This window comes from Bradyrhizobium rifense (assembly GCF_008123425.1).
Lineage (GTDB): Bacteria > Pseudomonadota > Alphaproteobacteria > Rhizobiales > Xanthobacteraceae > Bradyrhizobium > Bradyrhizobium rifense.
In genome coordinates this window covers 1-226,797 of the sequence record NZ_VSSS01000051.1, presented here as the reverse complement: position 1 = coordinate 226,797, position 226,797 = coordinate 1, and the positions used below count along the sequence as shown (strand labels likewise).

At 64.0% G+C, this 226,797-nt stretch carries 211 protein-coding genes, 1 tRNA gene, 1 other RNA gene and 8 pseudogenes (1 of these 221 only partly in view); 103 read left to right on the top strand and 118 right to left on the bottom strand.

Translation table 11 applies throughout. The features are described 5' to 3' along the window. Together FXB40_RS31835 and FXB40_RS31830 are read right to left on the bottom strand one after the other, a co-directional pair. On the bottom strand, positions 1–915 hold the 5' portion of the coding sequence (locus FXB40_RS31835) for an acyl-CoA dehydrogenase family protein (protein WP_148776051.1). Its footprint begins 231 nt before the window's first position; the window shows 915 of its 1,146 coding nt (coding positions 1–915); its start codon is at positions 913–915; the stop codon falls past the left edge of the window. 131 nt (positions 916–1,046) lie between these two features. Continuing rightward, entirely contained in the window at positions 1,047–1,991 is a 945-nt protein-coding gene (locus FXB40_RS31830) for an SDR family NAD(P)-dependent oxidoreductase (protein ID WP_246208075.1), read from the bottom strand. 75 nt (positions 1,992–2,066) lie between these two features. On the opposite strand from FXB40_RS31830, the gene FXB40_RS31825 reads away from it, so the two are divergent. Then, complete coding sequence (locus FXB40_RS31825) at positions 2,067–2,723, top strand: TetR/AcrR family transcriptional regulator (RefSeq protein WP_148776050.1); 657 nt, start codon at positions 2,067–2,069, stop codon at positions 2,721–2,723. A gap of 24 nt (positions 2,724–2,747) precedes the next feature. Continuing rightward, complete coding sequence (locus FXB40_RS31820) at positions 2,748–3,425, top strand: alpha/beta hydrolase family protein (RefSeq protein ID WP_148776049.1); 678 nt, start codon at positions 2,748–2,750, stop codon at positions 3,423–3,425. Positions 3,426–3,507: 82 nt separating this feature from the next. Here FXB40_RS31820 and FXB40_RS31815 read toward each other — a convergent pair whose 3' ends face one another. After that, positions 3,508–4,482: a ketopantoate reductase family protein gene (locus FXB40_RS31815; RefSeq protein ID WP_148776048.1), complete on the bottom strand. Its 975-nt coding sequence runs from the start codon at positions 4,480–4,482 to the stop codon at positions 3,508–3,510. A 159-nt stretch (positions 4,483–4,641) separates the two neighbouring features. On the opposite strand from FXB40_RS31815, the gene FXB40_RS31810 reads away from it, so the two are divergent. Next, positions 4,642–5,445 (top strand): enoyl-CoA hydratase-related protein, encoded by an 804-nt coding sequence (locus FXB40_RS31810; protein WP_148776047.1) that lies wholly within the window; start codon positions 4,642–4,644, stop codon positions 5,443–5,445. A gap of 110 nt (positions 5,446–5,555) precedes the next feature. On the opposite strand, the gene FXB40_RS31805 is transcribed toward FXB40_RS31810, so the two are convergent. After that, complete coding sequence (locus FXB40_RS31805) at positions 5,556–6,440, bottom strand: LysR family transcriptional regulator (RefSeq protein ID WP_148776046.1); 885 nt, start codon at positions 6,438–6,440, stop codon at positions 5,556–5,558. Positions 6,441–6,552: 112 nt separating this feature from the next. On the opposite strand from FXB40_RS31805, the gene FXB40_RS31800 reads away from it, so the two are divergent. Genes FXB40_RS31800 through FXB40_RS31785 form a run of 4 tightly spaced genes read left to right on the top strand, consistent with a single transcriptional unit; the run spans position 6,553 to position 10,559 of the window. Beyond that, a complete protein-coding gene (locus FXB40_RS31800; RefSeq protein ID WP_148776045.1) occupies positions 6,553–7,917 on the top strand; it encodes an FAD-dependent oxidoreductase in 1,365 nt (454 codons plus the stop codon). A gap of 33 nt (positions 7,918–7,950) precedes the next feature. Continuing rightward, entirely contained in the window at positions 7,951–8,955 is a 1,005-nt protein-coding gene (locus tag FXB40_RS31795) for an ABC transporter substrate-binding protein (protein WP_148776044.1), read from the top strand. 16 nt (positions 8,956–8,971) lie between these two features. After that, positions 8,972–9,745 (top strand): ABC transporter ATP-binding protein, encoded by a 774-nt coding sequence (locus FXB40_RS31790; RefSeq protein ID WP_148776043.1) that lies wholly within the window; start codon positions 8,972–8,974, stop codon positions 9,743–9,745. Further along, the gene (locus tag FXB40_RS31785; protein ID WP_148776042.1) at positions 9,738–10,559 is read left to right on the top strand and encodes an ABC transporter permease; all 822 of its coding nucleotides are present in this window, start codon (positions 9,738–9,740) and stop codon (positions 10,557–10,559) included. Before FXB40_RS31790 ends, FXB40_RS31785 begins: the two co-directional genes overlap by 8 nt. 114 nt (positions 10,560–10,673) lie before the next feature. Here the strand turns inward: FXB40_RS31785 and gtdA are convergent, their stop codons facing one another. Beyond that, positions 10,674–11,714 carry a gentisate 1,2-dioxygenase gene (gene gtdA / locus FXB40_RS31780; RefSeq protein WP_148776041.1) on the bottom strand — a complete coding sequence of 347 codons (1,041 nt, stop codon included), beginning with the start codon at positions 11,712–11,714 and terminating at the stop codon, positions 10,674–10,676. A 108-nt stretch (positions 11,715–11,822) separates the two neighbouring features. Here gtdA and maiA point away from each other — a divergent pair, with 108 nt between their 5' ends. Further along, entirely contained in the window at positions 11,823–12,455 is a 633-nt protein-coding gene (gene maiA / locus FXB40_RS31775; protein ID WP_148776040.1) for a maleylacetoacetate isomerase, read from the top strand. Beyond that, on the top strand, positions 12,445–12,957 hold the full coding sequence (locus FXB40_RS31770; RefSeq protein ID WP_187437283.1) for a MarR family winged helix-turn-helix transcriptional regulator: 513 nt from the start codon (positions 12,445–12,447) through the stop codon (positions 12,955–12,957). Before maiA ends, FXB40_RS31770 begins: the two co-directional genes overlap by 11 nt. A gap of 12 nt (positions 12,958–12,969) precedes the next feature. Here FXB40_RS31770 and FXB40_RS31765 read toward each other — a convergent pair whose 3' ends face one another. The 5 genes and pseudogenes from FXB40_RS31765 to FXB40_RS31745 form a co-directional block, all read right to left on the bottom strand. Beyond that, positions 12,970–14,583 (bottom strand): benzoate-CoA ligase family protein, encoded by a 1,614-nt coding sequence (locus tag FXB40_RS31765; RefSeq protein WP_148776037.1) that lies wholly within the window; start codon positions 14,581–14,583, stop codon positions 12,970–12,972. Then, on the bottom strand, positions 14,580–15,734 hold the full coding sequence (locus FXB40_RS31760; RefSeq protein ID WP_187437282.1) for an FAD-dependent monooxygenase: 1,155 nt from the start codon (positions 15,732–15,734) through the stop codon (positions 14,580–14,582). The genes FXB40_RS31765 and FXB40_RS31760 overlap by 4 nt, the downstream gene beginning before the upstream one ends. 190 nt (positions 15,735–15,924) lie before the next feature. Further along, entirely contained in the window at positions 15,925–16,140 is a 216-nt protein-coding gene (locus tag FXB40_RS31755) for a hypothetical protein (RefSeq protein ID WP_148776036.1), read from the bottom strand. A 119-nt stretch (positions 16,141–16,259) separates the two neighbouring features. Next, positions 16,260–17,084 carry a cysteine rich repeat-containing protein gene (locus FXB40_RS31750; protein WP_148776035.1) on the bottom strand — a complete coding sequence of 275 codons (825 nt, stop codon included), beginning with the start codon at positions 17,082–17,084 and terminating at the stop codon, positions 16,260–16,262. A 156-nt stretch (positions 17,085–17,240) separates the two neighbouring features. Continuing rightward, positions 17,241–18,243, bottom strand: a pseudogene (locus FXB40_RS31745) (NADP-dependent oxidoreductase). A gap of 210 nt (positions 18,244–18,453) precedes the next feature. On the opposite strand from FXB40_RS31745, the gene FXB40_RS31740 reads away from it, so the two are divergent. Both FXB40_RS31740 and FXB40_RS31735 read left to right on the top strand, forming a co-directional pair. Next, on the top strand, positions 18,454–19,749 hold the full coding sequence (locus tag FXB40_RS31740) for a dicarboxylate/amino acid:cation symporter (protein WP_148776034.1): 1,296 nt from the start codon (positions 18,454–18,456) through the stop codon (positions 19,747–19,749). A 12-nt stretch (positions 19,750–19,761) separates the two neighbouring features. Continuing rightward, positions 19,762–20,682 (top strand): amino acid ABC transporter substrate-binding protein, encoded by a 921-nt coding sequence (locus tag FXB40_RS31735; RefSeq protein WP_148776033.1) that lies wholly within the window; start codon positions 19,762–19,764, stop codon positions 20,680–20,682. Positions 20,683–20,845: 163 nt separating this feature from the next. Here FXB40_RS31735 and FXB40_RS31730 read toward each other — a convergent pair whose 3' ends face one another. Both FXB40_RS31730 and FXB40_RS48755 read right to left on the bottom strand, forming a co-directional pair. After that, a complete protein-coding gene (locus tag FXB40_RS31730; RefSeq protein WP_148776032.1) occupies positions 20,846–21,649 on the bottom strand; it encodes an ATP-grasp domain-containing protein in 804 nt (267 codons plus the stop codon). A 222-nt stretch (positions 21,650–21,871) separates the two neighbouring features. Further along, positions 21,872–22,024 (bottom strand): hypothetical protein, encoded by a 153-nt coding sequence (locus tag FXB40_RS48755; RefSeq protein ID WP_210352196.1) that lies wholly within the window; start codon positions 22,022–22,024, stop codon positions 21,872–21,874. Here FXB40_RS48755 and FXB40_RS31725 point away from each other — a divergent pair. The 4 genes from FXB40_RS31725 to FXB40_RS31710 all read left to right on the top strand — a co-directional run bounded on the left by FXB40_RS31725 (position 22,023) and on the right by FXB40_RS31710 (position 25,991). After that, entirely contained in the window at positions 22,023–22,796 is a 774-nt protein-coding gene (locus tag FXB40_RS31725; RefSeq protein WP_148776031.1) for a ferredoxin--NADP reductase, read from the top strand. The two genes, FXB40_RS48755 and FXB40_RS31725, sit on opposite strands and share 2 nt — an antisense overlap. Positions 22,797–22,925: 129 nt before the next feature. After that, on the top strand, positions 22,926–23,804 hold the full coding sequence (locus tag FXB40_RS31720) for a patatin-like phospholipase family protein (protein WP_246208073.1): 879 nt from the start codon (positions 22,926–22,928) through the stop codon (positions 23,802–23,804). 213 nt (positions 23,805–24,017) lie between these two features. Then, on the top strand, positions 24,018–25,643 hold the full coding sequence (locus tag FXB40_RS31715; protein WP_148776030.1) for an FMN-binding glutamate synthase family protein: 1,626 nt from the start codon (positions 24,018–24,020) through the stop codon (positions 25,641–25,643). A 105-nt stretch (positions 25,644–25,748) separates the two neighbouring features. Further along, on the top strand, positions 25,749–25,991 hold the full coding sequence (locus FXB40_RS31710) for a PilZ domain-containing protein (RefSeq protein WP_148776029.1): 243 nt from the start codon (positions 25,749–25,751) through the stop codon (positions 25,989–25,991). A 22-nt stretch (positions 25,992–26,013) separates the two neighbouring features. Here the strand turns inward: FXB40_RS31710 and FXB40_RS31705 are convergent, their stop codons facing one another. Continuing rightward, on the bottom strand, positions 26,014–27,312 hold the full coding sequence (locus FXB40_RS31705) for a hemolysin family protein (RefSeq protein ID WP_148776028.1): 1,299 nt from the start codon (positions 27,310–27,312) through the stop codon (positions 26,014–26,016). 228 nt (positions 27,313–27,540) lie between these two features. Here FXB40_RS31705 and FXB40_RS31700 point away from each other — a divergent pair, with 228 nt between their 5' ends. Then, entirely contained in the window at positions 27,541–28,272 is a 732-nt protein-coding gene (locus FXB40_RS31700; protein WP_148776027.1) for a sulfite exporter TauE/SafE family protein, read from the top strand. Between the two features lie 4 nt (positions 28,273–28,276). On the opposite strand, the pseudogene FXB40_RS31695 reads toward FXB40_RS31700, so the two are convergent. The 6 genes and pseudogenes from FXB40_RS31695 to FXB40_RS31670 all read right to left on the bottom strand — a co-directional run bounded on the left by FXB40_RS31695 (position 28,277) and on the right by FXB40_RS31670 (position 36,130). Continuing rightward, a pseudogene (locus FXB40_RS31695) lies at positions 28,277–29,590 on the bottom strand (ABC transporter ATP-binding protein). A 13-nt stretch (positions 29,591–29,603) separates the two neighbouring features. After that, entirely contained in the window at positions 29,604–31,337 is a 1,734-nt protein-coding gene (locus FXB40_RS31690) for an ABC transporter permease (RefSeq protein WP_148776026.1), read from the bottom strand. A 27-nt stretch (positions 31,338–31,364) separates the two neighbouring features. Next, entirely contained in the window at positions 31,365–33,341 is a 1,977-nt protein-coding gene (locus FXB40_RS31685) for a carbohydrate porin (RefSeq protein WP_246208072.1), read from the bottom strand. A gap of 555 nt (positions 33,342–33,896) precedes the next feature. Next, a pseudogene (locus tag FXB40_RS31680) lies at positions 33,897–34,730 on the bottom strand (DUF1194 domain-containing protein); the annotation flags it as partial. A gap of 193 nt (positions 34,731–34,923) precedes the next feature. Continuing rightward, positions 34,924–35,184, bottom strand: a complete 261-nt coding sequence (locus FXB40_RS31675) for a hypothetical protein (RefSeq protein ID WP_187437280.1) — start codon at positions 35,182–35,184, stop codon at positions 34,924–34,926. 139 nt (positions 35,185–35,323) lie between these two features. Continuing rightward, entirely contained in the window at positions 35,324–36,130 is an 807-nt protein-coding gene (locus FXB40_RS31670) for a creatininase family protein (RefSeq protein ID WP_148776023.1), read from the bottom strand. Positions 36,131–36,270: 140 nt separating this feature from the next. Between FXB40_RS31670 and FXB40_RS31665 the strand changes: the two genes are divergently transcribed. The 7 genes from FXB40_RS31665 to FXB40_RS31635 all read left to right on the top strand — a co-directional run bounded on the left by FXB40_RS31665 (position 36,271) and on the right by FXB40_RS31635 (position 42,483). Beyond that, positions 36,271–37,293 carry an ABC transporter substrate-binding protein gene (locus FXB40_RS31665; RefSeq protein WP_148776022.1) on the top strand — a complete coding sequence of 341 codons (1,023 nt, stop codon included), beginning with the start codon at positions 36,271–36,273 and terminating at the stop codon, positions 37,291–37,293. A gap of 11 nt (positions 37,294–37,304) precedes the next feature. Next, complete coding sequence (locus FXB40_RS31660; protein WP_148776021.1) at positions 37,305–38,123, top strand: ABC transporter ATP-binding protein; 819 nt, start codon at positions 37,305–37,307, stop codon at positions 38,121–38,123. Continuing rightward, entirely contained in the window at positions 38,120–38,938 is an 819-nt protein-coding gene (locus FXB40_RS31655) for an ABC transporter permease (protein WP_148776020.1), read from the top strand. Before FXB40_RS31660 ends, FXB40_RS31655 begins: the two co-directional genes overlap by 4 nt. Beyond that, entirely contained in the window at positions 38,938–39,927 is a 990-nt protein-coding gene (locus FXB40_RS31650; protein WP_148776019.1) for a 2-hydroxyacid dehydrogenase, read from the top strand. The genes FXB40_RS31655 and FXB40_RS31650 overlap by 1 nt, the downstream gene beginning before the upstream one ends. Next, on the top strand, positions 39,927–40,619 hold the full coding sequence (locus tag FXB40_RS31645) for a protease inhibitor Inh/omp19 family protein (protein ID WP_148776018.1): 693 nt from the start codon (positions 39,927–39,929) through the stop codon (positions 40,617–40,619). Before FXB40_RS31650 ends, FXB40_RS31645 begins: the two co-directional genes overlap by 1 nt. Before the next feature lie 138 nt (positions 40,620–40,757). Continuing rightward, positions 40,758–41,165 carry a YciI family protein gene (locus tag FXB40_RS31640; RefSeq protein WP_148776017.1) on the top strand — a complete coding sequence of 136 codons (408 nt, stop codon included), beginning with the start codon at positions 40,758–40,760 and terminating at the stop codon, positions 41,163–41,165. Positions 41,166–41,196: 31 nt separating this feature from the next. Then, positions 41,197–42,483, top strand: a complete 1,287-nt coding sequence (locus tag FXB40_RS31635; protein ID WP_148776016.1) for an RNA polymerase sigma factor — start codon at positions 41,197–41,199, stop codon at positions 42,481–42,483. A gap of 8 nt (positions 42,484–42,491) precedes the next feature. Here the strand turns inward: FXB40_RS31635 and FXB40_RS31630 are convergent, their stop codons facing one another. After that, the gene (locus FXB40_RS31630) at positions 42,492–44,072 is read right to left on the bottom strand and encodes a peptidoglycan-binding protein (RefSeq protein ID WP_148776015.1); all 1,581 of its coding nucleotides are present in this window, start codon (positions 44,070–44,072) and stop codon (positions 42,492–42,494) included. A 288-nt stretch (positions 44,073–44,360) separates the two neighbouring features. Here FXB40_RS31630 and FXB40_RS31625 point away from each other — a divergent pair, with 288 nt between their 5' ends. Together FXB40_RS31625 and FXB40_RS31620 are read left to right on the top strand one after the other, a co-directional pair. Further along, on the top strand, positions 44,361–44,681 hold the full coding sequence (locus FXB40_RS31625) for a hypothetical protein (RefSeq protein WP_148776014.1): 321 nt from the start codon (positions 44,361–44,363) through the stop codon (positions 44,679–44,681). A 141-nt stretch (positions 44,682–44,822) separates the two neighbouring features. After that, complete coding sequence (locus FXB40_RS31620; RefSeq protein WP_148776013.1) at positions 44,823–45,128, top strand: YMGG-like glycine zipper-containing protein; 306 nt, start codon at positions 44,823–44,825, stop codon at positions 45,126–45,128. 59 nt (positions 45,129–45,187) lie between these two features. On the opposite strand, the gene FXB40_RS31615 is transcribed toward FXB40_RS31620, so the two are convergent. After that, a complete protein-coding gene (locus FXB40_RS31615) occupies positions 45,188–45,613 on the bottom strand; it encodes a tautomerase family protein (protein WP_148776012.1) in 426 nt (141 codons plus the stop codon). A gap of 159 nt (positions 45,614–45,772) precedes the next feature. Here FXB40_RS31615 and FXB40_RS31610 point away from each other — a divergent pair, with 159 nt between their 5' ends. Together FXB40_RS31610 and FXB40_RS31605 are read left to right on the top strand one after the other, a co-directional pair. Further along, entirely contained in the window at positions 45,773–46,354 is a 582-nt protein-coding gene (locus FXB40_RS31610; RefSeq protein WP_148776011.1) for a TetR/AcrR family transcriptional regulator, read from the top strand. A gap of 25 nt (positions 46,355–46,379) precedes the next feature. Next, a complete protein-coding gene (locus FXB40_RS31605; protein WP_148776010.1) occupies positions 46,380–46,787 on the top strand; it encodes a VOC family protein in 408 nt (135 codons plus the stop codon). 54 nt (positions 46,788–46,841) lie between these two features. Here the strand turns inward: FXB40_RS31605 and FXB40_RS31600 are convergent, their stop codons facing one another. Then, positions 46,842–47,612, bottom strand: a complete 771-nt coding sequence (locus tag FXB40_RS31600) for a bestrophin-like domain (protein ID WP_148776009.1) — start codon at positions 47,610–47,612, stop codon at positions 46,842–46,844. A gap of 288 nt (positions 47,613–47,900) precedes the next feature. Here FXB40_RS31600 and FXB40_RS31595 point away from each other — a divergent pair, with 288 nt between their 5' ends. From FXB40_RS31595 to FXB40_RS31575, 5 genes are all read left to right on the top strand, one after another. Beyond that, the gene (locus tag FXB40_RS31595; RefSeq protein ID WP_148776008.1) at positions 47,901–48,803 is read left to right on the top strand and encodes a helix-turn-helix domain-containing protein; all 903 of its coding nucleotides are present in this window, start codon (positions 47,901–47,903) and stop codon (positions 48,801–48,803) included. Between the two features lie 596 nt (positions 48,804–49,399). Continuing rightward, positions 49,400–50,995 carry a carbohydrate porin gene (locus tag FXB40_RS31590; protein ID WP_187437279.1) on the top strand — a complete coding sequence of 532 codons (1,596 nt, stop codon included), beginning with the start codon at positions 49,400–49,402 and terminating at the stop codon, positions 50,993–50,995. A 33-nt stretch (positions 50,996–51,028) separates the two neighbouring features. Next, on the top strand, positions 51,029–52,984 hold the full coding sequence (locus FXB40_RS31585; protein ID WP_148776006.1) for an FUSC family protein: 1,956 nt from the start codon (positions 51,029–51,031) through the stop codon (positions 52,982–52,984). A 29-nt stretch (positions 52,985–53,013) separates the two neighbouring features. Next, positions 53,014–53,931 carry an efflux RND transporter periplasmic adaptor subunit gene (locus FXB40_RS31580; protein ID WP_347339790.1) on the top strand — a complete coding sequence of 306 codons (918 nt, stop codon included), beginning with the start codon at positions 53,014–53,016 and terminating at the stop codon, positions 53,929–53,931. Between the two features lie 9 nt (positions 53,932–53,940). After that, a complete protein-coding gene (locus FXB40_RS31575; protein WP_148776004.1) occupies positions 53,941–54,144 on the top strand; it encodes a DUF1656 domain-containing protein in 204 nt (67 codons plus the stop codon). 53 nt (positions 54,145–54,197) lie between these two features. On the opposite strand, the gene radC is transcribed toward FXB40_RS31575, so the two are convergent. From radC to FXB40_RS50180, 3 genes are all read right to left on the bottom strand, one after another. Further along, a complete protein-coding gene (gene radC / locus FXB40_RS31570) occupies positions 54,198–54,926 on the bottom strand; it encodes a RadC family protein (protein WP_148776003.1) in 729 nt (242 codons plus the stop codon). Positions 54,927–54,987: 61 nt separating this feature from the next. Next, complete coding sequence (locus FXB40_RS50185) at positions 54,988–55,434, bottom strand: peptidase associated/transthyretin-like domain-containing protein (RefSeq protein WP_347339789.1); 447 nt, start codon at positions 55,432–55,434, stop codon at positions 54,988–54,990. Further along, positions 55,431–55,799, bottom strand: a complete 369-nt coding sequence (locus FXB40_RS50180; protein ID WP_347339788.1) for a peptidase associated/transthyretin-like domain-containing protein — start codon at positions 55,797–55,799, stop codon at positions 55,431–55,433. The genes FXB40_RS50185 and FXB40_RS50180 overlap by 4 nt, the downstream gene beginning before the upstream one ends. A gap of 248 nt (positions 55,800–56,047) precedes the next feature. Between FXB40_RS50180 and FXB40_RS31560 the strand changes: the two genes are divergently transcribed. From FXB40_RS31560 to FXB40_RS31550, 3 genes are all read left to right on the top strand, one after another. Further along, entirely contained in the window at positions 56,048–57,298 is a 1,251-nt protein-coding gene (locus FXB40_RS31560; protein ID WP_148776002.1) for a serine hydrolase domain-containing protein, read from the top strand. A 105-nt stretch (positions 57,299–57,403) separates the two neighbouring features. Continuing rightward, positions 57,404–57,844: an antibiotic biosynthesis monooxygenase family protein gene (locus FXB40_RS31555; protein ID WP_148776001.1), complete on the top strand. Its 441-nt coding sequence runs from the start codon at positions 57,404–57,406 to the stop codon at positions 57,842–57,844. Positions 57,845–57,910: 66 nt separating this feature from the next. Next, positions 57,911–58,828 (top strand): sigma-70 family RNA polymerase sigma factor, encoded by a 918-nt coding sequence (locus FXB40_RS31550; RefSeq protein ID WP_283812966.1) that lies wholly within the window; start codon positions 57,911–57,913, stop codon positions 58,826–58,828. 21 nt (positions 58,829–58,849) lie between these two features. Here the strand turns inward: FXB40_RS31550 and map are convergent, their stop codons facing one another. Then, positions 58,850–59,668 carry a type I methionyl aminopeptidase gene (gene map, locus FXB40_RS31545; RefSeq protein ID WP_148776000.1) on the bottom strand — a complete coding sequence of 273 codons (819 nt, stop codon included), beginning with the start codon at positions 59,666–59,668 and terminating at the stop codon, positions 58,850–58,852. Between the two features lie 183 nt (positions 59,669–59,851). Then, entirely contained in the window at positions 59,852–61,168 is a 1,317-nt protein-coding gene (locus tag FXB40_RS31540) for a mechanosensitive ion channel family protein (protein ID WP_187437278.1), read from the bottom strand. A 214-nt stretch (positions 61,169–61,382) separates the two neighbouring features. Here FXB40_RS31540 and FXB40_RS31535 point away from each other — a divergent pair, with 214 nt between their 5' ends. Next, a complete protein-coding gene (locus FXB40_RS31535; protein WP_148775999.1) occupies positions 61,383–63,176 on the top strand; it encodes a potassium/proton antiporter in 1,794 nt (597 codons plus the stop codon). A 26-nt stretch (positions 63,177–63,202) separates the two neighbouring features. Here FXB40_RS31535 and modC read toward each other — a convergent pair whose 3' ends face one another. The 5 genes from modC to mepA form a co-directional block, all read right to left on the bottom strand. Further along, on the bottom strand, positions 63,203–63,865 hold the full coding sequence (gene modC / locus FXB40_RS31530) for a molybdenum ABC transporter ATP-binding protein (protein WP_148775998.1): 663 nt from the start codon (positions 63,863–63,865) through the stop codon (positions 63,203–63,205). A 2-nt stretch (positions 63,866–63,867) separates the two neighbouring features. Beyond that, a complete protein-coding gene (gene modB, locus FXB40_RS31525) occupies positions 63,868–64,563 on the bottom strand; it encodes a molybdate ABC transporter permease subunit (protein ID WP_148775997.1) in 696 nt (231 codons plus the stop codon). Positions 64,564–64,590: 27 nt separating this feature from the next. After that, positions 64,591–65,376, bottom strand: coding sequence for a molybdate ABC transporter substrate-binding protein (gene modA / locus FXB40_RS31520; protein ID WP_148775996.1), 786 nt, complete (start codon positions 65,374–65,376; stop codon positions 64,591–64,593). A gap of 197 nt (positions 65,377–65,573) precedes the next feature. Beyond that, complete coding sequence (locus tag FXB40_RS31515; protein ID WP_187437277.1) at positions 65,574–66,077, bottom strand: hypothetical protein; 504 nt, start codon at positions 66,075–66,077, stop codon at positions 65,574–65,576. 158 nt (positions 66,078–66,235) lie between these two features. Further along, positions 66,236–67,180 (bottom strand): penicillin-insensitive murein endopeptidase, encoded by a 945-nt coding sequence (gene mepA, locus FXB40_RS31510; RefSeq protein ID WP_148775994.1) that lies wholly within the window; start codon positions 67,178–67,180, stop codon positions 66,236–66,238. 524 nt (positions 67,181–67,704) lie between these two features. Here mepA and FXB40_RS31505 point away from each other — a divergent pair. Beyond that, a complete protein-coding gene (locus FXB40_RS31505) occupies positions 67,705–69,873 on the top strand; it encodes a sensor domain-containing protein (RefSeq protein WP_148776127.1) in 2,169 nt (722 codons plus the stop codon). A 247-nt stretch (positions 69,874–70,120) separates the two neighbouring features. Here FXB40_RS31505 and FXB40_RS31500 read toward each other — a convergent pair whose 3' ends face one another. Then, a complete protein-coding gene (locus tag FXB40_RS31500; RefSeq protein WP_148775993.1) occupies positions 70,121–71,272 on the bottom strand; it encodes an acyl-CoA dehydrogenase family protein in 1,152 nt (383 codons plus the stop codon). Between the two features lie 68 nt (positions 71,273–71,340). After that, on the bottom strand, positions 71,341–72,024 hold the full coding sequence (locus FXB40_RS31495; protein WP_148775992.1) for a hypothetical protein: 684 nt from the start codon (positions 72,022–72,024) through the stop codon (positions 71,341–71,343). A gap of 94 nt (positions 72,025–72,118) precedes the next feature. Between FXB40_RS31495 and FXB40_RS31490 the strand changes: the two genes are divergently transcribed. Then, positions 72,119–72,760, top strand: a complete 642-nt coding sequence (locus FXB40_RS31490) for a TetR/AcrR family transcriptional regulator (RefSeq protein ID WP_187437276.1) — start codon at positions 72,119–72,121, stop codon at positions 72,758–72,760. A gap of 36 nt (positions 72,761–72,796) precedes the next feature. On the opposite strand, the gene FXB40_RS31485 is transcribed toward FXB40_RS31490, so the two are convergent. After that, a complete protein-coding gene (locus tag FXB40_RS31485; RefSeq protein WP_148775990.1) occupies positions 72,797–73,258 on the bottom strand; it encodes a GNAT family N-acetyltransferase in 462 nt (153 codons plus the stop codon). 78 nt (positions 73,259–73,336) lie between these two features. Here FXB40_RS31485 and FXB40_RS31480 point away from each other — a divergent pair, with 78 nt between their 5' ends. From FXB40_RS31480 to FXB40_RS31470, 3 genes are read left to right on the top strand one after another with little or no spacing between them, the layout of a single operon-like run. Next, a complete protein-coding gene (locus FXB40_RS31480; protein WP_148775989.1) occupies positions 73,337–74,965 on the top strand; it encodes an amidase family protein in 1,629 nt (542 codons plus the stop codon). Between the two features lie 31 nt (positions 74,966–74,996). After that, complete coding sequence (locus FXB40_RS31475) at positions 74,997–75,743, top strand: hypothetical protein (protein ID WP_148775988.1); 747 nt, start codon at positions 74,997–74,999, stop codon at positions 75,741–75,743. After that, a complete protein-coding gene (locus FXB40_RS31470) occupies positions 75,674–76,906 on the top strand; it encodes a serine hydrolase domain-containing protein (protein ID WP_148775987.1) in 1,233 nt (410 codons plus the stop codon). Before FXB40_RS31475 ends, FXB40_RS31470 begins: the two co-directional genes overlap by 70 nt. Before the next feature lie 11 nt (positions 76,907–76,917). On the opposite strand, the gene plsY is transcribed toward FXB40_RS31470, so the two are convergent. Then, complete coding sequence (gene plsY, locus FXB40_RS31465) at positions 76,918–77,604, bottom strand: glycerol-3-phosphate 1-O-acyltransferase PlsY (RefSeq protein ID WP_148775986.1); 687 nt, start codon at positions 77,602–77,604, stop codon at positions 76,918–76,920. Positions 77,605–77,727: 123 nt separating this feature from the next. On the opposite strand from plsY, the gene FXB40_RS31460 reads away from it, so the two are divergent. After that, on the top strand, positions 77,728–79,083 hold the full coding sequence (locus FXB40_RS31460) for a serine hydrolase domain-containing protein (protein WP_148775985.1): 1,356 nt from the start codon (positions 77,728–77,730) through the stop codon (positions 79,081–79,083). On the opposite strand, the gene FXB40_RS31455 is transcribed toward FXB40_RS31460, so the two are convergent. After that, the gene (locus tag FXB40_RS31455) at positions 79,080–80,060 is read right to left on the bottom strand and encodes an alpha/beta hydrolase family protein (protein ID WP_148775984.1); all 981 of its coding nucleotides are present in this window, start codon (positions 80,058–80,060) and stop codon (positions 79,080–79,082) included. The two genes, FXB40_RS31460 and FXB40_RS31455, sit on opposite strands and share 4 nt — an antisense overlap. 178 nt (positions 80,061–80,238) lie before the next feature. Between FXB40_RS31455 and FXB40_RS31450 the strand changes: the two genes are divergently transcribed. The 3 genes from FXB40_RS31450 to FXB40_RS31440 all read left to right on the top strand — a co-directional run bounded on the left by FXB40_RS31450 (position 80,239) and on the right by FXB40_RS31440 (position 83,576). Then, a complete protein-coding gene (locus FXB40_RS31450; RefSeq protein WP_187437275.1) occupies positions 80,239–81,279 on the top strand; it encodes a serine hydrolase domain-containing protein in 1,041 nt (346 codons plus the stop codon). A 149-nt stretch (positions 81,280–81,428) separates the two neighbouring features. Beyond that, a complete protein-coding gene (locus tag FXB40_RS31445; RefSeq protein ID WP_347339787.1) occupies positions 81,429–82,469 on the top strand; it encodes an alpha/beta fold hydrolase in 1,041 nt (346 codons plus the stop codon). 144 nt (positions 82,470–82,613) lie between these two features. Next, complete coding sequence (locus FXB40_RS31440; protein WP_148775982.1) at positions 82,614–83,576, top strand: tetratricopeptide repeat-containing protein; 963 nt, start codon at positions 82,614–82,616, stop codon at positions 83,574–83,576. An 84-nt stretch (positions 83,577–83,660) separates the two neighbouring features. Here FXB40_RS31440 and FXB40_RS48245 read toward each other — a convergent pair whose 3' ends face one another. After that, positions 83,661–83,885 (bottom strand): hypothetical protein, encoded by a 225-nt coding sequence (locus FXB40_RS48245; protein ID WP_187437274.1) that lies wholly within the window; start codon positions 83,883–83,885, stop codon positions 83,661–83,663. Between the two features lie 246 nt (positions 83,886–84,131). On the opposite strand from FXB40_RS48245, the gene FXB40_RS31435 reads away from it, so the two are divergent. After that, positions 84,132–84,548 carry an SRPBCC family protein gene (locus tag FXB40_RS31435; RefSeq protein WP_148775981.1) on the top strand — a complete coding sequence of 139 codons (417 nt, stop codon included), beginning with the start codon at positions 84,132–84,134 and terminating at the stop codon, positions 84,546–84,548. Between the two features lie 142 nt (positions 84,549–84,690). Here FXB40_RS31435 and FXB40_RS31430 read toward each other — a convergent pair whose 3' ends face one another. The 4 genes from FXB40_RS31430 to FXB40_RS31415 form a co-directional block, all read right to left on the bottom strand. Continuing rightward, complete coding sequence (locus FXB40_RS31430; RefSeq protein ID WP_148775980.1) at positions 84,691–85,551, bottom strand: L,D-transpeptidase; 861 nt, start codon at positions 85,549–85,551, stop codon at positions 84,691–84,693. A gap of 288 nt (positions 85,552–85,839) precedes the next feature. Then, positions 85,840–86,115, bottom strand: a complete 276-nt coding sequence (locus tag FXB40_RS31425; protein ID WP_148775979.1) for a hypothetical protein — start codon at positions 86,113–86,115, stop codon at positions 85,840–85,842. A gap of 169 nt (positions 86,116–86,284) precedes the next feature. Continuing rightward, the gene (locus FXB40_RS31420; RefSeq protein WP_148775978.1) at positions 86,285–86,950 is read right to left on the bottom strand and encodes a CPBP family intramembrane glutamic endopeptidase; all 666 of its coding nucleotides are present in this window, start codon (positions 86,948–86,950) and stop codon (positions 86,285–86,287) included. Between the two features lie 562 nt (positions 86,951–87,512). Further along, positions 87,513–87,758, bottom strand: coding sequence for a hypothetical protein (locus FXB40_RS31415; RefSeq protein ID WP_148775977.1), 246 nt, complete (start codon positions 87,756–87,758; stop codon positions 87,513–87,515). A 218-nt stretch (positions 87,759–87,976) separates the two neighbouring features. Here FXB40_RS31415 and FXB40_RS31410 point away from each other — a divergent pair, with 218 nt between their 5' ends. Together FXB40_RS31410 and FXB40_RS48240 are read left to right on the top strand one after the other, a co-directional pair. Continuing rightward, the gene (locus tag FXB40_RS31410; RefSeq protein ID WP_148775976.1) at positions 87,977–88,666 is read left to right on the top strand and encodes an aspartate/glutamate racemase family protein; all 690 of its coding nucleotides are present in this window, start codon (positions 87,977–87,979) and stop codon (positions 88,664–88,666) included. A 725-nt stretch (positions 88,667–89,391) separates the two neighbouring features. Continuing rightward, complete coding sequence (locus FXB40_RS48240; RefSeq protein ID WP_187437273.1) at positions 89,392–89,832, top strand: hypothetical protein; 441 nt, start codon at positions 89,392–89,394, stop codon at positions 89,830–89,832. A 95-nt stretch (positions 89,833–89,927) separates the two neighbouring features. Here the strand turns inward: FXB40_RS48240 and FXB40_RS31400 are convergent, their stop codons facing one another. The 6 genes and pseudogenes from FXB40_RS31400 to lepA form a co-directional block, all read right to left on the bottom strand. Further along, complete coding sequence (locus tag FXB40_RS31400; protein ID WP_210352195.1) at positions 89,928–90,284, bottom strand: hypothetical protein; 357 nt, start codon at positions 90,282–90,284, stop codon at positions 89,928–89,930. 16 nt (positions 90,285–90,300) lie between these two features. Continuing rightward, positions 90,301–90,999 (bottom strand): helix-turn-helix transcriptional regulator, encoded by a 699-nt coding sequence (locus tag FXB40_RS31395; RefSeq protein ID WP_148775974.1) that lies wholly within the window; start codon positions 90,997–90,999, stop codon positions 90,301–90,303. Between the two features lie 79 nt (positions 91,000–91,078). After that, a pseudogene (locus FXB40_RS31390) lies at positions 91,079–91,339 on the bottom strand (alcohol dehydrogenase catalytic domain-containing protein); the annotation flags it as partial. 13 nt (positions 91,340–91,352) lie between these two features. After that, positions 91,353–91,733: a nuclear transport factor 2 family protein gene (locus tag FXB40_RS31385; RefSeq protein WP_148775973.1), complete on the bottom strand. Its 381-nt coding sequence runs from the start codon at positions 91,731–91,733 to the stop codon at positions 91,353–91,355. Between the two features lie 126 nt (positions 91,734–91,859). Next, positions 91,860–92,045: a hypothetical protein gene (locus tag FXB40_RS31380; protein ID WP_148775972.1), complete on the bottom strand. Its 186-nt coding sequence runs from the start codon at positions 92,043–92,045 to the stop codon at positions 91,860–91,862. A 204-nt stretch (positions 92,046–92,249) separates the two neighbouring features. Beyond that, positions 92,250–94,061, bottom strand: a complete 1,812-nt coding sequence (gene lepA / locus FXB40_RS31375; protein WP_148775971.1) for a translation elongation factor 4 — start codon at positions 94,059–94,061, stop codon at positions 92,250–92,252. Between the two features lie 113 nt (positions 94,062–94,174). On the opposite strand from lepA, the gene FXB40_RS31370 reads away from it, so the two are divergent. Continuing rightward, complete coding sequence (locus tag FXB40_RS31370; protein WP_148775970.1) at positions 94,175–95,800, top strand: glycosyltransferase family 39 protein; 1,626 nt, start codon at positions 94,175–94,177, stop codon at positions 95,798–95,800. A 9-nt stretch (positions 95,801–95,809) separates the two neighbouring features. Here FXB40_RS31370 and FXB40_RS31365 read toward each other — a convergent pair whose 3' ends face one another. The 5 genes from FXB40_RS31365 to FXB40_RS31345 form a co-directional block, all read right to left on the bottom strand. Then, positions 95,810–96,127: an HPr family phosphocarrier protein gene (locus tag FXB40_RS31365; protein ID WP_148775969.1), complete on the bottom strand. Its 318-nt coding sequence runs from the start codon at positions 96,125–96,127 to the stop codon at positions 95,810–95,812. Then, complete coding sequence (locus FXB40_RS31360; protein WP_007597752.1) at positions 96,124–96,525, bottom strand: PTS sugar transporter subunit IIA; 402 nt, start codon at positions 96,523–96,525, stop codon at positions 96,124–96,126. The genes FXB40_RS31365 and FXB40_RS31360 overlap by 4 nt, the downstream gene beginning before the upstream one ends. Before the next feature lie 207 nt (positions 96,526–96,732). Next, a complete protein-coding gene (locus tag FXB40_RS31355) occupies positions 96,733–97,182 on the bottom strand; it encodes an HPr kinase/phosphorylase (RefSeq protein WP_148775968.1) in 450 nt (149 codons plus the stop codon). Next, positions 97,179–98,969, bottom strand: coding sequence for a sensor histidine kinase (locus tag FXB40_RS31350; protein ID WP_148775967.1), 1,791 nt, complete (start codon positions 98,967–98,969; stop codon positions 97,179–97,181). Before FXB40_RS31350 ends, FXB40_RS31355 begins: the two co-directional genes overlap by 4 nt. A gap of 200 nt (positions 98,970–99,169) precedes the next feature. Next, positions 99,170–99,871, bottom strand: coding sequence for a response regulator transcription factor (locus FXB40_RS31345; RefSeq protein WP_148775966.1), 702 nt, complete (start codon positions 99,869–99,871; stop codon positions 99,170–99,172). A gap of 240 nt (positions 99,872–100,111) precedes the next feature. Here FXB40_RS31345 and FXB40_RS31340 point away from each other — a divergent pair, with 240 nt between their 5' ends. The 3 genes from FXB40_RS31340 (at position 100,112) to FXB40_RS31330 (ending at position 105,486) form a co-directional block, all read left to right on the top strand. Further along, positions 100,112–100,846, top strand: a complete 735-nt coding sequence (locus FXB40_RS31340) for a HugZ family pyridoxamine 5'-phosphate oxidase (protein WP_148775965.1) — start codon at positions 100,112–100,114, stop codon at positions 100,844–100,846. Positions 100,847–100,993: 147 nt separating this feature from the next. Further along, positions 100,994–103,588, top strand: coding sequence for a CHAT domain-containing tetratricopeptide repeat protein (locus tag FXB40_RS31335; protein WP_187437272.1), 2,595 nt, complete (start codon positions 100,994–100,996; stop codon positions 103,586–103,588). A gap of 281 nt (positions 103,589–103,869) precedes the next feature. Further along, on the top strand, positions 103,870–105,486 hold the full coding sequence (locus FXB40_RS31330; protein ID WP_148775963.1) for a phosphoenolpyruvate carboxykinase: 1,617 nt from the start codon (positions 103,870–103,872) through the stop codon (positions 105,484–105,486). A gap of 175 nt (positions 105,487–105,661) precedes the next feature. Here FXB40_RS31330 and FXB40_RS31325 read toward each other — a convergent pair whose 3' ends face one another. After that, the gene (locus FXB40_RS31325) at positions 105,662–106,477 is read right to left on the bottom strand and encodes an acyl-CoA thioesterase (RefSeq protein ID WP_148775962.1); all 816 of its coding nucleotides are present in this window, start codon (positions 106,475–106,477) and stop codon (positions 105,662–105,664) included. Between the two features lie 152 nt (positions 106,478–106,629). Then, positions 106,630–109,155, bottom strand: coding sequence for a glycogen/starch/alpha-glucan phosphorylase (locus tag FXB40_RS31320; RefSeq protein ID WP_187437271.1), 2,526 nt, complete (start codon positions 109,153–109,155; stop codon positions 106,630–106,632). A gap of 207 nt (positions 109,156–109,362) precedes the next feature. Between FXB40_RS31320 and FXB40_RS31315 the strand changes: the two genes are divergently transcribed. Next, a complete protein-coding gene (locus FXB40_RS31315) occupies positions 109,363–109,590 on the top strand; it encodes a hypothetical protein (protein WP_148775960.1) in 228 nt (75 codons plus the stop codon). 49 nt (positions 109,591–109,639) lie between these two features. Here the strand turns inward: FXB40_RS31315 and FXB40_RS31310 are convergent, their stop codons facing one another. Continuing rightward, entirely contained in the window at positions 109,640–109,795 is a 156-nt protein-coding gene (locus FXB40_RS31310) for an RNA polymerase sigma factor region1.1 domain-containing protein (protein ID WP_148775959.1), read from the bottom strand. 191 nt (positions 109,796–109,986) lie between these two features. Between FXB40_RS31310 and FXB40_RS31305 the strand changes: the two genes are divergently transcribed. Continuing rightward, complete coding sequence (locus tag FXB40_RS31305) at positions 109,987–110,418, top strand: hypothetical protein (RefSeq protein ID WP_148775958.1); 432 nt, start codon at positions 109,987–109,989, stop codon at positions 110,416–110,418. Between the two features lie 89 nt (positions 110,419–110,507). Here the strand turns inward: FXB40_RS31305 and FXB40_RS31300 are convergent, their stop codons facing one another. Both FXB40_RS31300 and pyrE read right to left on the bottom strand, forming a co-directional pair. After that, positions 110,508–111,281 (bottom strand): DUF2865 domain-containing protein, encoded by a 774-nt coding sequence (locus FXB40_RS31300; RefSeq protein WP_187437270.1) that lies wholly within the window; start codon positions 111,279–111,281, stop codon positions 110,508–110,510. Between the two features lie 154 nt (positions 111,282–111,435). Continuing rightward, positions 111,436–111,999 carry an orotate phosphoribosyltransferase gene (pyrE, locus tag FXB40_RS31295; RefSeq protein WP_148775957.1) on the bottom strand — a complete coding sequence of 188 codons (564 nt, stop codon included), beginning with the start codon at positions 111,997–111,999 and terminating at the stop codon, positions 111,436–111,438. Between the two features lie 197 nt (positions 112,000–112,196). On the opposite strand from pyrE, the gene FXB40_RS31290 reads away from it, so the two are divergent. Continuing rightward, on the top strand, positions 112,197–112,823 hold the full coding sequence (locus FXB40_RS31290) for a glutathione S-transferase family protein (protein WP_148775956.1): 627 nt from the start codon (positions 112,197–112,199) through the stop codon (positions 112,821–112,823). Between the two features lie 56 nt (positions 112,824–112,879). Here the strand turns inward: FXB40_RS31290 and FXB40_RS31285 are convergent, their stop codons facing one another. The 4 genes from FXB40_RS31285 to FXB40_RS31270 all read right to left on the bottom strand — a co-directional run bounded on the left by FXB40_RS31285 (position 112,880) and on the right by FXB40_RS31270 (position 118,466). Next, the gene (locus FXB40_RS31285; protein ID WP_148775955.1) at positions 112,880–113,515 is read right to left on the bottom strand and encodes a LysE family translocator; all 636 of its coding nucleotides are present in this window, start codon (positions 113,513–113,515) and stop codon (positions 112,880–112,882) included. 84 nt (positions 113,516–113,599) lie between these two features. Then, on the bottom strand, positions 113,600–114,139 hold the full coding sequence (locus FXB40_RS31280) for an NADPH-dependent FMN reductase (RefSeq protein ID WP_148775954.1): 540 nt from the start codon (positions 114,137–114,139) through the stop codon (positions 113,600–113,602). An 11-nt stretch (positions 114,140–114,150) separates the two neighbouring features. Beyond that, the gene (gene polA, locus FXB40_RS31275; protein WP_148775953.1) at positions 114,151–117,186 is read right to left on the bottom strand and encodes a DNA polymerase I; all 3,036 of its coding nucleotides are present in this window, start codon (positions 117,184–117,186) and stop codon (positions 114,151–114,153) included. 212 nt (positions 117,187–117,398) lie between these two features. Beyond that, positions 117,399–118,466 (bottom strand): acyltransferase family protein, encoded by a 1,068-nt coding sequence (locus tag FXB40_RS31270; RefSeq protein ID WP_148775952.1) that lies wholly within the window; start codon positions 118,464–118,466, stop codon positions 117,399–117,401. A 193-nt stretch (positions 118,467–118,659) separates the two neighbouring features. On the opposite strand from FXB40_RS31270, the gene FXB40_RS31265 reads away from it, so the two are divergent. The 4 genes from FXB40_RS31265 (at position 118,660) to FXB40_RS31250 (ending at position 124,903) form a co-directional block, all read left to right on the top strand. Continuing rightward, positions 118,660–119,976, top strand: coding sequence for a UDP-glucose dehydrogenase family protein (locus FXB40_RS31265; RefSeq protein ID WP_148775951.1), 1,317 nt, complete (start codon positions 118,660–118,662; stop codon positions 119,974–119,976). A gap of 123 nt (positions 119,977–120,099) precedes the next feature. Then, entirely contained in the window at positions 120,100–122,574 is a 2,475-nt protein-coding gene (gene hrpB, locus FXB40_RS31260; protein ID WP_187437269.1) for an ATP-dependent helicase HrpB, read from the top strand. Positions 122,575–122,702: 128 nt separating this feature from the next. Continuing rightward, the gene (locus FXB40_RS31255) at positions 122,703–123,215 is read left to right on the top strand and encodes a TIGR02281 family clan AA aspartic protease (protein WP_187437268.1); all 513 of its coding nucleotides are present in this window, start codon (positions 122,703–122,705) and stop codon (positions 123,213–123,215) included. 188 nt (positions 123,216–123,403) lie between these two features. Then, positions 123,404–124,903, top strand: a complete 1,500-nt coding sequence (locus FXB40_RS31250) for a phosphomannomutase/phosphoglucomutase (RefSeq protein ID WP_148775949.1) — start codon at positions 123,404–123,406, stop codon at positions 124,901–124,903. A gap of 132 nt (positions 124,904–125,035) precedes the next feature. On the opposite strand, the gene FXB40_RS31245 is transcribed toward FXB40_RS31250, so the two are convergent. The 11 genes from FXB40_RS31245 to FXB40_RS31195 all read right to left on the bottom strand — a co-directional run bounded on the left by FXB40_RS31245 (position 125,036) and on the right by FXB40_RS31195 (position 135,076). Continuing rightward, on the bottom strand, positions 125,036–125,545 hold the full coding sequence (locus FXB40_RS31245; RefSeq protein ID WP_148751631.1) for an Lrp/AsnC family transcriptional regulator: 510 nt from the start codon (positions 125,543–125,545) through the stop codon (positions 125,036–125,038). A 97-nt stretch (positions 125,546–125,642) separates the two neighbouring features. Next, positions 125,643–126,566 (bottom strand): sugar kinase, encoded by a 924-nt coding sequence (locus tag FXB40_RS31240; RefSeq protein ID WP_148775948.1) that lies wholly within the window; start codon positions 126,564–126,566, stop codon positions 125,643–125,645. A 6-nt stretch (positions 126,567–126,572) separates the two neighbouring features. Further along, positions 126,573–127,511, bottom strand: coding sequence for an NAD(+) diphosphatase (gene nudC / locus FXB40_RS31235; protein ID WP_148775947.1), 939 nt, complete (start codon positions 127,509–127,511; stop codon positions 126,573–126,575). Between the two features lie 11 nt (positions 127,512–127,522). Beyond that, positions 127,523–127,942 (bottom strand): HIT domain-containing protein, encoded by a 420-nt coding sequence (locus FXB40_RS31230; protein ID WP_187437267.1) that lies wholly within the window; start codon positions 127,940–127,942, stop codon positions 127,523–127,525. A gap of 136 nt (positions 127,943–128,078) precedes the next feature. Continuing rightward, on the bottom strand, positions 128,079–129,206 hold the full coding sequence (locus FXB40_RS31225; RefSeq protein ID WP_148775946.1) for a muconate cycloisomerase family protein: 1,128 nt from the start codon (positions 129,204–129,206) through the stop codon (positions 128,079–128,081). Continuing rightward, positions 129,203–129,958: an SDR family NAD(P)-dependent oxidoreductase gene (locus FXB40_RS31220; protein ID WP_148775945.1), complete on the bottom strand. Its 756-nt coding sequence runs from the start codon at positions 129,956–129,958 to the stop codon at positions 129,203–129,205. The genes FXB40_RS31225 and FXB40_RS31220 overlap by 4 nt, the downstream gene beginning before the upstream one ends. Further along, positions 129,958–130,752, bottom strand: a complete 795-nt coding sequence (locus FXB40_RS31215) for an amino acid ABC transporter ATP-binding protein (protein ID WP_148775944.1) — start codon at positions 130,750–130,752, stop codon at positions 129,958–129,960. Before FXB40_RS31215 ends, FXB40_RS31220 begins: the two co-directional genes overlap by 1 nt. Continuing rightward, positions 130,749–131,411, bottom strand: a complete 663-nt coding sequence (locus FXB40_RS31210) for an amino acid ABC transporter permease (RefSeq protein ID WP_148775943.1) — start codon at positions 131,409–131,411, stop codon at positions 130,749–130,751. Before FXB40_RS31210 ends, FXB40_RS31215 begins: the two co-directional genes overlap by 4 nt. Positions 131,412–131,591: 180 nt before the next feature. Continuing rightward, the gene (locus FXB40_RS31205) at positions 131,592–132,440 is read right to left on the bottom strand and encodes a transporter substrate-binding domain-containing protein (RefSeq protein ID WP_148775942.1); all 849 of its coding nucleotides are present in this window, start codon (positions 132,438–132,440) and stop codon (positions 131,592–131,594) included. 464 nt (positions 132,441–132,904) lie between these two features. Further along, a complete protein-coding gene (locus FXB40_RS31200) occupies positions 132,905–134,374 on the bottom strand; it encodes a catalase (protein ID WP_148775941.1) in 1,470 nt (489 codons plus the stop codon). A gap of 60 nt (positions 134,375–134,434) precedes the next feature. After that, a complete protein-coding gene (locus tag FXB40_RS31195; protein WP_148775940.1) occupies positions 134,435–135,076 on the bottom strand; it encodes an HD domain-containing protein in 642 nt (213 codons plus the stop codon). A 103-nt stretch (positions 135,077–135,179) separates the two neighbouring features. Between FXB40_RS31195 and FXB40_RS31190 the strand changes: the two genes are divergently transcribed. The 6 genes from FXB40_RS31190 to FXB40_RS31165 all read left to right on the top strand — a co-directional run bounded on the left by FXB40_RS31190 (position 135,180) and on the right by FXB40_RS31165 (position 139,730). After that, entirely contained in the window at positions 135,180–136,181 is a 1,002-nt protein-coding gene (locus FXB40_RS31190) for a GlxA family transcriptional regulator (RefSeq protein ID WP_148775939.1), read from the top strand. Between the two features lie 105 nt (positions 136,182–136,286). After that, positions 136,287–136,383: signal recognition particle sRNA small type (gene ffs, locus FXB40_RS31185), an RNA gene on the top strand. Between the two features lie 94 nt (positions 136,384–136,477). Next, a complete protein-coding gene (locus tag FXB40_RS31180) occupies positions 136,478–138,319 on the top strand; it encodes a DNA polymerase III subunit gamma/tau (RefSeq protein WP_148775938.1) in 1,842 nt (613 codons plus the stop codon). Between the two features lie 27 nt (positions 138,320–138,346). Then, entirely contained in the window at positions 138,347–138,667 is a 321-nt protein-coding gene (locus FXB40_RS31175; protein WP_027530442.1) for a YbaB/EbfC family nucleoid-associated protein, read from the top strand. A gap of 1 nt (position 138,668) precedes the next feature. After that, positions 138,669–139,271: a recombination mediator RecR gene (recR, locus tag FXB40_RS31170; RefSeq protein WP_148775937.1), complete on the top strand. Its 603-nt coding sequence runs from the start codon at positions 138,669–138,671 to the stop codon at positions 139,269–139,271. Positions 139,272–139,298: 27 nt separating this feature from the next. Continuing rightward, entirely contained in the window at positions 139,299–139,730 is a 432-nt protein-coding gene (locus tag FXB40_RS31165) for a hypothetical protein (RefSeq protein ID WP_148775936.1), read from the top strand. A gap of 123 nt (positions 139,731–139,853) precedes the next feature. Here the strand turns inward: FXB40_RS31165 and FXB40_RS31160 are convergent, their stop codons facing one another. Both FXB40_RS31160 and FXB40_RS31155 read right to left on the bottom strand, forming a co-directional pair. After that, positions 139,854–141,218, bottom strand: coding sequence for an AmpG family muropeptide MFS transporter (locus FXB40_RS31160; protein WP_148775935.1), 1,365 nt, complete (start codon positions 141,216–141,218; stop codon positions 139,854–139,856). A 202-nt stretch (positions 141,219–141,420) separates the two neighbouring features. After that, positions 141,421–142,623 carry a DNA recombination protein RmuC gene (locus FXB40_RS31155; protein WP_187437266.1) on the bottom strand — a complete coding sequence of 401 codons (1,203 nt, stop codon included), beginning with the start codon at positions 142,621–142,623 and terminating at the stop codon, positions 141,421–141,423. 171 nt (positions 142,624–142,794) lie between these two features. Here FXB40_RS31155 and def point away from each other — a divergent pair, with 171 nt between their 5' ends. Genes def through truA form a run of 3 tightly spaced genes read left to right on the top strand, consistent with a single transcriptional unit; the run spans position 142,795 to position 145,004 of the window. Beyond that, on the top strand, positions 142,795–143,319 hold the full coding sequence (gene def / locus FXB40_RS31150) for a peptide deformylase (RefSeq protein WP_027530437.1): 525 nt from the start codon (positions 142,795–142,797) through the stop codon (positions 143,317–143,319). 12 nt (positions 143,320–143,331) lie between these two features. After that, positions 143,332–144,267 (top strand): methionyl-tRNA formyltransferase, encoded by a 936-nt coding sequence (gene fmt, locus FXB40_RS31145; RefSeq protein WP_148775933.1) that lies wholly within the window; start codon positions 143,332–143,334, stop codon positions 144,265–144,267. After that, positions 144,267–145,004, top strand: coding sequence for a tRNA pseudouridine(38-40) synthase TruA (gene truA, locus FXB40_RS31140; RefSeq protein WP_148775932.1), 738 nt, complete (start codon positions 144,267–144,269; stop codon positions 145,002–145,004). The genes fmt and truA overlap by 1 nt, the downstream gene beginning before the upstream one ends. Positions 145,005–145,163: 159 nt before the next feature. Here the strand turns inward: truA and dapE are convergent, their stop codons facing one another. The 11 genes from dapE to rpmH form a co-directional block, all read right to left on the bottom strand. Next, a complete protein-coding gene (gene dapE / locus FXB40_RS31135; protein ID WP_148775931.1) occupies positions 145,164–146,330 on the bottom strand; it encodes a succinyl-diaminopimelate desuccinylase in 1,167 nt (388 codons plus the stop codon). After that, complete coding sequence (locus tag FXB40_RS31130) at positions 146,327–146,971, bottom strand: DUF805 domain-containing protein (protein ID WP_148775930.1); 645 nt, start codon at positions 146,969–146,971, stop codon at positions 146,327–146,329. Before FXB40_RS31130 ends, dapE begins: the two co-directional genes overlap by 4 nt. Before the next feature lie 238 nt (positions 146,972–147,209). Further along, entirely contained in the window at positions 147,210–148,055 is an 846-nt protein-coding gene (gene dapD / locus FXB40_RS31125; protein WP_148775929.1) for a 2,3,4,5-tetrahydropyridine-2,6-dicarboxylate N-succinyltransferase, read from the bottom strand. Between the two features lie 200 nt (positions 148,056–148,255). After that, the gene (locus FXB40_RS31120) at positions 148,256–148,942 is read right to left on the bottom strand and encodes a pyrimidine 5'-nucleotidase (RefSeq protein WP_148775928.1); all 687 of its coding nucleotides are present in this window, start codon (positions 148,940–148,942) and stop codon (positions 148,256–148,258) included. A gap of 14 nt (positions 148,943–148,956) precedes the next feature. After that, the gene (locus FXB40_RS31115) at positions 148,957–149,943 is read right to left on the bottom strand and encodes a DUF1036 domain-containing protein (protein ID WP_148776121.1); all 987 of its coding nucleotides are present in this window, start codon (positions 149,941–149,943) and stop codon (positions 148,957–148,959) included. Positions 149,944–150,035: 92 nt separating this feature from the next. Beyond that, positions 150,036–150,923, bottom strand: coding sequence for an acetylglutamate kinase (argB, locus tag FXB40_RS31110; RefSeq protein ID WP_148775927.1), 888 nt, complete (start codon positions 150,921–150,923; stop codon positions 150,036–150,038). An 83-nt stretch (positions 150,924–151,006) separates the two neighbouring features. Beyond that, the gene (locus FXB40_RS31105; protein ID WP_187437265.1) at positions 151,007–151,366 is read right to left on the bottom strand and encodes a DUF423 domain-containing protein; all 360 of its coding nucleotides are present in this window, start codon (positions 151,364–151,366) and stop codon (positions 151,007–151,009) included. Then, positions 151,366–152,019, bottom strand: coding sequence for a ribosome biogenesis GTP-binding protein YihA/YsxC (gene yihA, locus FXB40_RS31100; RefSeq protein ID WP_148775925.1), 654 nt, complete (start codon positions 152,017–152,019; stop codon positions 151,366–151,368). Before yihA ends, FXB40_RS31105 begins: the two co-directional genes overlap by 1 nt. Before the next feature lie 99 nt (positions 152,020–152,118). Continuing rightward, positions 152,119–153,966 carry a membrane protein insertase YidC gene (gene yidC / locus FXB40_RS31095; protein WP_187437264.1) on the bottom strand — a complete coding sequence of 616 codons (1,848 nt, stop codon included), beginning with the start codon at positions 153,964–153,966 and terminating at the stop codon, positions 152,119–152,121. A 16-nt stretch (positions 153,967–153,982) separates the two neighbouring features. Continuing rightward, the gene (rnpA, locus tag FXB40_RS31090) at positions 153,983–154,375 is read right to left on the bottom strand and encodes a ribonuclease P protein component (protein WP_148775923.1); all 393 of its coding nucleotides are present in this window, start codon (positions 154,373–154,375) and stop codon (positions 153,983–153,985) included. Positions 154,376–154,402: 27 nt separating this feature from the next. Further along, positions 154,403–154,537, bottom strand: coding sequence for a 50S ribosomal protein L34 (gene rpmH / locus FXB40_RS31085; protein ID WP_008542748.1), 135 nt, complete (start codon positions 154,535–154,537; stop codon positions 154,403–154,405). 361 nt (positions 154,538–154,898) lie between these two features. Here rpmH and FXB40_RS31080 point away from each other — a divergent pair, with 361 nt between their 5' ends. Both FXB40_RS31080 and FXB40_RS31075 read left to right on the top strand, forming a co-directional pair. Beyond that, entirely contained in the window at positions 154,899–156,422 is a 1,524-nt protein-coding gene (locus tag FXB40_RS31080; RefSeq protein ID WP_148775922.1) for a sensor histidine kinase, read from the top strand. A gap of 165 nt (positions 156,423–156,587) precedes the next feature. Then, a tRNA-Arg gene (locus FXB40_RS31075) sits at positions 156,588–156,664 on the top strand. 100 nt (positions 156,665–156,764) lie between these two features. Here FXB40_RS31075 and FXB40_RS31070 read toward each other — a convergent pair. From FXB40_RS31070 to FXB40_RS31015, 12 genes are all read right to left on the bottom strand, one after another. Continuing rightward, a complete protein-coding gene (locus FXB40_RS31070) occupies positions 156,765–157,637 on the bottom strand; it encodes an amino acid ABC transporter substrate-binding protein (RefSeq protein WP_148775921.1) in 873 nt (290 codons plus the stop codon). A gap of 62 nt (positions 157,638–157,699) precedes the next feature. Next, positions 157,700–158,770, bottom strand: coding sequence for an NAD/NADP octopine/nopaline dehydrogenase family protein (locus FXB40_RS31065; protein WP_148775920.1), 1,071 nt, complete (start codon positions 158,768–158,770; stop codon positions 157,700–157,702). Positions 158,771–158,823: 53 nt separating this feature from the next. Further along, positions 158,824–159,552: an amino acid ABC transporter ATP-binding protein gene (locus FXB40_RS31060; protein WP_148775919.1), complete on the bottom strand. Its 729-nt coding sequence runs from the start codon at positions 159,550–159,552 to the stop codon at positions 158,824–158,826. Continuing rightward, positions 159,549–160,205 (bottom strand): amino acid ABC transporter permease, encoded by a 657-nt coding sequence (locus FXB40_RS31055; RefSeq protein WP_148775918.1) that lies wholly within the window; start codon positions 160,203–160,205, stop codon positions 159,549–159,551. The genes FXB40_RS31060 and FXB40_RS31055 overlap by 4 nt, the downstream gene beginning before the upstream one ends. After that, positions 160,202–160,921 (bottom strand): amino acid ABC transporter permease, encoded by a 720-nt coding sequence (locus FXB40_RS31050; RefSeq protein ID WP_148776120.1) that lies wholly within the window; start codon positions 160,919–160,921, stop codon positions 160,202–160,204. The genes FXB40_RS31055 and FXB40_RS31050 overlap by 4 nt, the downstream gene beginning before the upstream one ends. Before the next feature lie 235 nt (positions 160,922–161,156). Then, positions 161,157–162,098, bottom strand: coding sequence for a sensor domain-containing diguanylate cyclase (locus FXB40_RS31045; protein WP_148775917.1), 942 nt, complete (start codon positions 162,096–162,098; stop codon positions 161,157–161,159). A gap of 97 nt (positions 162,099–162,195) precedes the next feature. Then, entirely contained in the window at positions 162,196–163,965 is a 1,770-nt protein-coding gene (locus FXB40_RS31040; RefSeq protein ID WP_246208070.1) for a tetratricopeptide repeat protein, read from the bottom strand. A 154-nt stretch (positions 163,966–164,119) separates the two neighbouring features. Then, complete coding sequence (locus FXB40_RS31035; RefSeq protein WP_148775915.1) at positions 164,120–167,230, bottom strand: efflux RND transporter permease subunit; 3,111 nt, start codon at positions 167,228–167,230, stop codon at positions 164,120–164,122. Further along, positions 167,227–170,412, bottom strand: coding sequence for an efflux RND transporter permease subunit (locus tag FXB40_RS31030; RefSeq protein WP_148775914.1), 3,186 nt, complete (start codon positions 170,410–170,412; stop codon positions 167,227–167,229). Before FXB40_RS31030 ends, FXB40_RS31035 begins: the two co-directional genes overlap by 4 nt. 8 nt (positions 170,413–170,420) lie before the next feature. Then, entirely contained in the window at positions 170,421–171,650 is a 1,230-nt protein-coding gene (locus FXB40_RS31025; RefSeq protein ID WP_246208083.1) for an efflux RND transporter periplasmic adaptor subunit, read from the bottom strand. 218 nt (positions 171,651–171,868) lie between these two features. After that, on the bottom strand, positions 171,869–172,966 hold the full coding sequence (locus tag FXB40_RS31020; RefSeq protein ID WP_148775912.1) for a glycoside hydrolase family 3 N-terminal domain-containing protein: 1,098 nt from the start codon (positions 172,964–172,966) through the stop codon (positions 171,869–171,871). Between the two features lie 220 nt (positions 172,967–173,186). Continuing rightward, positions 173,187–174,482 (bottom strand): MFS transporter, encoded by a 1,296-nt coding sequence (locus FXB40_RS31015; protein ID WP_148775911.1) that lies wholly within the window; start codon positions 174,480–174,482, stop codon positions 173,187–173,189. Positions 174,483–174,572: 90 nt separating this feature from the next. On the opposite strand from FXB40_RS31015, the gene FXB40_RS31010 reads away from it, so the two are divergent. Then, positions 174,573–175,169 (top strand): TetR/AcrR family transcriptional regulator, encoded by a 597-nt coding sequence (locus FXB40_RS31010; protein ID WP_148775910.1) that lies wholly within the window; start codon positions 174,573–174,575, stop codon positions 175,167–175,169. 91 nt (positions 175,170–175,260) lie between these two features. Beyond that, positions 175,261–176,580 (top strand): aminotransferase class V-fold PLP-dependent enzyme, encoded by a 1,320-nt coding sequence (locus FXB40_RS31005; RefSeq protein WP_148775909.1) that lies wholly within the window; start codon positions 175,261–175,263, stop codon positions 176,578–176,580. Positions 176,581–176,589: 9 nt separating this feature from the next. On the opposite strand, the pseudogene FXB40_RS31000 reads toward FXB40_RS31005, so the two are convergent. From FXB40_RS31000 to FXB40_RS30990, 3 genes and pseudogenes are all read right to left on the bottom strand, one after another. After that, positions 176,590–176,986 (bottom strand): annotated as a pseudogene (locus FXB40_RS31000) (VOC family protein). A gap of 103 nt (positions 176,987–177,089) precedes the next feature. Continuing rightward, positions 177,090–177,884 (bottom strand): ricin-type beta-trefoil lectin domain protein, encoded by a 795-nt coding sequence (locus tag FXB40_RS30995; protein ID WP_148775908.1) that lies wholly within the window; start codon positions 177,882–177,884, stop codon positions 177,090–177,092. 27 nt (positions 177,885–177,911) lie between these two features. Beyond that, positions 177,912–178,358 (bottom strand): carboxymuconolactone decarboxylase family protein, encoded by a 447-nt coding sequence (locus FXB40_RS30990; RefSeq protein WP_148775907.1) that lies wholly within the window; start codon positions 178,356–178,358, stop codon positions 177,912–177,914. A 148-nt stretch (positions 178,359–178,506) separates the two neighbouring features. On the opposite strand from FXB40_RS30990, the gene FXB40_RS30985 reads away from it, so the two are divergent. Next, a complete protein-coding gene (locus tag FXB40_RS30985) occupies positions 178,507–178,947 on the top strand; it encodes a hypothetical protein (protein WP_148775906.1) in 441 nt (146 codons plus the stop codon). A 26-nt stretch (positions 178,948–178,973) separates the two neighbouring features. Here the strand turns inward: FXB40_RS30985 and FXB40_RS30980 are convergent, their stop codons facing one another. Both FXB40_RS30980 and FXB40_RS30975 read right to left on the bottom strand, forming a co-directional pair. After that, complete coding sequence (locus FXB40_RS30980; protein WP_148775905.1) at positions 178,974–179,996, bottom strand: LLM class flavin-dependent oxidoreductase; 1,023 nt, start codon at positions 179,994–179,996, stop codon at positions 178,974–178,976. Positions 179,997–180,026: 30 nt separating this feature from the next. Next, positions 180,027–180,956 (bottom strand): LysR family transcriptional regulator, encoded by a 930-nt coding sequence (locus tag FXB40_RS30975; RefSeq protein WP_148775904.1) that lies wholly within the window; start codon positions 180,954–180,956, stop codon positions 180,027–180,029. Between the two features lie 104 nt (positions 180,957–181,060). Between FXB40_RS30975 and styA the strand changes: the two are divergent. The 3 genes and pseudogenes from styA to FXB40_RS30960 all read left to right on the top strand — a co-directional run bounded on the left by styA (position 181,061) and on the right by FXB40_RS30960 (position 183,662). Next, positions 181,061–182,310: pseudogene (styA, locus tag FXB40_RS30970) on the top strand (styrene monooxygenase subunit StyA). A 6-nt stretch (positions 182,311–182,316) separates the two neighbouring features. Beyond that, entirely contained in the window at positions 182,317–182,820 is a 504-nt protein-coding gene (gene styB, locus FXB40_RS30965; protein WP_246208063.1) for a styrene monooxygenase NADH-dependent flavin reductase subunit StyB, read from the top strand. A 317-nt stretch (positions 182,821–183,137) separates the two neighbouring features. After that, on the top strand, positions 183,138–183,662 hold the full coding sequence (locus FXB40_RS30960) for a hypothetical protein (protein ID WP_148775903.1): 525 nt from the start codon (positions 183,138–183,140) through the stop codon (positions 183,660–183,662). Here the strand turns inward: FXB40_RS30960 and FXB40_RS49460 are convergent. Next, positions 183,604–184,236 carry a helix-turn-helix domain-containing protein gene (locus FXB40_RS49460; RefSeq protein ID WP_246208061.1) on the bottom strand — a complete coding sequence of 211 codons (633 nt, stop codon included), beginning with the start codon at positions 184,234–184,236 and terminating at the stop codon, positions 183,604–183,606. The two genes, FXB40_RS30960 and FXB40_RS49460, sit on opposite strands and share 59 nt — an antisense overlap. 363 nt (positions 184,237–184,599) lie before the next feature. On the opposite strand from FXB40_RS49460, the gene FXB40_RS30950 reads away from it, so the two are divergent. The 3 genes from FXB40_RS30950 (at position 184,600) to FXB40_RS30940 (ending at position 186,490) form a co-directional block, all read left to right on the top strand. Continuing rightward, positions 184,600–184,800, top strand: a complete 201-nt coding sequence (locus FXB40_RS30950; RefSeq protein ID WP_246208060.1) for a hypothetical protein — start codon at positions 184,600–184,602, stop codon at positions 184,798–184,800. Positions 184,801–184,803: 3 nt separating this feature from the next. After that, positions 184,804–185,085, top strand: coding sequence for a DUF1488 family protein (locus FXB40_RS30945; protein ID WP_283812965.1), 282 nt, complete (start codon positions 184,804–184,806; stop codon positions 185,083–185,085). Between the two features lie 376 nt (positions 185,086–185,461). Next, on the top strand, positions 185,462–186,490 hold the full coding sequence (locus FXB40_RS30940) for an alpha/beta hydrolase (RefSeq protein WP_246208058.1): 1,029 nt from the start codon (positions 185,462–185,464) through the stop codon (positions 186,488–186,490). Positions 186,491–186,785: 295 nt separating this feature from the next. Here the strand turns inward: FXB40_RS30940 and FXB40_RS30935 are convergent, their stop codons facing one another. Then, entirely contained in the window at positions 186,786–188,807 is a 2,022-nt protein-coding gene (locus FXB40_RS30935; protein ID WP_148775901.1) for a YgiQ family radical SAM protein, read from the bottom strand. Positions 188,808–188,999: 192 nt separating this feature from the next. Between FXB40_RS30935 and FXB40_RS30925 the strand changes: the two genes are divergently transcribed. The 4 genes and pseudogenes from FXB40_RS30925 (at position 189,000) to FXB40_RS48235 (ending at position 190,247) form a co-directional block, all read left to right on the top strand. Beyond that, positions 189,000–189,284 (top strand): hypothetical protein, encoded by a 285-nt coding sequence (locus FXB40_RS30925; RefSeq protein WP_148775899.1) that lies wholly within the window; start codon positions 189,000–189,002, stop codon positions 189,282–189,284. A 138-nt stretch (positions 189,285–189,422) separates the two neighbouring features. Next, a pseudogene (locus FXB40_RS49455) lies at positions 189,423–189,674 on the top strand (DMT family transporter); the annotation flags it as partial. A 29-nt stretch (positions 189,675–189,703) separates the two neighbouring features. Then, positions 189,704–189,973, top strand: coding sequence for an EamA family transporter (locus FXB40_RS49450; protein ID WP_246208056.1), 270 nt, complete (start codon positions 189,704–189,706; stop codon positions 189,971–189,973). A 109-nt stretch (positions 189,974–190,082) separates the two neighbouring features. Next, entirely contained in the window at positions 190,083–190,247 is a 165-nt protein-coding gene (locus tag FXB40_RS48235; RefSeq protein WP_187437262.1) for a hypothetical protein, read from the top strand. A gap of 6 nt (positions 190,248–190,253) precedes the next feature. Here FXB40_RS48235 and FXB40_RS30915 read toward each other — a convergent pair whose 3' ends face one another. After that, positions 190,254–190,919 carry a GntR family transcriptional regulator gene (locus tag FXB40_RS30915; protein ID WP_148775898.1) on the bottom strand — a complete coding sequence of 222 codons (666 nt, stop codon included), beginning with the start codon at positions 190,917–190,919 and terminating at the stop codon, positions 190,254–190,256. 8 nt (positions 190,920–190,927) lie between these two features. Next, the gene (locus tag FXB40_RS30910; protein WP_148775897.1) at positions 190,928–192,340 is read right to left on the bottom strand and encodes an FAD-binding oxidoreductase; all 1,413 of its coding nucleotides are present in this window, start codon (positions 192,338–192,340) and stop codon (positions 190,928–190,930) included. A 179-nt stretch (positions 192,341–192,519) separates the two neighbouring features. Here FXB40_RS30910 and FXB40_RS30905 point away from each other — a divergent pair, with 179 nt between their 5' ends. Next, positions 192,520–193,404, top strand: a complete 885-nt coding sequence (locus FXB40_RS30905; protein WP_148775896.1) for a dihydrodipicolinate synthase family protein — start codon at positions 192,520–192,522, stop codon at positions 193,402–193,404. Positions 193,405–193,413: 9 nt separating this feature from the next. Here the strand turns inward: FXB40_RS30905 and FXB40_RS30900 are convergent. From FXB40_RS30900 to FXB40_RS30885, 4 genes and pseudogenes are all read right to left on the bottom strand, one after another. Beyond that, positions 193,414–194,650: pseudogene (locus FXB40_RS30900) on the bottom strand (MFS transporter). Next, positions 194,647–194,976, bottom strand: a complete 330-nt coding sequence (locus tag FXB40_RS30895; protein WP_148775894.1) for a hypothetical protein — start codon at positions 194,974–194,976, stop codon at positions 194,647–194,649. The pseudogene FXB40_RS30900 and the gene FXB40_RS30895 overlap by 4 nt, the downstream one beginning before the upstream one ends. After that, on the bottom strand, positions 194,973–195,542 hold the full coding sequence (locus tag FXB40_RS30890; protein WP_148775893.1) for an isochorismatase family protein: 570 nt from the start codon (positions 195,540–195,542) through the stop codon (positions 194,973–194,975). Before FXB40_RS30890 ends, FXB40_RS30895 begins: the two co-directional genes overlap by 4 nt. A 29-nt stretch (positions 195,543–195,571) precedes the next feature. Next, positions 195,572–196,024: a MarR family winged helix-turn-helix transcriptional regulator gene (locus tag FXB40_RS30885; protein WP_148775892.1), complete on the bottom strand. Its 453-nt coding sequence runs from the start codon at positions 196,022–196,024 to the stop codon at positions 195,572–195,574. Between the two features lie 405 nt (positions 196,025–196,429). Here FXB40_RS30885 and FXB40_RS30880 point away from each other — a divergent pair, with 405 nt between their 5' ends. From FXB40_RS30880 to FXB40_RS30845, 8 genes are all read left to right on the top strand, one after another. Next, positions 196,430–198,754: a TonB-dependent siderophore receptor gene (locus FXB40_RS30880; protein WP_148775891.1), complete on the top strand. Its 2,325-nt coding sequence runs from the start codon at positions 196,430–196,432 to the stop codon at positions 198,752–198,754. Positions 198,755–198,762: 8 nt separating this feature from the next. Next, positions 198,763–199,785, top strand: coding sequence for an extracellular solute-binding protein (locus FXB40_RS30875; protein WP_246208053.1), 1,023 nt, complete (start codon positions 198,763–198,765; stop codon positions 199,783–199,785). Beyond that, complete coding sequence (locus FXB40_RS30870; RefSeq protein ID WP_246208052.1) at positions 199,778–200,959, top strand: PepSY-associated TM helix domain-containing protein; 1,182 nt, start codon at positions 199,778–199,780, stop codon at positions 200,957–200,959. Before FXB40_RS30875 ends, FXB40_RS30870 begins: the two co-directional genes overlap by 8 nt. A gap of 72 nt (positions 200,960–201,031) precedes the next feature. Next, on the top strand, positions 201,032–202,264 hold the full coding sequence (locus FXB40_RS30865) for a rhodanese-like domain-containing protein (protein WP_148775888.1): 1,233 nt from the start codon (positions 201,032–201,034) through the stop codon (positions 202,262–202,264). Positions 202,265–202,445: 181 nt separating this feature from the next. Continuing rightward, positions 202,446–203,690: a phosphoglycerate dehydrogenase gene (gene serA / locus FXB40_RS30860; protein WP_187437260.1), complete on the top strand. Its 1,245-nt coding sequence runs from the start codon at positions 202,446–202,448 to the stop codon at positions 203,688–203,690. 173 nt (positions 203,691–203,863) lie between these two features. Beyond that, positions 203,864–204,883 (top strand): patatin-like phospholipase family protein, encoded by a 1,020-nt coding sequence (locus tag FXB40_RS30855; protein WP_187437259.1) that lies wholly within the window; start codon positions 203,864–203,866, stop codon positions 204,881–204,883. Between the two features lie 3 nt (positions 204,884–204,886). Further along, positions 204,887–206,341 carry a GntP family permease gene (locus FXB40_RS30850; RefSeq protein WP_148775885.1) on the top strand — a complete coding sequence of 485 codons (1,455 nt, stop codon included), beginning with the start codon at positions 204,887–204,889 and terminating at the stop codon, positions 206,339–206,341. Between the two features lie 97 nt (positions 206,342–206,438). Next, the gene (locus FXB40_RS30845) at positions 206,439–208,100 is read left to right on the top strand and encodes a tannase/feruloyl esterase family alpha/beta hydrolase (RefSeq protein WP_187437258.1); all 1,662 of its coding nucleotides are present in this window, start codon (positions 206,439–206,441) and stop codon (positions 208,098–208,100) included. A 33-nt stretch (positions 208,101–208,133) separates the two neighbouring features. Here FXB40_RS30845 and FXB40_RS49965 read toward each other — a convergent pair whose 3' ends face one another. From FXB40_RS49965 to FXB40_RS30830, 4 genes are all read right to left on the bottom strand, one after another. After that, positions 208,134–208,658, bottom strand: a complete 525-nt coding sequence (locus tag FXB40_RS49965; RefSeq protein WP_283812964.1) for an AAA family ATPase — start codon at positions 208,656–208,658, stop codon at positions 208,134–208,136. Continuing rightward, positions 208,655–209,854 carry an ATP-dependent Clp protease adaptor ClpS gene (locus tag FXB40_RS49960; protein WP_283812969.1) on the bottom strand — a complete coding sequence of 400 codons (1,200 nt, stop codon included), beginning with the start codon at positions 209,852–209,854 and terminating at the stop codon, positions 208,655–208,657. The genes FXB40_RS49965 and FXB40_RS49960 overlap by 4 nt, the downstream gene beginning before the upstream one ends. A 105-nt stretch (positions 209,855–209,959) precedes the next feature. Continuing rightward, positions 209,960–211,576 (bottom strand): MDR family MFS transporter, encoded by a 1,617-nt coding sequence (locus FXB40_RS30835; protein ID WP_210352194.1) that lies wholly within the window; start codon positions 211,574–211,576, stop codon positions 209,960–209,962. After that, positions 211,524–212,780 carry an HlyD family secretion protein gene (locus FXB40_RS30830; RefSeq protein ID WP_148775883.1) on the bottom strand — a complete coding sequence of 419 codons (1,257 nt, stop codon included), beginning with the start codon at positions 212,778–212,780 and terminating at the stop codon, positions 211,524–211,526. The genes FXB40_RS30835 and FXB40_RS30830 overlap by 53 nt, the downstream gene beginning before the upstream one ends. A gap of 141 nt (positions 212,781–212,921) precedes the next feature. Here FXB40_RS30830 and FXB40_RS30825 point away from each other — a divergent pair, with 141 nt between their 5' ends. The 7 genes from FXB40_RS30825 (at position 212,922) to FXB40_RS30795 (ending at position 220,425) form a co-directional block, all read left to right on the top strand. Next, entirely contained in the window at positions 212,922–213,533 is a 612-nt protein-coding gene (locus tag FXB40_RS30825; protein WP_246208051.1) for a TetR/AcrR family transcriptional regulator, read from the top strand. Positions 213,534–213,580: 47 nt separating this feature from the next. Continuing rightward, positions 213,581–214,054, top strand: a complete 474-nt coding sequence (locus tag FXB40_RS30820; RefSeq protein WP_148775881.1) for a MarR family winged helix-turn-helix transcriptional regulator — start codon at positions 213,581–213,583, stop codon at positions 214,052–214,054. 12 nt (positions 214,055–214,066) lie between these two features. Next, a complete protein-coding gene (locus FXB40_RS30815) occupies positions 214,067–214,837 on the top strand; it encodes an enoyl-CoA hydratase (protein ID WP_148775880.1) in 771 nt (256 codons plus the stop codon). Positions 214,838–214,959: 122 nt separating this feature from the next. Next, complete coding sequence (locus tag FXB40_RS30810) at positions 214,960–217,041, top strand: methyl-accepting chemotaxis protein (protein ID WP_148775879.1); 2,082 nt, start codon at positions 214,960–214,962, stop codon at positions 217,039–217,041. A 138-nt stretch (positions 217,042–217,179) separates the two neighbouring features. After that, positions 217,180–218,118, top strand: a complete 939-nt coding sequence (locus FXB40_RS30805; protein WP_148775878.1) for a dihydrodipicolinate synthase family protein — start codon at positions 217,180–217,182, stop codon at positions 218,116–218,118. Between the two features lie 229 nt (positions 218,119–218,347). Continuing rightward, positions 218,348–219,748 carry a selenium-binding protein SBP56-related protein gene (locus FXB40_RS30800; RefSeq protein WP_148775877.1) on the top strand — a complete coding sequence of 467 codons (1,401 nt, stop codon included), beginning with the start codon at positions 218,348–218,350 and terminating at the stop codon, positions 219,746–219,748. An 83-nt stretch (positions 219,749–219,831) separates the two neighbouring features. Beyond that, complete coding sequence (locus tag FXB40_RS30795; protein ID WP_148776115.1) at positions 219,832–220,425, top strand: hypothetical protein; 594 nt, start codon at positions 219,832–219,834, stop codon at positions 220,423–220,425. Between the two features lie 3 nt (positions 220,426–220,428). On the opposite strand, the gene FXB40_RS30790 is transcribed toward FXB40_RS30795, so the two are convergent. The 3 genes from FXB40_RS30790 to FXB40_RS30780 are packed head-to-tail and all read right to left on the bottom strand — an operon-like array spanning position 220,429 to position 222,998. Beyond that, entirely contained in the window at positions 220,429–221,127 is a 699-nt protein-coding gene (locus FXB40_RS30790; RefSeq protein WP_148775876.1) for a DUF1045 domain-containing protein, read from the bottom strand. A gap of 18 nt (positions 221,128–221,145) precedes the next feature. Next, positions 221,146–222,342: an alpha-D-ribose 1-methylphosphonate 5-triphosphate diphosphatase gene (locus FXB40_RS30785; protein WP_148775875.1), complete on the bottom strand. Its 1,197-nt coding sequence runs from the start codon at positions 222,340–222,342 to the stop codon at positions 221,146–221,148. Then, positions 222,339–222,998, bottom strand: coding sequence for an LbetaH domain-containing protein (locus FXB40_RS30780; protein ID WP_148775874.1), 660 nt, complete (start codon positions 222,996–222,998; stop codon positions 222,339–222,341). Before FXB40_RS30780 ends, FXB40_RS30785 begins: the two co-directional genes overlap by 4 nt. 174 nt (positions 222,999–223,172) lie before the next feature. Between FXB40_RS30780 and phnC the strand changes: the two genes are divergently transcribed. The 4 genes from phnC (at position 223,173) to phnE (FXB40_RS30760) (ending at position 226,770) form a co-directional block, all read left to right on the top strand. Beyond that, positions 223,173–223,982, top strand: a complete 810-nt coding sequence (gene phnC / locus FXB40_RS30775; RefSeq protein ID WP_148775873.1) for a phosphonate ABC transporter ATP-binding protein — start codon at positions 223,173–223,175, stop codon at positions 223,980–223,982. Positions 223,983–224,039: 57 nt separating this feature from the next. Beyond that, on the top strand, positions 224,040–224,969 hold the full coding sequence (gene phnD / locus FXB40_RS30770) for a phosphonate ABC transporter substrate-binding protein (protein WP_148775872.1): 930 nt from the start codon (positions 224,040–224,042) through the stop codon (positions 224,967–224,969). A gap of 71 nt (positions 224,970–225,040) precedes the next feature. Further along, complete coding sequence (phnE, locus tag FXB40_RS30765) at positions 225,041–225,925, top strand: phosphonate ABC transporter, permease protein PhnE (protein WP_148775871.1); 885 nt, start codon at positions 225,041–225,043, stop codon at positions 225,923–225,925. Then, on the top strand, positions 225,922–226,770 hold the full coding sequence (gene phnE / locus FXB40_RS30760) for a phosphonate ABC transporter, permease protein PhnE (RefSeq protein ID WP_148775870.1): 849 nt from the start codon (positions 225,922–225,924) through the stop codon (positions 226,768–226,770). Before phnE (FXB40_RS30765) ends, phnE (FXB40_RS30760) begins: the two co-directional genes overlap by 4 nt. Positions 226,771–226,797 lie beyond the last annotated feature (27 nt).

Sequence of the window (226,797 nt, the reverse complement as noted above, 5' to 3'; positions counted from 1 at the left end):
CCAGTCGACGAAGACGCGCGCGATCATCGCTTCCGTCTTGCGCTCGGCGAGCGTGAAGGCGGTGTTCTGGAAATCCATCAGCGGCTTGCCGAACGCCCTCCGTTCCTTGGTGTATTCGGTGGTGAGCTTGACCGCGCGCTCCATCGAGGCGACTGCGCCGACCGCGAGCGACAGGCGCTCCTGCGGCAATTGCTGCATCAGCTGCACAAAGCCCTGGCCCTCCTCCTTGCCGAGCAGGTTTTCCGGCGGCACCGTGACGTTGTCGAAGAACAGTTCCGACGTGTCGGAGGCGTGCAGGCCGATCTTGTCGAGGTTGCGCCCGCGCTTGTAGCCGTCCGCGCCCGCGGTCTCGACCACGATCAGCGAAATGCCCTTGGCGCCGACGTCGCCGGTGCGTGCGACGACGATCACGAGATCGGCGGCCTGGCCGTTGGTGATGAACGTCTTCTGGCCATTGATGACGTAGGAATTGCCCTGCTTCTTCGCGGTCGTCTTCACGGCCTGCAGGTCCGAGCCGGTGCCGGGTTCGGTCATGGCGACGGCGCCGACCATCTCGCCCGACGCCATCTTCGGCAGCCAGCGCTTCTTCTGCTCCTCCGATCCGTAATTGAGGATGTAGTGCGCGACGATAGCGCTGTGCACCGAAACGCCGGTCGTCAGCTCCGGCACGGTGCTTTCGAGATCCTCCAGCACGGCAGCGTCGTAGGCGAAGGTTGCGCCTAGGCCGCCATATCCCTCCGGGACGCTTGCCAGCAGCGCGCCCATTTTGCCGAGCCCGCGCCAGGCGAAGCGATCGACCATCTTCTGCTCGCGCCATTTCTCGGCATGCGGCGCCAGATCCTTGGCGAGATATTTCCGGAACTGGTCGCGGAAGACGTCGAGCTCTTCGGTCATCCAGGAGGAGCGGTAGGGCATGGCGGCCTCGATCGTTGATGGCGTGCCCGCTCAGCCGTGCCACAACGCCGGACGCGGGCGCAAGCCCGCAGCCTTGCTACGCCTGCCGGCGCTGCCAATGATTGTGTCTTGAGGCTGCGCCGGCGGATGCTCTATCCGGCCTGCGCGGTCTTGCCGCCATCGACGACGAACTGGCCGCCCGTCGTGTAGGGATGATCGTCAGAGGCGAGCACGAGTGCGAAGGCTGCGATCTCCTCCGCGGTCGCCACGCGCTGCATCCCCGGCACATGGGATTTGGCCCATTGCGCGATGGCCAGGTGCCAGGCGGCATCAGGGAGATTTTCCATGCCGGCGAGCCTGCGGATGAATGGCGTGTCCGTGGTGCCGGGGATCAGGGTATTGATGCGGATGCCGTACTGGGCATATTCGAGTGCCGCGGCCTGAACCATGCCGACAAGCCCGCGCTTGGCTGCGGAATAGGCCGAGCGATTCGCCGTCGTGGCGATGGCGTTGGATGAGGAGGTGACGACGATCGATCCACCCTTCTGCAGCATGTGTGGAATCTGGTACTTCATCGAGAGGAACACGCCGCGCAGGTCGGTATTGATCACGTCGTCGAATTCGGCTGCGCTGTACTGATGCAGCGGCTTTTCGATGGAGATTCCGGCATTGTTGAACGCCACGTCGAGCCTGCCATGGAGATCGATCGTCTTGTCGACCAATGCCTTGACCTCGGCCTCGTTGCGGACGTCGGCCCGGACGAACGCCGCGTCGCCGCCGCCCGCCTTGATCTCGTCTTCCACCTTCGCTCCGCGCTCGACGTTGCGTCCGCAGAACACGACCTTGCCGCCTTCGGCGGCGAACATCAGCGCGGCGGCGCGGCCGATGCCGGAGGTGCCGCCTGTCACGATGATGGCCTTGTCGGCGAAGCGGCGCCTCCCGCTGGGCTTCTGCTGCGGCAGCGTCGCGCCCTGGCCGAGCGCGATGCCGCCGGCAAGGCCGCCGACGGCGCTTGCCAGCATGCCCAGCGCGGCGCCGCCGACCAGATGCCGCCGCTTTACGCGCGAGGCTGCGGTGCTATGCTGCATTTCGGTCATTTCGAACTCCCGGCTGTCCAATCTTAACAGTGTTAAGATAGATAGCCCCCAATCTGAACAGTGTCAAGTTTGCGCATGACGAAACCGATCGCGCCCGCGCGCGCCAAGCCGAGCCACAAGGCTCCGAAGCCGGAAGCCGGCTATCATCATGGTGAACTTCAAGAAGCCCTGATCGCGGCCAGCGAGGCCATTCTCGCCGAGCACGGCGCCGAAGCTTTCACGCTGCGTGAGGCCGCCCGCCGCGCCGGCGTCTCTCCGGCGGCGCCGTCGCATCATTTCGGCAACGCGCAGGGCCTGCTGACCGAGGTGGCGATTCGCGGATATGATGCACTTGCAGGCGCGCTGCGGGATACGGCGTCCCGCAAGCAGGATACGCGCGAAAAGCTCCACGCTCAGGGCCTGGCTTATGTCGAATTCGCGCTGAAGCACCCCGGCCGCTTCCAGATGATGTTTGCCAACAAGCGCCTCGTCGCAGATGATCCGCGTCTCAGGCAGGCGAGCAGAGCGGCCGGCCGCGAGTTCGAGATCATCATCGCCGAGCTCGTCGGCGGGACGCCCAAGCAGGCGAAGACCGCGGCCGCGGCAGCCTGGTCGACCGTTCACGGCTTTGCCAAGCTTGCCCTGGAAGACAAATTCGGTTCAGTGAAGAGCGAGGCCGGATACCGCGAGATCATGACGATGCTCAATCACGTCCTGAACTATCTCTGGCCGGCGAGCAACGCGCGCCGCTAAGTGCAGATCGAGGGTCGAACGCGTATGATTGCCAAGGCGACAGAGCTCAAGCTCGACATCCAGCGTATCGCTACGGTATCGGCGATCCTGACACGGCCGGACAAGGCGCGCGCCTGCTACGTTCTGGCGCATGGCGCTGGCGCGGGGATGCGGCATGCATCCATGGACAAGATCGCGGAGGGTCTCAGCGATCGCGGCATTGCGACGTTCCGCTTCAATTTTCCCTACATGGAAAACAAGCAGGGCCGTCCCGACCAGCCGGCGGTCGCGCACGCCACGATCCGCGCGGCGGTCGAGGAGGCGGCGCGGCTCTGCCCCGGACTAAAGCTGGTGGCCGGCGGAAAATCGTTCGGTGGGCGCATGACGTCGCAGGCGCAAGCCAAGGCGCCGTTGCCGGGTGTGAAGGGGCTCGCCTTCCTCGGCTTTCCCCTGCATGCCGACAAGAAGCCGTCGACGGAGCGTGCCGAGCATCTCGCCCATGTCGCAATTCCCATGCTGTTCCTGCAAGGCACGCGCGACGGGCTCGCCGATCTCGGCCTTCTCAAGCCAGTCGTCGCGGCGCTCGGCGTAAAGGCGACGCTGCATGAGATCGAAGGCGGCGATCACTCCTTCGCGGTGCTGAAGAAGTCCGGCCGCACCGACGATGAGGCGCTTGCCGAGGTGCTCGACACGCTCGCGGCCTGGATCGACAAGCTCGGCTGAGGCACGAGCATGATCCGGAAAAGTGCGCAGCGTTTTTCCGAGAAGATTCATGCTCCAAAAGATAACGTGAAGCGCACGCGCTTCACGCCGAATAGAGCCCCTTGTCGCGGGCCTTCTGGATCGCCAGCGCTGCGATGAGATCGAGCGTCGGCGTCGACAGGCCGGCGGTGCGGGCGAAGGCGGCGGGCGCCTTTACCAGCACGTCGATCTCCATGGCGCGGCCGAGCTCGTAATCCTGCAGCAGCGATGGCTTGTGATTCGGGGCGGGGCCGCTGCGCGTCACGCGCTTGACCTCGGGGATGAAGTGCTGGGCGATGTCGTTGGCCTCGGTCAGCATGCGCGGAATGAGTTCGGAGAAGGCGGGGTCGTCGCGCACGCCGCGCGCGGTCTGGCCGGTCAGCAGGCACAGCACCGACAGCGACATGTTGGTCAGCAGCTTTGACCAGATCGCTTCGCGGATATCGGCCACCGGCGGCGATTCCAGTCGCGCATCGTTGAAGACGCCACGGAGTTTCGTGATGCGCTCGCAATTGCGGTCGTCGCATTCGCCGATCAGGAGGCGGTTGCGGTCCGGCGTCAGGTTCTGCACGACGCCGGGCGCAGTCACCTCGTTGGAGGAGAAGACCACTCCACCGATGATTCGCTCCTTCGGGATGCAGGCGCGCAGCCGCCCTCCGGGATCGAGGAAGGAAATGTCCGGCGGCGTCGGGTGCCGCGGCGGCAGGCCGATACCGTACCACCAGGGAATGCCGTTCTGGGCAAATACGATGGCGGTGTCGTCCTGGAGCAGCGGCTTGATGCTGGAGACCAGTCCGGTCAGCGCGGTGGCCTTCAGCGTCGAGATCACCACATCCTGCGGGCCGAGCTGGGCCGGATCGCCGGATGCGTTCACCTTGGCCGAGACCTCGGAATCGCCGACGCGCAGCTTCAGACCATTGGCGCGCACCGCCTCGAGATGCGCGCCGCGCATCACGCATGAGACCTCGTGGCCGGCGCGTGCGAGCCTGACCGCGAGATGGCTTCCGACGGCACCCGAGCCGAAAATGCAGATGCGCATATATATGTCCCGTCCCTGATCCCTTTGGTCGTCGCCCGGCGGCAGCATGACACAAGCCGCCATGCGATGGGCGCGACCGCCCCACGCCGGAAAGATATGGATCGAGGTCTATCGCCTCGTCCATAGTGCGCGGCAATCAATCTGACCGGAGGATCGCCGATGACTGCCAGCCCCGTCCTGTGGACCCTCGACGAGCGTGGGGTTGCGACCGTCACGTTGAACCGGCCCGAGGTCAACAACGCCTATGACGGCGCCCTGATCGCCGGCGTGCTCGCGGCCATGGACGAACTCGGCCAAAAGCCCAACCTGCGCGTCGTCGTGCTCAAGGGCAATGGCAAGCATTTCCAGGCCGGTGCCGACCTCAAATGGATCAATGGCGTGCGGCCGCAGTCGGCCGAGGCCAACGAGACGGCGTCCCGGGCGACGTTCGAGGCCGTGCAGCGGCTCAACACGCTGCCGATCCCGACGGTGGCGTTGGTGCAGGGCGGCTGCTTTGGTGGCGGCACGGGCGTGATTTCGGCCTGCGACGTCGTGATCGCCGCCGACAACGCCCTGTTCTCGATCACCGAAGTGCGCTGGGGCCTGACCGCCGCCATCATCATCCCGCAGCTCTGCGACGCCATTAGTGTACGGCAAGTCCGTCGTTATGCACTGACCGGCGAACGCTTCGGCGCCGAAGACGCCCGCCGTATCGGCCTCGTCCACGAGGTGGTGCCGCTCGCCGATCTCGAAGCCGCAGGCAGCAAGGTGGTCGAGCAGTTGCTCGCCAACGGGCCGGAAGCGATGGCCGAGACCAAGCGGCTGGCGCTGGAAAGCTCGTTCGGCGGGATGGCGGTGGACGATCCGGCTCACACGCGGCTGGTGCAGCTGCATTCGCTCAAGCGCCAGAGCGCGGAGGCGGCGGAGGGTCTGGCGTCGTTCGCGGACAAGCGCGCAGCGAACTGGGGCGGCGGCAAGGGCTGAGCGCAGATGTTGTGAATGTAGCCCGGATGAAGCGCAGCGCAATCCGGGGCCAGTATCCCCGCGTTCGGCTCCGCTCCATGCGGGCTACGGCACCGCACGCTTGGCGCCCTTCACAGCGACGACGCGAGCGACGTTTTCAGCAGGGTCAGCAGCGCCTGCACTGCGGCCGCATTGCGCCGCCGCTCGGGGATCGCGGCTTTCACCCATAATTCCGGGATCGGAAAGTCGCGCAGCACCGGCTTGAGCGTGCCCTCGCGCAGGGCATCCGCGACGAGATAATGCGACATCAGCGCGATGCCGTTGCCCGCGATCGCACTGCGCGCCAGCACATGTCCCTCGTTGGACGACAGCAGCGGGCTGACCTGGATGTTGATGCGGCCGCGCGGTCCGTCAAAGATCCATTCCGGGCCGGTCGGCAGGAAGCTGAGGCAGCGATGCTCGACGAGGTCGCGCGGATGCTTTGGCGTGCCGTGTTTCTTCAGATAGGCCGGTGAAGCGCAGAGCAGCCGCTTCAGCGCACACAAGGGTTCGTCGACCACGCCTCCGAAGGAATGCGGGAAGGCGCCGATGGCAATGTCGAATCCCTCGGCGACGGGATCGACCGGACGATCGATCAGCACGATCTCGAGTTTTAATCGCGGGTTCTGGGTCTGAAATGCGCTGAAGGCGTCCGCAAGCCGCGCCACCGTCAGCGAGGTCGGCGCCTTGATGCGGAGGTGATCGACGAGATCGTGGCCCTTCTCGCCCATGCGCGAGAGCAGATCGGTGGCGTCGGTCACCACGCCGCGCGCGCGATGCACATAGCGTTGACCGGCGTCAGTCAGCCGCAATTGCCGGGTCGAGCGGTGAAACAGCGGCGTGCCGATCCGCGCCTCCAGCTGCGTGACGCGCTTTGCCACGACCGAGGTCGAGACGCCGAGCTTTCGCGCGGCGGCGGAGAAGCCGGCGGCATCCGCGGTGGCGAGGAAGGCCTGAAGGTTTACCAGGATGTCCATTTTGACCTTTCTCGATTCGAGAAAGCTGATCGCGTATATTGGTGGATTGTAGCGCCCCTCGCGCTAATTCATAGTCGGCCCCAAGCAAGAGATTTTGGGAGAAGGACGCGCCATGCGGGCCACGACGATCGAAGAACCAGCGCGCAAGGTGCCGCTTTACGGCGAATATGAAGTCGTCGTGCTCGGCGGCGGCCCCGCCGGCATCGTGGCAGCGGCGTCCGCCGCGCGCGCCGGACGGAAAACGCTGCTGATCGAGCGCTATGGCTTTCTCGGCGGCATGGGCACCGCGGCAGGCGTCACCAATTTCTGCGGCCTGCATGGCAATGTTTACGGCGAGGCCGTCCGGCTGGTGCAGGGTATGGCGTCCGACCTGCTGGCGCGGATCGATCGTCTAAACGGCCTTAATGCGCCACATCTGATCCTCGGTAAGGTCTTCGCCCAGGCCTATGACACCGCGGCCTACAAGATCGCAGCCGACGAGCTGCTGGCGAGCCACAAGGTCCACATTCTCTTCCATGCGCTCGGTGCCGGCGTCGTGATGGGCGATAACCGCCGCATCGACGCGCTGATGGTCGAGACCAAGGCGGGCCGGCAGGCGGTACGATCAGAGATTTTCATCGATTGCTCCGGCGACGGCGATCTCGCGGTCTGGGCCGGCGCGCCGTTCGACATTGGCGATGAACACGGCCATCCGATGTACCCGTCGATGATGCTCCGCCTCAACGGCATCGATCCCGCAAAGGCGGGCGATGCCTGGCGGACCATCCCGCAATTGATGGAACAGGCCACCGCAGCCGGCACGCACAAATTCCCGCGCAAGAGCGCGATCGTGCGGCCGCAAAAATCCGGCATCGAATGGCGAGTGAATTTCACCCAGATCGCGCGCGAGGACGGCCACGCCATCAATGGTGTCGAGCCCGACGATCTCACCCGCGGCGAGATCGAGGGCCGCAAGCAGGCGCTCGCAGCCTATGAATTCCTGCGCACCGTGCCGGGGTTTGAAAAATCCTACATCGTCGATCTGCCGCCGCAGCTCGGCATCCGCGAGACCCGGCGCATCAAGGGTGGCTATCAGCTCAGCGGCGAGGACGTGCTTGGCTGCGCCTCGTTCGAGGATTCCATCGGCGTCAATGGCTGGCCGATCGAGGCCCATGTTCCCGGCGACGTCGTCTTCACCTTCCCGCCGATCCCGGAATCGCGCGGCTATAACGAGCTGCCGTACCGGATGCTGGTGCCCGAGGGCGTCGATAACCTCCTGGTCGCCGGCCGCTGTGCCTCGATGACCCATGAGGGGCAGTCGGCGGCGCGGGTTTCCGGGGCCTGTTTCGTGATGGGGGAGGCCGCGGGTTCCGCAGCCGCCCTGGCGCTGTCCGGAAATCGGGTCCCGCGTGACTTACCCGTTGAAAAATTGCAGGAAACGTTGAAACAACAGGGCGCCTTTATCGGGCGGGACCAGCCGGTGCCCGAGGGCCTGTAACGGACTGCAAGAAGAACCATTGGAGGAAGCGGGATGATCGGGATTGCGCGGCTCGCGGCAGCTGGCCTTTTGGCGATGATGGCGATGGGCACGGCCCGGGCCGAAGACGCACTGAAGGCCAAGATCGGCGTGCTCCGCCTGTCGTCCTCGGCGCCGGTCTTCATCGCGCAGGACAAGGGCTACTTTCGCGAAGCCGGCCTCGACGTCGAGCTGAAATTTTTCGACGCGGCGCAGCCGATTGCGGTCGCCACGACCTCGGGCGATGTCGATTTCGGCGTCACGGCTTTCACCGCCGGCCTCTATAATCTCGCGGGCAAGGGCGTGCTGAAGGTGATCGGCGGCATGAGCCGCGAGAAGGCCGGCTATCCCCTGATCGGCTATTTCGCCAGTAACAACGCCTACGTGAGCGGCCTCAAGACGCCGAAGGATCTCGCGGGCAAGCGCATCGCGGTCACGCAGGTCGGATCATCCTTCCATTATTCACTCGGCCTGCTCGCCGACAAATACGGCTTCAAGCTCTCTGAAGTGAAGATCGTGCCGCTGCAGTCATTGTCGAACGCAGCCGCCGCGCTGAAGGGCGAGACCGTCGATGCGGCGCTGCTGCCGATCTCGACGGCGCGAAAGCTGATGGACGAAGGCGGCGCAAAATTCCTGGGCTGGGTCGGCGACGAGACGCCCTGGCAATTGGGCGCGGTGTTCGCCTCGCCGAAGACACTGACCAACAAGGTGCTGGTGACGAAATTTCTCGATGTACTCGCAAAAGCCGATCGCGAATATCACGACGTCATTCTGGCTTCGATGAAGGACGGCGTTGCGCCGATCAACGACAAGACAAAGCCGTTGCTGGAGATCATCGCAAAGTACACCAATTTGCCGGTCGAGCAGGTGGTCGGCAATTGCGCCTATATCGATCCGGACGGCAAGCTCGACGTCAAGAACGTCGACAACCAGATCAAATGGCTCCAGGAGCAGGGCTTTGCCGACAAGGGCTTTGATGCCAATACGATCATCGCCAAGGATTTTGTGAAGGCGGATTGAGAGTAGAACGCAGCATATGGACCTGATCGCCAACCACATCTCCCACCGCTTCGGCGATCTCGCCGTGCTCGACGACATCTCGTTCACGGTGAGTGCGGGCGAGGTGGTGGCGATCGTGGGGCCCTCCGGCTGTGGCAAGAGCACGCTGCTGTCGATCCTCGGCGGGCTGCTGCAGCCGACGTCGGGTGCGCCCGAGCTGCGTGGCACGCCGCCGGCGGACAGCCTTAATCCGCTGACCTTCGTGTTCCAGGATTTTGCGTTGCTGCCCTGGGCGACGGTCGAGGAGAATGTCGAATTCCCGCTGCTCCATACCCAGCTCTCGGCCGCGCAGCGCCGCGCGCTGGTCGAGGATGCCCTGCGCCGCACGGGACTGACCGATTTTCGCAAGACCTATCCAAAGCAGCTCTCCGGCGGCATGCGCCAGCGCGTCGGCATTTCGCGCGCGCTTGCGGTCAAGCCTGCCATCCTGCTGATGGACGAGCCGCTCTCGGCATTGGACTCGCAGACGCGCGAGCTGCTGATGGAGGATTTCGTTCGCCTGCTCGCCGATGGCGGCATGGGTGCGGTCTATGTCACGCACAATCTCGAAGAGGCGGCTCGGCTCGCCGACCACATCGTGGTGTTGTCGCGGCGGCCGGGCCGTATCCGCGAGGTTGTCGCCGTGCCGATGACGCGCGCTGAACGCGGCGAAATCGCTGCGCGCGAAAAGCTGCTGGCGCTGCAGAACCAGATCTGGTCGCTGATCCGCAACGAGGCGATCGACGCCGAGCGCGAGGTGCAGCATGCTTGATCGCGCGACGGACACATCAACCAAGGATGATACGACGCGGCGCGTGCGTTTCCGCGGCGCGGGCTTCGTGCCTGCGTCCAGCCGCTTCGCCGGCTGGATCGCGCTCGCGCTGGTCATCGCCATCTGGCAGGTGGCGGGCAGCACCGGCCTCGTCAATCCGCTGTTCCTGCCGGCTCCTTCGGCCATCGTGCGGGCGATCTATCAGCTCGCGATGTCGGGCGCGCTCTGGCAGCACCTCTCGGCGTCGATCCTGCGCATCGGCGTCGGCTGGCTGCTGGGGACCACGGCTGGCGTCGCGGTCGGCTTCGCCATCGGCCTGTCGCGGCTGGCGCGCAGCGTCGGCATCACCTTCATCTCGGCGCTGTTTCCGATCCCGAAGATCGCGCTGCTGCCGCTCCTGATCCTCTGGCTCGGCATCGGCGAAGAGCCGAAGATCGCGACCATTGCGCTTGGGGTGTTCTTCTCGACCGCGATCTCGGTCTATAGCGGCGTCGATGCGGTGCCGCGCAACCTCATCCGCATGGCGCAAAGTTTCAACGTTCCCTTCGCCACCATCGTGCGCAAGGTGGTGTGGCCGGGCGCGCTGCCCGCCATCCTCGCCGGCTTTCGCATCACGGCGTCAGTGGCGCTGCTGCTCGTCGTCAGCGCGGAGATGATCGGCGCCCAATACGGCATCGGCGCCTTCGTGCTCCAGGCCGGTAATCTCATGCAGACCGATCAGCTGCTCGCGGGCGTGGTGATCCTGTCGGTGTTCGGGCTTGTGGTCGGGAAGGTAATTAATCTGCTCGAGATCAAGCTGCTGCACTGGCGCTAGCCGCGCCCGTCATTGCGAGGAGCGAAGCGACGAAGCAATCCAGACTGTCTCCGCGGGAAGATTCTGGATTGCTTCGCTTCGCTCGCGATGACGACGTGGCCAACAGCGTGACCCTCACGCGTTCCCGCGATCTTCCCGAAACAAATCCAGCTTCTGCTGCACCGGCCGGTCCGAGAAGCTGAACAGCACCGCGTCGTCATCCGCCTCGTGCGTCACCCATTGCCAGCTCGGCACCACGAACAGATCGCGCGGGCCCCACTCGAAAACCGCATCGCCGATGCGGCTGCGGCCCTTGCCTTCGATCGGACAGAACACCGTTGCGTCCGTCGCGCGGTAGCGTGCGGTCTTGAAGCCCTTCGGCAGCAATTGAATGAAGGTCCCGATGGTCGGCATCGCGAAATCGCCGGTCTCGGGGTTGCTGAACTTGAGCTTCAGCCCGTGGCAGGCGTCCCATTCCTGGCTCGTCCTGGCCTTCTCCAGCGCCTCGCGGGTGTAGGCGTAGGGATAGCTGAAGATCGGCGAGGTCTTCGATGACCGTTTCACATCGACCGGCAGCAAATTGTGACCGTAGCGGGCAAAGCTGTCGCCGGCAGGCTTTGTGATCTTCTGCTGGTCTTCCTTGGAGCCTTCCGCGAAGGAGCAGTCGAAGAACTGCACCAGCGGAATATCGAGGCCGTCGAGCCAGAACATCGGCTCGCTGGTCTCGTTGGAATGATCGTGCCATGTCATCGACGGCGTGATGATGAAGTCGCCGGGCTCCATCGCGGTGCGCTCGCCGTCAACGGCGGTATGCGCGCCCTTGCCCTCGAGCACGAAGCGCAGCGCCGACTGGCTGTGCCGGTGCGCGGGCGCGACGTCGCCGGGCACCACCATCTGCACGCCGGCATAGAGCGATGTCGTGATCCTGGACTGGCCGCGCAGGCCCGGGTTCTCCAGCACCAGCACCCGCCGCTCGGCTTCCTTGGCGGTGATCAGCTTGCCGGCCTCACGCATGTAGTCGCGGATGACATCGAATTTCCACAGGTGCGGCCGGCAGGCGCTCTTCGGCTCCGGCGTGATCAAATCGCTCATCACCGTCCACAGCGCGGTGAGATTCTCGCCGTCGATCTTCTTGTAGAACGCCTCGCGTTCCGGCGTCTTGGTCACGGCTTCCATGGCGCGGCTCCCGTCGTTTTTCTAGATTGACAGCATACTGACAATCTTTTTAGCGTCAATGGCGGCCGCTCTTGCTAAGTAACGAGAAAATTCAGAGGGAGAGTTCCGATGAAGCTGCACGGCTATTTCCGGTCCAGCGCCGCCTACCGCGTGCGCATCGCGCTGAATCTCAAGGGCCTCGGTGCCGAGCATTTGCCGCATCATCTTCGCAAGGGCGAACAATGTGCGCCCGCCTATCTCGCCATCAATCCGCAAGGCCTGGTGCCGGCGCTGGAGGATGATGCGGGCGTGGTGCTGACCCAGTCGGTCGCGATTATCGAATGGCTCGACGAGACGCACCCCAATCCGCCATTGCTGCCGAAGGATACGCTGCAGCGCGCCAAGGTGCGGGCGTTTGCGCTTGCGATTGCCTGCGACACCCACCCGGTGCAGAATTTGAAGGTGCTGGCGCGGCTGCGCGAGCTTGGGCTGCCCGAAGAGAAGGTCCAGGATTGGGCCGCCTGGGTCAATCGCGAGGGGTTGTCGGCCTGCGAGACGCTGATCAGGGATGAGAAGGGGCCGTTCTGCTTCGGCGATGCACCGACGCTCGCCGATCTCTGCCTCGTGCCGCAGCTCGCCAATGCGCGCCGCTTCGGCGTCGATGTCGCGGCGTATCCCCGTCTGCTCAAGGCCGAGGCCGCCGCCAAGGCGCTGCCCGCCTTCGCCAATGCCGCTCCGGAGAAACAGCCCGATGCCGAGTAAGCCTCTTCCTCCGATCACGATAGACGCGGTCTATGCCGCGCCGGGCTATCTGTTCCGGCGCATGCAGCAAATCGCGGTCTCGATCTTCATAGAGGAGTGCAAGGCGTTCGATCTCACGCCGGTGCAATATGCGGCGCTGATCGCGATCCACACCCATCCCGGCATCGACGCGACGCGGCTGTCGGCAGTGATCGCCTTCGACCGCTCCACGCTCGGTAGCGTGATCGAGCGTCTTCAGGCCAAGGATTTTGTCGAGCGCAAGCCGGCGCCAGAGGACAAGCGTATCAAGCTGCTCTATCTGACCAAGCTGGGCGCCGCGATTCTGCGCGAGATCATCCCCGCTGTCGAACGTGCGCAGGCGCGCATGCTGGAGCCGCTCAAGCCCACCGAACGCAAGGCGCTGATGGGGCTCATGGCGCAGCTCGTCGATCTCAACAACGAAGCCTCGCGGGTGCCGCTTCGGGCGGAGGATGCGCTGGAGCATCTGGGGAAGGGTGGGTGAGGGTACGTCGCCTCACATCCGCAACAACGCTTGCCGATCGATCTTCCCGGTACCCGTCTTTGGCAGCTCGTCGATGAAAATCACCTCGCGCGGATATTTGTAGGGCAAGAGCTTGCCCTTGACGTAATCCTGCAGCCGCCGCGTCGCGTCGTTCTGGTCAGTGGCGCGGTTGTTCATGACCACCACGGCCTTCAGCGTCATGCGCCGGTCCGGCAGTTCGGCCGCGAACACGGCGCATTCGCGAATCTCGGGATGGTCGGCGAGGCACAGCTCGACCTCGAGCGGGTAGACCCACTGGCCCGAGATCTTGATGAGATCATCGGCGCGGCCGCGGAAGAAGTGAAAACCGTCGCTGTCGCGAACAAAGCGGTCGCCGGTGTAGATCCAGCCGCCCTCGCGGATGGTCTCGGCGGATTTGTCCGACCGGTTCCAGTACAGCGGCGTGTTGGAATCGCCGCGCACCCACAAAATGCCTTCCTCATGGTCGCCGACGTCGCGCCCTTCCTTGTCGCGCAGTGCGACCTCGTAGCCGGGAACGCGCAAGCCCGCCGCGCCGAGCTTCTTCTGCTCGGGGCGGTTGGAGAGATAGATGTGCAACACCTCGGTCGAGCCGAGACCTTCGACGATCTCCAGGCCCGTGAGCGCTTTCCAGCCGTTGAAGACATCGGCCGAGAGCACTTCGGCGGCTGACAGCGCCATGCGCAGCGACGAGAAGTTCGTCTGTTGCGCGCCCTCGGCCCTGGTCAGCGAGGTATAAAGCGTCGGCAAACCGAAGAAGACCGTCGGCTTGTACTGCTCGATCGCGGCGAAGATCGAAGCAGGCTTCGGCTGCCCCGGCAGAAGCAAAGTTGCCGCGCCCGCGGAGAACGGAAAGGTGACGGAGTTGCCAAAGCCATAGGCGAAGAAAATCTTCGGCACGGAGAAGCAGATGTCGTCCGGGGTCAGCTTCAGCACGTTTTGCGCAAAAGCGACCTCGCTATAGGCCATGTCGTGCTGGAGATGCACGATGCCCTTGGGCCGGCCGGTCGAGCCGGAGGAGTACATCCAGAACGCCATCTCGTCGCGATGCGTCGGCGCTTCGGCCAGCTCGGCCGGGAATTGCGAAAGCCAGTTCGCGGCAGCCATCGCCTTGGGCGCGGCGTGATCGCCGACATCGCCATTGACGACGATCAGCGCGCGCAGCTCCGTGTCCTTGCAGGCCTCGGTGTTGAAGCGCGCGCAGAATTCGGCATCCGCCACCGCAACGGTCGCGCCGGAATCGGCGAGATAGAATTGCAGCAGGTCCGGCGGCGTCAGCGTGTTGATCAGCAGCGGCACGAAGCCGGCGCGCACCGCGCCGAAGAAGGCGGCGGTATAGGCCGGCGTGTCGTCGAGGAACAGCAGCACGCGGTCACCGCGCTGCAGGCCGAGCGACGCAAAGCCGTTGCCCCAGCGGCAAGCCTCGGCACAGAGCTCGGCATAGGTCCGCGTGCCCGCCGGGCCAATCAGCGCGAGCTTGTCGCTGCGGCCTTTGGCGAGATTGTCGAACAGCACGCGGCTGGCGTTGTAGGTTTCCGGAACGGCAAAGCCGATCTCGCGGGCGCCCGCGCTGTCCGCGGGCACCTGGTCGCGTATCTCGTTGCTCATGCCGTAGCCTCGCCGTCCGCGTCTCCGCCGTTTTTCGCGGCCTCGTATTGCGCCATGAAGGTCGGCGACATGTGGCGCAGACGTGCATCGTCGATGCGGCCGGAGCGGGTGATGTAGCTATAGGCGAAATCCATCAGGCCGAGCTGCATGTGCTGGGCAAAGTGCTCGTACCAGAAGGCGCTGGTGCGCGCGGCATTGACGAGCTTTTGCACCACCGGCTTGCGCGCCGCCTGGTAGCGATGCAGCGCAGTCGTCAGATGCGCATCCGATTCCAGCGCCTTCACCAGCGCGACCGCATCCTCGATCGCGAGCCGCGTGCCCGAGCCGATCGAGAAATGTGCCGAGTGCAGCGCATCGCCAATCAGCACCATGTTCTTGAACGACCAGTGCTCGTTCCAGACCCAGGGAAAATTGCGCCAGACCGATTTGTTGGAGACCAGGCAGTGGCCGCCGAGCGTGTCGGCAAACACCTCTTCGCAGACGCCCTTGGACTGCTCGGCGTCCTTGTAGGCGAAGCCATAGGCCTGCCAGGTCGCGTTGTCGCATTCGACCAGGAACGTGCTCATGGTCGGCGAATAGCGATAGTGGTGAGCGTTGAAGGCGCCGCGGTCGGTCTTCACGAACGTCTGCGACAGCGTCTCGAAGTGTTTTGAGGTACCGTACCAGACGAATTTGTTGGAGGAGTAGGACAGCGAGGTGCCGAAATCGCCCTCGTAAGCGCGGCGCACCAGCGAATTCAAGCCGTCGGAGGCGACGATCAGATCGTGGCCGTTGAGCTGGTCGATCGTTTGGATCTGGGTGTCGAAGCGCGCCGTGACGCCGGCATCGAGCGCGCGCTGCTGCAGGAACTGCAGGAGCTCCAGCCGGCCGATCGAGGAGAAGCCGACGCCGTCGATGGCGACGCTGTCGCTACCGTGGTTCAGCGTGATGTTCTCCCAGCTCTCCATATGCGGCGCGATCGCATCGACCGTCTCGGGGTCGTCAGCGCGCAGAAACTCGAGAGCCTGGTCGGAGAACACCACGCCAAAGCCCCAGGTCGCGTCGGCCGGGTTCTGTTCGAACAGGTCGACTTGATCCTCGGGGTGACGCTTCTTCCAGAGATAGGCGAAATAGAGCCCACCGGGCCCCCCGCCAATCACGGCGATCCGCAAATTCTGCCTCCCTAATTGACAGTATACTTACTATCTCAGGGTAGACTAATGGGCTCCGGCTTCCCACGCCAGCGGAATTATCGGAAAGGCGTAGCAGGCCGCAGCACGGCCGTGGGCACAATTTTCGCGTGTGCCCGAAACCGTCAGCTGCGAATCATAGCCAAACTACGCCGGATTGACCACCCGCGCGTCAGACGCAGCGTTTTACGTAGACCCCGTCCACCAGCACCCTGGTACAGCGAACCGCCGGAACCGGCCTGCGGACCACGACGGCGCCGTTCGGTCCGGCGCAACCGGCGCGGTAGACGCCGCGGGCGCACACGACCGCGTTGGCATCAGACGACTCGAACGTCATTGTCGCCGCAAAGGCGAGCAGCGCGGAAGTGATGAGCAGAAATGCACGCATGTGTTTCTCCCGGTCTTGTCGTGATTGAAATCGGTTGTCGGCAAAAGATTGATCGCAAGAGGCGCGCGAAAATTCACGCGCGCCGCTCACCATTGATGGCAGCGTGAGCAGCGCGCCGCTTATCGCGCAGCGAACGGCGCAAGCACGTCCTTGCAGCCGGGCGAGAGCGACGCCGCGTTGCTGGCGATGCATTGCACGATGCGGCCGCCACCGGGCTGGACGCCGGCGCAGAGCGTGCGGATGTCGGCGCCGCAAGCGGAGCGGACGATGAACAGCTCTTCACGCGGCCGCAGCGGGCGCAATACGATCACGGCTGGCGCGGCCGCCGGTGCTGCTCCGGCAGCAGCTGCTGGCGCGGCCGTCGCTGTTGCGCCGCCGCCACCGGCCGCGGCGGTCACGGCCTTCGCGCAAGCCGCCGAAACCTTGGCCTTGTTCTTCTCCAGGCACTCGAGCGCAGGAGCACCGCCCGGCGGCACACTGGCGCAAACCTTGGGATAATCGCCGCGGCACGCGCTCTTGACCGCCCCAACTTGCGCGCTGCTCGGCTGCTTGGCCGCCGCTGCTTTCGGAGCAGTTTCTGCAGCCGGCTTCGCCGCAGGCTCGGCAGCCGGTGCTGCCTCAGTCTTTGCAGGTTCAGATTTGGCCGGCTCGGATTTGGCGGGCGCTGCTTCGCTCTTCGGCGCCGCAGCCGGCTCGACTGCGCGAACCGCGGTCTGGCATCCCGACGACAGGCTCGACATGTGGCTCTGCAAACATTGATACGCTTCAACGCCGCCGGGCGTCACGCTCGCGCAGTGCGCCATGAAATCCGAGCGGCACGCGGAGCGGATGGCGCTCTTCTGCGCCTCGGTCGGCGCTTGCGCGAATGCGCTTGTTGCAGTTGCGAAGAGTGCTGCGGCGAGCAACGCCTTTCGCGTCGAAACATGTTTCAACGTGTTGAACATCTGGGTGAATTCCTGCCCTGTCGGCAACGCCGATGATTTTTCTAAATGTAATGCAAACGCAATCGTCGCGAGTGATGCCTCGCGACCGGTATCTTGGCCGCTTTGGTCACTACCGCAAGTAGATAATACCTGCGGAATTGCGACGTAACTACGTCGTCACAGCTTGACCATGCGCTTGCCGCGGTTCTCGCCGGCGAGCAATCCGATCAGCGCCTTCGGCGTGTTCTGCAATCCGTCGATGATGTCTTCCTGCACCTTCAGCTTGCCGGACTTGACCCACGCCTGGAGATCGGGCGAGCGCGCGCTGGCTCTCCTTCATGTAGTCCATCACGATGAAGCCCTGCATCACGAGCCGCTTCACCACGATCAGGCCGGGCACGCCGCGCGGGCCGTGCGCCGATGGCGCCCCGTCATATTGCGAGATCGCACCGCAGCAGGCGATGCGGCCGTAATTGTTCATCTGCGGCAGACAGGCTTCCAGAATGTCGCCGCCGACGTTGTCGAAATAGACGTCGATGCCCTTCGGCGCCGCCGCGCGCAGGGCCTTGAACGTTGCACCGTCCTTGTAGTCGACTGCTGCATCGAAGCAGAGCTCGGAGGTCAGCCAGTGGCATTTGTCCGCGCCGCCGGCGATGCCGATGACGCGACATCCCTTGATCTTGGCGATCTGTCCGACGATCGAGCCCACCGATCCGGCGGCCGCCGACACGACGACGGTCTCGCCTTCTCTGGGTTTGCCGACCTCGAGCAGGCCGAAATAGGCGGTGAGGCCGGCGATGCCGAACACACTGAGCAGATGCGTCATCGGCTCGAGCTTCGGCATTCTCGTCAAATGCTTTGCGGGCACTGCGGCAAATTCCTGCCAGCCGGTGTCGCCGAACACGATGTCGCCGGGCGCAAGCTCCGGCGCCTTCGAGCTGACGACCTCGGCAATGCCACCGCCGGCCATCACGCTGTTGGCCTCCACGGCTGAACGATAAGTCGCGCCGTGCATCCAGGCGCGGTTGGCGGCGTCGAGCGAGATGTAACGCACGCGCAGCAAGGCCTCGCCGTCCTTCGGTTCCGGCATTGCACCTTCAACCATCTTGAAGTGTTCGGAGCCGAGCTTGCCGCTCGGCTTTTCCACCAGAAGAATTTGACGATTGACGCTTCCGGTCATGGCGTTCCCTCTCCGACTGTTTGACAATTATTGATGCAGCCGTAGCCAAGAAAACGAGCAAGCCGCATTCGTTGTGCGCTGCATGAAGGCTAGATCCCTACGTCCAGTTTCGCAACGGGAACATCCGGCTCAAGCAATCGCACGCAAAGCGTGTTGCGTCGCTGTCATATCTGCGACATCATGAAGCGGCCGGTGTAGTGGGGGTCATTAATGTCGAACAGGTTTACGCAATACATTCTAGGCGCGATGGTGCTGGGCATCATCATGGGCTCGGCGATCTACAATTTCCTGCCCGATACGCGGGGCGACTGGGCCTCGTCCATCAACCTGATCGCCGTGATCTTCCTGCGCCTGATCAAGATGATCATCGCGCCGCTGGTGTTTGCGACCCTGGTCGGCGGCATCGCCCATATGGGCTCGGGCTCCAAGCTCGGCCGCATCTTCGCCAAGACCATGGGCTGGTTCGTCAGCGCCTCCTTCGTCTCGCTGATGCTCGGCCTCGTCATGGTCAACCTGCTCCAGCCCGGCGCCAACTTCCCGGGTACGTTGCCTGACAAGGCGCAGTCGACCGGCCTGCCGGTTTCCGCCTTCTCGATCGAGAAATTCCTGACCCATCTGATCCCGACCTCGATCGCGGACGCGATGGCGCAGAACGAGATCCTCCAGATCGTGATCTTCGCCGTGTTCTTCTCGGTGGCGATGGGTGCGCTGCCGGAGCGCTCGAAGCAGATCCTGGCGCTGATCGATGACCTCGGCCACATCATGCTGAAGGTGACGAGCTATGTGATGCTGTTCGCGCCGTTCGCGGTATGGGCCGCCATCACCGCAACGGTCGCCAAGAACGGCCTGCTGGTGCTCTGGAAGCTCATCGTGTTCATGGGCGGCTTCTATCTCTCGCTGTTCCTCCTCTGGGGCATCCTGGTGATCGTCGGCTTCATCGTGATCGGGCCGCGCTACAGCCATTTGCTCCGGCTGATCCGCGAGCCGCTGATGATCGCGTTCTCCACCGCGAGCTCGGAAGCGGCCTATCCGAAGACCCTGGAAGGACTGAACAAGTTCGGCGCCTCGTCGCGGATCTCGAGCTTCGTGCTGCCGCTTGGCTATTCCTTCAACCTCGACGGCACGATGATGTACTGCACCTTTGCGAGCATCTTCATCGCGCAGAGCTACCACATCGACATGCCGCTCGGCACGCAGCTGGCGATGCTGGCAACGTTGATGATCACCTCGAAGGGCGTCGCCGGCGTGCCGCGCGCCTCCCTTGTGGTGATCGCCTCGACGCTGTCGCAGTTCAACATCCCCGAGGCGGGGCTGTTGATGATCATGGGCATCGACACCTTCCTCGACATGGGCCGCAGCGCCACCAACGTGATCGGCAACACGCTGGCGACCTCGGTCGTGGCGAAGTGGGAAGGCGAACTCGGGCCCGAGCATGCGATGGGACCGGGCGATGCTGTGCCTGATGACATGGTGCCGGGCGAAGTCCCAGCGATGGCCGGCCACTGACGGGAGTGCGGCATGCGCCCTTTGACGGCGATTTCGGGCGGCCTGTTGCTGGCAGCGTGTCTGCTGGCGACCGGCGCCTCCGCCCAGACCGGCGGCAGCGAAGGGCTTAGCCCGACGCTGCTCGCCATCAAGAACGCACACACCGTGCGGCTCGGCTATCGCGAAAGCTCGCCGCCGTTCTCCTTCCTCGATCAGGCCAACCGCCCGATCGGCTACAGCCTCGAACTCTGCGAGGCCATCGTCGAGGAGATCGGCGTCGAGGTCGACGATCCCAATCTGAAGATCGACTACGTCAAGGTCACCTCGGACGACCGCATCGACGCCGTGCTCGAGAACAAGATCGACCTGGAATGCGGTTCTACTACGGCCAATTCCGAGCGCGGCAAGCGCGTCGCCTTCTCGCCGCTGATGTTCGTCGCCGGCACCAAGCTGATGGTGCCGAAGGCGTCCAGCGTCCAGTCGCTGACCGATCTGAAAGGCAAGACCATCGCGGTGACGAAGGGCACCACCAACGAGCAGGCAATCCAGGCGGCCGACAAGAAGTCGTCGCTGGGATTGAACATCGTCGTCGGCGCCGATCACGAGCAATCGTACCAGATGCTTGTCGACGGCAAGGCCGATGCCTTCGCGACCGACGATATTCTGCTCTCGGGCCTGATTGTCCGGCACAAATCGCAGGACAAGTTCCGCGTCACCGGTGACTATTTGTCCTACGACCCCTACGGCATCATGTTCCGCAAGGGTGAGCCGCAATTGTCCGCCGTGGTGGACCGCACCTTCCGCAAGCTCGGCTCCAACCACGACCTCGTGCCGCTCTACAACAAATGGTTCATCGCGCGGATGCCGACCGGCGAGAAAATGAACGTGCCGATCTCGCTGCAACTGGAAGAAGCCTTCAAGGCGATGGACGATTCCGCGAGCGCGAATAATTAGCGGCGGTCGTCTGTCTCCGTCATCCTGAGGTGCGCGCTCGGCGGTGCATTTGCACCGCTGAGCAAGCCTCGAAGGATGAACGGCCGAGCTGGCAGTCGGGCCACAGCCCTTCGAGGGCCGCTGAAGAAGCGGCCGCCTCAGGGTGACGGTGATAGATCAGCGCTCAACGTTCGTTCCCAAACACCCGATCCAGCGCCGCATCATACGTCGCCTGAACCAGCTCCGGATGCAGCTTCGCCAGCGCTTCCATCATCACGCCGGAATTGATCTCGAGCACGCGCCAGTCGCCGTCTACGCGCACCACGTCGATTGACGCGAAGGCGATTCCGATGGCGCTTGCGGCATCGGTCGCGAGTTTGACGCAGGCCGCGCGGACCTCGCCGTCCTCCAGCAGCACCGGCTTTGCGCCGGCGTCGAGATTGTGCCGCCAATCCGCGCCACGCAGCTTGCTGTAGACGACGCGGGGCACATCATCGAGCAGGATCACACGGACCTCGTCCTCGATCTCGACATAAGGCGAGATCACGAGCCCTGTGCTCATCGAAAAGACTTCGCCAGCCGCGTGGTCGAGCTCCGTCTCTGTCGTCACCCTGAAGACCGATCGTCCTGACGTCCCCTCGTTGGGCTTCACCACCACGCCTTGCGGATTGTCGTGAAGCAGCCCAACCATGGCCTCTCGCCAGGCGGCATCAACAACATTCCTGCCCAGCTTCGGGTTGAGGAAGAGGTGATGCGGAATGCAGGGCACGTGTGCAAGCGACAGAGCCTCGGCGGTCGCCGATTTGTCGTTGGCGAGGCGATGTGCGATCGCGCTGTTGAGGCCGATATCGTAGCCGAAGGCGAAGCGGCGCATCTCGCCGCGGCGCATCGCGATCAGCCAACCACCGGCTCGGACATCGACGTCGATGCCATGGCGCGCGCCATAGCTCCTGATGGCCTGGACGAATATCCGTTCACTGCTTGCCATGTGCCTCGATCATTCCTGTCGCCAAAAGCCGCAAAAATGCGGGAAACGGCGCCAAACCGGGATGAAAGTGAGAACTATTCTTAATGAAATTATCGCGAGCGAGACGGAATTAAGTGCTGCAATTGCGCCCAAAAGGGAAAAGAAATTGCCCTCTGCGCGCCCGCGACAGCAGATCCGTTAATGATGTGGCGATTTCCGCCGCAAATGCCGCTTTGACCGGCATCAATTGCATCCGGAACGAGGTTGATTATTGGTCTCAATGGCGTAGATCACACACGCGAAATCCTCCGCCATGGCAATGGTGTCCGCCCCGTTTTCAGGGCCGGGCAGCGCTTTTGCCCTAAAACCGCAATTATTCGGAATATCGAAAATCATGAGCGCGTTTTACCGAGAGAAGGTTCTTTCCGTCCAGCACTGGACCGACACGCTGTTCAGCTTCCGCGCCACGCGCGACACCGGCTTCCGCTTCCAGAACGGCCAGTTCGCGATGATCGGCCTCGAGATCGATGGCCGCCCGCTGCTGCGCGCCTACAGCATGGCCAGCGCCAATCACGAGGAGGAGCTCGAGTTCTTCTCGATCAAGGTGCAGGACGGTCCGCTGACCTCGCGCCTGCAGAAGATCAAGGAAGGCGACACCATCCTGGTCGGCCGCAAGGCGACAGGCACGCTGATCACCGACAACCTCATCCCCGGCAAGCGGCTGATGCTGCTCTCGACCGGCACCGGCCTCGCGCCGTTCGCGAGCCTGATCAAGGACCCCGAGGTCTATGACCAGTTCGAGAGCATCGTGCTGGTGCACGGCTGCCGCCAGGTCTCCGAGCTCGCCTATGGCGAGAAGCTGGTCGCGAATTTGCGCGAGGACGAGCTGTTCGGCGAGCTGCTCGCTGACAAGCTGATCTATTATCCGACCGTGACCCGCGAGCCGTTCCGCAACCGCGGCCGCATCACCGATCTCATCAGCTCCGAGCAGATATTCAACGACATCGGCCAGGGCCCGCTCGACATCGCAACCGACCGCATCATGATGTGCGGCAGCCCGGCGATGCTCGAAGAGCTGAAGGTGATGTTCGAAGGCCGCGATTTCATCGAAGGCTCCGGCAACAAGCCCGGCCATTTCGTGATCGAGAAGGCGTTCGTCGAGCGGTAGTCGCCGCTCGGCCCTCACCATCCTCCCCCGACTTTGTTATTGGCGTCGCCCGCGCGTGGCTTGTTATAAGCTCGCGCTGAAATCTCGCGGCGATGTTGCGGTGCGAGAGGTGGGGGAGCTGCGCACGCCTTGTCCGCGATCGACCATGGTCGTCCGCCGAGACCGACCGCCTACGTGCTGGCGGGCGGCGGCAGTTTCGGGGCGATCCAGGTCGGCATGATGCATGCGCTGGCCAAGCACGGGGTCGTCGCCGACCTCGTGGTCGGCTCCAGCGTCGGCGCGATCAACGGCGCTTATTATGCCGGCGATCCCTCGCTCAAGGGCGTGCTCGGGCTGGAGGCGATCTGGCGCAGCCTGAAGCGCCACGACGTCTTCCCGGTCACATGGCGGACCCTGCTCGGCTTCATGTGGCGGCGGGACTTTCTGATCCCCCATGACGGCATCCGCAAGCTGATCGAGGATCATCTACCCTATCGCAACCTGCAGGAGGCCCAGCTTCCCCTGCACATCGTCACCACCGATTTCGTCTCCGGCGAGAGCGTGGTGCTGTCGGATGGCCCGGCGGTCGAGGCGATCCTGGCGTCGACCGCGATCCCCGGCGCCTTCACGCCGGTCCATTACCGGAACCTTTTCCTCGCCGACGGTGCGATCTCCTCGAACACGCCGGTCCGGATTGCGGTGAAGATGGGCGCAAAGCGGTTGATCGTGCTGCCGGCTGGACACGCCTGCGCGGTCGCAAGCCCGCCGGTCGGTGCGGTTGCCAATGCCCTGCATGCGCTGACGCTGCTGACCGCGCGGCAATTGATGGCCGAGCTCGAAGCCCTCGCCCCCGATATCGAATATGTCGTGGTGCCGCCGCTCTGCCCGATGGTCGGGTCACCCTACGATTTCTCGCGCACCGGCGAACATATCGATCGTGCGATCGAAGCCACCGGCGAATGGCTGGCTCAGGGCGGCCTCGAGCGGCACGGCGTGATTCCGCACGAGGCGCAGCTGCATAGCCACTGAATTGGTCACTGAATTGTCATGTCATTGAATCTATTGCAGTGCAAAAGCCCCAGTCCGGACGGATTGATTTGAAGCGTGCGGATTCGGTAGCCTCAAGACAGGTCCGCGTCATATCTATAGACGCGGCGCGGGCGTATCATACCCCGTCATGCTGACGAGAGGGACGTGTTCGTGGCCAACGAGAACAAAACGCAAGCTTCGTCTGAAGGGCTGATGGAAACCCTTCTGCTTCCCTTCTCGCCGCGCTTCATCATCCTGACGATCTGCGCGGTCGTCACTGCGCTGCTGATCGGCATCGGCATCGCCGACCGCAAGATCTTCGACATCCTGCTGATCCCGATCGTGATCTTCGGCGCGCTTACGCTGCTCGGCGTCCGCGATCTCATGCAGAAGGGCCATGCGGTTCTGCGCAACTACCCGATCTCGGCGCATATCCGCTTCCTGCTCGAAGAGATCAGGCCGGAGATGCGACAGTATTTCTTCGAGAGCGAGAAGGACGGCATGCCGTTCTCGCGCGACATCCGCGCGGTGGTCTATCAACGCGCCAAGATGCAGCTCGACAAGCGTCCGTTTGGCACCCAGGAGGACGTCTATCGCGAGGGCTATGAGTGGATGCATCACTCGGTGTCGCCCAAGGCGCATGCCGAGGAGAAGTTTCGCGTCACCATCGGCGGGCCGGACTGCGCAAAGCCCTATTCGGCCTCGGTGTTCAACATCTCGGCGATGAGCTTTGGCGCGCTCAGCCCCAATGCGGTGCGCGCGCTCAATGCCGGCGCCAAGAAGGGCGGCTTCGCCCATGACACCGGCGAGGGCGGCTTCAGCCCGTATCACGCCGAGATGGGCGGCGACATCATCTGGGAGATCGGCTCCGGCTATTTCGGTTGCCGTCATCTCGACGGCACCTTCGATCCCGAGGCGTTCGCGCGCGTTGCGAGCCAGGACCAGATCAAGATGGTCGAGCTCAAGATCAGCCAGGGCGCCAAGCCCGGCCATGGCGGCGTGCTGCCGGCGGCGAAGGTCTCGGAGGAGATCTCAAAAATCCGTGGCGTGTCGATGGGCGAGGACTGCATCTCGCCGGCCTCGCATCGTGCCTTCTCGACGCCTGTTGGCATGATGCAGTTCATCGCCGAGATGCGAAAACTCTCCGGCGGCAAACCGGCCGGCTTCAAGCTCTGCATCGGCCACCCCTGGGAGTTTCTGGCGATCTGCAAGGCGATGCTGGAGACCGGCATCTATCCTGATTTCATCGTGGTCGACGGCAACGAGGGCGGCACCGGCGCTGCGCCGCTGGAGTTCATGGATCATCTGGGTATGCCGATGCGCGAGGGCGTCAATTTCGTCCACAACGCGCTTGTGGGCATCAACGCGCGCGACCGCATCAGGCTTGGCGCGTCCGGCAAGATCGCCACCGCCTTCGATATGGCGCGCGCCATGGCGATCGGTGCCGACTGGTGCAATTCGGCGCGCGGTTTCATGTTCTCGCTCGGCTGCATCCAGTCGCTGAGCTGCCATACCGATCGTTGCCCGACCGGGGTCGCGACGCAGGATCCGACGCGCGCGCGCGCGCTCTACGTGCCGCTCAAGATCGACCGCGTGCACAATTATCACCACGCCACGCTGCACTCGCTGACCGAGCTGATCGCCGCAGCCGGCCTGACCCATCCGCAGGAGCTGCGCCCGGTCCATTTCAGCCAGCGGACCTCGACGACCCGTGTGCAGACCTTCGCACAGCTCTATCCGGCGTTGCGCCGGGGCGAGCTGCTGGAAGGCACGGAGGATCCGCGGTTCCGCGACGCCTGGCGGATGGCGCGGTCGGATACATTCCAGCCGGCGCTGTGAGACTTTGTTCCACCGCATGATACCGCTGCGGCTAGCCGCGGCGTAAATCATCGCGAGCCGGTTGTATCTTAACCTCTGTGTCAGCTTCGGGTGTAAATTGGCCCGATGGACGAAGAACGGCGCAACAAGGCCAGGCATCGCGTATTGAAAGCCGGAACCATCGAGTTCGGCGGCGGCGCGATCGACTGCACCGTCCGCAATTTCTCTGACACCGGCGCAGCCCTCGACGTCACCAGCCCGGTCGGCATTCCCGAGCACTTTACTCTGTCGATCAAGGCGGACGGCGCGCATCTCGCCTGCACGGTGGTGTGGCGCAAGGAAAAGCGGATCGGGGTGAGGTTCGGGTGAAGGAGGTGGTGCGAGCGCTCGCTCACCCCGTCTCGACTTCACCCAGCCGGCTCGCCAAAATCTTGTCGATCCTTCTGCCATCGAGATCGACTACCTCGATATGCCAGCCACTGAGGTCGAAGGCGTCGCCGACATTGGGCAGCACGTTGAATTGCTGGAGCACGAGACCAGCCACCGTGTTGTAGCGATGATGCGGCGGCAGCTCGATGCTGAGCAGTTCGCCGAACTCGTCGACCGGCATCCAGCCCGAGACCAGCAGCGACGAGTCCGCGCGCCTGACGTAAGCCGGCTCCAGCGGGCCTTCCTCGGAGTGGAAGGCGCCGACGATCGATTCCAGAATATCGGCGGCCGTGACCACGCCTTCGAAGGCGCCGTACTCGTCATAAACAAAACCGACGTGAACCGGCGCAGCCCTGAGGATCGCGAGTACATCGCGGGCATCGGCTGACGCGGGAATGCTTGGCGCTTCGCGGACGAGTGCGCGCAGATTCGGCGCGCGTTCGTTCATGTACGCGACCAGCAGGTCCTTCGCCTGGAGCACGCCGATGGGCGCGTCGCGATCGCCGTCGGAAACAGGAAAGCGCGAATGCGGGCTCTTTGCGATGATCGCTTGAATTGCTTCCGGAGCATCATTCAGGTCGATCTCGTTGACCTCCGTGCGCGGCGTCATGATCGCGCCGACCGGCCGGTCGCCGAGCCGCATGACACCCGCGATCATCTCCTTTTCGCCTGACTCCAGCACGCCGGCACTTTCGGCCTCGTTGACGAGATGGTGGATTTCGTCCTCCGACACCTTCTCCTCGGCCTTGCCGCCGCGCCCGAGCAGCGCGAGGATCAGCTTGCCTGAGAGATCGAGCAGGAAGACGAGCGGCAGCGAGATCTTCGCAAGCCAGTCCAACGCCGGCGCGACCTTGACTGCGATGCTTTCGGGGTCGCGCAATGCCACCTGCTTCGGCACCAGCTCGCCGACGATCAGCGTCGCATAGGTGATGATAGTGACGACAATGCCGACGCCGACGATGTCGGCAATCCCTGAGGACAGACCGAGCTCGGTCAGCCATTGCGTCAGCCGCTGCCCGAGCGTCGCGCCGGAGAACGCGCCCGAGAGCACGCCGACCAGCGTGATGCCGATCTGCACCGTCGAGAGAAACTTTCCGGGATCGGCGGCAAGCCGCAGCGCGCGCTCGGCGCCGCTCACGCCCTTGGCGGCCAGCAGCGACAGCCGCGCCGGGCGCGATGAGACCACAGCCAGTTCGGACATGGACAACAGGCCATTGATGACGATCAGGACGACGACGACGATGAGTTCGACAGACAACATTGTGCGCTGGGGAAAGGGACATTCAGCCTGGCGGGCGCCGGACCAAGCTCGTTATATATGAACGCGACGCGTCCATTGCCCGGTTTCGACCAAATTGTCGCAGCGAGCCAGAGGGGGCCATTGTGGAGGGAACCAACTTCTCCTAAGCTTGCAGTCCGGGGATGTCGCAGCCTTCCCGTGAAGTGGTGACCCCACGCAAGCGCTGCTCGCTGACGTATGGAGCGAGCAATGGATGGGATCGCAATCGAGCTTCCGCTTTTCCTGTTGGCCACCTTCGCCGGCGGCTTCGTCGCCGGCCTCTCCGGCTTTGCCTTCGGCCTGGTCGCGGCATCGTTGTGGCTCTATGTGCTGACGCCGCTCCAGAGCGCCAGCCTGATCGTCGGGTTCGGCCTTCTGGTTCAGGGCTACTCAGTCTGGAAGCTGCGCGCGGCGATCGATTGGCGCCGGCTGTGGCCCTTCATGATCGGTGCCGTCGCGGGCGTGCCGGTCGGGGTGTCGCTTCTGACATGGGCTGATCCGAAGAGCGTCCGGATCACGGTTGGAGCGATCCTGATCGCCTATAGCCTTTATGCCTTCCTCCGGCCGCAGCTCAAGATCGCAACCGTCGTGCCGCCCGCGGCCGACATCGCAGTCGGGTTCGTCAACGGCCTGCTTGGCGGGTTGACCGGCCTTGCCGGCATTATCATTACCATCTGGTGCAATCTGCGTGGGCTGCCCAAGGACCTTCAGCGTGCCACGTTCCAGCCTGTCGCGGTCGTGGTATTCGCCATGGCGGCGCTCTCGCTGGGCGCCAGGGGATCACTCACGCCCGAGACGGCAAAGTTGTTCGCGCTCGGCCTGCCATTCCTGTTTGCCGGGACGTGGCTGGGGCTAAAACTGTTCGGCCGGATCGACGAGGCCACGTTCCGCAAAATCGTGCTCGCACTGCTGGTCGTCTCGGGTGTTGCGCTGCTGTTCTGAGCGATCAAGCGCTCTCGCCCGGGTTTTCCAGGCTGAAGGTCTCGGACTGCTCGTCATAGGCGAACAGCTCGGCATAGCGGCCCCAGGACACGACCGTCTTGAGCGTCTCGTCCGCATAGTCCTCGGACATGTAGTCTTCGAGCTCGTTGCGGAATCGTGCCGCTGGCGCGGTATGCGAAGGACGCTCATCCAGCACACGGCGAATCAATCCCATCACCGGCACGTAGGTGACGAGATGTTCGGCGAAGAGCTTCTTGCGCGCGTCGGTTGCGAGATTGGCGAAATGCTTTCCGGCTTCGGTCAGCATCAGATCGCCTTCGCTGAGCTGGGCGAAGCGCAGCAGTTGCAGGGACTCGCCGAGATGGAGGATTTCGTCGGCTTCGAACTGGAGCTGGCTCGCGAGCACCGGCAGGTCGGCATGCCCGCGCTAGGGCGGCGCGGCCAGCGTCTCGATCAGGCCGGACAGCACGTTGGATGAAACGTGATGCAGCGTCATGCCGATCCCGGTGCCCGGAATGCCCTCGATCGAGGGAGCCTTCGGCTCGGTTCGCTGGGTCATGCGGGCATAGATGTTGTCGACCAACTGGCGGAAATACGGATCGAGCCGGTTGCGCGGGTGGGGAATCTCGACCTTGATCTCGGTGGCGACGCGGCCCGGATTGGACGAGAACACCAGGATGCGATCGCACATCAGGACTGCCTCCTCGATATTGTGCGTCACCATCAAGACGGACTTGATGGGCAGTCGGCCTTCGATCCAGAGATCGATCAAGTCGGTGCGCAGTGTTTCGGCGGTGAGCACGTCGAGCGCCGAGAACGGTTCGTCCATCAGCAGCAAGTCCGGATGAACGACCAGCGCACGGGCAAAGCCGACGCGCTGGCGCATGCCGCCCGACAGCTCCTTGGGAAAGGCCGACTCGAAGCCGTCGAGGCCGATCAGGTCAATCGCAGCGAGCGCACGCTTGCGCCGTTCGGTGGAATCGACACCGAGCGCCTCCAGCCCAAGCTCGACGTTCTGGAGCACCGTCAGCCAGGGAAACAGCGCAAACGACTGGAACACCATCGCGACGCCGTTCGGCGGCCCGACAATGGTCTCGCCGCGGCAGGTCGCGCTGCCCGAGGACGGCGTGACGAGGCCGGCGATGATCCGCAGCAGCGTGGATTTGCCGGAGCCGGAGCGGCCGAGCAGGCCAACGATCTCGCCCGAGTGGATCGTGAGGTCGACCTGTTCGAGCACCAACAGCTGTTCGCCGCTGCCCTTTGGAAAGGATCGACAGACGCCGCGGATATCGATGAGGGGGGAGGGGTGATCGAGCATGATGGTCTCCTCATCAACCGAGACGCAGGCGGCGTTCGCCATAGGCATAGAGCGGTCGCCAGACCAGGCGATTGAACAACGTGACCAGGATGCACATCGTGGCGATGCCGAGCACGACGCGCGGGAAATCGCCGGCTTCGGTCGCACTGGCGATATAGGCACCGAGCCCGGTCGCATTAAGATGCGTGTCGCCCCAGCTGGCAACTTCCGCGACGATCGAGGCGTTCCACGAGCCACCGGACGCAGTGATCGCGCCGGTGACGTAATAGGGGAAAATGCCGGGCAGGATGACCTTGAGCCACCACCGCCATCCGCCGAGATGGAAACTGCTTGCGGCCTCGCGCAAATCGCTCGGAAAGGCGCTGGCGCCGGCGATGACGTTGAACAGGATGTACCATTGCGTGCCCAGGATCATCAGCGGGCTCAGCCAGACATCGGGATTGAGCTTGAAGCTGACGATGGCCACGACGAAGACCGGAAAGGCCAGGTTGGCGGGAAATGCTGCGAGAAACTGGGCGAGCGGCTGGATGCGTTCGGCAAGTTTGGGACGCAGCCCGATCCAGACGCCGATCGGCACCCAGATCAGGGTTGCGAACGTGATGAGGACGATGACGCGGAGAAGCGTAATCAGCCCGTCGCGGATCGCAATGAGAACGTCGCTCACGCTCAGAGTGGCCGAGAGATAGCGATAGGTCAGCCATGCGGCATAGGCCGTGCTTGCGAGGATGACGGCAAGCCAAAGTCCGTCGATCAGTCGCGACGGCTGGCTCCGAGGCTTTGTCGATGGCCGCAGCGCGGGGAACGAGATGCGCAAATTGGAGACCGCACGGTTGATGGCCGAGAATGGCAACGTGATGGCACGCAGCGCGCGGGTCCGGCGAAACAGGTCGAGCATCCACGAGGTGGGTGGATCGCCGGATGCGGTCTGTTCGAAACGGAATTTGTCGGCCCAGGCAATGATGGGCCGGAACAGCAACTGATCATAGGCGATGATGACGAGCAGCATCGTCAGGATGGCGTAGAAGATCGCCGGCAAGTCCCGCTGCTGGATCGCCAGCGCGACATAGGAGCCGATACCCGGCAAAGTCACCGTGGTGTTGCCGACGGTGATCGCTTCCGAGGCGACCACGAAAAACCAGCCGCCCGACATCGACATCATCGCATTCCAGATCAATCCCGGCATCGCGAAAGGCACGTCGAGCCGCCAGAAGCGCTGCCAGCCGGAGAGGTGAAAACTCTGCGTGGCCTCTTCCAGATCCTTCGGCACGTCGCGCATGGACTGGTACATGCTGAAGGTCATGTTCCAGGCCTGGCTCGTGAAGATCGCAAACACCGAGGCGAGCTCGGCGCCGAGCACCTGGCTCGGAAACAAATTCATGAAGAAGACGACGGTGAAGGTCAGGAAGCCCAGGATCGGCACCGACTGAAGAATGTCCAGCACCGGGATCATCACCATCTCCGCGCGCCGGCTCTTGGCGGCGATCGCCGCGTAGATGAATGTGAAAACGGTCGAGCAAACGATCGCAAGCAGCATCCGCAAGACGGTGCGCAACGCGTAGAGCGGCAGGTTTGCCGGATCGAGCGAGACCGGCGTACGCTCCAGCTCGGACAAGGGCGCGACGGTCTGCTCGCCGCCATAGACGATCAGCACCATGGCGCCGATCACCAGGACCAGTGCCACGACATCCCAGACATTGGGGCGTAGCGCCCGGCCGATCGCGGCCGTGCGGATATCTCTCGGCTTCATCGGCCCGCCTTTGGGCTGGAATCCTGACTAGAACTCGGCGTGTAGTCGGCCTGAGAAGATCGAGACCGGCCCACGGTCGGCGTTATAGGCCGGGTTTGCGATCAATTGATAGTCGGCGGTCAACGTCACGCCCTTGATCACCGAATAGGCGTAATAGGCCTCGAGGACGCGTTCGGTGCGATAGTTGAGCTGGCCGTCGCCGATCAGGAGGCCGACGCCGCCGGCGGCAAGAAAATCGCGGTGCGCGGCCGACAGGCCGTTGATGGCGCCGCCGATGCCGACCGTATCGTCCGGTCGCCCCCAACGGCTGCCCTTGATCGACAGGCCGCCCGACAGGCTGCGGTCGATGTCGGTGAAGGACAGGATCTGGTTCTGGCCGTCGTTCCAGCTGACCCGCGCAAACAGTCCGACATCGTTGGCGATCTGCTGCTCGAGGTTGACGTAGAAGCCGTATTTGAGCCGGTCGCGCTGGGTCGCGGTGACGATGTCGTTGATGTCGAGCCCCGGATTCGCCGCGGCCAGGTCCACCACTTGCTGGTAGTTGGCGGTGTTGCCGCTGTTGGCAAAGACGCCGACGCGCAGCTTGCCGGGCTGTTCGAAGATCGCATGGCGTTCTTCAAACTCGACCACCGAGCCGCCGGTCTTGAAGGTGAGCACGTCGCTGTTCGGTGCGGCCGGCACCTGGAACAGGCCGGCGCGGATCGCCCAGTCCTTGCGGTTGAGCTCGACCACGGCGCCGCGGGTGTAGCCGGGGAGGTCGGCGGGGAAGTCGTAGGCGGCCGACGACCACATCGCCCAGTTCATGAAATCGGCGCGCGGGTCTTTTGCATAGGAGTTGCCGTCGAAGAAATCGCCGATGGCGAAGCGGCCGACAATTAGCGTGACGCGGTCGATATCCCGCTTGCCGGCGAGCTGGTTCGGCGCGTCCTCGACCGCTTCCTGCTCGCCGCCGAGTCCGAATGTCTGCTTGAAATAGTAGCGCTGCGCGCGGATCTTCGGGAAGGGCGCGCCGGCCTTCTGCGCTTCGCCGTTGGAGAAACCGGCGAGTCCGAGCGTGCCGTTGAGGCCGAAACCCTGCGCAAGCTCCGGATTGAAATAGAACTCGCCGCCATCCCAGAGTCGTGCGCCCAGGAACGCCGTCGTCGTCCACGTCGCCTGGAACTGGCCGCCACCGGGCAGGCTCTGCGGGCTCGCATAGGGCGAATGGATCGGCCCATAGCCTTGCGGCAGCACGGTGGTCTGGGCGTGGACGTTCCAGTCGTCGGATTCAGGCAGCTTGGTCTTGCCGCCGACCACTGGCATCCACGGCGTGTCGCCGAACTGATAGTTCAGGCCGAGCTTGAACAGATGGATGCGCGGATCGACGTTGACGCTGCCGAGGCCAAAGCCGCTGAGATCGTAAGTCTTGCGGGAGAGGTCGACATATTCGTATTCGGCCTTCGCGGTCCAATTGCCGCTGACGGCGTATTCGAGGCCGAGGCCGGCGGTCCATCCGGTCTGGTAATGGCCAACTGGAAATAATCCGGTGACGCCATCGCCGTCGTTGATGTTGATGTGGGTATGGCCCCAGGCGAAGCCGCCGGTGACATAGGGCATGAATCTGTCGAAGGCATAACCGATGCGGCCGCGCACGGTGCCGACATAGTCGATCGTGGTGTGGAAGGGCGCCGGTGAATGTGCGAGTGCCGGACCGTCGGACGGACTCGTGAATGTCGAATCCGCCTCGATGCCGAGCACGACGCGGTTTGCGAGCTGGCGATTGTAGCCGAGCTGATAGCCCCCGGTGAGCCCGGTCGCGCTATGTGGCAGGACCACGCCCTGCTCGGGCATGGGATTGGTGCCGGGCCCGAAGCCCGCATCGCCATAGCCGAAATGGCCGCCGACATAGAAGCCGGTCCACTCGTAGACCGTTTTCGCGGCGCGCGCCTTCAGCGGCAGGTCGGCAGCGACGCCGGCACCCGGCAGCACGAGCACGCCCGAGGCAAGCGCCGCGGCCGTACGCAAATAGCGATGTCGGTGACCTCTCAACGTCAAAACTACGCCCCCAGACGCGACTGTGCCCCAACCGCGCCCGACATCCCTGCCGATTCGCGGTGCTCCTGTCATCAGGGTCTTGGCTGTTCGCGCGACCGGACGAGACGAGCTCGTTTCGATGCGTTTCACCCCAAAGTTATGCCAAGTCCCTGCGCTCGCTGCGAACCTTATTGCAAGTAATTCGCAATAGCAACTAGTCCAGAATGCCGCAGACGATGGTTCGCACCGTTATGTGACGGGACTGCAACAAATTCCCGGTGCGGAAAATGGATGACCCGGGCCGTGCGGGGTCCGGTCTTTGCCGCAGACCGATCCAAAGCCGGGACAAATGCGGGGGTACGGAGGAATCGCGCAGGTCGGCGATCGGTCGCCGGCTAACGACAGCACCTAGCAGCCGCGGCAGACGCCCTTGATCTTCTTGGCGAGCAACGCGTCCTCTTTCTTCAGCGCGTCATCCTGGTTCGCCGGACTGTTCGCCACCGGAACTTTAGCTGCCGGACTGCTCGTCGCTGGACTGGTCGTATTCCACCGCTGCTGCCACAGCTTCTCGCCGATCGTGCAGAGAACCCGCGGCTTGGTTTCCGCGGAGGGGGCAGGTATTCGTTCCGGCGTGTGGCCCGCGACCTCGAGAGCCAGCTTGGTCCGGATCGCCTCCTTGAAGTGTTCACGATCGGTGATCGGCACAACAAAGGAACCTGGGCCGCCGATCACGCAATCCTCATAGTACCAATCGATGTGGTCGATATGCTGAAAGTCCGTCGGATCCGGTGTCGTTGCGTTGGTCATGACCGGTTGGCCGGTGATGACGATGCCCTTCTGCAACGCTGCGTCACGCGCTGCGGCGACAGGATCGCCGTTGCTGTTGGGACCGTCGCCCGCAATGTCGATGACTTGGCGCGAGCCGCGGTAGGGGGTCTGTTCGAACAGAGACATGGCGAACCTGATCGCGCTCGAAATCGACGTGCGCGAACCTCGGCGGATCGGTGCTTTCATGATTTCAGCTGCGACGGCCTCGGCCGCCTCCGGTCCGTCGATCTGTCGCCAGGGAACGATGATTTTCTGGTCCTTCGTGGATGACCATTCGAAATAAGTCAGCGCTATCTTGCCGACAGGACCGGCGCGTAAGGCTCGCAGAAACTCCTCCGAGACAATGGCCTTGGCAAAACCTTCGCGCTGGGCCGCCAGGTCATCCGGGTCTACCGAATAGGAAATGTCGACTGCGATCACGAGCTCGACGTCCACGGCAGCGCGACTGTCGTCCTGGATCGCGGTTTGCGGCTGCGACGCTGGCTGAGAAAATGCAGGCATCGATGTCAGCATCGCAATCAGGATCGATCCAATCGAGACCCGCCAGTTCATGCTCGCTCTCCAGCCACCTTGTCGTATCGTGGCACGCGGAGCGTGCAATCGGAAGCAGCCGGGCATTCTCACGGTACAAAAAGGATGACCCCGCCCGGGGGGACAGCCGGGCGGGGTCGGGGCACGACACGGGGTGGATGAGGCGCCCGTGTCGGACGCAGGATCCACGTAAGATCGGCCTCAGAGCCTTAAATCAGTAGCAAGTACGAACGTTGCCGACGAACTGGCCGTAAGCGTTGTACTGGGCGACCCAGCCGCAGCGATGATAGCCGTAATAGGGCTGGTTGCTGGCGGCGATCGCGGTGCCGACGATGGCGGCGGTGGCGATGCCAGCGCCCACGCCCCAGCCCCAGCCGAGCGGCTTGGCCTGAGCAGTCGACGTGGTGGATGCGACGCCAGCGGTGACGGTGAGGGCGGCGAGAGCGACGGCGGCAATCTTGGTCTTGATCGACATGTGAAACTCCATCCGGGTTGAGGCGGTCCGTTGTGGTCCGCGTGCCCAATTGGACGGAGGCTTGCCGAAACCGGTTCGAAAGCGCTTCGGGCGGTCTGGGAATCCGGCTCTTTCCTGAGTGATTCCAAAAAGATGCAGGTTATCCGAGAGGGCCCTTGGCGAGCCTGTTCACGTCGAAGTTATCGACCTCAGTCAGCAGCTCGCAAAAGGCGCGCGCACCCTGGTCGATGAGCTGCTCGCCCTTCTCGATCACGGCCAGTGTCGCGTTGCCGACGGCGCCGCTGGCGTTGAGATCCTGCGCCTGCCAGGCGAAGGGTGCGGGCCGCTGCGTCGAGAGCCAGTGATATTGTGTCTCCATCGCGACGCTGCTCGCGGGAAAATCCGCGATCGCATCCACGCGCACCTGCTCCGGATAGCGTGCCAGCATGATCGAGGTCTCGACCGCGCCGCCATGGATGCCGTGACGCACCTCATCGGCCGGGAACAGTTTTTCCGCAGCCGACAGGCGCGACCACGACGTCGTCACCGCGAACAGTTTTTGATATGCGCGAAGATCCTGCGCCACCAGCATCATCGCCGCGCTGTTGCCGCCATGGCTGGTGATGATGACGAGCTTTTTCACGCCGCGTCGCGCGACGTCCTCGCCGATTGCGGTCCAGCGCTTCAGCGCCATTTCGGTCGGCAGCGTCTGCGTGCCCGGATAGTCGATATGCTCGGTGGAAATGCCGACCGGCTCAACAGGCAGGAACGTCGCCGGAATGGTCGCGGCCAGCACCTCCTGCACGCGCGCGAGATAGGCGTCCGCGATCAGCACGTCGGTCTCGAGCGGCAGATGCGGGCCGTGCTGCTCGGTCGCCGCCAGCGGCAGCACCGCGATCCAGCGCGATACGTCCGCAGGGTTGGCATCGGCCCAGCGGATCTCGGTCCAGTCGCGCGGAGGCGTCATCAAGGTTTCTTTGCCCGAATTTGTCACGTAGTTTGGTGTTATGGAGGGGACGCGGGCCTGGCCGGTTCGCGTCCCCGAATGTCTTGCGGTTTTATCGCGTTGGTCTGGCATCGGCCAGACACGATCGACGGAGTCCCATCATGAGCCCTTCCCATCTGCGGCGAGCGTTAACGGCAGGCTTGCTGGCCACTTTCGTGTCGGTCCTGCCGGCGCGCGCGGAAACCCTGGACAAGGTCACCTTCGGCACCAATTGGGTCGCCGAGGCCGAGCATGGCGGTTTCTTCCAGGCGGTCGCCGACGGCACCTACAAGAAATATGGGCTCGACGTCACCATCGTTCCGGGCGGGCCCAATGAGAACAACCGGATGCTGCTGATCGCCGGCAAGATCGATTTCTTCATGGCTGCGAACACGCTGATGTCGTTCGACGCGGTCGCCAACAACGTCCCCGTGGTGACCATCGCCGCGGTCTTCCAGAAAGACCCGCAGGTGATGCTGACGCAGCCGGATGCGAAAGTCACCAAGATCGAGGAGCTCAAGCCGCTGACGCTGTTCGTCTCCAAGGAGGGCATGGGCAGCTACTTCCAGTGGCTCAAATCCGAATATGGTTTCAGCGAGAAGAACGTCCGGCCCTATAATTTCAATCCGCAGCCCTTCATCGCCAACCCCAAGAGCGCGATGCAGGGCTACGTCACCTCCGAGCCCTTCGCCGTCGAGAAGGCCGCCGGCTTCAAGCCCAACGTCATCCTGCTCGCCGATGCCGGCTTCAACACCTATTCGACCCTGATCGAGACCCGCCGCGACCTGGTCGAGAAGAAGGCGGACCTGGTGCAGCGCTTCGTCGATGCCTCCATGATCGGCTGGTACAATTACATCTACCGCGACAATTCCGCCGGCAATGCCATGATCAAGCAGCTCAATCCGGAGATGACCGACGAACTGCTGGCCTATTCTGTCGCCAAGATGAAGGAATACGGCATCGTCGATTCCGGCGAGTCCCTGAAGAACGGCATCGGCGCGATGAGCGACGATCGCTACACCTCCTTCTTCAACAAGATGGTGAAGGCCGGCGTCGTGAAGGGTGATCTCGACTTCCGCAAGTCCTACACGCTACGCTTCGTCAACAAGGGCGTCGGTGTCGAGCTGCGCCCCGCAAAGCCGTAACGTCAGCGTTGATGTCAGACGCCAAAACTTCGCCCACGGTCGAAGCCAGCCTGACGGCGCTTGCCGTCAGCCTGCGCGGCGTGACGAAGGCCTATGACAACGGCGTCATGGCGCTCGGTCCCTTCGACCTCGCGGTGCGCAAGGGCGAGTTCATCTCGCTGCTCGGTCCGTCCGGCTGCGGCAAGTCGACGGCGCTGAGACTGATTGCGGGGCTCAGCGCCGCGTCTTCAGGCACGGTGCGGATGTCGCGTCATGAAGGCCCGGCGCAGAAGATCGGCCATGGTATCGGCTTCGTGTTCCAGGAGCCGACCCTGATGCCCTGGACCAGTGTGCGCGAAAACGTGCGGCTGCCGTTGAAGCTCGGCGGCGTCCCGAAGGCCGAAGGGCGGGCGCGGGCCGATGCAGCGCTCGCCAGCGTCGGTCTCGCCGATTTCGCCGATGCCTTTCCGCGCGAATTGTCCGGCGGCATGAAGATGCGGGTGTCGCTCGCGCGCGCGCTCGTTACCGATCCTGATATCCTCCTGATGGATGAGCCGTTCGCGGCGCTCGACGAGATCACGCGATTCCGCCTCAATAACGATCTGCTCGCGCTGTGGCGCAGCCTTGGCAAGACCGTCATCTTCGTCACCCATTCGGTGTTCGAATCCGTCTATCTGTCGCAGCGCGTCGTGGTCATGACGGCGCGGCCCGGCCGCATCCAGGCCGACATCCGGATCGAGACCCTCGAGCCGCGCGGTGAGGAGTTTCGCACCTCGGCGGCTTATTCCGATTATTGCCGGCGCGTGTCGGCCGCGCTGGCGCCGTCCTATTCGGGACAGTCGATGCTATGAACGCGCAAGCCCCCGTCACCGCAAAGCCGTCAGGCGCGCAAAACGCCGTGCGTTTCGTGCTGCCCGTCATCGTGTTCGCGGCCGGCCTTGCCGCCTGGGAGCTCGTGGTTCGCATTCGGGAGATCCCGCCTTACGTGCTGCCGGCGCCCTCGGTCATCTTCCTGACGCTGATCAAGGACTGGGCGGTGCTGTCACAATCGCTTGCGACCACGCTGCTGACGACGCTGGAAGGTTTTGTCGCCGCGAGCATCGGCGGCGTCGCGCTGGCGCTGCTGTTCAACCAGTCGAAATGGGTGGAATACTCGCTGTTTCCCTATGCCGTCGTCCTCCAGGTGACGCCGGTGATCGCGATCGCACCGCTGTTGCTGATCTATCTGGAACAGCAGACCGCGGTCGTCGTCTGCGCCTTCATCGTCGCCTTTTTCCCGGTGCTGTCGAACACCACGCTCGGGCTGAATTCGGTCGATCGCAACCTCGCGGGCCTGTTCCAGCTCTATGGCGCCTCGCCGCCGCAAACCCTGCGCTTCCTGAAGCTGCCGGCGGCGCTGCCCTATATCCTCGGCGGCCTGCGCATTGCCGGCGGCCTGTCGCTGATCGGCGCGGTCGTGGCCGAGATCGCAGCGGGAACAGCAGGCGCCGGCTCAGGCCTCGCCTACAGAATCGCCGAATCCGGCTATCGATTGAACATACCCCGCATGTTCGCAGCGCTGCTTCTGCTGTCGCTGGCCGGGATTGTCATCTATGGGGTGCTGGCGCTAATTTCCCACCTCGTATTACGGCGCTGGCACGAGAGCGCGCTTGGAAAGGAAAACTGATGTCTACCGGTTCGATTTCGTCCGACAAGATCGACCTTCTGATCTATGGGCCGGTGCGGCCGATCCTCGAGAACGGGTTTTCCGATCATTTCGTCGTGCACAAGGCCGAGACGCGCGGCGACCTCGAGCGGCTGACGCCGGCAATCCGCGAAAAGATCCGCGGTGTCGCGGTGACCTATCACACCGTCCGCGCCGACAAGGATTCGCTGTCGCAATTGCCCAAGATCGAGATGGTGGCGAGCTTTGGCGTCGGTTACGACCATATCGACGCCAAATACGCCGCCGAGCACAACATCATCGTCACCAACACGCCCGACGTGCTGACCGAGGAGGTCGCCGACGTTGCGATGGGCCTGCTGATCTCCACCGTGCGTGAATTCGTCAAGGCCGACCGCTACGTCCGCTCCGGTTTCTGGCAGACCCAGAATTATCCGCTCAGCGTCGGCTCGCTGCGTGACCGCAAGGTCGGCATCGTCGGCATGGGCCGGATCGGCCAGGCCATCGCGCGCCGGCTCGATGCCTCGCTCGTGCCGGTGGTCTATCACTCGCGCAACCCTTCCAAGGACGTCTCCTACAAGCACTATCCCGACCTGATCGAGATGGCGAAGGCGGTCGATACGCTGATGGTGATCGTGCCGGGCGGCGCCTCGACCAACAAGATGATCAATGCCGAGGTGTTCAAGGCGCTCGGCCCGCGCGGCGTGCTGGTCAACGTCGCGCGCGGCTCTGTCGTCGACGAGCAGGCGATGATCCAGGCGTTGAAATCCGGCACCATCCTCGCCGCCGGCCTCGACGTGTTCGCAGCCGAGCCCAGCGTGCCTGAGGAGCTCAAGACCATGCAGAACGTCGTGCTGTTGCCGCATATCGGCTCGGCCTCCGTGGTGACGCGCAATGCCATGGACCAGCTCGTGGTCGACAACCTCAAGTCCTGGTTCGCCGGCAAGGCGCCGCTGACGCCGGTTGCTGAAACGCCGTTCAAGGGGCGCTGATGGCCGCCCTTCGGGTCGTTGCTTTGCTGATCGCGGCCTGTGTCGCCGCGATCGGCGCTGCGCGTGCGCAGGACGCGACGACCCTGAAGAAGGAGATGGTCGGGCAGTGGGAGCTTTCGACCACCGAACGCAGCAAGACCTGCGTCGTCACGATCAAGGGCGACCCGGTGGCGCAGGGTTTCAAGCTCGAGCTCGAGCCGGCCTGCAAGACCGCGCTGCCCTTCACCAAGGATATCGTCGCCTGGAGCGTGAAAGGTCTCGACATCGTCCGCTTGCAGGATGCGACCGGTGAATCCGTGATCGATTTCACCGAGGTCGAGGCCGGCATTTTCGAGGGCCTGCGCCAGGGCGAGGGCGTCTACATCCTGCAGGACCTCGCCGCCGCCCGCTCGATGGCCAAGTCGATGGACCAGATGATCGGCGACTGGTCGATCGTGCGCGGCAACGGCCAGCCGGTCTGCGGATTGACGCTGACCAACACGGAAGCCGATCAGGACAATTTCCAGGTCTTCCTCAAGCCGAAATGCGATGCGGCGATCGCCCAGTTCAATCCGACGCAATGGCGGCTCGAGCGCGGCCAGATCATCCTGATGTCGAAATCGGGCGACGTCTGGCAGTTCGAGGCCGACGACAACGCGCAATGGCGGCGGGTTCCCGATACGGCCGATCCCCTGATCATGCTGCGCCAATAGGCGTCCGTTTGTTCCCGTAATTTCTGCCTGCAATTTTTCCGGTGTCCATGTCGATCCGGCCCCGGCCAGATCGTCATCCCAATAGCGAGCTGATCGCGCGACTGAACCGGCCGCGTCTCGCCTCAACAGGAGTTTTGCATGCGCTTCATGTACATCGTCACCTCCCCAAAGCCCATGGCAGGGCCGTCCCCGGCGCTGGCGGAGGCGATGCAAAGGATCTCCGAACGGGAGATCAGGGCCGGCCGGATGCTCGACAATGGCGGCCTGATGCCGCTTGCGACCGGCGCGCGGGTGCGTGTCGCCGATGGCGAGCTCAGCGTCATCGACGGCCCATTCGTGGAGGCCAAGGAGGTGATCGGCGGCTATGCCATCTTCGAATTGCGCGACAAGGACGAGGCCCTGGCGATGGCCAAGGAATTCATGCAGTTGCACCTCGACCACATGCCGGGTTGGGAAGGCACTTGCGAATTGCGGGCGTTCGCTACGCCGGGCGTGGACGTGGCCTGCGAAGTCAACGCGCGTGCAGGGGTAGCCGCCCACGCCTGATGGACACCACCGCTCGTCTCCTTCGGCGGCGATGACGGCCGCCGACACCGATATCGATCGCGTCATCCGCGCCACCTGGCGCGTCGTGCAGCCGCGGCTGATCGCGACGCTGTCGCGGATGCTGCGCGACGTGCCGCTTGCGGAAGAGCTGACCCAGGACGCGCTGGTCGCGGCGCTGGAAGCCTGGCCAACCATCGGCGTGCCCGACAATCCCGGTGCCTGGCTCATGACGACCGCCAGGCGCCGGGCGCTGGATCATTTGCGCCGCGGCAAGATGCTCGCGGACAAGCACGACATGCTGGCGCGCGACATGTTGCAGGAGCAGGCGACCGTGCCGGATTTCGACGCTGCGCTCGACGATGATATCGGCGATGAATTGTTGCGGCTGGTCTTCACCGCCTGTCATCCGATCCTGTCGCGCGAGGCGCGCGCGGCGCTGGCGCTGCGCATGATCTGCGGCTTGACCACGTCCGAGATCGCGCGCGCCTATCTCGTGCCGGAAGCAACCATCTCCCAGCGGATCGTCCGCGCCAAGCGGACGTTGTCCGGATCCGGCCTCGCCTACGAGACGCCGAGTGGGGAGGCGTTGTCGGAGCGCCTCGCCTCGGTGCTGGAGGTGGTCTATCTCATTTTCAACGAGGGCTACCTCGCGGCGCGCGGCGATGAATGGCTGCGGCCGCAGCTCTGCGACGAGGCGCTGCGCATGGGCCGCGTGCTCGCCGGCCTCGCCCCGGACGAGCCCGAGGTTCACGGCCTCGTCGCCCTGATGGATTTGAATGCCGCGCGGGCTCGCGCGCGGACCGACGCAAGCGGCGATCCCATTCTGCTGATGGACCAGGATCGCGCGCTCTGGGACCACTCGCAGATCCGTCGGGGCCTGCGCGCGCTCGAACGTGCCCGCGAGCTCGGCGGTGCAGGACGGTTTTACGTGATTCAGGCTGCGATTGCGGCGTGTCACGCCACGGCGGAGACGCCTGCGGATACCGACTGGCGGCGCATCGCGCAGCTTTACGCCGAGCTGGCGCGGTTGGTGCGCTCGCCGGTCATCGAGCTCAATCGCGCGGTCGCGGTCGGCATGGCCTGGGGACCGCAGGCCGGGCTCGACCTGCTTGACGAGATCGCCGGCGCGCCGGCGCTGTCGGCCTATCATCATCTGCCGGCGGTTCGTGGTGATTTCCTGCAAAAGCTCGGGCGGCTCGCAGAGGCGCGGCAGGCGTTCGAGGTCGCCGCACATCTTGCCACCAACGGGCGTGAGCGCGCGCTGATGGAGCGCCGCGCTGCGGCGCTCCACGCCCAAAACATCCAGCAAGACATCTAACAAGACGTCTAGGCCGTCGGCTTGGGCGGCGGCGCGGTGCCCTGTGCCCATTTCTCCATCTTGCCGAGCACACCCCAGGCCGTCAGTGCCAGCGAGATGGGAAGCGCGAATTGGCTCAGGCCCGGCACCGCGGTTGCGATCGTCCCGAGCAGCCCGGCAAGTCCGCCGGCGCTTGGGCTCGCTGTCACGCCAGAAAGCAGCGCGGTGATGAGCGTGCCGCCGATGCCGAGTGCCGTCTTCTTGCCGTCCAGCAGCTTGCCGACGGTTTCGCCGAGCGCACCGTTGACCTGCCCGAGCACGGGCTTGTTGCTGAGCAGCGTGCTCAGCAGGTCGACCAGCTGTTTGAGTTGATCGGCCGGAGCGGGATTGGCCGCCGGCGGCGTTCCCGGCACGGTCTTGGTGATCAGAGAGAGAAGCTGTCCGAGCACACCGACTGTCGTATTGGTCGCCGGTGTTGGGCTCAGCGGATTTGTCGCTCCCCCCTGCAAGGCCTGCGTGAGGCTCTGCAGTTGGTTCAGGATCTGAGATAGCTGGATGGGCAGGCCTGCGGGCGTCGTGCCTGTCGATGGAGTTGCTATCGGCGTTGGCGTCGTTCCTCCCGGCTGGATGAGCTGAGCGAGATTTTCCAGTCGGCTCAGGATTTGAGACAGATCGGCCGGCTGTCCTCCCGGAGTCACGCCTGTCAATGCTGGTATTGCGCCTCCTGGCTGCACGACCTGTGAGATATCATCCAGTCGCTTGAGGATCTGGGAAAGATCGACATTCGCCGTCCGAACCGGCTGCATTCCTGCGCGCGTGATGGCGGCAATCGTGGTGCCGTCGAGCAGGCCGGTATCCTCGAGGGCGTGTTGTTGCTGAAATTGCGAGACCGCTGCCTTGGTCTTCGGTCCGCTGATGCTGTCTTCGTCGAGCGGCGGATTGGCGCCGAGCTTGTTGAGCGTCTGCTGCATCAGTAGCACCGACGACACCACCTCATCGTCGGGCTCGGAACGAGGGGCAAGGGACGGGTTGTCGTCGATCGCGATCGAGGAATCCTGCGACATCATCGCATGCAGGACGACCGCGGTGCCGAGCTGGGAATCGACGTGGTTCGGGTCGAAGACGTGATCGGCAACGAACTTGCCGGCTCTTGCCTCAGGCGGTCCATAAAGATTCGAGCCGCCGTAGAGATAAGGCGAGTTGACGCCCTTGGCGTTATAGCCGAGGCCGTTGAAGCATTCGAGCCGGTACAGGGTGCGCGCGATGCACCAGTCCTGCGCGCCGACGAAGTGCTGGATCCGCAGTGCGTCCACGGCACCGTCGACGAACGAGGCGAACGGGCCGCGCCCTTTCGGAACGAGGCTCGTCACGCGCTTCAGCGACTCGCCGTTGCCGAGATAGGCGTCGAAATCGAAATTGGACTCGCGATAATGGCACAGCGCGACGAAACACCAGGGCACTCCGGTCAGCCGCTCGACCTGCTGATAGGTCGCCTTGCCGTTGATGGCCTTGCGTGCCGTCGCGTTGGCCTCGCCAAGGCGTGCGGGCCGGATCTCGAGATTGGCCCAGTTCCTCTCATATTCGCTCTTCAGACTCTCGTATGACACCATCTCCCGCTCCCGCGAATTGTTAAAATTATCGGTTCGTTGTGCAAATCAGGCGTGAGCCGCGTGCCGCCGTCGGCGGGCCAGGGCTCTGGGTGTGGTCCGGCGAATGTTGCAGGCCATCGCTGCAGCGCATGTGAAATGGCTTACAGGTGCAGCGCGAAAGGTTGCGCTCAAAGGACGCAAGATCAGATTGGCGCACGCGCATACGTCGCGGCGCGTCTTTGTTGTCGAGCTTGTTGCATGAAGTGGCTTATGCAACCATGCAGAGAGTGCAACCTTCCGGACCCTTCGATGTTCAGAGCCGTCGTCATTGTCTTTCTCGCCTTTGCCTTGTCCGCCTGCGATGCCGTGGCCACGCTGAAGGACGGACTGCAGCAGGCCCGGGCGGTCGAAGGCGATCTCGAACAGTCGACCGGCGTCAAGCCACAGGTCGGCTTCAACTGGCGCAATGGACGCCTCACCTCGGTGACCGTCCTGTTTCCGAAGCTTGATGAAACCAAGCCGCTCGGTGACCTCGCAGGTCAGGTGCGCGCGGCGGTGACCAAGGAGTTCAAGCAGACGCCGGACGCGATCGTGCTCTCCTTTGCCCTGGGCAAAGGGCCTTCTGTCTGAGGGACGCGAGCATCCGCTGGTTGTCGCGACAGGCTGGCCTTGTGACGCAAAGGGCGGGAAGCGAGCCGGATTCACGCGATTATTCTGGCCGGGGATCGTCCCAAACGCTATGACTGGCCGCATCAGATGGGAGGATTCGGAATGCTTCGACGTCTTGGTATTGCAGCGTGTTTCGCAGTCGCGATGGCCGTACCGGTCCATGACGCGGTGGCGCAGGATGCTGTCGGCGGCGCTATCATCGGCGGCGTGGGCGGAGCGATTTTGGGCGGCGCGCTCGGCGGTGGCCGCGGCGCCGCCATCGGTGCCGTCGTCGGCGCCGGCACGGGGGCTGCGATCGCCTCCGAAGGCGAGCGGCGCCGGTCCGGCTATTACGCCTATCAGCGCGGCTGCTATATGCAGCGCCCGGATGGCCGCTACGTCCCGGTCGATCCGAGATACTGCTACTGAATGACGTTGCGCCGGCGCCGTCTCGCACGCGCCGGCGCTGTCATGTCTGATCGCTGCGGTCAGGCAGCGCTGGCGCGGCTGACGGCGTCGCCAAGCTCGGCATTGGTGTAGGCCTTGCCGCCGATGCCCCACAGGCCGTCCACGGCATAGACCATGTTGACGAAAATCCGCTCGCGCGGATGACGGCCTTCCGCGGCCCTGGACGCGATGTCGGTGGCCTCTTTGATGAACCCCGCCTTTTGCTCCGGGCTTGCCAGCGCGAAGGACGGGACTTTCAATTCGACCACGACGATGTCGTTCGATGTCCCGCCGGCGAAGGACCGGCCTTTCGGGACGGTGCTGATCTCGCCGATCACGTTCGGCGTGATGAACGCATTGCCAGCAAGATCGTGGTGCCTCAGGAACGAGGCGGTCAGTTCGGCGAACATGATTTTCTCGGCGGCTGCACTGAAGATGCCATCCGTGGCGACGACGGTGATCGGCATGACCAAAACTCCCTTCGTGATGTGAGCGTCGCGAACGCCGGCTGCGATCGCGGCTTGCGATAAGATTGCGATCGTTATATAACGACCGTGATTGCATTCGCATGACGAGGGCGATGCCGTCAATGATAAAATAACGATCGTGATCTAAAAGGTGCGGTGGTGCGATACAAGTCCGGACACAAGGAAGAGGCCCGCGCGCGCATGGTCGCGGCTGCCGGCCGCGGCTTTCGCCGCCAGGGTTTTGGCGGCATCGGCGTTGACGGTCTCGCCAAGGAGGCCGAGGTCACCTCCGGCGCGTTCTACGGGCACTTCTCGTCCAAGGGCGAAGCGTTCAAGGCTGCGCTGGTGGCGGGCCTCGACGAGCTGCGCCAGGGTGTCGAAAGCCTGCGCGCCGAGCACGGCGCCAAATGGGTCGCGGCGTTCGTCGATTTCTATCTCGGACAAAAGCGGGTCTGCGAGCTCGGTGCGAGCTGCGCCTTGCAGAGCCTGACCTCGGAGGTGCAGCGCGCCGATGCCGGAATCAAGACCGTGTTCGAGGCCGAGATCGATGGCGTCGTGAACGCGGTCGCGGATGGCTTGCCGGGCCGCTCGACCAAGGACAGACGCGCGCGCGCCTGGGCGCTGCTCTCGATCCTGTCCGGCGGCGTCACCATGGCGAGGGCCGTCGCCGACAAGGATGTCAGCGCGGCAATTGCGTCCGCGTGTCGCGCGGCCGCGCTCAAGGCCTGTGCAGAGACCTGATCAATTCAAGCGAGGAGTGCGAGATATGCGCCTGTCGAACTATCTCTTTTTCACGACCCAGTGCGAACCGGCGCTTGCCTTCTACGCCGCCTGCGGTCTCGGCAACGTCACCGAGATCATGCGCCATGGCGAGCCCGGCATGCCGCTCAGGAATCCCGCGCTGCGGGGCAAGATCATGCACGCGAAGTTCGAAGGCCCCGGCATCTGCTTCTATGCATCGGACAACGACGACGCCGAGCCAATGCGCGGCTCCGCCCATATCCTGATGATGGATGATCAGGAGGCGACGACGGATCTGTTTGTGCGCCTCGCCGACGGCGGCACCATCACCACGCCGCTCGGCATCCAGCCCTGGGGCGACTATTACGGCAAGCTGACCGATCGCTTCGGCGTGCAGTGGATGCTGAACTGCGCGATGGTGGGACGCGTGTAGCGCGGAAGCCTGGTCGCCAACCGGTCGGCGCGATTACGTTCGTCCCGCCGCTGCCTACGGCATGATCTGGCGCAGCGGCTCCGGGGTGATGGAGATATGGCCCGTAAACGGCCGGTCGTGCGCGGCGATCAGCAGGGCCGAGGTGGCGACGCCGGTTGCGAACAGCGCAATCGCGATCGCCGATCCCAAGCGGTTGTCGCAATGAACGAAGCCGATCACCAGCAGCTCGCACAAGGCCTGGAGATACAGGCACCACCATTTCACCGAATTCACCGCGGAGAGGCTGACGATGATCCGCTGCCGCCGCGCGTCCAGCGCCTGTTCCAGCGCGGCGAGGATCTCGCGCTGCATGGTCTCCTGAGCCCGCCCTTGCGGCGTCATCGCGATGACCAGCTGCAAGGCTTCGGCGAGCGCCGGCGGCGTCACCTTCAGCGAGGCCTCCTGATGCGCCATCATCGGCCATTCCACCGCGAGCGCCTGCCCGACATAGTCGCGCACCAGGGCGCGTAGCCTAGTCTCCTGCTCGGGCGGCAGCCCCGCGGCCAGCAGCACGGCGCTGCGCAGCGCGCTGGCCTCGCGGCTGACCGCGGCGCCGGCGCGGTCGCTGTCGCCCCAGACCTGCGCCGCGGTGAAGGCGACGAACAGGCCGAAGATGATGCCGAGCACCGGCAGCATGCCGGGCGAGATCGCCTTCAGCGATTTCGCCCGCTCCTCCGTCGCGACCAGCGCGACGAAGGCGAACACGGTCGCGGCCAGAAGATAGGTGAAGCCAAAGATCACCAGCGCCATCGCGGGCACCGGCAGATTGTGCAGCCAATCGCTCATGCGCTTCCTGCTACGTGATTCGGAGCCTTAAAGCGCGATGAGATTGGGATGAACCTAGATCAGCCGCGTACCGCACCAGCAATGGGCCCTTTCGATGCAAATCATGAAATGCCCCGGCAGCGGGATGAGCATGCACGCGATGAACTTATCCAATTGATCGTCCACTTGTAGGAAACTGCTCCATTTTGCGAATTGTGCCTACCTCAAACTGGGTTGTGCAGCGGGGAAATATTACATCGCGAGCATGGCGAACGGAGTGGAGCACGATGGATCTTCATGGATGGAGCGATGAGTGAGGCCTTTGGGCAACGGCTTGGCGAACGATTCCGAGTCGAAAACGCACCCGCGATCATTACCCGGGCGTTGCGTAACGCGGATATGGCCGTCACCGAGCTTCGATGTGATAACCCGCCGTCGGAAATGAGCGATTCGGTTCGGCGGGAAGATGCTTTTCTCCTCACTTTGCACCTCCGCGATATTCCCAATCGCGAATATTGGGAGGGGGGCCGACGAGCGCCGGTGCGCGACTTGCGGGCCGGCGAGACTTGTCTCCAGGACCTGAAGCGAGATCCCACGGTCCTCCTCGACAAGCCTTATCACTCCCTGGTTTTTTATCTGCCGCGCGCGGCGCTGGACGCGATCGCCGATGAGGCCAACGCGCCCAAAATTCGCGATCTGAGCTATGAGCCCGGAGTAGGCGCCAACGACGTCGCGATTTCCAGCCTCGGGAGCTTGCTGCTGCCCGCCCTCAGCCATCCCGAGCAAGCTAACCAGTTGTTTGTCGACCACATCCTGTGGGCGGTCGGAGTGCATATCGCTCGGACCTATGGGGGCATGCGGCCAGCGTCGCGGCTGGTCCGGGGTAGGCTCGCGCCATGGCAGGAGCGACGCGCGAAGGAAATTCTTCGCGCCAACCTCCACGGTGTGCCGCTTAAGGAGGTGGCGCGAAAGTGCGGCCTGTCATTGAGCCATTTCTCGCACGCCTTTCGTCGTACGTTGGGAGTGGCACCGCACAACTGGCTAATTGAGCAGCGCATCGCGCTATCCAAGGAAAAGCTACATGATGACCGGCTGTCGCTCACCGATGTGGCTGCGGAGTGCGGCTTCTGCGATCAAAGTCATCTCACGCGACATTTCAAACGCATTGTCGGCGTAAGTCCAGGCGCATGGCGTACGGCGCTCAAGGAATAGCAATCGAGCAGAGTTCCCCTCGGATTTCGCAGGCTGTACCGGGACCGCTCAAAGCAGCGGGTCGGGCGAACCGGTCCTCGAAATCGACAAGCAGGCCGCCGAAAAGACCTGGAGGATCGCAGGACGACTTTGCTTGCGACACAGCTCTGACCGGCAAATCAGGCCGATTGACGCGCCCCAATCCAGCGCCGCGCGGAAGTTCAGGGTGGCTAGACCTTGGCGCTACAGCTCTGTCCGCGAGCAAACCGAACTTATCAACTGCTGCGCTCGACGTCGTTCAGGATTGTTCTGAAACGGGACAAAAGCGCCGCACTCTTCAGAAGTGGAGCTAGAAGCAGAATCGTTCCAGCAACGACAGTCTCATTAAAGATGATGATCGGCCTGCGCAGAATAATCGCGGTCGCGCTCTGAATTAACACGCTTCAGATCGCAACGGAGGTGCGACATGCCGAGGCCATCATTGAAATCTTCTCGAAACGATGCAGCGGCGGCGGTTGTCCCGTGCCTCTTGCAGGCGTTCGCGAATTGTGTCGAGGCGCTCCGATCTCAGGGGCGGCGCATCTGACGCCTTCAGGCGCGGGCGATCAGAGGACACCATGATGAAGACAGGACTTGTTGCGCTTGGTATTTGTTGTTTTCTTGCCCTGGGGCGGACCGCGTCGGCGGATGCCGGACTGGGCAACTTGGGTCATCTTGCCGCCGAGCCGCGCGCGACAGAAGTGAAGCGTGCGGTGGCACCTCGCAAGCGAAAAACTGTGCCCGCCACCATGCAGCGCCGGGATCGATCGATTGATCCTGGGCAGCCAGTTCCGACGAAATACGTGTCCCTGGCAGACGTAGCTCCCGGCCTCTTGCCTTACTTCAACAATGGACCAGTGTTCGGAATTCCGGGAACGGTGACCGGCGACATCTGGCACCGTACCCAGCTTACCGGCGACTGGGGTGGCGTGCGAACAGACTGGGCGCGCCACGGCGTTTTCATCGACGTCTATTCGACGAGCTACTATCAGAACGTCACGTCCGGCGGACTACAAACCGGCGGCGCGTTTGTGCAGAACACACAGGCCTCAATCAACATCGACACCGGGCGCGCCGGCCTCTGGTCCGGCGGCCTGCTGCATCTGACCCTGCATTCGCGCTTTGGCGACACTCCGGCAAATACCTTCACCGCAGGCGCTGCGGTTCCCCAGTATACCGGGCTGGCCTTTCCCGACCCGCTCCGCGCAAACGATGTCCTGCCAGCACAATTCTTTCTGACTCAATCACTTACCAAGGAAGTCAGCGTCCTCCTCGGCAAAATTGCTGTCGTGTACCTGCCCGACCAAACCCTGTTCGGTGACAGCTACAAATACTACTTTGCCAACTTCAACTTTAATAAGAGTCCGGTAGCGCTCAATTTTTACAATGCTGTTTCATGGGCGGCACTGGGCGCGTGGTCGCCCAGTCCACAGCTTACAGTTTTCGGCGGCGTGCTCGATCCGAATTCCAAGGCAGACAACTTCGCCGACCATGCCTTCGACACGGTCAATCTCTACATCTCCTCGATCCTGTCCTACACGGTCGGAGGCCTCCCCGGTCAATTTTCACCGGCCTTCAATTGGTCGAACAAGCCGAAGCTCAATCTCGAGTCGCCTTTCGGACCGTTGACCACGTTGGCTGCGACGAGCCAGGCCGTCGGCGCCCTCATTGGCGGCTCCCCGACCGATGGCTTACCCGCCAATTTCAAAGACAACAGCTGGGCCGCGATCGCAAACGTTTCGCAATATCTCTATGTCATGGACGATGCCACAACGGTTGCCGAGAAGCTCAGGAGTGGCCAACCGCTCCGCGGAATTGGGATTTTTGGCAGGGTCGGATATGCCCCGCCGGCCACAAACTCGGTGACCAGCTACGCAAGCGTCGCGCTGGTTGCACATGGTCTATTCAACGGCAGGGAATACGACAGCTTCGGAGCGGGATTCTATTACAACTGGATCAGCAACAATCTGAAGAGAGACATCGCTCAGCTTACGTTGGAAAATGCCAGCGCGAGCGACGAGAGCGGCATTGAGGTCTTCTACAATTTTGCGGTCACGCCTGCTGTCCGATTGATCCCCAGTTACCAGCACATATGGCATCCGCTCGCGGCCCAAATCGCCAAGAGCCAGGATCGCACCGATCTGTTTCTGACGCGCCTCACCGTGGCGTGGTGACTATCTGTCCCTGAAAGCATGTGACGTTCGCGCATGATGGTACCGGTTCACATATGGGCTTATGCCTTCAGGATATGGCTGGCGGCGATAGTTGCGCTTTACGTCGCGTTTTGGCTGCAACTCGGAGGAGCATCATCCGCGGCCGTGACGGTGGCTATCCTGGCGCAGCCGACGCGCGGTGCGGCGCTCGCCAAAGCCGTCTACAGATTTGCTGCAACGTTCATCGGCGCTGCGATGTCAATCGTGATCGCCGGTCTCTTCCCCGGCGAGCGTGTCGGCCTGCTCGCCGCTTTCATTCTCTGGGTGTGTGTTTGCGTCTTCGTCGCGAGTTACTTCCGCGGCTTTCGGGCTTATGCCGCCGTTCTGTCCGGCTACACAGTCGGAATCATTACGGTCGTCAATATAGATACGCCGCAAAAAGTGTTCACCGCGATGACCGATCGCGTGGCTGCGATCACGATAGGTATCCTTTGCGTGACACTCATCAACGATCTCTTCGGTTCGCCGCCCGTGTGGCTTGGGCTGGAGCGTCGGATAGCCCAGGCCTGGCATGATGTGCGCGACTACGCCCGCGACGTGTTGGGCGGGGCCAAGGACGATGCGGAAAGAGCAGGGATGCTCTTCGCAGCGATTGCTGGCTTGAGGGATGAGGTCGATATCGTCGCTTACGACATGGCGGATGGGCGGCATCGGGCCGGAGGTGCGCGTAGCGCGATGCTGGCATTAGTCGAGATTGTCCAACAGGCCCGATTATTGAGCTTGTTTGATCGTGGCGATCCCTTGGCCGTCACCGTTAGAGACCAATGTCTTGCTGCGCTTGATGGCAATCGATCGGAGGCGCTGGCAATCCTCGTCAGGATGCACGACGACGAACTTTCGCGTTCGGACGCGACTATCGCGGCCATAGCACAAATTCAGCGGGCCCTTCGCTGCGTGGAATCCATGATTCAGATCGAGGATGGACTCTTGTCCGTACGCGAGGGGAGCGGGCCGGCGCGTAATGTGCGATTGCCACGCCGCAGGGAGTTCTTCTTTGCGCTACAGAATGCAATTCGTGTCGGGATAGCGGTTTCGGTGGGCGCGCTTTTTCTCGTGTTTGCGGGATGGCCGGCGTCCGCTCTGGCTTTGATGATCACCGCAAACGTGTGTGCCTTGTGCACGACAATGCGAGATCCTTCTAAAGTCGTGGTTGCTGCCATGGCGAGTTTCACGCTCGCCGCGGTGAGCGCCTATATTGTCCACTTCTATTTCCTCACCGGCTCACAGGACTTTATCCGGCTTGCGATTGGGATCGCGCCGATGATGATGTTGGGCTGTGTGCTCAGCGTCAATCCGAAGATCGCCGGCATCGGAGCGCCGATGAACAATATTTTCCTTTTCTTGTTGGCGCCGTCCAATCCTCAATCGTTCAACGCGCTCAGCTTCTTTTCGCAATGCATGTTCGTGGCATTTGCCCTCGGTGTCGTATTTCTGGCGTTCCGCCTGGTGTGGCCGGTATCGGAGCTCGACAAACAGCGTGCAGTCGTCAGGGCGACGAAGGAAACGTTGGCAGCGTCGGTGACCGGCAAGAAATACAGCTTGCCGGCGCTAAGCATCGCGCTGGCCTCCAGGATTGCCGACTATGTTGTCGCGGCCACTGACAAACACAGGTCGCATCCGGAAATGCTTAGGGGCCTTCTCGCGACCAGCGACCTCTCGCTCGTGTCTGCTGCGGCCTATGATCACTTGGAGCAGAGCTCGGACGATCCGGCCTTCCGCTCCAAGCTTGGGCCACTGCAACGAGCTCTTCGGTCTGGGAATAGCCGGCGGCTTTACGCCGGAGCCAGATCAGTTCTTCGACGCATGCAGGAAGGCAAGGCCGGACTGCATGAAGCACAGTTGGCCGCACTTGCCGACTTATGGTCCGCAGGCCTGTTGCTGGACCGCGAGAGGCGCAGGATCCGGCATTTCGACGGCCGGGGCTTCATCAAAGGAGAAGGCGGGCGATGAGTGCAGCGCTGGCGATAAGGAGAAGATCAGTGGTCAACCTGCTCCGATATACTGCAACTGGCGTGCTTGTCGCAGCAGCACTTGTTGTTGCGCGGTACGGCTGGCGCGTTTATGTGACGTCGCCGTGGACGCGCGACGGCATGGTCCGTGTGCAGGTCGCAAACGTGGCGGCGCAAATTTCCGGCCAGATCGTTGAGGTCCGGACCCGCGACAACCAGCACGTTCACAAGGGAGATGTGCTCTACGTCATCGAAACGTTTGACTTCGAGGTGGCGCTGGATAATGCCAAGGCGACAATTCTGACCCGAGAAGCCGACCTCGTGGTCAAGAAAGCGCAGAACGCCCGGCGGGCCGCTCTTACCACGCTGTCCACCTCGATCGAGGAGAAGCAGGTGTTCGACGGCAATGAGAAGATGGCGGAGGCCGCCTTTGCGAGCGCCAAGGCAGCACTTTCCCAGGCCGAGGTCAATCTTCACAGGACAGAGGTTCGATCTCCCGTCGATGGCTACGTCACGAATCTTCTAATGCGCGTGGGAGACTATGCCCGGGCCGGTACGCCTAACCTGTCGGTGATCGACGAGCATTCCTATTGGATCGATGCCTATTTTGAGGAGACGAAGCTCGCCAACATCCATGTCGGCGATCCGGTGGAGGCGACGCTGCTGGGCTTCCAATCTCCGATCAATGGAAAGATCGAGAGCATCACGGGCGGCATCAGCGCTGCGAACGCGGCAAGCAGCACCCAGGGTCTTCCAAACGTCGACCCGATCTTCACCTGGGTCCGGCTTGCGCAACGAATTCCGGTGCGTATCAGCATCGAACAAGTCCCTCCGGGGGTATGGCTCGTTGCAGGAATGACCTGCAGCGTCTCAGTTATCGGAGGAAAGGGAATGCCGGTGGCCAAGCGCGACCGGGGGCTCCTCGATCGGCTTGAAAACCTGCTTTAAGGACATCCAATGGGCGCATCGAGGGATATTGATGTGGGAGGTATCCTGGCGGCTCCCTTTGTGCGGTACCTGTTCCTCGCCTTGGTCATCTTGATCGCCGTTCGATTCGTTGTCAGTCGCCTCGGATTGAGATCAATGTTCGCGAATCCTCCACTCGCAGAGGCGGCCCTGTACATCTGCATCCTCGCGTCGCTCATAGTATTGTGGATCTGAGTGACTGCACGTTCCCGAGCCGACGGTCGTCGCTGGCGCTCGCCTCTTGCAGGTTAGATCAGCCGCATCCCGCGCAGGCTCGCATGCCCGTTCTTGCCGACGATGATGTGATCATGCACGGCGATCCCGAGCGGCTTGGCGATGTCGATGATCGCCTTGGTCATCTGGATATCAGCCTGCGAAGGCGAGGGATCGCCGGCGGGGTGGTTATGTACCAGAATCAGCGCCGTCGCCGACAGCTCCAGCGCGCGCTTGATCACCTCGCGCGGGTAGACCGGGGTGTGGTCGACGGTGCCGGTCTGCTGCACCTCGTCGGCGATCAGCTGGTTGCGCTTGTCGAGGAAGAGCAGGCGAAACTGCTCCTTGTCGGCGAAGGCCATGCTGGTACGGCAATAGGCGATCACCTCGTTCCAGGACGACAGCGCGTTGCGGCTGTTGACCTCGCCCTTGGCGACGCGGTGCGCCGCCGCCGCGATCAGCTTGAGCTGGTTGATCGCGGCTTCGCCGACGCCGTCGATCTCGCGCAACCGTGCCACCGGCGCGTGGACGACTTCGGCGAACGAGCCGAAGATCTTGATCAGCGTCTTCGCCAGCGGCTTGGTGTCGCGCCGCGGCAGCGCCGGAAACAGCGCCATCTCCAGCAGCTCGTAGTCGCTGAGCGCATCCGCGCCGGCGCTGTAGAAGCGCTCGCGCAGCCGTTCGCGATGGCCGAGATAATGCGGCTCGGACGGCTCCGGCTGGTTGGACGGGGCAGGGGATTTGCTGCTGGATCTGGCGGGCATCGCACGCCAAGCATCGCCGCGACGCTCCGTTTTTGCAACCGTCAATTGCGTGGGCGGCGGCTCAACGGTCGCGCTTTAACCCCGGGACCAGTGCAGCGAGCCGGTCCCTGATCGGACGTCCGAACATGGGGCCGCCCATGCCGCCGGGCGGCGGTGGCGGTGGGCCTGCGCGTCCGACGGTCAGCTCTGCCCGGCGGTCGACGCCGAGCGTCAGTGTCGCGACATAGCGGTCACGCTCCTCCTTCACCGCGCAGAAGGCGCGATGCTCGGGATCGGAACGTTCGATCACGTGATCGTTGGCGTTGATCACCATGCGCTGCCGTGCGCGATCGCCATAGTCGGGCACGTTGGTGTAGATGAACTCGTTCAGCGCATCCGGCAGGAAGGTCTGCCCGGTCAGCACGGTGCGATCGCTCAAAAACACCTTGAAATGGACGTGCGTGGTGCGGCCGTCATACCAGCCGGGATAGATGGTGTTGAAAATGACCCAGCCAGCGCCGTCGGTCATTTGCGTGCCGCGCAGGAACGTCTCGCATCGACCTTGTGGTTGTCGCTCTGGCCAGGAAACGCCGAGTAGAGCCCCTTCGCGTCGCAATGCCAGATGTCGACCCGCGCGTCATGGATCGCCGTGCACGATCCGGCCTCGATCACGCGCAGCCGCAGGGTCAGCGGCACGCCCGGTTTGCCCTCGGCGATGTCGGATCGGACGAGCTTTGGGTCGGAATAAAACGGCCCTTCCTCTGCCTGCGGCGTCAGGATGCAGGCGGGCTCACCGCCGACTGGCCCGGATGCCGCCTCCGCGCGGGTTTGCAGCAGGCCCGCGGCGCTGGCCGACACGAAGCCGAGAAAGCCGCGGCGCGTCGAGGTGCTCACTTCGTCTCTCCTGTCTGTCTGACGAGACATCGTCATCGAGAAACAGGATGGCAAGATCAGGCTTTGAAGATGGCGGCAATCAGCCCGACGGTTTCTGATCATGTCGCGCCGGCGCGGGGTACGTCCCGCGAAAAAATTTCGGCGGCACCGTTTCCATCGGCCGCTCCCGTTCGTCTTGTCCATCGTGGGCTCGCCACACTCCGCACGCCATCCGGCGGGCAGGCCGAGTTCCCAATGGAGACCTACCGATGTGGCCGTTCCGAAGTCTTTCGCGCCGCGCTGTTCTTGCGCGCAGTGCCGCCGCGACCCTTGCTGTGGCCGCGTCGCCGTTGAGCCGGCCTGCGAAATCAGAAAACGCGGCCGACGAACGCAGGCAGCGCCTCGATCGTGTGATCGATCGCGCCATCGCCGCGCGACGCATCGTCGGCAGCGTCGTATTGGTGATGCAGGATGGCGAAATCGTCTATCGCCGCGCCGCTGGCCATGCGGATCGCGAGGCCGCTTCGCCGATGCGGGAAGATGCCATGTTCCGCCTTGCCTCGCTGTCGAAGCCGATCGTCTCGGTCGCCGCCATGGCGCTGGTCGAGCGCGGCCGGCTGGACCCACAGGATTCCGTCACCAGATGGCTGCCGGATTTCCGGCCGCAGACCGCGGACGGCAAGATCCCCGCGATCACCATCCATCATCTGCTCACCCATACGGCCGGGCTCTCCTACGGATTCCTCCAGCCGCCTGATAGCCCCTATCAGCGCGCAGGAATCTCTGATGGCCTCGACAAATCCGACATCACCCTCGACGAGGAGATCCGTCGCATCGCGGTTGCGCCGCTGCTCTACGCGCCGGGCACGCGATGGGGCTATTCGCTCGCGACTGACGTGCTCGGCGCCATCATCGCCAGGGTGGCCGGTCAGCCCTTGCCGGATGCCGTTCGACGCCTGGTCACGACACCGCTCGCGATGCGCGATACGGCCTTCCTGGTCGGCGACGAAGCGCGGCTTGCGGTGCCCTATGTCGATGGCAAGCCCGAGCCGGCGCGCATGACGGACCCGCAGCTTGTCCCGTTCCGGGGCGCCGGGATCATTCACGTATCCCCGTCACGCGCATTCGATCGAGCGGCTTTTCCATCGGGCGGCGCCGGCCTTGTCAGCACGGCCGGCGACTACGCTCGTTTGGTCGAAGCGCTCCGCCTAGGGGGCGGGCCGGTCCTGAAGGCGTCGACGGTGCAGCAGATCACGACAAGCCAGATCGGCGATTTGACGCCGACGGGGCTCCCGGCTTGGGGCTTCGGCTACGGAGCCCTTGTCCTGAAGGACAGCGCGCTTGCGAAATCACCGCAGGCGGCGGGAACCTGGACCTTCAACTGCGCCTACGGCCAGAGCTTCTTCGTCGACCCCGTCCACGGGCTGACCGTCGTCGCCTTCACCAATACCGGATTGGAGGGCGGCTTCGGCGCCTTCCCGATCGAAATTCGCGACGCCGTCTATGGGCGAGGTGACTAGGCGAAAATTATTTCGCGCCGACCGTTTCCTTTTCACCGCCTCGTTCGTCTCTGCGCTGTGGGCCTCATCGAACGGCCAGCAGAGTTTTCGCAAAGGAGAACCCCGATGTCAGAGATCAAGGCTACGCCATCGCGTCGTGCCGTCGTTGCCAGCGGCCTTGGTGCCGGGGTCCTGATCGCCGCTCAAAGCGTCCCGTCCTACAGCCAGAACAGGAGTTCGAACATGGAAGCCACCATCCGCATCGGCAGCGACATCACCACCCTCGTCAACGTCTTCACGGTCGAGCCGGACAATCAGCAAAAGCTGGTCCAGCTCCTGAAGGAGGGCACTGAATCCTTCTTCAGCAAGCAGCCCGGCTTTATCTCCTCCAGCGTCCACGCCGGCAAGGAGGGCGGGCGCGCGATCAACTATTCGCAATGGAAAAGCGCCGGCGATATCGAGAATTTCCGCAAGGATCCGAAATTCGCGCCGTACATCCAGCGGCTTGCCGCGATCGCCAAGGCCGAAACGATCCTGTGCGAGGTGGTCGAGGTCAATCATGCCTGATCTTCGGCGAGTAGCGCCTCGCCCCCGATTGACGTATCACGCCGATCGGCGACGGGGAGATCCGGCTTGGCAGATGATGTGACGAGCAATGATGCGGGGGCGGTCCGGGAGACCGCCCTTAAGGCTCTCGACCGCCTTGCGGTGGCAATGCGGCCGCAGCTGCATCGCTATTGCGCGCGCATGACGGGCTCGGTCATCGACGGCGAGGACGTGCTTCAGGAGGCGCTGCTCAAGGCCATCGAGGCTGCGCCGCGGACCGAGCCGCTGGACAATCCGGAAGGCTGGCTGTTTCGCATCGCCCACAATGCCGCGCTGGATTTTTTGCGCCGGCGCGCGCGCCACAATGCTGCTCACTCCGATGAAGATCTGGACATGATCGCCGCCTCGACCAGCCCCGTGAACGACCGCCAGATCGTGGCTGCGAGCTTGCAGACCTTCATGCGGCTGCCGGTGTCGCAGCGAAGCGCGGTGATCCTGCGCGACGTACTCGGCTATTCCGTCGACGAGGTCTGCACCATCATGGGCGGCAGCATCCCGGCCACCAAGGGTGCCCTGCAACGCGGCCGGGTTCGTCTCCGCGAGCTCGCGGAGGAACCCGACGATATCAGGCCTCCAGAACTGGAGACAGCCGAGCGCGTCCGCCTGATGCATTATGTCGAGCGCTTCAACGCGCGTGATTTCGATTCCCTGCGCGACATGCTGGCCGACGACGTGCAGCTGGAGATGGTCAACCGAACGCGCAGGGCCGGCCGCCACGACGTCGGCGAGTATTTCGGGCGTTATGCGCAGACCAGCCCCTGGCATTGCGTTCCCGGCTTCGTCGATCGGCGTGCTGCGATCATCATGTTCGATCCGCAGGACCCGTCAGGCCCGCCGCGCTACTTCGTCCTCCTCGACTGGGAGAACGGCAGCATCGTCAACATCAGGGATTTTCTGTTCGCGCATTACGCGATTGAAGGCGCGGAGCTGTTCACGCTGGACTGACAGCGCGAGGCCGGAAGCAGATCAGCCGATCTGTTTCTCGCCGTGCCGCTCCGACAGCGTAAAAATCTCGACGCCGGTGGCGGTGACGCCGACCGAGTGCTCGAACTGCGCCGACAACGAGCGGTCGCGGGTGACTGCGGTCCAGCCGTCGGACAGAATCTTCACGTGCGGCTTGCCGAGATTGATCATCGGCTCGATGGTGAAGAACATGCCGGGCTTGAGCTGCACGCCCTCGCCGGGCCGGCCGATATGGATGATGTTCGGCTCGTCGTGGAACATGCGGCCGAGGCCATGGCCGCAGAAATCGCGCACCACGCTCATGCCCTGCGGCTCGACGAAACTCTGGATGGCGTGGCCGATGTCGCCAGTGGTGGCGCCGGGCTTCACGGCGGCGATGCCGCGCATCATGGCTTCGTAGGTCACTTCGATCAGCCGCTCGGCCTTGCGCGCGATCGGGCCGACTGCATACATCCGGCTGGAATCGCCGTACCAGCCGTCGACGATGAAGGTGACGTCGATGTTGACGATGTCGCCTTCCTTCAGCGGACGGTCGCCGGGCATGCCATGGCAGACCACGTGGTTGAGCGAGGTGCAGGTCGAGTAGCGATAGCCGCGATACATCAGCGTCGCCGGATAGGCGCCATGGCTGAAGGCGAACTCGCGGACGAATTCGTCGATGCGGTCGGTCGGAACGCCGGGGCCGACGATGTCGGTGAGCTCGTCGAGGCACTTCGCCACCAGGGCACCCGCCTTGCGCATGCCGGCAATGGCGGCCGGCCCATGCAGCTTGATCTGTCCGGTCTTGCGCAGGGAGGTATCGGTGGCTTCGACGTAGCTCATGCGGGTCTGGTTCTTCTGGCTCGGGCCCGATCGGGCGGAAAGGCTTGATTTCAGGCCCAATTTAATGATTGCGGGCCTTCGTGCAAGCTTAGCTCGAGCGTTTTCGAGCGAAGTGGGCCCCGGTTCGCGTGAAGAAAACGCGTCAAAACAAGAATCCTGGCCGCCATGCGCCCGAAAGGCGGCTCAATTCGGGACTTCTACGGTGGTTTCGACCGGCAGCGCCCCGCCGCGGACGCGGATTTCGCGGACGGGATAGGGAACCCGGATGCCCTCGCGCTTGAAGACGTCCCACAGCGCCAGCATCACGTCGCTCTTGACGTTGTCCATGCCGTCGGGGTCCGCAAGCCACAGGGTCAGCGAGAACTTCATGCCGGCTTCGGCGAACTCGGTCAGGATGCAGTTCGGCGGCCTGGCCTTCTGCGCGCGCGGATGGGCGGCCGCGGTCTCGATCGCGAGCTTGCAGACCAGCCTGGGGTCGGCGTCGTAATTGGTGCCGAAGGTGATCTTCACCAGCGTGTTCTTGTCGGTATAGGTCCAGTTGACGACCTTCTGCGTCACCAGGTCCTCGTTCGGCACCAGGAACTCGCGGCCGTCGCCGGCGGCCACGGAAATATAGCGCGTCTTCATCGCGCTGATGCGCCCGGTATTGTCGCCGATGGTGACGAGGTCGCCCGGCTTCACCGATTTGTCGGCGAGCAGGATGATGCCGGAGATGAAGTTGGCGACGATCTTCTGCAGGCCGATACCGATGCCGACGCCGACCGCGCCGGAGAACACGGCAAGCGCCGAGAGGTCGATGCCGACCGCGCCAAGCGCGATCACGATCGCTACCGCAAGCAGCCCGATGCGGATGATCTTGACCAGCAGCACCTGGACCGACGGCGTCAGGTCGGAGGCTGAGTTGATCTTGCTCTCGGCGAAATTGCTGGCGATGTTGGTCAGCCAGAGCGCGATGAGCAGGAGCACGCCGGCCTTGATCACCAGCAGCGGCGTCAGGCGCAACCCGCCCAATACGATCGCAACGGAATCGAGCGCGTCAACCGTGGCATCGAGCTGGCCGAGGATGGACAGGGCCGCGACGAACCACGCGGCAATCGACACCAGCTTGACGATGAAGGCGTTGCGCAGCACGGAGGTCACGAGCCGGATCGCTAGCCAGGCAAGCCCCAGCTTGGCGGCGACCATCAGGAGGTAGCTGCGGCTCGGCCAGGTCGCATGGTACATCACCACGCGCGAGATGATCACGAGCAGGGTGAACACCGCTGTCGAGGCGCTGGACACCATCACGCGGGCGAAGTGGCGAAGCGGCAGCGGCCAGCGCATCGCCAGCGAGGTCATGTCGACCCGGTTGCGAACCGCGGCCTCCGCCGCATAGGCGATCCCGGCCGCAGCCAGAATGAGACCAAATTGCAGGTAGAACCAGGGCGAGGAGATTTCCGCCCCGACGCTGCGCGCGGTGGTCTGCACGAACTCCATGAGGTCTTTGAGGTCCATGTCCATCGGGCGGTCTCGTCGGGAAGCAGGCGGGAGGAATTGATTCGAAGGCGCCGCAGAATCCCACAAAGGAAGCGGCCGGGCCATCGATACACCGCGAAGTGAAGCGCGTTAAGGCCGCAAAATACGGGCAGATTGCCGCGAGCGGGAGAAAATGGGTTGGCGCGCCGGTGCGGCGACGATAAGGATGCAATTCCAGCGATTTGTACCCGGAAGGTGGATGGCCTCACTCGACTCTTTCAGTATCGCCATTCTGCTCGGCGCCGTCCTTGTCATGGCCGGTATCCTGTCGAGCCTGCTCGCGCTGCGCTTCGGCGCGCCGCTGCTGCTGGTCTTCCTCGCGATCGGCATGCTGGCGGGTGATGCGGGTCCCGGCCAGCTCCAGTTCAACGACGTCGGCACGACCTATCTGGTCGGCTCGGTGGCGCTGGCCCTGATCCTGTTCGACGGCGGCCTGAAGACGCGCTTTGCCAGCATCCGCACCGTGCTGGCGCCCTCCGTGGTGCTCGCGACCGTCGGCGTGCTCCTGACCGCGCTGATCACCGCGCCGTTCGCGAAATACGCACTCGACCTCAACTGGACGGAGTCGCTGCTGGTCGGCGCGGTGGTCGCCTCGACCGACGCGGCCGCGGTGTTCCTGTTGGTGCACACCCAGGGCCTGCGCCTGAGGCCGCGCGTCGGCGCGACGCTTGAAGCCGAATCCGGCACCAACGATCCCTTCGCCATCTTCCTCACCCTGATGCTGGTCGAATACATCTCGCTGGGCTCGAGCTCGCCCGGCCATGTGGTGATGGAATTCCTACAAGAGGCGGTGCTGGGTGCCGTCGTCGGCTTCTTCGGCGGACGTCTCGTCGTCATCGGGCTCAACAAGGTCGCGCTGCCGCAGGGACTTCATGCGCCGTTCGTCACCACGGCCGCGCTCGTGATCTTCGGCGGCTCGCAGATCATGCACGCCTCGGGCTTCCTCGCCGTCTATCTCGCCGGCATCATCATCGGCAACCGGCCGACGCGCGCGCATAATTCGGTGGTGGCGTTTCTCGATGCCGCGACCTGGCTGGCTCAGATCGTGATGTTCGTGCTGCTTGGTCTGCTGGTGTCACCGAGCCGGCTTGGCTCCAGCGTGCTGCCCGCGATCGGCGTTTCCTTCGTCCTGATGCTGGTCGCACGACCGATCGCGGTGTTCGTGTGTCTGGCGCCGTTCCGCTTCAACTGGCGCGAGAAGATCTTCATTGCCTGGACAGGTTTGCGCGGTGCGGTCGCGATCTTCCTGGCCTCGATCCCGATGCTGGTCGGCCTGTCAAAGGCCTATCTCTATTTCGACGTCGCCTTCGTCGTCGTCATCATTTCGCTGTTGCTGCAAGGCTGGACGCTCGCACCTGCCGCGCGAAAACTGCACGTGGCGCTGCCCCGTGCCGAGCGTGGCCCGCGCCGTGTCGAGCTGGATCTGCCCGGCCAGCTCGAGCAGCAGCTGGTCGGCTATCCGGTGCGGCCCAAGAGCCTGTATTTCCGCCGCGGCCTGATCCCGTCCTGGTCCAAGCCGACGCTGGTGATCCGCAAACAGAGCATTTTGACGCCTGTGGAAGCCGATCCGATCGCGCCCGGCGACTACATCTATCTGCTGGCGCCGCCGGAAAAGGCCGAGGCGCTCGATCGTTTCTTCGTCGACATGCAGCCGAGTTCGGAGCCCGATCCGCATCTGCTCGGCGACTTCATGGTCTCCGGCGAGCACACGCTCGCCGAACTCGCCGAGATCTACGGCGTGACGGCAAGTGAAGACGACAGCAAGCTCACGCTCGCCGACTATTTCGACGTCCATCTCGACCGCGCGCCGAAGGAAGGCGCCGAGTTGGCGCTGGGTGAGATCGTGCTCGTCGCGCGCAGCATCTCCGGCGGCCGTGTCAACGTCGTCGGCCTCCGCCTGCCGGAAGACGACGAAACCCCGGCGCCGCTGACGCGCAGCCAAGCGCTGCGGAAGAAGCTTGCGGAGCTATGGACGTCGGTGGCGGGGGTTTAGCGCGGCGCAGGACGACTATTGGTGCCTCACGTCAGCACCTTCACCCCGCCGAACGACGTCACGCGCCCCTGCCTGAGCATCACGATCTGCGTCGCGAGCTGGCGCAGTTCGGCGACGTCGTGGCTGACATAGACCATGGGGACGTTGGCCTCGTCGCGCAGGCGGACCAGATAAGGCAAAATCTCGAGCTTGCGGGCCTCGTCGAGCGCGCCGAGCGGCTCGTCGAGCAGCAGCAGGCGCGGCTTTGACAAGAGCGCGCGGCCGAGCGCGACGCGCTGGCGTTCGCCGCCGGAGAGTTTTCCGGGACGGCGGTCAAGAAGAGCGCCGATGTCGAGCAGATCGACGACCCGCGTGCGCTGCGCCGGATCCGCCGCGAGACGGTTCATCCGCCGGCCATAATCGAGATTTTGTGCGACGTTGAGATGCGGAAACAGCCGCGCATCCTGGAACACATAACCGATGCGGCGACGATAGGTCGGCACATGAATGCCGGCGGCGGTGTCGTCGACAACATCGCCGTCGATGACGATGGTGCCGCGATCGGGCCGCAACAGCCCCGCGATCATGTTGATCAGCGAGCTTTTGCCGGCGCCGGATGCGCCGAACAGGCCGGTGACGCGGCCTTCGCTCGAGAACGACGCTTGAAGCGAGAATTCACCGAGTTGTTTTTCGACGTCGACGCGCAGCATGGTCAGTTCCCGTGCAGTCGCTGCGTGGCGCGGCGGGCGAACCATTCGGCGGCGATCAAGGCGCCGATCGCGAGCCCCACCGAGATCATCACCAGCCGCCCCGCGGCGGCGTCGCCATCCGGCGTCTGGATCAGCGAATAGATCGCGGACGAAATCGTCTGGGTCTCGCCGGGAATGTTGGAGACGAAGGTGATGGTGGCACCGAATTCGCCGATCGCCTTGGCAAAGCCGAGCACCATGCCGGCGAGCACGCCGGGCAGCGCCAAGGGCAGCGTCACCGTGAAGAACACCTTGAAAGGCGCAGCACCAAGCGTCTCGGCGGCCTGTTCGAGCCTGCGATCGATCGCCTCGATCGACAGCCGCATCGGGCGCACCAGCAGCGGAAACGACATCACGCCGCAGGCGAGCGCCGCACCGGTCCAGCGGAAGGCGAAGACGATGCCGAGATGATCGGCGAGGAACGCGCCGACGAGACCGCGGCGGCCGAAGGTCAGGAGCAGGAGATAGCCGGTGACGACGGGCGGCAGCACCAGCGGCAGATGCACGACAGCGTCGAGCACCGACTTGCCCCAGAAGTCTTTGCGGGCGAGCAGCCACGCCAGCGCAATGCCGAACGGCGTTGCCACCAGCGTCGCGATGACGGCGACCCTGAGCGAGAGCAGGATCGCCGTCCATTCGGCGGGAGAGATGTCGAGCATCAAGTCGTGGTTATCACGTCGCAAAAACTAAGTCGTGGGAGAGATCAGGAACTTGAAGCCGTATTTTTCCAGAATGGTCTTGGCCGCCGACGATTTCAGGAAGGCGAGGTAGTCATTCGTCTCGGGCTTCGCAGTCGTGGTCGCCGCCACCGGATAGATGATCGCCGGATGCGAATCCGCCGGGAAGGTGCCGACGATCTTCACGCCGGGCTCGACCTTGGCGTCGGTCGAATAGACGATGCCGAGATTGGCTTCGCCACGCGCCACCAGCGTCAGCGCGGCGCGCACGCTCTCGGCCATGGCGAATTTCGGCTCCGCCACCTGCCAGGCGCCGAGCTTCTCCAGCGCCGCCCTGGCATATTTTCCGACCGGCACCGACTTGACGTCGCCGGTCGCGATCTTGCCGTCGCCGGCGAGCTTTGCGAGGTCGAAACCTTGCGCGATGGTGACGTTGTCGATTTTGGAGTCCTTCGGCGCGATCAGCACGATGCTGTTGCCGAGCAGGTTCACGCGGGTCGGCTCGTTGATGGTCTTCTTGGAGATGGCGTAGTCCATCCAGTCGGTGTCGGCGGAGACGAACACGTCGGCCGGCGCGCCCTGCTCGATCTGCTTGGCCAGCACCGAACTCGCGGCATAGCTGACGCTGAACTTGACGCCGGTCTTGGCGGTGTAGGCGGCATCGACCTCGTCGAGTGCGTTCTTCATCGACGCCGCGGCGAAGACCGTGATGGTCTTGTCCTCGGCCGCGGCCGGCGAGAGGCTCGCGCCCGCGAGCATGACGAAGGCGGTGAAAAGTCCGGCAATGCGATACATGGATGGCGCTCCGTGCGAGCAGGCGCGCACAAAAGCGCACGCGCAAATCTGGCGTTGGGTGGGTTCAAGTCGCGACCGGCGGAAGCGCTGTTCCGCGTGTCCCCACAACGGCTTACGGCCGGCGGGGATATCGCAGCTGCGAAGATAGCAGGCCGGCGCCTCAGGTCAAAGGCGACCGTTTGTCTAACCTGCTGGCCCTATTGCGCCGGCAGGATCGAAATCGACAGCGAATTGTCCTTGGCGCCGCTGATCTGGAGCACGAAGGGCTTGTCCGAGAGCTCGTATTTCATGGTCTTGCGGATGCCGTCGCAATCGGTGGCGCCGCTGAAGGCCACCGGCTTGAGGAAATGCCCGTCCTGAACCAGATCGACCCAGGCTCCGCTCGACAGGCTGATCGTATAGAGCCCGGCCTTGGCCGCCTTGATGCTGGTGAAGCCGGCAAAGGTGCCGTCCTTTGGCGCCCGCTCCGGCGGCGTCGGCAGTTTTGCCTCCTGGGGTGCGACCAGCCCGAGCGTGATCGCCGATGCCGGGACCGCGGCCTGCTCGGCTCCCGAGGCGAGCTTGGCGCGGTCAGGTGCCGTCAGCGCCGCGCGGTCGCGCTCGATCGGCCATTTGAACTTGTCGCAGCCGCTGGGTTCTTCCGCGGCAAGGGCGGAGGTCGCGCCGAGCGCGAGCACGGCAAGGAGAGCGAGGACGCGCATGTCAGATCTCATCGTTGGCCACGCGAGGGCCGCGGGCTTGCAGTCAGGCTTCGTCGGACAACGGGATGCGCATCCCGGAATGCCGCGGGCTTACGGCCGAGCGGCAGGGCGATCTTAGCGCATTCCGGGGGACAGGGACCAGCCGGCTGACGCACTTGTTACGGCTTCGCATCCGGTGCGCGCAGCACCACCTTGCAGGCCGCCGGCATCTGGGCCAGCGTCATCGGTGGTTTCGGCTTCGGCGGCTCCGGCGGCGGCTTCGGGTGCAGCACGCCTTCGCTGAACCAATAGGCGAAATCGGAGGGCTTGCAGCCTTCGTCCTCGGATTGCGACGGCTGACTCTGGCATTCGCCGGCGCCCGCCGGGCAGCGCATGCGGATGTGGAAATGATAGTCGTGGCCCCACCACGGCCTGATCTTCGACAGCCACGAGCGGTCGCCCTTGGCTTCACGACAGAGCGCCTTCTTGATCGCGGGATTGACGAAGATGCGCTGCACCGCCGGCTCCTGCGCCGCATCGCGCAGCACGAGCACGTGGGCAGGCGTGAACACTTTCGGATCGATGTCGAGCCGGTCCTCGCGGACCATCATCACCGCCGACATCTCCTCGCGCTCCTCGCGCGAAAGGCGATGATCCGGCATCGGCGTCAGCCAGATGTCGGCATCCAGCCCGATCTGATGGCTGGCATGGCCCGACAGCGCCGGCCCGCCGCGCGGCTGGCCGATGTCTCCTACCAGAATGCCCGGCCAGCCCGCGTCCTTGTGCGCCCTGGCCGCCAGGCGCTTGATCAGCGCGATCATGTCGGGATGGCCGTAATTGCGGTTACGCGACAGCCGCATCACCTGCCAATTGTCGCCGTTGAGCGGCATCTGCTCGGCGCCGCCGATGCAGCCCTTCACATAGGAGCCGATGACATGCGCCGGCCCCGTCGAGGGCAACAGCTTGCGGGCGAACAGCTCCCTGGCGCCGATCTTGGGATCGTTCGGATTGGCGAGCGGCGGCAACGGTTTTGGGTTCACGCTGCCCTTGTCCTGGGCCAGCGCGCCGCCGGCAGCCAGGAGCGTCATGACAAGCAGGAGAGGGGCGATGCGGCGGGGACTCATGCTGGCATCCTTATAGACCAACGCCGCACCGAAGCCGCACGCGATCTTCTTCCATCACGACATTGCATCCATGGCACGACCGACATGTCCCGCCCGGCAGCGATCGATGTTTTCAACGAGACCATCCCAAAGTGGCATACTAGCCAGCGTTTTTTTAACGACGCGATAACTCTATCCTGCGTTGACCAAAATTCGTGCGCGGAACGAGATGCGCTTGCCTCCTGCATGCAAGCAGGCCTGGTTCCGGAACCGATTCATGGAGACTGCGCGTTTTTGCATCTCCTCTTCGTCTGATCGCGACGCAGGAATAGGTTCGACACGCCCGCTGACGACATTCGCGCCTCGCAAACAGGCAAAACGGTCCGGCGCTCGGCCGGCGCCTCCGTGACGCCGCCGGCCAAGATTACTTTCTTTTCATAGACTTGCCCCAAGACTTGCAGCCTAAGACTTGCGGCCACTGGGCGCGGCTAGGACGTGTGAAGTTGAGTTTGGGGTCCAAAAAAACCGGAAGGCGAAAGCAGGGCGTGCTCGCCAAGGCTGGCCGACAGCCGCGCAAGCCGCGATTTGCGCGCGCGCCCCGTCCGCCCGCCGAACGCGACCGGCTCGTGCAAAGCCGTGCGGAAGCTGAAGCCGCCATCACCGAGGCGCGCAAATCGCATGAGCGGCTGCGCGAGGCGGTCGACCTGCTGCCGCAAGGCATCGTGATCCTCGATCCCGAAGGCCGCTACGTTCTCTGGAACAAGCAATATTCCGAGATCTACAGCAAGACCGCCGATCTGTTTGCCGAAGGCGCGCGGCTCGAAGACACGCTGCGCGTCGGCGTTGCCCGCGGCGACTATCCGGAAGCGGCCGGCCACGAGGACGAATGGATCGCCGAGCGGCTGCAAAAGCTCTACGAGCCCGGCAAGCGCCACGAGCAGACGCTGTCCGACGGCCGCGTCATCCTGATCGAGGAGCGCCGCACCGATGACGGCGGCGTCGTTGGCTTGCGCGTCGACATCACCGAATTGAAGCAGCGCGAGGCCTCGTTCCGCCTGCTGTTCGACGGCAATCCCGTCCCCATGATCGTCTGCGCGCTGGACGACGAGCGCATCCTCGGCGTCAACGATTCCGCGATCGCGCATTACGGCTACAGCCGCGCCGATTTCGAGAAGCTGAAGATCCGCTCCTTGCAGGCGTTCGACAGCGAGCCGCCCTGGACCACCGATCGGTCCAGCGAGGAGCAGGCCGCGCGGACCTGGAAGCACGTCAAGGCCGACGGCGCGCTGATCGATCTCGCGATCTATTCGCGCGAATTGACCTATGACGAACGGCCCGCGGTGCTGCTGGCGCTGATGGACATCACCGAGCGCAAGCGCGCCGAGGCGCGGCTTGCCTTCATGGCCCAGCATGACGGGCTCACGGGACTACCAAACCGCAATCGCCTGCGCCAGACCATGGACGAGATGCTGCAGCATTCGCGGCGCGGCTCCGAGAAGGTCGCGGTGCTGATGCTCGGGCTCGACAATTTCAAGGCGGTCAACGACACGCTGGGTCACGCCGTCGGCGACAAGCTGCTGCGCGGCGTCGCCAAGCGCCTGCGTTCGACGCTACGCGAGGAAGACGCGCTGGCGCGGCTCAATTCAGACGAATTTGCCATCGCCCAAAGCGGCCTGACGCGGCCCGAGGACGCGGTGGGGCTCGCAAAACGTCTGCTCGAAGCTATCGCCGATCCCTATCTGCTCGACGGCCATTCCGTGGTGATCGGCGCCTCCATCGGCATCGCGATGGCGCCGGGCGACGGCGATGAGTCCGAAAAGCTGCTCAAGAGCGCCGACATGGCGCTGTCGCGTGCCAAGCTGGATGCGCGCGGCACCTTCGCCTTCTTCGAGGCCGCGCTCGATGCAAGAGCTCAAAGCCGCCGCAAGATCGAGGTCGAGCTGCGCGACGCGATCCAGAACGACGTGCTGCGTCCGTATTATCAGCCGCTAGTCGACCTCTCGAGCGGTCGCATCACCGGCTTCGAGGCGCTGGTGCGCTGGCCGCATGCCGAGCGCGGCATGGTCTCGCCGGCCGAGTTCATCCCGGTTGCCGAAGAAACCGGCCTGATAAATCCGCTCGGCGGCCTGATGCTGCGCCGCGCCTGCCTCGATGCTGCGACCTGGCCGGACGATGTCCGTGTCGCCGTGAACTTGTCGCCGCTCCAGTTCCGCAGCGGCAATCTGCTGTCGATAGTGACGGACGCGCTGAAACATTCCGGCCTGCCGCCGCGGCGGCTCGAGCTCGAGATCACGGAGACGCTGCTGCTCGAGAAGAGCGCCCAGGTGCTGGCGACGCTGCATGCGCTGCGCGCGCTCGGCGTGCGTATCTCGATGGACGATTTCGGCACCGGCTATTCCAGCCTCAGCTATCTGCGCAGCTTCCCGTTCGACAAGATCAAGATCGACCAGTCCTTCGTCCGCGATCTCGGCGCCAACCGCGAGGCGCAGGCGATCATCCGCTCCATCGTCAGCCTCGGCAAAGGCCTCGGCGTCATCATCACCGCCGAAGGCGTCGAGACCGAAGCCGAGCTGAGCTGCCTCCGCACCGAGGGCTGCGACGAGGGCCAGGGCTTTCTGTTCAGCAAGGCGCGGCCGAATGCCGAGATCATCAGCCTCTTGACGGCGCAGCGCGGCATCGATGCCGCAGACGAGGACGCCGCGCTGGTGGCGTGATCCTGCCGGCCGTTTGGATTTCCTGACGTAAGGGACGCCCGCTCTGTCACTCCCTCGCCCCGTTCTTACGGGGAGAGGGCGGGGTGAGGGGCTGCTTCCGCGAACTCGGCTCGAAGTGTGTGCCGTCATGCCCGTCGGATCGACCTTTGCTCTGATCGGTATCTCGCCTTGCCCCTCACCCGGATCGCTGTGCGATCCGACCTCTCCCCGCAAAGGGCGGGGAGAGGTTGAGCGAGCCCGCTGCCCGTCAACCTTCCGACAAAATCGCCTTCCCCACATCCTCGTAATGCGTGTCGCGGGCCTGGATCTGCTGGGCGATCGCGTGCATGTCACGAAACCGTCGCTCGAACGGATTGCTGCGGAACACGGCGGTGGCGCCGGCCATGTGATAGGCGGTGTCGACCACCTTGGCCGATTGCTGGATGGTCCAGGTCGCGGCGAGGCGAACCGCACTGCGATGCACCGGGCTGAAGACGTTGGTCGCAGAGAGGTCGCGCCACATCGCATTTGCCGTCGCATAGAGATAGGCGCGCGCGGCGCGCAAATCCGCCTCGGTGCGGCCGATCAGACCCTGGACAGCCTGGTTGTCGCGCATCGCGCTCGCCGCCAGTGATTGGTGCTTTGCGCGCGCCAGCGCGATCGCCGCATCCAGCGTTGCGCGCGCGACGCCGAGCGAGACCGCGGCAAAGCCGAGGCTGAAGGTCGAGCCGGTCGGAAGCCGGTAGAGCGGGCCGGGCTCGCGCAAGGCGCAAGGCACGTCGCGGAACACGGCAAAGCGATCGGGAATGAAGAGGTCGTTCACCTCATAGGAATCGGTGCCGGTACCGGCGAGCCCGATCGCCTGCCAGACGTCGTGCATCACGGCGCTTGCGAGCGGGAACAGGATGGTGCGCATCTCCGGCGCGCCATCGGCAGTCTTCCGCGGCGTGCCGTCGGCATTGACGATGCGGACATGCGCCCCCAGCCAGCTTGCCTGCCGCGAGCCCGAGGCAAAATCCCAGCGTGCGGTGACGCGGTAGCCGCCCTCGACCGCGCGGGCCTCGTGCGCAACCGCGCCCCAGGCGAGGATGCCGGGGGCGGTGTTGAAGATCTCGTGCGCGCTATCGTGGTCGAGTGCGGCTGCGATCATCGCGCAGACGCTGCATTGGCCGAGGCACCAGGCCGTGGACGCATCGGCCTTCGCGATCTCCTCCAGCATCTGCATGAAGATCTCGGGCGGCGCTTCCGATCCGCCGAGGCTCTGGGGCAGCAGCGCGCGATAGAGCCCGTTCGCGATCAGCGCGTCGACGACGGAAGGCGTCAGCCGCCGCGTCCGCTCGATCTCGCCTGCCTCACCCGCAATCAGCGGCGCGATGGCCCGCGCCCGCTCGACGAGATCGATTCCGACAGTTGCGTCCATGTCCGCGTTTCCTCGCCCATTCTGTTGTGAGCGGTGAAATGCGATGGTGGTCTATCTGCGCGCGTCAATCAAGTCGCAACGGCCGCGGCGGCGCCGTCTTTGCGGGCGAGAGAGAAGAACAGGATCGCCGAGAGCACGAAGGCGAGGACAAAAAAGATCGTTCGTCCCAACGCCAGTGCCTTGGCTTGCTCGGGCGGCACGACGGAGATCAGGATGCCGAAGGGGATGTAACACCAGAGCACGACCGAAATGATCCGACCCATTCTCCCGAGCCGGAGAAAGCCGAGCGAGAACAGGAATGTCGCGAGATAGCTCGCATGAAATTTGACCTGAGACGCGATCATCTGGAATTCGCCGTCGGCGGCGGAAACCGGCAGGCCCATCTGAAGCGCGTGCACGGTCGTCATGATGTGATGATTTTCCAGCGAATCCAGCAACAGCGTCAGCATGGCCGCCGCCAATGCCACGCCGATCAGCCGCGAATCCACCAGCCCGCGCAGGCGGGCGGCCAGCGCCACGAAGAAGGCGCCGTAGAAAACCATGAAGAGGTTGTCGAGGCCGAGATTGAGCCGAAGGCCCAGGACGGCAAGTGGCGAGGCAATGAAGGCGCGGTAGTCGTCGATCGCGCGCGCGCTCTGGAAGAAGTCCTGCGAGCTGTGGGTCGCGAGGATGGCGGCAACCATCGCGGCGACGGTCAGTGCGGCGAGACTGGCGAGCAGCGCCAGCGTGCGGTCCAGGCTTTTCTGTTCCATGCTATATGCCCTTCGACAAACCATCGATGCAATACAGATATCAAATGATATTTGAATATCAAGTGATATTTACAAGCGAGAGAAAGCGTCCGTCGTGCCGAAGCTGAATCGCGAAGAGAGCCAGGCCCGCACAAGGAGCCTTCTGATCGAGGCGGCCCGTCGGGAAATCGTGAAAAAGGGGTTCGCGACGGCCTCGATCCGCGACATCGCGGAGGCTGCGGGTTTCTCGCTGGGCGCGATCTACTCGAACTTCCCGGACAAGGAGGCAATCCTGCTCGAGCTGATCCAGCAGCATCAGTCCGAGGAGCGTACGCGGATCGAGGCGAATTTGGCGCGCGCGCAAGGCGATGCGGCTACGGCCATGGCGGGTATCGAGGCATGGGCGGAAACGGTCAATTCGGACCCCGACCTCGGTGTGCTCGCGATCGAGCTGCAGTTGCACGCGCTGCGGAGCCCTGCGTTTGCGAAAATTTATAACGACATGAATCGCAGGCATCGTCGCGCGCTCGGCACAATGATCACGACCCTGTTCGAGCTGTTCGGCAAGAAGGTGCCGGGCGACCCGGCGGAGATCGCGACCGGCCTTGCCACGCTGAGCCGCGGACTTGCGCTGTCGCCGCCCGGCAGCGATGACAATCGCGGCGGGCGCATCGTGCTCGCCTTCCTCAAGGCGTTGATCGAAGCGGCCCCATCCGCGGAGAAAGCGAAGAAGTCGCGCGGCAAGCCAAGCGACTGATCCAAAGTGTAACGGGACAGGGGTGACTGGTCATCGCTAGATCGGGGCGTCGAGCGACCGTTCCATGATGATCGTGCGCTCGTCGCCGTGATGGCTGTCGCGCACGGACTTGAACCCGAGCCGGGCGTAAAATGTTTCGGCGGTGACGGACGAGGGAACCGTCAACACAGGAATGTTGCGCGAACGCGCGATATGCTCGACCTGCGCCATTAGCGCCTTGCCGATCCCGCGGGCCTGGATGTCGGGCGCGACGAACACGGTGCGGACGACGCTGCCGTCGAGGCTTGCCGTCCCGACGACGCGGTTGCCGATGGTGGCGACCAAGACGGTGCGTTTTGCGATGAGTGCCCGCACGGTGTCCGGGTCAAAGCTCTGCTCGACCCTTGCAATGATCTCGTCGGCATAGTCCTTTGCATTGGTCTCGCGCAGCGCGCGCAGGATGACCGCGCTGACGTCGGCGGCGTCATCGGCAAGCGCAGGCCGGATCGTGCAGTCCATGGGCGCTCCTGATCTGCTTGCCGCGCAAGCGAGATAAATGCTACGATCTGTAGCATATCTCCATCCAAGAGGCACGTCATGAAGAAGCCTGCCGGTCGCGCCGCGGCTGCCGTCCGCGCTGCGGCGCCGCCCGAACTGAGGCTCGAAGACGCGCCGATGAGCGACATCGTCGATGCCCTGGCCGGCGGGCAGGTCACCGCGACGGCGCTCGCAAAAGTCTATCTCGCGCGCATTGCGGCCTTTGACCGTGCCGGGCCGGCGCTGAACTCGGTCCGCGCGCTCAATCCGGATGCGCTCGCGCTCGCTGCCAAGCTCGACGGCATCAAGCCGTCGGCCGGGCGCCCGCTGGCCGGCGTGCCGATCCTGGTGAAGGACAACATCGCGACCTCCGACAAGCAGCCGACCACGGCAGGCTCGCTGGCGCTGGAAGGCGCGCGCGCCAAGCGCGACGCCACGGTCGTCAAGTTGCTGCGGAAGGCCGGCGCGGTGATCCTCGGCAAGGCGAATTTGACGGAGTTCGCCAACATCCTCGCGATCGAGATGCCCGGGGGCTACTCGTCGCTGGGCGGTCAGGTCAAAAACCCCTATGCGCCGGCGCTGATGGGCGATCACGACATTCCGCTCGTGTCTCCGGGTGGCTCGAGCGCTGGTTCGGCGGTCGCCGTGGCGGCCGGCCTGTGCGCGGCGTCGATCGGCACCGAGACGTCGGGTTCGCTGTTGTACCCCGCAAGCATGAACGGGCTTGTCACCGTCAAGCCGACGGTTGGACTGATCAGCCGCGCCGGCATCGTGCCGATCGCGCATAGCCAGGACACCGCCGGGCCGATGACGCGCACGGTGCGCGACGCGGCGATGCTTTTGAATGTGCTGGCGGCCCAGGACCCGCTCGATCCCGCGACAAAGCGGCAGCGACGGCCGGCCGACTACACTGCCGGCCTCTCGCGCGATGCGATGAAGGGCGCGCGCATCGGCGTGCCGAGTGACCCCTCCGATCCGCTGAACGATCGCTTCTACGGCAAGCTGCAATCCGGATGGGCCAAGGTGATGACCGAGGCGATCAAGGTGCTCGAGGATCTCGGCGCCGTCATCGTGCGCGCCAACATTCCGACGCGTGGCTGGCTCGGCGGGCCCGGCACCGGCATGGCCGTGCTCAACCGCAACCCGCTGAGCGAGAACAAGGGCAATCCGACGGGGGCGCCGATCGTGTTCCTCTACGAGCTGAAGTACGGTCTCAATCTCTATTTGAGGGATTGGGCGACCAAGACCGACATCAAGACCATGGCTGATATCATCGCCTTCAACGCGGCGAATGCAGAGAGGGCCATGCGCTTCGGCCAGGACCTGTTCCTCGCCTCCGACCTCACCAAGGGCGATTTGAGCGAACGCGAGTACAAATCGGCACGCGCCATGGACCTGCTCGCCGCCAGGACGCACGGCATGGACGCGTACATGAACCAGCACAAGCTCGACGCGGTGCTGTTCCCCGGCAGCAGCGGCTGCGTGATCTCGGCGAAGGCGGGCTATCCCAGCGTCATGGTGCCCGCAGGCTTCGTCTCGGGCGCCGGTGACAAGGAGACGCCCGACTATTCGCTCGGTGTGACCTTTGCAGGCCGTGCCTGGAGCGAGCACAAGCTATTGCGTCTCGCCTACGCCTATGAGCAGGCCTCGAACATGCGCAAGCCGCCGCCCGGCTTGCCGGCGCTCTGAACCTCGGCGGCGAGGCCAGCGACCAACTCTCATGCCGATCGTCAGAATTCTCCTGATCCTGCTCGCATTTGTCTCGCCTGCCTTCGCGCAGGACGGCATCCACGAGCTGACCGCCGCGCGCGATGCCGCGAAGGCTTTCAAGGCCTACATCGACGGCGTCGCGAAGAAGGGCGAGCGGCCCGATCTGACGCGGCCGGACGTCGCCGTCCTGCTCGGCCGCGTCTACGATCTCGACGCGCTCGCTGCGCTGCCGCCCCCGGAGGCGAGCGACATGAACTGGCTGCCGGACTGGACCGACGCCGCCAACCAGAGCCACAAGCTCTTCATCTTTTACGGCGCAAAGCCGGGGCCGCAGCCTGATCTGCCGGCGCTCGCGCGCAATATGACCGAATATGGCGACCAGTACGCGGTGGCGATCAGCTTCATGATCCGCGGCATGGCGCGCGAGGCGGTTGCGATGCCGATGTTCTTGAAAGAGCTCCCGCCGGAGCAACGCACCCGCATCCGCGAGGAGGGATTTGCGGGCTTTCGCAAGAACAGCGCCCTCTACATCCTGTCCACGGTCTGTGCGGCGATCCAGGGCGCCAGCAAGCCCGCCAACGCCCGCCTGGTCGCGGCCGCGCTGCGCGACACGCGCGATGTCTGGGCGAGCTTTCTGCTGCCGCAGGATCGGGCCCGCGTGATCGCAGAACTCGCCGACCTTCCGAAATGGGCGCCCGACGAGCTGGCGCGCGCCGACCTCGCCACCTTCACGGCCGCGCTTCAGGCGGTGAACTGATCTCGCGTCTTGGTTTTTCAAGACCCGGTTTTTCAGATCCCGCAACGCCGCAAAATAAACACACACCGAACGGCATCCTTGAATCGGGCGTCGCTGGCAATGGTGGGGGAGAACCTGACATGCGGGTGTCGATCAGCTGCGTTGCGGCCTTGTGTGCCTTCGCTCTCGGTCCCGTCGGAGTTCAAACCGCGTTCGGGACCGAACCTGCATCCGACTGCGGCATCCCGCAAGAAATCCATGACGGATGGGCGATGACGTCGCCGGACAAGCAGGGGATGAACGTGTCTCTGCTTTGCGCGATGGAAAGCGGCATCAGCGGCGGCATGCTCGCCAATGTCGACGACATTGTCGTCATCAGGCATGGCGTGCTCGTCTATGAGCGCTATTTTGCCGACCCTCAGCGGCCGCGCCATGCCGACGCGACAACGCGGCGCCGCGGTAACGCGATGACCAAAAGCGTCGTCTCGCTGCTGGTCGGGATCGCCATGGAGCGCGGCCTGATCAAGGATTTGGACGTCCCGGCTTTTTTCTATCTGCCGGAGCATGCCGATCTCCGTATGCTTGACAAGGATCCCATCACGCTGCGCCATCTCCTGATGATGTCGGCAGGATTGGGCTCCGACAGAGCTCCCGGTGTCACCTTCCGGTACAGCGACACCGAAACGGAGCTGGTTGGGGCCATCCTGAAAAAGGTCACGGGGAAAACCGTCGATGTCCTGGCTCAGGAAGAACTTTTCGTGCCGCTCGGCATCAACGATGTAGAATGGCTTAAATCGCCGTTCAACAATGTTGCCATGTCGAGTGAGGGGCTAAATCTGCGCCCCCGCGACTGGGCGAAAATCGGCCAGCTCGTTCTCAACCATGGGGTTTGGGAAGGTCGGCAGATCGTTCCGGCGTCCTGGGTGGATCAATCGACGGCCGAGCAGATCAAGACGGAGTGGCCGCTCTCTTATGGCTATCAGTGGTGGCTTGGCCGATCGCTGGAGGGGACTCGCGAAGTTCAATGGATTGCCGCGATGGGCGTCAATTCGCAAAAGACCATCATCATCCCCGCGCTCGACATGGTCGTCGTCTTCAACGCATCCCGACGATCCAAGAACATGGTCGCGCCCGAGCTGGACCTGCTGGATCGATACATCGTGCCGGCGGCTTTGAAGAATTGATCGCGCATGCGCTAGACCTGCGCTTCGGCTTTCGCCTCCGAGCTGCTTTGACCCAGCCGCGGTTCCGTCCCGGCCAGCAGCCGTTGAATGTTGGCGCGATGGCGAACGATGACGTAGAGGCCGCCTGCGATCACGAGCAGCCGATACGGCAATGGATGCTCGAAGCCGCAGACGAGGACGATGGCCGTCAGCGCCGCGAGCATCGAGCTCAGCGAAACGATGCGGGATATCGCCAGCACGGCGCCAAAGACGATTGCCGTGCCGAGTCCCACCGGCCACGACATCGCCAGCAGCACGCCGAGCCCGGTCGCGGCCGATTTGCCGCCCGTAAAGTTCAGCCAGATCGAACGGCCATGGCCCAGCAGCACGGCAATTCCGGCGAGGCACACCGCCCATGGCACCCAGACTTCCAAATCGGACGCCGTCGGCGGTGTTGGAGATAGTCCGGCAGCGAGCCAGGGACAAAACCAGCGGGCGACGAAGATGGCGGCCACGCCCTTCAGCACGTCGGCGATCAGCACCACCAGCGCAGGCCATTTGCCGAGGGTCCGCAACACATTGGTGGCGCCGGTGGATCTGGAGCCGTGCTTGCGAATGTCGATGCCTCGAAGCAGTTTTCCTGCCAGATAGCCCGAAGGGATCGAGCCGAGCAGATAGGCGATCACCAATCCAACCGCGCCTGCAATCCAGAAAGCCATCGTTTTGTTTCCAGTGTCCCGTGAGCAGTATTTTATCGCCGACTTGGTCTGACCGCCATGGGCCAGGACCTTGGAGCCACCTTCCCGCTGTAGTAGAAAGCACCCCGGCACGGGTGAAAGATCATGCGTTGGGCGCTCAGGATTTTCGGCATCGTCGTCGGCATTTTAGCGCTGGCGGTCGTGGGCTTGGCCGGCTGGATTGTCATCGCCCGCCAGGATGCCTTGCAGCTCGTCTCTGCCGCGGCGGCGAAGACCGTCTGCTGGAATGTCTTCATGGCCGGGCGCGACGCGGACGCAATCGTGCAGGCCGACCTGGTGGCCGTTGAGCATCCAATCTTCCGCTGGGTGAAGATCGACGTCAACGCCGCCGATCACCGCGTCGATGCAGGCTTTTTCGGACTCATTGCCGAGCGTCACGCGCAATATGTCGAGGGGCGGGGCTGCACCAACGTCCAGAACGACCAATCCTGGAAACGTCCCGCCGCGCAGCCACTCCCGCGCGCGGCAAGTGCGGACGCGCTTTGGCCTGCCGGCGAGAAGGTGGAATTGTCCGAGAACACACGTTTGCAGTCGGCGGTGAACGATCCGGCTTTGCAAGGCCCGGGCATGCGCGCCATCCTCGTTGTCCACGACGGGCGGATTGTCGCTGAAGCCTATGGCCCGGGTTTTACAGCAGCAACGCCGTTGCAGGGTTGGTCGATGACCAAGAGCGTGACGGCGGCGCTGGTCGGCATGGCCATCAGGGACGGCAAGCTGTCGCTCGATCGAAAACATCTGTTTCCGCAATGGGCGGGAGACGGACGCTCGGAGATATCGATCGCCGATCTGATGGCCATGACCGGCGGACTGAAATGGAGCGAAGATCAGGGGCGCATCACCGATCCCGGGCGCATGGAATATCTGGTGAGGGATACGGCAGCTTTCGCGCGGGACCTTCCGCTGGACACGCCACCGGGAACGCGATTCAACTATTCCAGCGCCCAGTCCGTCCTGCTGACGCGGCTTTGGCAGGACGCGGTTGGCGAGGGAGCTCCGTCTTACCCGCGCGAGCGGCTGTTCAATCCTTTGGGCATGACCAGCGCCGTTCTCGAGGCCGACGAGGCCGGCACGTTTCGCGGCGAAGGTTTTCTCTTCGCCACCGCGCGCGATTGGGCGCGCTTCAGCGAATTCCTGCGACTGGGCGGAGAGTGGAACGGCCAGCAGCTTCTGCCGCCGGGCTTCGTCGACTATATGCGCTCACCATCCCCGGTGTCCGATGAAGGCCACGGCCCCGTCTACGGTCGCGGACAGATCTGGTTGGCCAAGGGCCAGGGCTTCGATCTCCCCGCCGACACCGTCATGATGCAAGGGCATCTCCGCCAGGTGATCGCCATCATCCCCTCGCGCAAACTGGTGATCTTGCGGATGGGATTGACGCGGGAGGACATCGGTTTCAGCAACGCCAAACTGCTGCGCGCGATCGTGGCCGCGGGCTTTTAGAGTTTCCGCTCGATCGCGAGATGATCGCGCAGGAAGCTCACAATGCTCGCGTTGAGCTCGCGATGAAACGCGGTTCTGTCGAATCCCGGCGGATCGGTGCACAGTCGCGGCAATTCAGCAGCGAATTTCGCCGAGCAGGGCGCCAAGAAGGCAAAGTGACCAGCCGGCACGACCCGAACCTCCGGCTTGCCCGGCAGGCTGCTCGCCGTCAGCACCACGTCCTTGGGATCGACACCGCCGCCTCCCGATTTCGATCGCCAGATCAGCAGGGGAATTTGAATGCCTGCCAGTCTCTCCGGAGAGAACATGAAGTTCAGGGCCGTGTCGGCGAGAACCGCAGCGCGAATGCGCGGGTCGTGCGGTGGCTCGGGCGGAATGTCGCCGCGGCGAAACTGCTCGCACCCCAGCGACGTGTTGCTCTCGGTGCAGAACGGCGCGATCTTCTGAAAGTCCGGTTTCGCGCCCGCCAAAATCAATCCCGTATAGGCGCCGGCGGAAAAGCCAAAGAAGCCGATCTTGTCGCGATCGATCACCGCGCGATCGCGCCAGTCGTTCAAGACAAAATCCAGCAGGCGGATCGTATCGGCCGGGCGTGCTGTGATGTTGTACAGGCTTTCGCTCTGCGAACGGTCGGCGCCGTTGTCGCCGCGATAGTTGATGGCGGCGACGACAAAGCCGGCATCGGCGAGAGCCTGCGCGGTGTCATCATGTCCGCCGAACCAGCCGCCCCGGCCGTGGGCGACGATGACGAGCGGCAGCTTGCTCCCCGAGACGGGACAATCCTTCACGCCTTGCAGCGTGTCGATGAAATTCAACGTCAGCCTGCCGAGCGGCACCGGCTGCGGCTCCGCCGCGCAAGGGTACCAGATGGCGCCCGCCAAAGTCGGGTCGGCGTCCAGAAGCTGAATGCCCGCTGCTTGCGCGGACGAGGCCATGCAAAAGAACCAGGCGAAGCAAAACCAATAGTGCCGGCGCATCGATGCCGCTCCAAAAATGTGGCGTTGACCTAGTGAATCAAGATGGCCGGACTGTGTTGTATTCAAGCGCCTGCCTACAATGAAGGCTCTTTCAAAACCTGCAGCGCCGCAAAACGGTCACACAGAGAACGGCATCCTTAGGTTGCTCGTCGTGGGCAATATTGGGGGAGAGCCTGACATGCGGACATGGGTCGCCGTCGTTGCAGCCGTGTGTGCGTTCGCCTCAAGTCCCATCGGAGCTCGAATTGCGTTCGGAGCCGAGCCTGCATCAGGCTGCGGCATTCCGCAGGAGATCCATGACGGATGGGCGATGAGCTCGCCGGAGAAGCAGGGGCTGAACGCGGCGCTGCTCTGCGCGATGGACGAGGGCATTAGCGGCGGCAAGCTCGCCAATGTCGACGACATCGTCGTCATCAGGCACGGCGTGCTCGTCTACGAGCGCTACTTCGACTATCCGCATCAGCTCAATTACGACGCGACCACGCGGCACAACGGTTATTCCATGACCAAGAGCGTTGTCTCGCTGCTGGTCGGCATCGCCATGGATCGCGGCTTGATCAGGGATCTGGACGCTCCGATTGTGTCGTATCTTTCCGATGACAAAGGACTTCGTGAATCCGACAAGGATCGTATCACGCTGCGCCATCTCCTGACGATGTCGGCGGGATTGGGCTTCGAGCGAGAGCCCGGTGTCTCGTTCGCATACAACAACAGGGAAACGGAGCTGATCGGCGCGATCCTGAAGAAGGTCACCGGGAAGCCCGTCGATGTGCTGGCTCAGGAGAATATCTTCGCACCGCTCGGGATCGAAGATGTGGCGTGGTACAAGGACCCGGTTAGCGGTCGTCCAACGTCGGCGTCCGGGCTGAGCCTGCGCCCTCGCGACTGGGCAAAGATCGGCCAGCTCGTTCTCAACCGCGGAGCCTGGGAAGGCAGGCAGATCGTTCCGGCGTCCTGGGTGGATCAATCGACGGCCGAGCACATCAAGACGAAAGAGTCGCAATCCTACGGCTATCAGTGGTGGGTTGGCCGATCGCTGGACGGCGATCGCGCCGTCGATTGGATCGCCGCGAAGGGCTTCAATTCCCAAAAGACCGTCATCATCCCCGCGCTCGATATGGTCGTCGTCTTCAACGCGGGGCGGGAATCCAAGAACATGGTCGCGCCCGAACTGGACCTGCTGGATCGATACATCGTGCCCGCGGCTTTGAAGGATTGATTTCGCAGGGACGACCCGTTGATGCCGGCGGTGCGCCGCGATCGCTTATGCGCGCCATGCATAATCATATTTTGACCTGACATTGGATTTTCGTCAGCCGGGCCGGCATCTTTCCGGAAGAGAGTCCAATTCCTCCCCTGGAACGCGACATGTCCGGCAATGAGCAAGCAGAATTTCTGTCCGACGCGTCCGATGCGAGGTTGACGCGCCGCCGCCTGATGTCGCTCGCGGCGACGACCACAGGCGCGATTGGTTCGACGCTGCTGGATTTGCCCGCTCTTGCCGAGGAGAAGACCACCGTGAGCACCGATCAGATCGAAACGCTGTTGCCGGGCTTTCGTCGCAGCCGCATCAGGACCAGTGGTGCAGAGATCAATACCTTCGTGAAGGGCGAGGGCGCGCCGCTCCTGCTGCTCCATGGCCATCCGCAAACGGTGGTTTGCTGGCACAAGGTTGCGCCAAAACTTGCCGAGCGGTTCACGGTCGTCCTCACGGATCTCCGCGGTTACGGCGATTCCAGCAAGCCCGACGGCGGCAAGGACAGCGTCAACTATTCCAAGCGCGAGATGGCGCGCGATCAGGTCGAGGTGATGCATTCGCTCGGTTTCGATCATTTTTATGCAACTGGTCACGACCGCGGCGGCCGCGTCCTGCACCGGTTGCTGCTGGATCATCCCGCTGCTGTGACAAGGGCAGCGCTGCTCGATATCGCTCCGACGGCGACGATGTACGCGAAGGTGACCAAGGATTTCGCCATGCGCTACATGTGGTGGTTCTTCCTGAGCCAGCCGGCGCCGCTCCCGGAAACCCTGATCGGCAACAACCTCGATTTCTATCTTCAGGCGCACATCAACAAGCAGAACAAGACGCCGGGCGCGATCGATCCGGTCGCGTTCGAGGAATACCGCCGCTGCTATACGCGCGAGACGCTGCACGCTGTCTGCGAAGATTACCGGGCGTCTGCGGGCATCGACCTGATGCACGATGCGGCCGACCCGGCGAAGCGGATCGGTTGCCCCTTGCTCGTGCTGTGGGGCGAAAAAGGCGTTGTCGGATCGACCTACGACGTGCGTGAGACCTGGCGCGAAAAGGCCACCGATGTGCGCGGTGAAAGCCTCCCTTGCGGACATTACCTGCCCGAAGAGGCACCGGCGCTCGTGGTCGACAAGCTCAGCGACTTCTTTACCTGATCGCGGACCGCAAAGGGTCCGGAAGGCGGGCCGGGAACGACCGCCCGGCATGGTTAGCGCGCCCTTGGCCCCGCCCACATTGAACCTGTCCGGCCTCCAGGCGCACCAAACCGCGTACGTCCCACCGCGGCGAAGGAATGCGCGATGAAGGCCCTGAGAGCATCGATCCGTGTTGCGGTCACCGCGCTCGCGCTGAGCCTGTCGCTCGGCGCGCCGTCCCATGCGGCCGAGGATGAGGCGGGCACGCTCATCCTGCAGATGAAAGAGTTTTATCGGGCCGGCAAGTACACCGAGGCGTTGCCATTGGCCCAGAAGGCCCTCGCCCTTCGCGAGAAGGAGTTCGGCCCCGATGACGACAATGTCGCGATGCCGCTGAATGATCTGGGCACGATCCACTACAATCTCGGCCAATACGCTGTTGCCGAGCCCCTCTACAAGCGCTCGCTGGCCATCCGGGAGAAGACGCTCGGTCCGGATCATCCTGAGGTCGCGATGGTGCTGAACAATCTGGGCGACCTCTACCGCGCGGAAGGGCGTTACGCGGACGCAGAGCCGCTTCTCAAGCGGTCCATCGCCATTGACGAGAAAACGGTCGGCCCCGACGATCCGTCGATCGTGCTGCCGTTGAGCAACCTCGCCGCCGTCTACAGCGGTCAGGGTCGCTACGACCAGGCCGTGCCGCTGTTCAAACGCGGGCTCGCCGTGCTCGAGAAGGCCAACGGCCCCGACGATCCCGAAGCCACGGTGCTGATGAGCAACCTTGCCGACGCCTACATCAACCGCCACCGCTATGCCGATGCCGAGCGGCTGCTCAAGCGGGCGATGGCGGTCACCGAGAAGGCGTACGGCCCCGATCATCCAGACGTCGCGCAGGCGCTGAACAATCTGGCCGCACTCTACGCGCGTCAGGGACGCAACGCGGAAGCCGAACGGCTGTTCAAGCAGTCGGTGGCCACCATGGAGAAGACGCTCGGTCCGAACCATCCGGATATCGCGGATGTCCTGGAGAACCTGGCCGGTCTCTACAAGGATCAGGGGCGCTACGCCGATGCCCAGCAAGTCCTCAAGCGGTCGATGGCCATCCGCGGCAAGACAGGCGCGATCTGAACGATTGGGCTTCAGTTGCGAGGAGGACAGGTCTTCAGGTGCGGCGCGATTGCCCGCGGCTCCGCATGCCGTGCACCGGCCGCCTCACGACAGATCCTGCATCGCCTTGACGATGCGCATGATGCCGGCGTCGATGCTTGCGACTTGCTTGTGCAGGCTCTCGATCGACGATTGCGTCTCCAATATCCCAACCACCGCCCCGCAGTCGGCGCATTGTAAAACGGACACGGCGTGCTGTTCGCCCAACGGCATGATCCGACCGCGCTCGAAAGCGTGCCCTTCGCACTTGAGGCATGTTGCCGCGGCCATCTGAAACCCCTGGAAAAACCCCTTGCTGACGCTAAAGCCTGTGCGCGCCCTTTGGGCCGAATGATACGAACATCCAGGCCTCCTCTCCAACATTTTTTTTCGCATTGACGGCCCGGCGATGTCGGCGTGGACCTGTCTCGTTCGTCCTTTAGGCTAGACACGTCCCGGACGTGCTGGACATGGACCCCGCACACGTGACGTGATGTCGTCATCTCGAGCCGTCAAAATCGAACCGGAGCAATGCCCATGAGGATCACCGTCGAAACCAGCGTCGCCGCCCCCATCGATCAGGTCTGGCGTGCCTATACGACGCCTGCCGACATCGTGAAGTGGAACGCCGCGTCTGACGACTGGCATACGACCAAGGCGACGGTCGACCTGCGCGAAGGCGGCACGTTCTCGTCGCGCATGGAAGCCAAGGACGGCAGCATGGGTTTTGACTTCGCCGGCACCTACACGACGATCGTCGAGCAGAAGCTGATCGAATATGCGTTCGGCGATCGCAGGGCCGAGGTCGAGTTCGTGCCCGGACCGAAGGGCGTCGTCGTCCGCGTCGTGTTCGATGGCGAGCAGACGCACTCTGTCGAGCAGCAGCAAAGTGGCTGGCAGGCGATCCTCGACAGCTTTGCGCGATACGTCGAGGCGAAGCAGAAGACGTCGTAAGGGCGTGTAGCCAAGGGATGGAGGCGGAGCCAAATGCAACGGCTCCTCCTCCGCCCAGAGGAGGATGGCTGCGCAGTCGCGACAGGTATCAGCGCGCGCTCTTGCGCCCAGCTGAATTGAAGACCGAGGACGGAGAATTGACTTACTGGACCTCGGCGACCTTCGGTCCGGATGACAGCATCTGCGCGTTGGTTGCCGAGGGCCGGTTCGACGGCGATGCCGGGTCCGGCGATCGGAAAGCGGCGTCGGGCGGCGCCCCCGGGGATGGACGACGGGCAGCGGTTGGCGGAAGCACGATCACTTTCGCTCCGACTTTCACCCGCTCGTAAAGATCCACGACGTCGTCGTTGGTCAGGCGGATACAGCCGGACGAAACCCGCTTCCCGATCGTATCGGGCTTGTTGGTGCCGTGAATTCTAAATTCGGTCTCGCCCAGATACATCGCCCGGGCGCCGAGCGGGTTGGTGGGACCGCCTGCCATGAACCGCGGCAGGTAAGGCTGGCGCACGAGCATCTCTGCAGGCGGACGCCAATCCGGCCATTCGGTCTTGCGGGCCACAGTCTGTTCACCGGACCATGTGAAACCTTCGCGGCCGACACCGATGCCGTAGCGCATCGCCTGCGCGTCGTTCAGAACGAAATACAGGAACGTGTTCCTTGTATCGATGATCACGGTGCCCGGCGCCTGGTGGCTGGCGTAGTCAACCACCTGCCGAACAAGCGCTCCGGGACCGTCAGCGGCCTTTGGTGGTTCGACCAGAGGCGCCGGGGCCGGAATTGGAACCGGAGCTGGCGCTGATGCATGAACTGGAGTTGCCACGTAAACCGGGGTTGATGATGCCAGGGCCTCGTGTGCGGGCGGCTTCCGCATCGATGGCATGCTCGCCGGGCGAGACAGCAGGCTGTATCCCAATGCGGCGACGGCTACGACGCCAATTGCAACTCTCGCAGCCATTGGTACTGCGAGCGCTTCTGCCTTTCCGCGTTTGGCCCGCTTACTCATGTCTTCCCCCAGATCACCATGCCTGGAAGAGGTACCCAGCAAGTTTTAACAAACTTCGAAGCGATCTCGCTCAGGCCGGATCCGTTGAACGTAGTTAACGCCAACTCTTGTTCGGCAGCATGAAAGTGGGCGGAACGGATACGTTCCGCCTTTTCGCTAAGGCGGCTTTGGGTCAAAATGCGAAGAACTCAGCTTGAGCAAATCTCGTCCGCCATGGCCTGGGTGAGCGGACCTGGTGGAGCGATGCTGCCTGGGCCAGAAGCGGACATTGGCCGTCCGTCGGGTTTGCTAGACGGGGTAGCGCCACCTCAGCGCGCGACCGACGACGATCAGCGCCAGAACATTCGCTGCGAGGCCAAACCAAAGGATCGTCGGGACTGACAACGCGATGCATGTGTGGATCAGGTAAATGACCTGCCCGATCAGACCAGCGAGCAATGCAACTCTGGTCCAGCCCAATAGCGTTCGCGGTATCCAATCATCGGACTCGCCGATTAGGTACGCCGCAATCCATGCTGACAGTAATTCCATGCTCTGCCGTACCACCCGGTCGTTCGCAGGCATCTAAGAACTCGCATCAATATTGATCAAGCCTGCTCGGGTCAAAATGCGAAATACTCAACCTGCGCAAATCTAGTCCGCCATGCCTCACTCAGCGGACCTCAACGAAGTGCGCCGCTACTTCGCCGATGGGCCAGGAGCAGTCGTAAGACTTCCGAACCTGCAAGGCGCGTTAGGCGAAATCGATCAAATCTAGCAGGTAATGCGCGAGTGCCACCGGCCATAGCACACCCGACCGCCGCAGCATTAACATGAGGAAAAGGCCAACAGTGGCCGCAGAAAGGACATTACCAAGGCCGGCCCACCAATGAATTGCGCCGAACAAAACTGACGTAGTGAGAACGGCAAGGATGCCGTCACCCAGATAAGGCCGGAATGCTAGCCGGATGTATCGGCGAAATATGACTTCTTCGCTGATAGCTACCAAGGCTAAGCCAAAAAAAAGATCGAACGCTTTTAGCCATCCGGTCGGGTGCGGATATGCGCCGAGAACGGTTGTAGGGAATGCCGCATTGAGGAGAGATTGCGGCAACTGGACAAAGCGATCTAGCAAGCAAATTCCGACGATCCAAAGGACAATCTCAAAAAGTGAAATTTGACGTTCACCTGTTCGAAATGCAGCGATCCGAGCGGAAGGCACTGCCGCCAAAATGGTGAGAGCAGTGATCCGACCCGCATAGTCCCAGAGAAGCCAACTTAGCGCTTGATGTTGATGCAGCCGCATGACTTGTGACGCAACTAGCGCCATAAGGGCTAGAATGAACCACCATATTAACGGTTGCGTATGGGAGCGATTATTCGCGCGTTCTTTAGAATTGCCGGAGGAGCGTTCTTCCATGCTCGCCTGTAGATTACCTGCGGCTTGAACCTAAAACAGTTGGAACGAAGCGTCCATGCCGGTATCGTTGGTTGTCCGCCTCTGATGACCGCTCAGAGTCAACAGGCGACTTCTAAACTTCCGGCGGGGACGGCCGACGTAAGTGGAAGAGCGGCCATATCGCGAACGACAGAACAATCCACCAAAAACCAAGGAGGCAGAGCCCGAACCAAAGATGATGTGCGCCTTGGCTAACTGACCCTAGAAAGCATCTTACGCCCATCGGTGGGCAGAGCACGTCTGACAGTCGAACCAGCCAGGTTGCTGGCGTCCAAACGGCTACGAACAAAGGCGGTATCACCTCACGACAGAAAACACTTGCTGCAATCACACCGAGGGCGCTGAGCAGACCAACCAGCAAGTGTAAGATCGGGCCCATAGGGTGTCCGCAAACTTCGGTGTCAGTTTGCAGGTGATAGCAAGCATGAGACTGCGTCCGCTACGGGGCGATTTAGGGCAACGCCGACGCCCGCCTCGAGTCAAAAACGGACGTAGATTGTCGAGCCTTGTCAAAGCGGTTCAATCAACACCCCCTGCAGATACCAGCGATCTTGCGGTCGACACTGGCGTCTTCCTGATCGAGGAAATCCAGCGGTCCCATGGTCGTTGCGGGAACGTTGGCCGCGTGAGGCTGGCGGTGGCCGACCGGCGCGGTCCAAGGTTTGGTGGTCGTTTCCTTTCCGGCCACCGACGGATGGAAGGATTGCGCCGACACGGCGCCGATCGTCGAGACGAGTGCGAGCGCAACCAGCAGCTTCGAGGTGATCATGAATGCCTCCGAATGGCCTCCACGCGAGATGCGCGGTTCTGACATTCAGATTGGCATCGAGGACCCGTTATTCCCCCCATAGCGGAGGCGTGATACCGCGGTCGCGAAGCCGTCCGGCTAAATCCGGCCGACATCCAACCATTCGTCCCGCATCGTGATGGCGAGCTGCGATCTCTTCGTCTACGATCCAGGTGAACCGGATTTCAAAGGGCACGAGCATGCAAACCATCGGCCTGATCGGCGGCATGAGCTGGGAGAGCACCGCGCTCTATTACAAGCTGATCAACGAGCGCGTCCGTGATCGCATGGGCGAGCTGCATTCGGCGCCGCTGTTGATGTATTCCTACGACTTCCAGAAGATCAAGGAGATGCAATACGCCGGCCGCTGGGCCGAGGCGGCGGCGAGCCTCGCCGAGGTGGCCGAGCGGCTCGAAAATGCCGGAGCGCGTGCGATCGTGCTGTGCACGAACACGATGCACAAGCTCGCGCCCGATATCATGTCGAAGCTGACCATTCCCTTCATTCACATCGGCGACGCAACCGCGCAACGCATCCGGGCCAAGGGATATCGGCGGGTCGGTCTGCTCGGCACCAAATTCACGATGGAGGAGGACTTCTACATCGATCGCCTGCGCGCGCATGATCTCGATGTCCTCGTTCCTCCCCCTGAGGCGCGCGCCGACGTGAACCGCATCATCTACGACGAGTTGTGCCTTGGCGTCGTCGCCGAGCCCTCGCGCCGCCGCTATCAGGACGTGATGGCCGCACTCGTCGCCCGCGGCGCGGAGTGCATCATCCTCGGCTGCACCGAGATCACGATGCTGGTGGGCGCTGCCGATACATCGGTCGAGACGTTCGACACCACGGCCATCCATGCGGAGACAGCGGCGGATTTCGCGATTGAGTGAGGGCAATGTCGGCGGAGGTTAAGCGCGCGCCTCTGAAGCCGAGAGTTCGGCCAGGTCTGCTTCCGGGCCAGAAGCGGATACCGACCTGGGTGCGCCACCCGTAAATTTCCCAAGTGCTGGCCCCTAGCCGCAGTCTTTAAGTGGTGCAGGTCGCGGGGCCGCACCATGAAGACACCGAAGCCAAAGGAATGGACCGAGCAGGAGATTCGACGGTTGGTCGCGCTGGCCCGGCGGGGCGTTGGAGCATTGAAGATCGCGGGCGAATTGGGCCGCCACGCCGGATCAGTCAGGCGAATGGCGCGAGCGAAAGGAATATTGTTGAAGAAGTAGCAGGCCGTGGCGGGGCGCTGCCTACTCAACGAGGCGCACGGACGGTGTCCTACAGTCCGAAGCCTCTGCCGATGTCCCGCATGAGCCGGAGCGCGGCCTCAGTATTGCGACCGTAGAAGAGCGCGTGATCAAGCTGGGAAAGGAACCCCATTCCGAATAGCGCTATGGCGAAGCCTCTAATCATGGTTGTGGACCGGGTTGAACGATGCTGTGAAAGTTCAAAACGGCCCCAGCCGCAGGATGGGGTAACAGCCGGGGCCGGCATTCCCATTCCAATGTGCCGCAATCGGCGGTGGGCGGCACTCATCAAGTTAGGCACACAGAAGCTAACAAACTATTTTGTTTCGCAGTCACTCCGCGGGTGCCGCGGCCGGCTGTGTAATACTGCGCCCTCCGTGAAGCGGTGGGCAAACCGAGCAATTGTCGAAGTGATCGAGCGCTGCATCATTGGCCAAATGCTCCCAATACTCAGCTTCGGCGAGCAGTTTCCAACTTCGATCAGGATGACGCGCGGCTGTCTGACGGCACAACACTGCCATCGCGCGCAGGCGACCCGCAGTATCCATGTACTCCTCCCTTCATTCTTGTTGATTGCAGCCTATTTTCCTTTTTTGCGTCGGAGTCATTACGATTATGGGGCTGAACTAATTTTCATCTCCGAAGAGCGATTCGATTTCGTTGCAGCTTCAAATCGCGTTTCGAGCACAACTGGCGCAATCAGCGAGGCTGCCGTCCGACGCGCTTCCTCGTACATCTACGGGCGTTGCGCATCCATCGTCCTTGGCATCTCCCTAGGATTGTTTATGACGATCAAATTTTCAGACGAGGGTTTATGAGTGTTCAAGCCATGATGGCGACGATCCTCCAGAACCTGGAATGGCGCGGCGTGCATTCGCTGCCTTCATCAGATCATGAAGCGATCATCGAGCCGTCAGACGTTCGCCATCGGAAGCAATTCCAGCGTGGCGGATGATTTTTCCAGCAGCGAGGCTTGCGCCGTTCGCCGTGGGTCATTCCGATAATTCAGGAAGTCCGCTTCCGATGCGAAGCTGACGATGTGCATTTCGATCGTGCCATCGGAGTTCCGAAGCCGTCGCTCCAGGCTTCCGTTGAACTCCGGCAAGAGCGGCAGCACCGCATCCTCATAGGCCCTGAAGTCCGCGACGCCCTCTGCTGGGATTCGGGCGATGAGCGCAAACGTAACGGGAATGGTTTGATGGGACATCACTGAAATCGTTGACATTGAGATGCCGGACTGAACTCCGTATCCGGTCGCTGAAAACACCATCGAACACGGTTGCCGGTCAATCCACAGTTTTGCGGGGATCCGCGTCGACCTGGGCTCGCCATTGCTTGACGAGGTCGCGTCGGCGACCGGGATAGCGTTCTGTCTTGAGCTTGATCCTTTCGATCCGATCCGCCCGGAATGAGCGAAAGTCTTTCCGCATTTCACACCAGCCGGCAAGGATGCGCCGGGAATCGAAAAAGGCGACGCCAATCGGCCAGATCGTCCGGGTGGTTTTGGCGCCTTTCGGATCGCGATACACGATGGAAAGCTTGTGTTGGTCGCGCATGGCCTGGCGTACGATGCGAAGATCGACGGCCTCAGGCTGCTTCGGCCTGCGACCTACGTGAAAGGCATTGTCGTCGATTTTGTGTTGCAGCTCCGACGGGAGGACGGCACCGATTTTTGCGAGCGCGTTACGCGCGGCCAGCGCGAACTCATCATCGGTCTGGCGGGACACCCATTGGGCGCCGAGCGCCAAGGCCTGGATTTCTTGCTCGGAGAACATCAGTGGGGGAAGGAGAAAGCCGGGCTGCAGGACATAACCAAAGCCCGGCTCGCCCTCGATTTGCGCGCCCAAAGCCTGCAGGTCGGCGATGTCGCGATAAATCGTCCGCAACGACACGCCCGCCTCGGCCGCAAGATTGCGGCCCGACACCGGATGACGGTGCCGCCGCAAGACTTGCATGAGGTCGAACAGGCGCTGGTTCTTGGACATGCAGTATGTCTAACACATATCCTGCCAAAAACTGGCAGTGATCTGCCGGCGCGTTTGGCAGCACAGCTCCGAGCAGCCGCACGGGGTCTCCGACCTTGAAGCGCGTTACGCCCGCACCGACAGCGCTCACGATGCCGGAGAAGTCGCTACCCATGGCGCGTGGAAAGTTTTTGCCCGTTATCATTTTCAGATAGCCGTTGCGCACCTTCCAATCGATTGGGTTTATCGCGGCGAACTTGACCTTGATAGCGACCTCGCTGGTCCCCGGCGCCTTCAGCTCGAAGGTTTCGAGCTTCATCGTTTCGGGGCCGCCATAGCAGGAATATTGAATCCGTTTCATGGTCGATCGTGCCCTAGTGCGGTCGGGCCGTCGCCATATAGGCAGAGAACGGAGCAGCGTCGTAGATCACGGCGGTCGATGCAATCTTGCCGTTCTTCACCTTGAGCAGTTCTGCGACGATTGCGTTGGCAACCGGATGGGTGTCCGCGCTGTAAACGACAACAGCCTGCTGATCGTCGCCGTAGGTGGCGAGAATCGTCACTGCCTTGATCATGCGGGCGAACCCGCCGTGGAACCCGCGAAACTTCTCGGCCCCGATGATCCGCCCGATCGGCGACGTGCAAACAACGTCGTCCGCCGAGACGGAGATGATCGTATCGACATCTTTGCGAGCGATGGCCTCGACATAGGTCTTCGCGATTTGCAACGCTTTGCCGCTGCTTTGGCTATTCATGGTTGTCCTTTCAGGGATTGGTGAACTGAAAGGAAACCTAGCGTGGGGTGGTGACAGATTCTGGCAGTAGGAAATGGCGATGCCGGGGCTTAAGCGCCTACGGTGACAGTGCACTGAACACGCAATTTAAGTGCACTGTCTCCGCAATTCTAGTGAAGAAATTTTGGAAAAATCCTGTACCACCTCGACGTAATCCAGGTGACGGCGCATGACGTCTTCGACGAGTTCGTTCACGCTCACATTGTCCAGTCGCGCGACTCGCGAAGCCTTGTCGTAAAGCTCATCGTCCAGATGTACGGTGATATCGGCCATGACGGATTTCCGGTGCGGGCGCCCTCTTGGTCACACACGCCGCGATGATCGCATCTTGCGCCTGTTTTGCCCGACGAGTCAAACGATATTCGTAAAAATCGAAAAAAGCGCAATGCCGACAGGGCGCCGGCTACTGTGCATGGGGTTGTTTTCGAGATTTGTGGTGTCCAGCGCCGAAAATCCCAAGCCGGACCCCGACCAGCCTCAGCTGTCCACCTTCAGCGCGGCAATGAAGGCTTCCTGCGGGATGTCGACCTTGCCGAACTGCCGCATCTTCTTCTTGCCTTCCTTCTGCTTCTCCAGAAGTTTGCGCTTACGCGTGATGTCGCCGCCGTAGCACTTTGCGGTGACGTCCTTGCGCAGCGCGCGCACGGTCTCGCGCGCGATCACCTTGCCGCCGATCGCCGCCTGGATCGGGATCTGGAACATGTGCGGCGGGATCAGGTCCTTCATCTTCTCGACCATGGCGCGGCCGCGGCCCTCGGCGCGGGTCCGATGCACCAGCATCGAGAGCGCATCGACCGGCTCGTTGTTGACCAGGATCTGCATCTTGACGAGATCGGCCGGCTTGTAGTCGGTCAGATGATAGTCGAACGAGGCGTAGCCCTTGGAGACCGACTTCAGGCGGTCGTAGAAGTCGAACACAACTTCGTTGAGCGGCAGATCGTATTTCACCATCGCGCGGGAGCCGACATAGGTCAGCTCCTTCTGCGAGCCGCGCCGGTCCTGGCACAGCTTCAGCACGCTGCCGAGATAGTCGTCGGGGGTGAGGATCGTTGCTTCGATCCAGGGCTCCTGGATCTCCGCGATCTTCACCACGTCGGGCATGTCGATCGGATTGTGGATCTCGATCTCGGAGCCGTCGTTCAGCTTCATCTTGTAGATGACGCTCGGCGCGGTCGCGATCAGATTGAGATCGAACTCGCGCGACAGCCGCTCCTGGATGATCTCGAGGTGCAACAGGCCGAGGAAGCCGCAGCGGAAGCCGAAGCCGAGCGCGGCCGAGGTTTCCATCTCGAAGGAGAAGCTGGCGTCGTTCAGCCGCAGCTTGCCCATCGCGGCGCGCAGCGTCTCGAAGTCGTCGGCGTCGACCGGGAACAGGCCGCAGAACACCACGGGGATCGCCGGCTTGAAGCCCGGCAGCATCTCGGTGACCGGCTTCCTGTCGTCGGTGATGGTGTCGCCGACGCGGGTGTCGGCGACTTCCTTGATCGCGGCGGTGATGAAGCCGATCTCGCCGGGGCCGAGCTCGTCGACCTGTGTCATCTTCGGCGTGAAGAAGCCGACGCGCTCGACGTCGTAGGCCGCACCCGTGCCCATCATGCGGACGCGGCTGCCCTTCTTCATGACGCCGTCGACGACGCGGATCAGAACGACGACGCCGAGATAGACGTCGTACCAGCTATCGACCAGCAGCGCCTTCAAGGTCGCGTCGCGATCGCCCTTCGGCGGCGGCAGGCGGGTGACGATGGCTTCCAGCACGTCGGGCACGCCGAGCCCGGTCTTGGCCGAGATCATCACGGCATCGGAAGCATCGATGCCGATGACGTCCTCGATCTGCTGCTTGACCTTCTCCGGCTCTGCGGCCGGAAGGTCGACCTTGTTCAGGACCGGCACGATCTCGTGATTGTTGTCCAGCGCCTGGTAGACGTTGGCGAGCGTCTGCGCTTCGACGCCCTGGCTGGCGTCGACCACCAGCAGGGAACCCTCGCAGGCCGCCAGCGACCGCGAGACTTCGTAGGCGAAGTCGACATGGCCTGGCGTGTCCATCAGGTTGAAGATGTAATCCTTGCCGTCCTTGGCGTGGTAGGCGAGGCGGACCGTCTGCGCCTTGATGGTGATGCCGCGCTCGCGCTCGATATCCATGGAATCGAGCACCTGCTCCTTGCCCGCCATTTCTCGGTCGGTGAGGCCGCCGGTCATCTGGATCAGGCGGTCGGCCAGCGTCGATTTGCCATGGTCGATATGGGCGACGATGGAGAAATTGCGGATGTTGGAAATGGGGACGGTCGTCATGGGCGCGGGATACCACTCACATCCCCGTGCGGCAACCATATTGCTGTATTTTCAGGGCCTTTCTTCACGCCAAGCTGATTCCACGGGAGCCCAAAACGCGCTACGCAACGGCGATGTCAACGACCTCGATCCCCTCCGCCCGGGCGCGCGCGAAGACCCGCCTCTCCTTTGACCGTTTCCGGGCCTGGCTGGTTGCCTACGCGACCCACCCCTCGGCCCGGCTTTGGCTGGTGATCCAGCTCGCCATCCTGCATGCGGTGATCTGGACCTTCATCCTGATCAATCTCAAGGCAGCGCAGGACGTTCACATGGACGTCGCAGAAGCCTGGGGCTGGGGCCAGAAATTCCTGTGGGGCTACGGCAAGCATCCGCCGCTGTCGGGCTGGATCGCCGGCGTCTGGTTCAAGGTGTTCCCGGCGACGGACTGGGCGACCTATGCGCTGGCGATGGCGACCGTCAGCGTTGGCATGGTGATCTGCTGGCTGGTCGCGTTGCGTGTGGTCGATCCGCGCCGCGCGTTCCTGGTCGTGGTGATGGTCGCGCTCTACCCGATCTTCAATTTCAAGGGGTTCAAGTACAACCCCGATCTGCTTCAGCTCGTCACTCTGCCGCTCGTCGTGCTCGCTTACCTCAACGCGTTCGAGAAGCGGAGCTGGCAGTCCGGAATCTGGCTCGGGCTCGCCGGCGCGCTGGCGCTGATGACCAAATACTGGGTGCTGACCATGATCGGCGCCATTGGGCTCGCCGCACTGATTCATCCGGAGCGCATGAAGTTCCTGCTGTCGCCGGCGCCGTGGGTTGCGATCGCGACGATGGTGGTGGCGATGATCCCGCACATCGTCTGGCTCGCGGATGCGCATTTCGTGCCGCTGACCTATGCCGGCGACACCTACAGCATCGAGGATGCCAGCCAGGTACGTCAGCTCGTGTTCGGCTATGTCCTGCACAATGCCGCGCTGCTGGCGCTGCCGGTGGCGCTCGCTGCACTCGCGATGGCGCTGGTGCCGCCGTGGCTGACGCTGCTTGTGCGCGCGCCCTTGCGCATCGTCACGCGGGCCTGGGCGCGCGGCGCCAATGCGGGCGTCAATGTTTCCCAGGCGCTGAACATCTGGATCATCCAGATCATCGTTGCAGCCGGGCCGCCGCTCGGCGCGCTCGCTTTCAGCATCTACATGAAGACCGATTGGGGTATCTCGCTGTTCTTCCTGGTGCCGCTCGCGCTGGTCGCGATCCCCGCGCTGCGGGTGCAGAGTGCGGTGCTGTTCAACATCGTCGCGATCTGGCTGGTGCTCAGCGTTGCGGCGCTCGTCGCCTCGCCCTGGATCGCTGCGCGCGAGATGGCGGCGAATTCGGACAACACGGCGACCTATGGCGCACGCTCGGAGCTCGCGCGCGAGCTGACGCAAGCCTGGCATTCGCGCTTCGCCTCGCGCTGGGCGATCGTCGCCGGCACGATGGAGTCGATCCAGCCGATGGTGTTCTACAGTCCGGATCATCCGGCTGCATTCACGCCGAACGAGGCGTGGGGGTCCGGGCTGACGACACTCGACGACGTCAAGAAATACGGCTTTGTCGGCGTGTTCGATCCGACCGATGGTCGCTTGCCGGCATTTGAGAAGTGGGTGTCCGAGATCGCGCCGAACGCCGAGCGCATGGTGATGACGACGCGCCGCTTCACCCACGGCAAGGCCGGCCCGTCGATGAGTTGGAACGTCTACATCGCCCCACCGGCGAAGTGACCGAGGGGTCTAAACCCCTTCCTCGTTGAACTTACTTTCAACGAGCTCGGTGATCGCCATGAGCGCGGCCTCGGCATCGTCGCCGGCGGCGGCGACCGTGATCGTGGTGCCCGGTCCTGCCGCGAGCATCATCAGGCCCATGATCGAGGTGCCGCCGACGGTCTCGCCGCCGCGCGTCACCCACACCTGCGCGTTGAAGCGCTCGACCGCCTGGACGAACTTCGCCGAGGCGCGGGCATGCAGGCCACGCTTGTTGATGATCAGGAGCTCTTTGGAGATCGCGCCCGCGGGCACGCCTGTCCCCGCTTGTGGCGCGTCGTCGCTCATTTGCCGGCGAGCACCCGACTGGCGATGGTGACGTATTTGCGGCCGGCTTCCTGGGCCATCGCGATCGCGTCGGGCAGCGGACGCTCCTCGCGCACCTTGGCGAGCTTCACCAGCATGGGCAGGTTGATGCCCGCGAGCACTTCGACCTTCGGCCGGCTCATGCAGGAAATCGCGAGGTTCGACGGGGTGCCGCCGAACATGTCGGTGAGGATCGCAACGCCGTCGCCTGAATCGACGCGGTTAACCGCCTCGATGATGTCGCTTCGGCACAGATCGGAATCGTCTTCGGCACCGATCGTAATCGCTTCGATTTGCTTTTGTGGGCCCATGACATGCTCAAGCGCTGCCTTGAATTCGTCGGCAAGGCGCCCGTGGGTCACAAGTACTAGACCAATCATCGGAAAACTCCCGCGGGCGCTTTTGGTGCACCGCACGAACGCGCCACTTTGACCATCCAGAGCCCCCGCGCAAGGGGGGATGTTGCGTATCTCCCTGAATCTAGACGGATGGATAAGGGGAGCTGCGCCGGTCTATTCGGTCGCGAGTGTGCGGTTCATATGGTTACAATTTCCCTTCAAACAATCGCCTCAAGGGTTAGGCGGAGGTTAACTCTTGGTAGTGGTCAAGGCCGCGACAACCAAGGGGAGGGGCGAATCGCCGCGCCCGACCGGGATTCGCGGTATTTCGACACCTAAAATGGTGGTTTTCAGCGATTCCGGCGGTGGCAGCCGTTCGGCGTCGTCGGCGTCTAGATCGACCACGAGGCCGACCGTCGCATGCTCCACGAAGTCGCAGCCGCGGATTCCCAGTCCACGAATCTCGATCAGGCCGGCCAGGAGGGGGGCGGGACGAACCGCAATTTCGTGGCCGACTGTCGCCAGATGGACACGGTCGTCGCCGACCAGGATGGCGCTGTCCACCACGCCTGAGCGCCCCGCCATGATCAAATCGAAGGCAAGGCGCGATTTGCCGGCGCCCGAGGGCCCGCGGATCAGCACCGCCAGGGGGCCGACCTTGACCGCGGAGGCGTGAACGCTCGGCCCGCCGTCGCTCATAGCGCCGGTAGTCTCACCACGAAGCGCGCGCCGGCAACCGTCGGCGCACCGTCCTCGTCGGCGGGGCCGGCGCGATTCTCCGCCCAGATGCGCCCGCCATGGGCGTCGACGATCTGCTTGGAGATCGACAGGCCGAGGCCGGAATTCTGGCCAAAGCCCTGGTGCGGCCGGTCGGTGTAGAAGCGCTCGAAGATCCGCTCCAGCGCGTCGTCACGGATGCCGGGGCCGTCGTCGTCGACCACGATCTCGATCTCGCCGCGGACACGGCGGCAGGTCAGCCGCACCTTGGCTCCGGCCTCCGAGAAGGACTGCGCGTTGGAGAGCAGGTTGGAGACCACCTGCCCGAGCCGCGAATCATGACCCGTGACCGCGAACGTGTCGGTCGGGCTGCGGCCCTCGAAGCGCGCCTCGACGGCGACGTCGTGGCCGAGCTTTGTCTCATTGGCGACGGCAACCAGCGTGCCCAGGAGCCGCTTGAGATCGACCGGGACCGCATCCTGTCGCTGCAATTCAGCATCGAGCCGGCTCGCATCCGAGATGTCCGAGATCAGGCGGTCGAGCCGCTTGACGTCGTGCTCGATCACCTCGAGCAGGCGGGCACGGCTGGTCTCGTTGCGCGCCAGCGGCATCGTCTCGACCGCGGAGCGCAGCGAAGTCAGCGGGTTCTTCAGCTCGTGGGCCACGTCGGCGGCGAACATCTCGATCGCCTCGATCCGCTTGTAGAGCGCGCCGGTCATATCGCGCAGCGCGCCGGAGAGATGGCCGATCTCGTCACGGCGGCGGGTGAAGTCGGGAATCTCGACCCGGGTCTTGATGCGGCGGCGGACCAGCTCGGCGCTGTCGGCGAGCCGGCGCACAGGACCTGCGATCGTGCTTGCGAGCAGCAGCGACAGCATGATCATGACCGCGGCGGCGACGCCGCCGACCTTCAGGATCGCGAGGCGCTCAGCCGTGACCATCTGATCGATTTCGTCGCCCTGGGTTGACAGCATGAGTGCGCCGTGGATGGCACGCGCGCGCTGCACGGGGACCGCAACCGAGACAATTACCTCGCCGCGCGCATTGACCCGCACCATCGAGCGCTTCTGGCCCTGGAGCGCATCGGCCACTTCCACATAGCCATTGCCGTTCTCGCGCCCGAGTTCGCGATAGAGCGGCAGATCGCCGCGGTTCAGCCAGGTGCGCGTGGCGACCATGGCGCGCTCGACCAGCCCGGGTTTCTCGGACGGTGGCGGCAGCGGAAAAGCCCTGAGAACGTCGAGGTCACGGCTGTCGAGCAACACCGAACCGTTGGGATCGAAAATCCGCGCGCGGGTCTTGGTCGGCGAGATCAGCGTGCGCAACACCGGCGCCACGCGCTCGGGATTGATCGGAAAATCCAGCGAATCGTCGGGCCCGCCATAGCTCTCACCCAGTTTCAGGTCGAGCAGCCGCTCGGGGTCGACGGTGATCGCGTTGGTCTGCACCGTCGCCGAGGCGCCGATGGCGCCGGCGATGATTTCGGCCTGCACCAGCAGGCTCTGCGCGCGCGCGTCGATCAGGCCGGCGCGGAACTGCGACAGATAGAGGATGCTCGCGACCAGGGCGACGAGGCCCGCGAGGTTGAGCGAGACGATGCGGCGGGTCAGGCTCGAGAAGGACAGCGCGAAGAAGAACTGGCCGGCGCGCTTGAGCCAGTTCAGCGGCCCCCAGCCTCGCGCGACCGGCTTGTCCTCATGCTCCGAGGCGCCGTGGGCGGTAACGTCCTCGGCGTTCGAACTCGGATCAGGCTGCGTTCGGTCAAGCAATGCTTACGCCCGCGTTAGGACAGCTCGTGCGACGGTCCCCGCATCCTAGAGCATGATCCGGAAAAGTGTGCAGCGGTTTTCCGAAAAGATCATGCTCAAACAATAACCTAAAGCGCGATCACATCGCGCTTTAGAGCATGCCCAGTTCTGATGGAATCAGAACCGGCGCAGCCCTCATCTGTCGTGAAGGCGCGTGCGCCTCAGGCTTCCTTGAAGCGGTAGCCGACGCCGTAGAGCGTCTCGATCATCTCGAAATCGTTGTCCGTCACCTTGAACTTCTTGCGCAGCCGCTTGATGTGGCTGTCGATGGTGCGGTCGTCGACATAGACCTGGTCGTCATAGGCGGCGTCCATCAGCGCGTTGCGGCTCTTGACCACGCCGGGCCGTGTCGCCAGTGCCTGCAGGATCAGGAATTCAGTGACGGTCAGCGTCACCGGCTCGTTCTTCCAGGTGCAAGTATGCCGTTCCGGATCCATGCGCAGCAGGCCGCGGTCGAGCGCCTTGGCATCGTTCTCCTTCGGCGCGACGGTCGGATCCTTCGGCGCCGAGCGGCGCAGCACCGCCTTGACGCGTTCGACCAGCAGGCGCTGCGAGAACGGTTTGCGGATGAAATCGTCGGCGCCCATCTTGAGGCCGAACAGCTCGTCGATCTCCTCGTCCTTGGAGGTCAGGAAGATCACCGGCAGGTCGGACTTCTGTCTGAGACGGCGAAGCGTCTCCATGCCGTCCATGCGCGGCATCTTGATATCGAGGATGGCGAGATCGGGCTGGGTCGTGCGGAAACCGTCAAGCGCGGAGGCGCCGTCGGTGTAGGTCATGATGCGATAGCCTTCGGCTTCCAGCGCGATCGAGACGGATGTGAGAATGTTGCGGTCGTCGTCGACCAAAGCGATTGTGGGCATGAGCCTCTGCTTTCTGCTTTCCGTTTGGGTCGTGGCTTAAACGGCGAGCAATCCAGTGATGCGCCGCATACATGGGTCCCGAACTTGGAATTCGAACTTTGTCACCGAGCAATGCAAGCTGGGCTGAAGTGTGACCAAGTTCCGCGAAACACGGCAGATTCGCCGCATGTCGACCCATAACCCGGCCCTCGTTTACCCGAAAAAAGGCCCTCCTTGCAACCACCTGAGCCGAGAAAGCCAATGCAACCGACCCCTGATTTCGCCCCCGGAACGCTCACCAAATCGCTGCTCAGGCGGTCGCGGCAGGGGGCGCTCGCGACGCTCATGCCGGGGAGCGGCGATCCCTATTGTTCCCTGGTCAATCTGGCCAGCCACCCCGACGGCTCGCCGATCCTACTGATCTCCCGATTGGCGGTTCATACCAAGAACATCCTCGCAGACAGCCGGGTCTCCCTGATGCTGGACGAGCGTGCCGCCGGCGATCCGCTGGAAGGCGCCCGGATCATGCTGTCGGGCCGGGCCGAACCGGCCGAGGACGAGAGGGATCTGCTCCAGCGGCGGTATCTCAATGCCCATCCGTCGGCGGAAGCCTTTGTCTCATTTAAGGATTTTTCGTTCTTCCGGGTCCACCCCACCGGAACCCATCTAGTCGCAGGCTTTGGCCGAATCGTGGATCTCAAGCCGGAACAGTTCCTCACGGACCTCGCCGGTGCGGAGGACCTGCTGGCGGCGGAGGAGGGGGCGGTCGAGCACATGAACGCCGACCACCGCGATGCCATGGGCCTCTATGCGACAAAGCTGCTCGGTTCGGCCGAGGGAGACTGGCGCTGCACCGGCTGCGACCCCGAGGGCCTCGACATGCAGGAGGGCCAGACCGCATTGCGGCTGGACTTCCCGGAGCGGGTGACGAATGGCACGGCGCTGCGCAAGATGCTGGTCAGGCTTGCGAGCGAAGCACGCGCCAAGACGGATTAGCCAAGACGGATTAGCCAATTCGGATTAGCCAAGACGGATCAAAAGACGGATAGAAGACGGACCAGCTGCAACAATTTTGAACGCTGGCGCACATCGCGGCGACCCAAGACCGTAATGGTCTCCGTGCGGTTGGCGGCGAGAGGGTTCATGAAGCGTTGTCGTTTGGCATGGGTCGCGGGTTTGGCGCTCGTGATCACTGCATCGCTGGCTACGCCAGGTATTGCCCAGAAGGGCAATCTCGCGACGGAGAGTGCCAGGATCAACGAGCTCACCAAGGCCGGCAGATATTCGGAAGCGCTTCCGTTGGCGCAGGCAATGGTCGCGAGCCTGGAGAAAAGCGACAACGGTCGCGAACTTGCGGCGGCCTTGAATAATCTCGGTCAGGTCTATGCCGGTCAGGGCCGGGACGACCTCGCCGAGCCGCTCTACAAGCGTTCGATCGCATTGATGGAGAAGTCGCTCGGTCTCGACAACGCACCGGTCGCGGCCGAACTGACCAATCTCGCCGCGCTGTATCAGCGGCAGAGCCGCTTTGCCGAAGCCGAGCCGCTGTTCAAGCGCGCGCTGGCCGTCCGGGAAAAGAGCCTGTCACGCGAGCATCCCGATGTCGGCCAGGCTCTCAACAATCTGGCCACGCTCTATGTCAGGCAGCAGCGCCAGGCCGAAGCCGAGCCGCTGTTTCAGCGCGCGCTCGCGATCTACCAGAAGGCCGCCGGGCCCGAGCATCCTGCGGTCGCCACGGTCCTGAACAACATTGGCCAGGTCGATCGCGATCTCGGTCGCGACGCCGAAGCCGAAGCGCCGATCAAGCGCTCGCTCGCGATCCGCGAAAAAGCGCTGGGGCCCGATCATCCCGACGTCGCGCGGTCCCTCAACAATCTCGCCGGCCTCTACGAGCACCAGCAGCGCTATGCCGATGCCGAACCGCTGTATCGCCGCGCGCTCGCCATCCGCGAGCGTGCGCTTGGGCAGGATCATCCTGACGTCGCGGCATCCACCAGCAATCTCGCTTATTTCCTCTTTGTGTCCGGGCGAACTGCGGACGCGTTGCCGCTCGCGGAAAAAACGCTTGCGAACGACCGCGCGCAGCTGCGCGTGGTGTTGCCGATCCTGTTTGCGGCGCACCAGCAAGCGCTGCTGCCGCAAGACAAGTCGCTCGACGAGGCGCTCGCCGCGATCCAGCGCGGCACGCAATCCTCCGCCGCATCGGCCGTGAACAAGCTCGCGGTGCGGCTCGCCGCCGGCAGCGACCGGCTCGCCGAGCTGGTGCGTAAGGACCAGGATCTCGGAGCCGAATCTGAGGCGCTGGACAAAGCGATCATCGCGGCCGTGTCGAAGCCGCCGGCGCAGCGCGACGTCGCCTCCGAGCAACGCAGCCGCGCGCGGATCGCAGCCATCGCAAGCGAGCGCGCCGGCTCGCAGAAGACGCTCGCCATTGAATTCCCCGACTACGCCTCGCTCTCCAACCCGCTGCCGTTGACGGTCAAGGACGTCCAGCCGCTGCTGTCGGCCGATGAGGCGATGGTGCTCTATTCCGTCGTCGATAACCGCAGCTATGTCATCGCCATCACGCGCGAGCGCGCCGATTGGAAGGAAATTCCGCTTGGCGCCGACGCGCTGGCGCAGAAGGTCACGTCTTTCCGCCGAGGTCTCGATGTCGGCAAGGCGCGCGACGGCGCCGGCAAATCAGGCTTGTTCGACCTCGCGCTCGCCAACGAACTCTATGTCACTCTGCTCGGCCCGGTCGAGGCGCTGACCAGGGACAAGCGCAGCCTGCTCGCAGTGCCGTCGGGCGCGCTCACCGCGCTGCCGTTTCATCTGCTCGTCACGGAGACACCGCAAGCTGCAATCCCGGAGACGCTCGAAGGCTATCGCAGCGCTGCCTGGTTGCTGCGCCGTCAAGCTATCTCGGTGCTGCCATCGGTGGTCAGCCTGAAATCGCTGCGCACCTTTGCGCGCAAGGATCAGGGCGTCAAACCGATGACCGGCTTTGGCGATCCCGTGTTCAATCCCGCCGAGGGTGTTCCGTCCGACCGGCGCGCAGCAGGCGGCAAGGTTGCCGCGCGCAGCATCGCGACCATCGCTTACACCGACTTCTGGCGCGGCGCGGGCGTCGATCGCGCGCGGCTCGCCCAGGCGCTGCCGCAACTTCCCGATACTGCGGATGAGCTGAACGCCGTAGCGAAGGATGTCGGCGCGACTGATGCCGACATTCATCTCGGCCGCGATGCCAGCGAAGCGACGCTCAAGCGTGCACCGCTTGCTCAATACAGCATCATCTACTTTGCGACCCATGGCCTCGTCGCCGGCGACATCAAGGGTGTGGGCGAGCCATCGCTTGCGCTGTCGATTCCCGATCAGCCGTCCGAGCTCGACGACGGTTTGCTTACGGCGAGCGAAGTTGCCCAGCTCAAGCTCAATGCCGATTGGGTCGTGCTGTCGGCCTGCAACACGATCGCCGGCGACAAGCCGGGCGCCGAGGCCCTGTCGGGACTGGCGCGCGCCTTCTTTTATGCCGGTGCGCGCGCGCTCTTGGTTTCGCATTGGGCAGTGGATTCGGAGGCTGCTACCCGCTTGACCACTTCGACTTTCGATCTGCTCAAAAACGAACCAAAGATCGGCAGAGCCGAAGCTCTGCGGCGCGCGATGTTAACGTACGTTGATGACACCTCGTCGCCCCGCAATGCCTACCCTGCGATGTGGGGGCCGTTCGCGTTGATCGGCGAAGGTGCGGTACGATAGACCGGCGCACGATTGTGCGTCGCAAAACGCGAAATAACGCCGAAATGCGCGTTTGGTTGCGCGACCATTTCTGATTTTTTGATGCAGTCGCTCAGAGCTGTCATGCGCGACGTTTGGCGCGGTCCTTGAATAAACCAAATCCTGCGGGATCAGCTTGGCAACGTCAGCGTTCATCAGTATTAGGTCGTCCAGCCGAGGCCGGCCGGCCTGCAATTCACGGTGACCGCGATGGCGCCAAGGTTAGGTCGCGCTATGTGTCGCGGGTTCTAGGAGGATTTTTCGTGCAAGAGACGGGCGTGCGCAACGGTGCCTTCGGTGCCGACAAATTCGGCTTAAAGAATCTCAAGCAGGTTCACTGGAACCTGGGCGCACCGCAGCTCTATCAATACTCGCTCTCCGCGGGGGAAGCGGTGCTGTCCGCCGACGGTTCGCTCTGCGCCGACACTGGCGAGTTCACGGGCCGCAGCCCGAAGGACAAGTTCACGGTGCGTGACGCCACCACCGACAAGAAGATGTGGTGGGCCGGCAACCAGTCGATCACCGCGGAGCAATTCGAGACGCTCTATCAGGACTTCCTCAAGCACGCCGAAGGCAAAAGCCTGTTCGCGCAGGACCTCTATGGCGGTGCCGATCCGGCCTATCGGATCAAGACCCGCGTCTTCACCGAGCTCGCCTGGCACTCGCTGTTCATCCGCACGCTGCTGATCCGTCCCGAGGCGATCGAGCTGTCGAGCTTCACGCCGGAGCTCACCATCATCGACATGCCGAGTTTCCGCGCCGATCCGAAGCGCCATGGCTGCAAGTCGGAGAACGTCGTCGCGATCGACTTCGCCCGCAAGATCGTGCTGATCGGCGGCTCCTACTATGCCGGCGAAATGAAGAAGTCGGTCTTCACCACGCTGAATTATTATCTGCCCGAGCGCGGCGTGATGCCGATGCACTGCTCGGCCAACGTCGGCGCCCAGGGCGATTCCGCGATCTTCTTCGGCCTGTCCGGCACCGGCAAGACCACGCTGTCGGCCGATCCCAACCGCACGCTGATCGGTGACGACGAGCACGGCTGGGGCCCGAACGGCATCTTCAATTTCGAGGGCGGCTGCTACGCCAAGTGCATCAAGCTCTCGCAGGAAGCCGAGCCCGAGATCTACGCGGCGTCGACCCGCTTCGGCGCGGTGCTCGAGAACTGCGTGCTCGACGAGGACACCCGCGTCGTCGATTTCAACGACGGCTCCAAGACCGAGAACACGCGCTCGGCCTATCCGCTCGACTTCATCCCGAATGCCTCGCGCACCGGCCGCGCGCCGCAGCCCAAGAACGTGGTGATGCTCGCCGCCGACGCCTTCGGCGTGCTGCCGCCGATCGCAAAACTATCGCCGGCGCAGGCGATGTACCACTTCCTCTCCGGCTACACGGCCAAGGTCGCCGGCACCGAGCGCGGTCTGGGTAACGAACCCCAGCCGGAATTCTCGACCTGCTTCGGCTCGCCGTTCCTGCCGCTCGATCCATCCGTCTACGGCAACATGCTGCGCGACCTGATCGCCCAGCACAATGTCGACTGCTGGCTGGTCAACACCGGCTGGACCGGCGGCAAGTACGGCACGGGTTCGCGCATGCCGATCAAGGTGACGCGCGCGCTGCTGACCGCCGCCCTCGACGGTAGCTTGCGCAACGTCGAATTCCGCACCGACAAATATTTCGGCTTCGCCGTCCCGACCGCTCTGCCGGGCGTGCCGAGCGAGATCCTCAACCCGGTCAACACCTGGAAGGACAAGGACGAGTTCGACAAGACCGCGCGCAGCCTGGTCGGCATGTTCCAGAAGAACTTTGCCAAGTTCGAAGCCCAGGTCGACGCCGAAGTGCGCGCGGCTGCGCCGGACGTGAAGCTCGCGGCGGAGTAATTTCCGCTTCTGCTTGAAATGCAAAAGGGCGGCCGAAGGGCCGCCCTTTTTATTTCTCGCAATATCTCTCCACTCGTCATTGCGAGCACAGCGAAGCAATCCAGAATCCCTCCGCGGAGGAATTCTGGATTGCTTCGTCGCTATGCTCCTCGCAATGACGGGTTTGTGGAAGCAGCTACGCCTTGAAATACGCAATCTGCGTCGTGGTCGCGAGCAGCCGTCCGTTCGGCGACCACAGCTCGGCGTTCTGGTCGGCGTAGCTCTTGTGCATGATTTTCGAGTCAGCCGTCGCGAGCACGCGCGTGATGTCTTCGGCCGCGAGCTCTTCGCTGTCAGTGTGAAAATACGTCGTCAGCGACACCGTGCCGAACGGCACCAGCTCGCGCCTTGCGTGAAAGATGCGGCCGAAGAAGGCATCCGACATCGACATCAGCGACGGCATGTCGAGCTTGCGCGGCTCGCGATCGCCGATCCAGATCTTTGAATAGGTGCTGGCGAGCTCCGCCTGCGGCGGGCCGAGCCGCATTTCGCCCTCGATGAAGCGGAATTCATACTGGTTGGCCCAGGATGCCTTGATATTTGGGAACGGCAGCGTTTGTTCGAACGGCTTTGTATCCGGATATTGCGCGACCCGGTGCTCCCAGGACGGCCGGCGCTCGGCGAACACGGCGGTGGCGAGCGTCGCGACCTCGCCGCCGCCCTGCGACAGTTCGACGTTCCAGTGCTGGCTGGAGCGGTTGCCCTTTACCAGACGCACGTCGAGATCGAACGGGCCTTTGGCGATCGGCGCGCAATAGTTGACGGTCAACGCCAGCGGGTCGCCGGCGCGTTGTGGATGGTCGATCAGCGCGCGCAGGATGGTCGCGGCGGTGGTGCCGCCGAACGGACCGACGAAGGCCCAATAGTCGTCGCTGGTGTGCCCCTGCCAGCTCGAGTCACCGGCGGTGATGCGGGTGGCGTCGTCGAAGGGGTGCGGGAGCTTGGCGTGCATTCTTGGTCCTCGATGCCGACCCCGTCGTCATTGCGAGCGCAGCAAAGCAATCCGGACCGACGGCGCTTGGGGATGACGATAGTCATATCATCATCCGCGCTGCGAGATGCAATAACCTCGCAGGTAACCTCGATTTCACGCTGCGGAAAAAATCAGCTCGCCGCGTCGCGCAAATCCTCGGCCGTCTGGAACGGCGGGGCAATCGGATTGACCGGCACGTTCCAGATCTCCTCGGCATATTCGCGGATGGTGCGGTCGGACGAGAACCACGCCATGCGCGCGACGTTGAGGATGGAGGCGCGGGTCCAGGCCGGCGCCACCTGCCAGCGCGCGTCGACCGCACGCTGTGCTTCGTAGTAGGAATCGAAATCGGCGCTGACCATGTAATGGTCGAGATAGCGCAGCGCGTGCGCGATGGATTCGAAGCGGCCAGGGTCGCCGGGCGAGAACTCGCCGGCACCGATCGCATTGATGGCGCGCTGGAGCTTTGGCGAATTGCGGATCACGTCGGAGGCATCCAGCCCCTGCTTGCGCTTGATCATCACGTCGCCGGCCTCCATGCCGAAGATCGCGATGTTCTCAACGCCGACCTGGTCGCGGATCTCGATATTGGCGCCGTCGAGCGTGCCGATGGTGATGGCGCCGTTCAGCGCCAGCTTCATGTTGCCGGTGCCGGAAGCTTCCATGCCGGCGGTCGAGATCTGCTCGGAGAGGTCGGCGGCGGGAATGATCACTTCGGCAAGGCTGACATTGTAGTCGGGCAGGAAGACGACCTTCAGCTTGCCGCCGATGGCGGGATCGTTGTTGACGACCTCCGCGACGTCGTTGATCAGCTTGATGATCAGTTTTGCATAGCGATAGCTCGCGGCTGCCTTGCCCGCAAAGATCTTCACCCGCGGCACCCAATTGCCGTTGGGATCATCCTTGATCGACTGATACAGCGCGACCGTCTCGATGACGTTGAGCAGCTGGCGCTTGTATTCGTGGATGCGCTTGATCTGCACGTCGAACAGCGCGGTCGGGTCGACCTTGATGCCGAGACGTTCGCCGATCAGCCGCGCAAGTGCCGTCTTGTTGTGAAGCTTGACGGCACGGAATTTCTTCTGGAATTCGACGTCGCTGGCGCGCGCCTCGATCAGCGAGAGCTGCGTCGGGTCGTCGAGCACGGCTTCGCCGCAAGTCTCGCGCAGCAGATCGGTCAGCCTGGGGTTCGCCAGCATCAGCCAGCGGCGGAAGGTGATGCCGTTGGTCTTGTTGGTGATGCGGCCGGGATAGAGATGGTTGAGATCGTGGAACACGGTCTCGCGCATCAAATCCGAATGCATCGCCGAGACGCCGTTGATGCGGTGCGAGCCGACGAAGGCGAGCTGGCCCATGCGCACGCGCCGGCCGCTCTTTTCGTCGATCAGCGAGACCGAGGCGCGGAAGTCGATGTCGCCGGGGGCGCGTGCTTCGGCCAGCGCGAGATGCTGCACGTTGATGCGATAGATGATCTCAAGATGGCGCGGCAGCAGCTTTTCGAACAGCTCGACCGGCCAGGTCTCCAGCGCTTCCGGCAGCAACGTGTGATTGGTGTAGGACAACGTCGCGACCGTGATCTTCCAGGCCTCGTCCCAGCGGAAATTGTGGAGGTCGACCAGGATGCGCATCAGCTCGGTGACAGCGAGGCTCGGATGCGTGTCGTTGAGCTGCACCGCGACCTTGGACGACAGGCTGCGCAGCTGGCCGTCGGAGGCGAGGTGCCGCTTGATGAGGTCCTGGAGCGAGGCCGAGACGAAGAAATATTCCTGACGCAGGCGGAGCTCGCGGCCCGCCGGGCTCTCGTCGTTCGGATAGAGGAATTTGCAGATCGCTTCGGCTCGCGACTGCTCGGCGCTGGCGCTGACATAGTCGCCCTTGTTGAAGGCGTCGAGCTTGAGCGGATCGGGCGAGCGCGCCGACCACAGCCGCAGCGCGTTGACGTGCTGGCCGCGCCAGCCGACGATCGGCGTGTCATAGGCGATCGCCTGCACGGTCTCGCTCGCGTGCCAGATCGCGCGGTCGCGGCCCTTGTCGTCGACATGCTCGACGCCGCCGCCGAAATTGATGTCGTAGATCACTTCCGGCCGTTGCAATTCCCAGGGGTTGCCGAAGCCGAGCCATTCGTCCGGATATTCCTGCTGCCAGCCCTGATTGATGATCTGGCGGAACAGGCCGTAATCGTAGCGGATGCCGTAGCCGATCGCGGGGATCGACAGCGTCGCCATGCTCTCCATGAAGCAGGCGGCGAGGCGGCCGAGGCCGCCATTGCCGAGCGCCGCATCCGGCTCGCATTTGCGCAGCTCAGGCAGCGAGACGCCGAGATCGCCGAGCGCAACCTCGAAGATCTTCAACAGGCCCATGTTGTTGAGCGCATCGGTGAAGAGACGGCCGATCAGGAATTCGAGCGAGAGATAATAGACGCGCTTGCGGCCTGCGTCGTAGCTGCGCTTCTCGGCCGTCAGCCAGCGATGCACGATACGGTCGCGCAACGCCAGCGCCGCGGCCTGGTACCAGTCGTGCTTGGTCGCCATGCCCGCATCCTTGCCGATGGCAAGGCGCAGCTTCGCCAGGATCGCGCCCTTGATCTCCGACAACGCGAGTTCGTCGATGGGCTGACCGAGGGCGGGGAAATTTGACTGGAACGATTGATCTTGCAAGGCCGTCACTTCCTGGTCGCGAGAACACCACTGAACCCTACGCGTCTTGCCCCTGCACCGGAACCATCCCTGGCGCGGCCGTGCACTGCGCTGGCGCAAAATTATGCAAGGAACGGGCCGGTTTGGGAACCCGGGGCAGCACGGGGGAACGCCGATTTGGTGCTACATTGACGACAGATTCAGCCATCACTGTGGAGGAGACGCGCCATGAGACTGCTGCTCGAAATCGCCGCCGCAGCGCTTCTTGTCATCTGCATCGCCACTTCGAGCGCCGCTTTCGCCGCCGGCAAGCGCAGCGCCGACGGCCTCAGCTGCGGCTTCACCGTCCCGCAAAATGCAACTCCCGCCGCGCGCTGCGCCGCCATCAAGCGCCAATGCGGCGGCAAGTTTTATGCGAGTGCGTGCGGAGATCGGTTGATGTCGGCGGCGAATTGAGCCGTTGCGGCGAAGCGAAACTGCCACCCCATCGTCGTCCTGGCGAAATTTATGGCGGATCACTTTCGACGAGATTTATTCCTTCGTCGCTGAGCGCCTGCATGACCGCTTCGACGTCTTCGGGCGTCAAGGTGGTCGATGGCAACAACTCGTTGAGCTGATCGAATGTGACGAAACCTGTCGGGCGGCCTAGCTCGAGTGCCATTCGGATTGCATCCTGCAGTCTCACGTGTCGGTCCTCCAACAAACCCTTCTACTAAGAGGGAAGACTCTCGACCTTGTATTGTCGCGCTCTGGAACAAATTAAGAACACTTTAGCAAGCCTTTGATATATCATTGTGATTCGGCGCATTGCCGACACAATATCTAGGGTCTGACAGCCGTCGCGAGGACTACATGTCCACCATTGCCTTCGATCAATTTGCACTCACCCGAATCGCCGATTTCGCGCGGTCGCTGTCGCGGCTGCACCAGGCGGCGCGGCGCTATGCCGTCGACGACGACCAGTTCGACCGCGAGTTCAACGCGGTGTGCCAGTCGATCTGGGGTTACACCATCGACGACATCAGCGACGATCTGTTCGCCGCCGAGGATCATCACTTCCTCGATACGCTGGACGAAGCGCATGCGCGCATCTTCGCGGCCGAGCAAGGCTATGACCTCGTCAGCGAGACGGGCATGCTGACCGACTGGTGGGGTTTTTGCTGGATGATCTTGGCCGAGAAGCGCGGTTTGCTGACGGCCGAAAACCGCGCTGCCGCGCGCGCGGCGATCGAGGAGAAATATCTGGCGGCACCGAATGTGATCGGGGTGATTATCGGGCGGTAGGGCGCAACCTCCGTCATTGCGAGGAGCGAAGCGACGAAGCAATCCAGAGTGCCTCCGCGGTGGCAGTCTGGATTGCTTAGAGTGGGGCCTTAATCCAACCCCGCGCGCTTCGCCGATTTCGCCGGTGTCTTCGGCACCGTGACATCCGGCAGCGCCTCGCGCACGATCTCGGCTGCCGGCGCATCAGCCGCCACCGTCTCGGCACGCACCGGGGCCACCTTCATCTCGCCGAGCCGGGCGCGGACCTGCGCGGTGAGGCCGGGATAGGAGGCGACCGGGGTGAACTCGGCGGTCTGCTCCATGCCGAGGCGGACGCCGGTATAGGCGACCAGGCCGTCGCTGGTGGCGATGACGTCACCGGCCTTCAGCGAACTATCCAGCGTCAAATCGACCGGAGCGAGCCCGGCTGGCTCGCGGCCGTTGCAGGTGCAGTCCGCGCGCAGCGCCTTGCGATAGGCGAATGCGTTCTCGCTGTCGGCGTAGCGCTCGCCGGTCTGGCTATAGGCGCCGTCGATCGAGGAGCCGAAGAAGACCTTTGTGGTGCTGGCAGGACAGAAGGCCTGACACATCTGCGCCGGCGAGGCGAGGCCGCGCATCAGCGGAAAATATTTGCCGTCGCAGCTGCGCACGCAGAACGCCGGGCCAGAGCCGCCGGCCGCCGCCGAACGGGTCGGCGGTACATATTGCGGCTGGGCCGCGGGGTTCTGCTGACTGGCGAAGGGATCGACGTAGGAGCTCGCCTGCGGCACGTCGCGCTGCGGGCGTTGCTGGGCTCCGCCGAAGAAGAAGTCGAACAGGCCTTCGGCCGAAACCGGGGCGGGGGCAGCGAGCAGCGGTGCTGCAAGGATGGCGGCCACAAGCATCGCGCGACGCCGCCGGCGCGCATGGGACAACTCTGTACGCAACGCTTACTCCACCCGACGCTACCGAACCGGCCGGGACCTCTCGGGTCTCAGCACATGATTCACCATAGGGCCGGATGGTAAATGAGCGGTTGAGGGGGCCGCCTTGCGCCCGTTACGCCTTCAAAAATTCCGACGCTTTGTACAGCGAGCGGAACGGCAGGCCGGCCGCACCAAAGGTGTCGGTGGCGCCTTCCTCGCGGTCGACCATGGTCAGCACCAGCACCACCTCGGCGCCGGTCTCGCGCACGGATTCCACGGCCTTCATCGCCGAGCCGCCGGTGGTGGTGACGTCCTCGACGATCACGACACGCTTGCCATCGAGCGTCTCGCCCCTTGGCAAACCTTCGATCGCGAGCTTGGCGCCATGCTCCTTCGGCTTCTTGCGCACGAAGAAGGCCGCGATCGGATGGCCCTTGATCCAGGAGATCTGCGCCAGCGCACCGGCCAGCGGCACCGCGCCCATCTCGAGCCCGCCGATGAAATCGAGCTGGTCGTCCTTCAGCGTCTCATAGGTCAGCTCGGCGAGCAGCGTCGCGCCCTCGGGATCGAGCATGGTCGGCTTGAGGTTGAAATAGAAATCGCTCTTGCGGCCCGATGCGAGCGTCACCTCGCCGCGGCCGAAGGAGCGGCGGCGGATGATTTCGAACAGGCGGGCGCGGGAGGCTGATTTCGACACGGCGGTCCCTCGGGGGCGTTCTTGAAGGTGGCGGAATTTATCCGCGACGGCGGTGACATTCCAGAGGGGGCGTCCCCCGTCAACAGGGATCGGCCATCCCGGTCCGCCGGTTGTGGGGGTGCAACCTTCTGGAGTAGGTGGATGCCGGAGACCTCAGGCAAGAAACCGGGCAAGAAACTGGGCAAGGAAACAGGCAAATGACGATCGAGCTGCACACCTGGAACACGCCGAACGGCCGCAAAATCTCGGTCGCGCTGGAGGAAATGGGGCTGCCCTACAAGGTGATCCCGGTGAATATCAGCAAAGGCGAGCAGATGGCGCCGGAGTTCCTCAAGCTCTCCCCCAACAACAAGATCCCCGCGATCCTCGACCCCGAGGGGCCGGACGGCAAGCCCGTCAGCATCTTCGAGTCCGGCGCGATCCTGCTCTATCTCGGCGAAAAGACCGGTAAATTCCTGCCGAAATCGCTCACGGGCCGCATTCCCGTCTACGAATGGCTGATGTGGCAGATGGGCGGTTTCGGGCCGATGCCGGGCCAAGTGCACCATTTCATCGCGCTCGAGAACGAGCAGGACCGCGCCTACGGGTTGAAGCGCTACATGGCCGAGACGCGTCGGCTCTACGGTGTGCTGGACCGTCGCCTCGACGGCCGCGATTTCGTCGCCGGCGAGCTCTCGGTCGCCGATTTCGCCATTTTGGGCTGGGCCTGGCGCCACCCGCGCCACAAGGTCGATCTCGTCGACTTCCCCAACGTCAAGCGCTGGTACGACGCCCTGATGGGTCGCCCGGCGGTGAAGCGGGGGATGGACGCGAAGCTGGATTGAGGTTTCCTCTTCTCCCTCGCTCCGTTCTTACGGGGAGAGGTTAAGGAAGAGCACCATCACACCTTCCGCGCCTCGACCGCCATCCTGACCGCAAGCCCGGCGAGCACCGTGCCCATCAGCCAGCGCTGCACCCGCATCCAGCTCGGCCGGCTCGCCAGGAACAGCGCGATCGATCCGGCTCCGAGCGCGATGATCGCATTGACGCTGACGCTGAGCGCGACCTGGATCGCGCCCAGCACCACCGACTGCGCCAGCACGCTGCCGGCCGTGGGATCGATGAACTGCGGCAGCAGCGCCAGGTACAGCATCGCGATCTTCGGATTGAGCAAATTGGTGACGAGCCCCATCGCGAATAATCTGCGCGGGCTGTCGATCGAAAGCTTCTTCACCTGGAACGGCGAGCGCCCGCCCGGTTTCACGGCCTGCCAGGCGAGCCACAGCATGTAGCCGGCGCCGGCAAAGCGCAGCGCGTCATAGGCGAAGGGAATCGCAAGCAGCAGCGCCGTGATGCCGAACGCCGCGCACAGCATGTAGAACACGAAACCCAGCGCTACGCCGCCGAGAGAGACGATACCGGCCGCCGGCCCCTGCGTGATCGAACGCGAGATCAGATAGATCATGTTCGGCCCGGGCGTGAGCACGAGACCGAGGCAGACGAGACCGAAGCCGAACAAGGCGGAGGTGTGGGGCATGAGTGAACCGATGCGGGGGATGCGCCGGTTCTAATATGCGTGGCGCGGTCAGGCCATCGCGCAATTGCACGGAGGACAATTCATTTACGTATCAGCCCGCAGGCTGCGGATGAATACCGCGAAGCGCTCCATCGCCAAACGCAATGGCTCCGCAAGTGCGGGATCGGCGGTAATGCTGTGCTCATCCCAGGCGCCGCCGAGCAGCGGCAGCGTCACGCAGGCCTCCGTAGCGAGCCGGGCCGACATCGTCTCCAGCGTCAATGTCAGCGCGGCCAGCGCATGCGTTGCGCGCGGCGATGTGTTGATCAAGGCGACGGGCTTGTCGGGAAATTCATGGCTGCCGACCAGCCAGTCGAGCGCGTTCTTCAGCACGCCGGCGACGCCGCGGGCATATTCGGGGCTCGAGATCAGGAGGCCATCGACGCTCCCAATCAGCGCGCGCATCGTGCCGACCGGAGCAGGCACATCCTCGCCATCGAGATCCGGATTGAAGAAGGGCAGGTCCGCAATTCCCTCGAACAGGATTACCTCGACACCAGCGGGCGCAAGCCGTGCGGCTGCGCGCAGTATCGCGGTATTGCTCGACCCCGCCCGCAGGCTGCCGGAGATGGCGGCGATCTTCATAGGGACGGCCGTCAGTGTGCCTCGTCCCAGTTCGTGGCCGCGCGCGCGTCGACATGTAGCGGCACCGACAGCAGCACGGCCGGGAACGGCGCGTCCTGCATGACGTGCTGCACGACGGGAAGCGTCTTCTCGACCTCGGCGTCCGGTACCTCGAAGATCAATTCGTCATGCACCTGGAGCAGCATCTGCGCCGAGAGTTTTTTCTCGGCGAGCGCGTCCTCCACCCGCGTCATGGCGCGGCGGATGATGTCGGCGGCGGTGCCCTGAAGGCGCGCGTTGATCGCGGCGCGCTCGTTGAAGGCGCGCACCGAGGCGTTCGAGGCCTTGATGTCGGGATAGTGGCACTTGCGGCCGAACAGCGTGGTGACGTAGCCGTGGCTCCGGCAGAAATCGCGCGTCTCGTCCATATAGGCGCGGATGCCGGGGAAGCGCTCAAAGTACTTCTTGATGTAGGCCGACGCTTCTTCTCGGGCGATGCCGAGCTGGTTGGCGAGGCCGAACGCCGAGATGCCGTAGATGATGCCGAAATTGATCGCCTTGGCGCGGCGGCGGATCTCGCTCGGCATGCCCTTGATCGGCACGCCGAACATTTCCGATGCGGTCATCGCGTGAATGTCGAGGCCGTCGCGGAAGGCCTGCTTCAGCACGGGAATGTCGGCGATCTCCGCCAGCAGCCGCAGCTCGATCTGCGAATAGTCGGCGGAGACCAGCTTGTGGCCCGGCGTCGCGATGAAGGCGCGCCGGATTTTCCGGCCGTCCTCGGTGCGGACCGGAATGTTCTGCAAATTCGGCTCGTTCGACGACAGCCGGCCCGTGGTGGTCGCGGCCAGCGCGTAGGTCGTGTGCACGCGATGGGTCTGGGGATTGACGTAGGTCGGCAGCGCGTCGGTGTAGGTCGATTTCAGTTTCGAGACCTGGCGCCACTCCAGAATCTTCCGCGGAAAATCGTGGCCCTGCTCGGCGAGCTCATCCAGCACCTGCGCGGTGGTCGACCACGCGCCGGTCTTGGTCTTGGTGCCGCCTGATAGTCCCATCTTGCCGAACAGGATATCGCCGATCTGCTTGGGGCTGCCGACATTGACGGGCTCGCCCGCGATCTCCTGGATCTCGGCCTCGACCCGCGCGGCGGTCTGGGCGAAGTCGCCGGAGAGACGCGACAGCACCTGGCGGTCGATCGAGATGCCGCGCCGCTCCATGCGCGCGAGCACCGACACGAGAGGCCGCTCCAGCGTCTCATAGACAGCGGTCATGTGCTCGGCGACGAGGCGCGGCTTCAGCACACGCCAGACGCGCAAGGCCATGTCGGCGCCTTCGGCCGACAACGGCACGGCCTTGTCGATCGGCACCTGGTCGAAGGTGATCTTGCCCTTGCCGCTGCCGAGCAGCTCGCTCTCTTTCAGCATGGCATGGCCGAACCAGCGCTCGGAGAGCGAGTCCAGCTCATGCGAGCCGCGGCCGGCGTCGAGCACGTAGGAGATCAGTTTTGCATCGTCGGCGTTGCGCAAGGTGATGCCGTGCTGCGCCAGCATCACGGTGGCGAATTTGACGTCGAAGCCGATCTTGAGGACGCCCGCTGATTCCAGCACCGGCCGCAGCGCCTCGATCGCCTCGGTGTGCTTGACCTGATCGGCTGCGAGGCCCGCGTCGAACAGGCCCGCCCCACCGCCGGATTGCTTGTGCGCCAGCGGCACATAGCAGGCCTCGTTCGGCGCCAGCGCCAGCGCGACGCCGCAGAGATCGGCCTGCATCGGATCGATGGAGTTGGCCTTGATCTCGATCGCGACATGGCCGGCATCATGGATGCGCGCGATGAAGCCGTTCAGCTCGGCGAGCGTCTTGATGGTCTGGTATTTGGCCCGGTCGACCGGCAGCTTGCGCAGCGCCTCCTCGCGCGCTGCCGCGAGCGAGATCGGCGCGCCCTTCAGGCTTGCGGATTTGTCACCCTTGTCGCCGCCCTTGGCGACGGCCGCAGGAGCGGCAAAGAGATCGCCGGATGTTTCGGTCGATGTTGCCTTCGCGCCGTCGCCACCTCTCGCGCCGCTGCTGTTGCTCACGTCAGCATCGACATTGGCGGGATCGATCTGCGAATAGTCGGCGACGCGGCGCGTCAGTGTGGAAAATTCCATCGCCTTCAGGAACGCGACCAGTTTTCGCGCGTCGGGCTCGTGAACGGCGAGATCGTCCAGCGGCACCTCGAGCTCGACCTTGTCGTCGAGCAGCACCAGTTGTCGCGAGATCCGCGCCTTCTCCGCATTCTCGATCAGCGCCTCGCGGCGCTTCGGCTGCTTGATCTCGGTGGCGCGGAACAACAACTGCTCGAGATCGCCATATTCGACGATCAGCTGCGCTGCGGTCTTGATGCCGATGCCGGGGACGCCAGGCACGTTGTCGGTGGAGTCGCCGGCCAGCGCCTGCACCTCGATCACCTTCTCCGGCGGCACGCCGAACTTCTCGATCACCTCGGGGATGCCGATACGGCGATCCTTCATGGTGTCGTACATCGTGATCTTGTCGTTCACGAGCTGCATCAGGTCCTTGTCGGAGGACACGATGGTGGTGGTGGCGCCGCGCTCGCTGGCCTGCCGCGCGTAGGTCGCGATGAGATCGTCGGCCTCGAAGCCGCCCTGCTCCAGGCAGGGCAGGTCGAAGGCGCGCACGGCCTCGCGGATCAGCGCGAATTGCGGGATCAGATCGTCCGGCGCCGGCGGCCGGTGCGCCTTGTACTCGGGATAGATCTTGTTGCGGAATGTGACCTCGGACTTGTCGAACACGATGGCCAGATGCGTCGGCCGGTTGTCGGCAGGCATGTCGCGCAGCAGCTTCCACAGCATGTTGCAGAAACCCAGCACGGCATTGACCTGAAGCCCGTCGGACTTGCGGTTCAGTGGCGGCAGCGCGTGATAGGCGCGGAAGATGTAGCCGGAACCGTCGACCAGGAAGATGTGGTCGCCCTTGCCGGCCGCCTTCGCCGCGACCGGTTTGGCAGCAGCTGTCGCAGCGGGTTTGGTATCGGCTTTGGCGGAGGTCTTCGGGGATGTTTTGGGCATGGCCGCAATGTATGAATTTTCGCGGGCTTTGACAGCCTTGGGAAGGGGATTTTTGGGCCGATGGCGCCGCTATCCCCCGCTGTCATTCCCTGCGAAAGCGGGGAATCCAGTACGCCGCGGCCTATCGGTCAATAACTGCTGTCTCTGGAATACTGGGTCGCCCGGTCCTGATGCGCAATTGCGCATAAGGCCGGGCGACGACAGCGAATGGATCACTCCGCCGCCTGCAGCACCGGGCCGGCCTTCTTCGGCGCGATCCAGAACGCATCCGGCCGTTCGAACAGGAAGTCGGCGTGCAGTCGCAGTGCGATCGGCCAGATCGCGAGCGATCCGAGCACGCCGACGATGGTGACGATCAGCGACACCGTGCCGATGTCGTGGATGATTCCGGTGCGCAGGAGCAGCGTGCGCGTAGCCGCCATCGGCAGGAAGAAGGCGAGGTAGATCACGAGCGAATGCTCGCCGCAGAAGCGCAAGAAGTTGCACCAATGCGCGCGCGCGAGCAGCGTGCCGGACGTGATGATGGCGCACGCGCCGGCGAAGCCGAGCACGAGCGACACGATCTTCCATTCGCTGGCGCCGAATGCGACGAGGCCGGCATTGACCAGCGCCCAACTCGCGAGCGCTACGAGCGCCAGCGCGGGATGGCTGCGTGCGCGATCCGATAGCGCGAACACATAAGGCGCGAACAGATAGCCCGAATAGAAATAGACGAAGCGCGCACAGAACTCGTCGATCGCAGTCCAGCCGATTGTGATGCGCGCCGTCTCCAGCGCGGCCGCCACGAGCCAGATCGCCGGTGCGGGGATTCGTCGTGTCAGTTTTGTGACGGCGAAGAAGATCGGCAGCAGGTAGATGAACCAGAGCGTGCCGAACGGCTCGATGAAGGATTCGAGATAGAGCAGGCCAGCGTCCCGCCAGCTGGTTTCGGCCGCGAAAGCAGGCGCCTTGAAGCCAAACTGGATTGTCACCCAGACGACATAGAAATAAGCGAAATGCACCACCTTGCGGTCGAGATAGGTTCGCCAGTCCCGATCGATCACCAGCGGCAGGAACAGGCCCGAAATCAGGAAGAAGTCCGGCATTCGGAACGGCTTCGCAAAGGCCACCAGGACATGCATGAAACCGGTCTCGCCGGCGGCGAGCTCGACCCCCAGCACCGAATGCATCATCACGACCATGACGATGCAGATGCCCTTGGCATAGTCGACCCAATCGACACGCGCAGCAGCCGGGCCCCTGGTGCCCTCGCTCGCGGCGATTGTGCCTGATGATGCCATGGTGTCCCGTTTCGAGGCGTGTTCCGCCCGGTCCTGTGTGGGCGTGGGGCAGTGTGGGGCTTTGTGGTTTCCGACTTCTTTACCGGTACAAATCGCGTGCCGGTTTTGGAGTGCAGGCTCTTCCTTCCCGACGGGAAAATGCTAAACCGCCCCAGATTGGGGTTTCGTTAACCAAGCCAAAACAGGGATTTTCATGCGCATCGCGATGATCGGCACGGGTTACGTGGGACTGGTGTCCGGAGCCTGCTTTGCGGATTTCGGTCACGACGTCATTTGTGTCGACAAGGACGAGAAGAAGATCGCTAGCCTTCATCGCGGCGAGATTCCGATCTACGAGCCGGGCCTCGACGAGCTGGTCGCGACCAATGTGAAGGCCAAGCGCCTGAGCTTCACCACCGACCTGTCGAAGCCTGTCGCGGATGCCGACGCGGTGTTCATCGCGGTCGGCACGCCCTCGCGTCGCGGCGATGGCCACGCCGATCTCTCCTACGTCTACGCTGCCGCGAAGGAGATCGCGCAGTCGTTGTCCGGCTTCACCGTCGTGGTGACGAAGTCGACCGTTCCGGTCGGTACCGGTGACGAGGTCGAGCGCATCATCCGCGAGGCCAATCCCAAGGCCGACGTCGTCGTCGCCTCCAATCCGGAGTTCCTGCGCGAGGGCGCCGCGATCCGCGACTTCAAATTCCCCGATCGCGTCGTCGTCGGCACCTCCGACGAGCGCGGCCGCAAGGTGATGGGCGACATCTATCGCCCGCTGTCGCTGAACCAGGCGCCGCTGATGTTCACGGAACGCCGTACCGCCGAGATGATCAAATACGCGGCGAATGCGTTCCTCGCGACCAAGATCACCTTCATCAACGAGATCGCGGACCTCTCCGAAAAGGTCGGCGCCAACGTGCAGGAGGTCGCGCGCGGCATCGGCCTGGACAACCGCATCGGCACCAAGTTCCTGCATGCCGGTCCCGGCTTCGGCGGCTCCTGCTTCCCGAAGGACACCAAGGCGCTGATCAAGATCGCGCAGGATTATGATGTGAGCCTGCGCATCGTCGAATCCGTTCTCGCCGTCAACGAGAACCGCAAGCGTGCGATGGCGCGGAAAGTGAGCCAGGCGCTCGGCGGCTCCCTGCGCGGCAAGACCATCGCGGTGCTCGGCCTCACCTTCAAGCCCGATACGGATGACATGCGCGATGCGCCGTCGATCCCGCTGGTCACTGGCCTGATCGACATGGGTGCGAAGGTCAAGGCTTTCGATCCCGTCGGGATGGAGCAGGCCAAGAGCGAGCTGCCCAGCATCACCTATTGCGAGGATGCCTATTCCTGCGCTGAAGGTGCCGATGCACTTGTCGTCGTCACCGAATGGGTGCAGTTCCGCGGGCTCGATCTCGACCGGCTGAAGAGCGTCATGGCGCAAGCGGTCGTCGTCGACCTCCGCAACATCTACAGCCCCGAAGACATGCGTGCGGCCGGCTTCACCTACGAGAGCGTTGGCCGGCCGTCGGTAAAGGGCTGATAGCGACATATGATTGTCATACCCCGCGAAGGCGGGGTATCCAGTACGCACAGATTTTCGGAATGGCCGGGATCTGAATTGACTGGATCGTCCGCCCCGCGTGGACGATGACGGACTGAGATTTTGCCCCGCAGCTTCGATACGCCCCTTCCAATCGACGCCGTGCTCGACGACCTCTCGCGCACGCTGGAGGCGCACAACGCGGCCGTGCTGGTCGCCCCGCCGGGCGCCGGCAAGACCACGCGGGTGCCGCTGGCGCTGCTCGATGCGCCATGGATAAAGGGCAAGAAGATCATCGTGCTGGAGCCACGGCGGATTGCGGCCCGCGCCAGCGCCGATCGCATGGCCAAGTCGCTTGGCGAGCGCGCCGGCGAGACCGTCGGCTATCGCGTCCGCTTCGGCTCGAAGATCTCGCGGGCCACACGCATCGAGGTCGTGACCGAAGGCATTTTCACCCGCCAGATCCTCGACGATCCCGAGCTCTCGGGCATTGCCGCCGTCCTGTTCGACGAATTCCACGAACGCTCGCTCGATGCCGACATGGGGCTTGCGCTGGCGCGCGATGCGCAGCAGGGCTTGCGCGAGGATCTGCGCATCCTGGTGATGTCGGCCACGCTCGACGGCGCCCGTGTCGCAAGGCTGCTTGGCGATGCGCCCGTCGTCGAGAGCGAGGGCCGCGCCTTTCCGGTGGAGACCCGCTATCTCGGCCGCAAGGCGGATGCGCCGATCGAGCGGCAGATGGCGGACGCGATCGCGTCGGCCCTGCGTGCCGACGGCGGTTCGGTGCTCGCCTTCCTGCCGGGCGCCGCCGAAATCCGCCGCACCCAGAATTTTCTCGGTGAGCGCGTACAGGATGCCAGCATCGAAATCGTGCCGTTGTTCGGCGCGCTCGATGCCGCCGTGCAGGACCGTGCCATCGCGCCGGCGCCGAAGGGCACGCGCAAGGTGGTGCTCGCGACCTCGATCGCCGAGACGTCGCTCACGATCGAAGGCGTGCGCATCGTCGTCGATTCCGGTCTCGCCCGTGTGCCGCGTTACGAGCCCGACATCGGCCTGACCCGGCTCGAGACCGTGCGCGCTGCGCGTGCCGCAGTCGACCAGCGCCGCGGCCGCGCCGGCCGTACCGAGCCCGGCGTGTGCTACCGGCTCTGGGACGAGCCGCAGACGGCGTCGCTCGCGCCCTACACCCAGCCGGAAATCTTGAGCGCCGACCTCTCCTCGCTGGTGCTCGATCTCGCGCAATGGGGCGTTGCGGACCCTGCCGCGTTGTCGTTCCTCGATCCGCCGCCGCAGCCAGCGTGGAAGGAGGCAAAAAGCCTGCTCTCCGAGCTCAATGCGATCGATGCTGATGGTAGGATCACCGCCGAAGGCAAGAGCCTGCGTGCGTTGGCGCTGCCGCCGCGGCTAGCGCGCATGATCGTGGATTCGCATCGCGCCGGCGCGGGCGAAGAAGCCGCCGAGATCGCGGCCATTCTCACCGAGCGGGGACTCGGCGGCGACGGCGCCGATCTCGAGCACCGGCGTGACCAGTTCCGCCGCGACCGTTCGCCGCGGGCGGCAAGTGCGCGCGATCTGGCGCGGCGCTGGGCCTCGCAGGTGGCGGCGTCAGAGAAGGCGGGCCCGCAGGAGGATCTCTCGACCGGCCTGATGCTCGCTTACGCCTTCCCGGATCGGGTCGCGCGCAACCGCGGCAACGGCAGTTTCGTGCTCGCCAATGGCCGCGGGGCTGCGGTGGAGCAGACGTCCTCGCTCGCCCGCGCCCCCTATATCGCGATCGGCGAGATGACGGGAACGGCCGCGAGCGGCCGCATCCTGCTCGCCGCGCAGATCGCCGAAGACGACATCGAGCGACATTTCGCCGAGCATATCGACACGGCTGACGAGATCTCCTTCGATCGCGGCGCGATGGCGCTGCGCGCGCGACGCAAGCGCGTGCTGCATGCGATCACACTGTCCGAGGCTACGCTTGCCGTGTCGCCCTCGGAAGGCACCGCGCGCATCTTTGCGGACGGGCTGATCGCCGCCGGCCTCGACCGGCTGCCCTGGTCGAAGGCCGCAAAGCAATGGCGCGACCGCGTCATGTTCCTGCGCAAGGCCGAGGGCGATAGCTGGCCCGATCTCTCCGACGACGGGTTGATCGCGCGGCGCGACGACTGGCTGGTGCCGGCGCTCTACGACAAGATCGCACTGAAGGACATCTCCGCCGGCGATCTTTCCGACGCGCTGATGGCGCTGTTGCCGTGGGAGATGCGCGCGCGGCTCGACCGCGAGGCGCCGACGCATTTCGAGGCGCCCACGGGAAGCGTGCTCGCGATCGACTACGAGGCCGAGCAGGGGCCGACCATCGCCGTGCGGCTCCAGGAATTGTTCGGCCTCAACACCCATCCGTCGATCGCCGCCGGCAAGGTGCCGCTGGTGCTGGAACTGCTGTCGCCGGCGCAGCGCCCGGTGCAGGTGACGCGCGATCTCCCCGGTTTTTGGCGCGGCAGTTACGCGGCGGTCCGCTCCGACATGCGCGGCCGCTATCCCCGCCATCCCTGGCCCGAGGATCCGGCAAGCGCGCCGCCCACCCGGCGGGTCAAGCCGCGCGGGACGTGAGAAATCACGCCCCGCCATTAACCGTACGCTCATCCTTTTCGTCAAAATGACACAGGCTCTGCCGTGGCGGCGCTCGCGGACGGGCGTGCCGCGTGGTGAAATCGCGCTTTCGGCTCGGAAGTGGTGTGATGCGTAACATTATGATCATCGCGGCCGTCATGATCGGCCTCGGCACTTTCATGGCGCAGATGGCGGACAAGATGAGCTCCGCGTCCGCCACGTCAGCACCGCAGACGACGGTCGCGGTTGCGACCACGGCGCCGGCCGGCGGCCGCAGCTTCAACATTCCCCGCGATGGCCGCGGCCACTTCCAGACCGAAGGCCGCATCGACGGCCAGCGTATCGGCTTCATGGTCGACACCGGCGCCTCCGTGGTGGCGCTGAACGAAACCTCGGCCGCCCGCTTCGGTCTGCGTCCCTCGCGCAGCGACTACAACGCCACTGTCACCACCGCCAACGGCACCATCAAGGCCGCGCGCACCCGTATCGCCATGCTTGATGTCGGCGGTCTCATCGTGCGCGACGTCGATGCCATGGTGCTGCCGGACGAGGCGTTGTCCGAGAACCTGCTCGGCCTCTCCTTCCTGTCCCGCCTGAAGCGCTTTGAGTACGCCAACGGCCAGATGGTGCTGGAGCAGTAGGGCTCTCCCAGGGGCTCCAGCGACCGTATATTTCAAAAACGTCTCTGTTTTGATCGCTCTCGCGGTCGGATTTGCCCGTTACCAAACTGCCGCAATTATCATCCATAAGGCGCCAATCCCGCCTTCCGCTGCGGCTTGGCATTCGCTAAGGCTGCATCAATTCCTGCCCATTTCACGAGACCGTCTCAATGTTTCCCAAGCCGAAATCCGTCTTGTTGCCCAACACCTACGCCTTCGAATCCGAGCCGATGGTGAAGGCCACGGGTTTCCGCGAATATGACGCGCGCTGGTTGTTTCAGAAGGAAATCAACCTCATGGGCGTGCAGGCGCTCGGCATGGGGCTGGGCGCGCTGATCGCGGAACTCGGCGTCAGCCAGGAGATCGTCACCGGGCACGATTTCCGCGGCTATTCGGCCTCGATCAAATATGCGCTGATCTCCGGCCTGATGGCGGCCGGCTGCAAGGTGCACGACATCGGCCTTGCGGTGACGCCGATGGCCTATTTCGCGCAGTTCGATCTCGACGTGCCCTGCTGCGCCATGGTCACCGCCTCGCACAACGACAACGGCTGGACCGGCGTGAAGATGGGCGCCAACCGCCCGCTGACCTTCGGCCCCGACGAGATGACGCGGTTGAAGGAGATCGTGCTCAACGCCGATTTCAAGAACAAGGCCGGCGGCTCCTACCAGTTCCACGAGAATTATCCGGCGCGCTACATCGCCGACCTCACCAACCGGCCGAAGCTCAAGCGCAAGCTCAAGGTCGTCGCGGCCTGCGGCAACGGCACCGCCGGCGCGTTCGCGCCGCAGGTGCTGGAAGCCATCGGTTGCGAGGTGATTCCGCTCGACACCGAGCTCGACCACACCTTCCCGAAATACAATCCGAATCCGGAAGACATGGAGATGCTGCACGCGATCCGCGATGCGGTGCTGCTTCACAAGGCCGATGTCGGCCTCGGCTTCGACGGCGACGGCGACCGCTGCGGCGTCGTCGACAACACCGGCGAGGAGATCTTTGCCGACAAGGTCGGCGTGATGCTGGCGCGCGACATGTCGGCGATCCACAAGGATGCGCAGTTCATCGTCGACGTGAAATCGACCGGCCTGTTCATCACCGATCCCGTCTTGCAGAAGCAGGGCGCCAGGACCACCTATTGGAAGACCGGCCATTCCTACATGAAGCGCCGCACCCATGAGACGGGCGCGCTCGCGGGCTTCGAGAAGTCCGGCCACTTCTTCTTCAACAAGCCGTATGGACGCGGCTATGACGACGGTCTCGTCTCGGCGCTTGCGATTTGCGACATGCTCGACCGCGCGCCCGGCAAGTCGATGGCCGATTTGAAGAACGCGCTGCCGAAGACGTGGTCGTCGCCGACCATGTCGCCGCATTGTGCCGACGAGACGAAATACGGCGTCATCGACCAGGTCGTGAAGCACTTCGAAGGCCTGCAGGCCAAGGGCGCCAAGATCGGCGGACAGTCGATCCGCGACCTCGTCACCGTCAATGGCGTGCGCGTCACGGTCGAGGACGGCAGCTGGGGACTGGTGCGCGCGTCTTCGAACAAGCCTGAGCTCGTGGTCGTGGTCGAGAGCCCTGTGTCGGAGCAGCGCATGCACGACATGTTCGAGATGGTGAACAGCGTGCTGCGCACCCATCCCGAAGTCGGCGAGTACAATCAGAAGATTTGAGGCGCGCCAGCGTCGCTCTACACGTCTGTAGCCCGGATGGAGCGAAGCGCAATCCGGGGCAGTCTCGCCGAATCACGAGATCCCGGATTATGCTTGCGCTCCATCCGGGCTACGAAGATTGCAGCGTGAGACCTATGCCGCGACCACGGCCGGGATCGGCAGCGCCGTGACCGACTTGATCTTCTCCATCGCGAACCGCGAGGTGACGTTCTTCAGCGGCACGGCGCTGATCAGCTTCTTGTAGAAGATGTCATAGGCTTGCATGTCGGCGACCACGACGCGCAGCATGTAATCGACGTCGCCGGCCATGCGGTAGAATTCCATCACCTCGGGCATGGCGCTGACTGCTTCGGCGAATTTCTTGAGCCAGGCGTCCGAGTGGTCGGAGCTCTCCACCGACACGAATACGGAGATGCCGAGCCCGATCTTGTTCTGATCGACCAGCGCCACCCGCTTCAGGATCACGCCGTCGGCTTCCAGGCGCTGGATGCGCTTCCAGCAGGGGGTCGAGGACAGTCCGACGCGGTCGCCGATTTCGGCAACGGACAGGGAGGCATCGTCCTGGAGCACCATCAGGATCTTGCGATCGATGGCGTCGAGGCGGCGGCTGGTCTCAGGGAGTTGGACAGCGAGGTCGGTCATTTGAAGAACTTTGTTCCAATATGAGGGTTAGTTTCCGTCATATAGAGAAAAATCTTCTATCGCAAGCCTATATTCTCGGCGCCGCCGCAGAATGGCTCTAAAGTCTGCTGCGTAAAAGCCCTTCAACTTCAACGCGTTGCGGGGCGGCGAGGCCACCGCCATGGCGCGTGCATTTCAGCGCTGCGGCCGCCGCGGCGAATCGCAGCGCGTCGCGCAGGTCACCGCCCTCGGCGAGCCGAAGCGTGAAGGCGCCATGGAAGACGTCGCCGGCCCCGAGCGTATCCACGGACTCGACCGGGAAGGCCGGCGTCTCCTCCAGCGTGCCCGCCGCGTTCAGCCAGATCATGCCACGTGGGCCGCGGGTGGCGGCGAGGAAGGCGGGCGTCAGCCCGGCCAGCCGCTTCAAGGCCTCGCCGTCGTCAGCGGCGCCGGCGGTCTCCTGGACCTGCTCGCTGGAAAACAGCAGATGCGAGGCGGCCGTGAGCAGGCCGTCGGTCAGCGCCATTGCGCGGTCGACGCCGACGATGACGGGAATGCCGCGCCGGCGCGCCTCGGCGCAGAGATCGATGCAGAAGGTGCCGCAACGGCTTTCGACGAGGACAGCCTGACAATCGGCGAGGAGCTCGTCTGCATCCGACAGCTTCACGGTCCACAGCGCGGGATCGCGGTAGATCGTCAGGGTTCGTTCGCCGGTCGCGTCGATGATGATCGCAGAGACGGGCGTGGCCGCATCCGGTATGCGCACGATGTGCCTGATGTCGATGCCCTCGGCCGCCATCCGCTCGAGGATGAAGCCGCTCGAGGTCTCCCGCGCATCGCCCATCGGTCCGGCAAAGGCGACGCGGCCACCGAGCCGTGCCATGGCGATCGCGGCATTGAGCGCGTTGCCGCCGCAGATCTCGGCAAAATGCGTGGCGTTGGCCTTGCTGCCACGTTCCGGCACGGACTCGACCCGGAAGGTGAGGTCGCGCACGGGAATGCCGATGCAGAGGATGCGCGGCGCGATCACAGATAGCGCCATCGCTGATCAGCTTTTGTCGTGTACCCAGCGGCCGAGCAGATGATGCGCGATCGCGAAGGGGTGCGGACCGGCGAGCCCGTCGGGATGCGTGCGCTTCAGCATCAGCGCCGCCTCCTCGCGCGTGAACCAGCGCGCATCCTCGAGCTCGGAATGATCGACGACGACATCCTCGTTCAAGGCCCGCGCGCTGCAACCGATCATCAGCGACGACGGATAGGGCCAGGGCTGCGTCATGTAATACTGCACGTCGGTGCAGCGAATGCCTGATTCTTCGAGGATCTCGCGGCGCACGGCGTCCTCGATGGTCTCGGCGGCCTCGACGAAACCGGCGAGACAGGAATACATGCCCGGCGGAAACTGCTTCTGGCGGCCGAGCAGGCACTTTTCGCCGGATGCCACGTGCATGATCACGACCGGGTCGGTGCGCGGAAAGTGCTCGGCCTTGCAGGCCGGGCATTCGCGCTTCCAGCCGCCTTCCTTCATCGCGCTACGGGTGCCGCAATTGGCGCAATAGCCGTGGCGCTGGTGCCAGCTGACCATCGACTTCGCCATCGCGATCGCCGACAGCTCCTCGGGCGGAATCGCGCCCTGCATCGCCATGCCGCGCAGCTCGGTGACGGCAAAGTCCTCGCGGCCCATCAACTTCTCGGCGGCCGCCTGTGCGAGGCCCATGCCGAAGATCGCGGCGCCGTCGCGAAGCCCTAAGAAGATCGTGCCGGGATTGGCGCCGCATTTCAGCGCCTCGTCGATCGAAAGCAGCGCGCGCGTCTTGTCGCCCTCGCGCTTCACCAGCAGCGAGTCGCGGTAGACGACATAGGCGCGCGACGACGGCTTTTGCTCCATCGCGAACAGTTTTTCGTCATCGCGGCGCAGATGCGCGGCGCGATCGAGGATGTTGGTGACGAAGGCCGGCTGTCCCAGCGGAAACGAGTCGAATGATGACATTTCTTGTTCTTTCAACCCAACCAGATTTTTCGGCGAAGCGCGCTGATGAAATTCTGTACCTCGGTGGCGTCATGAGCGAGCGGCTTCATCACGCCCCACACCGGCCGCGGCCAGGCGGCGTCGCTGGTGCGGCGCGCGATGATGTGAACGTGTAGCTGGGGCACGAGGTTGCCGAGCGCTGCGACGTTGAGCTTGTCGCATTGGGTGATCTCCTTGAGCGCGCGCGAGACGCGGGAGATCTCGGTCATCAGCTGCGCCTGCTCGACCTCATCGAGGTCGATGATCTCGACGGCGTCGGCGCGTCGCGGCACCAGCAGCAGCCAGGGATAATGCGCGTCCTTGATGACGAGTACTTTCGACAGCGGCAAATCGCCGATGTCGATGGTGTCCTCTTTCAGGCGGGAGTGCAGAGACCAGGCGGGATCGGACATATGCGTTTCCAGAATGCCCGATGGGGTCGGGCGCGTTTGGTCGGACCATACGATACCGATTCCCCGAGGGGAAGGATCGGGGCCGCATACGCGGTCGGCATTCCAGGCGCGCTGTGCGCGCCCCTGAATGGCGGAATTACGCCTCCGCCAGCACCCGCGCATTGGCGCGGATGGAGGCTTCGCTGACGCGGATGCCAAGGCCCGGGCCGTCGGGCACGACAACGTGACCCCCGCGGTTGGCGACGCGCTCTTCCAGCACGTCCTCGGTCAAAACATGATGCGGCATGTAGAACTCGCAGCCGAGCGAGATGCCCGGTGTCGCGGCGATCAGCTGCGTGCCGGCGGCAAGACCAATGCCGCCCTCCCACAGCGTGCCGCCATAGCCGGGCAGGCCGGCGATGTCGGCGATCGCCATGATCGCCTGTGCCTCGAACAGGCCGCCGGCCTTCATCAGCTTGATCGAGACCGCGTCGGCCGCCTCGCGCCGGACGACCTCCATCATGTCGCGGCGATCAAAGCAGCTTTCGTCGGCGAGCACGGGCGTTTCCAATGCCGCGGTGAGCTGCGCCATCACGTCGAGAAATTTGCGCGGCACCGGCTGCTCGATGAAGGTCGGCGCGAACTCCTCGACATCGCGCAGGATCTTGATGGCGCCGAACGGTGCCAGCGCCTGGTTGTAGTCGACGCGCAAATCGACATTGTCGCCGAACTCCTTGCGGATCGCCGAGAGATGATCGAGGTCCTCGCGATGCGGCTTTACGCCGGTCTTGACCTTGTAGATGACATTGCCGTCCGGAACCATTTTTCGCATGCGTTCGAGATCGGCGGCGAAATCCGGATCGGCAATCGAGAACGACAGCGGGATCGTATCGCGCACGCGGCCGCCGAGCAGATCAGCAACCGACAGGCCCGATGATTTGCCGACGATGTCGAGCAATGCCATCTCGATCGCGACCTTGGCCTCGGCGTGGCCAACCAGCGCACGGTCGAGCTCGGCCATCAGCGCGCGGATGCGGCGCACGGATTTGCCGAGCAGGATTGGCCTCAAGTAAATGTCGAGCGCCGAGAACGCCGCTTCCGGCGTTCCCGTGAACACTTCCCACGGTGCGGCCTCGCCCCAGCCGACCACGCCGTCGCTCGAGGTGAGCTCGATCAGCACGCGCTTCACCGTGCCCTTGACGTTGCCGACGCCCTGCAGGCGGGCCATCTTGATCGGGCTTTCGATCAGGAACAGGCGGAGACGTTCGATGGTCGCTTCGGTCATGTCAGGCCTCCATTGACGTGCCAGATCTGGCCGGTGACGTAAGATGCTTTTGGCGACGCCAGGAAGGCGATGATCTCGGCGACTTCCTCCGGCCGCCCGCGGCGGCGCATCGGGATCAGCGCCTCGGTCGCGGCGATCTGCTCCGGCGACAACCGGCTCTCGCTCGGCTTGTCCTTGACGATGAGGCCTGGCGCAACCGCGTTGACGGTGATGCCGTCCTTGGCGAGCTCGATTGCGGTGAGACGCACAAGCACTTCAAGCGCGGCACGGCTCGCGGCGGTGGCGGCGAAGGGCGCGAATTCAGGCCGGATCGCGTGTGCGACGAATGAGGATACCGCGACGATCCGCGCATCCTGCCCGGCTCGCAGCAGTGGAAGTGCGGCTTCGGTCATCCGCGTGAAGGCCAGTGCCGATTCGTCGATCGCTTGCCGGAACTGGTCCGCCGGCGTGCCGATGGCGCTGCCGCGGCGGGCGTGGCCGCCGACCAGGATCAATCCATCCAGCCGGCCGAAAGCACGGTGTGTGGCGGCAAGTGCATCGGTGACGGCTGCTTCCTCGGCGAGATCGCCGAGACATTTTGCGACCACAGCGCCCGTCGCTTGCACTTCCGCCGCAGTGGCGTCGAGACCCTCTGCGTTCGAGCGTGTGTGCAGCAAGAGACCTACACCAGGCGCCGCCAGCAATCTTGCGGTGGCGCGACCGATGCCGCTAGCGGCACCGGTGACGAGATAGGCGCGGTCGATATCGGGCATCACGGTGTTGCGTTGGCCGGCGGCAGCGCGCCGGTGCGGTGGAAATGGCTGAGAAAGGCGCGCGTCGCGGCTTCCCGCGGATTGTCGATCACCTGCCGCGCCGGACCTTCTTCAACGACGATACCGTCGCGCATGAAGATCAGGCGGTCGGCGACTTCGCGGGCAAAGGCGATTTCATGGGTCACGATCACCATGGTCATGCCTTCGGAGGCCAGCTGCTGGATCACGTTCAGCACCTCGCCGACGAGTTCGGGATCGAGCGCCGACGTTGCCTCGTCGAACAGCATGACATCCGGCTCCATCGCGAGTGCGCGTGCGATCGCGACGCGCTGCTTCTGACCGCCGGAGAGCGTTGCCGGATATTGGTCGGCCTTCTCCGCAAGGCCGACCTTGGCAAGCTGGGTGCGCGCGAGCTTCTCGGCGTCGGCCTTGGCCATGCGCCGCACCGTGACGGGTCCTTCCATCACGTTCTGCAGCGTCGTCATGTGCGGGAATAGATTGAAGTGCTGGAACACCATGCCCGTGGTGGCGCGGAATTTTGCGAGCGTCTTCACGTCGGGCAGTTTTGAACCGTCGGCGAACTGGAAGCTTGTGCCGCCGACGCGGACGCTGCCGCCGTCGGGCACGACCAGCAGATTGATGCAGCGGAGCAGCGTCGACTTGCCTGAACCGGACGGGCCGATCAGCGCGACAACGCCGCCCTTGGCGACATCGAGACTGATGTTCTTCAGGACCTCGTTGCTGCCAAAGCTCTTGCGCAAGGCCCGGATCTCGATTTTTGACGTCTCGCTCATTCGCTGACCGCCAGTCGCTTCTCGCCGCGCCGGGCGAGGATGGTGAGCGGGATCAGGATCGCCGCATAGGCCACCGCAACCGCGGTGTAGGTTTCCAGCGGCCGGTAGCTGTCATGGGCGGCGACCTGGCTCTGATAGACGAGGTCAGGCACCGCGAGCACCGAGACCAGCGAGGTGTTCTTGAACTGGATGATCGACTGGTTCATCAGTGCCGGGATCATGCGCTTGATCGCCTGCGGCAGCACGATGCGCCGCATCGACTGGCCCGGCGTCATGCCGAGCGCCGCACCGGCTTCCGACTGGCCCTTGTCGATCGAGATGATGCCGCCGCGGATGATCTCGGAGTAGAACGAGCCGCCATAGAGCGAGAGCGCCAGCGCTGAGGCTGTGATGGGCGTCATCTCGACGCCGGCGAGGATCGGCAGCGCGTAATAGAACCAGATCAGCTGCACCAGGATCGGGGTACAGCGGAACGCCTCGATGAAGGTGAGCGCGGTGAGGCGCACGGCCTTGAAGCGCGACAGGCTGCCGAACGCGCCGAACAGGCCGAACACCAGCCCGAGCACGACGATGACCACCGTGAAGCCGACGGTGACGCCAAGCCCGTTGAGGAAGAGCCAGCGATAGCTCCAGAGGATGCCGAAGTCCCACTGATACATGCGTTCTTTCTTGCTTCACCTCTCCCGCTTGCGGGAGAGGTCGCATCGCATCGAAGATGCGATGCGGGTGAGGGCTCTTTCCTCACGGGGGTTCTCGGTTGCGGAGACACCCTCACCCCGACCCTCTCCCGCAAGCGGGAGAGGGAGAGAAGCGGAGCGAGCCAGACCTGACTTCATCACTTACAACGAAACGCCGGGCGGAATGTCCGCTTCGGTCACGCCCACCAGCTCCATGTTGGTGATGATCGCGTTGCGGATGAAGCCGAGGCCCTTGTTGAAGTCGATCCAGGTGTTGACGTAGTCGCGGAAGGTCTTGTCATTCTCGCGGCGGAAGCCGGCATTCGACGTGGTGGCAAAGATCGGCGTCGGCAGCACGAACTGGCCGAGCGAGGGGTTCTTCTTCAGCACCGTCAGCGACAGCATGGTGATGAGGCACTGCGCGTCGACGCGGCCGGTCTGCAGGGCGGCAGTGGCGTCGTCGGCAGTCTTCAGCCGCGAGATCTGCGCCTTCGGCGTCAGGCGGCTGACGACCTGGTCGTGCGACGAGCCCTGGTCGACCGCGATCTTGACGTCAGGCGAGTTCAACTCGGCCCAGCTCTTCGGTTTGAAATCCTTCTTGCAGAGGATGCCGAAGGCGTTGTTGAAGACCGGCACCGAGAAGTCGACCACGAGCGCGCGCTTCGGCGTAGGGTTGAGGCCGAAGAAGATGTCGATCTTGTTGGCCTGGAGATCGAGCACCGAATTGCCCCAGGTGGTCTCGGTGATCTCGAGCTCGGCCTCCATGTCGTCGGCCAGTCCCTTGGCGATGTCAATGTAGAAACCCTTCCACTGGCCGCTGGCGAGGTCCTTCATGTAATAGGGCGCGCCACCGCCGACCGCGCCGATCCGCATCTTCTTGGTGCGGCGGATGCGGGCAAAGGTCGATTCGTTGGGATCGGCCGCGGTCTGCGCCACGGCCGGGGAGGCCAGCGCGGCCGCAGTCATCGCGCCAAGTCCGACAATCGATGCGACATCACGACGTGTAACCATTTTGAGGAATCGCTTTCCTGGTTGGATGAAGGTGCGTGGTTGATCTCGCGCAAAAAATTCGCTCATCAATCGGCGTAAGCTGATTGAAAAATGCTCTGGATCGGATTTCCGCGCACCCTTTGTTTCGGTTCAGCAGGAATTTAAGGCGCTGCGGGACGGGCCCTGTCAAGACTCGATTGCCTCAGGGATGTGCGGGGCCTTGAAGATAGGCACGGAGCCTATCGGCCATGACGCTTTCCGAGGCGAATGTCGGAGTCTGCGCTTCGCGGCAGGAGTGCCGCGGCGGGCCGGGTCAAGCTGTTTTCGCGAGAAAATTGAGAGGCTTCGGCGGCTCGCCTTAAAAATGCGAACGCTGGTCAGTGGTCGCCTGGGTGGAGGCAATTGACGCCGGCGCGTCAGGCGAACGGCACCTTGTCGGCGCCGTTCGCCGAAGACGGCGAGATGTCGGTGCGGATCGACCGATCCTATTTTCCGGCCTCGGCGCGAACAGCCGCAAGACGTGAGAGCGCTTCACGGACGCCGGCCCCGTAGGCGGGATTGGCCTTGGCGCAGTTGGCGATGTGTCGTTCCTGGATATGCACCGCCGCCCCGCCGACGGCGCGTGCCGTGTTGTCGAACAGGACCCGCCGCTGGGCCGGGTTCATCTTGCGGAACAGATTGCCCGGCGGCTGATAATGATCGTCGTCGACGCGATGATCCCAATGTGCCGCTGCGCCGTCGATCTCGAGCGGCGGTTCGTTGAGGTCGGGCTGGTCGGTCCACTCGCCGCGGCTGTTTGGGAAGTAGGTGGGTGTTCCGCCCAGATTGCCGTCCGTCCGCATCGCGCCGTCTCGATGGTAGCTGTGATACGGACATTTCGGCGCATTGACCGGAATCAGGTGATGGTTGACGCCGAGGCGGTAGCGCGCCGCGTCGCCATAGGAGAACAGCCGTGCCTGCAGCATTTTGTCGGGCGAGAAGCTGATGCCGGGCACGACATGGGCCGGCGAGAACGACGCCTGCTCGACCTCGGCGAAGACGTTCTCCGGATTGCGGTTCAGCTCGAAATAACCGACCTCGATCAGCGGAAACTCGCCCTTCGGCCAAACCTTGGTGAGGTCGAACGGGTTGAATGCAAATGCCTTGGCCTGATCGTCGGTCATGACCTGCACGAACAGCGTCCAGCGCGGGAAGTCGCCGCGTTCGATGCTTTCGAACAGATCGCGCTGGTGAGTCTCGCGATCCTTGCCGATGAGTGTTTCCGCCTCGGCATCGCTCAAATTTTCGACACCCTGCTGCGTCCGGAAATGAAACTTCACCCAGGTTCGTTCATTGGCGGCGTTGATGAAGCTGTAGGTATGGCTCCCGAAGCCGTGCATATGGCGGAAGCTTCTGGGAATGCCACGCTCGCTCATCACGATGGTGACCTGATGCAGGGCTTCCGGCAACAGGGTCCAGAAATCCCAGTTGTTGTCGGCGCTTCGCATCCCGGTGCGCGGGTCCCGCTTGATCGCATGATTGAGATCGGGAAAGCGCAGCGGATCGCGGAAGAAGAACACGGGGGTGTTGTTGCCCACCATGTCCCAGTTGCCTTCCTCGGTGTAGAACTTCGATGCAAAGCCGCGGATGTCGCGTTCGGCGTCAGCTGCGCCGCGCTCGCCGGCCACCGTCGAGAAGCGCGCGAACATCGGAGTCTGCTTGCCGATCTCCGAGAATATCTTCGCCTTGGTATAGCGGGAGATGTCATGGGTGACCGTAAAGGTCCCGAAGGCGCCGGATCCCTTGGCGTGCATGCGTCGCTCCGGAATCACTTCGCGATCGAAATGGGCGAGTTTCTCGATCAGCCAGACATCCTGAAGCAGTGCCGGGCCACGGCGGCCGGCGGTCATGATGTTGAGATTGTCGCTTACGGGAGCACCCGTGGCGTGTGTGAGGTGGGGGCGCTTGTCGCTCATGTCGTCATTTCCTGATTGATGATGTGGGCTCGGATTGGCAATCGGCCGCGCAAATCGGCTTCAGCCGTGCCAATGGGAGTTGCGGATGACGCTGCAGAAATTGCCGCGGTGGAAATGCGGCTCCTTGTCGGCGATGACGTCGGCCTTGACGTTTCCGAACGTCGTGTCCGGCCGATGCCTGATGCCGTCGTAGAAGGCCTGGATGATGTCTTCCTTGAACTGCGGCGTTCGCGGAAACGCCTTCACGACTGCCTCGCGCTCCGCTTCGGAATATTCGCGGTAGGTGAGCCCGAGAACGTCCATTTCGACGCCTGCGGTCACCAGCGCGACGACCGGATGCATGTGTTGAGGGATGCCCGGTGTGGTGTGCAGCGCGATCGCGGTCCAGACCGTGTAGGCGTCGGCTTCGGAAATACCGTGGCTGCGCAGGAAGTCGCGCGCGGCGTGAGCGCCGTCGACCTCGAACCGCTCGTGTCTGCTGCCACGGCCCGGCATCAGGCCGATGTCGTGAAACATGGCCCCGGCGTAGAGCAGCTCGCGGTCGAATGTCAGCCCGCGGCGGACGCCGGCCATCGCTCCGAACTGGTAGACGCGGCTGGAATGGTTGAAGAGCAGGTCTGTTTCGGTATCGCGGATGTAATCGGTGATGGCGCGCGCCAGCTTGCTGTCGGGAATGATTGCGGCCTCGGTGATGTCTGACATGATCAGCTCCTGAAATTTCGGTCGTATCCAATGTAAATCCGGGCTACGTTGTCTGAAATCGACGTAATACGTCTAAAACGGACAAATCCGGATCGAGGCGGACATGGGCGCAAAGCCGAAACCGAGGACGATCGTGATCGTGGCGCTGCCGGGGGTACAACTGCTCGACGTCGCCGGACCGCTCGATGTGTTTGCCGAGGCGAACGTGCAGGCCGGTTATCCGGCCTATGCCTTGTTCGTGGCAGGGGCTGAGCCGGGACCGATACGCAGCTCTTCAGGCGTCCGGCTGATGCCTGACCGAATTGTCGACCGCGACTTCCAGGAACCCATCGACACCCTGCTGGTGGCGGGATGCCCGAACGCAGCCGAAGTCCCGGCAGATGGAAGCGTTGTCGATTGGCTGCGGCGACGAGTCTCGAGGACCCGCCGATTCGGCTCGGTGTGCAGTGGGGCCTTCTTCCTTGCCGCTGCCGGTCTCCTCGATGGCAGGCGGGTCACGACGCATTGGGCGGTTGCAGACACGCTGGCCAGAAAATTCCCGTCGGTCGCGGTGGATAAGGATGCCATCTACGTCATCGACGGAAAGCTCCGCACAGCCGCCGGCGTGACCGCGGGGCTCGATCTCGCGCTGGCATTGGTCGAAGAAGATCTTGGACGCGACACGGCGATGAAGGTCGCGAGCCAGCTGGTGATGTTCTTCAAGCGCCCCGGTGGGCAGATGCAGTTCACCCGCGGGGGCGAGGCTGTTCCCGCCGGCCGCGCCGCGCTGCAGGAGCTGCAGCGCTGGGTCGCCGCCAATCCCGGGCTCGACCACAGCGTTGGCAGCCTGGCGACGCGCATGGAGCTGAGCCCGAGGCACTTTGCACGACTGTTCCGCGCCGAGGTGGGGGTTACGCCTGCGACTTGGGTGGAGGAAGCCCGCGTCAATGCCGCGAGGCGGCTGCTCGAGTTTGGCAATGAAGCGCCGAAGCAGGTGGCGCTCCATTGTGGATTTGCCGACGCCGATACGCTGCGTCGCGCGTTCAATCGTCATGTCGGCGTGACGCCGGCCGAGTACCGCAAGCGGTTTGCGCGAATCACGGAGGTTCCAGGCCGCAGACCCTGAGCCGCCTTCCGCGGTCCAAATAGGCCGGCGGGCCGTCCTTCCGGGTGGTCGGGATCCACGGATACCCGCTTGCTTTCCCGACCTTTTGGCCCCAAATAGGGACCGGGAGATTGGCGGTGGACGAGCCACTCGCCAACCGGGTCAGGTCCGGAAGGAAGCAGCCCTAACGAGGTCCGGATCGGGTCGCTCGTCAGTCTCCTACCTGTTTTTCCGAGCGAATTGCGCCGGCGGCTCGAGCCGCCAGCGCGCTCCTTTCCGCAAAAGCCGGCGAGAGATATTTCATTGCGGATCGACCGATGACCGACGCTGGCGCCCCTCCTGATCCTGACAGCGCCGGCAAGGCTGCCAACGCGCCTTACCGCGTTCTCGCGCGCAAATACCGCCCCTCCTCGTTCGACGATCTGATCGGCCAGGAGGCCGTGGTCCGCACCGTCTCCAACGCGTTCGAGACCGGCCGCATTCCGCAGGCCTGGATCCTCACCGGCGTCCGCGGTGTCGGCAAGACCACCACTGCGCGCATCCTGGCCCGTGCGCTCGACTACGAGATGCCGGACGGCTCGGTGAAGGGCCCGACCATCCACATGCCGACGCTCGGCGTGCATTGCCAGGCGATCATGGAAAGCCGGCACATGGATGTGCTGGAGATGGACGCGGCCTCGCATACCGGCGTCGACGACGTCCGCCAGATCAATGACAGCGTGCGCTACGCGCCGGCCAGCGCCCGCTACAAGGTCTACATCATCGACGAAGTCCACATGCTGTCGACGGCGGCGTTCAACGCCTTCCTGAAGACGCTGGAGGAACCGCCGGAGCACGCGAAGTTCGTGTTCGCCACGACGGAGATTCGGAAAGTTCCGGTGACCGTACTGTCGCGCTGCCAGCGTTTTGACCTGCGCCGCGTCGAGGCCGACGTGCTGATGAAGCACCTCGCGAATATCGCGGCGAAGGAAAGCGTCGAGATCGAGCCCGAGGCGCTCGGCATCATCGCGCGCGCCGCGGAAGGCTCGGTGCGCGACTCTCTGTCGCTGCTCGATCAGGCGATCGCGCATGCGGCGGGCACCGTGAAGGCCGATGCGGTCAGGCAGATGCTGGGCCTTGCCGACCGCACCCGCGTCATCGACCTCTTCGATTCGCTGGCGCGCGGTGATATCGCAAGCGCCTTCAAGGAATTCCGCGACCAGTATGACGTCGGCGCCGATCCGATCGTCGTGCTCTCGGATCTCGCCGAATTCGTCAATTTCGTCACCCGCGTGAAGATCGTGCCGGCGACCGCCGACAACGTCGCCTATGGCGAGACCGAGCGCGTGCGCGCGAAGGATTTCGCCTCGAAGATCTCGATGCGCGTGCTGTCGCGGATGTGGCAGATGCTGCTCAAGGGCATCACCGAGGTGCAGGCCGCGACACGCCCTGCTGCGGCCGCCGAGATGGTGCTGGTGCGCATCGCCTACGTCGCCGACCTGCCGACGCCGGACGAGGCGATCAGGATGCTGGAGCAGAACGGCGGCGGTTCGCCGGTCGTGAGCGGCGGCAGTGCCGCGCGCAGCGGCGCGCCGGCTGCGCCGATGGCCTCCGCGGCGTCCGTGACCTCTGCTGCGCCGGTGCGCATGCCGACCTCGTCGCCGACTGCGTTCGGCGGCGGTGCCCGGCCGCAGATGGCAGCGCCTGCGCCGGACCCGCAAGCTGCGGCCCCTCAGTTGCACATCACCAGCTTCACCCAGCTCGTGGCGCTCGCGGGGCAGAAGCGCGACCTCATGACCAAGGCCGCACTCGAAGGCGACATGCGCCTCGTTCGTTTCGAGGAGGGCCGGCTGGAGGTCGCGCTCGAGCCGAACGCGTCGAAAACGATGATCTCCGAGCTCGCGCGAAAATTCGAGCTGTGGACCGGCCGCCGCTGGACCATCATTGTGTCCAACGAGCAGGGCCAGGCGACGCTGCGCTCGGTGAGCCAGGCCGCCAAGCAGGAACATGCGCGCACCGCCGAGGCCGATCCGCGCGTGCAGGAAGTGCTGTCGCGCTTCCCCGGTGCGAAGGTCGTCGAGGTGCGCAGGCTTGCGCCCGAGACGCCGGAATCCAATATTAACGCCGACTATGGCTCTGACGATCCGCCCGACGGTACCGACGCCGACGACGATCTCTGAGCATGATCTTTCCAAGGACGAACACCCATGGCTGACTTTCTCGGCATGATGAAGCAGGCGGCGCAGCTGCAATCCAAGATGCAGGAGATGCAGGAGCAGCTCGCCAATGTGGAGGTCGAGGGCATCTCCGGCGGCGGTCTCGTCGCCGTGCGCATGACCGCGAAGATGGACGTCAAGGGCATCAAGATCGATCCCTCGCTGATGAAGGCCGAAGAGCGCGAGGTGCTGGAAGACCTGCTCGTCACCGCGCTCAGTGATGCCCGCCGCAAGGCGGAGACCGCGATGCAGGAGAAGATGCAGTCGCTGACCGGCGGGCTCGGCCTGCCGCCGGGGCTGTTCGGCCAGTAATATGGGCGCGGTTGCAGGTCCCGAAATCGAGCGGCTGGTTCAGCTTCTCGCGCGCCTTCCGGGTTTGGGCCCGCGCTCCGCGCGGCGCGCGGCCCTGCACCTGATCAAGAAGCGCGAAGCGCTGATGATGCCGCTGACATCGGCGCTGCAGGTCGCGCTCGACAAGGTCCAGGTCTGCAAGACCTGCGGCAACATCGACACGCAAAATCCCTGCACCGTCTGCATCGATCCGAAGCGCGATCCCGCCATCATCGTCGTCGTCGCCGACGTCGCCGATCTCTGGGCGCTGGAGCGGGCCAATGCGACCCAGGGGCGCTACCACGTGCTGGGCGCGACCCTGTCGCCGCTCGACGGCGTCGGCCCGCAGGACCTCACCATCGACGCGCTGGTCGCGCGTGCCCACGCGGCCGAGGTGCACGAGATCATTCTTGCGCTGAATGCGACAGTCGACGGACAGACCACCGCGCACTACATCACCGACCTGCTTCAGGACGCCAACGTAAAAGTAACCCGGCTGGCCCACGGTGTGCCTGTCGGTGGCGAGCTTGATTATCTCGATGAGGGCACGCTATCGGCCGCCATGCGGCAGCGGACCCTGTTCTAGCCATCCAGACTTGACGGAACGGACGACATGACGAAACTTTTCGCCACACGATCGGCTTTGGTCGCGACGATGCTGCTGCTGGTGACACCGGCCATCGCCGCGCAGCAGGACGAAGAGGCGCCGCCCTCAAAGCCCGGCAAGCCGATCAGCACTGGTGAAGTGCTCTCGGGCGAACTGAACGCCATGAAGATTCGTGACGCCAAGAACACCGGCAAGCGGATTGCGATGTACCAGATCACCTCCGAGCCGCGCCGTCTGCCGGCGCCGAACGGGCTGTGCGATCTCGAGACGGGACCTGAGACCTTTCAGCTTGTCACCTCCAGTGATGCGCAGGCCACGCAGCTGAAATCGTTTGTCGGCAAGGAGATCTCGGTCAAGGTCGACGAAATCGCCTGCGCCAGCGATCCCGGCCAGATGAGCGAGGCCGTGGTGACGAAGTGGAGCTTGGTGAGGAAGTAGGAGGCGGCAGTCGAGGTGCCGTAGGGTGGGCAAAGCGAAGCGTGCCCACCATCTTCCTTCGAATGTTTGGTGCGATGGTGGGCACGGCGCGTTGCGCCTTTGCCCAGCCTACGGGACCGAGGACTATATCCTCACCGGCCCCAGCGCCTCGAAATGCCCGCGTTTCTGCAGCCAGACGAGCAGCACCAGGCTCGGGATCGCCACCAGCACGCAGATCACGAAGAACAGCGGCCACCCGGTCGTATCGGCCACGAATCCGGCCCCCGACGAGAGATAGGTTCGCCCCACCGCTGCAAGCGCGGTGAGTAGCGCATATTGAGTCGCCGTGTGCAGCGGGTTCTGGCACAGCGCCGAGAGATAGGCGACGAAGATGACGGTGCCGACGGCACTGGTGAAATTCTCGGCGCAGATCGCGAGCGCCAGCGCCCATTGATTGGTGCCGACCAATGCGAGCCAGGAGAAGGTCAAATTGGCCAGCGCCTGCACCACGCCGCCGATCCAGAGCGAGGTCGCGAGCGAATAACGGCGCGCGACAAAGCCGCCGGCAAAGCCGCCGATCAGGGTCGCAGCGAGCCCGACGCCCTTCACGATCGCCGCATAGTCGTTGCGGGTGAAGCCGAGGTCGATCACAAACGGCGCCGTCATCGTTCCCGAGAACGCATCCGTGAATTTGAACAGCACGACGAAGGCGAGCGCCGCGATCGCGTCCTTGCGCGACAGGAATTCGGAGAAGGCGCCGATCGCCGCGCGCAGCACGCGCGTGAATGCGGTCTCTTCGTGCGTCGCGGCTTCCGCCCGCACCGATTGCTCGGGCTCGGTCGCGGCGAGCGCCGTGATCGTCCCGATCAGCACCATCGCCGCCATCACCACATAGCCCCACATCCAGGCCGAGGTGCGCGTGATGCCGGTGCTCTCGAAGCCGGAGACGATGAACAGCGCGCCAGCGGTCGAGACCAGCATGCCGATGCGATAGGCCGCGACATAGGCCGCCATGCCGGCGGCCTGCTCGCTCTCGGGCAGGCTCTCGACGCGGAAGGCGTCGACCACGATGTCCTGCGTCGACGACATCGTTGCCACCAGCAGCGCACCAAGCGCGACGTAGAACGGTGATCGCGCGGGATCGGTCATCGCCAGCAGCAGGATCGCGACGATCAGCAGCAGTTGCGAGAACAGCAGCCAGCCGCGTCGCCGCCCGAAGGCGCGGGTGAACAGCGGCACATGCAGCGCATCCACCAGCGGAGCCCACAGGAATTTCAGCGTGTAGGGCGTGCCGACCAGCGCAAACAGCCCGATGGTCTTGAGATCGACCCCGGCCTCGCGCATCCACACCAGCAGCGTCGAGCCCGACAGCGCCAGCGGCAGCCCCGAGGAGAAACCGAGGAACAGCACGATCAGCACCCGCGGTTGCAGGTAGACGGCCAGGCTGTCACGCCAGGAGGTCGCAGGGGCTTCGGGGCCGGTGGAGGAGGTCGCGTCGGGTGCGGTCATGGGGAGGTGTTAGCAGATTCCGGCGGCGCTGCCTCTTCTCCCTCTCCCCGTTCTTACGGGGTCGGGACGAGCTTCGCTCGCCCTGAGGGGGCGGGGTGAGGGGCCTCTCTCCACGAATGAGGTGGTCGAGAAACCTGTACCCCCTCACCCGGATTGCTTCGCAATCCGACCTCTCCCCGCAAGCGGGGCGAGGTTAAGAAAGCTACTCCCCCGCCTGGAGCTTCCTTGGAAACAGCTCCGGCGCGCCGGTTGCCACCAGCCGCGGGCCCTCTGCCGGCGCTTCCGTCTTGCTGAAATCGAGCTCCTCGATTCGCCCTGCGCGTTTTTCGATCTTGTCGGCGGAGATCAGGATCTGGCGGACGTCCTCGTTCGCGTCGGCAAAGTGCTTCTGCAATTTCAGCACGCGCTCGCGCAGGCGGCCGAGATCGTCGCCGAGCTTGATCACTTCGGTCTGGATCTGGTCAGCGGCATCGCGCATGCGCGCGTCCTTCATGATCTGCTGCATCACCTGGATCGCGAGCATCAGCAGCGACGGCGACACCAGCACCACCTTGGCGCGATAGGCCTTCTGGATCACGTCGTCGAAACCGTCATGGATCTCGGCGTAGACCGATTCCGACGGCACGAACATCAGCGCCATCTCCTGGGTCTCGCCGGTGACGAGGTATTTTTCCGCGATGTCGCTGACATGCTTCATCACGTCGCCGCGCAGCCGCTGCGTGGCGAGGCGCTTCTCTTCATCGGTCCGGGCATCGTGCAGCGCGGTCATCGCCTCAAGCGGAAACTTCGCGTCGATGCAGAGCGGGCGCTGATCGGGCAGGAACACGACGCAGTCGGGCCGTTTTCCCGTCGAGAGAGTGAACTGGAATTCGTAGGCACCCTTCGGCAGACCGTCCTGGACGATCGCCTCCATCCGCGCCTGGCCGAAGGCGCCGCGCGACTGCTTGTTGGCGAGCACATCGCGCAAGGTCGTCACCTGCGTGGTGAGGTCGGTGAGGTTCTTGTGCGCGTTGTCGATGATGCCGAGCCGCTCGTGCAGCGCGCGCAGGCTCTCCATGGTGTTGCGGGTCGAATGTTCCATGGACTGGCCGACCCGATGGGTCACCGAGTCCAGCCGCTCGTTGACTGCGCGCGCCATCTCGGCCTGACGGCCGGCCAGCGCCTGGGTCATGGCGTCGGCCCGGCCGGCGGCCTCGCTCTGGGCGTGCAGGACCTGGCTGAGGCGCTCCTCGAGCTCGTCGGCGCGGATGGCGTGCGCCATGGCGAGTTCCGCGCCGCGCCGCCCGGATCGCGCGATCACGACCGCAATGGCGATCAGCAGGATGAGGACCAGGACGCCGAAGCCGATCAGCGCATCGATGCTGCGCACCGGCCAGTCGCCCAGCATGAAAATGATCTCGTTCATGCCAGCCCTTCTACCCGATTCGCCTGTTCGCACGAACGAATAGCGAACATTTATGGTTAACCGATCCCTAATTTTTATGATTAACGAAACCTGAAGTTTTATGGTTACCGGAGCGTTAACGGGGTTCCGAGCCGCATTGACCGCATCCGGCATGCGGCTTAAATCGCCGCCATGGCCCTCAGAGAAATCATCATCCTGCCCGACAAGCAGCTGCGTCTGGTCTCCAAGCCGATCGAGAAGGTCACGCCGGAGATCCGCAAGCTTGCCGACGACATGTTCGAGACCATGTATGACGCGCCCGGCATCGGCCTGGCGGCGATCCAGATCGCGCAGCCGCTGCGGCTGATCACCATGGACCTTGCCAAGCCCGACCAGGACGGCGAGACCAAGCCGGAGCCGCGCGTCTTCATCAATCCCGAGATCATCGCATCCTCCGAGGATCTGTCGGTCTACGAGGAAGGCTGCCTGTCGATCCCCGAATATTACGAGGAGGTCGAGCGGCCGGCGAAGGTCCGCGTGCGCTTCACCGATCTGGACGGCAAGGTGCACGAGGAGGACGCCGAAGGCCTCTACGCCACCTGCATCCAGCACGAGATCGACCATCTCAACGGCGTGCTGTTCGTCGACTATCTCTCAAAGCTCAAGCGCGACCGTGTGATCAAGAAGTTCGAGAAAGCCGCGAAGCGCGCGGAGTAAGGTTCTCCGTCGATGCCCCTCCGCCTGATCTTCATGGGCACGCCCGATTTCTCCGTACCGACGCTGCTCGAGCTCGTCGCGCACGGCCACGAGATCGTGGCCGTCTACACCCGCGCGCCGAAGCCCGGCGGGCGGCGCGGGCTGCAATTGCAGCCAACGCCGGTCGAGGAAGCCGCGCGAAAACTAGGCGTGCCCGTGCTGACGCCGAAGACGCTGAAGACGCAGGAGGCGCTCGACGAGTTCAGCGCCTTTGAGGCCGATGCGGCCGTCGTCGTCGCCTACGGCATGATCCTGCCGCAGGCGATCCTCGATGCGCCAAAGCTCGGCTGTTACAATCTCCACGCCTCGCTGTTGCCGCGCTGGCGCGGTGCAGCCCCGATCAACCGCGCGATCATGGCCGGCGATGCCGAGAGCGGCGTCATGGTGATGAAGATGGATGTCGGCCTCGACACCGGCGACGTCGCCATGGCCGAGCGGCTCGCGATCACCGACAACATGACCGCGGTCGATCTGCACGATCGCCTGTCCCGGCTTGGTGCCGATCTGATGGTGCGCGCGATGGCCGCGCTCGACCGCGGTGGCCTCCAAGTCAAGAAGCAGAGCGAGGAGGGCGTCACCTACGCGGCCAAGATCGACAAGGCGGAGGCGCGGATCGACTGGAGCAAGTCCGCGCACGCGGTGCTGCGCCACATCCACGGCCTGTCGCCGTTTCCCGGCGCCTGGGCCGAGCTTGCCGGCGTCACGGAGAATGCGCGCGTAAAAATCCTGCGCTGCGAACTGGCGAAGGGCTCCGGTGCGCCGGGCGAGGTGCTCGATGGCCAGCTTACCATCGCCTGCGGCGAGGGCGCGATCCGCATCCTCGAGCTGCAGCGCGAGGGCAAGGCCCGGATGCAGGCCACCGACTTCCTGCGCGGCGTGAAGGTCGAGCCGCCGATGCGGCTCGTCTGATGCCACGCTACAAGCTCACCATCGAATATGACGGCGCGCCGTTCTTCGGCTGGCAGGTGCAGGACACGCTGCCGTCGGTGCAGGGCGCGTTGGAAGCGGCGGTGAAGGCGATGACCGGCGCGGATGTGCGGGTGCACGGCGCGGGCCGCACCGATGCCGGCGTGCATGCGCGCGGCCAGGTCGCGCATGTCGACATCGAGAAGCCATTTCCGCCGGGCCGTTTTCGCGATGGCTTGAATGCGCATTTGCGCCCGCATCCGATTGCGGTCCTCGAAGCCGACATCGTGCCTGATACCTTCGAGGCGCGCTTCTCGGCCGTGAAGCGGCACTACCGCTACCGCGTCGTCAACACCCGCGCCAATCTCGCCCTCGACATCGGCCATGCCTGGCGCGTGCCGCGGCGGCTCGATGCCGACGCGATGCATGTTGCCGCACAGCGTCTGCTCGGCAAGCATGATTTCACGACCTTTCGCGACACCGAGTGCCAGGCCAAGTCGCCGGAGAAGACGCTCGACCAGCTCGACGTGCTGCGCGATGGGCGCGAGATCATCATCGTCACCTCGGCGCGCTCGTTCCTGCACAGCCAGGTCCGCTCGATGGTCGGATCGCTGGTCTGGGTCGGCGAAGGCCGCTGGACCGCAGACGATCTCTCCGCAGCGCTAGAAGCTCGCAATCGCGCCGCCTGCGGCATCGTCGCGCCGCCGGAGGGGCTGTATCTGGTGAAGGTGGACTATTGACTCTTTCCTCGCCTCTCCCCGCTTGCGGGGAGAGGCCGCATCGCATCGAAGATGCGAGGCGGGTGAGGGGGCTCTCCGCGAGTCCGCTATCACCGTGATTGCGGAGACAGCCCCTCACCCCGACCCTCTCCCCGTAAGAACGGGGCGAGGGAGAAGAGCCTACCCAAAATACCGCGTCAATATCCCGCGATAGACCTTCGTCAGCTTCTCCAGGTCCTTAACCGGCACGCGCTCGTTGACCTGGTGCATGGTCTGGCCGACCAGACCGAACTCGATCACCGGGCAATAGCTCGAGATGAAGCGCGCATCCGACGTGCCACCGCTCGTCGACAGCTCCGGCTTGCGGCCCGTGACCTCCTCGATCGCGGAGACCGCGAGATCGGTGAACGGGCCGGGCTTGGTCACGAACACGTTGGAGTTCGACGGCTCCCAGACGATGCGGGCGCGGATGCGGTTGCCGCAGGCCTTTGTCAGGCGCGTTTCGACCAGCTCGCGCAGGCTCGCCTGCGTATGGTTGTCGTTGTAGCGGATGTTGAACTTTGCGCGGGCCTCGCCGGGGATGACGTTGTTGGCCTTGTTGCCGACGTCGACCGAGGTGAATTCGAGATTGGAGGCCTGGAACTGCGCGCTGCCATGATCGAGCGGCTCGTCGCTGATTGCCACGATCAGTCGTGAAATATCCGGCACCGGATTGGCCGCGCGATGCGGATAGGCGACATGGCCCTGCACGCCGTCGACATACAGCGTGCCGGATTGCGAGCCGCGGCGGCCGACCTTGATGGTGTCGCCGAGCGCCTCGACATTGGAGGGCTCGCCGAGCACGCAATGATCGAACTTTTCGCCGCGCTCGGCGGCCCACTGCAACAGCTTGATGGTGCCGTTGATCGAAACATCTTCCTCGTCGCCGGTGATCAGGAACGAGATCGAGCCTTTGCCGTCTGCGCGCGGCTTGCCGTCGTTGGCAGCGAGATGCTCCAGCACCGCGGCGACCGAGCAGGCGATGCCGCCCTTCATGTCGACCGCGCCGCGGCCGTGCAGGAAACCGTCCTTCACCTCGCCCGAGAAAGCACCGACGCTCCAGGCGCTCTCGTCGCCAGGCGGCACCACGTCGGTGTGGCCGGCGAAGGTGATGTGCGGCCCTTCAGTGCCGATCCGCGCGTAGAGATTATCGACATCGGCGGTGCCGGGTTCGCTGAACGTCACGCGGTGGCAGGTGAAGCCGGCTGCATTGAGAGCTTTTTCAAGCACGCCCAGCGCGCCGGCATCGGCCGGGGTTACCGAGGGGCAGCGGATGAGGTCGCGGGCAATGGACAGAGCATCGGTCATGCGCCCCGCTTAACATGCATGCCGCCGGGTGGGCTAGCGCTGGGCGGGACAAATTCGATCTCGCGCTGCTGGTCCCAGCTTTTCGCAGGGGATCTGTCGGAGGCGAGCTGGATCTCGGCCAGTGGATCAGGACCGAACCGGTTGCTGCCCGACGTGCCGCGCAGGAAGAACATCTCGACGATACCCCACAGCCACAGCGCGTGGATGGCCCAGTCGAACGGAAGAAACCAGTTGGCGTCGGGAAGCCACTCCCAGAAATGAAATAGCAGTCTGGGGACGAAGAAAAAGGGAACGATCCACCAGCCGCTTCTGTCGCGATCGTGCAGCCGCTTGATCGCCGTCGCGAGGTAGATCCAGAAGAACAGCATGGCGCCGAGGGCACTCAGAACCAGGGTCGCGCGGTCGCCAGATGCCTGCAAACGGTAGGTCCTGGGATCAGCGGCCTTGAACAGATCGTCGAGGCCGAAGTCGAAATCGAGCTTCAAAGAGAATTTTAGAGATCCCGTGGCGCTGATGAGATGGATGACCTGACTGATCACTCCAAGCAACGCCACCAGCACGGCAACGATCAGCAGCGCCTGCCACAGCAGAGCGCGGTTGATGCGGCCGTCGAAGCGAAACAGATACCAGCTCCAGTCCATGGCAAAGGCTCCGGGCGGAAGGAGCCGCCCGGGAATTGGTCGCGATGGAGGGAGGGTGGGTTCGATTAGCTATCCGACCCGTCATCCTGAGGTGCGAGTGGCGCGATGCAAAGCATCGCGCCGGGAGCCTCGAAGGATGAGCGGCCGGGATGTAGCTGGCAGCCGGGCCGTCGCCCTTCGAGGGCCGCCGAAGAGGCGGCCACCTCGGGGTGTGGTTCGTGTGGTTCGCGGGTAAAACTTAATCCCGCAGCAGCTCGTTGATGCTGGTCTTCGAGCGCGTGCGCTCGTCGACGCGCTTGACGATCACGGCGCAGGCGGTGCTCGGGCCGATCTGGCCGTTCTTCATGGGCTTGCCGGGCAGCGCGCCGGGTACCACCACCGAATATTCAGGCACTTCGCCGATGAAGATCTCGCCGGTCTCGCGGTCGACGATCTTGGTCGAGGCGCCCAGGAACACGCCCATCGCCAGCACCGCGCCCTTGCGCACGATGACGCCCTCGGCGACCTCGGAGCGGGCGCCGATGAAGCAGTCGTCCTCGATGATCACGGGCTCGGCCTGGAGCGGCTCGAGCACGCCGCCGATGCCGGCGCCGCCGGAGATGTGCACGCGCTTGCCGATCTGCGCGCAGGAACCGACGGTGGCCCAGGTGTCGACCATGGTGCTCTCATCGACGTAAGCGCCAAGATTGACGAAGGACGGCATCAGCACGACGTTCTTGGCGATGAAGGCCGAGCGGCGCACGACCGCGCCCGGCACCGCGCGAAAACCGGCATCGCGAAAACGGTTCGGGCCCCAGCCTTCGAACTTCGAGGGCACCTTGTCCCACCAGTTCGCCTGGCCCGGGCCGCCGGGAATGACGTCCATGTCGTTGAGGCGGAAGGAGAGCAGCACGGCCTTCTTCAGCCACTGATTGACCTTCCACTTGCCGTCGGCGCCGCGCTCGGCAACGCGCGCCTCGCCCTTGTCCAGAATCTCCAGCGACTGGTTCACGGCCTCGCGGACCTCGCCCTTGGTCGAGGTCGAGATGCCGTCGCGCGCGTCGAAGGCGCTGTTGATGGTGGATTCCAGGGCGGACAGGGACATCGGGATTTCCTCTCGGGAAGGCCAGGATTTGTAACGGATTGGGTCGCTTTTTCGGGATTTGGAGAGGTGGAGTCAAGCTTGGTTCGCCGTCATCACCGACCAAGACCCGTAGCCCGGATGGAGCGAAGCGCAATCCGGGAAAGTCTCCCCGCAGCGAGATACCCCGGATTGCGCTGCGCTCCATCCGGGCTACGGTCTCATCACGACAACCGCGCCAAAAACCCTGCCAAATCATCCGTGACGTGGTCGACATGGGCCGCATCGCGGCCCTCGAGTTCCCAATCCTCGCGCACCACTTCCTTGGTGCCGTCGGGGACCACCAGCACGGTGGTCATGCCGAGCTCATGCGGGACGGTGAGGTTGCGGGCGAGGTCCTCGAACATGGCGGCTTTGGTCGGGTTGACCGCATGCTGCTTTAGGAATTTCTGATAGGTCTGTGCCGCCGGCTTGGGTTCGAATTCGGCGGCGATGATGTCGAACACGCCGTCGAAATGCGAGCCGAGGCCGAGCCGCGCCAGCACCGCATCGACATGATCGACCGAGCCGTTGGTCAGGATCAGTTTTCGCCCCTGCAATTTTGCGATGGCCGCGCCGAGCGCCGGGTTCGGCTCCAGCGGCGAATGGTCGATCTTGTGCACGTAGGCGAGATAGTCGTCGGCGCGCACGCCATGCAGGGTCATCATGCCGCGCATGGTGGTGCCGAAGCGCTGATAGTAATCTTTCTGGATCTTGCGCGCTTCCTCCGGGCCGACCTGCAGCCAGTTGCACACGAACTCGCCGATTCTAGCGTCGACCTGCTGCCACAGATTGACGTGATGCGGATAGAGCGTGTTGTCGAGGTCGAACACCCAGGTATCGACGTGGGCAAAGGTGCGGGGGGATTTCATCAAAACTCTCTCAATCACGGCATGGCAAAGCGCAGCGTCTTGCCGCCGCTCGACATGTCCACCGCCCCAAAACCCGTCGGCGCAAATCCGCGCGCGCCGCAATCGGTCTGCTCGTTGGTCTCGAACTTGGTCTCTCGCGTGCAGAGCTGCTTGTCGCCGCCCCAGTTCAGCGGCTTGTCCTTCAGCTTGATGGCGCGGTTGTCGCCATCCACCGCTTCCGCGAAGCTGAAAATCTGCTTGGGCTGGCCGGCGACATCAGGATGCAGGCAGGTCTTGGGATCAATGCGGTACCAGCCGCGGCTCGTCACCGACTTGCCGTCGTCGGTGGCGACCGCCGCCATCACCTTGTGCGGCGTGTCGTTGCACCAGGTGAGACCAATCGGGGACGGCGCCTGCGCCGCATCGACCATGGTCTTGAAGAAATTCGGCGATGAAACCACGTCGGTCGACAACCCGCGGCTCTTCAGGAACGCAGCGAGTGCGGCCTGCGTTTTCGGTCCGTCGACGCCGTCGATTGCGCCGATGTCGTAGCCCGCGATCACCAGCAGCCGCTGGATGCCGGCGAGCCGGGCCTGCTCGTCGTCATATTCGGAATCCTCGGCGAGATAGGCGACGAGATTGCCGTCGTCGCCCTGCGTCGGGGTGATTTGCGTGAAAGCAGCCTGGGTCTGTCCGCTGCGGCACTGCCGTGCAGCCGCGATGACGAAATTGTCCTGCGCCACGCACAGCATGTCGCTGCCGTTCTGCGGGATCGGGGACGCACCATAGACGCCGAGCGCCCGCGCATTGAGCAGGATGCGGTCGGCAGAGAGCGTGCCCTGAACCACGACGCGGCAGGTCGCGGGATCGATCCTGAACCAGCCTCGCGTCGCAGTCGCCGCCTTGTCGTCGATGCCAATCGCGGCCTCGACGACATAGGACATGCGGTTGCAGATCTTGAGGTCGGCGAAGGCCGGCGCGGAGGAGAAGAAGAACGACACCGCCGCGGCCGGCAATGTCATCAGGAAGCGGGTCACGACCGAGCGACGGCGAGGCCTCGTCCCGCGCTGGTCAAGCGCGGGCAGGGCGCCCTCTGTCCTTGCCCGCTCGCTCATCACTTATGTATCAGCGTTCCCGTGCCCGTGTTGGTGAAGAGCTCGAGCAGCACCGCGTGCTGCATCTTGCCGTCGATGATGACGACACCCTCGACGCCCTGCTCCAGCGCGTAGATGCAGGTCTCGACCTTCGGGATCATGCCGCCGGAAATGGTGCCGTCGGCGATCAGTTTGCGGGCGTCCTTCACCGAGAGTTGCGGGATCAGCTTCTTCGACTTGTCGAGCACCCCCGGCACGTCGGTGAGCAGCAACAGGCGCTTGGCCTTCAGCGCACCGGCAACCGCACCCGCAAAGGTGTCGGCGTTGACGTTCAGCGTCTGGCCTTCCTTGGAGGTCGCGAGCGGCGCCAGCACCGGGATCAGCTCGTAGCCGATCAGCTGGTTGAGCAGCGTGAGGTCGACCTTCTCGGGATCACCGACGAAGCCGAGATCGACCGCCTTCTCGATATGCGAGTCAGGGTCGATGATGGTCCGCGTCGTCTTCGACGCCTTCACCATGTTGGCGTCCTTGCCGGACAGGCCCACGGCCTTGCCGCCGGCTTCGTTGATGTAGCCGACGATCTGCTTGTTGACGGAGCCGGCGAGCACCATCTCGACGATCTCGATGGTCGCGGCATCGGTAATGCGCAGGCCGGCGGCGAATTCCGAGACGATGCCGAGGCGTTTGAGCATGGTCGCGATCTGCGGCCCGCCGCCATGCACCACCACCGGGTTGATCGCGGTCTGCTCCAGCAGCACGATGTCGCGGGCGAAATTCTTCGCGGTCTCCTCGTCGCCCATGGCATGGCCGCCATATTTGATGACGATGGTTTCTTCGTCGTACTGCTGCATGTGCGGCAGCGCTTCGGACAGGATGCGGGCCTGGTCGAGCGGGGAGATTTCGGTCATGAGGCGGATCTCGCTGGCGGGACTAACGCGGCCAGCGTTCTATCTGATTGGCGGGCGAGGCGCAAAGTGGTCTTCGTGCCCCGCTATTTGCTGGGCACCACCGCCGCCAGCGTCACCGCCAGCCAGCTCAAAATCATCAGCGTTCCGCCGGTCGGCGCCGCGAATGGAAACAGCGAATGGCCGGCATATTGCAGCACAGTGAGGTCGCCCGCGAACAGCGCGGCGCCGATCACGAAGCCGAACGCGGCGATCAGGCCAATTCCGCCGTGCAGAAGGCCGCGCGCGAGCAGGGCGACACAGGCCAATATGGCAGTTGCATGAAACAGCAGCATGGCGCTTGCGGAGGCAAGCCGGCCGGCGTCAGCGCCATGGGCGGAGGCGGCGGCCAGTGCGACGCCGGCGACGCCCATCAAACCGGCAAGGGCGATCAGCAGGCGAGCCATTATTTGGTCCGCTCTTCCAGCAGCTTTGCCATCGCGGCGCGCAGCTCAGCCATGCCGGCTGATTCGCGTGACGATGTCGCGAGCACGTTCGGGAACGCCGCCGGATGCTTGGCCAGCGCGGCCTCCGTCTCGGCGATGCGCGTCTGAAGCTCGGCGGCCTTCACCTGGTCGGCCTTGGTCAGCACGACCTGATAGCTGACGGCCGAGCGGTCGAGCGTCTTGAGCACTTCGAGGTCGACGTCCTTCAGCCCATGCCGCGCATCGATCAGCACGTAGACGCGCGCGAGCGAGGCGCGTCCGAGCAGGAATTTGTGAATCAGCTCGGTCCAGGACGCGACCTGGCTCTTGGGTGCCTTGGCATAGCCATAGCCGGGCATGTCGACGAGGCGCAGGTCCGTCTTGCCCGGGACCTCGAAGAAGATCAGCTCCTGGGTGCGACCCGGCGTATGCGAGGTGCGCGCCAGCGCGTTGCGGCCGGTCAGCGCGTTGATCAGGCTCGATTTGCCGACATTGGAGCGGCCGGCAAAAGCGATCTCCAGCCCCGCCATCGGCGGCAGCGTCTCGACCGAAGGCGAGGCCCAGATGAACTGCCAGTCGCGGGTGAACAGTTTTCGCCCGGCCTCGATCAGCTTCGCATCTTTGTCATCGGTCATGCGAAGGCTTTCAGTTGTTGACCTCGTCATTGCGAGCGACTTGTCCGCCGTAGCTCGAAAAGCGAAGGCGGAAGCGAAGCGCTCCACAATGACGGAGAGCTACGTCGCCTTCCTCGCGAACGTCGCCTTGAGATTGTCGAACAGCTCCACCTTCACGCCGTTGCGGCGCATGATGAAGCTCTGCTGGAGCACCGATAGCGTGTTGTTCCAGGCCCAGTAGATCACGAGGCCCGCCGGGAAGCCCGCCAGCATGAAGGTGAAGATCAGCGGCATCCAGTTGAAGATGATCTGCTGGGTCGGATCCGGCGGCGTCGGGTTCAGCTTCATCTGGAACCACATCGTGATGCCCATGATGATCGGCCAGATGCCGAGCGCGAGGTAGTGGCCGAACAGCGGGAGCGTGGTCGGATCGAACGGGATCAGCCCGAACAGCGTGAACAGATTGGTCGGATCCGGCGCCGAGAGGTCCTTGATCCAGCCGAAGAACGGCGCGTGCCGCATCTCGATGGTGACGAACAGCACCTTGTAGAGCGAGAAGAACACCGGGATCTGGATCACCACGGGAAGACAGCCGGCGACCGGATTGATCTTCTCCTTGCGGTAGATCTCCATCATCTCCTGCTGCTGCTTCACCTTGTCGTCGGGATAGCGCTCCTTCAATGCCTGAAGCTGCGGCTGGACCGACTTCATCTTCGCCATCGAGGCGTAGGATTTGTTCGCCAGCGGGAAGAACAAGAGCTTCACGATCACGGTCACGAGCAGGATCGAGATGCCGAAATTGCCGAAGAAGCGGTAGAAGAAGTCGAGCCCGAGGAACATCGGCTTGGTGATGAAGTAGAACCAGCCCCAGTCGATCAAGAGATCGAAATGGTTCAGCCCGAGCTCCTTGTTGTAGCCGCCGAGCCCTGCGAACGGGAACACGCCGACGACGCCGGCTTCCTTGGCACCCGCGAACAGCCGCGCGTTTGCGGTCGCGGTGCCGCCGATCGCGACGGTAACGGGATCGAGCAGATAGTCGGTCTGGTAGGTATGGACGTTGCCGACGAGGTTCGAGGAGAACTTCGCCTGGAGCTGGGCACTGGTGTCGGGCAGCAGCGCCGAAGCCCAGTACTTGTCGGTCATGCCGAGCCAGCCATTGGTGGCCTTGAAGTTCACCGACTTGGCTTCGTCGATCTTCTTGTAGGCATATTCCTGCAAGCCATCGAGATAGCCGATCAGGCCTTCGTGCAGGATGTAATAGCCCGACACCTGCGGCGTGCCGTGGCGCGAGATCAGCGCGAACGGGTAGAGCGTCACCGGCGCATTGCCGACATTGCTCACGTCGTCCTTGATGGTGAAGAGATAGTGGTCGTCGACCGTGATGGTGCGGCGGAAGGTGAGGCCCTCGCCATTATCCCACTTCAGCACTGCCGGCGTGGTCGGCGTCAGGCTGCCGCTGCCCTCCTGCTGCCAGACGGTCTGCGCGTCAGGCATCTTCGATGTCACGCCCGTCGCCGCCACCCAGCCGAACTCGGCGTAATAGGGCTCTGCGGTGCCGGAGGGCGAATACAGAATGATCGGCGGCGATTTCGGGTCGACAGTCTCGCGGAATTGCAGCAGCGCGAGGTCGTCGATGCGGCCGCCCTTCAGCGAGATGCTGCCGGCGAGGCGCGGCGTGTCGATCTTCAGGCGCGGGCTCGCGGCAATCGCGGTGTCGCGGTTGACGGTCGGCTGGGCCTGCTGGTTCGCGCCCGGCGCGGCGGTCGGCGCCGGCGCGCTGCCGGCCTGCGGCGTGGCACCCGGCGTCGCGGACGCCGTCGGCTGTGGCGCGGTCTTCTGGAGCTCGGCCTGCGCCTGCTGCTGGGCGCGCTGCTTCTCCATCGCCGGCACATTGTAGAAATACTGCCAGGCGATCAGCACCAGGCCGGAGAGAATGACGGCGAGGATGGTATTGCGATTGTCGGTCATCACTATGGTCTCGTCATCAATCCGGTTTGCGGCTGGCGGCTGGGCCTGGGCTCGACCCGCGTCGCCCTACCTGTCCCTTGGCCGTATGCCGCGCGGGCTTCGTGAACGCTATGCGCAGATCGTCGAGCATGGTCGTGAAGTCGCGCGAGAGCGCGTCCCTGCGACCGACCAGCACGTAATCATGATGGGGTTGCATCGACACCGGATCGAGCCGCTTCACCAGTTCGCGAAGCCGGCGCCGGATGCGATTGCGCTCGGGGGCGTTGCCGTTCTTTTTGGTAACGGTGAAGCCGATCCGGATCGGACCAGAGTCGTCGCGACTGCGGCTTTGCAGGACGAACGCGGGACTATTCACCCGCGCGCCATTGGCAACGGCGAGGAAATCCGCTCGCTGCCTCAGCCGATCCATAATGAAATCCCAAAAAGGGGGGCCGGCTCAGGCGCTCAGACGCTTGCGGCCGCGGGCGCGGCGGGCAGCCAGAACCTTGCGACCGCCGGCGGTCGCGAGACGGGCCCGGAAGCCGTGGCGGCGCTTGCGCACCAGTTTGCTGGGTTGATAAGTCCGCTTCACGGGTTTTTCTCCGCTGACCGGGCAATTTGCCTGTAGAATTGATGATAAAGTCCGGAAGATGCGGCCCAAAATGGGCCATTTCCGGCCCCAGAAGAGCCGCTCCCGGTGTCGCACCGGGTCATCGCGGACAATTTGGCCGGCTTATAAGCGAGCGTCTTGTTTTCGTCAACGCCGCAGGACCGCACAGTTCCGGTGAATATCGCTGTTTCCTTGGGGTTTTTAACCCTTGAGGTGGCGGATAGCGGTATCAGCGCCTACATCCGACCTCGGCAGATGAGCGATCCGTAATTTGACCAACCCCGGGGCGGGTCGCATCCTCTATCAGTCGAGTTCTATCAGAAGGCCAGCAGGGGCGAATTTCGTGGTAGCGACAGACCTCCAGCAGCCGACCCAGGATCTGGATCTGGATCAAGATCCGGATCGGCCAGCGGACCAGCCGGTGACGCGATCCCGCGGACCGGGTGGGCTTGGCCTGTCCGGCAAGCTGTTGCTGCTGACCGTCCCCCTGGTGATGATCGCGGCCGTCCTGCTTTATGTACCTGCGATCGCCAACTTCTGGGTCAACCGGCTCAACGACCGCGTCGCCGCGGCCAACACGGCGGCGCTGGTGCTCGATGCCGCGCCGCTCGGCATGGTGCCGGATTCGCTGTCGCGGGAGATCCTCAAAAGCATCAATGCGCGCGCGGTCGCGATCAAGATGGGCCAGCAGCGCCGCCTGCTCGCCAGCGACAATCTGCCCGCCACGATCGAGCATGACATCGACCTGCGCGACATGACGGTGTGGCAGGCCATCACCGGCTCGTTCCAGATGATGCTGGAGACCGGCAACCAGCCGATCCGCATCGTCGGCCCCGGCGTCGGCAACGCCCAGTTCATCGAAATCGTCACCGACGATCTGCCGCTGCGGCAGTCGATGTACCGCTTCTCCCGCAACGTCGTGGTGGTCGCGCTGATTATCGGCGTTTTGACCGCGGGCCTCGTCTATCTCGCGCTCCATTATCTCTTCGTGCGGCCGATGCGGCGGCTGACCGCGAGCCTGGTCGGCTTCCACGAGAACCCTGAGAGTTCGGCGCGGATCATCGTGCCGAGCCAGCGCAGCGACGAGATCGGCGTCGCCGAGCGCGAATTGTCGGACATGCAGCGCGATCTGATGTCGATGCTGCATCAGAAGAGCCGGCTCGCAGCACTTGGCCTCGCCGTCTCCAAGATCAATCACGATTTGCGCAATCTGCTCGCCTCGGCGCAGCTGCTGTCGGACCAGCTTGCCAGCGTGCCCGATCCGCGGGTGCAGCGTTTTGCGCCAAAGCTGGTGCGCTCGCTCGAGCGCGCCATCGCCTTCTGCCAGTCGACGCTGTCCTACGGCCGTGCCCAGGAGGCCGCGCCCGACCGGCGCATGATGCTGATCGAGCCGGTCGTGCTCGAGGTGCGCGAGACCGCCGGTCTTGCCAATGACGTCTCGATTGTCTGGGTCGCCGCGATCGAGCGCGGGCTCGCGGTCGATGCCGATCCCGACCAGCTGTTCCGCGTGCTGCTCAACCTGGTGCGCAACGCCGCCCAGGCGCTGGAGACCCATGCCTCCGGCGACGGCGGCCCGCAGCAGATCCGGATTACGGGAAAACGCGAAGGCGCGGTCGCCATCCTGGAGGTCTCCGATACCGGCCCCGGCGTGCCCCAGAGGACCCGGGAGCATCTGTTCGAGGCGTTCCAGACCTCCGGCCGCCCCGGCGGCAGCGGGCTGGGCCTCGCCATCGCCGCCGAGCTCGTCCGTGCCCATGGCGGCGACATCCATCTGGTCGAGGGCACCATCGGCGCCACCTTCCGGATCGTCATCCCCGACCGCCCCGTGGAACTCCTTTCCATCCGCAACGAGCGGGCGCGGGCCTAGTCGGCCAGCGGCCGACGCGAAAACCGTCATCTTCCTGCAAAATCTCCTCATCCCGGACCTTGCCAATCAGGACAAGAGCGGTTAGTCAGAGCGCTCTTTCGCACCCCTCCGGCGCTCGCAGGAGGCTGCGTGCGGGCCCCGCCCGCACAGTTGTTTGCGAAACACGCGCCCGTAGCTCAGCTGGATAGAGCATCAGACTACGAATCTGAGGGTCGGACGTTCGAATCGTTCCGGGCGCGCCATTCTGCCATCATTCGGAATAAAACTGCGGACCTGGCCCGCCAGGCTGCGGGATCCGGCCTGCGCAAGGCGAGGCGAAATCGGCGCGATGTCAGGCCGGGCTCATTCGGCGTAGGATTGGGTGGACCAGGCCGCTCTTAGTTTCGGCGAGACATGAGCGCCGAACTGGCCGAACCACTTGTTGAACAGGGCCTCGGCCTCGCCCGACTTGAACATCTTCCCCATGGAGTGGTTGACGATCCAGAGGATCGTCGGGTTGAGCTTGGGCACCATGAAGCCCTGGGGCGCATAGCCATATTCGTCACCAACGATTTCAAGCGCGTCCGGCTTCTTTGACTGCCGTATCAACCCGTAGAAGGCGCCGTTGTCGCTGAAATAGGCGTCGGCGCGCCTGGTCTCTACGGTGATCAGCCCGGCCGCGTGGTCGTCGACGTTAAGGATGCGGATGTTCAGCTTCTTTTCGGCGACGAGGTTTTTGAGGTCGGGCTCGCTACTGCCGCCGGTCGCCACGGCGACGATCTTGCCGTTCAAATCGTCATAGCTCTTGATGCCGCTGCTCTTGAGGACGAGCATCTGGCTTGATGAAACATAAGAGACCGACGAGAAGTCGACCTGCTTGTTGCGGCCGAAGGTGTTGACCGTGCCTTCGCATTCGAGGTCTATCGTGCCATTGGCGACGAGCGCCTGACGGTTCTGGATCGTGACCGGGACGTACTTGATCTTGATCTCCGGCAGCTTCAACTCGCTCTTGATGTCGTCGATGATGCGTGTGCAGAACTCGACCGAATAGCCGGTGGGGTTCTTTTGGTCGTCGAGGTAGCTGTAGGGAAACAAAGCGTCCCGGACGCCCATGGTGATGGTCTGGGTGTCGTGCAACTTCTTGACGATGGAGTCGACCTCCTGCGCCCCGGCAGACGAAGCTGCGAGAGCGATCGCCAGGAACGCGCCTGTGGCGGCAGCAAGATTGAGTGTCATGGGTCTCTCTCGGTTGTCGCGATCGCTCGCATGGTGATCCGCCCCCGGCTGAGGGCAAGTGTCTAGTATCCTTCGCGTGCCCGCGCCTGGAGTTCCTCCCTCGTCATCTGCTCGAAGCCGAGCGCGGGCAAAAGGTCGTTATCTCCTGCGAAGTCGCGGCCGTAGGCCGCCGAAAGCATGGTCATCCCAGCCTCGTGCAATGTCGCCGGCCGCCCGACGAACTGCCCGAGCAGCACCGTCGGCAGCAATCCGAAGGGCACGTCCTCGAGCACATAGCGGCTGTCCAGCGTCGCAGGGCCGAAGCCGCCGCGTCCGCGATTGTGCAATTCAGCATTCATCTCGGCGATGCTGGCGACCGGGAGTTGATAGGAGTAGGCGTAGTGTTCATGGATGGTTCGGACCGAAACGCCGAAGGCTTCGGCGATCGCCAGCCGCTCGGCGTCGAGCGCTTCCATGACACGCCCGACGGCGGGCGTGACGTTCTCTGCCTGCCCCCAGCGCTCGCCTCGCTCCATGCGCGTCAGGTTGAACAGGGCGATGGCGAGGTGGTTCTGCGGGTTGAGGTTGCTGAGCGCGATGGCGAGAAGCCCCTCGCGCTCGACGAAGCGGTCGCCGAACAGCGCGGTGCAGAGCGCGAGACCTTCGGTACTGCCTCCTTGCGGCACCGTCGCGAGATCGATCTTCGAGCGCACCGAGTTGACGGCGACCTCGGTCGGCGAAGTCTTGCGACCGGTCGTCAGCGTCGTGCCCCAATTGATGATCGGTGAACTGACTCCACGCGCCGCCAGCTGCCGCGAGAGATAGAGCGCGCCAAAGGAGGCGTGCGAGCTAATGATGATCGGCTGTCCATCCCGCAGGTGCTGCGCGGCGGCATCGAGGGCCATCTTGTGGGCGTAGCCCGGCATCGCGAGCATCACGACATCTGCGTCGGCGATGGCTTCAGCTGCTCCGCCGGCGATGCGCGGATGGAAACTGGTCTCGATCGCCATCGTCGCCTGCAGCGGCTTTCCTGCCGCGAGGGCTGCCGTGCTCCGGCCGGAAGGCGACCACAGCATCGGGGCATGCCCGGCCGTCGAGAGATAGGCGGCGGCGCCGCAGGCGGCGGAGCCGGCTCCAAGGATACTTACGCGCATCGTGCGAGCGCCTCTTCTGGGTCTGGTTGGGGAAGGGCGATCATCTCAGCGGCTCAATGCGTCAGGACGTTGGTGAGGAACTGCCTGGCCCGCTCCGAAACGGGGGCAGTGAAGAACTGGGCCTTGGGCGTGTCCTCCACGATCTGGCCGCGGTCCATGAACAGCACGCGATCGGCAACGCGCTGGGCGAAACCCATTTCATGGGTCACGACCATCATGGTCATGCCTTCGAGCGCCAGTTCCTGCATGACTTCCAGCACCTCGTTGATCATTTCGGGGTCGAGCGCCGAGGTAGGCTCGTCAAAGAGCATGGCCTGCGGGTCCATGGCCAGCGCGCGGGCGATCGAGACGCGCTGCTGCTGTCCGCCTGAAAGTTGGCTGGGTCGGCTGTCCCGCTTGTCGCCGAGCCCGACCCGCGCCAGAATTTTTTCCGAGCGCGCATCCGCCTCCGCCCGCGAGCGCTTCAGCACATGGATTTGCGCCAGGCTGACGTTCTGCAACGCCGTCATATGCGGATAGAGTTCGAAGCTCTGGAACACCATGCCGATGCGCGAGCGCAGCGCCGGAAGGTCGGTCTTGGGCGAGGAGACGGAGACGCCATCCACGGTGATCGTGCCGCGCTCGAACGGCACGAGCCCGTTGATGCATTTGATAAGCGTGCTCTTGCCGGAGCCGGACGGCCCGCAAACCACCACAACCTCGCCGAGGCTGACCGTAGCGGAGCAGGCGCGCAGGATGTGCTGGTTACCGTAGGATTTGTGCACATCTTCGATGACGATCATGTCGGAAGGCCCTTCCTGTAGAACTCCGCGGCCTTGGTCGTGCCCAGACAAATCGCCAAATAAACCAGCGCGACCAGCGCATACATCTCAGTGGCGCGCCCATCGCGGGACGCGACGACGCTCGCCGCGGTGAGGAAATCATGCAGCGAGACGACATAGACCAGAGACGTGTCCTGGAAGACGATGACGATCTGGTTCAGGATCAGCGGCATCATCGCCCGCAATGCCTGCGGCAGGATGATGAGGCGCAGCACCTGTGCGCGCCGCAGCCCGGTCGCCAACCCCGCATCACTCTGTCCATTGCGAACGTTTGAGATGCCGGCGCGGACAATCTCGCAGTAGAACGCCGCCTCGAACAGCACGAAGGCCAGCAGTGCCGAGGCGAGCGACCCGACCGGCCTGCCGATGACGAGTGGCACCAGGAAGTAGAACCAGAACAGCACGAGCACCAGCGGCAGCGTGCGCATCACGGTGACGTAGGTCGAGGCGGGGACGGAGAGCAGCCAGTGCGAGGACAGCCGCATCAGCGCAAGCCCGAAGCCCAGGATCAGCCCCCCGACGGTCGCGACCAGGACGAGCAGTGCGCTGAGCGCCATGCCTTCCGCCAGAAACGCCGAGGAGCGGGCGATGATGCCCCAGTCGAAATCGCTCATGCCGGCGTCTTTCGCAGGGCTGCGCCGCCGATCCTGATATCGATGAAGCGCATCAGTCCCGTCACGCACAGGCCGATGACGAGGTAGCCGATCGTCGCGAAGGTGAAGGCCTCGAAACCTTGGAAGGTGTAGTTCTCGACATGGCGGCTCTGTGCGGTGAGTTCGAGTACGCCAATCGTGAGGCTGAGAGAGGAGAGCTTGACGGTGATCAGGAATTCCGAGGTCAGCGGCCCGACGATGGCGCGCAGGCCCAGCGGCAGCACGATCAGGCGGAAGGCCTGCGCCGGGCGCAGCCCCGTCGCCAGCGCTGCCGGCATCAGCGGGGCGCCCACCGCCTCGATTCCGGCGCGGACCTGCTCGGCGACGCGCGAGCCGGCGAAGAGGCCGATGGCCACGACAGCGGTGACGATCTCCGGATAGGGCAGGTCCCGCTTGAGCCAGAGCCCGAAGGAATCGGGGACCACCTCGGGCAGAACGAAATACCAGAGAAAGAGCTGCACCAGTGGCGGAACGTTGCGGAAGACGTCGATATAGATTCCGGCCAGCAGCCGGGCACTGCGCGAAGGGGCGCTCCGGGCGGTTCCTGCCAGGAGGCCGACCGTGAGCGCAACGGCCCAGCTGGCAAGGCTGATAATCACGGTCCACAGCAGGCCGCTCCACAGCCAACCCATATAGGTATCTTTGAAGAGGATCGACCAGTCCCAACGGTAATTCATCTCGCGGGAGCCCTGCCGCGCAATAACTCCACGATGCAGCGCGGGTCTCGGTCGTCCATTGGCGCCTCTTGAATTACACTCCCGGAATGATTCCGCCATCGATTGAATAATGTCAAACGTGCCGGTTACAGGCGGCGGGCCAATTGGCACCATTCTGAAAGAGGCGCCTCCGGGCGCGCCATTCTGTTCCCCGTGCAGAAATGAAACTGCGATGCTCCTCCAGCGGCAATCTGCTCTAAGCCGCGATGGTTTGCTTTTCGTCGCCGATCAGACGGACCCGGTTGCGGCCGGCGGCCTTCGCGTCATAGAGCGCGATGTCGGCTTCCGCGAACAATTCGACGATCCGCCGGTGGTGCGGGCGGCCAACCAGGGCAGCTCCGATCGAGGCGCCGACCTGGAGGCGAAGACCGTTCCAGAACAGCGGACGGCTCAACATCATGACGGTCTGTTGCAGCACGCGGGCGATCCGCGCAGGATTTTTCGGCGCGCGCAGGATGATCGCGAATTCGTCGCCACCGAGCCGGCCGACCAGGCCGGCATTGTGGAAGGCCCGCCGCAGACGCTGCGCGACCTCGCACAGGCATGCGTCTCCGGCCAGATGGCCGAATGTATCGTTGAGCTTCTTGAAGCCGTCGAGGTCGAGCAGAACGAGCGCCGACGCAAAACCGTGATTCAGGGTGTCGTTGACGACCTCGCGATAATGGGCCTGAAATACCGCACGATTGGCGAGCCCGGTGAGCGGATCGGTTTCGGCCTGCTGCCGCAGGCTCTCCAGAGCCTGCCGGTCGGAGGTCACGTCCTGCTTGGAGCCGAAGATCCGCATCGGCCTTCCGCCCTCTCGCACCGCGTTGATCGAGAGGCGCATCCAGCGTGTTTCACCGCGCCAGGTTCTGATCTCGGTGTCGAGTGTGACCGGGCAACCGCTTCGGATCACCTCGGCACGCGCGAGCTCCATGTGGCGCCTGGATTCGTCGATGTAGAGATCGACGATGCTCGCGCGCCGCAGCGGGTTGTTCACGGGATAGCCGAAGATGTCGTAGACGCCCTGGGTCCAGCTCAGGCGCTCCGTCACGAGGTCGCATTCCCAGGCGCCGATGCGAGCGGCATTCAGGGCCTGATCATAAAGTCGTACGCGAACCTCGTCCGGCAAAGTCGAGGCAGCTTGGTCTTCTCTCATCGACGATCCGGCAGCATGTCGCGATTTTGCCCAAGTCCTTAAAGGCTAGGGCTGCTGCGTTAACGAATCCTATATGCCCGGCTCGAGGATCTCGGCCTCAATGACCGAACGCGGCGGCCAGCACCCGCAATTCGTCCCACACGCGATCAAGCACGCTGCCAAATTCACGCGTTTCGGTCTGCCGGAACAGCCGCACGCTCGGATACCAGGGGCTGTCCGCGCGATCGAGCAGCCAGCGGTAATCGGGCGTCCATGGCAGCAGGATCCAGGTCGGACGGCCAAGGGCGCCGGCGAGATGGGCGACGCTGGTGTCGACGGTGATCACGAGATCAAGACAAGCGATCAACGCGGCGGTATCAGTGAAGTCGGTGAGATCGGCGGTCAGGTCGATAACGTCGCTTCTCTCCCGCAGGACCGCCGCATCATGCGGGCGCGGGGCCTTCTGCAGGCTGACGAAGCTGGCATCGACGTCGAGGATACCGGACAGCGCTCGCAGCGGAATCGAGCGCGTCTCATCGTTCACGTGGTAGGGATCGCCGGACCAGACCAGGCCGACCCGGAGCCTGGTGCGAGGACCAAGACGATCCTCCCAGGCCTGAACAAGGCTGTCCGGAGGGGCGGGCAGATACGGTCCCGAGGGGATCGTATCGAGACGGGTCTTGAAGGCGAGCGGCAGGCTGGATATCGGGCAGTGCAAATCGAAAGCCGGCAGCGTGTCCATGGCCGACCTCGGAACACAAAGGGATGCACCGCTCAGCGTTGACATCAGCCGATGCAGCGGGTCCTGAACGACGAGAATAACGCGTGCGCCGCGCTCCGCCAGCATGGGGACGTAGCGGACGAAGTGAATGGTGTCGCCCAATCCCTCGTCGGCCGCGACAAGGATCGTCTTTCCCGCGATGCCTTCATCCCCGAGCCAGATCGGTCGCTGAAACTGGGGGTGTCTTGCCGAAGGCAATTTCAATCGGGTCTGGTGTCCGCGCCAGCCGGCTTCGAGATTGCCTGTCAGCAGATGCACCAGAGACACATTCCACTCTGTCACCGTGCTGCTCAGCCCGAGCGATGTCATGCGATCGGACAGCGCGAAGACCTCGTCGAAGCGATGAAGGTGGAAAAGCGCGACCAGCTTGTTGTCGAAGGCATCCGTGAAGCGGGGTTGGAGCTCGATGGCCTTGTCGAACCATGCCAGCGCCTCATCATTCCTGCCGAGCCGCCGCAATGAAAGACCGAGATTGTTGCAGATCTCGGCATTTTGGGGATCGAGCTGGTGCGCCCGCTGGCCGTCGGTCGCGGAGTCCTCAAACCGCTTCAAGCAATAGAGAACCCATGCGCGGGTTCGCAGCGTCGGGGCGTGGTTCGGGAGCAGGCTGTCGCTGAGATCGAGACACGCAATCGCCTCCTCGTTCCGCCCGAGCTTGTGAAGCACAATCCCGCTCTTATACAGGGCGTCGTGATGATGTGGATTGAGCTTGAGCGCCTGTTGAAAGCTCGGCAGGGCTTGATCGAGCCGCGCAAGCTGAATGAAGATGTCGCCACGCTGTCGCCACAGCTCGGCGTCGTCAGGCCGAAGCTGTATCGCCTGGTCGAGGACGTTGAGGGCTTCGTCGCAGCGCCCATATTGCTGCAGGACGGTTGCGAAGCTCGCCAGATATTCGGGCTTCGGTGCGCGCTGGATCGCGCGGACGATCCACTGCAGCGCATCGTTGTATTGCCTGTCCCGGAAAAACAGCAGCCCCATGAGATGCTGGGCGTCGCTGTGCTCCGCATCGATTCCGAGCGCCTGCTGGTAGCAGGCGCGCGCGTCGAGATGCCGTCCGTCCCTGAAATGCGCAAGGCCCGCTTCACAGAAGGCGGCTGCTGTGCTCATCGCTGCTCGAGTCCCGTTCATGGCGAACGTCCACCTCGGTGGCGGCAGCGGCTTCTGACGGGCGCAACCCCGCCTCTCTGGCGTCGCGGTTGATTCGACTTCAGCAGGGGGAGCTTGCGCGAAGGTTGCGGCGAGGTTCGGAGTCCCGGCTGTCCTAGCCGCTGAGATCGGGCAGAGCCGGCGCACCGCCAGCCGCAGGTACCTGATGCGCGTGCCCGCTGGCCACCTTCTTCCGCCGCCGCAGCCTGTCCAGGATCAGGTACATCGCCGGCGTCGAGTAGAGCGTGAACAGCTGGGCGACGACCAGGCCGCCCATGATGGTGATGCCGAGCGGCTGGCGGATCTCGAAGCCCGGGCCGGTGCCGAAGGCGATCGGGACGGCGCTGAGGAATGCGGCGAGCATCGTCATCGTGATCGGCCGCACTCGCAGCCGTGCCGCGAGCAGGATGGCGTCGTGGGCGCTGAGGCCGCGATACCGCTCCGCATCGAGGGCATAGTCGACCATCATGATGGCGTTCTTCATCACCATGCCGACCAGCAGGATGCAGGCGATGGTGGTCACCAGCGTGAACTGCGTTCCCGTCGCCCAGAGTGCGACCAGCGCGCCGAAGGCGGTCGGCGGCAGGGTCGAGAGAATGGTCAGCGGATGGACGTAGCTTTCGTAGAGCATGCCGAGCGCGATGTAGATCGCGATCAGGGCGGCCGCGAACAGCGCCGCCTGCTTGACGATCGACTTGTCCGCCTCCTTGGCCTCGCCGCGGAATTCCGCCTTGATGTCATCGGGCAGCTTGGCCTCGGCCTCTTCCTTGCGGATCGAAGCGATGGCGTCGCCGATCGACGTGTTGGGCTTGATGTCGAACGAGATCGTCGCGGCCGGAAACTGGGCGCTGTGGCGGACCCACATCGCCGCGTGCGCGCGCTGCGGCCGGGTCAGGGCCGTTAATGGTACCGCTTTGCCGTTGGCGCTCGGTACGTAGATCTGGTTCATGGAGTCGGGGCCGCTCGCGGCCTGCGGCTCGACCTCGAAGATCACGCGCGCATAATTGGTCGGAAGGAACAGCAGATTGACCTGGCGTTGGCCGAAGGCATCGTTGAGCGTGTTGTCGACCGCGACCGGCGTGACGCCGAGCATCGCGGCGCGCAGGCGGTCGATGGTCAGGCCGGCTTGCAGGCCGCCGGTTTCCCAGCTCGCGATGACGTCGATGATCTGCGGAATGCCGCGCACGCGCCGGATCATGTTTTCCGCGGCGCGCAGCACCTGCTCCTCGTCGATGCCCCACATCGTATATTGATAGCGCGAGCCGCCGGACTGGACGCCGAGATTGAGATCCTGCAGCGGCACGAAGAACACCCGGACGCCGTCGATTCGGTTCATGCGCTCGCGCAGCCGCGCGATCACCTGCTGGATCGACAGCTTGCGGACGTCAGGCGGCTTGAGTGCGACCAGCATCTGCCCGACGCTGAGCGCGTTGCCATTGCCCTCGCCGATGTAGGACGTCAGACCGGAGATGGCAGGATCTTCCAGGATCGCCGCGCCGACGGCGCGCTGCCGGTCCTCCATGGACAGGAACGAGATATTCGACGGAGCCACGGTCCGCACGAACATCACGCCGGTGTCCTGGGTCGGCATGAAGCCTTTCGGCAGTTGCAGATAGACCCAGACGCTGGCCCCCGTCAGGGCGGTGATCATCAGGACGGTGAGAAAACGGTGGCGCAGCGTCCAGTCGAGGCTGCGGGCATAGAAGGTGCGGCGCTCGGGGGCCGCGTCGGGATTATGCAGCTTCTGCCGGCCGCGATCCAGGAGATGTCCGCACATCATCGGCGTCAGCGTCAGCGAGATCGCTGCCGAGGACACGATGGCAACCACCAGCGTCACGCCGAACTCGCGGAAATAACGCCCGACGACGTCGGGCATGAACAGGATCGGGATCAGCGCCGCGATCAGGGCGACGGTGATGGCGATGACCGTGAATGCCATCTGGCGGGCGCCATTGATGGCGGCCTGCAGCGCCGGCTCGCCCTCCGACATGCGCCGGATGATGTTCTCGATCATGACGATGGCATCATCCACGACGAAGCCGGCGGCGATGGTCAGCGCCATCAGCGACAGATTGTCCAGGCTGAACCCGCACAGGCTCATCACGAACAGCGTCGCGGCCAGCGAGACCGGAATGGTGATGCTCGGGATCACGGTCGCCCAGAACCGCCGGAGGAACAGCGCGATGACCAGCACGACGAGAGCCGAGGCGATCACCAGCGTGAGCTTGACGTCGTTCACAGCGGCCCGGATCAGCGTGGTGCGGTCATAGACCGTATGCAGCTTGATGCCGGGCGGCAGCCAGAGCTGGATTTCCGGCAGCTCGGCCTTGATGGCATCGACGGTCTCGACGATGTTGGCGTCGGACTGCTTGTAGACAAAGAGAACGATGCCGCGCTCGGTGCCATACCAGCCGGCGAGACGGTTGTTGATGACGCTGTCGGTGACCGACGCGACATCGCCGAGGCGGACCGGGGCGCCATTGCGCCAGGCCAGCACGATGTCGCGATATTCGGAGGCCTGGAGCAGCTGGTCGTTGGCTTCGATGGTGAGGCGCTGGCCGTCCACCGAGACCGCACCCTTCGGCAGGTTCTGCGATGCGTTGACGACGGCGACGCGCGCCGCTTCCAGCGCCAGGTTCATGGCGGCGAGCCGCGTCGGAGATACCTGGATGCGCACCGCGCTTCGCTCGGCGCCGCTGACGATGATCCGCGCGACGCCCGGCAGCTGCGACAGTTTCGGCGAGATTACGCCGTCGGCGAGGCTGTAGACCTCGCCGGGCGTGAACACATCGCTGGTCAGCGCGAGCGCCACCACCGCGGGGCCCGCCGGGTTCGCCTTCCAATAGGTTGGCGGCCACGGTCCCTTCGGCAGATTGGGCCCCGCCGAGTTGATGGCGGCCTGGACCGCGCCGGCGGCGGCGTCGAGATCGACGGAGAGCTCGAACTGCACCGTGATGCTGGTGCCGCCCATGGCGCTGAACGAGGTGATTTCCGTCACCCCCGGGATCAGCGCCAGCGTGGTTTCGAGCGGCTGCGCCAGCGCGTTCGCGACCGTCGTCGGGCTCGCGCCGGGGAATGGCGCGTAGATCCCGATGGTGGGCCGCTCCACCGCCGGAAGCGAGGCAATCGGCAGACGGAAATAGGCGACGCAACCGAGCAGGAACACGCCGATCATCAGCAGCGTCGTCGCCACCGGCCGCAGCACGAATTGCGCGGTGATGCTCACGGCGCGGGCCGCTCGGCCTGGGGAAGCGCCGCCGGATCATCGGCGGATGCGGATTGCCATCCGAACCGGGTGCGCAGCGAGGCGAATGCCAGATAGACCACCGGGGTCGTGTAGAGCGTGAGGACCTGCGAGACGATCAGTCCGCCGACGATGGCGATGCCGAGCGGCTGGCGCAGCTCGGAGCCGGTGCCCGAGCCGATCGCCAGCGGCAGCGCGCCGAACAGCGCCGCCATCGTCGTCATCATGATCGGGCGGAAGCGGAGGATGCAGGCCTGCCGGATGGCGTCGAACGACGACGCGCCGTCCTCGCGTTCGGCGGCGAGCGCGAAGTCCACCATCATGATGGCGTTCTTCTTGACGATGCCGATCAGCAGGATGATGCCGATCAGCGAGATCAGATTGAGATCCTGCCGGTACAGCATCAGCGCCAGCAGCGCGCCGATGCCCGCAGACGGCAAGGTCGACAGGATCGTGATCGGATGGATGTAGCTCTCATAGAGCATGCCGAGAATGAGATAGACCGTCACGATCGCGGCCAGCAGCAGCCACTTCTCGTCCGAGAGCGAATTGGCGAACTCGGCGGCGGTGCCGATCAGCTTGGTCGTGACCGCATCCGGCAGTCCGATCTCGCGCTCGGTCTGGCGCAGCGCCTCCGTCGCATGGCTCAGCGAAACACCGTCGGCCAGGTTGAATGAGATCGTGGTGGCGGGAAACAGGCCCTGGTGCGAGATCAGCAGTGGCGCGTGCTGCCGCTCGATCCGCGCGAAGGCCGATAGCGGCACCGGCGCGGAGGCCTTGCTGAAGGCACCGCTGAAGCCGCTGGTCTGCTGATCGATCGTGCTGGCCGCGGCGGCAGCCGCGGTCAGGTAGATCTTGCCCAGGATGTCCGGATCGTTGCGAAGCGCTGGATCAACCTCGAGGATCACGTGATACTGGGTCAGGGGGCCGAACACGGTTGCGATCTGGCGCTGCCCGAACGCGTCGTACAGCGTCTGGTCGATCGTGTTCAGGCTGACGCCGTAGCTCGCCGCGAGCTGGCGGTCGATGGTGACGGACATCTGCAGGCCTTCGTCCTGGCGGTCGTCGGCGACGTCGGCGAGCTCCGGGCGCTTGCGCAGCGCCTCGACGAAATGCCGGCTCCAGAGCCGAAGCTCGTCCTCGTCGAGATCCTGCAGTGCATATTGGTATTGCGTGCGTGCGACCCGCGATTCGATTTGCAGGTCCTGCGCCGGCTGCAGATGCAGCGTGATGCCGTGAACGCCCTCGACCGCATGCTGCAGTCGGGCCATGACGGCCGCCGCGGACGATTTCCGCGCGTCGGGGCTGCCGATATCGATATAGAGCCGGCCGCTGTTCAGCGTCGTGTTGACAGATCCGATGCCGACGAAGCTGCCGACGGTGACGACATCAGGGTCGCGCCCGATCACGGCCGCGAGTTGCTGCTGCCGCTCGGCCATCGCCGCAAAGGAGATGTCCTGGGCAGCATCAGTGGTGCCGATCAGGAGACCCGTGTCCTGCAAGGGCAGAAATCCCTTGGGGATGGCGACGTACAGCATCCCGGTCGCGACCAGGGTGAGCACGGTGAAGACCAGCGTGAGGTTGCGGTGCTTCAGCACCCAGTCGAGCCCCCGCAGGTAGAAGCTGGCGGAGGCGTCGAAGCCGCGCTCGCTGATGCGGTACAGCCAACCGTGCTGCGCGTTGGGGTCCTCGTGCCGCAGCAGCTGCGCGCACATCATCGGGGTCAGCGTCAGCGAGACGAGACCGGAGATGACAACGGCAAAGGACAGCGTGATCGCGAATTCCCGGAACAGCCGGCCGACCACGCCGCCCATTAACAGCAGCGGGATGAACACGGCGATCAGCGAGATCGTCAGCGAGACGATGGTGAAGCCGATTTGTCGGGCGCCCTTCAGGGCCGCCTCAAGCGGGTCCTCGCCCTCCTCGACATAGCGCGCGATGTTCTCGATCATCACGATGGCGTCGTCGACGACGAAACCTGAAGCAATCGTCAGCGCCATCAGCGAGAGATTGTCGAGGCTGAAGCCGCACAGCGCCATGGCGCCGAAGGTTGCGATCAGCGACACCGGCAGCGTAACGCTCGGGATCACGGTGGCCCACAGCTTGCGCAGGAAGATGAAGATCACGAGCACGACCAGCGCCACCGTCAGCACCAGTGTGAACTGCACGTCGTGGATCGCGGCCCGGATCGTCGTGGTGCGGTCGCTGACGACCGAGATCTTCAGCGCAGCCGGGAGCGAGTCCTGGAGTTTCGGCAAAATGCTCTTGATGGCATCCACCACCTCGATGGTGTTGGCGCCGGGCTGGCGCTGAATGTCGAGCAGCACGGCGCGCTCGCCCTGGAACCAGGCCGCCTGCTCGGAATCCTCGACGCCGTCGATGGCGGTGCCGACATCGCGCAGCAGCACCGGCGCGCCGTTGCGATAGGCAATCACCGCATCCTGGTAGGCATCCGCGGTGAACAGCTGGTCGTTGGTGTCGACGTGAAACGCCTGCCGCGGCCCGTCGAGCGACCCCTTCGGATTGTCTGCGGTGGTGGCAGCGATGCCGCGCCGGACGTCGTCGAGCGACATGCCGAGCCCGGCAAGCCTTGTCGGGTTCATCTGCAGGCGTACGGCTCGCGTTTGTCCGCCTTCGATGCTGACGGCGCCGACGCCCGGGATCTGCGACAGTTTTGGCACCAGAATGGTCGCGGCGTGATCATTGGCCTCGTGCAGCGCCATCGTTTTCGAGGTCAGCGCCAGGATCAGCACCGGCGTATCGGCCGGATTGACCATGCGATAGGTCGGCGGGCTCGGCAGCTGCTCGACCGGAATCCAGCCCGCGGCCGCATTGATCCGCGCCTGCACGTCCTGCGCGGCTGCGTCGATCTTGCGCGACAGGTCGAATTGCAGCGTGATCTGGCTGTAGCCGTATGAGCTGGTCGAGCTCATGTCGGTCAGCCCCGAGATCGTGCCGAAATAATGCTCCAGCGGCGCGGTGATCGAGGTTGCGACGACGGTGGCCGAGGCGCCGGGATAGCGCGTCACCACCTGGATGGTGGGGAAGTCGACATTGGGCAGCGGCGCAATCGGCAGCTCACGGTAGCCGAGCATGCCCAGCAGCACGACCGCGACGATCATCAGTGTCGTTGCGATCGGCCGGAGGATGAAGGGCGCGGACATGGCGGACCTCAGTCAACGCGCGGCTCGGAGCGCGGCTGGGTGGTCGGCTGCGCCTTGGCGGTCGGCGTCTGGCCCTCGATCGTGATGCGGGAGCCGTTCTCGAGTCGGTAGTAGCCGTCGGTGACGACGCGCTCGCCCCTGGCGAGGCCTTTGTCGATCAGCGCGCGTCCGTCAAAAATCTGCCCGACCGTGACAGGGCGGAACGCCGCCGTATCGTCCGCCTTTGCGACCCAGACGAAATCGCCGCGCGGGCCGTGCCGCACGGCGATCGCGGGCGCGGTGATCGCGTTCTTGCGCGTATCCACCGTGATCCGCCCGTTGGCAAAATTGCCCGGCCAGAGTTTGAGCGCCTTGTTGGGAAAGGTCGCCTTCAGCTTGATCGTGCCGCTGGCCTGATCGACCTGGTTGTCGACCAGCGTGATCGTGCCCTTGTCCAGCTCGGTGGTGCTGTCGGCCGTGAGCGCGACCACCGGCGCGTCGGTCTGGCCGAGACTGAGCCGGGTCTGGCCGACCGCGACCGCGGCAAGGGTGAAGATCACCGAGATCGGCTGCAACTGCGTGACGGTGACGATGGTCGTCGGCGACACCGCGCGCACGTAATTGCCCTGGTCGACCTGGCGGATGCCGAGCCGTCCGCTGAGCGGCGCGCGGATGCTGGTGAAGCCGAGCTGCGTGCGCGCATATTCGATCTGGGCGTCGTCATTCCTGACCTGCGCCTTGTACTGCTCGACCAGCGCATGCTGCTGGTCCACGACCTGCCGCGAGATCGCGGCGGCCTTCTGGATCAGCGCGTCGTAACGCTCCATGTCGATCTGGGCGCCGTCCAGCAGCGCCTGATCCTTCTGTCTCACCGCGACCTGCTGATCGAGCTGGGCCTGGAACGGGCGTGGATCGATCACCGCGAGGATGTCGCCTTGTTTGACGTCCTGCCCTTCCTGGAAAAGGATCTGGACGATCTCGCCGTCGACCCGGCTCTGCACGTTGACGGTGTTGTAGGCCTGGATCGTGCCGATGCCGGTCAGATAGATCGGGACGTCCTCCGCCTTCGCGGCGGCGACTTTGACGGCAACCGGCGGCCGTGCTGCCGGCGTGGCGGCTTGCTCAGCTTCCACCGGCTGCATGAAGGGCAGCGCGAACGGAAGCTTGATGTCCTTGATGTCATTCCTGAAATAATAGGCCGCATAGCCCGCGGGCAACACCACCAGCGCGCCGATGAAGAGTTTTACCGAGCGTCTCACGTTCAAACCCATCACCTCAGCCGGCCGCCGATGCCGGGTTGATCGCCTCAGGGGGCGGAACCTCTTAGCACGAGGCAACCTGACGTTGATATCGGCAGGAGGCGATGTGCTACCATCCGTAACATTAGCATGCGTAGCACATCGAGATCAACGGCGCTTGCGCCGATGAACGACTGGTTTGCCGATGGATTTTGCCGGGGCCGGACCCCGGGGCGGCCCTAAACGACTTCGACGGTCGCCGCGTCGAACTGGGTGCCGGCGGCGCGGTGGCGAGCGAGCACCTCGCCGGATAGCTCCGACACCGCGTTCTGCGCGGTGCTATCCAGCATCGCGCGGACGCGCTGGCTTGATGCCTTCAGCACCGCCGGATCGAGCTTGCCCTGGTCGACGCCGTTGATGATCGACTGGGCCAGCCCGCGGGCGCGTTCGGTGTCGGTCAGATGCGAGCAGATCATCAGCATGTCGTTGCCGGCGGCCATGAAGCGCGCGCCGGAATCCGGCGCGTCCAGCCTACCCGCCATTGCGCGCATGCCGACGTCGTCGGACACGATCACGCCGTCGAACTTCATGCTCTCACGCAACAGCCCGTGGGTGATCGCACGCGACAGCGTCACGGGATCGTTCGCGTCGAGCTTCCGGTACAGGATGTGCGACGTCATCATCATCCCGATGCCGCCAGCGATCGCGGCGGCAAACGGCAGCAGCTCTCGCGCCTTGATCTGGTCGAGGTCGAGATCCAGCACCGGCAATTCGTGATGCGAATCGACCTGCGTGTCGCCATGCCCCGGAAAATGCTTGCCGCAGGCGCGGACGCCGCGGCGTTCCATCGCCTTGGCGAACGGAAGCATCGACTTGATCACGTCGTCGGCCGAGCGGCCGAAGGCGCGCTCCCCGATCACGGGGTTGGCGGGGTTGCTGTGAATGTCGAGCACCGGCGCAAAATTCAGATTGCAGCCGAGGGATGCGAGCTCGACGCCCATGGCGTCGCCGACCTGCTCCGCGGTGCCGGCCCATCGCGCCGCATAGGAAAAGCGCGTGATCGGCGGCGGCGTGCGGCAGACGCGTCCGCCTTCGTGATCGATGGCGATGAACTGCTTGTCGCGCTGCGAGGCGTCGCGGATCGCGGCGATCAGATCCCGGTGGATCGACAGCCAGTCGCGATAAGGCAGATCGTGGCGGAAATTGCTCTTGTAGAGGATGATTCCGGCGGGCCGGAGATCCCGCAATAGCGCGCGGTCGCGGTCATCGAGGACGCTGGTCGGCCGCAGGCCAATGAAGAAATGGTCGCCGACCGTTGCAAGGAGGGAATCGTTCATCCGCCGGGACCGCCACAGATCGTTTGGTTGATTGAGATGGAGCTGGACGCCACGCGAACTCTCAGCCCCTGCGCGAGCTTTCGAACCGCCCGCTTCGTCATCTCAATATTTCAAATTTCCTCAACGGAATCAATCTTCAAATCGGGGATGGTGCAGGTCACACAACTTGACGGGCGCCGGTCCCAAACTTGGACCGGCGCGTCTTGGGCAGTCCGTGCGCTCACGCCGCAGCCAGCACCGGCTGCTTCGGCTGCCGGCCGATCATCAGCGACAGTACGGCCGCGACGAGGCCGGTCGCGCCTGCGATCATGAAGGCTTGCAGATAATCGCCCTGCGACGAGCGCATGAAGCCGGCGAAGAAGGCGGCGCAGGCCGCCCCTAACTGATGGCCGGCGACGACCCAGCCGAAGATCAGCGGCGCGTTCTTGTCGCCGAAGGCCTCGTTGGCGATGCGCACGGTCGGCGGCACGGTCGCGATCCAGTCCAGCCCATAGAACACCGCGAACACCGACAGGCTGACGAACGAGAAATCCGAGTAGGGCAGGTGGATCAGCGACAGCCCGCGCAGGCCGTAATAGAAGAACAGCAGCTTGCGCGGATCGAAGCGGTCGGTGAGCCAGCCCGACAGCGTGGTGCCGAACAGGTCGAAGAAGCCCATCAGCGCCAGCAGGCTCGCGGCCTGCACCTCGAAGATGCCGTGGTCGCCGCAGAACGCGATCAGATGGGTGCCGACGAGGCCGTTGGTGGTGAAGCCGCAGATGAAGAAGGTCGCGAACAGGAACCAGAAGGTCGGCACCTTGGCCGCGCGCACGAGGTTGCTGATCGCAGCTACGAACGGGTTGCCCTGCGCCGGTGCTGCGGGCTGGTCATCATGCGTGCCGCCATAGGAGCGCAGGCCGATCGCGGCGGGCCGCTCCGGCACCAGAAAATACACCAGCGGGATCAGCGCCGCGCAGCATGCGGCCACCGTCAGCACCACCGGCTTCCAGCCGCCCCATTCGACCAGGCTCGCGAGGCCCGGCATGAAAATGAGCGTGCCGGTGGCGGTGCTCGCCGTCAAAAGTCCCATGACCAGGCCGCGATTGGTGGTGAACCAGCGGTTGACGATGGTGGCGCCGAGCACGTTGGCGACCGCGCCCGAGCCGATGCCGGACAGCAGCCCCCAGCTCATGAACAATTGCCATGGCGCGGTCATGAAATAGCTCAGAGCCGTCGAGACCGACATCAGCGCCAGCGCGCCGAGCACCGTGCGGCGGATGCCGAAGCGCTGCATCACGGCGGCGGCGAAGGGGCCGGCGAGGCCGTAGAGGAAGATGCCGACGGCCGCCGACGACGAGATCACGCTGACGTCCCAGCCAAAGGCCTTCTGCAGCGGCAGCATCAGCACGCCCGGCGTCGCGCGCAGGCCGGCCGAGGCCAGCAGCGCCAGGAAGATCACGGCAACGACCACGAAGGCGTAGTTTGGGCCGAACGGCCTCTTGGAGACGGAGGTGGATTGAACCGAAGCTGGGGGCATGTTACTTACCGGTACGTATTGCGATGCGGTACTAATACGTACCGGTCAGTAACATTGTCAAGTCCCGTGACTGAGATCGGACGAAGCCAGATGCCGAAAAAAGCCGAAAAACCCGCAGGCGCGCCGCTCCGGGCCGCCGACCGGATTCGCGCCTCCGCCAGCGAGCTGTTTTATCGCGAGGGCATCCGCGCTGTCGGCGTCGACGAGGTGGTGGACCGGGCCGGCGTCACCAAGCCGAGCCTCTATCGCAGCTTTGCCTCCAAGGACGATCTCGCCGCAGCGTACTTGCGCGACTACGATCTGAGCTTCTGGGAAAATTTCGAACGCCCCGGCGGCAAGACCTACAGCAACGCGCGCGATCATGTCCTCGCCTATATCAGCCAGTTGTCCGCGCGCGCCGTGGCCAAGGGTTATCGCGGCTGCGGGCTGAGCAACGCCGCGGTGGAATATCCCTCGCGGGATAATCCCGCCCGGCAAGTCGCCGAAGCGCACAAGAAAGTCTTTCGCAAGCGCCTGCGCGAGCTCGCAGCCGCCATGGGCGCGCGCCAGCCGAGCGTGCTCGGCGATGCGCTATTGCTCCTGATCGAAGGCATCTACGTCACCGGCCAGCAATCGGAAGACGGCCCGGCGCAGTCGGCGCTCGCGGCCGCGAAGCTGCTGATCGACGCGAGCGTGAAGGCGGGGTGAGGGCGCGGCCGGGCATCATCGAACTGTCACCGGCTTGTCATTCGCGCTCTATTGATTGCGGCTCCTTTCGCCGCGCATCGAAGAGGCTGATATGCATCCGACTGAGACCATTTCGTCCGACCGCCGGTCGATCCTGAGGGGCCTCGCGGCCGCGGCGGTTACGTCGCTGGCGGCACCGGCATTTGCCGCCGAAAGCCTTCCCGCGGCGCCGACCGGAACGGCGGCCGCCATCGCCACCGACAAGGCCTATTGGGCGGCGGTGAAGGGGCTCTATGCCGTGACGCCCGATGTCGTCAATTTCGAGAACGGCTATTGGGGCATCATGCCCGAGCCCGTGCGGCGCGAGTTCATCCGCCAGTCCGACATGATCAACTATCAGAACACGTTTTACGCGCGGCAGCGAGCCGGCGCCGACTTCGAGGCCGTGCGCGCTAAAGTGGCGGAGGCGGTTGGTGCTGCGCCCGACGAGATCGCGCTCACCCGCGGCGCGACCGAAGCGCTGCAGCTCCTGATCGGCGGCTACAACAGGCTGAAGCCCGGCGATAGCGTGCTCTATGCCGACCTCGATTATGATTCGATGCAGTATGCGATGAACGCGTTGAAGGCCCGCCGCGGCGTCGACGTCGTCAAGTTCGACGTGCCGGAGCCCGCCACCCGCCAGGCGGTGCTGGATGCCTATGCCCGCGCCATCGAGGCGAACCCGAAGACAAAACTTCTCCTGCTGACCCATGTCAGCCATCGCACCGGCTTCGTCATGCCGATCGCCGAGATCGCGCGCATGGCGAAGGCCAGGGGCATCGACACCATCGTCGATGCCGCGCATTCCTGGGGACAAATCGACTTCCGTGTGGGCGAGCTCGAATCCGATTTCGTCGGTTTCAACCTGCACAAATGGATCGGCGCGCCGCTCGGGGTCGGCTTCCTCTACATCAGGAAGGATCGCCTCGCCGACATCGACCGCGATCTCGGCGACGAGGATTTTGCGGAAACCGACATCCGCTCGCGGGTGCACACCGGCACGGTCAATTTCGCCACGGTGCTGACGGTGCCCACCGCCGTCGCGCTGCATCAGCAGATCGGCGCCCCGGCGAAGCAGGCGCGCCTGCGCTATTTGCGCGACTATTGGGTGAGCCGCGCCCGCGGCTTCAAGGACATCGAGATCCTGACGCCGGATGAGGCCGGCTCCTATGGCGCGATCACGTCCTTCCGTCTCGCCGGCAAGACCAGCAAGGCCGACAACGAGGCGATCGTGGCGAAGCTCCGGGACAGCCACAAGGTCATGACGGTACGCCGCGCCGGCGTCGCCAGGGGCCAATGCATCCGTGTGACGCCAGCCCTCTTTACCGACGAGGCCGATCTCGACCGCCTCGTCGAGGCGCTGGCGGTGGTCACGGGGACGAAGACGGGGTGAGCCCGGGCGTCAACCGCGCTTGACTGATTGGATCAGGTCCCAGCGGTTGCCGCAGATGTCCTCGAAAACCGCCACGACGCCATAGACCTCACGCCGTGGCGCCTCGAGGAAACGCACGCCGGCGGCGATCATGCGCGTATGATCGCGCTCGAAGTCATCCGTTTCCAGGAACAAGAAGACGCGCCCCCCGGTCTGGTCGCCGACGCGCGCCGTCTGCGCCGGACCGCCGGCTCGCGCCAGCAGCAGACCAGAGCCCATATGGCCCCGCGGCCGCACGACCACCCAGCGCTTGCCGCCACCGAGCGGTGTGTCCTCGCAAAGCTCGAAATCCAGAGGTGCGTGAAGAAGGCGATCGCTTCATCTAGTCCGCGACCACGAGACCGACGAGGGACAGATGCTGATTCATCGCGCAATCCAGCGAATGACGGCAAGTTCGCCGTCAGTGCAACGAGGATAGCACGACATCGACCCACGGTCGCGGGACTGACGTTGCTGCAAATTCATTGGCGTCAATCGCCGCCAATCGCGAACTGGCTTGTTTCCGCAGGAGCCGCCTCACAGGGGCGCGCGCCGATCGGTGGCGACCAATCGTCGACCTTCCGGTCGCCGGAGAGGCGAAGGCTCCAGCACAGATTGTTATCCGAACGGATCAAGTTCGTGGCCGCGTCATAAGTCCAACGGATTCCAACGTGCGCACAATCAGTGAGGACAAGTGCCGCATCCTCTGTCGCGGTCGCCCCTCTTGCGTCGATGCAAAGCTCCGGCTTGCCTTCCAGCGAGATCCTGCCTCCGGAAAGGCGAAACACGCGCTGGCGTACGCCCCAAAAGGCGTCGCACCGATCGATCGTCAGGGGCGCGCCTGCCACGAATTGATAGTTGGGTGCGGAAAGGCAGAGATAATCGGCATAAGAAGGGGTAATTCGTAACCCCTTCGGGCGCTGCGCGAGGAGCTTTTCCCGTCTCGTCGGTTCGATCGTGAGTGCGCAGATGCGAACACTTCGATTTTCCCAACATCCGCCGCTGCGGCTGACGTTACCCAGCGAGGATTGGGCGTGGGTCGCGCCAGGTGACTCGTTCCAGTGGGCGATCCCCTCGTGGTTCTCAATATCGATCGAAGCCCAATACCGGTCGCCATAGATTGAAAACGAGCCATCTGTGTCGGTCCGTACGAATTCACAGACACCATCGATGTAGGGCTTACCGTCCACGATCAGCTTGCAGTCGACGGGCATCGTTACCGCGAATCCGGGCACCGACGTTGACAGCAGGAATGCGACGACGCCAATTGCGAATCTAACGAACATCTGCCGCTGTCTCCGGTGAGAGCCACCTCAGCTCACATCGTGCACATAGCGCATGCCGATGGCGAGCCGATTCCAAAAATTGATCATGCCGATGAGGATGGTGAGATCGGTGATCTCCTTGTCGGTAAAATGCTTCCTCAGCTCTTCGTAGTCCGCATCCGGCGCACGCGTGTCTGCGACATTGGTGAGCGCCTCGGTCCAGGCCAGTGCGGCACGTTCGGCTTGCGAATAGAGTGGGGATTCACGCCAGGCGTCGAGAAGGTAGAGGCGCTGCTCGCTTTCGCCATGCTTCCGCGCATCCTTGCTGTGGACGTCAAGGCAATAGGCACAGCCGTTGATCTGAGACGCGCGCATCTTCACGAGCTCGATCAGGCTTCTCGGCAGCCCGCATTTGAGGATGTAGGCCTCTACCGCGCGCAGCGCCGCGTAGCCCTCGGGGGCGATTTGTGTGGGTAACAATCGGTCGGCATGCATATCTCTGTCCTCTGGATGGTCCGCTTGGCTGGCCCGCCGAGACGTGGCCTGACCGCAGGCCTAACGGCGAGCCCTGGCCCCCCATTTTATCAGCTCGCGGTCTGGTTTATCTCTGTCACTCCGGTGCCCTGCGCAAGGAGGCAGACGCGTGCTCGACCATATCCTCAGATTCGTGACGCTCGGATCGATCATCGTTGGCATGGCCGCGATCTATGCGGCGCTCCACACCAACAATCGGCGTCTGGGCGCGGACATCTTCCTGCGATATTCCGACCGGGTCTCCGACCTGCGCCGCCGCCTTCCAGTCGCGGCCTTCCTCGAGCGAGCGGCTGCCGGCGACATCGAGATCACCGCGGAAGAGCGCCGGGCGGTGCACGAGATCATCCATTCGATCTTCGAGCTCTACGAGCTCAAGGTGCATGGCTACTTTCCGCCGGCGATCTGGAAGATCAGGGAGCCCGATATCGAAAGGCTGCTCTCGCTGCCGGTCTTCCAGCAGGAGCTGGCAAGCCTGGAAGGCCGATATACCAGGCATCCGCGCTTGGTAGCCTGGCTCAAGAAGATCAGGGGTCAGCAAGAGACGGCCTGACTTGCCCCGTGAATCGGTCGACGGCCTCACCGCCACCCGAGCGCCGGCGCGACGTGCTTCAGGATCGCCTCGATCGCATGCGCGCAATAGTCCACACCGAGCTGGTTCGGGATCGTCAACAGCAGCGTGTCGGCCTCGGCGATCGCCTCATCCTGCTTGAGCTGCTCGATCAGCGCATCCGGCTCCGCCGCATAGCTCCGGCCGAAGATCGCCCGCGTGCGGGGATCAATGAAGCCGATCTGGTCCTCGCCGCCGCGCTCGCCGCCGAAATAGGCGCGGTCGCGATCGTCCATCAGCGCAAAGATGCTGCGGCTGACGGAGACGCGGGGCTCGCGGCTGTGGCCGGCCTCTTTCCACGCTGCGCGATAGGCGCGGATCTGGGCGGCCTGCTGCACGTGAAAGGCTTCGCCGGTCTCGTCGTTCTTCAGCGTCGAGCTCTGCAAATTCATGCCGAGCTGTGCGGCCCACACCGCGGTGGCGTTCGAGCCGGCGCCCCACCAGATGCGCTCGCGCAGGCCTTCGGAATGCGGCTCCAGGCGCAGCAGCCCCGGCGGGTTCGGAAACATCGGCTGCGGATTGGGTTTTGCAAAACCCTCACCGCGCAGGATGTCGAGAAAGACCTCGGCGTGACGCCGGCCCATATCGGCGTCGCTCTCGCCCTCGGCCGGCTGATAACCAAAATAGCGCCAGCCGTCGATCACCTGCTCGGGCGAGCCGCGGCTGATGCCGAGCTGGAGCCGTCCGCCGGCGATGAGATCGGCGGACCCTGCGTCCTCCGCCATGTAGAGCGGGTTCTCGTAGCGCATGTCGATCACGGCCGTGCCGATCTCGATCTTGCTCGTCCTGGCACCCACGGCGGCAAGCAGCGGGAAGGGCGAGGCCAGCTGCCGCGCGAAATGGTGGACGCGGTAATACGCGCCGTCCAGGCCGAGCTGCTCGGCTGCGACGGCAAGCTCGATCGATTGCAGCAGCGTGTCCCCGGCCGAGCGCGTCTGCGATTGTGGCGAGGGGGTCCAGTGGCCGAAGGAGAGGAATCCGATCTTTTTCATGGGCGTCATTTAATGATGGCAGGGACGGCGTCAACCGCCTGCGCGGGCGGTGCGGGTATGCGACGGGGCTAGCACAAAATGCTCGGCGCGTTCGACCAGGAGATCCAGGAAGCTTCGTGCGCGCAGCGACATCCAGTGCGTCTCCGGATAGACCGCATGCAGGGGCAATGCGGCGATGGTGTAGTCCGGAAGCACATGCTCGAGCTCGCCGCTGCGAAGGCCGTCCGCAGCATTCCAGTCGGGCAGGATGGCGATGCCCAGATGCTGCATCGTCGCCTCCTGCATCGCATCGGCGTCGTCAACGTGGATGGGCCCGTTGATGGATGCGACGTGGCGGCCATGCTCGGATTCGAAGGCCCATTGCTGCGCCGGCGACATCCTGGAATAGACGATGCACTGGTGCGCGCCGAGATCGTCAGGCGTTCGCGGCAGCGGACGGCCGTGCAGATAGGTGGGCGTTGCGACGAGGTGCCGTTGTACGGTACCGAGCCGTCGGGCGACGAGCGTGCTCGCCTCCAGGTTTCCGATCCGCAGGGCAAGCTCGATGCCCTCTTCCACCAGATTGACGAACCGCTCGCTGAAGCGGATGTCGACCCGCACTTCCGGATAATGCCGCACATATTCGGCAATGATTGGCATCATGTAGCGCCGCCCGAACGAGGAGGGCACGCCGATCCGCAGCGTGCCGGTGGGACGGGGCGCCGCCTGCTCGACGCTCGACCGGGCCATGTCGAAACTGTCGAGAATCTGCCGCGCGAGATCGTAGATCCGGTGCGCCTCCGCGGTCGGCTTCAGCGTGCGCGTCGTGCGCGAGAACAGCTGCGTGCCGAACTCGCTCTCCAGCATCGCGATGCGCTTGCTGATCGCGGGCTGGCCGATGCCGAGCTCCTTGGCCGCCGCCGAGAAGCTGCCGCCCTCGAGGGTGCGAACGAAAGCGCGCAGGCAATCGATCCGGTCCATAATTCATTCCGATCTGGAATAAATTATATCCCATTTATTCCGTAGTGCGCAACACGATCGGCCGATAGGCTTCCTCAAAACAAGCAATCACAGGGGGAGACGACATGGCTCGCAACATCGGAATTGTCGGCGCCGGAATCGCTGGCCTTCATCTTGCGCTTTACCTGCAAAAGCACGGCGTGGACGCCACCATCATTACCGACCGGCCGCCGGACGAGTATCGCAACATCCGGCTGCTCAACACCGTCGCGCATCACCACGTGACGATCGCGCGCGAGGATTATCTCGGCGTCAATCACTGGACCGATCCGAAGGACCATTATTACTACCACGACCACGTCTTCAATTTTCCGCAGCCGTTGAGCTTTCGCGGCGACTTCTCGAAAGCGAGCCGCGCCGTCGACTACAGGCTCTATCTCCCCGCGCTGATGCAGGACTTCTTGAAGCGCGGCGGCAAGATCGAATACCGCCGCATCGAGGAGCGTGACGTCCGTCCGCTGGTCGCGCGCTTCGACCTGCTCGTCGTCTCGACCGGGAAGGGGCCGCTGGGCCAGCTCTTCACTTACCGGCCGGAGCACTCGCCCTATCAGCAGCCGCAGCGCCGGCTGTGCGTCGGGCTCTACACCGGCGTGCGGCAGCCTGATCCCATGAACGTCACGCTCTCGGTGTCGCCAGGCCATGGCGAGATGATCGTAATCCCGACCATCACTTTCGGCGGCATCGCCAATGCGCTGCTGATGGAGAACGTGCCGGGCGGCGACATGGAGGAGCTGGCGACGCTCAGCTACGACGACAACCCGAAGCACTTCCTGGGGTGCTGCTCGGCAAGCTGGAGAAGCATCACCCGACGACATATGACCGCATCGACACTGCGAGTTTCGATCTGGCGCAGCCGCAGGATCTCCTGCAAGGCGGCGTGGTCCCGACCGTGCGCAACACGATGGTCGAGTTCGACGACGGCAAATGCGCGATCGCACTCGGCGACGTCCATGCCATCGTCGATCCCATAATGGGCCAGGGCGCCAATGTCGCCTCCTATGCGGCCTTCGTGCTCGGCGAAGAGATCATCAACGCCGACGCGCTCGACGCGCGTCTTTGCGAGAAGATCGATCTGAAGCGGCAGGACCGCGTGCTGGCGGCCTCGCGCTGGACCAACGTGATGCTGCAGCCGCCAACGGAAGCGTTGGGCATGCTGATCGGCGCGATGAGCCAGAATCCGGCATTGGCCAACGAGTTCACCGAGAACTTCAACTATCCCGATCGCCAGTGGGACCGCATCTCGACGCCGCAGCGTATCCAGGCCTGGATCGAACGCATGTCGGCACCATCAGAGCCGGTCAGGGCGATTGCGTGAGGGCCGATGCGAGCGGAGACGAACATTCAGCGCGCCAACCCGGCGTCATTCCGTGAAGCCGCATCGCGATTTGCAACCGGGGTCGCAGTGCTCACCGCGCTGGACGAGCACGGCCGTGTCTGCGGCATGACCGCGAACAGTTTTGTCACCGTCAGCCTGTCACCGCCGACCGTGCTGGTCTCCGTCATGCCCGGCCGGATGCACCGCGCGATCTCGGCCACAGGCCGCTATTGCGTCAACGTCCTGCCGGACCACGGCCGCGACCTCTCGCGGCATTTCGCCAGCCAGCCGAACACCGGCGCCAGTCCTGACTACGACATCGTCGACGGCCTGCCGCGCCTGTCCGGCTGCATCGCCTGGTTCGCCTGCGAGGTCACACGCCACGTCGACGTCAGCGACCACACGCTGATCATCGCCGAAGTCTCGAGCTGCGACTATCGCGACACCACGCCGCTGGTGTTTTTTTCGAGCCGGTATCATCGAGGGGCGGGGGTGCCGGTGGACCGGTGAGGGTTGCAGCGGCCTGCGGCTTGAGCGGATCCAGTGTTCTCGTCACGTGAAGCCATCGTGAAGTCGGTCATTGGCGATGACCCATTTCGAGCGATTGCCAGATCGATTTCTCACCGGGCGTTCTTCCAGCCTGCTTCGTGCAGGTCTATGGTTCGGTCGCTATCATGAGCTGCCCAGGGGCGTGCCGAGGCCCCATTCTCCAAGTGGCAGCGTCGGAGCTACCGGCGGCGCTGAGCCTCAACAGACCAAGTCTTTCTTTTGGTCAGCTCTACTCGATCGCGCGCGTGCGCAGCACGCGCATGCAGGGGAGATTCTCAATGATCAAGCGCACCATCCTTACGGCTGCCTGCTCTATCCTGGGTTTCATTTCCGCAAGCGGATATGCGACGGCGGAAACGATCGGGCGATTGGAATGCAGCGTTGTCGGCGCGGCAAGTCAGGAACCCATCGGAGACCGAGATGGACATCGGCTCGCCAGCGTCCAATTCGCTTGCTTTGGTGCGGATGGCCTGCTGAAGGACGCGGTGTATACGGGATCTGCGACCACCGAATGGGATGGCCCTCACGGAACATTCCTGTCCGCAGGAGGGATATACCGGGTGCCCGGGGGGCTCGCGGTGAGCCAGGCTATCGAGGGTACATCGTCGGTTGTCATGAAGGACGGTAAGCCGGTCGGCAACGAGAGTTCCGGGAAGACGCGCTTCAAGTTTGCATCGGGCGCGCTTGCCGCGCTCTCGGAGAAGACCGCGCGATTCGAAGCCAGGCCGACAGGCGGCGGACGATTCAGCCTTGAATATACGGCTGACAGCGCAACAGATACCGTCGGCACCGCCAAGCAATAATGCCTATCGCGCTCTGATAGCTTCGTCGGAATCGGAATCCCGTCTCGAGTGAGGGTTGCAACCTCTCATCTCGGGACGGAACGCCCCTCTGCGTCCTGTCTGGCTGCATCGGGACGCTTTGCGTTACCGCCGGGACTAGCTTGTCCGGGCGCCTTTTGCGTGAGGGGCGTATCGTTGACGTCGTCGCCGCGCCGGGGGGATCGTTCACGGCACGCCATTGTCGTGGCGTCATTCCGGTCCAGCGTCTGAACGCGTGGGTGAATGCGCTGACTTCGCCATAGCCGAGGAGCCAGGCGGTTTGCGAAATCGGCAATTCATCCTTCTTCAAATAGCTCTTGGCGAGGTCGATCTTCAACTCACCGAGAATACCGGTGAGGTCAGCCTTTCCGACGCGAGGCGCCTCGGCACCAAGCTCCAGAAACTTGATCTGGCTTTCAACGCTCAGCCGCGCCTTGCGGTCTTCGATCTGCTCGAGGGTCAATCCGGCCCTGGACAGCAAGCCGTCCGCCTCAATGTCGGCTTCGCGCAGACGAGCCCACACCAGGCGGGCGATGCCGCCGGTCGCACTGGGCATGGCTTGCAATTGGGGCGAACGGGCAGCAGCCACATCGAACCCTTTCGTCGTTGCCGCTGCGGCCTTGAGTCCTCGGCTCGCGCATCGTGATCGCGGCAGGAAAAATCAAGTTATTGGCTCACGATAACAAGAAACCGGGCGTCATGTGACTTAAATCGACGATCTGTCCCTGTAGGTGCGTCGTCTGTACTCGGGGGCGAACCCTCCCCGAAAAGTCCGAAGGCCTTGATGTCCAGCAGCGATGGCGCGCCGCCCATAAACGTGAAGATATTGCGAAGTTACGCAAAATTGCTCGGAATTCCTCATATCGCTCATGGCGCACGGACGGTTGCGCTTGAGCGCGTTGGCGATTGCGAGATCAACATGTTCGAGACGCTTGAAGCCGGTTCACCTGCGGCACCCCTGTTCTGGATGGAGCTGTTCGATCTTCGCGTTGACGCCTCGCGCGACAGCCGCGGATGCCACAACATGAGCGACGCGGTCGCAGCGTTCAACGATTTTGCTTCGCAGGCGAGCCGCCTGGCCGAGGTGCCGCCGTGCGACATCGGCGAAGCCGTAGGCTGACAATTGCCGCGTCCACCGAGAGTCTCCCCAGCAGAAAACGCAGCGCTGCTGACGCGCGGCCAGGTTCTTGGCTACGACACGGAGCGGATGGCGTTTCTGTTTACGATGATGTATGGCGTCAGCATGGTCGACTGCGAGATAAGCAGCGCTGCGCTGGACGACCTCGACGGCTCGAAGGGCACGCGTCCCGACGACAGGGCGACCCAGTTCAGGCGTCTCCGCGACGCGGTCGAGCGCCTCGCATCATACGCTTTCGAACAGCAGCGCGAGCGGGTCCGTATCTGATCCAAGCACGTCAAGGCGCTCTGACGACCGCCAAAGCAAGGCCGCCGCTGCAGCGGCATATGCAATTTGTGCCACGTGAGATGCTCGACATCTCCCTCTTAACCATTTCACTCGATCTTGGTCTGCAGGACCGGGTTCCGCGATTATCGCCGGCTGGGTGTTGCCGCGCCGCGACATCCGGGCGCGCTCAGCGGGGGTAGACTGGTCGATATCCGGTGCCGCGTCCGTTGCCCTGGATGGTGAATTGTCGCGCTCTTGCGTCCAGTTGTGGGTGTTGCCGGTGCTCCGGACAAGTCGCATCAGTGCTCCAGCCATTTTGTTGGCCTTGTCGATCGCAGCTGCCCTTGGCGGCTGTGCAGGACGTCCGTCTCAGGGCGTGCTTATTCCGACAGCGCAGGTCGCTCCCGGAAACGCAAATGTCCCGATCTACGTCGTCACCAATCGCAAGCGATCCGACGTCGATCCCGGCGAGATGTTCAGCGGAGAGCGTTCGGACGAGCTGTCCTTTGCCGAGGTGACGGTCTCGATCCCGCCCGATGCCGCGCGGAAGGTCGGTGAGGTGCAATGGCCGGCGAGCCTGCCCGGTGATCCCCAGCGTGATTTCACGACCGTCTCGGCGGACTATCTCGATAGAGCGCGCTTCACTACCTCTGTCACCGCGGCCATGAAGCAGTCCGGTCGCAACAAGGTGCTTGTCTTCGTCCACGGCTTCAACAACCGCTTCGATGACGCGGTCTATCGCTTCGCGCAGATCGTGCACGACTCCAAAGTGCCGGTCGTTCCCGTGCTTTTTACCTGGCCATCGCGCGGCGAGCTGAGGCTGCGCGCCTATACCTATGACCGCGAGAGCGCGAATTTTTCGCGAGATGCGCTCGACAATCTGTTGAGCACGCTCGACGCCTCGCCTGCCGTCGGCGAAGTCTATCTTCTGGCTCATTCGATGGGCAATTGGATCGCACTGGAAGCGCTGCGGACGCGTGCGATCCGCTCCCCTTCTGTCGCGTCGAAGCGCAGCAAGCTGAAGAATGTGATGCTGGTGGCGCCCGACGTGGATGTCGATGTCTTCCGCTCGCAACTGAACCGAATGGGCGGCGCGCGACCGCCGATCTCGCTGTTCGTCTCGCGTGACGACGGCGCGCTCTCGCTGTCGAAGACGATCTGGGGCGACGTCGCTCGCCTCGGCGATATCGACCCGACCCAGGAGCCTTACCGAACCGAGCTCGCGCGTGACCGGATCGACGTCTACGACCTGACGAAACTGGCCGTCGCCGGCGACGACGCCCACGATCGCGCGTTCGAGCAGGTCGGCCCGGTTGTCGCAATGATCCGCCAACGCATGGCCCAGGGTCAGGCGCTGGGTGAACAGAAGGCGGACCCGAGCCCGCTCGCGCGGCTTGCTGAATAATCAGCGATTAGTGCCGATGGGCTATTATCGCGGTCGCTGCTGCCCGCCAGCCGCGAAACCGCCCACGAGTCCGATGATGGCATCGTGCACCTGTTTTGCCCGACGGGTCAAGCGCTTTGCGGTTTTTCGGAAATGCCATGATCAAACAACAGGCTCAGGCGCGATGACGATTCATCGCGATCTCATTGCGCTTTAAGCCATTGATTTCGCTATCCCCGGCTACTGTGCATGGGGTTGTTTTCGACACTTTTGTCGGTGGGGTGCGTTATCCCGGCTTCGCTCCCGCCGGGCCCCGCTACTTCATCACCCGCAGGCCCTTGGTCGTGAATCGCTGCGTCTTGTCGCCGGGTCGCACAGGCCGCCTTGTGCCGGCGGCCTTGCCGGTGCCGGGCGGCTGGTGCGCGGGCACGAGGTGGTGGGGCTGCGAGCCGATCAGGTCGCGGCGGCCCATCTCGATCAAGGCTTCACGCAGCACCGGCCAATTGTCGGGGTCGTGGTAGCGCAGGAAAGCCTTGTGCAGGCGGCGCTGGCGCAGGCCCCTGATCGCCTCGACCTTGTCGCTGCCGCCGCGGCGCACGCCGCGCAGCGGATTGACGCCGGTGTGGTACATCGCCGTTGCGGTCGCCATCGGCGAGGGCAGGAAGGTCTGCACCTGGTCAGCGCGATAGCGGTTCTTCTTGAGCCAGAGCGCGAGGTTCATCATGTCCTCGTCGGTCGTGCCCGGATGCGCCGCGATGAAATACGGGATCAAATAATATTTCTTGCCGGCCTGCTCGGCGGCAGCATCGAACATCCGCTTGAACTTGTTGTAGGCGCCGATGCCCGGCTTCATCATCTTGTCGAGGGGCCCGCGCTCCGTATGCTCGGGCGCGATCTTCAGATAGCCGCCGACGTGATGGGTGACGAGCTCCTTGATATATTCCGGGCTCTCGACCGCGAGGTCGTAGCGCACGCCGGAGGCGACCATCACCTTCTTGATGCCCTTGGTCTCGCGCACCTTGCGATAGAGCCGGATCAGATCGTCATGCGAGGTGTTGAGGTTCGGGCAGATCTCGGGGAAGACGCAGGACGGCCGGCGGCACGCCGCCTCGACCTTCGGATCCTTGCACGCCATCCGGTACATGTTGGCGGTCGGGCCGCCGATGTCGGAGATCACGCCGGTGAAGCCCGGCGTCTTGTCGCGGATCTTTTCGATCTCGCGCAGAATAGAACCCTCCGAGCGGTTCTGGATGATGCGGCCTTCGTGCTCGGTGATCGAGCAGAAGGTGCAGCCGCCAAAGCAGCCGCGCATGATCGTGACCGAGAATTTGATCATGTCCCAGGCGGGGATTTTTGCGTCGCCATAGGACGGATGCGGCGCGCGCGCATAGGGAAGATCGTAGACCGCGTCCATCTCCTCGGAGGTGAGCGGGATCGGCGGCGGATTGAGCCAGAGGTCGCGGTCGCCGTGCCGCTGCACCAGCGGTCGCGCATTGCCGGGATTGCTCTCACGATGCAGCACGCGTGAGGCGCGCGCATAGGCTTCCTTGTCCTGCTCGACCTGCTCCAGCGCCGGCAGCCGGATCACGGTCGCGCCATTCTGGCGCGCCGCGCCCTCGTCGGCGGAATCGAGATCGTCGGCGTGCAGCTCTGCGTAATCTTCAGGCACGCGGCGGAACAGTGCGACGCCCCTGATGTCGTCGAGTTCGCGCGGTGTTTCGCCGGCGGCAAGGCGGTTCGCGACTTCGACGACAGCACGCTCGGCATTGCCGTAAAGCAAGAGGTCGGCCTTGGCGTCGGCCAGCACCGAGCGGCGCACCTTGTCGGACCAGTAATCGTAATGCGCGATCCGGCGCAGCGAGGCCTCGATGCCGCCGAGCACGACCGGCACGTCCTTGAACGCCTCGCGACAGCGCTGCGCGTAGACGATGGTGCAGCGGTCCGGCCGCTTGCCGCCTTCGCCGCCGGCCGTATAGGCGTCGTCGCTGCGCAGGCGGCGGTCCGCGGTGTAGCGGTTGACCATGGAATCCATGTTGCCGCCGGTGACGCCGAAGAACACCTTTGGCTTGCCCAAAGCCTTGAACGGCTCGGCCGAGTGCCAGTCCGGCTGCGCGATAATGCCGACCCGAAAGCCTTGCGCCTCGAGCAGCCGGCCGATGATGGCCATGCCAAAGCTCGGATGGTCGACATAGGCATCGCCGGTGACCAGCACGATGTCGCAGGCGTCCCAGCCGAGCGCATCCATCTCGGCGCGGCTCATCGGGAGGAACGGCGCCGGCTTGCGCGGGCGCGCCTGGGCCATCAGGGGCTTTTCGGCGGTGATGATTTGGGTGTCCATGGCGCACAGGCATAGGACTCCGGGCCCGCGAATACAACCGACGCCCGCATGAAAGATGAAGGTTCCGGGCCCCGGGGGATCCAGTCTGGTGGGCGCGTTAACCCTTGGCCAGCGCCCTGAGCTGTGTGACGCCGTCCACATACCAGCGGGCTTTCGCGCGTGATGCTCTCTCCAGTTTCGAAGGAGAGATCCATGTTTCTGGTCGACGCGCTCTTGATCCTGGCGATGCTGTTCTTCCTGTTCCTGCCGATCAGCGATCGCAGGACGGTGCGGATGAGGCTCTGCATGATCTGCGCATTGCTTGGGGTGTTCTCGGTCTCCGTCAGCCGCACCCATGTCGCACCGGTGCTGCTCGCGAGCCTCTCCGGGTCTTCCGGGGCCTTGCAATCGCAGCACATCCTCAGGAAACCGTCTTCCGGCTTCTCATCATGGTCCGCATCCGATATTCGGTTGCTTCATGGGCAAGGAAACATTTGAAGGTGGTCACGAAGCGGCCGGCGGCGCTGCGCCGTCGGCCGACCGCTGGCTCGGCGCCATTGCGCTGATCGGCTTCATCGTGGTGGCGACCGCGCAGGCCTCCAATCAGATTCTGGCGCGCGCGGGCTCGCGGGCTCGGTGCCGCCCTTCGCGCTGGCCTTCTTCCGCTGGAGCATCGTTGCGATCAGGCTCGCGCCGATCGCGCTTGCGGAGATTCGCGCCGGCCGCGTGCCGCTCGGCCAAAATATCTGGCCGATCCTCGCCGCCGGCTTCATGGGCATGTTTCTGTGCGGCGGCCCGGTCTATGCCGCGGGCGTGTCGACGACGGCGATCCACATTGCGCTGATCATGGCGCTGTCGCCGATCACGGTGCTGATGATTTCTGCGGTGCTCGGTATCGAGCATGTCGGCCCGCTGCAATGGATCGGCACGGCACTCGCGCTGTCGGGGTCTTCAGCGCGAAGGCGCTCGTTGCCTATCTCTTCGCCGGGATCGTTCCGGGCCTGCTCGCCTATGCCGGCTTTGCCTGGCTCGGCGGCAAATTCGGATCGGTGCGGACTTCTCTCGTGCTTTATATCGGACCGGTCGCCAGTGCGCTTCTGTCATTTGCGATCCTCGGCGAACCGCCGAAGTTGATCCATCGCGGCCTGCTGATCCTCGGCGGTGTCTGGGCAAGCCTGCGCAAATAGTTCCATCCGCATTTTGTTTCGCAGGAACAAACCGCTCGCATGAACATTCTGATTTGTGGTGGCGTGCAAGGCCAGCGCTCGTGCGCCACCATCGGACGGTGGGGAATTCGTGAGTACAGTCATAGAGAATTTGCTGTCGCGGAAGCAGAAGCTTGTGGAACAGCTTGAGACGGCGCAGTCGGTCGAGGACCGCGACAAGATCGAGCACCAGCTCGAACAGATCAACACCGCGCTGGATTTTCTGGACAGACCGGAATCGAAAGACGCGCGGTAGGACCGCTCACTCCACCTTCAGCGCTTTTGCGTAGACCAGGCCCGAATTGGTGATGTGCGTCGTCATCGCCGCTTCGAAGGCGGCGTGCTCGCCGCGCGCGAACAGATCGAGCAGCTTGCGGTGCTCGTCGAAGGAGGAGCGGGTGCGCACGTCGATCGGTGAGGTCAGATTAGTGCGGAGCGCGGCGACGCGGCCCGAGACGAGCTGGTAGGATTCGGCGAGATAGCGATTGCCGCAATGCGCGAACAGGCCTTCGTGAAAGGTGGAGTCGGCGCGGCCATAGGCGATGTTGTCCCTGGCCTCGACCGCCGGCTCCATCGCCGCGATCGCATCGTTGATGGTCGCGATCGCACCATCGCGATCGTGGCGAAAGGCGAGCTCGGCGGCCTTGGGTTCGAGCGCGATGCGGAAGGTGCAGAGCGCGGTGATGTCCTCCGCGCTCGGCGTGAACACAAAACTGCCGACCTGCGGCCGGATCACCACGAGCCCCTGTGCCTGCAACTGCCCCATTGCCTCGCGCACCGGTGTGCGGCTGACGCCGAAGGAATTCGCCACCATCTCTTCGGAGATGGCGGCCCCGAGCGCAAACTCGCCGTCGATGATCGCCTGCCGCAGCCGCAGCATCACCCGCTGCGACAGCGATTTCGGCGCATCGAGCTTCAGCGAGCGCATGGATGCTCTCAGATCACCTTGCCGGGGTTGAGCAGATGATCGGGATCGAGCGCGGCCTTCAACGTCCGCATCAAGGCGATCTCGGGCTCGCTGCGGGCGTGTCCAAGCCATTTCTTCTTCAGCGTGCCGATGCCGTGCTCGGCGGAGACGCTGCCGCTCATGTCGCGGACGAGACCATAGATGATCGTGTCCATCTCCTCCTTGGGTTGCTGCGCGACGGGAAGGCCCGTGACCCAGGAGACGAGGTGCAGATTGCCGTCGCCGATATGGCCGTAATAGACGCTCTCGCAGCCCTTGATGCCGGAGGCGAGCGCCGCCTTGCAGCGCGTGGCGAACTCGTCCATCCGCGCCACCGCAAGGCCGATGTCGTAGGAGATATGCGGACCCAGCACCTGGCCGAATTCGGCGCAGATGTCGCGCACACGCCAGAACGCCTGCGTCTGCGCCAGCGATTGCGCCACGGCGGCATCCGCGAGCAGCCCGCGCTCCATCAGCTCTTCGAGCCAGGCCTGGAAGCGCGGCGCATCGACGCTCTCGTCGGTGCCCTGCGCCTCGACCAGCACATAGAGACCCTGGCCGGCGGCGACCGGCGGCTTGACGCCGGCCCGCGTCGTGATCACGTCCCAATAGTCCGGCCACATCACCTCGAACGCCGAGAGCAGCGGGCCGAGCCCGCTGCGGGCGGCCTCGAGCAGCGCGATTACCGCAGAATAGTCCTTCAATGCGCACAGTGCGGCCATGGTCGAGCGCGGTTTTGGAAACAGCCGCAGCACCACGCGGGTGATGATCCCAAGCGTGCCTTCCGAGCCGATGAAGAGATGCTTCAGATCGTAGCCGGCGTTGTTCTTCATCAGCTTGTTGAGGCTGGTGATGATGGTGCCGTCGGGCAGCACCACTTCGAGACCGAGCACCAGCTCGCGCGTCATGCCGTAGCGAATCACGCGGTTGCCGCCGGCATTGGTCGAGAGATTGCCGCCGATCGCGCAGGAGCCGCGCGAGCCGAGATCGAGCGGAAAGAAGAAGCCGGCTTCGTCGGCAGCCTTCTGGATCGTCTCCAGCGGTGTGCCCGATTTCACCGTCATCGTCATCGAGGCGCGATCGATCTCCTCGATGCCGGTCATGCGCTCCAGCGAGATCGCGACCCAGCCGGCTTCGGGCGCGGCGCCGCGGCAGAGCCCGGTCAAGCCGCCCTGCGGCACGAAGGGCAGGCGCGCCTGCCGGCAGGTCATGATCGCATCGGCGACGCCCTGCGCATCGAGCGGGCGGATCACCGCGAGCGGCGTCTGCGGCAGGCTCGCGCTCCAGTCGTTGCAATTGCGCGCGGGAACCTCGCTGCCGGTCAGCACGGCTGCGGCACCGAGCTTGTCACGCAAGGCGGCGAGCAATGGCTCGGGATGTCCGACGGGGGTCACCATGTTCATGCGAGACCTCCTCTGAATTTGGCTGCGTCTCATGCGCGCCGTGACGGCGGAAAGGAATTGCGCCCATCTTGTATGTAAGGTACAAGATGAAAAGTAAAGCAAAAACAAGGCTCGGTAGGCTCTCTGATCTCATTGGAGATGAGGGGCTTATTCGGGACCCGCAACAAAAGGGTGGTGCTATGACGGAGGCAATTCGCGGGTTCTGGGTGGCGTCGGCGACGCCGCTGGCGACGGACGGCAGCGTGGACTCCGCCAAGCTTGCCGCTCATGCCAAAACACTCTTCGGCAAGGGCGTCGACGGCGTCGTGCTGTTCGGCACCACCGGCGAGGGCACTTCGTTCAATGTCGCCGAACGCGTTGCAACCATCGAAGCCGTGCTCAAGGCCGGCGTGCCGGCGGAGCGTATCGGCATCGGCGGTGGCTTCCCCGCCATCAGCGACGGCATCGCGCTGACGCGCGCCGTGGTCGGCCTTGGTCTGCGCCACGTGCTGTATCTGCCGCCTTACTTCGACCGCAGCGTCACGCCTGAAGGCATCGAGGATGCGTTCGCGGCGATCTTCGACGGCGTCGCCGACGATCGCCTACGCGCCTATCTCTATCATATTCCGCAGGTCTCGGGCATCGCGATCCCGACGACGGCGGCGGCGAATTTGCGCAAGCGTTACGGCAAGGTGGTTGCGGGCCTGAAGGACTCCAGCGGCGACTTCAAACAGTTCCAGGCATTCCGCGCTGCTGCGCCGGAACTCGCCATCACCGTCGGCAACGAAACCGACATCGCGCGTGCGATCGCGGGCGGCGGCGCCGGCACCATCTGCGGCATGGCCAACATCACGCCGGAGCTGGTCAAGGCGATGATCGACGGCAAGGATGTCGAAGCCCGCATGCAGGCCGCGGTCGATATCGTGGTGAAGTCTCCGTCCTTCCTGACGACGCTGAAGGCCATTCTCGCCGCGCAGACCGGCGACGCCGGCTGGTTGCGCGTGCGTCCGCCGCTGCGTGCGCTGACTGACGGCACCGCGCTCAAGGCGAAGCTGGATGAACTAACGAGCCCCGCGATCGCCTGAGCGCGCGTTTCATTCGCTCTGAACCTCTGCGGTGCGCGCCGACATGGCGCGGGCCGCAACCAGCGCGGCCGCGAAACCTGCCGCCGCGCCCACGCCCAGCGCCCAGCGCCCAGCGCGGGCCCAGATTGTCAGCCACCCATCCGACGATCGGCGCACCGATCGGTGTGCCGCCCAGCGCGACGCCGAGGCGCAGCGCCATCACGCGCCCTCTCATCCGCGGTTCGGTGGAGAGTTGCATCATGGCGTTCGAGGTATTCGTGACCGTCAGAGCGGCGACGCCGATCAAAACAAGCGTGCCTGCGAACAGCCAGTAGCTGGGTGCAAGCGCGGCCAGGGTGCATCCCGCGCCAAAAGCCGCCGCGCCCAGCAGCAGCGAGACGAACCGCGGCTGCGCGCGTCCAGCGGCCAGCAGTGCGCCCGAGATCGTGCCGACCGCCATCGTCGAGGATAAAAGGCCAAAGCCGCGCGCATCGGTGTGGAAGACGCTGACTGCCATGGTCGAGATGAAGATCGGAAAATTCAGCCCGAACGTGCCGATCAGGAACAGCATGATCATGATCGCCCTGAGATCCCGACGCGACCATACGTAACGAAAGCCCTCGGTCATGCCGCCCTTGGTGCGGTGGGCGCGTGCATTGGGGCGAAGCTCAGAGGTGCGCAGCAAGGCGATTGAGCCGAGCACCGCCATGAAGGATGCGGCGTTGAGCAGGAAGGCCCATCCAGTGCCGATCGAAGCGATGACAATCCCTGCGACCGCGGGTCCGACCATCCGTGCGGCATTGAAGGACGTCGAATTCAGCGCGATCGCGTTGGAGAGTTCGCCGTCGCCGACGAGCTCGGCCACGAATGTCTGGCGCACCGGGGCGTCGAAGGCCGCGGCGCAGCCGAACAGGAAGGCAAACACGTAAACATGCCAGAGCGCTACCTTCCCGGTGACCGTGAGAAGGCCGAGAACGAGCGCCAGCACGCCCATCGTCGCCTGGGTCGCGACCAGAAGCCGTCGCTGGTTGAAATGATCGGCGGCAAAACCCGTCCACGGCATCAAGAGGAGCTGTGGACCGAACTGGAGCGCCATCACCACGCCCACCGCCGACGCATTGTGCCGCGTGAGCTCGGTGAGAACGAGCCAGTCCTGCGCGGCGCGCTGCATCCATGTTCCGGTGTTGGACACCAGTGCGCCCGCTGCCCAGACGCGGTAATTGTAGTTCCGCAGGGAGCGAAACGTGCCCGCGGCCGCCACGCTCATGAACCTGTCGGCGTGTTGCCGCCGTGGAACCGGCCGAAGTGTCGCGCGCAAAACAGGCTCAGCAGAAGGGCGCCGGCCGCGAGGGCTGCGACGTCGCCCGTATCCAGCAGTGAAAACTCTCCGACACGGCAGACGAGGAGATATCCGACGACGAGGTTGAAGAAGCCCCAGAGCACGTTGACCGTCGACGAGGACAGGCCTTCTCCTCGCGGTTTTGCGAACGGGGACTGAAACGGCTCGCCGCGCAGGCCGCTGACGAGATGTGGAATGGCGTTCGCCAGAAAAGCGCCGCCCCAGAAATAGGAAACGAGATGAAGCCAGTTCATGCCTGCGCGCTCCGTGTTGCCAATAGATCGATGATCGCCTGCGTCGAGCCGCTCTCGCCGAGCCGCGGAAACACGTTTGCGATGCTGTAGTCGTGAGCCTCGGAACGCGAATCGGTCATGGCGTCGGTGGCAAGGGTGACGTTGAAGCCCGCCTCGTAAGCCTGCCGCGCAGTGGACTCGACGCCGGTACCGGTTGCGACGCCGGCGATGACGACCTGCGTGACACCGCGCTGCCGCAACTGGCGCTCGAGATCGGTGCTGGCAAATGCGCCCCATGTCCGCTTGGTCACGGCGATATCGTCAGGCTGACGATCCAGCTCGGGAATGAGATCGGTCCATCCTTCGGGGAACGGACCGCCAGGGCGCGGCCGCTCGGTGCGGCCCGGCGCACCGCCGGCGACATTTACCAGCACGACCGTCTGGCGATGCCGCCGAAACGCCGCGGCAAGCGCGCTGGCGCGCGTCACGACATCGCCGATGGGGTGAACGGAAGGGAGATCGACGATGCCGCGTTGCAGGTCGACGATGATGAGCGCGGTGATCGGGTCGAGCATCGTGAGAGCCATGGTCATGTCCTTCCGGCAGCGCGGCGGCGTCAATCGTCGACGAGCCGTTTGAGCAAGGAGACGGCGGCGGCCAATTCGTCCTGCTCCCGCGCGGACAGCCGTGTCGAAATGGTGCGCGAGAGCCAATCCTGCCGGGCGGCGCGACCGACCCGGATCCAGTCGCGGCACGCTTTCGTCAGCGACAGAATGGTCTGACGGCCGTCCTCCGGGTCGGGGGCGCCACTGACCAGGCCTGCCGCCAGCAGAGCGGCGACCGCGGTGCTCATCGATTGCGGGCGCATCTTTTCCGATCGCGCCAGGCTCGACACCGTGGCGGGGCCATCCTTTTCCAGCCGGAGCAGGATGGACACCTGGGACGGCGTCAAATCCTCCGGACCTGCCTGCTCTCGCAGCCGACGCTTGAGCTTTCCGACCAGCGAACGGAGGTCTTCTGCGAGCGCGCCAGCGCGCGCGGACGGGCGTTGGTCCGACGAATTGATCATGGCCGAGTGAATGGCATATATGAAGGTAATCTGTAAAGATAATCTGTGCAGTTCATCTGAACAAAAGGACGTGAGCGGAAATTCCGGCCGCAACGATGGCGGCGGGGCGAGCTAGCGGTGAGCGCCGAGGTCGCTGAGCGCCCGTGCGACATGGCGTCGCGTCGATGACGCGTCGTCAGCACCGACAATGAGCAGATGCGCTCGTTTCGTGCGCGTTCCAATCGCGACGTTCCGGTTCCTGCTCACGTAAGCGTCACAGCATCGCGCGCCGCATGATTGCGCGATCGTTCCAGCTCTTAGAACGATTCAACACTAGAGCGATTCAAGTCGCCGCCATGTTCTCTTCATTCGCCGCGGCTGGTAGATGCGCGAACTTCAATGCTGTGACCTGGAAGTGAATTGAAAGTGCGTGCTCCTGTGGATGGCCCTCGCGTCAGTGGTCATCGAAATCGCGCCGGCAAGAGCCGCGCCAGCCTTCTCATCGGAGCGGCCGTGCTGCTCGCCGGATATCCCTTCGACACCACCGATGCGCAGGCGCAAACGGCGCTGCCGCCGGTGAACGTGGATGCGCCGACGCAGCGGCCGAAGCAGGCACGCTCCTCGGAGCAGTCCCAACGACGCACACAGCGAGTCGCACGCCGTAGCCCGACTGCCGCTCCGCCCGCAGCGCCAACGCCGTCCGAACGCGCCGCGGCTGATGCCGCCGCACAACAAGCCGCAAAGCTCGGTTATCGTGCGATGCCGAGCGCGAGCACGCTGCGCTCGGGCGCGTCGCCGCTCGATACCTCACAATCCGTCAACGTCGTGCCCGCGCAGGTCATCAAAGACCAACTGCCGCGCAACATCGACGATGCGCTGGTCAACATCAGCGGGATCACCCAGACCAACACGCTCGCCGGCACCCAGGACGCCGTGATTCGCCGCGGCTTCGGCGACAACCGTGACGGCTCGATCATGCGCAACGGCATGCCGCTGGTGCAGGGCCGCAGCCTGAACGCCGCAGTCGACAGCGTGGAGGTGCTGAAGGGGCCGGCCTCGCTGCTCTACGGCATCATGGATCCAGGCGGCGTCGTCAACACGATCAGCAAGCGCCCGGAGCTCTATCAGCACGGCTCGGTCACGCTGCTCGGCTCGACCTACGCCAATAATCGCAACGGCGCCGACGGCACGCTCGACGTCACCGGTCCGATCGGCGACGGCGGTCTGGCCTATCGCTTCATCGGCTATGGCGTCAGCGAGGATTATTGGCGCAATTTCGGCCGCCACCGGGAAATGCTCGTGAACCCGTCGCTCGCCTGGTACGGCGAGACCACGACGGTCCAGCTCACCTATGAACACCGCGAGTTCATCTATCCGTTCGACCGCGGCACGGCCTTCGTCAACGGCGCCCCGCTGGCCATTCCCGCGACGCGCCGGCTCGACGAGCCCTTCAACAACATGTGGGGCACCTCCGACCTGGTGCAGGGCTCGGTCGAGCAGAAGCTTGACGACAACTGGAAGGTCACGGCAGCGTACAGCTACAACACCGAGACCTACAGCGCCAACCAGCTCCGCATCACCGGTGTCAACGCCACGACCGGCGTGGAGACCCGCAGCAACGACGGCACCCAGAACTCGCTGAGCAACGCCAGCTACGGCACCTCCTATATGCAAGGTGACGTCTGGGTCGGCGGCTTCCGCAACGAGATCCTGTTCGGCGGCGAGGCGATGTATCGCACGATCGATCGCCACGACTTGATCCGCCAGGCGACCCCGAGCTTCAATTTCTACAATCCGGTCTACGGATTGGTCACGCCGGGCACGACGGTCTCGGCAACCGACAGCGAGCAGACCGACAAGCTCGGCACTCGCGGGTTCTTCGCCCAGGACACGTTCCATCTGACCAACTGGCTGTCCGTGGTCGGCGGCGTGCGCTGGATGGAGTACGAGCAGCTCGCCGGAAAAGGCCGGCCTGTCTTCATCACGAACACCAATCTGTCGGGTGATAAGGTGCTGCCGCTTGGCGGCATCATCGTCAAGTTGAACGATCAACTCTCGTATTACGTAAGCTATACGCAATCGCTGAAGCCGACCTCGGTCATCGCGGCGTTCACGACCGGCTTCGTCGTAGACTCCACTATTGCGCCCGAAGAGGGAACGCAGTGGGAGACCGGCCTGAAGTTCGATGTCAATAAGCGGCTGTCGGGCACATTAGCGGTCTACGATATCCAGAAGAAGAACGTGCTGGTGCTGGATGACATCGGCGGCGGCAAGTCTGCCGCGCGTGCCTCCGGCGCTGCCCGGTCGCGCGGTGTCGAATTGGACGTCACCGGCAAGCTGACAGACGAATGGAGCATGATCGGCAGCTATGGCTATACCGACGCCCGGCTGATCAACGACCCCACCGTGGGCAACGCAAAACTATTGAACGCCGCGATGAACACGGCGTCGCTCTATCTGGTCTACGATTTCGGCGATCGGCTGCCCGGACGTCTGCGGCTCGGCGGCGGCGCGCACTATGTCGGCGACCGGCCGGGCGACTCCGCCAACACATTCTTTATGCCGGCCTACACCGTCGCCGACATCTTTGCGACATACGACACCAAAATCGACAAAGTGCCGGTGACCTATCAGTTCAACGTCAAGAACCTGTTCGACAAGGTCTACTACACCTCCACCACCGGCAGCGGCCTGGCCGTTGCGATGGGGGATGGGCGACGCATTTCGCTGTCGGCCACGGTGAAGTTCTAGCGATGGCGATGCGGCGCAAAGCCATTGCGGTCCTGATCGCGTTGGCGTCTGCCTGCCTTGTGGCCACGGGTGCGAGTCGCGCCGAGGAGATCACGCTGTATTCGACCAGGGAGGCTGCCCTGGTTGCGCCTGTTGCCACGGCCTTCACGGAAACGAGCGGCATCAACGTCAAAATCGTCTTCGTCGAGGACAATCTCGTCAAGCGCCTGGCGTCGGAAGGCGAGGCATCGCCCGCCGACGTGCTGCTGACGATCGGACTGGATAAGACCACCCAGCTTGCCACGGGCGGCCGGACACGGGCTTTCACGTCGCCGCGTCTCGAACAAGCCGTTCCGGCCAATCTTCGCGGGAGTGGTTCGCAGTGGATCGCGCTTGCGCTCCGCCCGCGCGTGGTGATGGCGCGCAACGACAGTGCAATCACGGCGATCGACTATGAAGACCTCGCGGGTTCGCAATGGCGTGGAAAGCTCTGCATGCGTTCGCTGCTGCATCAGAACAATGTCGCGCTTGTCGCCGCCTATCTCGCTCATCATGGCGAAGCAGCGACCGAGGCCTGGCTCGCCGGTCTGAAGGCCAATCTCGCCCACAAGCCTGATGGCAAGGACAATGATGTGATCCGCGAGATCGCGCGAGGGACGTGCGAGATCGGTATCGGCAACACCGTGGCATTGGCGCAATTGCGGGACGGACGGGAAGGAGCCGACTGGCGCGCCTGGGCGATGGCGGTCACGGCGGTTCCGACCGCTTTCAAGGGCGGCGGTACGCATGTGAACCTTACCGGTGCGGCCATCGCGAAACATGCGCCGCACTTCGCCGGCGCGCAGAAATTCATGGAGTTCCTGGTCACGCCGCCGGCGCAGCGGATGTTTGCAGCCGCCGAGCTCGAACATCCCGTGCTGGCCACGGCGGAGCGCGCGCCGATCGTTGCCGAAATGGGCTCGTTCACGGCCGATGCGCTGCAGATCGACGAGATCGGCCGGGCCCAGCAAGCCGCCATCGCGCTCATCAAGAAGGCGGGCTTCGGTGAGTAGGCTCGGGCCCACAATCAAGGCGGCGCTGCTCCAGGTCCATTCCATTGCCGGCCTCGTGCTCGCGCTGCTGTTGTCCCTGATTGCGCTGACCGGCGTGATCATGAGCTTTGAGGACGAGATCGTCGACCAGCTGAATGCCGGCATCATGCAGGTCGTGCCACGGACGACGCCGGCGCTGCTGCCGGATGAGCTGGTGGCGCGGCTGAAGGCGGTGCCGGATTCCGGCAAGGTTACCGCCATCATGCTGTCGAGCGATCCGTCGGCGGCCGTGCATGTCCGCTTTGCCCGCGATGAGCAGGGCGTGCGGCCGTCCTCGCTCTATGTCGATCCTTATGACGGCCACGTGCTTGGTGTCCCCCGCGGCGAGGACTTCTTCGCAACGGTGCGCAGGCTGCATCGCTGGCTGCTCATCCCCGGCGATGCCAAGGGCTGGGGGCGTCAGATCACCGGTGTTGCTGCGCTGGGCCTGATCGTGATGCTGATCTCGGGTCTCGTGCTGCGCTGGCCGCGCCGGGCAAGCAGCGTGAAGATGTGGCTGAAGCCGAATCTCGGGCTCAGTGGCCGCGGCCTGCATCGCTCACTGCACGCCGTCATCGGCACCTGGGTCCTGCCGGTCTATCTCGTGATGACCCTGACCGGGCTCTGGTACTCGTTTGACTGGTACAAGGACGGCGTGGTCTGGCTGCTGTCGCGCCCGCATGTGGCGGCGGCGAAGATGCAGCCGAAGCAATCGCGTCCACCCGGCCGTCCCGAACCGGCTCAAACGGTCGGGTTCGATCGCGCGTGGTCGGCCCTCCAGCATGAGGAGAGCGGCGGTGTCGCCAGGGCTCAGCTGACGCTTCCTGCCGGCCCGGGCACGGTGATGCGGATCCGGTCGTGGCCGAAGGACTCCACGCTCGACTCCATGCGCGATGAGTTCCGCATCGATGCCATCACCGGCCAGGTCGTCTCGGCGGAGCGCTATGCCGACAAGACACTTGGCGAGAAGGCCATTGCGAGCGTGCTCGACATCCACCGCGGCGCGGTCCTGGGCTGGCCCGGCAAGCTCGCGTTCATGATCGCCGCAGCGCTGATGCCGCTGTTTGCGATCACCGGCGTGCTCTTGTACCTGTCGCGCCGCAAGCTGCGGCGTCCGGCGCAGCCGCCGCTCGGGCGGTTGGTTCCGGGCGAGTGATCAGGCGGGAAGGCTAGCCAAGTCCGCCGCAATCGTTCACAAGCCCATGGCCTGCCCACCAAGGTTCATGCCATGAAGCTTTCGACCGTCACCCCCGCCGATATCCGCCGCGCGCTGCTGTTGCGCGAGGAGATCGCGCTGCTCGATCTCAGGCACGAGGCCGCCTTCGCCACCGGCCATCCGCTGTTCGCGGCCAACATTGCGGTGGACCGGATCGCGATCGAAGCTGCGGTGCGGCTGCCGCGCAAGGATGCGCCGGTCGTGCTCTTCGATGACGGCGAGGGGCTGGTTGCGGCAGGTGCCGAACGGCTCGCGGCACTCGGCTACAGCAATGTCCGTGCGCTCGATGGCGGGCTGAAAGCCTGGCGCGCGGCGGGCTATGAGGTGTTCGAAGACGTCAACTCCTATTCCAAGGCGTTTGGCGAACTGGTCGAGGCACGCCGCCACACGCCGTCATTCAGCGCCGACGAAGTGGCGAAATTGATCGCTGACAAGGCCAATATCGCCATCCTCGACGTTCGTCGGTTCGACGAATATGCGACCATGAACATTCCGGGCTCGGTCAGCGTGCCCGGTGCGGAGCTGGTGCTGCGCGCCGGCCAGGCTGCGCCCGATCCCGACACCACCATCATCGTCAATTGCGCCGGCCGCACCCGCTCGATCATCGGCACTCAGTCGCTGATCAACGCCGGTGTGCCCAACAAGGTGCGGGCGCTGCGCAACGGCACGATCGGCTGGACGCTGGCGCGTCACACGCTGGCTCATGGGGCTGACCGGCGTGGCGCGATCGGATCGTTCGAGGGCGGACCGGCCAATGCTCGCGACGTCGCCTATCACGCCGGTGTCCGCCATATCGGCGCGAACGAGATGTCGGCGCTGGTCGGTGAGACCAGCCGCACGCTCTATCGCTTCGACGTGCGCGACGCGGAGGAATATGCGGCCGGTCATATCCCGGGCTTCCGCCACTATCCCGGCGGCCAGCTCGTGCAGGAGACCGACATGGCCGCGCCGGTGCGCGGTGCGCGCATCCTCCTGACCGACGACAAGGGCGTGCGCGCCGACATCACGGCGTCCTGGCTCGCGCAGATGGGCTGGGAGGTCTATGTGCTCGAAGGCGGCTATGCCGGCACGCTCGAGGTCAGCCCGCCGCTGGTGCTGCCGAAGCCAGATCCGGCGCATCGCTACCGTCGCCCCTATGAAGGAACCGACATCGCCGAGCGCGCGATGCAAGCTTATCTCGACTGGGAATACGGCCTCGTCGACCAGCTCCGCCGTGATGGCACGCACGGGTTCTATGTGATCTGAAGCGGCCGGGTTGATCCACCGGAGTTGTACGGTCGCATCAGGCGTATTTTCCGGCCGGTTCGGTATGCTTTTAGGGCGTGATCTGGACGGAGCGAAGCGAAATCCCATATCCAAACCCTATTGTGCTGTGCGTCGTCCGCGGTTTATGAGCTGCGGCAAAGCCGCCATTCATGGAGATTCTATGCCAGCCCCAGGCCAAAGCCCTGAGCGGAGCGCGAAGGCGCTGCTGCTTGAAGGTGTCAACGACAGCGCTGTGGATCTGTTCAGGAGCGCGGGCTTCACCAATGTCGAGCGCCTGACCAAGGCGCTGGATGGCGAGGCGCTGCGCCAGGCGCTCAAGGGTGTCTCGCTGCTCGGTATCCGCTCGCGCACCCAGATCACCGACGAGGTGCTGGAGGCCGCCGACGGGCTGCTCGCGGTCGGCTGCTTCAGTGTCGGCACCAACCAGGTCGACCTGCTGGCAGCGCGCAAGCGCGGCATTCCCGTGTTCAACGCGCCGTTCTCCAACACGCGCAGCGTCGCCGAGCTCGTGATCGGCGAGATCGTGATGCTGCTGCGGCAGATCTTTCCGCGCTCGGTGTCGGCCCATGACGGTGGCTGGGACAAATCCGCGACCGGCAGCCGCGAGGTGCGCGGCCGCACGCTTGGCATCATCGGCTACGGCAATATCGGCTCGCAGCTCTCGACGCTGGCCGAAGCCATGGGCATGCGGGTGATCTATTACGATCGCACCGACAAGCTTCGCCATGGCAACACCGAGCCGGTCGACAAGCTGGAAGAGCTGCTGGCGCAGAGCGACGTCGTCAGCCTGCATGTGCCGGAGACGCCGGAGACCGCCGGCATGATCGGCGAGAACGAGCTGCGGGCGATGAAGCCGGGCTCGTTCCTGATCAACAATAGCCGCGGCACCGTGGTCGATCTCGATGCGCTCGCAGGCGCGCTGCGTGACGGCCACATCGCCGGTGCCGCCATTGACGTGTTTCCGGTCGAGCCGTCCTCGAACGCGGAGCGCTTCAAGAGCCCGATGCAGGGCCTCGGCAACGTCATCCTCACGCCGCATGTCGGCGGCTCGACCGAAGAGGCGCAGGAGCGCATCGGCGGCGAGGTCGCGCGCAAGCTGGTCGACTATTTCATCACGGGATCGACGATGGGCGCGGTGAATTTCCCGGAGGTGCAGCTGCATTTGCGTCCCTCCGGCGTGCGTTTCAGCCACGTCCATCGCAACGTGCCGGGCATGCTGCGCCGGCTGAACGAGGTGTTCCTCCAGCGCGACATCAACATCGCCGCGCAATATCTGGAGACCGCCGGCGACCTCGGCTACGTCGTGCTGGACGCCGATCTCGGCGGTCAGGATTCGGGTGCGCTGCTGACGCAGATCCGCGCGCTCGAAGGCACGGTCGGCGCGAGGCTGATATTCGAGCACTAGAGCGTTTTCGAGCGAAGTGGACACCGGTTCGCGTAAAGAAAACGCGTCAAAACTAGAGTCTAGAGCCGTCACGTTCCGGTTGCATTACGCGGCCTAAGCTCTCTAGACTGCCGTCGTCTTCGGCGTACGATAAATCGCGTCGAATTTGAGCTTCAGTTGTGTGAGTGTCCGCCATGGAACGGGACGCCGTACTGATTGATCTCGCGCTTCAGGGCGGCGGTTCGCATGGCGCCTTCTCCTGGGGTGTGCTCGACCGCCTGCTGGAGGAAAAGTGGCTGACGATCGCCGCGATCTCCGGAACCTCCGCAGGCGCGATGAACGCGGCGGTGCTCGCGGATGGCTGGACGGCCGGCGGAGCCGAAGGCGCGCGTGATGCGCTGGAACAATATTGGCGCCGCGTTTCGAAGGCCGCAGCCTTCAGCCCGCTGCAGCGTTCGCCGCTCGACCGGTTGATGGGGCGCTGGACGCTCGATACGTCGCCCTTCTACATCCTGACCGACCTGATGTCGCGGGTGCTGTCGCCCTACGATCTCAATCCGACCGGTTACAATCCGTTGCGCGCAGTGCTGGCCGAGAGCATCGATTTCGAGCGGCTCGCGCGCTCGCCGATCCAGCTCTTCATCACCGCGACGCGGGTGCGCACCGGCCGCGGCCGGATCTTCCGCAACGCCGAGATCACGGCGGACGTGCTGCTGGCGTCGGCCTGCCTGCCGACCATGTTCCGCGCGATCGAGATCGATGGCGAGCCCTATTGGGACGGCGGTTATGCCGGCAACCCGACCATCACGCCGCTGGTCCGCGAGAGCGACGCGCACGACACCATCCTCGTCCAGATCAATCCGACCGAGCGGCTGGAGGAGCCGCGGACGGCCGCGGAGATCCTCAACCGTCTCAACGAGATCTCCTTCAACTCACCGCTGATGAAGGAGCTGCGCATGATCGCGCTGCTGCGCCAGGCCGCCGATCCCGGCAGCGGCGAGGGCGCGCGCTGGGCGAAAATGCGGACACATCGCGTCAAGAGCGACATGCTGGCGAAATTCGGGTCATCGTCGAAACTCAATGCGGAATGGGAATTCGTCTCGATGCTACGCGCCGAGGGCCGCACGGCGGCGGAGGCGTTCCTCGCCGAACACGGTGCGGATATCGGCCGGCAATCGACCGCCGATCTCGATGTCCTCCTGGCGGAGTGCTGAGGCATGGGGCTTCTTGGCCTGTTCGTCGGGCTCGGCCTGCTCGTCCTGTTTGCCTTTCGCGGCTGGAGCGTGCTGCTGCTCGCGCCGGTTGCCGCGCTCGTTGCTGCGCTGTTTGGCGGCGAGCCGCTGCTGGCGAATCTGACACAGGTTTTCATGGTGAATGCCGCGGGATTTCTGGCGCAGTTCTTCCCGATCTTCCTGCTCGGCGCCGTCTTCGGCAAATTGATGGACGACAGCGGCGCGGTGACGTCGGTCGCCGTCTTCATGGCCAAGCGTCTCGGCGAGCGCCGCGTGATCCTCGCGGTCGTGCTGGCCGGCGCGCTGGTCACCTATGGCGGCGTCAGCCTGTTCGTCGCGTTCTTCGTCATCGTCCCGATGGCACGTTCGCTGTTTCGTGCCGCCGCGATTCCGCGCCGGCTGATTCCGGCTGCGATCGTGTTGGGGACGTCGACCTTCACCATGTCGGCCTTGCCCGGCACGCCGTCGATCCAGAATGCGATCCCGATGCCGTTCTTCGGGACGACGCCCTTTGCCGCGCCGGGCCTCGGCATCATCGCCTCTCTCATCATGCTAAGCACGGGATTGTGGTGGCTGCATCGCGCCGAAGCCAAGGCTCGCCGTGCCGGGGAAGGCTACGGCGATGACGTCGAGGATGTGACCGAGCGCGCCGCCGCCGACGAGCTCGTGCGTGAACGCGCGACGACGGCACGGGAGTTCGATCCGGCGGAAATGCAGCACGGTCATCGCACCGATCAGCCGTCACCGGTCCTGAGTGCCGTCCTGCCGCTTATCGTCGTCGTGGCCGTCAACCTCGTGATGTCCCTCGTGGTGCTGCCGCGGCTCGACGTCGCCTATCTCGCCGAGCAACGCTTTGGCGAGACGTCGCTCGCCGCCGTCGCGGGCGTGTGGTCGGTCGCGGTCGCCTTGACCGCGGCGATCCTCACGACCATCGCGCTGAACTGGGCGCGGCTGCCGGCATTGCGGCAGACCATGGATGCCGGCGCCAATGCGTCGGTGCTGCCGGCGTTCAGCGTCGCGAGCCTTGTTGGATTCGGTGCGGTCGTTGCTTCGCTGCCTGCGTTCGCGCTGGTGCGCGAATGGGTACTCGCGATCGAAGGCGGTCCGCTGGTCTCGCTCGCGGTCGCGACCAACATCCTGGCGGCGCTGACCGGCTCGGCGTCGGGCGGCCTGACCATTGCGCTGGACGCGCTCGGCCAGACCTATGTCGAGCTCGCCGCGCGCACCGGCATCGACCTCGCGCTGATGCACCGCGTGGCGGTGATCGGCTCGGGGACGCTGGACATCCTGCCGCACAATGGTGCGGTGGTCAGCCTGCTCGCGATCTGCGGCCTGACCCATCGCGACAGCTATCTGGACATCGTGATGGTGGGCATCGTGACGTCGCTGCTGGCGCTGGTGGTCGTGATTGCGCTGGGTAGTGCGCTGGGATCGTTCTAACCTGGATACAAATGTCAATGAATTGACGCGCCCGTGAAGGTCGCTTTGAATGCGGCCAACTGCAGAACGTAAAAACCGAGAAAGCCGGGTGGAAACGATGACGCTCATTAGGGCAAGACTGTGCGCATGGCTGGTGGGGACGGCAGCAGTGCTGAGCGCGACCGGCGCGTTCGCGGCAACGCTGGCAGAGGACGCGGATACCGTCTGCAAAGGTCTCGCCGGCGGTACCGATTCCGTCAAGATCGACGCCGCGACGTTGCAGACAGCGTCTCAGCTCGCTGTCGCCGAGCGCGGACCGACGCCGTCGGGGCGCGTCACGCCGGCCAATCCCGTCTTCTGCAAGGTGCTCGGCCATATCGAGCCTGTCGATCCCAAGGCGCCGCCGGTCAAATTCCAGGTCAATCTGCCCGTCGAATGGAACGGGCGCTCGGTGCAATATGGCGGCGGCGGCTTCAACGGCGTGCTGATCACCGGCCTCGGTTTGCCGCCGGCCTATCCCTTCGACAAGCCGTCGCCACTTGCGCGCGGTTTTGTTACCTATGGCACAGATTCGGGACATGAATCCAAGCCGGGCGAGCCGCCACAGCTGTTCGCGCTCAACGACGAAGCGTTCGAGAATTTTGCCTATCGTGCCTACAAGAAGGTGCGCGACGCCGCGGTCGTGGTGATGCAGCAAGCCTACGGCAAGAAGCCGGACAAGATGTACTTCATGGGCTCGTCCGAAGGCGGCCGCGAAGGCCTGACCATGGCGCAGCGCTACCCCGACGATTTCGACGGGATCTTTGCGCGCGTGCCCGTCATCAACTGGGTCGGCCTGCAGCATGCGGGCACGCGCTCCGGCCTCGTCACCATGGGCGAGGGCTGGATCAATCCGGCGCAGGTCAAGCTCGTGGGCGATGCCGTGCGAGCGGCCTGCGACAAGGCGGATGGATCCGACGATGCGCTGGTGCAGGACCCCGTCGCTTGCAAGGCGGCGTTCAAGGTCGAGACGTTGCGTTGCGCCGACGGCAAGAGCAGCGATCAGTGCCTCACCGACGCGCAGATCAAGGCGGTCGACACGCTTCATGCCACCTACAAATTCCCGTTCACGCTCGCCAATGGTCTCGACGACTATCCGGGCTGGGGCGTGTCGGGCGAGGACACGCCGGCGATCGGGCCGACCGGCGGCTGGATGGCGTGGTGGCTCGGCGCCGCGCCGCCGGCGCAGCCGCCTGCGCCCAACAACGGCATCGCCTGGATCTATGGTGCCGGCGGGATTCAATACGTTTTCGCGCGCGACCCCAAGCTCGACGTCACCACCTACAAGGTTGAGGACCACAAGGCGCGGCTGCTCGAAGTGTCGAGCCTGATGGATTCGACCGATCCCGATCTCAGCCGGTTCCGCGCCCGCGGCGGCCGGCTGATCATGCTCGAGCACATGGCGGACTACGCGCAAAGCCCCTATGCCGGCATCCGCTATTTCGAGAGTGTCGAGCGCAAGCTCGGCAAGGCCGAGACCGCCGAGTTCGCGCGGCTCTACACCGCGCCCGGCGTCGACCATGTCGGCTCCGGCGCACCCGCCAATGTCGACATGCTGACCGCGCTGGTCGACTGGGTCGAGAAGGGAACGGCGCCCGGCGATCTCGAAGTCACCGAGCAGAAGGTCGAGGCACCGTCATTCGCGGTGACGCGCGCGATGCCGTTGTGCCGCTGGCCGGGTTGGCCGCACTACAAGAGCGGTCCGGTGACGGCGGCGGCGAGCTTCAGCTGCGCACGGTAGGGACAATGCGATCAGGGCGCGATGGCAGTAAATTTACCCCGCCGCCATCGCCTGTGCGCCACCGAGCAATTGCGCATTGAGCCGACCGCCAGAGAACAGCATGTCGTCGAGGGCTTCGTCGATATCGGCTGACGTCACCGAGTTGCCGCCGTCGCGCGCCAGGCTCGCCTGCGCCAGCCGCCGCATCAACTCCTTGATGAACGCGCAGCTCGTGCCCTCGCTGCGGCGTGCCGCCTCAGTGATGACCGCATCGTCGAGCGGCAGTCCCTTGCCGTAGAGCCGGACCAGCTTGCCGCGGCCAGGCTCGTCGGGGAGCGGCACTTCGATCGCCTGGTCGATGCGGCCGGGGCGGCCCGCAAGGGCGCCTTCGAGATCCTCCGGCCGGTTGGTGGTCAGGACGAACAGGATGTCTGCGTCCTCCTTCAGTCCGTCCATCTCGTTGAGCAGCTTGTTCAGCATGGATTCCTCGCACGGCCCCATGTCGTCGCGGTCGCGGGCGATGAGATCGACGTCCTCGATCACCACCATCGACGGCTGCAGCAGCCGCGCGAGGCTCATATATAGGCGCCGAGCAGACCGATCTGCTCCGCGGTGATGATCAGCGTCGTATGACCGGGCAAATGTGTCGCGAGATAGCGGATCGTGTGGGTCTTGCCGGTGCCCGGTGGCCCATACAGCAGGATGCCCTTGCGCGTCGACTGGCCAAGCCGGCGCAATTGATCGCGGGTGCCGACGAAGGTCAGCACATTGCGATCGAGCAGCCGCAGGGTCTGCTCAGGCAGGATCACATCGTTGCGCGCGACCTGCGGTAATCGATGCACGGTGATGCCGCGCGAGCGCCCGCGATAGTCGGAGTCGGCATCGAGCGACAGGATCTTGCCGCGATAGGTCCGTGCGGCCTGGACGGCTTCTTCCAACTCGCTGAAACATTGCTGGACCAAGGCCGCACCTGCCGAGCCCGATGGCACCAGGATCTCGATCCGAATTCCCGGCTCGCGACTGTATTCGCGGTGTGCGCAGAGCAAGACCGCATAGCGGAGATGATCCTGCTCACATAGCCACAGTCCGTTATCCAGACACTTGACCGGGCTCTTCTCGCCGACGTCGACGTCGGAATATTGCAGCGGGGCAATCGCGACCGCATATCGGCCGCTCTTGAGGAGTCGCGAAATCGACAGCGTTTCGTAGCGCTGCTCCTCGTTCAGCCCGAACAACCGGATGGCTTTCCCGAAGAGACGGTCGATCGCGGCCTGGACATCGACCCGCATGTGGCCGGGAAATTGGCGGATCGTGGTCACGAGTTTGCTGCGCGCGGTGCCGGCAAAGTGCCAGTCAAGGACGTCGCAACCAAAGTCGAAATTCTCTTCTTGTTCGCTTGCGGGCTCATCGGCCGCACGGATGCATTCGCTGCACAGCCAGATCGTGCGGTTGCCGATCCGAACATCCGTCTGTCCCTCGGGCTTGCCGCAGAGTTCGCAAGGGGTCTTGATCGCCTCGAGCGTGACCTGCAGTTTGTGGCCGGCCAGGCCGATGGATTGTTGCGCGGATTTGAAAAGGGCTTCCGCGACCGATTGCGGGTAAGGCCCGCAAACTGCTCTTTCCTTCTGCTCGATCCGAGTGATCAGCGCGGTCGCTTCGCGCTCCGATTTGCCGAAAACCTGACGGAGCAAATCCATCAAGAACTGGTCTGGGGTGTCGTCGTCATTATGGATTACGAGCTGGGTCGGCTGGTTCTCACCACGCATACTATTCATCACGAAAGGTCTCCTGGACAATCTATGATTGAATAGAACGGATAGGGAACATAAAAAGAAGCGGCCGTCAAGACGGCCGCTTTAATCTCAATCGTGGGCGAGCCCTTAGTGGGCACCGCCGCCGCCGGCCGCCTTCACCCGGCGCGTCAGCAGCACCGCGATCGCGGCGAGGACCAGCACCACGCCGATCACCGCAAACGTGTCGGAGAAGCCCATCACCAGCGCCTGGCGCTTCACTGTCTTGCCGAGCGCGATGATGGCCTGCTCGCGCGCGGCGTTGGGGTCGGGCACGCCGTGGGCGATGAAGTGATCGGTCAGTTGCGCGATGCGGGTGCGGACTTCCTCGCGGCCGAGCGTGACGGAGTGGCCGATGATGTTGGAGTGGAACTGCTCGCGCTTGGTGACGATGGTCGCCAGCACCGCGGTACCGATGGCGCCGCCGAGGTTGCGCATCATGTTGGAGATGCCGGAGGCGGCGGGCGCGTCCTGCGGCGCGACGCTGCCGAGGCTGAGCGCCGAGATTGGCGCCAGCGTCAGCGCCTGGCCGATTGCGCGCACGATGTTAGGCACCAGCAACTGATCGCCCGAATAGTCGAGCGACATCTGGATGTTCATGAACGAGCTCGCGGCGAACAGCAGCAGGCCGACGGCCGCGATATAGCGAATATCGAACCGCTGCATCAGTTTCGGCACCAGCGGAATCAGCAGGAGCTGCGGCAGGCCGGTCCAGGCCAGCACGTTGCCGATCTGCTCGGCATTGTAGCCCTGCACCTGGCCAAGATAGGCGGGCAGAAGATACACCGAGCCAAACAGCGCGAAACCAAGGAAGATCGAGGCGAACGTGCCGATGCCGAAATTCCACTGCGTCAGCAGGCGCAGACGCAGCAGCGGCTTCTCGACCACCAGTTCATTATAGATGAACAGCGACAGGCTGATCGCAGAGATGATCGCAAGCCGCACGATGAAGGGCGAGCCGAACCAGTCGTCCTTGTTGCCTTCTTCCAACACGGCCTGCAGCGATGCCAGGCCGACTGCCATGGTCGCGATGCCGAACCAGTCGCCTTCGCGCAACAGTGCCAGATTCAGCGGCTGGCGCTCCAGCGTGAAGAACAGCGTGGTCACCATGACCGCCGTGGGCACCACGTTGACGAAGAAGATGGTCTGCCAGCCGTAATTCTCGGTGAGATAGCCGCCGATGGTCGGGCCGATCGCGGGCGCAAAGGTCACCGCGAGCGAGAACATCGCGAGCCCAATCGGCTGCTGGACCTTCGGCAGCTTGGTGAAGACCAGCGTGAAGGCCATCGGGATCAGCACGCCACCGAAGAAGCCCTGGAAGCCGCGCATTGCGATCATCGACGGCAGATCGTGGGTGAAGGCGCAGGCAACCGAGAACGCTGCAAACAGCGTCGCGAAGCTCAGCATGATGTTGCGGAACGAGAACACCCGCGACAGATAGTCTGTCAGCGGGATCACGATGATCTCGCCGATCAGGTATGACGTCGAGATCCAGGATCCGTTGTCGACACCGGTGCCGATGCCGCCCTCGATGTTGAGCAGCGAAGCGTTGGTGATCTGGATGTTCAGGATCGCCATGAAGGCGCCGATCATCGCCGCGAAGACGGCGATCCAGACCGTGGCGCTGGCGCGATTGGGATCGGCTGCGGCGCGCTCAGGCGTCGCGGCCGGTGTTGCGGGCGTCGAGATTGAGAGGCTGTTTGACATGGCACGACCCTCCGGAAACAAGCTTCGCTTTAGATGTTGCTTGGGGCGTCGTTGCCGCTTGCGCGGTCGGCGCTGAACGGGTTGCGATCGTCGGGATCACGGACATGCCGGGCCGCAGCTCGATCGCAGGCTGCGTTTCGGCATCCAGCGCGATCTTCACGGGGATGCGCTGGACGATCTTGGTGAAATTGCCGGTGGCGTTATCAGGCGGCAGCAGGGCGAACTCCTGGCCGCTGGCCGGCGCGATGGAATCGACGTGACCGTGCACCACCTGGCCCGGGAACGTGTCGACCTCGATCTCGACCTGCTGTCCGGCGCGGACATTGGTGAGCTGGGTCTCCTTGAAATTGGCCACCACATACGCGCCTTCGGCGGGCACGATCGACATCAGCTGCGTGCCGGCCTGCACGAACTGGCCGACGCGGAGCGTGCGGTTGCCGATGACGCCGTCGATCGGGGAGACGATCGTGGTGTAGCCGAGATTGAGCTCGGCCTGATGCTGAAGTGCGGCGGCGCGGGCGGCGGCGGCGTTGGCTTGCGCGATCTCGGCTTTCAGGAGCTCGACCTGCTTGAGGGCGGAAGCGAGATTGGCGGTGTCGCGCTGGATCGCTGCGTCGGCGCCGGCGTTGCGCGACTGTGCCTGCTGCGCGTTTTGCACGCTGCCATAGCCAGTCGCGGCGAGATCGGTGTAGCGCTTATTCTCCTGCTGCGCGAAGGTCTTTGCGGCCGTGTCGACATCGACGGTCGCCCTGGCCGCGGCGATCACCGCGTCCTGAACATCGAGCTGCGCCTGCTTGCTTGTGATCGTCGCCTTCGCGGCGGCGACATCGGCCTTGGCCTGATCGAGCGCGACGCGGAAGTCGCGGTCGTCGATCCGCGCCAGCACCTGGCCGGCCTTCACATGCTCGTTATCGCCGACCACGACCCGGTCGAGATAGCCGCTGACTTTCGGCGCGATGGTGGTGTTGTCGGCCTTCACGTAGGCGTCATCGGTGGAGACGAGGAAGCGGCCGACGGTCCAGTAATCGTAGCCATACCAGCCGGCGCCGGCGAGCGCCGCGATCGCCACTCCGGCAAGCAACAGCTTGCGAAGGTTGAGTTTTCGGCGCGGGGCGGGCCCCGGCGCGGTGGGCAGGACGCCTTCCGGCGCGGGTGTTGGAACCACATTGGGTTCAGTCTTGGACGGGGTGGTGTGCACGGTCATGGCCGGCTCCCTGAATTAGGAAACTTGACGATTTCCAAAATAGGACTAGCTTTGGGATAGTCAATAGAATGACAGGCATCATCTAAAAACATGGCTCAGGCAAAACCGTCATCAGAATGCCGTCCGCGCGGACGGCCGCCGGTGCGCAGCGACGAGGAGACGAAGCGAATCGTCATCGAGTCGGCACGGCACGCCTTCGCCGTCGATGGCTACGCAGCGACCAGCACCGAGGAACTGGCGCGCGGCGCCGGTATCTCCACCAAGACTCTCTATCGGCTTTTTCCAGGCAAGGCGGCGCTGTTCGAGGCGATGTGCGCGGACCGGCTCGAGCGATTGCTCTCCGACGTCAATCTGCAGGCCAACAATCAGGCCGACATCGAAACAAGCCTGGCTGCGGTGCTGATCGCTTGTGCCGATCTTGCGCTCGATCCAGAGGTCGTGGCGCTGCAGCGCATGGTGCTGCAGCAATCGGCCACGTTCCCCGACCTTGCAGCGAATTTCTACAGGGATGGCATCGCCCGTACCGCGGCGGCGCTCGCGGGCTGGCTCCGCGATCAGGTCAAAAAGAAGCGCATTGCACTCGATAACGTCGACGAAGCCGCCGGAATGATGATTGCCATGATGGTGTCAGCGCCTCAGCGTGCGGCGATCTACGCAAGCCTGACACTGCCCTCGCGCGAAGAGATAGAGAGGAGGGCACAAATATGCGCTGCAATTCTGCTCGACGGCTGTCGCGGGCCGTCGCGTAGTTAGCGGCCGCAGGTTTTGACAATCAGCCGGCATGCGCTTATATGTTTCGCATGCGAAATAAATCGCCCGAGGCGAAGCGTCATCGGCTGATCTACCTCCTCAGCGTCGCGCAACGTCGCCTGCAGCGCTGGATGGCGGCGCAGCCCTCGAGCGAGGTGACGCCGGCGCAGGCGGGGTTGCTGTTCATCCTCGGCAAGCAGGACGGCGTCCTGATGGGCGAGGCGGGTGCGGCGCTCGATATGGGGCCGGCCGGCATTTCCGGTCTGGTCGACCGCACGGCGTCGGCGAGGCTGGTCGAGCGGCGGGCCGATCGCGAGGACGGCCGCGCCTGGCGCGTGTGGCTAACGCCGAAGGGCCGCACGGTGCTGGCACAGGCGAAGACCGATGCGGCCGCGGTCAATGCGGCGCTGACGGAAGGATTCACCAGCGCGGAGATCGATATCGTCGCACGCTGGCTGACGAGCATTCAGGACAAGTTTCCAAGAAATCCCATAAGCGACCCCACAAGAGATCCAGAGGACTAAGAGGAGAGACGAATGACCGAGCATGTGCGAGTTGAGACCAACAACGGAATTCTCACGCTCACCCTGGCGCGCCCCGACAAGAAGAACGCGCTGACGGATGCGATGTACGCCAAGCTTGCGGATACCATCGAAGCCGCCGAATTCGATTCGTCCGTGCGCGTGCTGCTGATCCGCGGCGAGGGCGACATGTTCACCGCCGGCAATGATGTCGGCGAGTTTGCGGCCGTCGCCTCAGGCAAGTTCGAAGGTAGCCGCAATGTCGGCCGTTTCATCCAGTCGCTGGCGCGCAGCACGCGCCCGCTGGTCGCAGCGGTGCAGGGCCGCGCCGTCGGAATCGGCACCACGATGCTCTTGCATTGCGATCTCGTCGTGCTCGCCGACAACACCCAATTGTCGACGCCTTTCGTCAGCCTCGCGCTGGTGCCGGAAGCCGCGTCGAGCCTGCTGATGCCGGCGCGCATCGGTTATGCCCGCGCCTATGAGATGTTTGCGCTCGGCGAGACCGTGCCGGCCAAGGCCGCGCTGGAATGGGGCCTCGCCAACCGCGTGGTGCCGCTCGACAAGCTCGACGCCGAGGCGCTGGCGCTCGCCCAGCGTCTTGCCCGACAGCCGGCCGGTGCACTCACCGCGACCAAGAAACTGATGCGTAACGGCGAGGCGCTGGTGGCGCAGATGCTGGCGGAAGGCGAGCAGTTCGCGCAGCGCCTGCGCACGGCGGAGGCGCGAGAGGCGTTCACCGCCTTTGCCGAGCGCCGTCCGCCGGATTTCACGAAGGTTTCGTGACGCCGGGGCCTGCTTAAGGGTCTGGCAAATCGGGAACTCCCGGCATTTGACTCAAACCTTAACGGAACATTGGCATGTCGCGATGCAAGGTGGCCTCTCTTGGAAGAGTAGGCCCCTGACCCATGGCAATGTTTAAGAAATCGGTAAGTTCGCTTCTCCTGACCCTGATGGCCCTGCTGGCGGCCGGCGCATTGGCCTCTACCGCGATCCAGATGTTCGGGGCCTTCGGCCGCTACAGCGATAGTCTCGAAACCGCGAGGCTCGCCGCCGCCGACAAGGCGATCTTCCATGGTGTGCTCGCGCTGCGCAATAATCGCGGCGATGCCCAGAGTGCGATCCTCGGCGAAGACGATCCGCGGACAAAACTCGCCGAAGCGGAGAAGGCCGAGCAGGGCGGCTATGAAGGCGTCAGCACCGCGATGGCCAGCGTCGACTTCGCCCGGCGCGATGAGCTTGCGAGCACACTGAAGCAGCGCTGGGGTGAAGCCGCGCCGCAATTCCAACTGTTTTATGACGAGGCCAAGCGCCCGCGCGCCGAGCGCAAGATCGAGCGGACCAATTCCTGGTATGATGCCGTCACCAAGGTGATCGATACCGCGAACCTCGCCTCCACCGCGGTGTCGAACCGTGCCTGGATGAATGATCCCTACATCGCCCGCATGATCCAGGTCCGCCGCTTCGCCTGGCAGGTGCGCGACCGCTATGGAATCCATTGTTCGATGCTGCGCTCGAACGTCAACAGCAGCAAGCAGCTCGACGATGGGCAGAAGCGATCGCTGGCGCAATGGGACGGCACCATCGCCTCCGGCTGGGCAGGCATGGGCGAGTTGCTCGCAGCGCCTGATGTGAGCGCGGAACTGGTCACGGCAGCGTCGGATGCGAAGGCCAAGACCGACGGCGTCCTGAAGCAGATCGGCGATCTCACCAAGAACTTTGACGGCAGCGGCAAGCCTGCGATGCCCGCTTCGGAGTGGAATACGCTTTGCCAGTCGCCATTCCCGCTGATTGTCGGAGTCGCAACCAAGGCGCTCGACCAGTCGATCGCGCGAGCTGAATCAGTTCAAGCCAAGGCGCTCACCAATCTCGTGGTGCAGTCGCTCACGTTCCTGATCGCGCTCGCGGTGACTCTGGCCGGCGTCTACGTCGTGCGCAATCGCCTGATGCGTCCGGTACGCGCCATTCTCGACGCCATCGCCCGGATCAGTGCTCGCGACTACGCGACGCACGTCCCGCAATCGCGTTATCCCGATGAGTTCGGCACCATGGCCGCCGCGCTCGAAAGCCTGCGCGAGAGCGCGGCGACCGCGGAACGTCTGGGCCAGGAACGCGAATCGCAGCAGGCGCTGCAGCTCGCCCGTTCCGGTACCGTGGACGACGCGTGCCGCAGTTTCGACGACACTGTGCAGGCTGTGATCCACAGCGTCGCCGCGTCGGCCAAGGAGCTCGATGCGACCGCGACCGATGTGCGCACGCTGGTGTCGGAATCGAGCAGCCAGACGGCTGCGGTCTCGTCCGCCGCCGAGCAGGCCACCAACAATCTCGAAAGCATTGCGGCTGCGACCGAGGAGCTCTCGGCGTCTGTCGGCGAAATCTCCGCGCAGGTGCAGTCCAGCGCACGCGATGCGCGCGAAGCGGTGTCGCAGGTGGAGCAGACCAATGCCACCGTCGAGATCCTCGACCAGACCGCGGGCCGCATCAGCGACGTCGTGAAGATGATCCACGCCATCGCCGGCCAGACCAATCTGCTCGCCTTGAACGCCACCATCGAGGCAGCCCGCGCCGGCGAAGCCGGCCGCGGCTTCGCGGTGGTTGCCGGCGAGGTCAAGAGCCTCGCGGCGCAAACCGCAACCGCCACCGAGGAAATCTCGCGCCAGGTCGAGGAAATCCAGGGTGCGACCGGGCAGGCGGTCGCCGCCATCCGCTCGATCGGCGGTGCCATCAGCGGCATCGATGAGAAAATGACCGCAATCGCCGCCGCCGTCGAACAGCAGCGCGCGGCCACCACCGAAATCTCGCGCAACTTCCAGCATGCCGCGCAGGGCACCCGTGAGGTCACCGATACCATCGGCAGCGTCGCCAAGCTCAACCAGGAGACCGGCAACGCCGGCTCGGTGCTGACCCAGTCCGTGACCAAGATGTCGGCCGACGCCGACCGTCTCCGCGTCGCGGTCGAGGGCTTCCTTGGTGCGGTGAAGACCGCTTAAGCTCCCATTCCCTGTTCCAACGGCAAGTGGATCGGCATTGCCGTGGGTGCGAGCGCGCTGTAAATGGTAGCGGTACCATGCTCCAACAGCTCGCTGGCGCATCAAAACTAACGACGGGAATACAGGGAGATAATTTCGATGCCGGTCACCCCACACAAGGCCCAGCGCCCCTATCGCGGCGTGTTCCCGGTCGCACCCACCATCTTCGACGAGCGCGGCGAGCTCGACCTGGACGGCCAGCGTCGCTGCATCGATTTCATGATCGATGCCGGTTCGCACGGCATTTGCATTCTCGCCAATTTCTCCGAGCAGTTCGTGCTGACCGACGCCGAGCGTGAGACCGTGATGCATGCCGTGCTGGAGCATGTCGCGGGCCGCGTGCCCGTGATCGTCACCACCACGCATTTCAGCTCGGCCGTGTGCGCGGCGCGCAGCCAGCAGGCGGAGGCAGCCGGTGCCGCCATGGTGATGGTCATGCCGCCCTATCATGGCGCCACCTTCCGCGTGCCGGAGAAAGGCATCGTCGAATTCTTCAAGGTGCTCTCGGGCGCGATCAACATCCCGATCATGATCCAGGATGCACCGGTGGCGGGCACGCCATTGTCGGTCGAGCTGCTGGCGCGGCTGGCGCGCGACTTCGGCAACATCCGCTATTTCAAGATCGAGGTCGCAGGCGCGGCATCAAAGCTCAGGAGCCTGATCGAGGCGGGCGGCAAGGACATCGAGGGTCCCTGGGACGGTGAGGAGGCGATCACGCTGCTCGCCGATCTCGATGCAGGCGCGACCGGCGCCATGACCGGCGGCGGCTATCCCGACGGCATTCGCCAGATCATCGATCCGTATTTTGCCGGCAAGCGCGAGGAGGCGAAGGCCGCCTATGAACGCTGGCTGCCGCTGATCAACTACGAGAACCGCCAATGCGGCCTGATCGCCTGCAAGGCGATGATGCAGGCCGGCGGTGTGATCAAGTCGGACGCGGTGCGCCATCCGCTGCAGCCGCTGCATCCGGCGACGCGGGCAGGGCTCTTGGAACTGGCCAAGGAGCGTGACGCGCTGGCACTGCGGTGGGGGAAGTAGCCTCCGTCGTCGTCCTGGACCAGCGCGCCCTAGCCTGATCCCGCCGGCTTCCGTCTGCTGAAGGCGTCGAATTGGCGCGGTTCGGGCGGTTTCCGGCCGCCCGGCGATGGCCTATTGTACGCTGGCCAACCAGGTCCGCGGAGCATCTCAAGACATCGCGTAATAGCTCTTCATTATGCCCCTACCCGAGCCAGGTTGGCGCGAGCCGACGAAACAGGGAGGCAGTGCCATGACGATGAGGCCGGATCCCACCTTCCACGCATCGCCCAAGCTTGCGATGGAAGCACCTGCGGAGAACTTCGCCTACACGTTGCTGCTCAGTCCAGATTTCTCAAAACCGGATGCACTCGCGGTCATCGACGTCAAGCCGGGATCGCCGACCTACAGCCAAATCGTCCACACCGTGACGATGCCCAACAAGGGCGATGAGTTTCATCACTTCGGCTGGAATGCCTGCTCCTCCGCCTTGTCGCCGCTCGCCGGGCATGCCTTCATCGAGCGGCGCTATCTCATCATCCCCGGGATACGCTCGTCGCGGATCTATATCATCGATACCAAGCCCGATCCGACCAAAGCCAAAATCCACAAGATCATCGAACCCGAGGAAGTCTTCAAAAAGACCGGCTACTCGCGGCCGCATACCATCCATTGCGGGCCGGACGGCGTCTATGTGAGCACGCTGGGCGGCGGCGGCAAAGACGGCACCAACGGGCCTCCAGGCGTCTTCATCATGGATTGCGAGACGTTCGAGGTCCTTGGACGATGGGAGATCGACCGCGGTCCGCAGACGCTGCACTATGATTTCTGGTGGAACCTGCCGCGCGATTACATGGTGACGAGCGAATGGGCGTTGCCGCCGCAGTTCGAGAACGGGATCGTCCCGGAGGATCTGCTGGCGAACAAGTATGGCCATCGTCTCCACTTCTGGGATCTCCGCGCCCGTCGCAACGTGCAGACCATCGACCTTGGCGCCAATCACCAGATGGCGCTGGAGGTGCGGCCAGCGCACGATCCGGTTCGCGAATACGGCTTCGTAGGCGTTGTGGTCGACACCACGAATCTCGAAGCATCGATCTGGACCTGGTGGCGCGAAGGCGGAAAATTCCATGCGGAAAAGACGGCGACGATCCCGCCCGAGCCCGCGCCAAAGGAGAAGCTTCCGCCGCTGCTCCAGGGCTTTGGCGCCGTGCCGCCGCTGGTGACCGACATCGACCTGTCGATGGATGACCGGTTTCTCTATGTCTCGTGCTGGGGCACGGGTGAAATGCGCCAGTACGACGTGAGTGAACCACGGAAGCCGAAGCTTGCGGGCTCGGTTCACATCGGCGGCATCGTGCGCCGCACCACGCACCCGAACGGCAAGGCATTCGCGGCCGGTCCGCAGATGGTCGAGATCAGCCGCGACGGCAGGCGCGTGTACTGGACCAACTCGCTCTATTCCACCTGGGATGACCAGTTCTATCCCGACGGGGTCCCCGGTGTGGAAGTCATGGCCAATGTCGGTCGCAACGGCGGCCTCGAGCTCGACAAGGACTACTTCGTCAGCTTCCCCGACGGATATCGTGCGCACCAGATCAGGCTGGAGGGCGGCGATTGTTCGACGGATTCCTTTTGCTACCCGTCGGCCTAGATTGGGGGCACGCGAGTCCGGCGCTCGGCTGGCTGTGGCTCGCTCTTGTCGCGAGCGGTCTCTATCACGGGGTCAATCCGGGAATGGGATGGCCGCTCGCCGTTTCGGCCGGGCTCATGGACAAGACCCCGCGCGCGCTCTTCCGTGCGTTGTGGGCCCTGGCGGCCGGACATCTCCTGGCGACACTTCTCGTGTTGCTGCCATTCGCGTTCCTGCTCGTGCTGGCCGAGTGGCAGCGTTCGATCCAGCTCGGCGCCAGCCTTCTCGTCATCGGCTTCGGCGCCTATCGGCTGATCGAGCGGCACCATCCGCGCGCGCTGGCACGAATTCCGCCAACGCAATTGGTGCTCTGGTCATCTGCCGTTGCCATTGCTCACGGCGCCGCCCTGATGCTCGTGCCGATCTATCTCGGGCTCTGCCAGGCCTTCGAACTCGATGCCGGCCATGAGGCCGCCGGCGTGCTGATGAAGGCAAGTCTCGGGATGGCGGTGCTGGTGTCTTTGGTGCACGTTGCTGCCATGATCAGCGCCGGCGGATGTCTGGCGTGGCTGGTCTACCGCCATCTGGGATTGAGGTTCGTCTCGCGAAGCTGGTTCAATCTGGATGCAATCTGGGCGACCAGCCTCGTTCTGGTTGGCGTCGTGGCGCTCGCCTTCAATCTTGCGAGCTGGCGCTGAAGCCTACCGCGCCAAAGCCCACTCTCCGATGATGCGGAAGCGCGCCTTCGCATCGTCCTGCTTGAACAGCGTAATGCGGTCGATCTCGAGTGTATCGAGACCAAGCTCCGCAAACCTCGCCCGCAGCATCTCCAGAATCGGCCCGCGCCGCTCCGCGTCCAGCCGTCCCGTCAGCGTCATGTGGAGGCGGAATTCTTCCATCACGTAGGGATAGCCCCAGCGGTCGAGATACTCGCGCTGGCGCGCGCTGAGCCTTTCGGGTTTTCGCCGCGCGCGGTCTTCCGCCGTCAGGGGCCGACGAAATGAATCGAAATCGCGGACACAGTCGGCCGCCAGTTGCAGGAGCGCGTCGACCGGCTCAGCCGGAATGACGGCGATGAAGCCGCTGATGGTATCGACCACCGGCTGGATCACCGGCATCGGCCGCGCCTTCGCGGCAAATGTCGCGCAGGCAGCCTTGAGCTCGGCCTCTGTCTTGCCCGATACCAGCGTCATCGGCGCCTTCAGCGTGCCGTGAAAGCCGTATTTGCGGGGATCTGAAGTGATGTCGCGCCAGTCCGGCACGGCATGCAGGGTGCCTTGCGGAAACGAAAGCTCGTCGCTCGTATAGGCATCATAGCCGAGCAACTCGGCGCCGAAGCGGGACAGCGCATTGTCGGCGCCGGCGGCGAAATAGATCGCGTAGCGGGGAAAACCTGTCATTGCCGGAGCATAGCCAATTTATGCCGCAACGACAGTCTCGCGCGCCGGCGCCGCCGCAGTAGCGAGTAGCCGCGCCGCATCGGTGAGATGTACGAGCTTGCCGGCGGCGATCACCGCGACCAGCCGCGGCCGCTGCGACGCGCTGTCGTCGACCAGCAGGATGTCGGCGCGCTGCCCCGCGGCGAGCGTGCCGCGATCGGTCAGGCCTGTGGCTTGCGCCGGTGCCGACGAGATCAGCTTCCAGGCCTCCGTCAGCGGCAGCACGCCGTCTGCGGCAAGACGGAAGGCAGCGAGCAGCGGCGCCGGATAGTAGTAGTCGGATGCCAGCACCGAGCAGAGCCCCTTCTCGATCATGTCGGAGGCCTTGGTCCAGCCGGTGTGGCTGCCGCCACGCACGACGTTCGGCGCGCCGTAGACGATGGCGTCGCCATGATCTGCGGCTTCGCGCGCCGTCTCCTCGTTGACCGGAAATTCGGCGAGCGCCACGCCCAGGCTGCGAAAATCCCGGCGCATCGCCGGGGTCGCATCGTCATGCGACAGCATCCGCACCTCGGCGCCGCGTGCCGCCGCAGCGAGCCGGGTGATCGAAGCCGGAACATCGGCGGCGCGCGAGACAATATGCGCGACGAGCTTGTCGAACTCCTCGCTCGACAGGCCGGTGCGCTCCACCATGCGGTTGCGCTTGCGCGGATTGGAGATGTCGGCGACGACCCCATCCATGTGGTCGTTGAAGGCGAACAGGTCGACGCGACCCTCGGCCAGCCACCGGCCGATCTCGTCTTCGGCATCGAGATTGTAGGTCTCGTGCCGCAGGTGGAAGCGAGTGTCGGCGGCAAATTGCGGACGCTGCCGTTCGATCGCCTCGAGCAGGCGCCGTGCATTGTCGCCGCTGCGCAGGCCCGGCTCCCACGACCAGGTCGTGGCGTGGAACACCGTGGTGATGCCGTTGCTAATGACCTGGCGATCGGTGTCGGCCAGTGCGACATCGATCGGGAAATCGACGCCGGCGCGCGGCATCATCTGCCGCTCGAAGGCATCGCCGTGCAGATCGACGATGCCGGGCAGCACCAGCAGGTTGCGCGCATCGATCGCCAGCCGCGCGCGGCCGCGTGACGCATCGATTTGAGCAATGTCCGTTCCGGAGACGCCAAGGGAGGTTTCGGCGAGCTCGGAGCCGATCAAGGTCCGGCCACCTTCTATGAAAATGTCTGTCACGCGACCGCGCTTCGTTTGCTGGAAGAGGAACTTGCCCCTGCTTCGTACGCTGTCAGGAAATCTTCAATCGCGAGCCTGCGGAAATTGGGCAGCGCTTCACGCAATTTGTCGTGATCCCAGTCCCACCATGCCAGCCTGGCCAGCCGTCCGGCAACCGCTTCCGAGAACCGGCGCCGCACGATGCGCGCCGGATTGCCGGCGACGATGGTATAGGCCGGCACGTCCTTGGTGACGATGGCGCCGGCCGCGATCACCGCGCCGGTGCCGATGTTGCGGCCCGGCAGCACGACCGCGCCATGGCCGATCCAGACGTCATGGCCGATACGGACGTGATGCTGGCGCCGCCAGTCGAAGAAATCGGTGTCGTCGCTCTCGCCCGGAAAGTAGGCGCTGGAGCGATAGGTGAAGTGCGCCTGGGTGGCGCGATGCATCGGATGATTGCCCGGATTGATCCGCGTCATCGCCGCGATCGAGCAGAACTTTCCGATCGTCGTGTAGGTGATCTGCGCGTCGTTGACGACGTAGGAGTAATCGCCCATCGCCACCTCATGGAGGATCGTGCGCGCGCCGACCTCGGTATAGGCACCGAGCCGGGTCTCGTGAAGCTTCGCCGAAGGATCGATGGTCGGTTCGACCGAAAGCACTTTGCCGGCCATGTTGCATCCGAAAGCTTGAGGGTAGGCGCTCGTCTTCGAGCGGCTCGATGACAATGTCATGACGATACAATGACAGGGGATGAGGTGTGTTGCATCGCCGCACTGCACGGCGCGTGTCACACAAGTGTCAAGCGCCGGGATTAGCGGTGGACGCCAGCTACTCTGGAGCCCTGCATGCTGGTGGTTGAAGGTCTGACGTGCCGCTTCGGCGCAAAAGCCGCGGTGGACGACGCTTCGTTTCAAATTGCTCCCGGCGGCTTCGTCGGTGTGATCGGGCGCTCCGGCGCCGGCAAGTCGACCATGCTGCGCATGATCAATCGGCTCGCGACCCCGACGCAGGGCCGTATCCTGTTCGATGGTCTCGACGTCACCGCGCTGCGCGGCAAGGAGCTGCGGCAGTGGCGCGCTCGCTCTGCGATGATCTTCCAGCAATTCAACCTCGTCGGCCGGCTCGATGTGCTGACCAATGTGCTGATGGGGCGCCTTGCCACGATGCCGGCCTGGCGCTCGCTGACGCAGACCTGGCCGGAGCAGGACAAGGCGCTGGCGATGTCGGCGCTCGAACAGTTCGACATCGCCTCGCTGGCCGCCCAGCGCGCCGACCAGCTCTCCGGTGGCCAGCAGCAGCGCGTCGCGATCGCCCGCGCGCTGGTGCAGCAGCCCGACATCATCCTCGCCGACGAGCCGATCGCCTCGCTCGATCCGCGGAACACCAAGATCGTCATGGATGCGCTGCTGCGCATCAACAAGCATTTCGGCATCACCGTGCTCTGCAATCTGCATTCGCTCGATCTGGCGCGCAGCTATTGCGACCGCCTGATCGGCATGTCGGCGGGCCGCGTGGTGTTCGACGGCGCGCCGGCCGCGCTGACCGATCTCGTCGCGCGTGAACTCTACGATCTCGAAGCCAACGATGTCATGGGCGGAACGCCCGCGCCGGCACCCGAAGGCGTCCCGGCGCTCGGAACCGCTGCCGCCGCCTGAGCGGCGGACTGAAGTCAAGTTTTGCCTCAACCGACCCCAACCGATGAAGAGGGTATCATGATCACTCGCAGACTCATTCTTGCCGGCGCCGCCGCGCTGACCTTCGCCGGATCCGCGTCCGCCGAAGATTGGAAGACGAAATATCCCGAAATCACCTTCGCCGTGATCCCGGCCGAGAACGGCTCCGGCGTCACCGAGCGCTACGGGCCCTTCATCAACTATCTGTCGAAGGAACTCGGCATCAAGGTGACGCTGCGCGTCGCCAACGACTACGCGGCCGTCATCGAAGGTCAGCGCGCCGGCAACATCCACATCGGCTATTACGGTCCGGCCTCGTTCGCGCGCGCCCGCCTGACCGGCGTCAAGACCGACGCTTTCGTGATCGACGTCAACGCCGACGGCTCGAAGGGCTATTACTCGGTGTTCTACGTGCTGGCGAAGTCGCCGTACCAGAAGATCGAGGATCTCAAGGGCAAGAATCTCGGGCTTGTTGATCCGAATTCTACTTCCGGCAACAACATGCCCCGTTTCAAGCTGAACGCGTTGGGGATCGATCCGGACGCCTATTTCTCCAAGGTGCTCTTCACCGGCAGCCACGAGAACGCCGTACTGGCGCTGGCCCAGGGCACCGTCGACGTCGCCGCCAATTGGTGGAACGCCGATGACGATTCGAACCTGACCCGCATGCTCAACAAGGGCATGGTGAAGTCGTCCGACGGCACCGTGATGAAGAAGGAAGATTTCCGCATCATCGTGAAGTCCGACCTCATCATCAATTCGCCCTACGCCTATCTCAGCGACCTGCCGGATGACATGAAGGCTGCGATCAAAAAGGCCTTCCTGGATGCGGCCCAGAAGGATCCCGAGGCGTTCAAGAAACTCTCCGACGGCAAGAACAAGCCGTGGGAGCCGATCGCCAATGACGATTACAACAAGACCATCGACCTGATTAAGTTCGTCGATGCTTTACGCAAGAAGGCGTCCTGACCTCGTCGGGACGATGCTACTCGAGCCGGGTCGATGGACCCGGCTCTTTTTCTTGATGGACCGCCGAACACATGACGCTCGCCGTTTCGATTCTCCCCGAACAGCAGCTCGCCGTGCTGAATGCCGCCTACCGCAAGGCGATCGCTCGCAAGCGCCTGCGGCTGATGGCAGGTGCCGGGTTGTTCATCGCCGCGCTGATCGTGGCCTCGATCGGCGCCGAAGTTAATCTGCGCACCTTCTTCACCTATTTCGGCAACTTCGTCAGCTATTTCGATCGCATCCTCACGCTCGACAACGGCCACCGGGTCTGGACCGATTTTGGCGAATGGTTCTGGGGCTGGCATAAATGGCTGAAGCTGCTCGCCGAGACCTTGCTGATCAGTTATGTCGGCACGCTGATTGGAGCGGTGTTCGCCTTCGGGCTCAATTTCTTCGCGGCTGAGAACACCTCGCCCGTGCCCTGGCTACGCTTCGTGGTGCGGCGCTTGCTCGAATTTGCGCGCACTGTCCCAGGCATCGTGTTTGCGCTGATCTTCGTCATCGCCTTCGGGCTCGGCCCGATGGCGGGCGTGCTCGCAATTGCCATCCACTCCACCGGCGCGCTCGGAAAGCTGTTCTCGGAGATCGTCGAGAACGCCGATATGAAGCCGGTCGAAGGCATCCGCTCGACCGGTGCGAGCTGGCTCGCCTGCATGCGCTTTGCGATCCTGCCGCAAGTTACCGCGGGCTACGCCAGCTACGCGCTGCTGCGCTTCGAGATCAATGTGCGCGAAGCCTCGGTCATGGGCTTTGTCGGTGCCGGCGGCATCGGCCAGGAGCTCATCGTCGCGATCCGCAAATTCTACTACTCCGACGTCAGCGCGATCCTCGTCACCATCATCATCACGGTGTTCCTGATCGATATCACGACCGGCTGGGTGCGCGGCCGGCTGTTCGGCAAGGAGGCGCGGACGTGAGCAAGCCGCAAGAGGTCGACACCGCGCAGATCCGCGCCCGCTATCCCGACGTGTTCGACCGGCCTGCCTCGGCGCGGCTTGCGACGCCGGCGATGATCATCGCGGCGCTCGCCATTTTCATCTATGGCCTGGTCGATCTCGATTTCTCGCCGTCACGGCTCTTCAACGGCCTCAGCCAGCTCGGCTGGATCAGCATGATGATGATCCCGCCCGATCCCGGTTCGTCGCTGCCGCTCTATCTGAAGGCGATGGGCGAGACGCTCTCGATCGCGCTGCTCGGGACCACGCTGGCCGCGCTGTTCGCGCTTCCGGTCAGCTTGTTTGCCGCACGCAACGTGGTGCCGTCAAAAATCCTGCGTTTCCCGGTTCGCCGCTTCCTTGATTCGATCCGCGGCGTCGACACGCTGATCTGGGCGCTGGTGTGGATCAATGTGGTCGGGCTCGGCCCGTTCGCCGGCGTGCTCGCCATCGCGGTGTCGGATTTCGGCGCCTTCGGAAAACTGTTCTCGGAGGCGATCGAAGGCGCCGACCAGAAGCAGGTCGAGGGCATCCGGGCCTCCGGCGGCAGCGCACTGCACGAGATCCGCTTCGGCCTGTTGCCGCAGGTGCTGCCCGTGATCGCGGGCCAGGTGCTCTATTTCATCGAATCGAACACGCGCTCGGCCACCATCATCGGCATCGTCGGCGCCGGCGGCATCGGACTTCAGCTGGCCGAGCAGATCCGCGTGCTGGAATGGCAGAAGGTGTCGTTCCTGATCCTGATGATCCTGGTCGCGGTCGCCGCGATCGATTTCATATCGAGCAAGCTGCGGTTTGCGATTATTGGAAGGCGTGCTGTCGCCTAATCATCAGTGCCGTAGCAACCATTAAGA

Coding starts and splice junctions, on each gene's coding strand:
- FXB40_RS31830 (WP_246208075.1), bottom strand. CDS start 1,991: ATGACCGAAATGCAGCATAGCACCGCAGCCTCGCGCGTAAAGCGGCGG.
- FXB40_RS31825 (WP_148776050.1), top strand. CDS start 2,067: ATGACGAAACCGATCGCGCCCGCGCGCGCCAAGCCGAGCCACAAGGCT.
- FXB40_RS31820 (WP_148776049.1), top strand. CDS start 2,748: ATGATTGCCAAGGCGACAGAGCTCAAGCTCGACATCCAGCGTATCGCT.
- FXB40_RS31815 (WP_148776048.1), bottom strand. CDS start 4,482: ATGCGCATCTGCATTTTCGGCTCGGGTGCCGTCGGAAGCCATCTCGCG.
- FXB40_RS31810 (WP_148776047.1), top strand. CDS start 4,642: ATGACTGCCAGCCCCGTCCTGTGGACCCTCGACGAGCGTGGGGTTGCG.
- FXB40_RS31805 (WP_148776046.1), bottom strand. CDS start 6,440: ATGGACATCCTGGTAAACCTTCAGGCCTTCCTCGCCACCGCGGATGCC.
- FXB40_RS31800 (WP_148776045.1), top strand. CDS start 6,553: ATGCGGGCCACGACGATCGAAGAACCAGCGCGCAAGGTGCCGCTTTAC.
- FXB40_RS31795 (WP_148776044.1), top strand. CDS start 7,951: ATGATCGGGATTGCGCGGCTCGCGGCAGCTGGCCTTTTGGCGATGATG.
- FXB40_RS31790 (WP_148776043.1), top strand. CDS start 8,972: ATGGACCTGATCGCCAACCACATCTCCCACCGCTTCGGCGATCTCGCC.
- FXB40_RS31785 (WP_148776042.1), top strand. CDS start 9,738: ATGCTTGATCGCGCGACGGACACATCAACCAAGGATGATACGACGCGG.
- gtdA (WP_148776041.1), bottom strand. CDS start 11,714: ATGGAAGCCGTGACCAAGACGCCGGAACGCGAGGCGTTCTACAAGAAG.
- maiA (WP_148776040.1), top strand. CDS start 11,823: ATGAAGCTGCACGGCTATTTCCGGTCCAGCGCCGCCTACCGCGTGCGC.
- FXB40_RS31770 (WP_187437283.1), top strand. CDS start 12,445: ATGCCGAGTAAGCCTCTTCCTCCGATCACGATAGACGCGGTCTATGCC.
- FXB40_RS31765 (WP_148776037.1), bottom strand. CDS start 14,583: ATGAGCAACGAGATACGCGACCAGGTGCCCGCGGACAGCGCGGGCGCC.
- FXB40_RS31755 (WP_148776036.1), bottom strand. CDS start 16,140: ATGCGTGCATTTCTGCTCATCACTTCCGCGCTGCTCGCCTTTGCGGCG.
- FXB40_RS31750 (WP_148776035.1), bottom strand. CDS start 17,084: ATGTTCAACACGTTGAAACATGTTTCGACGCGAAAGGCGTTGCTCGCC.
- FXB40_RS31740 (WP_148776034.1), top strand. CDS start 18,454: ATGTCGAACAGGTTTACGCAATACATTCTAGGCGCGATGGTGCTGGGC.
- FXB40_RS31735 (WP_148776033.1), top strand. CDS start 19,762: ATGCGCCCTTTGACGGCGATTTCGGGCGGCCTGTTGCTGGCAGCGTGT.
- FXB40_RS31730 (WP_148776032.1), bottom strand. CDS start 21,649: ATGGCAAGCAGTGAACGGATATTCGTCCAGGCCATCAGGAGCTATGGC.
- FXB40_RS31725 (WP_148776031.1), top strand. CDS start 22,023: ATGAGCGCGTTTTACCGAGAGAAGGTTCTTTCCGTCCAGCACTGGACC.
- FXB40_RS48755 (WP_210352196.1), bottom strand. CDS start 22,024: ATGATTTTCGATATTCCGAATAATTGCGGTTTTAGGGCAAAAGCGCTG.
- FXB40_RS31715 (WP_148776030.1), top strand. CDS start 24,018: ATGGAAACCCTTCTGCTTCCCTTCTCGCCGCGCTTCATCATCCTGACG.
- FXB40_RS31710 (WP_148776029.1), top strand. CDS start 25,749: ATGGACGAAGAACGGCGCAACAAGGCCAGGCATCGCGTATTGAAAGCC.
- FXB40_RS31705 (WP_148776028.1), bottom strand. CDS start 27,312: ATGTTGTCTGTCGAACTCATCGTCGTCGTCGTCCTGATCGTCATCAAT.
- FXB40_RS31700 (WP_148776027.1), top strand. CDS start 27,541: ATGGATGGGATCGCAATCGAGCTTCCGCTTTTCCTGTTGGCCACCTTC.
- FXB40_RS31690 (WP_148776026.1), bottom strand. CDS start 31,337: ATGAAGCCGAGAGATATCCGCACGGCCGCGATCGGCCGGGCGCTACGC.
- FXB40_RS31675 (WP_187437280.1), bottom strand. CDS start 35,184: ATGTCGATCAAGACCAAGATTGCCGCCGTCGCTCTCGCCGCCCTCACC.
- FXB40_RS31670 (WP_148776023.1), bottom strand. CDS start 36,130: ATGACGCCTCCGCGCGACTGGACCGAGATCCGCTGGGCCGATGCCAAC.
- FXB40_RS31665 (WP_148776022.1), top strand. CDS start 36,271: ATGAGCCCTTCCCATCTGCGGCGAGCGTTAACGGCAGGCTTGCTGGCC.
- FXB40_RS31660 (WP_148776021.1), top strand. CDS start 37,305: ATGTCAGACGCCAAAACTTCGCCCACGGTCGAAGCCAGCCTGACGGCG.
- FXB40_RS31655 (WP_148776020.1), top strand. CDS start 38,120: ATGAACGCGCAAGCCCCCGTCACCGCAAAGCCGTCAGGCGCGCAAAAC.
- FXB40_RS31650 (WP_148776019.1), top strand. CDS start 38,938: ATGTCTACCGGTTCGATTTCGTCCGACAAGATCGACCTTCTGATCTAT.
- FXB40_RS31645 (WP_148776018.1), top strand. CDS start 39,927: ATGGCCGCCCTTCGGGTCGTTGCTTTGCTGATCGCGGCCTGTGTCGCC.
- FXB40_RS31640 (WP_148776017.1), top strand. CDS start 40,758: ATGCGCTTCATGTACATCGTCACCTCCCCAAAGCCCATGGCAGGGCCG.
- FXB40_RS31635 (WP_148776016.1), top strand. CDS start 41,197: ATGACGGCCGCCGACACCGATATCGATCGCGTCATCCGCGCCACCTGG.
- FXB40_RS31630 (WP_148776015.1), bottom strand. CDS start 44,072: ATGGTGTCATACGAGAGTCTGAAGAGCGAATATGAGAGGAACTGGGCC.
- FXB40_RS31625 (WP_148776014.1), top strand. CDS start 44,361: ATGTTCAGAGCCGTCGTCATTGTCTTTCTCGCCTTTGCCTTGTCCGCC.
- FXB40_RS31620 (WP_148776013.1), top strand. CDS start 44,823: ATGCTTCGACGTCTTGGTATTGCAGCGTGTTTCGCAGTCGCGATGGCC.
- FXB40_RS31615 (WP_148776012.1), bottom strand. CDS start 45,613: ATGCCGATCACCGTCGTCGCCACGGATGGCATCTTCAGTGCAGCCGCC.
- FXB40_RS31605 (WP_148776010.1), top strand. CDS start 46,380: ATGCGCCTGTCGAACTATCTCTTTTTCACGACCCAGTGCGAACCGGCG.
- FXB40_RS31600 (WP_148776009.1), bottom strand. CDS start 47,612: ATGAGCGATTGGCTGCACAATCTGCCGGTGCCCGCGATGGCGCTGGTG.
- FXB40_RS31595 (WP_148776008.1), top strand. CDS start 47,901: ATGAGTGAGGCCTTTGGGCAACGGCTTGGCGAACGATTCCGAGTCGAA.
- FXB40_RS31590 (WP_187437279.1), top strand. CDS start 49,400: ATGATGAAGACAGGACTTGTTGCGCTTGGTATTTGTTGTTTTCTTGCC.
- FXB40_RS31585 (WP_148776006.1), top strand. CDS start 51,029: ATGATGGTACCGGTTCACATATGGGCTTATGCCTTCAGGATATGGCTG.
- FXB40_RS31575 (WP_148776004.1), top strand. CDS start 53,941: ATGGGCGCATCGAGGGATATTGATGTGGGAGGTATCCTGGCGGCTCCC.
- radC (WP_148776003.1), bottom strand. CDS start 54,926: ATGCCCGCCAGATCCAGCAGCAAATCCCCTGCCCCGTCCAACCAGCCG.
- FXB40_RS50185 (WP_347339789.1), bottom strand. CDS start 55,434: ATGACCGACGGCGCTGGCTGGGTCATTTTCAACACCATCTATCCCGGC.
- FXB40_RS31560 (WP_148776002.1), top strand. CDS start 56,048: ATGTGGCCGTTCCGAAGTCTTTCGCGCCGCGCTGTTCTTGCGCGCAGT.
- FXB40_RS31555 (WP_148776001.1), top strand. CDS start 57,404: ATGTCAGAGATCAAGGCTACGCCATCGCGTCGTGCCGTCGTTGCCAGC.
- map (WP_148776000.1), bottom strand. CDS start 59,668: ATGAGCTACGTCGAAGCCACCGATACCTCCCTGCGCAAGACCGGACAG.
- FXB40_RS31540 (WP_187437278.1), bottom strand. CDS start 61,168: ATGGACATGGACCTCAAAGACCTCATGGAGTTCGTGCAGACCACCGCG.
- FXB40_RS31535 (WP_148775999.1), top strand. CDS start 61,383: ATGGCCTCACTCGACTCTTTCAGTATCGCCATTCTGCTCGGCGCCGTC.
- modC (WP_148775998.1), bottom strand. CDS start 63,865: ATGCTGCGCGTCGACGTCGAAAAACAACTCGGTGAATTCTCGCTTCAA.
- modB (WP_148775997.1), bottom strand. CDS start 64,563: ATGCTCGACATCTCTCCCGCCGAATGGACGGCGATCCTGCTCTCGCTC.
- modA (WP_148775996.1), bottom strand. CDS start 65,376: ATGTATCGCATTGCCGGACTTTTCACCGCCTTCGTCATGCTCGCGGGC.
- FXB40_RS31515 (WP_187437277.1), bottom strand. CDS start 66,077: ATGCGCGTCCTCGCTCTCCTTGCCGTGCTCGCGCTCGGCGCGACCTCC.
- mepA (WP_148775994.1), bottom strand. CDS start 67,180: ATGAGTCCCCGCCGCATCGCCCCTCTCCTGCTTGTCATGACGCTCCTG.
- FXB40_RS31500 (WP_148775993.1), bottom strand. CDS start 71,272: ATGGACGCAACTGTCGGAATCGATCTCGTCGAGCGGGCGCGGGCCATC.
- FXB40_RS31495 (WP_148775992.1), bottom strand. CDS start 72,024: ATGGAACAGAAAAGCCTGGACCGCACGCTGGCGCTGCTCGCCAGTCTC.
- FXB40_RS31485 (WP_148775990.1), bottom strand. CDS start 73,258: ATGGACTGCACGATCCGGCCTGCGCTTGCCGATGACGCCGCCGACGTC.
- FXB40_RS31480 (WP_148775989.1), top strand. CDS start 73,337: ATGAAGAAGCCTGCCGGTCGCGCCGCGGCTGCCGTCCGCGCTGCGGCG.
- FXB40_RS31475 (WP_148775988.1), top strand. CDS start 74,997: ATGCCGATCGTCAGAATTCTCCTGATCCTGCTCGCATTTGTCTCGCCT.
- FXB40_RS31470 (WP_148775987.1), top strand. CDS start 75,674: ATGGGCGCCCGACGAGCTGGCGCGCGCCGACCTCGCCACCTTCACGGC.
- plsY (WP_148775986.1), bottom strand. CDS start 77,604: ATGGCTTTCTGGATTGCAGGCGCGGTTGGATTGGTGATCGCCTATCTG.
- FXB40_RS31460 (WP_148775985.1), top strand. CDS start 77,728: ATGCGTTGGGCGCTCAGGATTTTCGGCATCGTCGTCGGCATTTTAGCG.
- FXB40_RS31455 (WP_148775984.1), bottom strand. CDS start 80,060: ATGCGCCGGCACTATTGGTTTTGCTTCGCCTGGTTCTTTTGCATGGCC.
- FXB40_RS31450 (WP_187437275.1), top strand. CDS start 80,239: ATGCGGACATGGGTCGCCGTCGTTGCAGCCGTGTGTGCGTTCGCCTCA.
- FXB40_RS31445 (WP_347339787.1), top strand. CDS start 81,429: ATGTCCGGCAATGAGCAAGCAGAATTTCTGTCCGACGCGTCCGATGCG.
- FXB40_RS31440 (WP_148775982.1), top strand. CDS start 82,614: ATGAAGGCCCTGAGAGCATCGATCCGTGTTGCGGTCACCGCGCTCGCG.
- FXB40_RS48245 (WP_187437274.1), bottom strand. CDS start 83,885: ATGGCCGCGGCAACATGCCTCAAGTGCGAAGGGCACGCTTTCGAGCGC.
- FXB40_RS31435 (WP_148775981.1), top strand. CDS start 84,132: ATGAGGATCACCGTCGAAACCAGCGTCGCCGCCCCCATCGATCAGGTC.
- FXB40_RS31430 (WP_148775980.1), bottom strand. CDS start 85,551: ATGAGTAAGCGGGCCAAACGCGGAAAGGCAGAAGCGCTCGCAGTACCA.
- FXB40_RS31425 (WP_148775979.1), bottom strand. CDS start 86,115: ATGCCTGCGAACGACCGGGTGGTACGGCAGAGCATGGAATTACTGTCA.
- FXB40_RS31420 (WP_148775978.1), bottom strand. CDS start 86,950: ATGGAAGAACGCTCCTCCGGCAATTCTAAAGAACGCGCGAATAATCGC.
- FXB40_RS31415 (WP_148775977.1), bottom strand. CDS start 87,758: ATGATCACCTCGAAGCTGCTGGTTGCGCTCGCACTCGTCTCGACGATC.
- FXB40_RS31410 (WP_148775976.1), top strand. CDS start 87,977: ATGCAAACCATCGGCCTGATCGGCGGCATGAGCTGGGAGAGCACCGCG.
- FXB40_RS31400 (WP_210352195.1), bottom strand. CDS start 90,284: ATGGTGTTTTCAGCGACCGGATACGGAGTTCAGTCCGGCATCTCAATG.
- FXB40_RS31395 (WP_148775974.1), bottom strand. CDS start 90,999: ATGTCCAAGAACCAGCGCCTGTTCGACCTCATGCAAGTCTTGCGGCGG.
- FXB40_RS31385 (WP_148775973.1), bottom strand. CDS start 91,733: ATGAATAGCCAAAGCAGCGGCAAAGCGTTGCAAATCGCGAAGACCTAT.
- FXB40_RS31380 (WP_148775972.1), bottom strand. CDS start 92,045: ATGGCCGATATCACCGTACATCTGGACGATGAGCTTTACGACAAGGCT.
- lepA (WP_148775971.1), bottom strand. CDS start 94,061: ATGACGACCGTCCCCATTTCCAACATCCGCAATTTCTCCATCGTCGCC.
- FXB40_RS31370 (WP_148775970.1), top strand. CDS start 94,175: ATGTCAACGACCTCGATCCCCTCCGCCCGGGCGCGCGCGAAGACCCGC.
- FXB40_RS31365 (WP_148775969.1), bottom strand. CDS start 96,127: ATGAGCGACGACGCGCCACAAGCGGGGACAGGCGTGCCCGCGGGCGCG.
- FXB40_RS31360 (WP_007597752.1), bottom strand. CDS start 96,525: ATGATTGGTCTAGTACTTGTGACCCACGGGCGCCTTGCCGACGAATTC.
- FXB40_RS31355 (WP_148775968.1), bottom strand. CDS start 97,182: ATGAGCGACGGCGGGCCGAGCGTTCACGCCTCCGCGGTCAAGGTCGGC.
- FXB40_RS31345 (WP_148775966.1), bottom strand. CDS start 99,871: ATGCCCACAATCGCTTTGGTCGACGACGACCGCAACATTCTCACATCC.
- FXB40_RS31340 (WP_148775965.1), top strand. CDS start 100,112: ATGCAACCGACCCCTGATTTCGCCCCCGGAACGCTCACCAAATCGCTG.
- FXB40_RS31335 (WP_187437272.1), top strand. CDS start 100,994: ATGAAGCGTTGTCGTTTGGCATGGGTCGCGGGTTTGGCGCTCGTGATC.
- FXB40_RS31325 (WP_148775962.1), bottom strand. CDS start 106,477: ATGCACGCCAAGCTCCCGCACCCCTTCGACGACGCCACCCGCATCACC.
- FXB40_RS31315 (WP_148775960.1), top strand. CDS start 109,363: ATGAGACTGCTGCTCGAAATCGCCGCCGCAGCGCTTCTTGTCATCTGC.
- FXB40_RS31310 (WP_148775959.1), bottom strand. CDS start 109,795: ATGGCACTCGAGCTAGGCCGCCCGACAGGTTTCGTCACATTCGATCAG.
- FXB40_RS31305 (WP_148775958.1), top strand. CDS start 109,987: ATGTCCACCATTGCCTTCGATCAATTTGCACTCACCCGAATCGCCGAT.
- FXB40_RS31300 (WP_187437270.1), bottom strand. CDS start 111,281: ATGCTTGTGGCCGCCATCCTTGCAGCACCGCTGCTCGCTGCCCCCGCC.
- FXB40_RS31290 (WP_148775956.1), top strand. CDS start 112,197: ATGACGATCGAGCTGCACACCTGGAACACGCCGAACGGCCGCAAAATC.
- FXB40_RS31285 (WP_148775955.1), bottom strand. CDS start 113,515: ATGCCCCACACCTCCGCCTTGTTCGGCTTCGGTCTCGTCTGCCTCGGT.
- FXB40_RS31280 (WP_148775954.1), bottom strand. CDS start 114,139: ATGAAGATCGCCGCCATCTCCGGCAGCCTGCGGGCGGGGTCGAGCAAT.
- polA (WP_148775953.1), bottom strand. CDS start 117,186: ATGCCCAAAACATCCCCGAAGACCTCCGCCAAAGCCGATACCAAACCC.
- FXB40_RS31270 (WP_148775952.1), bottom strand. CDS start 118,466: ATGGCATCATCAGGCACAATCGCCGCGAGCGAGGGCACCAGGGGCCCG.
- FXB40_RS31265 (WP_148775951.1), top strand. CDS start 118,660: ATGCGCATCGCGATGATCGGCACGGGTTACGTGGGACTGGTGTCCGGA.
- FXB40_RS31255 (WP_187437268.1), top strand. CDS start 122,703: ATGCGTAACATTATGATCATCGCGGCCGTCATGATCGGCCTCGGCACT.
- FXB40_RS31250 (WP_148775949.1), top strand. CDS start 123,404: ATGTTTCCCAAGCCGAAATCCGTCTTGTTGCCCAACACCTACGCCTTC.
- FXB40_RS31245 (WP_148751631.1), bottom strand. CDS start 125,545: ATGACCGACCTCGCTGTCCAACTCCCTGAGACCAGCCGCCGCCTCGAC.
- FXB40_RS31240 (WP_148775948.1), bottom strand. CDS start 126,566: ATGGCGCTATCTGTGATCGCGCCGCGCATCCTCTGCATCGGCATTCCC.
- nudC (WP_148775947.1), bottom strand. CDS start 127,511: ATGTCATCATTCGACTCGTTTCCGCTGGGACAGCCGGCCTTCGTCACC.
- FXB40_RS31230 (WP_187437267.1), bottom strand. CDS start 127,942: ATGTCCGATCCCGCCTGGTCTCTGCACTCCCGCCTGAAAGAGGACACC.
- FXB40_RS31225 (WP_148775946.1), bottom strand. CDS start 129,206: ATGACCGAAGCGACCATCGAACGTCTCCGCCTGTTCCTGATCGAAAGC.
- FXB40_RS31220 (WP_148775945.1), bottom strand. CDS start 129,958: ATGCCCGATATCGACCGCGCCTATCTCGTCACCGGTGCCGCTAGCGGC.
- FXB40_RS31215 (WP_148775944.1), bottom strand. CDS start 130,752: ATGAGCGAGACGTCAAAAATCGAGATCCGGGCCTTGCGCAAGAGCTTT.
- FXB40_RS31210 (WP_148775943.1), bottom strand. CDS start 131,411: ATGTATCAGTGGGACTTCGGCATCCTCTGGAGCTATCGCTGGCTCTTC.
- FXB40_RS31205 (WP_148775942.1), bottom strand. CDS start 132,440: ATGGTTACACGTCGTGATGTCGCATCGATTGTCGGACTTGGCGCGATG.
- FXB40_RS31200 (WP_148775941.1), bottom strand. CDS start 134,374: ATGAGCGACAAGCGCCCCCACCTCACACACGCCACGGGTGCTCCCGTA.
- FXB40_RS31195 (WP_148775940.1), bottom strand. CDS start 135,076: ATGTCAGACATCACCGAGGCCGCAATCATTCCCGACAGCAAGCTGGCG.
- FXB40_RS31190 (WP_148775939.1), top strand. CDS start 135,180: ATGGGCGCAAAGCCGAAACCGAGGACGATCGTGATCGTGGCGCTGCCG.
- FXB40_RS31180 (WP_148775938.1), top strand. CDS start 136,478: ATGACCGACGCTGGCGCCCCTCCTGATCCTGACAGCGCCGGCAAGGCT.
- FXB40_RS31175 (WP_027530442.1), top strand. CDS start 138,347: ATGGCTGACTTTCTCGGCATGATGAAGCAGGCGGCGCAGCTGCAATCC.
- recR (WP_148775937.1), top strand. CDS start 138,669: ATGGGCGCGGTTGCAGGTCCCGAAATCGAGCGGCTGGTTCAGCTTCTC.
- FXB40_RS31165 (WP_148775936.1), top strand. CDS start 139,299: ATGACGAAACTTTTCGCCACACGATCGGCTTTGGTCGCGACGATGCTG.
- FXB40_RS31160 (WP_148775935.1), bottom strand. CDS start 141,218: ATGACCGCACCCGACGCGACCTCCTCCACCGGCCCCGAAGCCCCTGCG.
- FXB40_RS31155 (WP_187437266.1), bottom strand. CDS start 142,623: ATGAACGAGATCATTTTCATGCTGGGCGACTGGCCGGTGCGCAGCATC.
- def (WP_027530437.1), top strand. CDS start 142,795: ATGGCCCTCAGAGAAATCATCATCCTGCCCGACAAGCAGCTGCGTCTG.
- fmt (WP_148775933.1), top strand. CDS start 143,332: ATGCCCCTCCGCCTGATCTTCATGGGCACGCCCGATTTCTCCGTACCG.
- truA (WP_148775932.1), top strand. CDS start 144,267: ATGCCACGCTACAAGCTCACCATCGAATATGACGGCGCGCCGTTCTTC.
- dapE (WP_148775931.1), bottom strand. CDS start 146,330: ATGACCGATGCTCTGTCCATTGCCCGCGACCTCATCCGCTGCCCCTCG.
- FXB40_RS31130 (WP_148775930.1), bottom strand. CDS start 146,971: ATGGACTGGAGCTGGTATCTGTTTCGCTTCGACGGCCGCATCAACCGC.
- dapD (WP_148775929.1), bottom strand. CDS start 148,055: ATGTCCCTGTCCGCCCTGGAATCCACCATCAACAGCGCCTTCGACGCG.
- FXB40_RS31120 (WP_148775928.1), bottom strand. CDS start 148,942: ATGAAATCCCCCCGCACCTTTGCCCACGTCGATACCTGGGTGTTCGAC.
- FXB40_RS31115 (WP_148776121.1), bottom strand. CDS start 149,943: ATGACATTGCCGGCCGCGGCGGTGTCGTTCTTCTTCTCCTCCGCGCCG.
- argB (WP_148775927.1), bottom strand. CDS start 150,923: ATGACCGAAATCTCCCCGCTCGACCAGGCCCGCATCCTGTCCGAAGCG.
- FXB40_RS31105 (WP_187437265.1), bottom strand. CDS start 151,366: ATGGCTCGCCTGCTGATCGCCCTTGCCGGTTTGATGGGCGTCGCCGGC.
- yihA (WP_148775925.1), bottom strand. CDS start 152,019: ATGACCGATGACAAAGATGCGAAGCTGATCGAGGCCGGGCGAAAACTG.
- yidC (WP_187437264.1), bottom strand. CDS start 153,966: ATGACCGACAATCGCAATACCATCCTCGCCGTCATTCTCTCCGGCCTG.
- rnpA (WP_148775923.1), bottom strand. CDS start 154,375: ATGGATCGGCTGAGGCAGCGAGCGGATTTCCTCGCCGTTGCCAATGGC.
- FXB40_RS31070 (WP_148775921.1), bottom strand. CDS start 157,637: ATGACACTCAATCTTGCTGCCGCCACAGGCGCGTTCCTGGCGATCGCT.
- FXB40_RS31065 (WP_148775920.1), bottom strand. CDS start 158,770: ATGCGCGTAAGTATCCTTGGAGCCGGCTCCGCCGCCTGCGGCGCCGCC.
- FXB40_RS31060 (WP_148775919.1), bottom strand. CDS start 159,552: ATGATCGTCATCGAAGATGTGCACAAATCCTACGGTAACCAGCACATC.
- FXB40_RS31055 (WP_148775918.1), bottom strand. CDS start 160,205: ATGAGCGATTTCGACTGGGGCATCATCGCCCGCTCCTCGGCGTTTCTG.
- FXB40_RS31050 (WP_148776120.1), bottom strand. CDS start 160,921: ATGAATTACCGTTGGGACTGGTCGATCCTCTTCAAAGATACCTATATG.
- FXB40_RS31045 (WP_148775917.1), bottom strand. CDS start 162,098: ATGAGAGAAGACCAAGCTGCCTCGACTTTGCCGGACGAGGTTCGCGTA.
- FXB40_RS31040 (WP_246208070.1), bottom strand. CDS start 163,965: ATGAGCACAGCAGCCGCCTTCTGTGAAGCGGGCCTTGCGCATTTCAGG.
- FXB40_RS31030 (WP_148775914.1), bottom strand. CDS start 170,412: ATGTCCGCGCCCTTCATCCTCCGGCCGATCGCAACGACACTGATGATC.
- FXB40_RS31020 (WP_148775912.1), bottom strand. CDS start 172,966: ATGAACGATTCCCTCCTTGCAACGGTCGGCGACCATTTCTTCATTGGC.
- FXB40_RS31015 (WP_148775911.1), bottom strand. CDS start 174,482: ATGCCCCCAGCTTCGGTTCAATCCACCTCCGTCTCCAAGAGGCCGTTC.
- FXB40_RS31010 (WP_148775910.1), top strand. CDS start 174,573: ATGCCGAAAAAAGCCGAAAAACCCGCAGGCGCGCCGCTCCGGGCCGCC.
- FXB40_RS31005 (WP_148775909.1), top strand. CDS start 175,261: ATGCATCCGACTGAGACCATTTCGTCCGACCGCCGGTCGATCCTGAGG.
- FXB40_RS30995 (WP_148775908.1), bottom strand. CDS start 177,884: ATGTTCGTTAGATTCGCAATTGGCGTCGTCGCATTCCTGCTGTCAACG.
- FXB40_RS30990 (WP_148775907.1), bottom strand. CDS start 178,358: ATGCATGCCGACCGATTGTTACCCACACAAATCGCCCCCGAGGGCTAC.
- FXB40_RS30980 (WP_148775905.1), bottom strand. CDS start 179,996: ATGAAAAAGATCGGATTCCTCTCCTTCGGCCACTGGACCCCCTCGCCA.
- FXB40_RS30975 (WP_148775904.1), bottom strand. CDS start 180,956: ATGGACCGGATCGATTGCCTGCGCGCTTTCGTTCGCACCCTCGAGGGC.
- styB (WP_246208063.1), top strand. CDS start 182,317: ATGCGAGCGGAGACGAACATTCAGCGCGCCAACCCGGCGTCATTCCGT.
- FXB40_RS30960 (WP_148775903.1), top strand. CDS start 183,138: ATGATCAAGCGCACCATCCTTACGGCTGCCTGCTCTATCCTGGGTTTC.
- FXB40_RS49460 (WP_246208061.1), bottom strand. CDS start 184,236: ATGCCCAGTGCGACCGGCGGCATCGCCCGCCTGGTGTGGGCTCGTCTG.
- FXB40_RS30950 (WP_246208060.1), top strand. CDS start 184,600: ATGTTCGAGACGCTTGAAGCCGGTTCACCTGCGGCACCCCTGTTCTGG.
- FXB40_RS30935 (WP_148775901.1), bottom strand. CDS start 188,807: ATGGACACCCAAATCATCACCGCCGAAAAGCCCCTGATGGCCCAGGCG.
- FXB40_RS30925 (WP_148775899.1), top strand. CDS start 189,000: ATGTTTCTGGTCGACGCGCTCTTGATCCTGGCGATGCTGTTCTTCCTG.
- FXB40_RS49450 (WP_246208056.1), top strand. CDS start 189,704: ATGGATCGGCACGGCACTCGCGCTGTCGGGGTCTTCAGCGCGAAGGCG.
- FXB40_RS30915 (WP_148775898.1), bottom strand. CDS start 190,919: ATGCGCTCGCTGAAGCTCGATGCGCCGAAATCGCTGTCGCAGCGGGTG.
- FXB40_RS30910 (WP_148775897.1), bottom strand. CDS start 192,340: ATGAACATGGTGACCCCCGTCGGACATCCCGAGCCATTGCTCGCCGCC.
- FXB40_RS30905 (WP_148775896.1), top strand. CDS start 192,520: ATGACGGAGGCAATTCGCGGGTTCTGGGTGGCGTCGGCGACGCCGCTG.
- FXB40_RS30895 (WP_148775894.1), bottom strand. CDS start 194,976: ATGAACTGGCTTCATCTCGTTTCCTATTTCTGGGGCGGCGCTTTTCTG.
- FXB40_RS30890 (WP_148775893.1), bottom strand. CDS start 195,542: ATGGCTCTCACGATGCTCGACCCGATCACCGCGCTCATCATCGTCGAC.
- FXB40_RS30885 (WP_148775892.1), bottom strand. CDS start 196,024: ATGATCAATTCGTCGGACCAACGCCCGTCCGCGCGCGCTGGCGCGCTC.
- FXB40_RS30875 (WP_246208053.1), top strand. CDS start 198,763: ATGCGGCGCAAAGCCATTGCGGTCCTGATCGCGTTGGCGTCTGCCTGC.
- FXB40_RS30865 (WP_148775888.1), top strand. CDS start 201,032: ATGAAGCTTTCGACCGTCACCCCCGCCGATATCCGCCGCGCGCTGCTG.
- serA (WP_187437260.1), top strand. CDS start 202,446: ATGCCAGCCCCAGGCCAAAGCCCTGAGCGGAGCGCGAAGGCGCTGCTG.
- FXB40_RS30855 (WP_187437259.1), top strand. CDS start 203,864: ATGGAACGGGACGCCGTACTGATTGATCTCGCGCTTCAGGGCGGCGGT.
- FXB40_RS30850 (WP_148775885.1), top strand. CDS start 204,887: ATGGGGCTTCTTGGCCTGTTCGTCGGGCTCGGCCTGCTCGTCCTGTTT.
- FXB40_RS30845 (WP_187437258.1), top strand. CDS start 206,439: ATGACGCTCATTAGGGCAAGACTGTGCGCATGGCTGGTGGGGACGGCA.
- FXB40_RS49965 (WP_283812964.1), bottom strand. CDS start 208,658: ATGAGCCTCGCGCGGCTGCTGCAGCCGTCGATGGTGGTGATCGAGGAC.
- FXB40_RS49960 (WP_283812969.1), bottom strand. CDS start 209,854: ATGAATAGTATGCGTGGTGAGAACCAGCCGACCCAGCTCGTAATCCAT.
- FXB40_RS30835 (WP_210352194.1), bottom strand. CDS start 211,576: ATGTCAAACAGCCTCTCAATCTCGACGCCCGCAACACCGGCCGCGACG.
- FXB40_RS30830 (WP_148775883.1), bottom strand. CDS start 212,780: ATGACCGTGCACACCACCCCGTCCAAGACTGAACCCAATGTGGTTCCA.
- FXB40_RS30820 (WP_148775881.1), top strand. CDS start 213,581: ATGCGAAATAAATCGCCCGAGGCGAAGCGTCATCGGCTGATCTACCTC.
- FXB40_RS30815 (WP_148775880.1), top strand. CDS start 214,067: ATGACCGAGCATGTGCGAGTTGAGACCAACAACGGAATTCTCACGCTC.
- FXB40_RS30810 (WP_148775879.1), top strand. CDS start 214,960: ATGGCAATGTTTAAGAAATCGGTAAGTTCGCTTCTCCTGACCCTGATG.
- FXB40_RS30805 (WP_148775878.1), top strand. CDS start 217,180: ATGCCGGTCACCCCACACAAGGCCCAGCGCCCCTATCGCGGCGTGTTC.
- FXB40_RS30800 (WP_148775877.1), top strand. CDS start 218,348: ATGACGATGAGGCCGGATCCCACCTTCCACGCATCGCCCAAGCTTGCG.
- FXB40_RS30795 (WP_148776115.1), top strand. CDS start 219,832: ATGGGATGGCCGCTCGCCGTTTCGGCCGGGCTCATGGACAAGACCCCG.
- FXB40_RS30790 (WP_148775876.1), bottom strand. CDS start 221,127: ATGACAGGTTTTCCCCGCTACGCGATCTATTTCGCCGCCGGCGCCGAC.
- FXB40_RS30780 (WP_148775874.1), bottom strand. CDS start 222,998: ATGGCCGGCAAAGTGCTTTCGGTCGAACCGACCATCGATCCTTCGGCG.
- phnC (WP_148775873.1), top strand. CDS start 223,173: ATGCTGGTGGTTGAAGGTCTGACGTGCCGCTTCGGCGCAAAAGCCGCG.
- phnD (WP_148775872.1), top strand. CDS start 224,040: ATGATCACTCGCAGACTCATTCTTGCCGGCGCCGCCGCGCTGACCTTC.
- phnE (WP_148775871.1), top strand. CDS start 225,041: ATGACGCTCGCCGTTTCGATTCTCCCCGAACAGCAGCTCGCCGTGCTG.